Origin of the sequence: Streptomyces sp. NPDC001068 (genome assembly GCF_042897315.1) — a bacterium.
Lineage (GTDB): Bacteria > Actinomycetota > Actinomycetes > Streptomycetales > Streptomycetaceae > Streptomyces.
On record NZ_JBIAYD010000005.1, the window covers coordinates 261,808 to 489,838 of the forward strand.

Here is a 228,031-nt window from a genome sequence, read left to right on the forward strand (position 1 = left end):
GCCGCTCGCCGGACCGCCCCGCGCGACGCTCACTTCCGGCCGCCGCCGAGGATCTGGCCGAGCAGGTCGCCGAGTCCGCCTGATCCCGGGCCCGTACCGCTCCCGGCGGCGGCTCCGGAGCCGGTGTTCCTGGCGTCGGCCGCCCGCTTGGCGAAGACCGACAGCAGCACGGGGATGAGCACGTCGATGATCCGGGCGACGGTCGGGGCGGGGATCCCGGTCTTCTTGGACACCGCGTTGGCGACGGGCCTGCTCAACTTGGCCAGCACCCCGGCCATCATGCCGCCGCCGAGGCCGCCGAGCGTGGCCACGCCCTGGAGCGGGGGTTCCGCGACCTCGGCGAAAGCCTGTCGTACGTCCGTGCCGTCATCGTCGTCGTGCGCCGCCTTCTCCCGCAGGCCGCCCGCCATCCCGCCGGCGGCCTCGGCGACCGCGGCACGGGCGCCGTCGGCATCGGTGGACAGGAGCGCGGCGATCTCATCGATCCGGTCGTCGCCGATTTCGTCCAGTACGTCGTCCTGGAATGAGGATTCGCTCATGCGGCAAACGTTAGTGCGGCACCTCGGCGTCACCCCGCGCCACGCCGGTCGTCTCCGCCGCCTCGGCCGGGGCGCCGTACGCCTTCGGCACCGACCCGGCCCGGTCGGTGCCGAAGAGCGAGGCGGAACCGGGGTCGCCCCGGGCCACGCGCGGTCGTCGGGTCAGCCGCGGGGCGTCACCATCGACTGGACGTCGGGGAGCGTGCGCCAGTCGTTGGAGGCGACCGTGGCGTGCGCCTTGGCGAGCTGGGCGATGCGGGCCGCGGCGTCGGCCGCCGAGGGGTTGGCGGGGTCCAGGGCCGGCGGGACGTTCTGAGCGTCGGTCATGATCAGCAGGTAGTGGTGGGTGTCGTACCAGCTGGTGTCGATCGAGCCGTTGAGGTACGTGGACGCGTCACCGTCGAACACCGCGAACCAGGGGCGCAGCGAGGTGTCGGAGTAGCGGGTGCGAGGGTCCCCGGCCTGGGCGTTGTGCACCGCGGGGAAGATGTTCGCCTGGGCGGTCTTGCCCTGGGTGTGCAGGTCGCGCAGGTAGCTCGCGTACTCCTTGTCCGTCCACAGGGTGTCGGTCGGGTTGTTCTCCTCGACGGTCCCCGGGATGATCTCGAAGAGGACCTTGCCGGCGAGCGCCTGCCGGGTCGGCCAGTTGTTGGCGTTCGCGGCGTCGTCGAGAGTGGCGTACTGGCCGCCACCGGGCTTGTTGAGCAGGTCGTTCGGCTTGTAGACCAGGTTCCCGAGGTGAGCGCTGATCGACTGGTCGAGCTTGGCCGGGCTCATCCCGAAGGTGGACTGGAAGCCGGCCTTCATCTCCAGCTTGATGATGAGCGGGGCGTGACCGGGGTGCGCGCCGAGCCAGACCCGCACGTCGTCCAGGCAGCTCTCCAGGTCCTTGTTGGCGCTGCCGGTGTAGAGGTCGGCCGGGGTGGACGCGTTGACGCAGTTGTTCTTGTTGCTCGTCAGACTGTCGTGGCTGACCTTCCACTCCTGGGTGAAGAAGTCGTCCCACACGTCCAGCTCGATCATCGAGGTGCCCGTGTCCAGGCTCTGGGCGAGGTAGGTGAAGGCGGCGGGGTCGTAGGTGTTGTGCAGTCCGGACGTGGTGGCTCCCGAGAACGGAAGCGACTCCGGCCCGGTGGTGTCGGCGGCGGCGGTGCCGCCCGCGGTGCCCGCGAGGGCCAGGCATGTGGTGAGCGTGCCCATCAACGCCATGCGCCATCCGAGGGAGCGCCGACGGTTCGGCTGACCGGTCACGTGTCCTCCTAGGGGTGATGTCCCGGAGGAACTCTGGCCGCCACTCATGAATCGTCAGAGACATGACATGTAACGGAGCCCGGATTCCCCCTGTCACAACGTCCACTCCGGCGCCATCCGTCCCCGGAAGGCGCCAAGCAGGGTCACTGTAGCGGGAGTTGACGACTCGGTCCGACGTGACCGGCACGCCGCCCGCAACCGGTCGTCGCACGGTCGGGGCGGCCGTCCGGCCCGACCTCCACGCTGAGTCAGGTGGACCTGCCACGGCACCACATCGAGTGGTCGCGGCGCGTGTCGCACACCGCGGCCGGCGGCCGGCGGTTTCCATGGCGGCGTCGGCCGTCGCGAGGCCTCCCGGGCGTCGGGAGCCGGTCCCGGGCGGCGGACCAGCCGGTGAGAGTGGCAGGAAGAAGGGAGCGGCACCCGTCGTGTCGAGGTCCGCGTATCCGCCCTCGCGTGTGTATCGCAGCGAACTGCTCGACAGCACGCGCTGGAACTCCTTCACACCCCGGCCCGGGGACATCGTCATCTCGACCGCCACCAAGGCGGGCACCACCTGGACGCAGCGCATCGTGGCCTCGCTGGTCTTCCAGACCGTCCGGCTGCCTCGTCCGCTCATGGAACTCAGTCCCTGGCTCGACATGGCGATGGTCCCGCTGTCCGACGTCCTGGCCGCGCTCGACCGGCAGCCGCATCGCCGTTTCATCAAGACGCACCTGCCCCTGGACGCGCTGCCGTTCCATCCGGACGTCCGGTACGTGGTGGTCGGGCGCGACCTGCGCGACCTCGCGCTGTCCACGCACCACCACGCCCGCAGCATGAGCTCCCCCGGACCACGGGCCGCGCTCGCGGCCGCCGTCCGCGCGCACGGAGACGGCGCCCCCGCATCGCTCCGGCTCCCGGAGGTCCCCGAAGACGTGCATGCCTTCTGGCGGGAGTTCTTCACCCGCAGCGCCTATCCCTGGGAATCGGACGGCTGGCCCTACAACTCGCCTACCCACCACCTGGGTTCGTGGTGGGAACACCGGGCCGAGCCCAACATCTGCCTCCTCCACTACCAGGACATGCTGGACGACCTGGAAGGGCAGACGCGACGCCTGGCCGACTTCCTCGGCATCGCCGTCGACGACCGCACCTTGCCGGCTCTGGTGCGGGCCTGCACGTTCGCCGAGATGAAGGCGAAGAAGGACGAGATCTGGGACTCGGGCCTGACCGGCTCCGCACTCGGTACCTGGGACTTCTTCCACAAGGGCACGAGCGGGCAGTGGCGCGCCCAGTGCTCCGAGGCCGAGCTCGCCCTGCACGAGCGGGCACTGCGCCGGCTGCCCGAGGACCTCCGCCGCTGGCTGGTGAGAGACCCCTCGGCCTCCGCCTGAGCGCGCACACCCCGCCGACCGTGCGGGACGGTCGGCACCCCGCGGTGAGTCGGCGTCAGCCCGGCGTCCGGGTGGGCACGACCAGTTCCCGGCGCAGCGTCATCACCAGCGTGCGGTCCTGGTTGTGACCGCGTGTCTCCACTCCCACCTGGCCGCGCCCCTCACGGTCGGGGATGTCCCGCTTCGCGTACACCTCGCTCTGCGCGTAGAGGGTGTCGCCGTGCAGAAGCGGTGCGTGGTGCTCGATCCGCTCGAAGCCGCGGTGGGTGATGGCGCGCCCCGCCACATCGGCTTCGGACAGCCCGAGGAGCAGGGAGAAGACGTAGCTGCCGATGACCAGCGGCTGCTCGTACCGGGTCGCCGTCTTGGCGTAGTGGGCGTCGAGGTGCAGGGGGTGCCGCACCATGGTCAGCAGGGAGAACAGGTGGTGGTCGTACTCGGTGACGGTCTTGCCCGGCCAGTGGTCGAAGACCTGACCGACCTCGAAGTCCTCGAAATACCTGCCGAAGGTCACTGGGAACCTCCTCGGGAGCGCGGCCGCCGGCATGCCGTCCGGTCGCGGGCGGACATGGTCACGGAGATCACTTCCACGCCGTCGCCGGATCGAAGCCGGGGGTGCCTGGCGACCCGGTGCGAAGGCGCGGCGCACCCGCATCAAAACCGTCCCGGGCCTGAGCGAAACGCCTGCCGGCGGCGGTGCGGGGTGACCTGTCCGCTCCGCCCGCGCGGCCGTGGACCGGTTGCGGCGGCTACGCCGGACGGGCGAGCCAGGCGCCCTCGCCGGAACGGCGGTACGTGCCCCGGCGCGTCCGGGGGCGGGGAGCACACATCAAGTCCCGTTCGGGAGCGAGTGGTTCACGGTGCACGAAAATCCCGATCGACTGATAAGCCCATCCGGGATCGGCTGTAATGGGGCATGTCCGCAAACAGGCCGATACCCGCGGTCACCGTGGTGTCCGCAGGTGAGGATGACGCGATCGCGTCGTCGCTGCGCACGTTTCTCCTGGCCGCCGGTCTTCCCCTGCGCGACGACTCCGCCGCGGACGTGGTGGTCATCCTGATCTCGCAGTCCGCCGTGGACGATCAGGGCTGGCGGGAGCGAGTGGACGCGCACCGCGGGGTGCGCCTGGTCCCGATGCGGATCGACGCGGTGCGCAGCAGCAGGGCGCCCGAGCATCTGCGTCCCGTGAACTGGGTGACCTTGGACCCGGAGTCACCGGTCACGGCCTTCGGGACGGTACTGGCCGCCGTGCTCAGCGACCCCGAACACATACACGCGCTGCGCAACCTTCGCGCCGAGGCCGAGGCGTGGGTGCGCGGAGGCCGGCAGACGGATCGCCTGGTCGACGACCACCGTCGGGCGCTCGAAGCCCACGATCTGCTGACCCTGCTGCGGCAGGACGACTACATCGACACGGGCGGTCCCGTCGGCGAGTTCGTCGAGGCCTCGTATCGGCACACACGCAGGAGCCGGAACCGGCGCAGGAGACGACGCGTGGCGGGCACCGTCCTGGCGGCGGTGATGGCACTGATCGCGGCCGTCACGGTGCCCCGGATCCTGCAGGCCAAGGGGACCGACTTCAACTCCCTGGTCACCTTCGGCGATCCCGGCAGCGCGCGCGAGATGCCCGAATGGTCGTCACTCCAGTCCGCGCGCCTGCTGCTGTACGGCAACGCCCGTCAGAAGGCTCAGGCCCGCCAGACGCTCGCCGCGCTCCTGGCCGTGCCGTGGTCGCTGGGCGGACCCGCGGCGGGGCTCGACGAGGACGACCACACCGTGGTCGACGGGATGGCGGTACTGCCCGGCAGCCGGCGCGTGGCCCTCCTCGTCCGCGACGGGACGACGGGGGCGAACAGTCTCGGGCTGTACGACATCCGCGCGGGCACGGTGCTCTGGCGGATTCCCCTGGGTGCCGGGTACGCGGACATCGCCGCCGCGGCCGACGGACGTAGGGTCGCGGCGGTCGGGAAACGGGGAACCGCTGTCGTCGACCTCCGGTCCCGGAAGATCCGCACATTCAGGCATGTGGAGAGCGGCTACGCCTCGTTGCACGTGACACTCGACGATCACCTGGTGGTGGGCCGGCAGCACCGACTCGTCGTCGGCTCTCTGGACGGCAGCGGCTTTCGCACGGTCGGTGCCCGCTACGACAGTCTCCTGTCCCTGGAGGCCACCTCGGACGGCGGTGCCCGGGCGCTGGTCACCGCGGGACCGGGACGGTACCGACTGCTGGACGCGATCACGGGGAAGGTACTCGCCGTCACCGACACCGCCGAACCACTGATCGCGGCCGGCGCCGTCGGTCCCGACCAGGTGTACGCCGTCTTCGCGGGGGCCGACCGTCAGCTGTGGGAACTGCGTCCCGGCAGGCCGCCGGCCCGCACGGGCATCGCGGTGGCCGAGCGCACCACGACGATCGGCCTGCTGTCCCGGAACAGAGTGGTCGTGGGCGGGCAGGATCAGCGTGCGCACGTCTTCCGGTTGGACGACGGAGGTGACCTCGGGGTCGTCTGCCGCGACGTGCCCCGTCTGACCGGCCTGGTGTTCTCCCCGTACACGGACGTGCTCGGCTGCTTCGGGCCGTACAACTCCGCCCTGTGGCGGGCGCCGGCCGGTCCGCGGGCGCCGGGCGCGGCCGGTGCACCACGCCTGGGAACCCGGATCGGCGACGCCAGGGCCGGTGTGCGGGCGGACGGGGGCCGGATCGTCGTCGAACCGTCCGGGCGCAAACCGTTCACGATCGGTCTGTTCACCTCCGACGTGGTCGCCACGGCCGTGTCCGGGGACGGCGCACAGGTGTTGGCCGCCGCACGGTCGGGAGAGGTGGCGGTGGTGTCCCTGCGGATGTCCGACGGTCTTCCGCGGGTCGTCGCCCGGTGGCGAATCCCCGGCGGCCGGGCCGCCACGGCCGTCGGCTGGTCGGGGGAGGAACCGCTCGTTCGGGCAGCGGACGGCGCGGTGTGGCAGGCACCGGGCTGCCCCGGCTGCACCACCGACGACGGACTCGTCGCCCGGCTCAGGGAGAGGCTGTCGGGGTGCTGGACGGACCGCCAGCTCACCCAGGTGGACGGCGACACCCGCCACGTGCTCGGGGTCGACAGATGCCGGCCGATGCCCGACCCGGAGAAGGGCTGATCCGATGCATCACGTCTTCGTCTCCTACAGCCGACGCGACCAGGCCTGGGTGGACCGGCTCGTCCACGAACTGGACAGACGCGAGGCCAGGTTCTGGATCGACCGCCAGGGCATCCCGTTCTCCGTCCCCTGGCGGGAGGAGGTCGAGGACGCGGTCCAGTCCTGCGACATGTTCCTGGTCTGCGACTCCGAGCACTGGCGCGCGTCCACCCCGTGCGCGACCGAGGCGGCCTACGCGGTGCGCTTCGACAAGGTACGACTGGACGTGGAGGTCGGCCAGGACGTCGACGCCGCGGCCGAGCGGGTGAGCCGGATGCTGCGGCACAGCGGCCGTCTGCACGGGACGGCGACCGAGCTGTCGGTCCGCGCGCGGGACTGGGACCGCGCCGGGCGAGCGGGAAAGGCTCTCGCCCCACGACGCCTGCGCCGACGGTACGAGGCGTCGCGCGGCGAGCGTCGGCTCTCCCCGGTCGAATCGGCCTTCCTGCGCGCGAGCAGGGGCCGCTCCCGTCGGCGGGCCGCGGTGTCCGTGGCCCTGACGTTCCTGTTGGCGCTGGCGTACCTGTCCGCGCGGGTCGCACCTGCCACCGAGAAGGAGGTCAACGCGAGACTGGCGCATCAGGCGGACGTGTATCTGGCCACCCGGGCCGCCCTGAACGTGATCGAGGACGATCCGTACAAGGGGCTGGAACTGGCCGCCGCACGAGGGGGCAACGAGTCCGCGGCATACGCGGTGGTCGCCCAGGAAGCGCTGTCGGTCGGGGTGCCCGACGACGCCTTCACCCTCCCCGATCCGGGCCTGCGATTCACCGACGCGACGGTCTCCGCCCAGGTCCGCGTCACCGCCGAGGACGGTTCCGGCTGGGCGCGTGGCGCGGACGACCGCGACCGGCGCTCGGCCCACCGGGTGTCCGGCGACCCGGCCGCCGGACCGGGCCGGCCGGCCACCGGCGGCGGGAACCTGGACCTGCGCGTGCACGAGGGCAGTGCCCGGGTCCAGGTACTGCGCCGGGGCGAGTTGTGGCGCACCGTCGTTCTCGACTCCGCGGCACGCACGGCCCGGATCTCACCCGACGCCCGGTGGGCGGCGGTCGCCACGGACCGCGGTGTCGCTCTCGTAGACCTGTCCCGCGGCACGGAACGGGACGTACTGCGCGGTGCGCCCGCCCCGGTGACGGACGTCGTGTGGGCCGGGCGGGGCGACCGGATCTGGGCGTTGGCCGGCCGCAGGGTCGTCTCCTGGCCGTTCGCCGACGGAGCGGTCGTACTCGATCTGCCCGACGAATGGTTCCAGGCGGTCCTCCCCGCACGCGATCAGGCTCACCTCTGGGTCGTGAGCAGGTCGGGCAGACTGCGCATGCTCGCGCGTGACTCGGCAGCGGTCGTCCGTACGCTGGACGTCGAAGGCCCGGTGACCTACGCGGCCGACGACCACCGAGGCAGGAACGCAGCCGTGGTCGACGTGGAGGGCGAGCAGGTGCGGATCGTCGACCTCGCCACCGGAGCCACCCACGCCATCGCGGTCCCGGACGACTGCACGCCCGCGAGGCCCGTGTTCTCCCGGACCGGAGCCGAACTGTACGTTCCTTGCCTGTACGGCGACGTCCTCCTGGCCGACGTCCGGTCCCGACGGGTCACGGGGAGGATCGCCGTCCCCGATCCCGGGGTGAACGCGGTGGCCCCCGCCCCGTCCGGAGACCGTCTGCTGCTCGGCTCCGGCTCGGGAGACGTCTACACCGTCGACGCACGGGCCGGCGCGTCTCCCACATGGCTGTACCGGGTGGGCTGCGGACCGGACATCGAAGCCATCGCGACGGGTCCCGGCCCCCGGATCCTCCCGGTCGGCAAGGGGACCGGCCTGAGCGGCTGCACCCAGACGGCCCGTACCGAGGGCGACGGCAGCCTGCGGTGGAACGCGTTCATCGACTCGCCGCCCGACTCCGTACTCGCGCTCGCCGCCGCGTACGACCCCACCGGCAGAGCATTCGCGATCGGATACAGCGACGGATCCGTGTTCCTGCGCCCCAGCGACGGTATCGAACCGCACGAGGTGCTCACCCACATCGCCGGGGGCGTACGCTCCATGCTCACCCTGCCGGCGACGCGATCCGACGGATCCACCGGTGACCTCTACGTCGCCACCCGCGCGGGACTGCTGGTCCGCCTGCCGTGGTGCCCGTCGTGCCTGAGCAACAAGGCGATGGCGCGGGTGGCCGCACAACGGCTGCGGTCCGCCGCCTCCCTCGGGCTGTACACAGCACCGCCGGTGTCCCCCTCGCCGACTCCTACTGCTCGGAACTCCACTTGACCATCCACGTGTCGTTGAGCACCGAGATGACGTGCTCGCACCGACTGACCAGCGTGTCCTCGGCCTGCGCCGACCTGTCCGCGCTCAGCACCCAGTCCGACAGAATGCGTTCCAGTTCGTCCGCGGTGCGCAGGAACTCCAGTTCCTGGTACTCGTACTTGGCGGCCGTGGAATAGGCGACGACCGTGGCCGACACCGTGGCGAGGACCGCCACCCACGCCGCGGCCTCCTCCACCTGGAAGGCGCCGCTCCATGCGCCGAGCAGCACCGCCGTCCCGCCGAAGAGCAGCTCGGCCCGCCGTACGGCTCGCAGACGGGCGCGCATCCACTCGGCCTTGGGCCGGTAGTAGTCGTCGATCTGACCGCGAACCCTGACCCGGATGTAGGTCTCGATGCCGTCGACGTCCGGCAGCGGCCGAGAGTGGTCCAACGGGAAGTCCGCGAGGTGGTGCAGCAGATCGGAGGCGTCGATCCGGATGGCGTCGACGGCATCGCGCAGCACCCTCGCCGCGTGCGGCGACCGATAGGCACCGGCTCCGGCGAGATACGTGTACACATCGGTCTTCAGGGCCTCGCTCACCGAGCGCAGCCGGGTCCAGTCCTGGATCTGAACGCGTCCCGCCCTGCTGTTCAGCACGGTCACCGCCCCTGCGGCGACCGCCGCCCCGAAGGCCGCCCACTGGGCCGCGAGCCGGTGACCGGAGGCGAGTTGCGCGGAGGCCGTGCCGAGCGCGGCAGCCAGAACGAAGCACAGCAGGGAAGCGGCCCGGGCCCTGCCGATCAGACGCTTCCGGCGGTTCGCCGCCCTTGACCAACTGGCCTGCTGTGCCCAGGAGTCCGACACCACCTGAGACGCTCGATCGGGGTGCATGCGCCGATTATGCGGGGTCGAGGCGACGCTCGTCCGACGACCGGAGAACCTCGCTGCTGAGCAGCCGTGCCCGTGCGGTCTACCAGATCAGGCACCAGTACTCGCCGTAGTGCCCGATGCCGATACGCCGGCCCTGCGGTACGAGGTTCGGGTTCGGCTGGCCGACGGTCGACAGCGAGCAGACCGGGTCGCCGACCGCCTTGGCGGCCGCCATCCGCTTGGCCGCCGCCACCGCCTCCGGTGACGTGACCCAGGTGGTCGTTCCCGGCACGGTGCCGGTGGCCGTCGGGGCCGGGGGGGTGGGCACCGGCGGCCGCGGCGGCTGCGAGGTGACCGGGGGCGGGCTCGTCCGCGTCCTCGTGGGGGACGGCGAGGGCCGTGGTGAGGCGGGCCGGGTCGGCGTGGGGGACACCGAGGGCCGCGGTGGGACCGGCCGGGTCGGGGTGACGGACGGAGCGGGCCGGGTCGGCGTGACGGACGGCCGGGGTGTCGAAGTGTGGGGCGGCGTCGGCGTGACGGACGGCCGGGGTGTCGATGTGTGCGGCGGCGTCGGCTTCGTGGTCGGCGTGTGCACCGGCGGCGGGGGAGCCGGGGGCGTCCGGGTCGGTGTGGGCGTGGGTGACACCGGCCGCACGGTCCGGGTCGGTGGGGGCGCGGGCGGCACCGGCCGTACGGTCCGGGTCGGCCTCGGCGCGGGGGTGTACGTGGGTCTCGGCGTCGGCGAGGCCGGGGCGCTCGTGGGCGTCGGCCGCGGCGACGGGGACAGTGACGGACTCGGCGTGGGCGTCGGCGACGACGTCGTCACGGAGGGTGACACCGTCAGCGACGGTGACGGAGTCGAATGGGGGGCGCCGCCACTGTCGGACGACACGAGCGCCCAGGATCCAAGACCTGCCCCCAGGGCGACCACGGCTGCTCCGCCCGCTATCCACGGGATGCGCCGCGACGGTTGCCGGTGCCGGTTCATGGTTCTCACTGTCTATCCGATCGCCGACGGCCTCAAGCCGGAGCCGGACCGCCACGCGACCCCGGCCCGCGCCCGTCCGGCGCGATGCGCGCCGGACGGGCGCCGGGTGAGACCGACGACGATCAGGCCGAGGGCGAGGGCGAACCGGTCGTGGCCGGAGCCGGAGGTCAGCGCGGCGGCACACCGTCGGGTCTGCGGAGACGTGTCGGCCGGCAGCGCGGAGAACCGGCCGATCCGTTCCTCGCGGTCGAGAACCCACTCCTGGCCGAGTCCGCCTTCGGCTCGAAGATCGCCGGGAACCGTGTGAGCCTGTTACCTGGAGCGAGGTGCTTGCGCACCGGAGGTGACCCTCACCGACCGGCGGCGACGGGGCGGACACCGCCCTGCGGGACGCCGACCTGCCGCGCCGCCGCTTGATCGAGGCAGCCGAGCACCGAACCGGGTACGGTCCCGGCCGGCGTGACCACATGTGGGCCGACGTCCGGAAAAACGAGGTGATGGGCCGATCGGGTGACGTCGTGCCGGGTGCCACGGGGCGTCGAGGGAGACGACGCCGGGGACGTGCGGCCGCGCAGGGTCAGACGGTGAGGGGACGGCAGCTCTTGCAGGCCCGGTAACCCGCCTCGCCGGCGTCCTGCGCGGTCCGGAAGTGCACCCGGTGCCCGGGAGTGATGCGACGGGCGTGGGCGCAGGTCGGGTGGCAGTAGACGAAGGTGGTGTCGCTGCCGAGGTAGACCGCCCCGGCCCGGGAGAGTTCCGTGACCCGGCGCATGTCGATGTTCTCGGCGGCAGACCGCTGCCCGGGCTCGTCAGTGCCGCCGGGCTCGGAACACACGTCCGTCACGGTGCGCGCCCCGACCGTGCGGGAGTCAGGCGCGCAGGTAGGTGAGGACGGCGAGGACCCTGCGATGGGTCGTGTCCGTCGGAGGGAGGTCCAGCTTGGTGAGGATGTTGCCGATGTGCTTGCCGACCGCCGCCTCGGACACCACCAGCTCCCTGGCGATCGCCCCGTTGGACCTGCCCTCGGCGATCAGCGCGAGTACCTCGCGCTCGCGCGGAGTGAGCTGCTCCAGCGGATCGCGGCGACGGCGCAGCAACTGGCGCACCACCTCGGGATCGACCACGGTCCCGCCGCCCGCCACCTCGTGCAGAGCCGCCACGAACTCCTCGACCTGGCCGACCCGGTCCTTGAGCAGATAGCCCACCCCCGACCCGTCGCCGGAGTCCAGGAGGTCGGCGGCGTACGTCCGTTGCACGTACTGGCTGAGGACCAGGACCGGGAGGGCGGGGTGCCGCTCGCGCAGCCCTACCGCCGCGTGCAGCCCCTCGTCCTGGAAGTCCGGCGGCATGCGGACGTCCGTCACCACGATGTCCGGCGCATGCCGCTCGACGGCGGCGACCAGCGCCCGCGCGTCCCCGACCGCCGCCACCACCTCGTGGCCGAAACGGCCCAGCAGACCGACGAGCCCTTCCCGCAGCAGCACGCTGTCCTCGGCCAGCACTACGCGGAGCGATCGGCCGCCCGGGTCAACTCGCAAGGGAACTCCACACGCAACAGGGTCGGCCCACCCGGCGGACTGGTCAGGGCAAGTCTGCCATCCAGGACGGACACCCGGTCGGCGAGACCGGTGAGGCCGCTGCCCGCCGAGGCGTCCGCGCCGCCGCGCCCGTCGTCGCGCACCTCCAGGAACAGCCGTCCGGCGCGGTGACCGCCGCTCACCCGCGCGCGGTCGGCACCGCTGTGCCTGGCGACGTTGGCCAGCGCCTCGCAGACCACGAAGTACGCGGCGGATTCCACCGCCCGGGCCGGCCGGCCCGGCAGTTCCAGGTCGACGTCGACGGGGACCACGCAGCGGTCGGCGGCGTCGGTGACCGCGGTCTGGAGGCCGTAGTCCGTGAGGACCTTCGGAAAGATGCCGTGGATGAGCTCGCGCAGCTCCACGAGGGCTCTGCCCGCCTCCGCGTGGACCTTGGCCAGTTGGTCGGCGAGCGGACCGGGCGGGGCGTCGAGGCGGGCCAGCCCCAGTTCCATGGTCAGGGCCACCAGGCGCTGTTGGGCTCCGTCGTGCAGGTCGCGCTCGATGCGCCGTCGCTCGGCCTCGAAGGCCTCGACCAACCGGACCCGGGAGCGGGCCAGTTCGACCACCTCGGCGTCGAGCTCACCCTCCCGTGAGGCGATCAGCAGCCGGGTCAGCTCGGCGCGGGCGCCCGCCGTGACACCGAGCGCGTAGGCGCCCAGGGCCAACAGGACCACGCCCAGGGCGGTGATGCCGAACGCCGTCGGCCAGGCGGTCACCGCCCACTGCTTGAGCACCTTCACCTCGTGGCCGTCGCCCGCCGTGGCCATCAGCACAGGCGTGGCGACCATCGACAGCGGAACGAGCAGAGCGACCGTGACCGCCAGGGCGTCGACCGGCCACAGCAGCCCGGCGAACAGCACCGCGTACCCGAGTTCACGCCAGGTCGCCCGTTCGCGCAGCCGGGTGGACAGCCATGCCCACAGACCCGGCTCGGACGGCACCTCGTGCCGGCCGCACACCGGGTGGCGGTCGATCAGACGCAGCCGGCGGCGCTCCACCCCGGCCACAGGGATCCCGCCGAGTGCGGCCACGGCGAGCAGCGGCAGCCCCACCAAGGCGACGGCCAGCGCACCGCACACCGTGGCCACCGTCACGATCCCCACCAGGACGACGGCGCCGGTGACCGCGCCGGTCAGCAGATACGCGGCGGAACGCCAGGGCCAGGCCGACAGCAGGAAGCCCGGCCGGGACATGGCCTGCCACACATTCCGAGAGTGCATGAGCATGACCGTAGGCGGCCCCGGCGGGCCGGTGCCATCCGCCGGGAGCGCGTATCGGAGGTATGCCTGGCCCTACCCCAGGTCTGGTCCCCGCCGTACTGCGCCCCGAGGGGCTTCCGCGGTTTCGTGGCGGAACCGACGAACCGAGGAGCAGGTACTGGTGGCGGAACACATGACCGGGGACGCGATCCGACTGCGTTCCCTGACCCGGCGGTACGGCTCGGGCGGCACGTCCGTCACCGCCCTCGACGAGGTGTCGCTCGCCTTCCCGAGGGGGACCTACACCGCCGTGATGGGCCCTTCGGGGTCCGGCAAGTCGACGTTGCTGCAGTGCGCCGCGGGCCTGGACCGGCCTACGTCGGGTTCGGTGACCGTGGGGGACACCGAGCTCACCGGGCTGAGCGGGACCAGGCTGACCGTGCTGCGCCGCGAGCGCATCGGCTTCGTGTTCCAGGCGTTCAACCTGCTGCCCTCGCTGACGGCAGAACAGAACGTGGCGCTGCCGCTGCGGCTGGCCGGCCGCCGCCCGGGCAGGGCCCAGGTGCGGCACGCGCTCGACCAGGTCGGGCTGGGCGACCGGGCGCGGCACCGTCCGACGGAGATGTCCGGCGGCCAGCAGCAGCGGGTGGCCCTGGCCCGCGCCCTGATCACCCGGCCCGACGTGCTGTTCGCCGACGAGCCGACGGGCGCGCTCGACTCGCGGACCGGACGCGAGGTGCTCACCCTGCTGCGCGGCATGGTCGACCGCGACGGCCAGACCGTGGTCATGGTCACCCACGACCCCGTCGCCGCCTCCTACGCAGACCGCGTCGTCTTCCTCGTCGACGGCCGTGTCGACGGCGAGCTGACCGGTGCCACCGCCGAGGACATCGCGGCCCGCATGACCACGCTCGAGGCGGCGCCGTGCTGAGCACCACGCTGCGCACCCTGCGCACGCGCTGGGTCACCTTCGCCGGCAGTTTCGTCGCCCTCGCCCTGGGCGTTGCCCTCATCGCCGTGATGGCCCTGGCCCTGGCGTCCTCGCTGAACGCGCCCGGGCGGGGACCGGAGCGGTTCGCCGCGGCACCGGTCGTCGTCAGGGGCCAGGACACCCTCCGGGTGCCCACCCCGATCGGCGTCCGCACCCAGAAGCTCGCCCAGCCGCGCGCGGTGCCCGCCGAAGCGGTCGCGAAGCTGCGGGGACTGGGGACCGTCGTCGCGGACCGGTCGTTCCCCGTGCGGGCCGAGGGCGGCCCGCACGGTCTCGTCGGCCACCCCTGGTCCACGGCGGCCTTCGCGCCGTACGAACTCCACGCGGGACGCGCGCCCCGTGCCGCGGACGAGGTCGTCGTCAGTGGTGACTGGGCCCGTCCGGGCACGCGGGTGCGGACCGAGGCCGGCACCTTCCGCGTCGTCGGCACCGTGACCGGGCTCGGCTTCGAGGACGCCGTGTTCTACACCGACACCCGCGCCGCCGAACTGTCGCCGCCAAGCCGCCAGTTCGTGGTCGACGCCGACCCGGCTGCCGTGCGCGGGGCGCTGCGCGGCAGCGACGGCGTCCAGGTACTCACCGGGAACGCGCGCCGGTACGCCGACCCGGACCCCGACCGCGACGCCGAGGCCCTCACCGCCATGAACGCCATGTTCGGCACGGCCGACGGCGTCGCCGGATTCGTGTCGGTGTTCGTGGTGGCCTCCACCTTCGCCTTCGCGGTCGCCCAGCGGCGCCGCGAGTTCGGGCTGCTGCGCACCGCCGGGGCGACCCCGGGCCAGATCCGCCGCATGGTGGTCCACGAGGCGCTCGCGGTCGGCGTACTGGCCTCGGCCGCCGGTTGCGTGCTCGGTTCCTACGGGGCTCCCGAGCTGGCCCGGTGGGCGGTCGACGCGGGCCTCGCGCCCCGCTGGTTCACGATCGGCGACCACACCTGGCCCTACCACCTGGCGTTCTGGACGGGCCTTTCCGTGGCCCTGTGCGGTGTGCTGGCCGCGTCCCGGCGGGCCGGACGCACCGCTCCCACCGAGGCGCTGCGGGAGGCGGCCGCCGACACCGGGCCCCTGCCACGGGGCCGCCGGCTGGTCGGCGCGGCCCTCCTGATCGCCGCCGTGCTCACGCTGGCCCACTCCCTGGCGACGAACCCGGGTGAACTGCTGCAGCGCAAGAGCTACGTGAGCCGGCCGATGCTGCTGATCACAGCGGTCGCGTTGCTCGCGCCGGTCCCGGTGCGGCACCTGGTCCGGCTGATCACCTGGCTGCCCGCCCGACTGCCGGGCGCCGACGGCATGTTGGTGCGGGAGAACGCGGCCGCCGGGGTCCGCCGCACCGCCGCCGTCGCGGCGCCCGTCCTGGTCACGGTCGCGCTGGCGGGCTCCCTGCTGGGCGCCACCGCGACCCTCGCCGCGGCGAAGGCCGGCGAGGTGCGCGCGCGGACGGCCGCCGACTTCGTGGTCACGCCGGCAGGCGACGCCGGTTTCGACGGGGCATCGCTGCGCAGGCTGCGGGCCGTGCCCGGTGCGGACGTCGCGGCGAGCGCGTCGAGCGCCGTGTACGTCCTGGAGGACGGCGTGGCGCTCGTCAGATCCGATGCCAGGGCCGTGGAGCCGCGACCGCTGGCGGCGACCGCCCGGCTCCCGCTCACCGCGGGCAGGGCACGCGACCTGGACGACGACTCGATCATCGTCAACGAGGAGTGGGAGAGGCACACCGTGGGCGAGCGGGTGGACGTGTGGCTCGGGAACGGCACCAGGAAGTCCCTCAGGATCGCCGCGGTCATGACCACCGGAACCGGCGACAACGGCGTCTACCTCACCCCGCGCAACGCTCCGGCCGCTCCCGTCGACCGGGTCGACGTGCGCCTCGCGCCCGGTGCCGACGCGCGCACCGTGGCGGCCGGACTGCGCCGCGCCGTGCGGGCGTCGGGCGGCGAGGTCCGCACCAGCGACGCCTGGGTGCGGGCGACACGTCCCGGGACCGATCGGACGACCCGGACGGGGTTCTTCCTCGTCCTCGGGATCGCCCTTCTCTACACCGGCATCTCACTGGCCAACACCATGGTCATGGCCACCTCCGACCGGGTCCGCGAACTGGCCCTGCTGCGGCTGGCCGGCGCCACCGGGCGGCAGGTACTGCGGCTGGTGGCCGCCGAGGCACTGGTGGTGGTCGCGGTCGGCGGCCTGCTGGGAGCGCTGGTCGCCGCCCTCGACCTTGCGGGCCTGCGGGGTGCGCTGGCCCTGCTCTCGGTGCGGACGCCCGTCGAGATCCCGTGGGCGGTGCTCGCGGCGGCCGCGGGCGCCTGCGCGGTGCTCGCCGTGACCTCGGCGGTCGTCGCGGCCGCCCACGCCCTGCGCCGCAGCGCGGTGGAGTCGGCGGGAGCGCGTGAGTGACCGGCGCCGCGGTCAGCCGTGGCTCGGGCGGGTACCGCCCCGACTCCGGCCGCGCAGCGCCTCCAGGAGGGCTCCCAGGGCGAACGACTGGACCAGAGCGCTGACGACCACCCCGCCGGCCAGGTACCAGGCGGACGCGTCCAGACCTCCGACCGCTCCGACGACCCCGGCCATCAGCAAGGACGTGGGGGCGGTGAGCAGGAAGGCCAGATCCCGACGATCCCGGGATCCGAGAGCAGCGCGGCGGCCACCTCGAACACGACGGAGGCACCGACGAGTCCCAGATAGACGGCGGAAGCCGCGTTGGCGAAGGTCAGCCGCAGCAGGGTGCGAACGTTCATGGAGTCCCCCAGGTCGTGGTGCGCTCCATACTTCCGACCGGCCGCGGCTCGGGCGTGAGTACCCGTACTCAATCGCCCGCCGGTACACGGACGTCGAGGAGCCGCCCGGGAGGTCCCGCGCGCCGTCCGGGACGCGGTGGTGCGGCACGCTTCGGGGCCACGGCATCCGCCGCTGAGGCCGGTGTGGCGATCCGGCCGTTCGTCGCGCGGGGGACGACCATGGGGTGGCTACGATGCGAAGTGCCGGGCGCGCGCCGTACTGCTGGCGCGGTGTGACGATGCTGGAGGTTGATGTGCCGACCGTCGAACTCACGCGGTTCCGTGTCGAACCCGGACGGGTTGCCGAACTGCTCGGCAGCAGGGCCGCGATGCTCGCGGACTTCCGCGCCGACCGGACCGGCTTCCTGGGCGCCCGTCTGGTCCGGCTCCCGGACGACGAATGGCTCGACATCGTCACCTGGCAGACGTCGGAGGACTTCGCGGCCTCCCGGGAGAAGGGGCCGAACCTGCCGGGGATCGCCGCGTTCTTCGCGGCGATCGCCTCGCTGGTGAGTTCGGAGGAGGGAACCGAACCCGACGTGGACCAGGTCTGAAGCGCTCGCCAACCGTCAACCTGATGTCCCGGTTCGGACTGCACCGGGTGCTGCGCGCGCGCCCGTCGGGCATTGCGCCGCCGTGGAGGTCACCTCGTCCCCGGCCTCGCGCCGTCTCGCCGACGCGATGAGCCGCACCGGCGCGGGGGAGCCACGGCGCTGCGCGGGCGGACCGCCCTGACCTCCTGAGGGCCGTCCTCACGTTTCACGCCGTCCTCGACGGAAACCCAGGGTGGGAAGAAAACCGGGATCCGTTCAGAGGACCCCCACCACGCATCCGTACCGAGGACACGGACCGCGACAGGTCCGACACGGAAGGAAGATGAGCCGCCGTGACCGCGGAAGCAAGCTCCCCGATCGCCGTACGCCGAGCCGAGACCGGCTGGGCGAGAGCACGCCGCCTGCGCGGGCGAGGCATACGAACCTGCCTGCGCGCGAAGTTCGACCAGGACGCGGGGCAGCCGCGGCAGGACGACGACGGGATCATCGTACGGGGTGAGGACTGAGCGCACCTCGCGTGCCGGCGGCGCCGTGGCGCGCCGGGCACGACCGGCGAGAAGACGTTCGCCCCGCGCCGGGCAGCCGTACACGGGCCGCGCCCTGCCTGCCAGGCACCACTCCAGAGAGGTTCCCGCACATGTCGACCAAGGTGTCCGACCACATCCTGCAGCGGTTGCGCGAGTGGGACGTGGAGCACGTCTTCGCCTACCCGGGCGACGGCATCAACGGCCTGCTCGCGGCCTGGGGGCGGGCCGGCGACAGACCCAGGTTCGTCCAGTCCCGGCACGAGGAGATGTCCGCGTTCGAGGCCGTGGGCTACGCCAAGTTCTCCGGCCGGGTCGGGGTCTGCGCCGCGACCTCCGGGCCCGGCGCCATCCACCTCCTCAACGGCCTGTACGACGCCAAACTCGACCACGTGCCGGTGGTCGCGATCGTCGGGCAGACCAACCGCAGCGCCATGGGCGGCTCCTACCAGCAGGAGGTCGACCTGCTGAGCCTCTACAAGGACGTCGCCTCCGACTTCTGCGAGATGGTCACCGTCCCCGAGCAGCTGCCCAACGTGCTGGACAGGGCGCTGCGCACCGCCCTGGCACGGCGTTCGCCGACCGCCGTCATCGTGCCGGCCGACGTCCAGGACCTGGACTACTCACCGCCCGAGCACGCCTTCAAGATGGTCCCCTCCAGTCTCGGCATGCCGCACTACGCCCCGGTCCCCGACGACGACGACCTGCGGCGCGCCGCGGACGTGCTCAACTCCGGTGGGAAGACGGCGATCCTGATCGGACAGGGCGCGCGGAGCGCGCGGGCCGAGGTCGTCCAGGTCGCCGACCGGCTCGGCGCCGGGATCGCCAAGGCGCTGCTCGGGAAGGACGCCCTCGACGACGAACTGCCCTACGTCACCGGGGCCATCGGGCTGCTCGGCACCCGGCCGTCGTACGAGCTGATGCGGGAGTGCGACACCCTCCTGGTGATCGGATCCTCCTTCCCCTACACGCAGTTCCTGCCGGAGTTCGGCAAGGCGCGTGCCGTGCAGATCGACATCGACCCGCACATGGTCGGACTGCGCTACCCATTCGAGGTCAACCTCGTCGGCGACGCCGCCCGGACCCTGCGCCGGCTGCTGCCGCTGCTGGAGCCCATGGAGGACCCCTCCTGGCGTACGAAGATCGAGAACAACGTCAGGGACTGGTGGGAGGTCATGGGGCGGCGGGCCGCCGTAGCGGCGCAGCCGATCAACCCGGAGTTCGTCACGCACGCCCTGAACGGACTCCTCCCGGACGACGTGATCCTCTCCGCTGACTCGGGTTCGGCGGCCAACTGGTACGCGCGGCACCTGAAACTGCGCGACGGCATGCGCGGTTCGCTGTCCGGGACACTGGCCACCATGGGACCGGGCGTGCCGTACGCCATCGGTGCCAAGTTCGCGCACGGCGGCCGGCCGGCGATCGCCCTGGTCGGCGACGGGGCGATGCAGATGAACGGCATGGCCGAACTGATCACCGTCGCCAGGTACTGGCAGGAGTGGGCGGATCCCCGACTGATCGTGGCCGTCTTCAACAATCGTGACCTGAACCAGGTGACCTGGGAGATGCGCGCGATGCAAGGAGCCCCCCAGTTCCTGCCCTCGCAGTCCCTCCCCGACGTGCGGTACGCCGACTTCGCCCGCTCGCTGGGTCTGGACGGCATGCGGATCGAACAGCCGGAGGGCGTGGCCGGCGCCTGGGAGGCCGCGCTCGCCGCCGACCGGCCGTGTGTGCTCGACTTCGTCACCGACCCCGCCGTACCGCCGATCCCGCCGCACGCCACCCTCGACCAGATCGAGGCCGCGGCCTCCGCCGTCCTCAAGGGCGACAGCGACCGGGCCGGCATGGTCCGCCAGGGCCTCAAGGCCAAGGTGCAGGAGTTCCTGCCCGGCGCTCACCGGTGACCGCCGACCGCGGCGGCCCGGCGCCCACCGGGCCCCGCCCGGAGGTGTGAGCCGGTCCGCATCAGCCCGGGTGGACCTCGTAGTGGCTGTCGGTGTCGCCGAGGGGGCGTGGCCGGGGCGTCGGCGGTGTGGGGTCAGCCTGCGTCGAGCACGGAGTCGTCCTGGGGGCGGGCGCCGGGGAGGTGGTGGCGGGCGGCGACGAGGGCGCTGTCGACGTCCCCGGTACCGGTCGAGACGCACAGCGTGTAGGCGATGTCGTTCATGCGCCGCCTGGCCGCGGGGCTCCCGTTCTCGGCGTGCAGGGCGCGCAGCGTCTCGTACTGCTCGACCATGTCTTCCAACACCGCGGGGTGAGCCATCAGCACCGGAGTCCTCCGTTCACGTGAACCTGCCGTACGCGCTCCGGTTACCCCCGGCCCGCACGCCTACACGGTGGGTCGTGGGACCGGTGGGACGACTCCCCGGCCGTCCGGCCCGGATCAGCGCCCGTCCTCAGGACACCGGCGTCAGATGCGTACCGCCCGGGTACTCGGTGGCCAGTCCGTCCGTTCTCCGGAAGCGAGTAGGCCATGGTCGTGCAGCATCCCGCCGAGAGGGGCCGAGGAGGGTTCGAGCGGCTCTCGGAATCCGCCTCGAACGTGACGTGCTCTCCCGCGTTCTACGGACTCTGTCTGCTGCTGGTCGGCTTCTTCGTGGCGTCACACGTCGCCGGTCTGTCCTTTTCGCAGCAGATGCTGGCCGGAGATCTCATGAGCTGCGTGACGCTGCTCCTGCTGGCGCTGCTGAAGAACTCCGAGCGCCGGGCCGAGCGCGCGATCCAGCGGAAACTCGACGCGATCGCGGCGGCGCTCCTGGAACAGAACGAAGGAGCTTCGCGCAAGGCCCGGAAGGACCTGCGGGAGGCGGTCCGGATGGAGGAAGACCTCTAGGGATCCCGGCCGCGGACTCGTGCGGGTCGCCGAAGAGGCCGACGCCTGGGAGGGCCGCCGTGCGGAGCCGCTCGCGATCACCGGCCGAGCCGTCACCGTCGACCTTGCGCTGATGCCTCTGATCATGGAAGTGCGCGGCGCCCGGCCGGGGCTCCGGCGCGTGCTCGAACTGACCGGCGCCGACGCCCTGTTCCGGCGGACGCTGCCGGCCCTACCGCCTGCCGCCGCGTGAAAAGGCGGCCGACCGCGTTCGCCGCGGTCAGCCGCCGGTACGCGAAGCCCAGGAGTCACATGGGGTGGCGGTTGGTGTAGTAGGAGCCCACCTGCTCGTAGTAGCCCGCGTCGCCCACATGCCTTTCCTTCTCGAACTCCGGCGAGTTCCTGATCTCGTCCTTGGTGAGGTCGACGAAGATCTTCCGTTCGGTCTGGTCGATGGTGCGTACGGTGCCGGCCGGCAGCAGCACGTGCTTGCCGAAGATCCAGACGCCGGTGTCGACCACCAGGTAGGAGGAGTCGACCTCGTCCGAGTGCTTGTCGACCTTGCCGATCCCCCCGTCCGTGGCCTCGACCTTGTACCCGATCAGGTCGATGCCGGCCGCGTGACCGGAAGTCGGCAGGTAGCCCCAGATGTTCTCGGTCATAGAACTCGCTCCCTCGCGGGAATGCGTTGAATGCCGGACGGTTCTCACCGCGACGCAGACCCGCATTCCCTGAATTTCTCGATCCGCTCTCTTCGGACGGGCGGGTACCCTCGGCCGGAACCCCGACACATCGGCTCCCGCGCGGAATCCGAGATGGCGGCGGGCCCAACTGGAGGACGGGGCGTCAGGAACCGGCGATACGGCCGGGGGTGACACGCCTCGGAGTGGCGCTCGGGGCGTGGGTGTCGTGGGGAAGGCGTCGGTCGTGGGCGGCCGTCAGGCCGAGGCCGCCGCGGTGCCGGCCGGCTGCTCCGCCCAGACGATCTTCCCGTCCGCCGTGTAGCGGGTGCCCCACTGCTCGGCCAGGCTCGCGACGATGAACAGCCCTCGCCCGGACTCGTCCACGGTGCGGGCGTGCCGCACCTGCGGGGCGCTGGGCGCGCCGTCGCGGACCTCGCAGGTCAGCATCCGGTCCAGGATGATGCGCAGCCGTATCGGCGGTGCGCCGTAGCGGGTGGCGTTGCCGACCAGCTCGCTGACGATGAGCTCGGTGGCGTACGAGGTCTCCTCGTCCAGCCCCCAGGCGGCCAGCCGGTCGCGGGTGGACCTGCGGGCGATCGCCGCGGCCTCGGGACCCTCCGGGAGCGGGCACGTCAGGACCCGCCCGGGGGGCACCGCCTTGGTGCGGGCGAGCAGCAGCAGTGTGTCGTCGGTGTGGTCCCGCGCGTAGGCCCGCGCGATCTCCCCGCACACGTCGCCCAGCGGTTCGGTGGCGGCCGAGTCCAGGAGGAGCCGCAGCGGGCCGGAGGGCGCCAGGACCTGTTCGGCGAGTTCGGCGGTGCCCAGGGCGAGGGTGCTGCCGACCGGCAGGGAGACGGTGGTGGCGGGGAAGGGCGCGGTGTCCGGGGCGGCCAGGGCCGGCCCGGCGGGCACGGCCAGGGTCGGTGAGGTGCCGTCGGGGAGGACCGCGACGGGCTCCGGCAGCCCCGCCCGGGCGATGGTGCAGGTCAGTTCCACCGGGTCGTAGATCGCGACGACGCAGCCCGCGGTGAGCGGCTCCCGGGCCAGCGGGTCGAGAGGCGGCAGCGCCGCACGCGCGGCGATCAGCCGGGCCGCCGTGTCGCTCAGCCGGGCCAGCAGCTCGTCGGGTTGCAGATCCAGGCCGACCAGCGTGTGGATGGCGGTACGCAGCAGCCCCATGGCGATGGCGGCCGGAATGCCCTGTCCGGCCACGCTCCCGGCGACGAGCGCGGTCCGCGCGCCGGGCAGTGCGATCGCGTCGCACCACCCGCCGCCTCCCTCGGCACCGGTGATGTGCAGCGGGCAGACCTGGAGCGTCGGCTGGTCCTCGAGGTTCCCGGGAAGGAGTCTTCGCTGCACGGTGGACATGACGATCCACTCACGCATGTACAGCGAGGCCCGGTCGATGCACAGTGCCGCGTGTGCGCAGACGGCGGACGCCAGCGCGAGATCGTCCTGCTCGTAGGCGTCCCCGTGGGCGTGCCGGCAGAAGCGGACGATGCCGAGGACCTGATGGCCGAGGGCCAGCGGGGCGACGAGCACGGAGCGCGCCGTGTCCTCCTCCACGTCACACGGACAGGACGGTTCGCCGACCAGCCACCCGCCGGTGCCGACGGAGGCCACCACACGCGGCTGGAGATCGGCCAGGACGCGTGCCTCCGCGGTCCCGGTGGCCAGCGGATGCACGGTCGCGGAGTGGGCCGGGGCCGACGGACCGCCCGCGGCGGCCCGGCACAGCAGTACCCCCGGGCTCACCGGCGCCGTCAGAGCGTCCCCGCCCCGGACCGTGCTCTCGGCGAGGTCGACGACGGCGGCGTCGGCGAACGCCGGGACCACGGCGTCGACGAGCTCCTGGCAGGCGTCCATGACGTTGAGCCGGTGCCCCATGCCGGTACGTACGCGCTGCAGGAGGTCCACGCTCCGGCGCGCCCGTTCCTGCGCGGTGACGTCGGCGGCGCAGACGACCAGCCCGAGCACGGCACCGTCCGGATCCTGCAGGCGGAAGTAGGAGACGCGGCGGATCGGGTGACCGTGCCCGCCGGGCTCCACGGCGCCCCGCACCAGGCGGTCGACCAGCGGCACACCGCTGTCCACCACCGTGCGCGCGAGCGCGGCTTCCTCCTCCCAGGCGGCGAAGCCGCATGCCTCGGAGAACGGTGTACCACGCGGAAATCCGGAGCGCGGTCCGTCCGCCGGACCGACGGAGCCGCCCATGCGCATCAGGCGCAGGTCCGGGTCGAAGACCTGGAGGCGTGCGGCGCAGTAGGTCAACAGGCCGCTGAGGAGGGCGGTGTCCACCTGTGCCGGGCCCTCGCGCGCGGCGGCACGGACCCCGGCGGTCCGGGTGTCGGGCGCCGCCGCTCCGTTGGTCGTCCTGTCGGCGTCCGCCCGGCGTACCTGCCAGACGACGTCGTCGCCGTCGAGTGCGGGCCTGACCGTGAGCCCGGCCGGATCCGGGAGTACGTGCCGCTGCGGCGGACCGCCGAGGGCGGCCTGGTGCAGGAGTGCGCCGACGGGACGCCCGAGGGCCTGTGCCGCGGAGCAGCCGAACATCTTCTCCGCCGCACCGCCCCATCGCACGACCCGGCCCTCCTCGTCGAGGAGGAGCAGGACGTCGTCTGCGGGCATCTCACCGTCGGGCATGGGACGTACCTCCCTGCGGCCTGCCCGCCCGCCCGCCGTCCGGCCCGCGGAGCCGGTGGGAGCGAGCCCGCGTCTGCCAGGGCTCTCTCCTGCACTCTATTCGCAAGCCGCCGAGCGTGAGGGGTCGAACCGTGCCCAGGGGCGCCGCGAAACCGTCCCGCCCCCCGCACCTCCGAACGCCACGTCACCTTCGGCCCCGGCCGCAGACAGGCCGCAGACAGGCCGCAGACCGACCGCAGACCGGCCGCCGATCGCCCGCTGTCGGGCGACAGCCCGCCCGCGGTGACCGCTCCGGCCGCGGAGCGTCCGGCTCACCGACCGTGGGTCGAGGAGCTGCGGTAGTCGGTGTACGTGTAGGGGTTGTCGAGGACCTTCGTCTCGGGGACGTCCGGGTTCATGCCCTTCGCCCAGGCCTCCTCGCCCATGGCAGACCGCAGGTGTTCCACCGTCCCCTCGACCGTGCGCCGTACCGCGTCGAGGTCGATGCCGAGCAGCCGGTGCTCGTGCTTGACCACCCGGCCGTCGACGACCACGGTGTGCACGTCGCCGCGCTGGGCCTGGAACACCACGTGGCCGTAGGGATTGAGCATCGGGAACGAGACCGGCGAGTGGTCGTTCTTGAGCAGGACGAGGTCGGCCTTCCTGCCCACCTCGACGCTCCCCAGGTCGTGTGCGCGGCCCAGCGCCCGGGCGCCGCCGACGGTCGCCCACTCCACCACCTGGTCGGCCCGCAGGGCGCAGTGGGTCACGGTCTCTCCCTCGGCGTGGGCGGCCAGGTGCTCGCGGGCCCGGTCGGCGCCGAGCGTGGTGCGCATCGCGGAGAACAGGTCTCCGCTCCACCACACGCTCGTGTCCATGGACAGGGACACCGGGATGTCGTGGGAGCGGATCGCCCAGGTCGTCGGATAGCCCTGCCCCGCGCTCTGTTCGCTCTCCGTGGACACGGAGACCGACCCGCCGGTCGCCGCGATGCGGTGGTAGGAGTCGGCCGAGAGGGTGGCGGCGTGCACGTAGACCGTCTCCGGGCCCATGAATCCGTGCTCGTGCATCAGCCGGATCCCGTCGTCGCCGGTGGCGCCCCACACGCCGGCGTGTGTGGTGACCGCGACGCCCAGGTCGCGCGCGACCTCGAAGGCGGGCTTCTCGGGGAACGCGGGGTCGCCGGTGACGTCGAAGGCGAGCTGGAAGCCCAGCATGTCGTCGCCGGTGACGCGGCGGCGGACGAAGTCCCGGAACTCCGGTGCCGCGGTCCAGTCGGCCGGTGCCTGCTGGATGTTCCCGTAGGCGAGGACGAACCGGCCGGGCACCGCCTGCAGGGCGTCCACCGCGGCGTCCGCGTGGTCGACCGTCTGCAGCCCGTGCGACCAGTCGACGACCGTGGTCACCCCCGCGTCCAGGGCTTCCACGGCGGCCAGGAGGTTCCCGGCGTGCACGTCCTCGGGGCGGAAGGCCTTGCCGTGTTCGAGGTAGTACCAGACGAAGTACTGGGTCAGGGTCCAGTCGGCGCCGTAGCCGCGCATCGCCGTCTGCCACATGTGCCGGTGCGTGTCGATCATGCCGGGCATCACGATGCCGCCGGACGCGTCGATCTCCGCCGTGCCCTCCGGGACGGCGAGGTGCGGGCCGACCGCGGTGATCCGGTCGCCGGTCACGAGCACGTCGGTGTCGGTGAGCACCGGCCGCCCGGGAGTCATGGGCAGCACCGTGCCGCCGCGGAAGACGACGGGGCGTCCCGCCGGGAATGGGGTGGACTCGCTCATCACTGCATCTCCCGCTCTACGACGGACAGATGTCCGTATCGCGGCTGCTGGTTGCTGAACGATGCTCATCAGACTGCTGACGGCTGTCAATATGACGGGCAGCCCGAAATCCCCCCGGATTCCTCACCGACTGTCCGCTCCACGGTCGGACGGTGACAGGTGGCCGGGATACTTCGGCGTAGAGGCCTGCTCTCCTGCGTAGAGTGCTCCAGTGGACTGTCCGCGAGGCGGACATCCGCCGGGCGAAGCCGACGACAAGCAAGAGGAGACGTCATGCCGCGTGAAGGAACCGGGCCCGATTTCATCGAGGCGCTGGCCCGCGGCCTGGAGGTCATCACCGCGTTCCGGCCCCGGCAGCCGGTGATGTCGCTGACCGACGTGGCGACCGCGACCGGACTGGCCAGGCCCACCGCACGCCGGATCCTGCTCACCCTGGTCGAGCTGGGATACGTACGCCCGCAGGACGGCGGTTTCGCCCTGGCCCCGCGCGTCCTGGACCTCGGTGTCGCCTACGTCCGCTCCATGGGCCTGTGGGACGTGGCCCGACCGCACCTGGAGCGGCTGGTCGAGCGGACCAACGAGTCCTGCTCGATCGCCCAACTGGACGGCTCCGACATCGTCTACGTCGCCCGGGTCTCCGTTCCCAAGATCGTCACCCTCGCCGTGCAGGTCGGCACCCGCTTCCCCGCCCTGCCCACCTCGCTGGGCAAGGTCCTGCTGGCCGCGCTGCCGCCCGACGACGTGACCCGGATCCTCGCCGAGCCCAGCCGCTCGGGCCTGAGTCCCGTGTGGCAACCGGACCTGGCGGAACGCGAGTCGGAGTTGCGCGAGGTGCGCGCGCGGGGGTGGGCGATGACCGACGAGCAGTTGGCCCTGGGCATCCGTTCGGTGGCCGCCCCGCTGCGGGACGGCTCCGGCCGGGTCGTCGCGAGTGTCAACGTCAACGCGCACGCCGCCGAGACCTCCGTGCGCGTGCTGCTCGACGACTACCTGCCGCTGCTCCTGCAGGCCGCCGGTGAGATCAGCGTGGACTTCGCCCGGCTGGAGTCCGCACCGCACGCCGTGCGGGCCGCCGGCGTGGGCGCGACGTCTTGACGCGTCGGCGGCCCCGGACACAGAATCGATCTCCGGACGGACGTCCGCTGTGCGGACGGGGAGGCGAGGATGATGTCCGAGAACGCCAGGACCACTCGGCAGGACACCACCGCACCGCTCTCCGGGGTACTGGTCGCGGACTTCTCGCGGATCCTCGCCGGGCCCTACGCCACGATGCTGCTCGCCGACCTCGGGGCGGACGTGGTCAAGGTGGAGGGACCCGACGGCGACGACACCCGCACCTGGATGCCTCCCACCCGCGGCGAGGTCTCCACCTACTACCTCGGGATAAACCGCGGGAAGCGTTCGATCGCCCTGGACCTGCGTGACGAGGACGACGCCGAGGTCGCCCGGAAGCTGGCCCGTCGCGCGGACGTCCTGATCGAGAACCTCAAGCCCGGCGGCATGGCCAAGTACGGACTGGACTTCGAAACGGTCCGGCGGGACAACCCGGCGCTGATCTACACGTCCATCACCGGCTTCGGCGCCGGACCCGGCCGCGACGTCCCCGGCTACGACCTCATGGTGCAGGCCATCTCCGGGCTCATGAGCCTCACCGGCGACCCGGACGGCCCGCCCTACCGGGCCGGGATATCCGTGTTCGACGTGATGGCCGGCAACCACGCCGCGATCGGCATCCTCGCCGCACTGCGGCACCGGGACGCCACCGGCACGGGTCAGCTCGTCGAGGTGAACCTGCTGTCGTCGGCCCTGACCGGACTGGTCAACCACAGTTCGGCCTACGTCGCCGGCGGCCAGGTGCCGTACCGGATGGGCAACGCCCACCCCAGCGTCTTCCCGTACGAGCCGCTGCCCACCGCCGACAACGACCTGATCGTGACCGCCGCCAACGACGGCCAGTTCCGCAGGCTCTGCGAGGTGCTGGGCATCCCGGAGGTGGCCGACGACCCGCGGTTCGCGCGCAACGCCGACCGCACCGCCCACCGCGAACAACTACGTCCGCTGCTGGTCGAGAGGCTCGCGACGCGCGGCGCCACCGAATGGTTCGAGGCGCTGGTGGCGGCCGGTGTGCCGAGCGGGCCGATCAACACCATCGACGGCGGGTTCGCCATGGCCGAGCGCTTCGGGCTCGACCCGGTCGTCACCGTGGGCGAGGGGGACCGCGCGGTGCCCACCACCAGGCACCCCGTCCGGTTCTCCGCCACCCCGGCCGCCTACCGGCTGCCGCCCCCCGAACTCGACGAACACGGAGCCGAGTTGCGCATGTGGCTGGACGCGCAGGAGGAGGCCGACCATGGCTGACCCGACACCCCGCCCCGCCTATCCCACCGCGCTGGGCGCCTCCGACCTGAGGACCATCACCCTGCTCGGCCACGACCTGGCCGAGGACATCATGGGTTCGGTCGGCTTCGGTGAACTCGCCTTCTGGCTCGCCACCCAGCGCAGGCCCACCACCGGCGAGACACGCGTCTTCGAGGCCGTGCTCGCCGCACTGGCCGACCACGGATTCACCCCCACGGCCATCGTCACCCGCCTGACCTACCTCTCCGCACCGGACTCCGTGCAGGGCGCCCTCGCCGCCGGCCTGCTCGGCGGCGGCTCCCGCTTCCTGGGCGTCACCGAGGACACCGGCCGCTTCCTGCACGACGTACTGGAATCCCTGGACGGTGACCTGCCCACCCACGACGCGGCCTGGGACGAACTCGCGCTGCGCACGCTCCGGGAGCGGCGCGCGGCCGGGGAGTTCGTGCCCGGCCTGGGGCACCACGTCCACAAGGAGGGCGATCCCCGTACGCCTCGGCTGATGCGGATCGCGGAGGAAGAGGGCGTCTTCGGGCCGCACCTGAGGCTGTTCGCCGCCGTCGGCCGAGTCCATCCGGCCGTGCTCGGAAGAACGCTGCCCCTCAACGGAGCCGGAGTGTGCGGCGCCGCCCTCGCCGACCTCGGTCTCCCGCTGCCGCTGCTGCGCGGCTTCGCGCTGCTGGCCCGCACCGCCGGACTGATCGGCCAGCTCGCCGAGGAACTGCGCCACCCGGTCGCCCAGGACGTCTTCCTGTCCGTCGACCTCAACAACACCCCCGTCCCGCCGGACCCCTACCCCGCGGCTCCCCTCGCGCGGGGACCGCGCGAGGACTGAGCCCGGGACCGCCACATCCTCTCCACCCGACCGCAGACCTAGGAGCCGCGACCGTGTCCGTCGACGAGGACAACATCACCGAGCTGGCCGTCCAGCGCTGGGGCACCGCACACTCCCCACGGCTGGGCCTGCTCATGACCGAGCTGATCCGTCATCTGCACGACTTCTCGCGGGAGGTGCAGCTCACCGAGGACGAGTGGACGGCCGCCATCGAGTGGCTGACCGCCGCCGGCCAGACCTGCGACGACAAGCGCCAGGAACTGATCCTCACCTCCGACGTCCTCGGACTGAGCACCCTGGTGGTCCAGTTGAACAACAGGTTCGGGCCGCGGGCGACCCCCGCCACCGTGCTCGGACCCTTCCACGTCGACGGCTCGCCGACCGCCCCCTACGGCTTCGACATGTCGGAAGGCATCGAGGGCACCCCGCTGTTCTTCACCGGCAAGGTGACCGACACCGGGGGCAAGCCCCTCCCGGGCGCCGTGCTGGACGTCTGGCAGGCCGACGCGGACGGTGCCTACGAGGCCCAGCTCCCCGAGATCGACGAGGCCCGTCTGCGGGCCAAGTACCGGACCCGCGAGGACGGCACCTACTGCATCCGCACCATCGCGCCGCGCGGCTACGCCATCCCCATGGACGGCCCCGTCGGCGACCTGATGCGCCGGACGGACATCAGCCACTTCAGGCCCGCGCACGTCCACTTCCTCATCCACGAACCGGGCTTCCGGAAGCTGACCACCCACCTGTTCCAGGAGGGCGGCCAATACCTCGAATCCGATGTCGTCTTCGGCACCAAGGACGCGCTGATCACGCCCTTCACCGAGCGCGGGGCGGGCGCCGCTCCGGACGGCGGCACACTCGAAGTGCCCCATCTGCACGCCGAGTACGACTTCGTCCTGCAGCCCGACTGACCGGGAGCCGCGGCTGTCCCGCCGCCGTCGGGGACACCCGGCACGACGGGCGGACACCGGTATCGGGGTGACGCGGGCCGACCGGGTCAGTGCCGGGGGACGGCGTTCGAGCCGGCCAGGACCGCCAGGGCGTGAGCCGTGGGGGAGCCGGGCTCGGCCGTGTAGACGACGAGACGCTGGTCCGGCTCGTGCGGTGCGCCGACCACCTCGATGGCGAAGGACATCGGACCCGCCGTGGGGTGCCGGACGTGCTTCTCCACCGAGGCGTAGTCGCGGACCGTCTGGTCCTCCCACCACCGGGCGACGTCGGCGTCGGTCGAGCGCAGTTCGTCCATGAGCGCGGTGAGACGTCGGTCGTCCGGGTGGCGTGCGGTCTCCCGTCGCATGGTCGCGACCGTCGCCGAGGCGAAGTCGGACCAGTTCACGATCCGGGCACGGGCCGCCGGATCCCGGAACATGAAACGGACGAACGACGCCCCCGGCTCCAGCGGGCTGCCCAGGACCTCCGTCAGCAGCGCGTTGCGGGCCAGGACCTCACCGCGACGGCCCAGCAGCAGCACCGGGACATGGTCCAGAGTCCGCATCACGCGCAGCAGCCCGGCGTCGGGATGCCGGCCGGCGCGCGGACCCGCGGAAGGGCTCCGGGTGAGCGGGGCCGCCAGGTCGTGGAGGTGCGCGCGTTCGACCTCGTCCAGGCGGAGGGCTCGGGCCAGTGCGTCGAGCACGTCGGAGGAGACGTTCCTCTGGCGGCCCTGCTCGAGCCGGCTGTAGTAGTCGGGGCTCATGCCCGCCGCCACGGCCAGCTCGTCCTTGCGCAGTCCCGGCACCCGCCGGGCGCCAGGGAAGGGTTCGATACCGGCCTGCGACGGGGTGAGGCGGTCTCGGCGGGAGCGGAGAAACGCTCCCAGCGCGGCTCGGTCGTTCGGCACCGCTCCAGTCTAGGAGGCCCCGCCGAGCCCGGATGGTCCTGCCATGACCAGGTTCATCCTGACCTGGCCCAGGACTCGCGGGCCGCTCTGGAAAGGGTCCATGACTTCCCCGCACACCACGTTTCCGCACACCGACGCCGACGTACCCGCCCAGCGGCTGATGAGGCGCTGGGTACTGCCCGCGGGCGCGGCCGATGCCGCCGAGCTCGTCCTGGACGAGACACCCGTGCCCGTTCCCGGCCCCGGCGAGATCCGCATCCGGGCCCGGGCGATCTCGGTGAACTACCGGGACCAGCTGATCCTCAAGGGCCCCTTCGGACGGCTCCCGCAGCAGGACCTCGTCCCGCTGTCGGACATCGCGGGCGAGATCGACGCCGTGGGCCCGGGGGTCGAGGGCTGGAGCGTGGGGGACCGGGTCACCGATCTGCACGTGCTCGACTGGAGCGACGGCCGCCCTCCCGCCGCCATGGGCCTGGGGCTGGGCGCGCTGCACGAGGACGGCGTCCTCGCCGAGTACGTCGTCCTCCCGGCCGAGCGCGTGATGCGCGCTCCCGCCAATCTGGACCACGCGGAGGCGGCCACCCTCCCGGTGGCGGCCCTCACGGCCTGGAACGCGCTCTTCGGCGACCACGCGATCACGGCGGACAGCAGTGTCCTGATCATCGGCAGCGGCGGTGTGGCGCTCTTCGCGCTCCAGCTCGCCCGGGCGGCCGGCGCCCGGGTCCATGCCGTCGTCCGCGACGCTTCCGCTGGTGAGGCCCTGGTCGGCCTCGGCGCCGCGGGCTACGTCGACAGCGGTGTCACGCCTGACTGGGGGCAGGCGGTCTTCGAGCTGTCCGGCGGCGTGGACAAGGTGGTCGACAGCGTCGGCGTGTCGATCCTGGACCAGGCGCTGGCCGCCCTCGCCCCGGGCGGCGAGGTCGCCACCCTAGGCCTGTTCGATGCCGCCGGAGGCCCCCTGGACGGGTACGCCCTGCTGGGCAAGCAGGCCCGCATCCGCGGCGTCGCGGTGGGCAGTCAGGCCATGCACCGCGATCTCGTGCGGTACGTCGAGGCCCACGACATCCACCCGGTCGTCCACCGCAGGATCCCGTTCGGCGACGCCCCGGCCGCGTACGCGGCGCAGACGTCCGGCGGACTCCTCGGCAAGATCGTCATCGAGTTCGACTGAGCCGGCCGGCGCGAGAGCGGCGGCGCGAGCGATGCGGCGTGAGGGGGCGGCGTGAGGGGGCGGCGTGAGGGGGCGGCGAACCCGTCGTTCTGGCGCGGGACACGCCATCCGCACCGCGTACGTCAGGTGCGCCGCACCGGGACCCCGTAGGCCCTCGTGTTCCGTCCGGGCGCACGCACCCGGTCCGCACGGCCGCGTAGGTGTCCGCGACCGAGGCGCTGCCCCCGCCCCGGACGGCGACCGGTCCCGCTCAGGGCCGGTAGACCATGCCGGGCCGGGGCTCGGCGGGGGCGAGCAGCTGGGACACGGTCACGATGGTGTAGCCGCGCTGCCGCAGGGCCTTGATGATCCCCGGGACGGCGGGCACGGTTCCCTTGTGCAGGTCGTGCAGCAGGATGATGCCGTCGCGGTGCGTCTGGTCGAGCACCCTCTTGGTGATCAGGGCGGAGTCGGTCGTCTCGTAGTCCTTGGCCGTGACGCTCCACAGGACCTGTGCCAGCCCCAACTCCCGGCAGATCCTCTCCACCTTCCGGTCGGTGCGGCCCTGCGGGGGGCGCATCAGGACGGGCCTGGTGCCGGTGATCCGCTCGATGGCGTCCTGCGTCCGGGTCAGTTCCGCCCGGGCCTCGGCGTCGCCGATCTCGGTCAGCCTCGGGTGGGTCCAGGTGTGGTTGCCGACTTCGTTTCCCTCGGCCGCGATGCGGCGCAGGATGTCGGGGTACTTCGCGATGTGCCCTCGGCCCTGTACGAAGAAGGTCGCGTGCAGGCCGTCCTGTCTGAGGATGTCCAGCAGCCTGGGAGTCGTCGCGCTGGGACCGCCGTCGAAACTGAGGGCCACGCACTTCACCTTGCGGCAGTCGGTCCCGGTCACCGATCCCGAGGCCCCGGCACGGGCGGCACGCGGTGAGGTGTGATCGTAGGTGCTGACGGTCAGGGCCAGGGTCAGCACGACGGCCAGTACGGCGCTGGCCGCGGCGGCGACGGCTATGAGTGTGCGAGACCGTCTTGTACGCGTCCTGAAGAACATGTGAGCCATTTCCTCTGAGGGGTTCTGGGGTTGCGCCTGCGACCGGGACCGGGCTGCGGAGCGTGGTCCGGCAGACGTGTGCCGAGCGCCGGACGGCGGCTGGGAGGGACCGACCTGTCAGGCCCGGTCATACGTCCTTCCCGTGTGCGTCCCGGTCGCCCGGGACCGCGCTGTCGTGCTCGTCGTCGTAGGTGTCCAGGGCCGCTGTGATCATGGCCAGGACATCGGCCCGCTCCAGGCCGGCGGCCCGTGCGCGGGTCACCCAGTCGGTGACCTCACGGCGCAGCGGCGAGTCGTCCGCCGCGCCGGGCCGGGCGAGGGAGCGCGTCACGAACGTGCCGAGGCCGCGGCGCAGCTCGACCAGACCGGCGTGCTCCATGTCGCGGTAGGCCCGCAGCACGGTGTTGGGGTTGACGGCGGTCGCGGCCACCACCTCCTTGGCCGTCGGCAGCCTGTCGCCGACCCGCAGGATGCCCGTCCTGAGCGCCCGTTCGGTCTGCTCGACGATCTGCACGTAGGCCGGCACGCCGCTGCCGCGGTCGATCCGGTAGTCGATCACGTTCTCGCCCCCGGGTTCCACCATCATTGTGCTAATGAATTAGTGGAAGCATGATGGATGTCCGGCGGAGCCGTCAAACGCCGATGACGGCCAGAACGTGAGATCGCGAACGCGGACCGGTGCCAGGACGTCGAGCCGAGCGGCGGGCGCCATGGCGGAGGGATGATAGGGCATGCACCTGACAAGAGCGCGCGATGCCCTGAGACCTCGTTCGCGATCTGCTCGCTTCGAAGCGGGCGCCGAAGGCGGAAGGCGCGAGCGATGCAGGCGTCGAGCGGAGCGGCGAACGTCTGTGCGTCAGCGGTGCGCCGGTCGCCGGAGGACTCGGTCCGGCGGTGAGTCCGCTACGGCCATTGGGCGCGGTTGTTCGCGGCGACCGCGCCGGTGGACGCATCGGCCTGGCGGAGTTCGGCGAGGAGCACGTTCTGCCCGTCGAGCAGTTCGGTGAGGATTCGGCGAGCGGCTCGCAGGAGTTCGGCGACGTCGCCGCCGGCCAGCGCGTAGGTGACGGTGGATCCCTCGCGGACGGACACCACGATGCCGGAGCGGCGCAGGACGGCCAACTGCTGCGAGAGGCTGGACGGTTCGATCTCGATGTCGGCGAGCAGTTCCCGTACGGGTACCGGCCCGTGCTGGAGCAGTTCCAGGACTCGGATCCGTACGGGATGTCCCAGCATGCGGAAGAAGTCCGCCTTGGCTTGGTAGAGAGGGACTTGCATGGCCATTCACTCTCTGGGAGGCCGGATGGGATGGGGGCGCCGGGAAACGCGGTGGCACCGGGCGGCACCGCCGCATCGGCCCCGGACAGCTGATCCTCGCCGTCCGGAGCCGTGCGCAGGTACGGATTGTGACCATGCTGATGTGGTCACTTGAAGAAGTCTTCACATCGTGGGCGTGCGAAATCCCGGGACGCTGAACGGCGTCACACCTCGAGTTGTTCCTCCACCCGCCTGAGCTGATGGCGGGCCATGGCCAGGTTCGAGCGCTCCTTGTCGAGGACCAGATAAAGGAAAAGGCCGTTGCCGCTCCGGGCGGTGATCAGCCGGATGAGGTGGTATTGCCTGTCCAGCGTGATGAGGATGTCCTCGATCCGTTCCTTGAGGCCGAGATGCTCCAGTGTGCGGACCTTGGCGCGGATCACGTCGGTGTTCCCGGCCGCGGCGATCGCGAGATCGAGGTCCTTGCTCCCGCCCAGTGTGCCCAGGGCCATACCGGTGGTGTAATCCACGACCGCCGCTCCTATCGCGCCCTCGGCCGCGTTGATCATTTCCTTCAGTGACACTTCCACGCTCGCCATGGCGGCGCCTCCCCTTCGGATGCCGGTTCACGGCAGGATCGCCAGTCGTCTTCCTGCTCGGTACATGGACCGTAGGGCGAGGCAAGTGCCGCCGGCATGGGATATGCGTGTCCGCCATGTATTGACCAGAGACTTGCGTTTTCTGTCTGTTCTGTTGATGGGAAATAGTCAAAAGGGTTCGGTGGTCCCGCCGTCAGCGAGACGAGTCGGGCAATGTGGCGAGCAACCGCTTGTCCGTCACCACGGCCAGCGACAGGGTCCGGTATCCGACCGACTCGAACAGGATGGTGACCTTGCCGTCGCCCTCGCTCATCACCTCGCCCTGGCCCCACTGGTCATGGCACACGCGGACCCCCGGCAGATAGCCGTGGTCGGCCGGCGCTGGGCGCGCGGCCGTCTCCGCCGTCCGGGAGGCCGGAACGGCCGCGCTCGTCCGGGCACCGGCCCGGTTCCACCAGCGCTGCCGCGGGGCCGTCCTGTACGGCCGTGGGCCGTTCCCGGACCGTTCGCGCCGCAGCCCGTTCACCGGCCCGGCCGTCGGGGCGGCGCAGTTGTCGCACGCCCCGCACGGGACGGGGACGGATTCTCCGAAATACCCGAGCAGGAACCGCCGCCGGCAGTCGGCCGTCTCGGCGTAACCGCGCATCATGTCGACGCGGGACTGTTCGAGCTTGCGGTGCGTGGCGTGGACGGCGAGCGCGTCCCGCACTGCGGTGTCGACGTCGTCCTGCGCGCAGGCGCCGTCGGCGTCGCCCGCGCCGACGAAGCGGCTGCCCTCCCGCCCGGTACGGACGGCCCCGGCTTCCTCCAGCAGATTCAGCACGGCGGACAGTGCCGTCGCCCCGAGTCCGCAGTCGGCGAGGAGCCGGGGCGCGGCAACCGGCCCCCGCTCGTCGCGCAGCCGCCCCGCGACACGGCGGAGCGCGTCGGCGTCGGGAGCGCCGGCGGCGAAGAAGCGCTGCAGGCCCAGGTCCTGGGGTCGGTAGGCGAGGATCGCTCTGGCCGGTGCCCCGTCGCGGCCCGCCCGGCCGATCTCCTGGTAGTAGGCGTCGAGCGAGCCGGGGACGGACGAGTGGAGCACGAACCGTACGTTCGCCTTGTCGATTCCCATCCCGAACGCGGATGTCGCGACGATCACGTCGAGTTCACCCGAGGTGAACCGGTCCTGGGTCTCGCGGCGTTCGGCGGCGGACCGGCCGGCGTGGTAGCCGGCGGCGCGGAGTCCGAGGTCGTTCAACCGCTTCGCGTAGCCGTCCGCGGCCCGCCGCGTTCCCGCGTACACGATTCCCGGCTTCTCCTCGGCGGCGGCCCGCTCCAGCACGAACCGCTCCTTGGCGGCCGCGTCCTGGAAGACCGACACGTCCAGGTGGATGTTGGGCCGGTCGAAGCCGGTGACTATCTCCACCGGCCTGCTCATGCCGAGCCGTTCGGCGATGTCCCGTCGTACCGGGGCCGCGGCGTTCGCGGTCAGGGCGAGCACCGGCGGGTTGCCGAGCCGCTCGCGTGCGTGACGCAGCCGCAGGTAGTCCGGCCGGAAGTCGTGGCCCCAGGACGACACGCAGTGCGCCTCGTCCACGACCAGCAGCCGGGGCCGGACGGCGGCGAGCCGGTCGGTGACGTCCGGCTTCGCGAGTTGCTCGGGAGCGAGGAAGACCACGTCGATCGACGAGGCGCTGATGCGTTCCCACGCCGTCTCGTTGTCGCTGCGGCGCTGCGAGGAGTTGATGGCGGCGGCGCGCAGCGCGCCGGATCCGAGCAGGCTCTGCATCTGGTCCCGCTGAAGGGCGATCAGCGGTGAGACGACCACGACCGGACCGCCGAGCAGGACCGCGGGCACCTGGTACACGGCGGACTTGCCCGAGCCGGTCGGCATGACGGCGAGTGTGTCGCGCCCCTTCATCACGGCCGTCATCGCGCTCAGCTGCCCCGGACGCAACTGCTGCCAGCCGAAGGTCCGACGCGCGATGCCCCGCAGACGACGGGCAGTGAGTGCGAACATGGTTCTCCTTGGAGTGGGGGCGTCCAACCGCCGTGTGCCAGGCGGTTACCCCGGTTCGCCGTGAAATCGCCTCCCGCGACGATCAGGCGTCCGGCGCGCATGAGCACGGCCGTCGGCGCGGGGGGTTCGTCATGGGGTGCCGTCGACGGGCAGGTTGTGCCACCAGTGACCGCATCCGTCGGAGCAGAAGCGTGCGCGACGCCGTTCGTCGGCGACCGCGAGCACCGCGACGAGGAGTCGGAACGCCTTGCGTTGTTCGTCGACGGGGGTGAGGCCGGCGATCTTCCACAGCTGCTGGTCGATCGGGCGGCGGGTGATCAGGACAGCGGGCGTGTGCGTGGGGCGCAGCCCTGAGCGCCGGATGCTCTCAGGCCCGTCCTCGGTGACGGCGCGGGCCTGCGTGCAGTGATGGGACAGGAACAGGAGCGCTTCGGCCCGCTCGGCCGGGCCGAGCGTGTCGAACCACTCGACACCCTGTGACATCGGGCGCAGTCCTTGGGCAAGTTCGTTGAGGATGATGTCCCGCTGGGTCATGATCCCGCATCCTGACCGGGACGCCGCGCATGCGCCACAGGTTTGCCGACTGCCCTGCCCGACCGTCGTCACCGGTGGAGCTAGGGTCGCAGGATGACCAACCTCGCCTCGGGTTTCCTGCGTCACGTCGAGGTGGACCGGCACTCCCGCGCCGCCGGGTACCCCTTCGACCTGCCTGTGGTCGCTCACCTCATGGAGTCGCGCCGGCTCGACCTCGATCCCGGGGTGACGTTCCTCGTCGGCGACAACGGCTCGGGCAAGTCGACCCTGGTCGAAGCGATCGCCACCGCCGCGGGGTACAACGCGGAAGGCGGTTCGAGGTCGTTCCGTTTCGCCACCCGGTCCAGCGAGTCCAGCCTGGGAGACCATTTGGTCCTGTGCTGGAACCGTCGCCCGCGCACCGGGTTCTTCCTGCGCGCGGAGAGCTTCTACAACGTGGCCACCGAGATCGAGCGACTGGACCGCGGCTCGGGCGCACCTCTGCTGCCGGCCTACGGCGGTACCTCCCTGCACGAACGCTCACACGGCCAGTCCTTCCTGGCCCTCGTCAACCACCGATTCGGGCCGAACGGTCTCTACCTGCTCGACGAGCCCGAGGCGGCGCTGTCCGTGCAGGGCTGTCTGGCCCTGATGGCCAGGATGAAGGAACTCCTCGACCAGGGGAGCCAGTTCGTCGTGGCCACCCACTCGCCGATCCTGCTCGCCCTCCCCGGCGCCAGGATCCTTCAGCTCGAGGCCGACGGAACGATCGAGGACGTCGAATACGAGCATGCCGAGCCGGTCGTGCTGACCCGGGCGTTCATGAACGCGCCCGAACGGTTCCTGCGCGAGCTCTTCGACGACCGCTGAGCCGTACAGGGCCGTCGTCGGCCCGGCGAGCGAGGAGCGGCTCTCTCGTTGCCGCGCCGCGCCGACGCGTCGGCATCCCCGCAACGCCTGCGGAACCGTTTCGTCGAACGCCGTGTCCTCCTTCGCAGAAGGTGGCTCCACACTGCGGAACCACCTGCGAAGGGGGGGCTGGCCATGGGGAGGCTGCGCGAGGGGGCGCGATGGGGGGCCTGGGCCGTCGGCGGGGTCGTCGGCCTGGCGGTGTTGTACGCGATCGGCGTGTTCGCCTTCGGCGGCGCCTCGTGGATCACCGCCCCGTTCCGCGGCGAGGTGGACAAGCGCGGGAACACGGTGGGCTCGGGTGAATTCCGGCAGACCACGTACGAGGAGTTCTTCGACCTGTGTGAGGCCGTGCAGAACGCCGAAGGGACGATCCAGGCGCTCAAGGAGGAGCGGAAGGACGCTTCGGAAACCCGCAGGGCCCAGATCGACCAGTCGATCACCGCGTTGAAGGTCACGCGGATCGAGTCGGTCAACGACTACAACGCGAAGGCCGCCCAGGAGCACCGCGCGCCCTTCCGCGACAAGGATCTGCCTTACCGGCTGGATGCCGGTGCCGCACGGACGACGTGCACCGACTGATCCCCACCTCATCCCGGGAAGAGAGCGGCACCGCATGAAGAAGTTCGCACGCATGATCCTGGCCACCGTCGTCGCGCTCGTCGCGGGCCTCGCCCTGACGTCCTGCACCGCATCCAGCCAGGACAAGGAGAACAAGGCCAAGCAGGACAACTACGACCACCTCGTGGCCGAGCAGCCCGCGGGTCGCATGGAGTACTCACCCACCCGTGAAGCCATCAACCAGTGGATCAGGACGTGGGGGCAGCGGGGCAAACTCTCGTACGTCTACATCCAGAACGCGAGGGGGGAGTACGGGTACTTCATCATGAAGGGCCTGCCCGTACCGCGCTGCAAGATGCTCACCCCGACGGAGAGGGTGGAGACCTCCTCCGACGGCGTCGCGGTTCTCGCGCAGCCCGGCATGGACGGCACCTACACGTCGGGTTCCACCTGCAACGCCTACTACGGCTTCGACGCCACGACGGGCGCGTACATGGAGTTCACGGTCGGTACGAACCAGTCGTTCTTCCTGTTCGACAAGCCCATGTCGATGCCGGAGTACGCCAGCGCCAGGCAACTGGGTCCGACCTCGATGAAGGACGTCGAGAAGCGGCACTGAGCGACGCGGCGGCCGGGGCAGTCGCCCGCCGGGCCGGGTCCGTTCAGGACCGTCCGGGGGTCCCGGTCACAGCACTCCGCACTGTCATCGATCACGACGGCGTGGTGTCCGCGACACCGGCGGTCACCTTTCACGGTGTGAATCGCCTTATGAGGCAACGGCGTTGAGAGGCCGGCTACTCGACGAGCTTCCCCTCCGTGGAGACATCCGCCATGAGGGACCCGATCTCGTCCGGGACGGGTGGGATGCTCTCGTGGGTGATTCCGGTCGTCGGGGACCAGACGAGGTTGACGCGGAGAGCGGCGTCCGTGGCGGGGAAGTCGCTGCGGTTGTGGCAGCCACGGGTCTCCCGGCGTTCCAGGGCCGCTTCGAGGGTGGCGCGCGCCGAGAGGGCGGCCGACTTGAGGTCGAAGGCGTGGGCGAGGTCCTGGAAGCCCGCGATGTCGGGGTGGACTCCGACGTTCTCCATGCGCTTCTCGATGGCGTCGAGCTCCGCCAGGCCGGCGCGCAGACCCTGTTCGTCACGGACGACGCCCGCGTGTTCGGTCATGGTGTTGCGGATGGCCCGCTGCAGGGCGCGGACGTTCTCGGACCCGTCGGCGGCGAGCAGTCGGTCCACCTCGGCGCGGGCCTCGGCCACGGCCGCCGTGGACCTGGGCTGCGCGGTCAGCGAATCCGAGTAGGCCGCGGCGGCCCTGCCGGTGATGCGGCCGTAGACGAGCAGTTCGATGAGGCTGTTGCCGCCGAGGCGGTTGGCGCCGTGCAGGCCGCTGGAGGCCTCGCCGATGGCGTACAGACCGCGGACGTCGGTGCTGTGGTCCTCGGGACGGACCCAGACGCCGCCCATCGAGTAGTGCGCCGTGGGGGCGACCTCGATGGGTTCGCGGGTGATGTCGAGCATCTGGAGATCGAGGAGCGTCTGGTAGACCCGGGGGAGCCGAGTCATGATCGTCCGGCGGGGTAGGTGGGAGACGTCCAGCCAGACACCGCCGTTGGGGGTGCCGCGGCCTTCCTTGATCTCGGTGTAGGAGGCGAGGGCCACGCGGTCGCGGGTGGACAGTTCCATGCGCTGCGGGTCGTAGCGGTTCATGTACCGCTCGCCCAGGGCGTTGCGCAGGATGCCGCCCTCACCCCGGGCCGCCTCGCTGACCAGGGTGCCGGCGGCGTTCTCCGGCTCGATGATGCCGGACGGGTGGAACTGGACCAGTTCGGGGTCGCGCAGGCGGGCACCGGCCTCGACCGCCAGACGGAAGGAGTCACCGGTGTTCTCGTCCCGCCGCGAGGAGGTGCGCCGCCAGATACGGGTGTGGCCGCCGGCCGCGAGGATGACGGCGTCCGCGTGGACGAGGTGGCGCGTGCCGTTTCCGAGGCCGAAGCCGTAGGCCCCGAAGACGGCACCGTCGTGGACCAGGAGCCGGGTGATGTAGACGCTGTCGAGCACGGGTATGTCGAGCTGGGCGGCGCGCCGGACGAGGGTGCGCTGGATCTCCAGGCCGGTGTAGTCGCCGGCGAAGGCGGTGCGGCGGAATGTGTGGGCGCCGAAGAAGCGCTGCGAGATCCGGCCGTCCCCTTCGCGGGCGAAGTTCATGCCGTAGCGTTCCAGGTCGTCGATGCCCAGGGCCGCCCCTCGGGTGACGATCTCGGCCGTGCGGGGGTCACCGAGCAGATAGCTTTCCTTGAGGGTGTCGGCGGCGTGCTGCTGCCAGGTGTCCTCCGGGTCCATCGTGGCCAGCGCCGCGTTGATCCCGCCGGCGGCCAGCGAGGTGTGGGTGTCCTCCTTGGGGCGCTTGCCGACGGCTATGACGTCCACGCCGGCCTCGGCCAGTTCGATCGCCGCCCGCAGGCCGGCCCCGCCGGTACCGATCACCAGCACAGTGGTGGCTAGACGTCGTTCGGTGATAGGCACGATTGCTCCCGTCGCTCTGGGTGGTCACGACTAGGACCGGGCGGGGCGGTGGTTTGTGACACGAGTGCCGTGAGGCCGGCCTCACGGCGAAGCGTGGGACGAACAGTGGTGACCAGTGTGATCACACCGTGGCACTCGACCCGCCGGAGAAACCCACCACCACGGGACGGAGCACCGTCTGCCGGCTCGGGCGCCCCGGACGTGACATGTGGCCTGTCCTCCCGGCGCGGTGATCGCAAGCGGTGCGAGAGCGGCAATTGCGGGAACAGCGGCCGCGGCCCCGCGCACCGAACGTCTCGTGTCACATCGAAGCCGTCTCATCGGTCATGACTGCGACAGCAGTTAACGAATCCCGCTCGAACAGCACAGCCATGGACGAGTCGGTCGCAGACAGCGCAGCCGCGGAAACGGCGGACGCGGCGCACCGACCGGCACCGAGCAGATTCAGGGCGGTACCGAACCCGGATCCGGTCTCCGTGCGCGAGGAACGCGCTCGTGCCCGGCACGGACGAACGAGCCGCTCGGCGTCGGAGGCCGGCACCGGCGCGGCGGGCTTCGGGTGACGCAGAGACGAAGGGTGAAGAGATGGACAACGACAGCCGGCCGGTCGAGCCGGGACAGCTGCGCACCGGGGAGAGACTCGCCCGATGGTCGGACAGCCGCCTGGGCTACCGCGGCCTGGCCCGTTCCGCTCGGCGCCGGGTCTTTCCGGACCACTGGTCGTTCATGCTGGGCGAGATCGCGCTCTACAGCTTCGTCATCCTGCTGCTCACCGGCGTCTACCTGAGTTTCCACTTCCACCCTTCGTCCGACCCGGTGGTCTACCGGGGCAGTTACGCCCCGTTGCGAGGACAGGTGGTGTCGGAGGCCTTCGACTCGACCCTGCGCATCTCCTTCGACGTGCGTGGCGGTCTGCTCATCCGCCAGGCCCACCACTGGGCGGCACTGGTCTTCGTCGCCGCCGTGTTCGCGCACATGCTGCGGGTCTTCTTCACGGGCGCGTTCCGCAAGCCACGGGAGGTGAACTGGACATTCGGGTTCCTGCTGCTCGTCCTCGCCATGTTCGCGGGCCTGACCGGCTACGACCTGCCCGACGACCTCCTTTCCGGCACCGGCCTGCAGGTCGTGAACGGCACGATCCTCTCGGTCCCGGTCGTCGGGACCTACCTCTCGTTCTTCCTCTTCGGCGGTGAGTTCCCCGGCCAAGACCTGACCGCCCGCTTCAACACCATCCACGTCCTGGTCATCCCCGCACTGATGATCGCGCTGATCGTCGGCCACGTGGCCCTCGCCCTGCGCCACCGGCACACCCAGCACACCGGACCGGGCCGTACCCGCAGCAACGTCGTCGGCCTGCCGTTCCGGGTCCACGCCGTCAAGACCGGCGGCTACTTCTTCCTCGTGTCCGGCGTGATCTTCTTCATGGCAGCCGTGGCACAGATCAACCCCGTCTGGAAGTACGGGCCCTTCCGTCCCGACCAGGTTTCCGCGGACTCCCAGCCCGACTGGTACATGGGCGTCGCCGACGGCTTCCTGCGCGTCATGCCCGGCTGGGAAATCGCCCTCCGGGGTCACACCCTGGCCCTGGACAACCTCGTGCCCCTGCTGGTCGGGGTGCTGCTGTTCCTGGCGATGGGCGCCTACCCCTTCATCGAGGCCTGGGTCACGGACGACGACCGCGACCAGCACCTGCTGGACCGCCCTCGCAACCGGCCGGTGCGCACCGCCCTGGGGGTGGCCTGGCTCAGCGTCTACTCGGTGGCCCTCCTGGGTGCCGCCAACGACGTGATCGCCACCCGGCTGCAAGTCTCCGTCGACGACGTCACCTGGGCCGTGCGCATCGGCCTGTTCGTCGTCCCGGTCGTGGCGTTCCTCGTCACCCGGCGCGTGGCACTGGGCCTGCAACGGCGAGACCGCGACAGCGTGTTGCACGGCCGCGAGACCGGCGTGATCAAACGACTTCCGCACGGTGAGTACGTCGAGATCCATCAGCCGATCAGCCAGGCGCGGCTGCACTCCCTGACCGCCCACGAGCAGTACCGGCCCCTGCGGCCGGCGCCCGGGCCGGACCCGGACGCCGCCGTGCCCGCCCGAACCCAGCGCCTGCGCGGCAGGCTCAGCCGCGCGCTCTACGGCCCCGGTACACAGGTTCCCAAGCCCACGGCGGCCGAATACCGGGAGATCAGCGCCGGGCACCGGTCCTGAGCGGTGCCCCCGCGGTGCCCCGCACCCGTGACACCGGCCGCCGCCGGGAAGTCACCGGTGCGGGGCCCCGGACCGTCAGTGTTGCGGGTCGACGAAGTACGAGTCGTGCCGGTCGAAGAACGCGGCACGCTCCTCCTCCGAGGCGTGGGCCAGGTGTGACACCTGCTCGAAGTACTCCTCGCGGGGGGCGCCCGGGGTGAACAGGAGCAGCATGTCCGCCGGGGCGTCGGAGTCGTTCCGGAAGGCGTGCAGGCCGCCCTGAGGCACGTGCAGGAAGTCCCCCTTGCGCGCGTCGACCCAGCGCACGCCGTCGAACACGCGGACCGTGCCGTCCAGGATGAAGAACGACTCCGAGATGCGCTTGTGGAAGTGCGTCTCGGGACCGCCCGCCCTCGGCCGCATCTCCACCCGGTACAGCCCGAACTCGCCCCGTGTGGTGCCGGTGGTCGCCAGGTAGTGGGTGGCGTCCGTCCCGGTGCCGCTCTCGCCGATGTCGGGGGGTGTGGTGGCGGGTCGGAAGACGGCGCTGACCTCACCGTCCTCACCCCAGTACTTCTGTTCCGGGTACGGGTACGACATGCCTGCCTTCCTTTCCTGGCGCGGTGTGCCGCGCCGACGCCGGATCTCCGCGGGTGCGAACAGGTACGGCCCACTGACCGGGGTGGCCCGGGATCTGTGACACCGTGGGTCGCCGACGCCCCTCCGGTCACACCGGGCCGCCCTCGCGAGCGGTGCGACGCACCGGCCTGAAACACTGTGCGGCTATATCGCGTGATCACACGGTACGTTCAGGGCCCTCCGCGGCCCATCGGACACAGCGGGCGCGCCGTCAGCGAACTCGAGGTGATCGTCATGCCGATCGAAAGCGTTCTGCACCCGAGCCTCATCGTCCCGGTCGGACACGTCGAACCCGTTCCACGCCGCATCCGGGGAACGATCGGCGGACGCGTCGTCTTCGACACCCGCCGCGCGCTGTACGTGTGGGAACGGCAGGCCTATCCCCAGTTCAGCATTCCGGTCGAGGACCTGGTGGAGGGGGCGCTCCACGACGACAAGCACATGGAGCAGCGCGGTGCCGGCCCCGCGCACCGGCACACCTTGCGGGTCGGCGCGGAGATCCGCGCGGGCTCGGCCTGGGTCTGGGGGGAAGGCGCTCCGGGAGCCCTGCGGGACACCGTGCGCTTCGAGTGGGACGCGCTCGACTCCTGGTTGGAGGAGGACGAGCCCGTCTTCGTCCATCCCCGCAGCCCCTACACCCGCGTGGACGCGCTGCGTTCGGGCAGCAGCGTCCGAGTCGAGCTGGACGGTGTCGTGCTGGCGGAGGCCGCCGGCTGCGTGAAGCTGTTCGAGACCGGCCTGCCGACCCGCTACTACCTCGACCGCGCGACCGTCGACTGGACCCGGCTGCGGCACTCGGACACGGTGACCCGATGTCCGTACAAGGGGACGACGAGCGGCTACTGGTCGTTCGACGGCGACACCGCCTCCCACGAGGACATCGCCTGGACCTACGACTTCCCGACCGTCGAGGCCCACCGCATCGCCGGGCTGACCGCGTTCTACAACGAGCATGTCGATCTCCGCGTCGACGGCTTCCTGCTGCCGAGGGCCGCCGATCCCGGCCGGCCGACGCGTCACACATCGGCTCCCGGCCCGGTCTCATGAGGTGGAAGGCCTTCGAGGCGGCCCGGGCGACCGGCGCCGGACCACCGACCCTGGGAGCGCGTCATGAACACGAACGAGCAGGCAGCTCGCGGGCTGGTCGACATAGAGGCCTATCTGTACCGGGCGGCTCATCTGGGTGCCGCTCGCCGGCGGGTGGCCGCCTTCACCGCGCGGACGGACGGGCTGACCCACGAGCAGCGGAGGGCCATCGAGCTGTGGTACCTCGACGAGCAGCAGCGGGTGGCCCGTATGGTCACGAAGCACATCGCCGACAGCGCCGGCGCGGCTGAGGAGGCGAACCGCGTCCGGTTCACACGGTGGCTGCGCGGGACACTCGCCGCGATGGTCCTGATCACGATGGTGACGTTCGTGTGCACGGCGGTGCTCGTCGCATCGGTGACCTGATCCGTGGACACGGCGGTGGACGCCGAGCGCGCCGCCCTGCTCCGGACGGGCGTCGGCGTACCAGCGGACCTGAGCGCACCCGTACGCCCCCATGTCACAACGGTGACCCCGGCCTTGTCTACGTGGTGCGGACAGTGGCGCGCCCGCCGTGGGGCAGGAGGGAGGCAGTCGCCGATGAGTGACGATGAATGACGATACGACGTTGATCACGCGGTGGAACAGGCTGAGCCGTGTCCACCGGCGGATCGAGGCCCGGATGGAGCGTCGCCTGCAACAGCATGTGGGCCTGGGGGTGAGCGAGTTCTACGCCCTCCGGACCCTGAGGGAGGGCGCGCGGGACACAGGTCTGCTCTACCTCAACGACCTGGCCGACGGGATCGGGCTGAGCCACTCCGCCACCAGCCGTCTCGTGACCCGCCTGCGTGACCGTGGCCTGATCACCACGCGTGTCCCGGACCACGACCGGCGGAGCGTCGAGATCGAGCTCACCACCCTCGCCCACGACGTGCTCGGGTCGGGTTCACCGCTGCTGCGAGAGGCGGTCGAGGAGGCGGTTCGGGACCTCGATGCCGACGGCACCGACGAGGACCTGCTCCGCTATCTCAGCGGGCACCGGGACCACGAAGTTCGATGTGTGCCGAACGGTCGGTAGCATGGCACGTATGCCGGACCACTCGTCACCCGCCGACGGCGACATCGCCCTGCCGCGACTGCTGGGAGCGCTGGGCGATCCGACCCGGCTGGGAATCGTCCGGATCCTGTCCGACGGCGCCGAACGAGGGTGGGGGCAGTTCAGCGCTCCCGTCGCCAAGTCCACGCTCAGCCATCATCTGAAGACGCTGCGCGAGGCGGGCGTCACGCAGACCCGGCAGGAGGGCACCCGCTGCTACGTGACGCTGCGCCGTGACGCCCTCGAGGCCCGTTTCCCCGGCCTCCTGCCCGCACTGCTGTCCGCCGCGGCCGCCGATGGCATCGGGGACCACGTCACCGAGCGCGCCGAGCAGGCGTAACCCCGCCGCCGCTCGACCGCGTGCCGGACACACGGTGCGCACAACAGACGGTCGAAACCACATGTTGGTCCCTGCGGGGATCCGTTGCTCTGTCTCCCGTCGGGCATGTCACTTCCGGTGCTTTCGTGTTTGACGCAATCACAGTGTCTGCTCCTATTGTTCTATGTACAACGAACATCGAACAAGGAGTTCCTGATGCCTGCCACCCCCCACGACCAGACCTTCTCCGGCCATGTCGCGATCGTCACCGGCGCCGGGAGCGGTATCGGCCGGGCCACGGCCGTCGCCTTCGCCGAGGCGGGCGCCCATGTACTCGGGGTGGGCCGTCGTGCGGAACCGCTGAAGGAGACCGCCGCGGCCCACGCCAACATCGAGTTCCTCGCGACCGACGTGTGTGCCGACGGGGCACCCGTCAAGGTCGTCGGGGCCGCCGTGGAGCGGTGGGGACGGCTCGACCATCTGGTCAACAACGCCGGCGCGACGGCGGTCATGCCGATGGCGGAGACCGACAAGCAGACGATCGTCGACCTTTTCGCACTCAACGTCGTCGCGCCCAGCCTCCTGGCCCGCGAAGCCCTGCCGCACCTGCGGAGGACCTCCGGCACGATCGTCAACCTCTCCAGCACCTACGGGCACCGGCCCATGGCGGGCGGCGCGCACTACGCGGCCACCAAGGCCGCCGTCGAACAGATGACACGGAGCTGGGCCCTTGAGCTCGCCGCTGACGGTGTGCGCGTCAACGCCGTGGCTCCCGGCCCCACCCGCACCGACGTCATGCTGCACGCGGGTCTCACCCCCGAGGCCGCCGACGACATGTACGCCTACGAGCGCGACCGCATCCCCACCCGCCGCATCGCCGGCGCGGAGGAGATCGCGCACTGGATCCTCCGGATGGCCGACCCGGCCGGGCGCCATGCGACCGGCCAGGTGATCACCGTCGACGGCGGACTGGAACTCATCTGACCCCGTGGTCCGAGTGCTGTCACAGATCCGCGCACCGCACGGTCAATGACCGCAAAAGGTGCGAACAGTTCGCCCGACGTCGGTCCGTCATCGGGGCCGGGGTGCACCACCGCTCGCTTCGGTGGCGCACCCCGGCACGGCGCACCTTGCGTACTTCCCGCTACCTGAGGACGCACCCTGATGACCAGCAAAGACAATGTGAACGCCGGCCGGCCGCCGGGCACGCGTGAACTGTCCGACTCGGTGATCGCGATGTTCGACGAGGAGGGAACGGTGGTCGCGTGGACCCATGCCGCCGAGCAGCTTGTCGGACATCCCGCGGGCGACGTGGTCGGCCGTCCCTTCACGCGGGTGGTCCCGTGCCGCGCGCAGGAACCCACGACGGCGGAGTTCCTCGAACTCTGCCGTGCCCGCGACGGCTGGTCGGGTACGACGGCCGTGCGCCATCGCGACGGCCGCGTGTTCGACGTCGGTCTGCGGATCTCGATGGTGCGGGGACGGGACGCCGGAGTGCGATGGGTGGTGACGGTGGTCGGCGCCGGCACGCCGCCCGGAGAGACCGGGAACGGACCGGTGGGGGAGTACCTCCTCGCTTCGGCACGGATCAGCGTCGTCGTCCGTGACCCCCGGCTCATGTGCACCTGGGTGAACGACACGATGGAGAGCCACGACGGCGTCTCCGCCGACCGGCGGCTGGGACGCGGGTTCACCGACGTGCTGCCCGGAGCCAAGGCCGAGGCACTCGAGGGAGTGATGCGGCAGGTGCTCGACAGCGGTACCCCCAGGGTGCACGAGTACCGGTCGTGGCTGGCGACGGGCCCGCGCCGCGAACACTCGTTCGCCGCGTCGTTCGTCCGCCTCCAGGGCGCCGACGGCAACGCGCTCGGGGTGTGCGTCATCAGCGTCGACGTCACCGAGAGCCGAAACGCCGGCGACCGCCTCGCCGTCCTCGGCAGAGCCGGCGCACGGTTCGGCAACAACCTGGACGTGATGCAGATCAGCCAGGAACTCGCCGACCTGGCCGTGCCCCTGCTCGCCGACTACGTCGCCGTCGACCTGGAGCAGTCGGTCCCGACCGGTGACGGGCCGCCTTTCCGCATCGGCCCCGTGGACGAACGACTCCCCGCCTTCACGCGGGCCGGCCTGGCTTCCGTCCACGAAGACGTTCCGGAATCGCCATGGGCGCGCGGCGAACCGGTCCCCTGGCCGCTCACCGCGCCCTTCACCGACGTCCTGCACACCGGGAGGGCCCACCTGGAGCCGATCCTGGACACCGCCGCGGGCACGTGGGTCGACCAGGACCCGGCGCGGGCCCGGAAGATCCACGAGTACGGCATGCACTCCCTGATGGTCGTACCCATCCGGGTGCGGCGCGTCCTGCTGGGAGTGGCGCTGTTCATCCGTACCGCGGACCCGACACCCTTCCAGGAGGTCGATCTGCTCCTCGCCGAGGAACTCGTCGGCCGCGCGGCGCAGTCGCTGGACAACGCCCGCCAGTACGCCCGCGAGCACACCACCGCCTTGACCCTCCAACGCCACCTCCTCCCACACCAGTTGAAGGGCGGCATGGCGGTCGAGGTCGCCTCGCGCTATCTCCCCGCGGACATGGACAACGGCGTCGGCGGCGACTGGTTCGACGTGATCCCGCTGTCCGGAGCCCGGGTGGCCCTCGTCGTGGGCGACGTCGTGGGGCACGGCCTGCAGGCCGAGCCCGGGTGGCCCTCGTCGTGGGCGACGTCGTGGGGCACGGCCTGCAGGCCGCGGCGACCATGGGCAGACTCCGCACCGCGGTCCACACGCTCGCCGACATGGAACTCCCGCCGGACGAGCTGCTGGAACGTCTCGACGACACGGTCCAGCGGCTGGCCGAGACGGACATCGACGCCACCGACCAGCCCTCACCCGTGGTGGGCACGACCTGCCTCTACGCCGTCTACGAACCGGTCTCCCGGACGTGCTCCATGGCACGGGCCGGGCATCCCCCACCCGCGATCATCGACCCGCAGGGCCGGGTCACCTTCCCCGACCTGCCCTCGGGAGCACCGCTCGGCATCGGACTGGGCGTCCCCTTCGAGGCGGTGGAGCTCGAACTGCCCGAGGGGAGTCTCCTGGCCCTCTACACCGACGGTCTGATCGAGACCGGCGATCACGACATCGACGTGGGAATGCACCGGCTGGGCAACGCCCTGGCACAACCGGGACGCACCCTCGAAGACCTCTGCACCGACGCGACGGAGGCCGTGCCGCGGCAGGCACCGTCCGACGACGTCACACTGCTCCTCGTGCGGACCCACTCACTGAGTTCCGCGCAGGTCGCCTCCTGGACGCTGCCCAACGACCAGAGCGCCGTCCGTCGCGCCCGGAGCGAGGCGACCCGTCAGTTGACCGAATGGGGTCTGGAGGCGCTGGGCGACTCCACGGAACTCATCGTCAGCGAACTGGTGACCAACGCCGTCCGGCACAGCACGGGCCCGATCGAGCTGCGCCTGATCCAGCATCAGGTCCTCACCTGCGAGGTGTCCGACACCGACCTGTCCTCCCCGCGCCTACGGCGAGCGTCCACGACCGACGAGAACGGTCGTGGACTGTTCCTGGTGGCCCAGTTGTCCCGGAGATGGGGTTCCCGCTCCGTACCGGGCGGGAAGGTCGTCTGGGCCGAGGAGGCGTTGGCGACGGGCCGGTGAACGCCCGGTCGTCGCGTGTTTCAGACGGTGAACATGGTGAGCAGGGTGGCGATCCTGCCGTCCCGGACGGTGATGACGTCGATGCCGCGTACCGCGGGTTCGCCGTCGGGGCCGAACGCCCAGGCGAGGGCGCCGTCCCGGGGCCCGGCGTAGCGGCGGCCGTCCTCGGTGAAGCGGAAGTCGGTCGGGACTTTTTCAAGGAGGGTGCGCGCCTTCTCCTCGAGCGCGTCCCAGCCCGTGCTGACGCCTTCCGGGTCGGTGAACACGATGTCCTCGGTGTAGATCCGTTCGATGGCCGCGCGGCGGGAGCCGGGGTCGCGGTTGCCGAAGACCTCGTACAGGTTCGCGGTGAGCAGGTCGGTCACGGTGTGCATGGTGACTCCTCGACGGGTGTCGACCGGGGTGGCCGGCCGGACCCAGGGTCCGGCCGGCCACCCCGGTCGGGGCGGTGGGGACGGGTGTGGCGGATCGCTCGGCCGGCGGTCCCGGTCAGATCTGGCTGGCGCCGCCGTCGACGTACATCTCGGCACCGGTCATGTAGCTGCTGGCGTCGGACGCGAGGAACAGTACGGTCTCGGCGATCTCCTCGGGGCGCCCGAGCCGGTTCATCGGCACGCCGTCGGCGAGGCCCTTGAGCAGTTGCTCGGCGGATCCGGGGTCGCCGGCCAGACCACTGAGACCCGGGGTCTCGATCGGGCCGGGGGCGATGCTGTTGACGCGGACGCCCCGGCCGACGAGTTCCGCGGCCCAGCTGCGGGTGAGCGAGCGGAGGGCTGCCTTGCTGGCGGCGTACACACCGAACGAGGCGGCCCCCTTGGTGTCGATGTTGGAACTGGTCAGGATGACCGAGGAACCCCGCCTCAGGAGCGGAAGCGCCTTCTGCACGGTGAACAGGGTGCCGCCGACATTGGTGTTGAACGTCCCGGCGTAGTGCTCCCAGGTCACGTCGGGCAGCGCCGCGAACGCTCCGCCGCCGGCGTTGGCGAACACGATGTCGAGGCCCCCGCGCTCCGCGACGACGGCGAACAGCCGGTCGAGGTCGTCGAGGTCCGCGACGTCGGCACGGACACCGGTGGCCCGTTCGCCGATCGAGGCGACGGCCTCGTCCAGGGCCTCCTGACGGCGGCCGGTGAGGAAGACGTGCGCGCCCGCCGTGGCGAGTCGCCGGGCGGCGGCCAGGCCGATGCCCGAGGTGGCCCCGGTGACGAGGGCGGTCTTGCCGTCGAGCTGTCCCATGGTCGTTCTCCTTGCGTGGAGTCGCTTGTCACTTGATCGAATGACCGGTCCGGCCGGGGTGCCCGGGCTGCTGTTCCACGCCGGCCACCCCATTTCCGTACCGTTCGATACCGAATAACGACGGCACCCCGCGGCCTATTTCCGTACCGGCCGGTTAATATTTACGGGAGGACGGAGAGCGGAGTGCGGATGGCGGAGCGGGGCAGGCCCAGGGGCTTCGACGCCGACGCGGCGCTGGACCGCGCGGTCGAGGTCTTCTGGCGCCAGGGATACGAGGGCGCGTCGCTGAGCGATCTCACCGAGGCCATGGGCATCAACCGGACCAGCATGTACGCGGCCTACGGCAACAAGGAGGAGCTGTTCCGCCGGGCGGTGGCGCGGTACGCCGAGGCCGACATGGCCTATGCCCGCGACGCGCTCACCAAGCCCACCGCGTACACCGTCATCGAGGCCTTCCTGCGGGCCAACGCGGACGCGCTCACCCAGGCCGACCGCCCGCCCGGATGCCTGTCGGTGCAGGGCGGTCTCGCCGAGGGCGGTGACAACGGCCACATCGCCGGATTCCTCGCCGAGAGCCGTCTCGCCGGAGAGCGGGCGCTGGCCGACCGGCTCGCGCGCGCCGTCGCGGAGGGCGACCTGCCCGCGGGCACCGATCCGCTCGCGCTGGCCCGCTACGTCATGGTCGTCAGCGAGGGCAACGCCGTCCACGCGGCAGCGGGCGTGGGACGTGCGGCACTGCACGCCACCGTGGACATCGCGCTGCGCGCCGTCCCCGGCCGATGATCACTCGGACGGCACCGGCACCGGCACCGGCTCCGGCTCCGGTACCGGCACCGCGGAGCCCCGTCCGAGCCAGCCCTGCTCCGTCGCCAGCAACGCGATCTGGAAACGTGTCCTCGCCCCCAGGGCGCTGCCCGCCGCGCTGACGTGCTTCTGGACCGTGCGGCGGCTGATCCCCAACACCCGAGCTATGGTGTCGTCCTTCATGCCCGTCGCCATCAGCCGCAGCACCTCCCGCGTCCGCGTGTCGACCGGCGTCACCCGGGTGCTGCGCTCGGCCGCCTGCCGCTCCAGGCGGGTTTCCAGCGAAGCGGGCATCGCCCGCTCCCACACCATCTCGAACAACGACACCAGGGCGGCCACCAGCGCGGGTGAGTGGACGATCAGAGTTCCCGTCAGCGGGTGATCGACGCGGGCCGGCAGCAACGCCGCCCGCCGGTCGACCACCACGAGTTTGGTCGGCAGGTGGGACGCGAGGCGCAGTTCACCGCCGTCGGCCGTTCCCCGCAACGCCGTCTCCAGCGACAACGCGTCGCTGAATCCGCCCGTCTCGTACACCGAGCGAAGACTCACTCCGGCCCCCACGGCGGGCTCGTCCCCGGGATCGCCGTGAGCTGTGACATAGGGCGGCTTCGCCAGGTGCAGGACCTCGAGCGCGCTGTCCCGCAGCAGCCCGGTGTAGCGCGCCGCCACCTCGGACTCGTCCGTGAGCAGTTCCACGAGGTGGGCCGAGCGCGGGCCCGAGGCCGCGTCGTACGCCGCGTAGATCTGTTCCGCCAGCTCCTCCGCGCGGGCCAGCTCACTGCGCCGGCGTGCGAGCAACGTCCCCACCGACACGCGCGGCGGGCTTGCCACCCACCGCTCCGGCCGGTCACCGGTGCGTACCGCCAGAGCGCGTTCCTCGAGTCGCCGCAACGCCTGCTCGGTCTGCGCCACCGACACCCCGGCCGCCTCGGACAGCGCCCGCGCGCTCGTCGCCGGCAGGCCTACCAACTGCTCCAGCACCCTTCCTTCGAGCACCCCGAGTCCGATGCCCGCCCAGGAGCTGTCCGACGTGACATCCATACGGTGTGACACTCCCGCGTACCGGGACCCGGGACCTGCCCGGGTCGTAGTCCTTGCCCTTGTCCTTGTGTGGAACCGGCACGATGGTAGATCGTCCTGCCGGGGCGCGCGGCGGCACGACGACCGGCCGGTCGTCGTGCCGCCACTGAGCCGTCCTGCGGTCAACCCCGGCTCGTCAGCCGGAAGTTCCTCCGGCCGACCTGGTCGCCGTGGACCACGACCGTGCGGGTCCGGGTCACGTGACCGGCGTCGGCGGCGGTGAGGACGTGCCTGCCCGTCCCCGCCAGGAACAGGGTGTACAGACCGTCACCCACGGCCGGGTCCTCCGGTGTGGCGGCGGTGACCGCGCCGCTGTCCGGAGCGGAGGTGTCGGCGACCGTGGCACCGACGAGCCCGGTCCCGGAGCCCGCCTCACGGACGGTTCCGACGGCCAGGCCGCCAGGGACCGCCTTCAGCAGCCGGGTCTGCACGTCGACGTCGTCGATCGCCCAGTAGTACCCCCAGTCCGCCACGAAGTGGAAGCGCAGCCGGACGGAGTGGCTGCCGGCGAACTGCCGCAGCGGGACGTGGACGGTCAGGTGGTCCTCCGAGCCGCTCACCTTCGGCCCGGCCCAGACGTTCACCCAGGTACCGCCACCGTCCGTGCTGGCGTCCACCGTCATGTGCTGCTGCGTGAGGTTGGCCAGGTACGCGGTCCTGAAGCTTAGTTCGGCCGACTGGGCCTGTGACAGGTCGTAGGCGGGTGAGACGAGTTCGCTGTTCTGGTGGGGTCCGAACGGTCCCTGGTCGCTCTCCACGACGGCGAAGGCGCCGCTGCCGCCGGTGGAGTTCCCGCGCTGGATCGGATCGTCGAACTGCCATCCGTTCGTGGTGCCGGACGCGTTGGCCACGGACCAGCCGGCAGGCGGGGCGGCGGTCGGGGCGAACGCCTCGGTGTGGTCGGTGCGTCGGGGTGTGTAGCCGACGGCGGTGGTGGCGTCCGGGTCGGCCGTCAGGGCCATGTCGGCCTTGGTGTTCCGGTGGCCCACGGTGACCGCCCGGGTCACCGGTTCGTAGCCGGGCAGGGCGGCGGTGACGTCGAGCCGGTAGTCGGCTCCCTCGGGCAGCGCGATGTCGTAGGCGCCGGTCGCGGGGTCGGTCCACACGGGCGTCTCGGGCGAGCCTTCGACCGAGAGCCGGGCGTACAGCGGCCAGCCGTGACCCGAACCGTCCCGCACGGTTCCGCGGACCTTGACGCGCGGGATCGGCCGGAGGGAGAAGTCGCGGTTCAGGGTGTGGTTCTCGGTGATGTCGAGAGCGGGAGACGTGGTGGTGCGGTAGCCGAACCGCGTCACGGTCAGGCCGTCGGTGCGGCCGGCGGGCAGGTTCAGGGTGTACGAGCCGTCGGAAAGGGTCGTGGTGACGTCGAGTCCCGCACCCACGGTGGCTCCGGCCACCGGCCTGCCGGTCTTCGTGTCCCTCACGACACCGGCGAGGGTGCCGCTCGGCCCGTCGCGGAAGGCGGCGAGGCCGTTCGGGGTGCCCAGCCCGGTGGGGCCGTCGTACCCGGGGCCCGCCACGCAGAGGTAGGAGATGTCGCAGGTGCCGTTCGACCCGGAGGTGACGTCGTTCAGGCCCGTGTCGCCCGCCGCGTACGGGTAGGCGTTGGGCTGGGTGCCGGGGCGTGGCGGTCCCGCCAGGGCGTAGACGCCCGCGATCACGGGGGTGGAGACGCTGGTTCCGCCGTAGCGCTGCCAGCCCACCCCCTTCGAGCCGAACGTCGAGTAGACGGCAACGTTGTCGGCGACCGCCGAGACGTCGGCGACGCTACGGCCGGCGCACCCGGTGTCCTTCTGGAAGGCGGGCTTCACCTGCCGCGTCGCGCATCCGGAGCCCGGGCCGAAGTTGTCCCGCTGCCAGACGGTCTCGGACCAGCCGCGCGGACTGGCGGGGTCGGCGACCAGGTCCGTGCCGCCCACCGCGGTGACCGTGGGCAGGGTGGAGGGGAAGGAGACCCCGTAGCGGTAGTCGCCGCTGGCCGCGACCACGGCGACACCGGGATGGTCGTAGGAGGAGCCGTATTGCGGCTGGTCGGTGTCGGAGTCGCCCGGTCTGCCGTAGGAGTTGGAGACGTACCGGGCGCCGAGGGCGACGGCTCTGTCCACTCCGGCCGCGAGCCGGTCGAGACCGTCGTTGTCCGTCTCCACGAGCAGGATGTGTGCCTGCGGTGCCGCGGCGGACACCATGTCGAGGTCGAGGGCTATCTCGCCCGCCCAACCTTCGCTGGACGTCGGATAGTCGGTGCCGCCCCGCTGGTCGACCTTGGTGAAGCAGCCGTTCTCGGTGGTGCAGGGCGGCAGACCGTACTGGGCGCGGTAGACGGCGAGATCCTTCTCGGCGTTCGGGTTGTCGTACGCGTCCACGATCGCGACGGTCTGCCCGGCGCCGCCGTCCGCCGGCAGGTTGTAGGCGCTCTGGATGTCCTGGGGGCTCAGCCCCGCGGGCTGCTGGACCGCACCGACACGTGTCGTCGGCGTCGGGTCGGCGGCACGCAGGGCGTAGCAGGTCGCGTGCCCCGGGGCAGGGGTGCCGCACACGGGGGAGAGGTCCGGGTCGACGGGGCCTGCGCCGTCACCGGTCGTACGGAGCTTCGTCGGGGAGGCCGTGCTCGAAGCGGCGGCCGCACGGGGGCTGTCGGCGATGCCCGCCGCGCGGGCGGAGGGCTGGAAACCGAGCAGGACCGCCACGGTGATGCCCAGGGCCACGGCGCCGCGGCGGAGGACCTGAGGAGTGGGCGGCCCGTTGGTCGCGCTCTTGGATATGGTCACGTAATACCCGTCAAGACATGGCCCGGTAAAGGGCAGTTAATAGGGCGCTGCGCATGTGTCATGCGCAGCGCCCTATTAGCTGTCGCCGTCGGTGCGGCTGTCAATGCATTCCCTGTTACGTGTTCATTTTCCGAATGCTTCGGGCTGCGGAAAGCGGACGAAGTGACGCTTGCGGCTTCCGGTGACACGCGTCCGCCTGGGGTTTCATCGGATTGATGCCTTTTCTGACGTCCCCGGACACGGCGGCGTTCACCGGGTTCTCACTTGTGCACTCGCACTTATCCGCATTGTCCTGCTCGTTGCGGCAGCCGTTTTGCAGGTCGCATAATCGGCCTGTCCATCGGGGTGGAAACCCGCAATACCAGGGTCCCTTTTCGATTCCGGCTCACCGGGTCACCGGCGTCCCGGCCGGAGCGGGTCGGGTGCCGCTGCGGTAGGCGGAGATGCCGAGCGCCAGCAGCCAGTAGCTGAGGAACGCGCCCATCAGCGCGGTGGTGCCCCAGCCGTTGGCCGCGTAGAAGTGCGCGGGGGTGTTGCCGAAGAACAGCGACGGCACGAACACCAGGTTGAGGCCGGCCAGTACGTAGGCCGACCGGCCGGTCCAGCGGGGCAGCAGCCCCGTGCGCGAGACGACGAAGCCCACGGCGGTGAGGAACAGCGCCAGCAGCAGGCGCGAGATCGACCCGTACAGGATGTAGGTGCCGCTGACCGCGATGGTCGGATCGACGGGGTGGTCGGCGGCGATGACGGCACCCGCCTCCAGACCGCTGGAGACCAGCGTGACCGTCGCGTAGACCAACCCGGCGGCGAACGCGACGGAGCCGGCCCACTCATGGGCCGGGCTCACCTGCCGGACCAGCTCCCGCCAGGCGGTCACGAACACGATCAGGCAGGCGAGGGCGACGATCCCGATCAGCAGCCTGCCCAGCACGTTCGCGTCCGGCGGCGGGCCCGAGTAGACGAAGTACAGGGGTACTTCGATGATGAAGGCGGCCGCGGCGGCGATACCCGCGACGCCGGTGAAGCGCCGCGCGAAGGTTTCCGTCATGAGTGTCCCCCGGGTCGGTGTGGTGGATGCGCCGGCGGCCTGTGCGCCGACGCCGTCCAGCCTGCCGCGCCCGGGGGCCGTGGTCGCTGGGCCTGGACACCGAACGAGGGGTGGTCCCAACACCACCACGATGGGGCGGCGTCGGTGCCCCGGGGACGTGGTGCCCGTTCGCCGGAGTGCGTCCGCGGGCGAGCGGACATCGCGCCGGGCCCGGGGAGAGCGAGGCGCAGGCCCGCCGGCCGGGTCAGCCGCGGGAGCGCAGGGGCGGTACGGGCGGGACCTCGGCCGTGTTCCGGATGTCCTCGGGCGTCAGCCGGAACTCCGCGGGATAGTCGGCACGGCGGGTCCGACGGGTGGGTTCGGCGGTGCGCCACATGTAGAGGCACAGTCCGCACCGCAGAACCTCCCACACGCCCGGGACGGGTGAGGCGAAGACGTGCTCGACGGTCGGGTGCGCACAGCGGGGGCAGATCGGGGAGTCGGTCATGGTGGCACTTCCATTCCGTTGGTCGGGGCCGTTGCGCGGGGCGGAGCCGACGGGTGTCAGCGTGCGGCGGCGATCCGCCGCAGCCGGTCGAGCCAGGCCTCGGTCTCCTGCAGGTCGCGGACCGGGGTGCCGTAGTGGCCGCGCCGGTCCGGGGCGGCGGGTGTGGTGGCGTCGATGATCAGCTTGTCGACCATGCCGTGGACGTCGGCCTGCGGGGCGAGTTCCACGACGGACAGGTCGGGGATCCTGATCAGATCGCGGGCCGGGTTCATCTTCGTCGACAGCGCCCACATCACCTGTGGCAGGTTGAACGGGTCGACGTCCTCGTCCACGACGATGACCGTCGCCGCGTAGCCGAGACCGTGCGGTGTCGTCAGCACGCGCATGCCGACCGCCCTCGCGAAGCCGCCGTAGCGCCTGCGGGTGGAGACGATGACCACCAGGCCGTGCGTGTACATGGCGTTCACGGCCCGGACCTCGGGGAAGTCCTTCGTCAGTTGCTGGTGGATCGGCACACAGGTGTTGGCCGCCATCAGGTAGTCGATCTCGGTCCACGGCTTGCCGAGGTACAGGTGCTCGAAGACCGGGTGGGTCCGGTGGGAGATCCGGTCGACGCGCACGACGGGCAGGCCGCGCCCGCCGGAGTAGTGCCCGGTGAACTCGCCGAAGGGGCCCTCGATCTCCCGCCTGCGGCCCTCGACCACACCCTCGATGACGACCTCGCTGCCCCAGGGCACCGGCAGCCCGGTCAGCGGGGCCCGCGTGATCGGGGCCGGGGCGCCCCGGAGCGCGCCCGCCATCTCGTACTCGTTCTCGTCGTACTTCATCGGGGTCGAGGCGACGATGGAGACGACCGGATCGTTGCCGATCGTGATGGCGACGGGCAGGTCCTCGCCGCGTTCCTCCGCCGCGCGCAGCTGCAGGGCGAGGTCGTGCACGGGCACCGGCTGCATGGCGAGCCTGCGCGCCCCCTTGACCTCCATGCGGTAGATGCCGACGTTCTGCTTCCCGCTGTTCCCGGGATCGTCCGGGTCCCGGGAGACGACCGCCGCCTTGTCGATGTAGAAGCCGCCGTCCCCGTCGTTGAGGCGGATCAGCGGCAGCACCCGGAAGATGTCGACGTCCTCGCCCTCCAGGGTGTTCTCCGCCCACGGCGGGTCGTCCCGCCACTCGGGTGCCACCGGGAATCTCTCCCAGCGCCGGATGAACTCGGCCACCTGCTCCCGGGTGCCGGTCTCCTTCGGCAGCCCCAGTGCGAGGGCGTGGTTGGCCCACGAGCCGTGCACGTTCATCGCGATGCGGGCGTCGGTGAAGCCCGCGACGTTGTCGAAGTACAGCGCCGGGGCCGCTTCGCCCAGGCGGGTCACGGCGTTCGCGGCGGCGGCGATGTCGGGCTCGGGCATCACCTCCTCGGTCACGCGCAGGAGTTGGGCCTCCTTGTCGAGAGTGTCGAGGAAGCTGCGGAGGTCGTCGTAGGCCATGGCTGGTCCTTGGGTGGCGAAGTGGTGTGCGGTCAGACGGCGGGGCGTGCCGCGCGGGCGGCGCGGATCCCCGCCCATCGTTCGGCGGCGGGCGACGGCAGGCCGAACTGGTCGAGGATGCGGGTGGTGATGTGGCCGACGATGTCGTCGACCGTCCGCGGGTGGTGGTAGAAGGCGGGCACGGGCGGCATGATCGTCACGCCCATCCGGGACAGTGCCAGCATGTTCTCCAGGTGGATGTCGCTCAGCGGCGTCTCGCGTGCCACGAGGACGAGCCGGCCGCGTTCCTTCAGGACCACGTCGGCCGCCCGGCCCACCAGTCCCTCGGCGTATCCGGCGCGGATGCCCGCCAGGGTCTTCATGGAGCACGGCGCGACGACCATGCCGTCGGTGCGGAACGATCCCGAGGAGATCCGGGCGGCCTGGTCCTCGGGGGCGTACACCTCGTCGGCGAGGGCGGCGACCTCCCGCACGGTGCGTCCGGTCTCCAGCTCGATGGTGGCGCGCGCCCACCGGCTGAGCACCAGGTGGGTCTCGACCGAGGGCAGCTCGGCCAGTTGCTCCAACAGCCGGACGCCGAACACCGCACCGGTCGCACCTGTCATGCCTACTACCAACCGCACGCTCGTCTCCTTCGTCGGACGGTCCGCCGGCTCGTCTGCCCGGTCCGGGCACGCCTCGGGTTTGCGGGACGGAGCGCGGACTGTTTCAGACGCCGCGGTCTCGACGCGCTCCACGCTAGACACGAAGGGCGAGGGCAGAGCGTTATGCTGAAGACAGGCCATGGACAGAAACGGACACCGTGACGTCACCGAGGTGCCCTACATCCCCTCGGTCGGAGCTCCTCCCGGGGTGGAGGTGTTCGACTTCCGTGCCCTCGTCGAGCGGGCCGCGTCACATGACGTCGACCCGTACTCCCCGGTCCGGGTGGCGTTCCACGAACTGATCACGGTGCGCAGCGGTGTCCTGCGCTATGCGCTGGACTTCGCCGACGAGGAACTGTCCGAGGGTGCCTGGATGTGGGCCAGGCCCGGCCAGATCCACCAGTTCCGTTCCGACCTCACCGCCGCCGAGGGCGTCGTGATCATGGTCGATCCCGGCTTCGTGCGGGCCGCGACCGCCCAGGCCGCCGGACTCGACCGCTATCCCGGCCAGGGTCCGCTGGTGCCCGACGCCACTGCCGCGGCCGCCCTGCGCGACATCCTGGTCCCCCTGGAGAACGAGTTCCGAGCCACGCGCGATCTGCCGCTGGAGGTGCGGGTCGAAGTGCTCCGGCACCTGCTCGCCGCGCTGCTGCTCCGGCTGTCCGAGGTGCCCGGCGCCCGGGGGGACACCGCGGCCGGCGACGAGGTCTTCCGCAGGTTCCGGCAGGCCGTGGAGCGCGACTACACGCGCAACCATCGCGTGGAGGACTACGCGGCGGAGCTGAACTACAGCGTCCGTACCCTCACCCGGGCCACCCGGGCCGCCGCCGGCCGCGGCGCCAAGCGCTTCATCGACGACCGCGTCCTGCTGGAGGCCAGGCGTCTGCTGGTCCACACCGACCTGTCCGCCACGGCGGTCGGGGAGCGGCTGGGCTTCCCGGGAGCCACGGTCTTCACCAAGTTCTTCCGGCGGGGGGCGGGCATGACACCCGGCGCCTTCCGGGCCTCGGCGCGCGGCACGACCGCGCCCGGCCCCGCGAAGCCCGCGGCGGCCGGCCTCGACGGGTGACCGGCGAAGCCTGTGGCAGCCGGCCCTGACGGTGACCGGCGAAGCCCGTGGCGGTCGGCCCCGGCGGGTGGCCCGCGAAGCCCGTGGCGGCCGGCCCCCCACGGGTGACCGGCGAAGCCGGTGATCGCCCGCCCGGTGGATGACCCGGGGGAGGGCCGTGCGGCCGGTGCCGTGCGACGGTTGGCCCCGGCTGTCGGCCTGAGCGTCGATCACCGGCTCCGGTGGGCGAAGGCGGCGCCGGACGGGCGGTGGCCGAAGGGGGGCGGGCGGATCACCCGCGGCGCGTGAGGCGGTGCAGGAGGGAGGCCGGTTCGAGACCGCGTTCGACGGACAGGAGGTAGGCGGTCGGCGACTTCCTGAGCAGAGCGGCACGTTGCCCGGTTGCCGACCGGCCCAGCGCTCCGAGGGCGAAGGCGGCTCCCACCGTGGCGCCGAGGACCGGCTGACTGCCCAGCACGCCCAGAGCGCCGGCGCCGAACACGGCGGGCAGCTCGAACTTCAGGTTGGCGGCACTGAAGGCGGTGTCGACGTGCAGCCCGGTCATGGCGCGGCGCAGTTCTTCCAGGGGTCTCGCGAAGCGCTCTTCGATCTTCGCGGCCACCAGCAGTTCCCTGGCCTCCGGCAGGGTGTCGTCGGAGAGCTTCTCGGCGAGTTCGGCCACCGCGCCGGTGACCTCGGCGCTGAAGTTGTCGAACAGGTCCTGGTGCCTGCTCCGGATCCGGATGATCTTCTGGACCGGTACGTCCGCGAGACTGTCCGGAGTCACGATGCGGAGGGCGAGCAGCCCCACCCGGCGTGCGCCGTCGACTGCCGGCGGGGGCACGGAGCCTTCGAGAAGGGCCGAGGCGATTCCGTCGGCATCCCAGTCTCCGGGCGTCAGATGGGCGGCCGGCTGGTCGGTGACGGGACTGAAACCACCGGCGCTGGCACGGGCGATCTCCTCGACCAGGGCGCGCTTGTACACCCACGCGACGGCGGCGTCCATGGTCGTCCACGACGCCGACTTCTCCACGGCGAGCCCCGAACCGAGGAGAACCTCGCGCAGACCGTCGGTGAGCTCCCCGCGGTGAAGGTCGGCCAGTGCCCGGCCGCCGTCGGTCCGCCGCCAGGGCACGTCGGCCCGCAGCGACCACGGTCGGCGGATCGGCGCCCTCGACGGATCCGGGTGGCGGTCGGTCGACGGGCGGCCCTGGGCGTCCCCGGTCACCCGGTACCACCGTCCCAGGGCCGCCCCGTAACGTTCGAGCAGGTCCAGGAAGACAGGGGCCAGCCGTTCCGCGGGCCACGCCGTGTCGACCGGTACGACGAAGTCCAGTTCGTCCCGCAGGGCACGCAGCGTCGGCGAGTCGTTGACGCGGTAGCCGCTGGGCACCACATGGGCCAGCTTGGGCATGTACAACGCCGCGGTCTTGAGCCACTGCTCGTCGCGGACATGGACGTACGGGTAGTACAGACCGATGTGCTCGAGCACGGAATCCCCCCAGGCCGGTTCTGCGTCCATCCTCGCAGTGCCGCCCACCGCGCAGAAGGCGCGGCGCGAATTCGGGAGGGTCGGGGGGTTGTCGCGGTACGGACCGGGGCGGCGGGGCCGCGTCCACGGCCGACTCGGCGTCGCGGGCCCCGGGTCGAGCCTCGGTGGAGTCCCAGGAGGCCACGCCGTCCGCCCGGACGCGTGGGGTCAGGCGAGCAGGTCGATCGTCGTTCCGATGTCACGGCGTTCCGCCTGCCGGAAGGCGATCCAGGCCAGGGCGAGGTCCTGCCAGGGGAGTCCGACGGGCGCGTAGACCGAGCGGGCGGTCGCGTCGGGGCGTCCCGGATGGTCGCCGCGCAGAATCTCACCGAGTGTGGCCTCGGCGGCGGTGGCCGGAAGTCCCGCGGCCGCCAAGGCGCCCATGGCCACGGCGAGTTCCCGGTCGTCGACCACCAGGAGGGCGGATTCGAGCAGGTCGGCGGAGAGTTCCTGCTTGCCGGGCTCGTCGGATCCGAGGCTCGTGACGTGCTGCCCTGGCCGCGTGTCCGCCAGCCGCAGCAGCGGTACGCGCGACCAGGTGGCGAGCAGGACGATGTCGGCGGCCGCGGCCGCCTCCTCCACGGACGTCACGGCGCGGCCGTCGTGCCGGGAGGCGAAGTCGTCGGCGCGATCCGGATCCGAGTCGTGGACCAGGAGCTCGCGACGGCCTCGCAGCGTATCGAGGCCCCGCACCATGAGTTCGGCCTGCGCGCCGGCGCCGATCACTCCGACCACCGAGCCCCGCGCGGGCGCCGGACCGGCCAGCAGGTGGGTCGCGAGTGCCGCGGCCAGTCCGGTGCGCCACGCGGTGACGGTGGCGGAATCCATCAGCGCGAGAAGCTCACCGTCGTGACCGCTGTGCAGGCAGATCACCCCGCGCAGAGCGGGCCGGGCCGCCGGGAACTTGGCGTTGGCCTTCACCGTGTAGGCGTCGATGCCCGGCAGTACACCCGGGATCAGTGCGGTGGCCGTTCCCGGGAACGGCAGATCCGTGCGTATCCGCTGCCCGGCGATCGGGGAGGCGGCAGCGGCACGGAATCCGTCGCGCAGCGCGGCGATGCAGGACTTCGGCTCGAGCACGGCGTGCAGGTCGCTTCGAGTCAGTAGACGGGTCACCCAGTCATGATCTCTCACCGTCCCGGTCACGGCCGGGCCCGGCGTCGACGGTGTGCGACACCGGCGGCCTCACGACTGCCGTGTGCGGTCACCCTTCGACGGGGCTCCGGGTCGGGACCGCGGCGACCCTGAGGGGCTGGCCGCCGTCGACGGGCAGGCAGGTGCCGGTCAGGAAGGTGTTCGTCAGGGCGAAGAGGACCGCGTGGGCCACGTCCTCGGGGGTGCCGATGCGGCCCGTGGGGTTGCCCGCCGAGAGGCCCGCGAACAGTTCGGCCTTCTTCCGCTCGCCCAGGGGGTCCCACGCCCCGGTGTCGATGGTGCCGGGGGAGACGGCGTTGACGCGGATCGGCGCCAGTTCGACGGCCAGGGACCGGACGACGGTGTTGACGGCCCCGTTGGTCGCGGCGACGCCGAGGAAGCCGGGGTCCGGTTCGAGTGCGGCCACGCCGGAGAGCAGGACGAAGGAGCCGCCCGGCGGCATGGTGGGTGCGAAGTGCTTGGCGAGCATGATCGGGCCGACGACCTTGGTGTGGAACGACAGCAGGATCGCCTCGGGTTCGAGTTCGCCGACCAGTCCGCGGGCCCGAGCGGAGGCGGTGGACACCACGTGGTCCACGCCGCCCACCGCCCCCGCGAGGGCCTTGATCGATCCCTCGTCGGTCAGGTCGACGGTGGCGACGGTGGCGTCCGTGCCCGCGTAGCTGTCCTTGAGCGCCGCCCGGTCGCGGCCGGCGGCGATGACCCGGGCGCCTTCCGCGAGCACCGCTTCGCTCACGGCGCGGGCGATGCCGCTGCCGCGGCCCACCACGAGAACCGTCTTGTCCTTGAGGTCGGTGGACATGAGAACTCCTCGTTCGTCGATTGCCGGTGCGATGTCAGCGGGTCGCGACCTCGTCGGTGTCCAGGCCGCGGTCGGCGCCGTGCGGGACGACGCCCTGTCCCGGTTCGGGACGCAGGAGCCCGCCGTCCAGACGGACCTCGACCTTGTCCGCCTCGAAGGACACCAGCCCCCCGATCCGGTCCACCTCGCGGTAGGCGTCGCGGTACGTCCAGGCGGCGCGGTGCGCGTCGCCGATGTCGTAGTAGTCGCACAGGCCCTTGTAGGGGCAGAAGGTCTGGCCGTGAACGGGACGGAGCCAGGTCTCGTCGACGTCGGTACGGGGGACGTACCAGCGCGGGGCGAATCCGGACTCGTAGAGCACGACGGGGTGGAGGGAGCGGGCGATCACGGCGTCGCCGGCACGGACCTCCAGCGTGCGCGTGGTCGTACGGATGTCGATGCGGTGGTAGGCGTCGGCGGCGTGCCCGAGGACGCGTTCGTCCTCTTCGTAGAAGGCGTCCATGGCGCGCCAGGCGAAGGCGAGGCGCCCCTGGAGATCGCGGGCGTGCCGGGGCAGGGCGGTGAACTCCCATGCGGCGCGTTCGGTGACGTGGTCGCCGGCGCGTACCGAGTACCAGGCGGTTTCGCCCAGGTCCCGGTGCCGGGTGGTCCTGCCGCCGGCGACGAGAGCCTTCTCCTCGACGTCGGCGTGGGGGAAGTAGGCGACCGGGTACCGGCCGGGCTCGTGGAGGAGGACGACGTCCTCGCTGTCGGCGATCCAGATCCCGTTGAACCGCACGCGCATACGGCGGCGCAGCGGTTCGGCGAACAGCAGGCGGTCGGGCAGCGGTTCGGGGGTGAGGAAGCGGCCGACGGCGCCGCTGGAGAGGGGGCCTTGTTGCCAGGACAGTCCCATGGGACTCTCCTTCCGTTACCGGGATGGGGGTGCTGGGCGGGGCCCGCCGTCAGGCGAGGGAGCGGGCCAGGAAGTCGCGGATGTGTCCGTTGATGGTCTCCAGGTGGCTCTCCAGGGCGAAGTGCCCGGAGTCGAGGAGGTGGATCTCGGCGTCGGGGAGGTCCCGGGCGAACGCGCGGGCGCCGTCGGGGCCGAAGATCTCGTCGTTCGCGCCCCACACCGCGAGCAGCGGGACCTGCGAGTCGGCGAAGTAGCCGTGGACCCGCGGGTAGAGCTTCACGTTGGTGGGGTAGTCGCGGAACAGCGCGAGCTGGATCCCGTCGTTGCCGGGGCGGTCCAGCAGCGCCTGGTCGTGCACCCAGTTGTCCGGGCTGACCAGGGTGGGGTCGGCGACTCCGTTCAGGTACTGCCAGCGGGTGCTCTCCAGGGTGAGGGCGCCGCGCATGGCGGCCTCGGTCTCGGGTCCCGGGGCGTCGGTGTAGGCGAAGACGCCGTCCCAGAACGGCTTGACGAAGCCGTCCTCGTAGGCGTTGCCGTTCTGCGTGACGATCGCGGTGACGCGGTCCGGGGCGCGCAGGGCCAGCCGCCAGCCGATGGGGGCGCCGTAGTCCTGCACGTACATCGCGAACCGGTCGACGCCCAGCTGTCCGAGCAGGCCGGCGGTGACGTCGGTGAGGGCGTCGAAGGTGTACGGGAAGTCGTCCGGGGCCGGCATCGCGGACTGGCCGAACCCGATGTGGTCGGGGGCGATCACGCGGTAGCGGTCGGCCAGTGCCGGGATCAGGTTCCGGAACATGTGCGAGCTGGTCGGAAAGCCGTGCAGGAGGACCACGACGGGCGCCTGTGGGTCGCCCGCCTCCCGGTAGAAGACGTCGAGGCCGTCGACGGTGGCGGTGCGGTGATGGACTGCGGGCGCCATGGTCCTAACCCTTCTCTCGCTCTTGACTGGTTACCCAACCAGTCGAGCACACTCCACCTAACCAGTCAAGGCGATCAATAGGGTTAGATCTCGGCGGTGCGGAAGAGTGCGGGTGTAACCTTTCAACCGGATCGATGAGGTTAGGAGGAGGCGGCGATGACGACGACCGGCCCGGATCAGCAGGACACGCTGCTGGAACTTCTCAACAGCACCCCCCTGGTCGACGGCGCGGTCCTGGACCTGCTGGCCGACGCCGAGGCGGCCAGGGCCTGGCAGCGGGACCACGGGGGCAGCGGCGGCCGGGAGGAGCGCCGGTACCTCCTCCAGGCACGCGACCTCCTTCGGGACGTGGTGTCCGGCGACCGGCCCGCCACGGCACTGGCGCCGCTCCTCGCGGACGTCACCTCCCACCCCCGGCTGTCCGCCGCGGGCGTGGCCTGGGAAATCGACGTCCCCGCGGCGCGCCGGCTGGCGGTGACGGCGGTCCTGGCCTGGAGCGGGCTCCAGGAGACCCAGCCGGGACGGCTGCGGGCCTGCGCCAACCCCGAGTGCCGGCTCTTCCTCATCGACCGCAGCAGGACCAACCAGGCCCGCTGGTGCTCGATGGCGGTCTGCGGCAACCGCATGAAGGCCCGCCGCCACCACCAGCGCACCCGCGAGGCCACGACCGGCTGAGGCGTGGTCGACCGAGGACGTACAGGCGCTCGTCCGCCCGGCAGAGGCTGCGGCCGCAGGACTGATCGAGCGGTCTCGACCCCGTGGTGTCAGTGCCGGGTCGCATACTGGCGCGCATGAAGATGACGGAGCATCTGCTCAGACAGGCCTGGCGCCGGACGGCCGCGGGCTCCGACCTGCTCGACGACGCCATGCTGCCGCCCATCGGCACCTCACGCCATCAGTACGCACAACACGTGGGTGACACCGGTGGCCTCTTCCTCGTCCTGGACGAGGACGGCACCGTGCGCGGCCACCACGGCCCGCACCTGGAGATCTTCGCCACCCAGGACCTCGACCAGGCGCTGTACTTCGTCGCCGAGGAAGCCGTCCGCGGTCTCGCCGAGCACATCGTGGCCCGCACTCCGGGCCAGGGCCCGGTCGCCAACCTGGTCGCCGGGCAGGCCGGGATGCTGGACCGGATCGACCCCGCCTGGGGAAGCAGGTTCCGCGGCGGCGGCACGGACGGCGCGCCGACGGCGCGACCGTGCGGACGTGACCCGCTCGAACGCTTCGCCTGGATCTCCGGCACATGGCGGGAGCAGGACCCCTACACCAACCTCGCCTTCTTCCGGGGCGAGGGCGTCAGCGCCGAACAGATCGCTCTGCTCCACGGCGCCGACCCCGGACAGGTCGCCGCCGGGACCCGGCTGTCGGACCTGCGCGCCATGGAGGGCAGCGGCCGTGACCACTGGGACATCGCGTGGGAGAGCTGCTGCTTCGGGCAGGCGGGCGACTGGGCGTTCTTGATGTACCACGAGACACCGCCGGGAATCCGGACCGACGGCGCGGCCCTGTCCCGCCTCGGAGTCACCGAGACCGTTCAGCTGAGCGCCACCGCCGCCAAGGCCATCTACACCTTCGACTACACGCGTGACGGCCACCACGTCGACGACGACTGGGGTGCCCTGGAACTGATCTGGTACAAGCGGGGCCGCGCCCCCTACTACCGCGGCGGCCAACTCGACTTCCTGAACCGGGCCGTACGCCGCGCCGAACTGGACCACCCCGAGCTGACCGACGAGTTCGCACTGTACTTCCACGCTCTCGAGACCGCGCTCGGTCTTCAACTGCCCCGGCGGGACATCGAGGAGGGCACCGTCGCGGCCGCACAGTGGGTACGCGGCGGCGTCTGACGGCAGTTCTGGGGTGAACCGGCCCGGCGGCCCGGTCGGCTCGCGGTACTCAGATCCAGCCTCTCTTGGCCGCCTCGACTCCCACCTGGAAGCGGGTTTCGAGGCCGAGGCCGGACGCGATCGCCCCGATCCGGCGGGTCACCGTGCGCGCACTCGTGCCCAACTGCCGCGCGATGGCCTGGTCCTTGTACCCCGCCTGCATCATCTTCAGCAGCAGGAGATCCTGGGGGCTCGGCCCGTCGGGTGCCGCCGGTGCGCTCGCGACGAGTGACTGCGCACGCTGCCAGTAGGAGTCGAACAGCTCGAGGAGCGCGTCGAGCAGGCCCGACTGGTGCACGACGGCGATCCTGTCGTAGCGGCCCGGCACCAGCGCGACCAGCGCCACGCGCCGGTCCATGATGCGTAGTCTGAAGGGGAGTTCGGGCAGGATGCGGGCCTGTTCACCGATCTGCGCGAGGTGGGTGATCAGTTCGAAGCGGCCCGGCTGCGCCAGCGCCTCCTGGGTGTAGACCGACCGTATGTCGACGCCCTGGCCGAGCAGGTCCATCGTCAGGGCCTCCTCCAGGTCGGTGCTGTAGGGGCCGAGATAGGGCGGCCGGTCGAGCACCCAGAAGTGGGTGCGGACCGACTGCATCAGTTCCGCGACGCGCAGCGTGATCTCCGCCTCGCCGGTGATCACCTCCACCAGCCCGGTCGGATCCTCCTGCAGCCGATGGGCGCGGTACTCGTCCGCCAGGTCGTCGACGGTGCCCCACACGGCGGTGAAGGCCGCCTCGGTCTCGGCCCGGCGCCTGGCGAGCAGTGCCCGGAGCGCGGTGTGCGGGCTGACCGGCCGGTACTGGCCGGGTCCTTCCTTCCTCAGCATGCCCAGGTCCACCAGCCGGGAGACGGTGCGTCTGATCCGGCCGGGCGTGGTGCCCAGGGCCGCGGCGATCTCGGCCGCCGTCCGGTCCGACGTGGTGAGGTAGGCGCGGTAGACCTGCTCGTCGAACTCGCTGATACCCAGGGTGCTCAGCACCGGTTGTCCTCCCCGCGATCGCCGTCCGTCCAGCAGTTGGGACGGCCGTGGCGCGAATCGCCAGCTGGCGATGTACGACATGAGTTTGATCTAGACATTCGTCGTTCACAAGCTTTCACTCTGATCGTTCACGCCACCTGCGGACGGCTTCCGGGCACCCCCGGTGCCCACGACCGGTCAGGCGGCGCCACCTGGACGGCAGAGGACGACCGTGCTCTGCCCGACCGCTGAGCCGGGAGAGACCCTGTGAGAGCGCACCACCGCAGACGCTGGAGTGTGCCGGTTGCCGCCGGTGCCCTGGTAATGGCGCTGGCCGGACCCTACGACGCGACGGCCTTCGCGTCCTCGGCGGCCCGTCCGAACGCCGCCGGCCACCCGTCCACCGCATCGTCGTCCACCGCCGCCACGTCCGACCGGGTGCCCGCGGGCGAGCACTCCGTGACGCTGATCACCGGTGACGTGGTCACCACCCGCCAGAGCCCCGGCACCGGCAACAAGGCCGGAGGCGTCGTCAGCGTCCGCGGCGCCGACGGGCACCCGGTGCCGACCCACATCCTGACCGCGGGCGACGACCTCTACGTGTTCCCCGAGTCGGTGCTGCCGTTCGTGGCCAAGGGCGTACTGGACCGGCAGCTGTTCAACATCACGGCCATGGTCGCCGACCGGTACGACGACGCGCACCGCGACCGGCTGCCGCTCATCGTCTCCTACGCGCACACCGCCGACGCCCGGAGCACGGCCGCCGCTCTGCCCGAGGGCGCGACCCGGGTCCGTACCCTCGACGGCATCGGCGGCGCCGCTCTCACCGCGGACCGCGCGCACGCCGCGGACTTCTGGAAGTCCGTGACCGCCACGGCCGACGGAGCCCGCAAGCGGTCCGCCGCACCGGCCTTCGCCGACGGGATCGCGCACATCTGGCTGGACGGCCTCGTCCACGCCGACCTCGCCGACAGCACCGCGCAGATCGGCGCCCCCAAGGTGTGGGCGGGCGGCGACACCGGTCAGGGTGTGGACGTGGCCGTCCTGGACACCGGCGTCGACGCGGGACACCCCGACCTCGCGGACCGTGTCGCCGACCGTCAGAGCTTCGTACCGGACGAGAACACGGACGACCACTTCGGTCACGGCACGCACGTCGCGTCCATCATCGCCGGCACCGGCGCGGCCTCCGGCGGCAAGGAGAAGGGGGTCGCGCCCGGCGCCCGCCTCGACATCGGCAAGGTGCTGGACGACACCGGGTCCGGCCAGACCTCCTGGGTCCTGGCCGGCATGGAATGGGCGGCCGTCGACCAGCACGCCAAGGTCATCAACATGAGCCTCGGCGACGGGGTGCCGTCCGACGGGACCGACCCCCTCAGCCAGGCCGTCGACACCCTCAGCGCCGAGACCGGCGCGCTGTTCGTGGTCGCCGCGGGCAACTCCGGGGCACCCGACACCGTCAGCGCACCGGGCGCGGCGAGCGACGCGCTGACCGTGGGAGCCGTCGACTCGGCCGACACACTGGCCGGGTTCTCCAGCCAGGGCCCCCGCGTCGACGGCGCGCTCAAGCCGGAGATCACCGCCCCCGGCGTCGACATCCTCGCGGCCAACTCCCAGTTCGACGGGAACGGCGAGGGCGCCTACCAGACCATGAGCGGCACCTCCATGGCCACGCCCCACGTGGCGGGCGCCGCCGCGCTGCTGGCAGCCGCCCACCCCGACCTCACCGGCAGCCAGTTGAAGGACCTGCTCGCCAGCAGCTCCCGGCAGACCCCGCAGTACGACGCCTTCCAGGCGGGCAGCGGCCGTCTCGACGTCGACGCGGCCGCGCACGCCGGTGTCTTCGCGACGGCGACCGCGTACGCCGCGCAGGTGGCGCAGGGTCAGGCCGGCGGAGTACAGCGCCCGGTGACGTACACCAACACCACGGACAAGCCGGTCACTCTCGCGCTGAGCGTCGACGCGGCACACGCCCCCGCCGGGGTGTTCCGGCTCTCCGCCTCCCAGGTCACCGTGCCGGCACACGGCACCGCCGGTGTCACCGTGACGATCGACGGCTCGGGCGTCACCACCGGCGGCCGGTACAGCGGCCAGGTCGTCGCGAAGACCAGGGCCGGCGAGGTCGCGGCACACACCGCCGTCTCCCTCGGGGACGTCGAGCACAAGCTGACCATGCGGTTCAAGGATGCCCAGGAGCGGCCCATGTCCGGCGTGGTCGAACTCCTCAGGTCCGGTGAGAGCTCCCCGGACTTCGTCGTGATCGACGAGTCCGGCACGGGAGAGATGTACCTGCCGGACGACGTGTACTCGGTGCTGTCCTTCAAGACGGTGCAGGGCGTCCACGGACCCCACTCCTGGGGCATGGCGCTGCTCGGCGACCCCGACGTCCGCATGGACCGCGACACCACCGTCACACTCGACGCGTCCAGGATCGGCCGCGTCGACATGACCACACCCCAGCAGACCGAGACGACCTACCAGCGGCTGGACTACACCCGCCTGATGGGCGGCCAGGTCTGGCGCGACTACATGGAGACCCAGACCAACTACGACAGCCTCTGGGCCCAGCCGACCACCCACAAGGTCACCCACGGCGACTTCTACCTGGCGGCCCGCTGGCGCAAGGAGCAGCCCGCGCTGTCCGTCTCCACCAGGACCGCCGACTTCACCGACGTGCTGCGCCAGGACGGCGTCACCCCCCTGCCCAAGGGCACCGTCAAGCTCCCGTTGGTCTTCGCCGGGCAGGGCGCGACCACGGACTACGCCCACCTCGACGCGCGCGGCAAGGCCGTGGTGGTACGCCGTAACGACGACGTCTCCGACATGGACCAGGCGGCCGCCGCGGTGGCGGCGGGCGCGAAGCTCATGCTGGTCGTCAACAACACGGACGGCCGCGGCTTCCGGTCCTACAACGCGCCGTTCAGCTCGACGCCCGTCCGGCTGGACGTCGGTCTGCTCAGCACCGACGAGGGCGAGAAGCTGGTCGGTCAGGCCCGGGCCCGGGGCGCCTCGGTCACGGTCGGCTCCGCGCCCGTGAGCCCGTACGTCTACGACCTCGACCGGACCTGGCACAACGAGATACCCGCCCACCTGGTGGTGCAGGGCAGCGCCAAGAACCTCGCCCGGATCGACGAGACCTTCGACAGCCCGGCACCCGGGACCACCGGCGGCGAGTTCCGGTTCGACTGGCCCGACTACAACGACTGGGCGATCGGCTCGATGATGCCGGAACCGGTCCGGGGCAAGCGCACCGACTGGGTCTCCACCGGCGGGTACAACAGCTGGAGCCAGAGCGCCTACGCGGACGGCATGGTCTTCGAGGCCGGGGCCAAGACCTCCTACCGGGCGGGCAGCACGCAGTCGGAGGAGTGGTTCAAGCCGATCGAACGGCCCTACCTGAACGACACCTACAGCATGCCCACGCGCACGGGTGACCACCTGTACCTCGACACCCCGGCCTGGGGCAGCCGCACCCATGTCGGCATGAACCAGATCGACGGCGGGGCGGAGCAGCGCCAGACCCTCTACCAGGGCGGCACGCAGCTGGGCACGGGCACGTTCACGAACGTCTCGGGCGACGCACCCGGCGCCGGACCACTGCCGTACCGGCTGGTCGTCACCGCCGAGCGCGACGTGGCGTTCACTCCGTACTCCTCCAGCACACGTACCGAGTGGGACTTCACCTCGAAGGCCGCGGCGGACGGCTCGGCCGCGGTGCTGCCGCTGGTGCAGCTCGACTACGAGGTCGGCACGGACTCGGCCGGGCGGGCCGGACGGCACGACTTCCTGTCCGCCACGGCCGCTCAGCTGCCGGGCGCCGTCGGTCCGGGCCGACTCGGCGCGGTCACCCTGGAACTGTCCTACGACGACGGCGCGACGTGGCACAAGGCCACCTGCGACCACACCGGGCGGTTCCGCCTGGACGCGCCGAAGAAGGCGTCCTTCGTGTCGCTCAGGGCGAGCGCCCGGGACTCGGCGGGCAACGCGGTGCACCAGACGGTGATCCGGGCGTTCGGCCTGCGCTGACACACCGTCACGGATCGCACGTGAGGTGAGAACGGCCCGTCCGGGGCCCTGTGCCCCGGACGGACCGTTCGCCGCTCCGCCACCGGCACGGGCAGGCGCACAGTGACGGCCGTCGGCCGTCCGCCGGACCGGCAACGGCCCGTCTCCCGCCGGGATCCGCGGTCCGGACCACCCGGCCGGTGTCGAGGAGGCCGCGCCCCTGTCCGCCACAGATCGGATGTCGACAGATAATTACCGTCCCAGACCTAGGACTTGAGCCCGAGGTTCCGTACATTCATCGGATGTCTGAGCCGTCGCACGTCCTGTGGGAGATCGATCATGCGCACCGTTGTCGCCGCGTGCCTTGCCGCCGCCGTGTCCTGCCTCGGTCTCACCGGCGGCCCGCCCGAAGCCGTCGCCGCCGACGCGTCGACCCACGCGCCGGACACCTTGCATGCCGCACCGGACGGGCGCGGCTCGGCCTGCGATGACCGCAACCCATGCAGTCTCGAGACCGCTCGCGACCGTGCGAGATCTCTCGTCCCGCACGCCCCGGGCGACGTCGTGGTCGAACTGGAGGGCGGGACCTACCGGCTCACCGTCCCCTTCCGGCTGGGCGTCCAGGACTCCGGCCGGCCCGGCCACCCGGTGGTGTACCGGGCGGCCGCGGGGCAGACGCCGGTGCTGAGCGGCGCGACCCGGATCACCGGCTTCTCGCGCGTCGACACGGCGAAGAACATCTACCGGGCCAGGGTTCCCGCGGGCACCGCCGGCCGGGAGCTGTTCGTGAACGGGACACGTGCCGACCGCGCCCGCGGGCCGCGCGACCCGTCGGGTTTCTCGGTGACCTCCACCGGCTTCACCACCGCCGACCCCTCGTACGCGGCGTGGACGAACCCCGCGCGCGTCGAGGTCGTCCGCAACAGCGGCTGGAAGCAGATGCGCTGCCCGCTGGCGTCCATCACCCGCTCCGCGTCGGGCGGTTCGGACCTCACCGTCGATCCCGGCTGCTGGAACAACAACCACAACGCCGTGCCCAACCCGAGCTTCCCCTTCAACGGCGCCGGACTGCCGGCCATGGACGGCGTCAGCTGGCTGGAGAACGCGTACCAACTCCTCGGCACGCCGGGCCAGTTCTACCTGGACGAGGACGCGGGGTACCTCTACTACGTGCCGCGCGCGGGCGAGAACCTGGCGACGGCGGACGTCGAACTGCCGGTGGCGCCCGAACTCCTCGACGCCTCGGGCACCCCGGGACACCTGGCCCCCGTCAACGACACCGACTGGCGGGCGGAGTACACCGGCGACTGGGGCTACTCGGACGGCCGGCACCTCGGCGACCTGAACGCGGACGTGCACTACACCTCGAAGGACGGCGACGCGGTCTCCTACACCTTCACCGGCACCGGGATCCAGGTGCTGTCCGAGACCAACTCCGACGAGGGCACCTCGGACGTGTACGTCGACGGCACGAAGGTCTCGACCGTCTCCGGCGACGGCCCGGAACGCCTGGCCCAGCAGGCCATCGTCTCCGTCACCGGACTGCCCAAGGGCAAGCACACCGTGCGTGTGGTCAAGACCGGCGGCACCTATCTGCTCGTCGACGGATTCACCGTGATCCCCGACGTCGTGGCACCCGTGCACGACCTGGTCTTCTCCGGACTGACCTTCGCCCACACCACATGGAACGCCCCGTCCGCCGAGGGTTACGTGGACAACCAGGCCGGGATCCTCTGGGACCCGGCGACACGCACACCGATCCGCATCCCCGCGGCGGTCCAGGTGCACCGGGGCGCGCGGATCTCCTTCTCCCACGACGTGGTCCGGCACACCGGGACAAGCGGCATCGACCTGGCCGACCAGACACAGGACTCCACGATCGAGGACAGCTCCGTCACCGACACCTCCGGCAGCGGTGTCTCGGTCGGCGAGGTGGACGACTACTACCAGACCGACCCCGCCCTGATGACGAGCGGCAACACCGTCTCGGGCAACACCGTGCGGTTCCCCGGCCAGGAGTACCAGGACGCGGTAGGCGTCTGGGTCGGCCACACCAGGGCGACGACCGTCTCCCACAACGACGTCGGCTACACCCCGTACTCCGGCATGTCCATCGGCTGGGGCTGGGGATGGACGTCGAACTGCACACTGCAGGCCGCGCAGGGTCTGCCCGACCCCTGCCTGCACGGCACCACGTACGCCGGCGGCAACAGGATCCTCGGCAACCACGTGCACAGCGTGATGGGCGCGCTCTTCGACGGCGGTCCGATCTACACCCTGGGCGGCCAGTCCGCACCCTCGGAACTCGCCGGCAACGTGCTGTCGGAGTGCATCGACGGCTGCAACATGATCTACCACGACGAGGGCAGCTCGCGCTGGAACACCCATGACAACGTGGTGCGGTTCGCCAACGGGTCGCTCTGGACGAACCTGTGGACGCCGAGCATCCACGACGACTCGATCCACGACAACTACAGCGACACCGCCTCCTACAACAACAGCGGCACCGACATCGAGTTCCAGCAGGCCACCGTGGTGACCGACGGGAACTGGCCGCCGGCGGCGAAGGCCGTCATCGAGGCCGCGGGCCCCGGCACCCTCCCCGGCGGGACCGTCGACGACGACGACCTGCGGATCTCCTACACCGGCAGCTGGTCCTCCAGCGGCTCGCGCGGCTACGGCGACCTCGACGACGGCGTGCACTACACCCAGCACGACGGCGCCGCCGCGACGATCACCTTCAGCGGCACCGGGATCAGTTTCCTCACCGAGACGAACTCCGACGAGGGCGACATCGCCGTCACGCTGGACGGCCACGCCAAGCGGACCGTCAGCGCGAACACCCCGCAACGCCACGCCCAGCAGAGCGTGTACACGGTCTCCGACCTGCCCGCCGGCACCCACACCCTGACGCTCACCAAGGCCGGCGGCGACTACCTCCTGGTGGACGGCTTCACCCTGAACTGACCGCGGTCCCGGACAACTCGTCGCCACCAGGCCGGCCATGCGCCGGGAGAAGGGAAACACCCATGCTTGCCGCATCCAGACACAGGCTGCTCACCGTGCTGACGGCACCGGCCGCGGTCGTCGCACTGCTCGCCGGCGCACAGGTCGCCGTGGGCCGGACCGCCGGCTCCCCGGCCGCCGAGTCCACGTCGTCGCACAGCCAGGTGGCGCAGGGCCGGCGGGTCGCGGCCTGGTCGCCGAGCATGACGGCCGGCGGACCGAACTTCGACGACCAGACCATCCGGATGGTCGCCCACTCCACCGTGGAAGGCGGCGCACTGCGCATCCACCTGTCCAACCTGCGCGGCACCATCCCGCTGTCGGTGGGCACCGTCACGATCGGCGCGCAGGCCGGCCGGGCCACGGCGGTCGCCGGGTCACTGCTCCCGGTCACCTTCGCCCACCGGCGGTCCGTGACCGTCCCAACCGGCGGGGAAGTGGTCAGCGACCCGGTGGCGATGCACGTCAAGGCCGACCAGAGCGTACTGGTCAGCGTCTACCTGCCCCGTGCCACCAGTTCCGCGACCTGGCACTCCGACGCCTTCGACACCAGCTACCTGTCGGGCCCGGGAGACCACACCGGCGAGGCCTCCGACGCGTCCTACGTCGCGGCGAGGACCTCCTGGTACTACCTGTCCGGGATCGACGTCGTCCCGGCGCGGGCGAGCGGCACCGTGGTGGCCTTCGGCGACTCGATAACCGACGGCTACAACACCCCGGCGGGGGCCTACCACCGGTGGCCCGACGACCTGGCCCGGCGGTTGGCCGCGACCCGTCCGATGGCCGTCGTGGACGCCGGCATAGGCGGAAACCGCGTCCTGACGGACGTCCCCAACATCTGGCAGGGCGTCAGCGCCACCAAGCGCTTCGCCCACGACGCGCTCGGCCAGCCGGGAGTGCGGGACGTGATCCTCCTGCAGGGCATCAACGACATCGGCAACAACGCCGGCCCCGGGGGCAAGCCCCTGACGGCGGGGGACCTCATCGACGGCTACCGCGGCCTGATCCGGCAGGCGCACGCCGCGGGAGTCCGCGTCATCGGCGGCACCATGCTGCCCGACAAGGGCAACGGCTACTACAGCGACTCCGCGGAGGCGATCCGCCAGGAGGCCAACCACTGGATCCGCACCAGCGGGGCGTTCGACGGCGTGGTCGACTTCGACAAGGCCGTCGCCGACCCGGCCGACCCGGCCGCGCTCACCCCGGCCTACGACTCCGGCGACCACATCCACCCGAACGAGAAGGGCATGCAGGCGCTGGCGGACGCGGTCGACCTCTCCCTGCTGAGGTGAGCGGCACCTCGCCCGTCCACCTTCCGCCACGCCCCGCCCCGGGCCGCGCCACGCGGCCCGGGGCGGGGCGTTCGCCGCGTGACGCGTCATGCGGCCGCCGCGGTGAGGAACTGGGTCTGGATCTGGACCGTGGTGCCGTCCACCGGCAGCCGGAAGTGGTCGACGGCCGTCGTCCCGGCGGCGTCCTCGACCTGCCAGCCGTGCTGTTCGAGGAGGGTCAGCCAGGCGTCGCGCGTCCGGATGCCGCGCAGGGGGCCGGCACCGTCGAACATCACGTCGTCCACCGTCGAGACGACGAGTGACGAGTCGAGGCCGGCGGGGTGCACCTCGGCCGTGAGGGCCAGGGTGCTGCCGGCCGCGGTGCGGGTGGAGATGCCGGCCAAGAGCCGTTCCACGTCGTACGGTCGCAGGAACAGGACGAGGTGCTCGGCGATGAAGAGGGACGGTTGCGCGGCGTCGTGCCCGGCACGGGCCAGGACGTCGGCGACGTCGCCGGTGGCGAAGTCGACCGCGGCCAGGGTGACGTGGCTGACGTCGGTGTCCAGGGTGACGTGGCTGACGTCGGTGTCCAGGGTGCGGAGGCGACGGGCCTTGTCGGCGACGACGTCCGGCAGGTCCAGGTCGAAGAACCGCACCCCGGAGTGCCTGAACCGCAGTGCGCGGTCGTCGTAGCCGGCCCCGAGGTTGACGACCTGGCGGGTTCCGGCGGCGACGGCGTTCAGTACGAGTCGGTCGAAGTAGGGGGCGCGTGGCGCAAGGAGGCCGAGGGACAAGGAGATGTCGCTCGGTTCACCGGACGGGTCGACGGCCCGCAGGCCGTCGACGAGCGTACGACCGGCGGTGGCGTCCCCCTCCGCGGTGCGCGGGCGGTCCAGCTCGGCACGTCCGAGCGCGCACACCTCGCGGATCATGGTCAGGGTCTTCTCTGCTCGGGTCGTCATGGAGGACGTTCCTCTCGGTGGTGCGTGCGCTGCCGAGGCCCGCGGGTCAGGACCTGCCCAGGGGCGGCACGTGGCCCCCGCGTTCCGGCTCACCGCGACCGTGACCCTGACCCCGCTGCTCACCGACGCCTCCGGCTCGGTCTCTCCGCTCGCCCCCGTCCGGGCCACCACCGGCGGATGGGCCGTGCCCTGGACCCTCCTGGTCGTGGTCCTGGTACTGGCCGCCGCCGGCACCGCGTGGCTGCTGCTCGCCCGCCGCGCCCGCACCCGCCGCACCCGGCGGGAGAACGCCCGCGTCCGGAAAGCGGTCGAGGAGGCCCTGCGCGCCCAGGAAGCCCGGAACCACTGACCGGCGCCCCCCCCGCGGGCGCCCGTCCACGGGGCGGTGGCGTGCTTCCCGGACACCCACCCCCCGGCACTTCGGGTCTCGCGTCGCCGCACACCTCCGGGACGGAACGGAACACTCGTTCCGCGGGGTGGGCGGGGCTGATGTGGCAGGATCTTGCCCGTGAACGGGGTTCCCCCACCTGACCGGGGCGCGGCGGGTCATGATCTGCGGGCGGTTCTGGAGCGCCTCGACGTCGGGGTCGTGGTACGTCGCATGGCCACCGGGTTCGACCGGCTGACGGCCTACACGAGCTTCGAGTGGCCGGTGGACCGGGCGGCCGTCGTGCGATGGAACGTCGAGCTGCTGCTGCGCTGGATGATCAACGGATCCCCGCCCGACGACTACTTCCGGGCCGAGCTGCACGAGTTCCTCCGCGCTCGCGCCGTCGCCGGCCAGCCGATCGAGGACAGCATCCTGGTCTACCGGCGCGGAGTCCGGATGTTCTGGGAGGCGCTGCTGGATCTGGCCGGCGACGAGGACCGGGCCGTGCTGCTCGCCGAGTGGGACACGGTCTGGAGCTGTGCGGAGGACTACCTCGACCTGGTCGTCGACGTGTTCGTCCAGGCTTACGCCGACCAGCGGGACGCGCCCTCGACGGCAGGCGACCGGCGGGCTCGTGCCCTGTTCGACAGGCTGTGCGCGCGGCTGCCGGTCACGATCGAGGACCGGGACCGGGCCGCCCGGCTCGGGTTCGCCCTGGAGGAACCGTACCGACCCTTCACGGCCCGGCTGGCCGGGGCTTCCGTCGGCAGCCACGCCGACCTCGCCGCACGGCTGCGCGCGGCGGGGGTGCTCGCGTTCACCGAGGGACTGCGGGTCACCGGGCTGACACCGGAAGGCTTCGGCTGGACGGCGTTCCTGGAGGACCCGCGGCTGATCCTGGCGCAGGACCCGCCGCTCGCCCGCGACCGGCTCGGGGCGGCGGTCGACGGCCTGAGAGCGCTGGTCGCCATCGCGGCCCGGTCCGGGCGGCGGGGCCGGGTGCGCGCCGACGAATACCTGCCCGAACTGCTCCTGGCCGATTCGCCGGGAACCGCCGACCGCCTGGTCCGGCGGGTCTTCGGCCCGCTGGAGCGGGCCGAGGCCGTGGACCTGTCGGACACGCTGCGATGTCTCGCCCGCCACGGCTTCGACACCACGGCGGCCGCCGCCGCGTTGCCGGTGCACCGCAACACGCTCCTCTACCGGCTGGGCCGGATCGAGAAACTGACGGGGCTGTCGCTCAGGGACCAGCGCGACCGGACGGTCGTACTGCTCGCGGTGATCTGGGAGAACGTGGCCGCGGACGTGCGGTCGGCCTCGAAGCCCGCGGACCTCCCCGAGTAGACCGGTGCGTGCCGGAGCCGCGCCGAGGCTCTCGCACCGCCCTCCGGCCGAACGGCCCGCGGCCCCCGAGGCGTGGCGGGCATGCTGCCGTGACCGGGCTCGGGGGCCGCGTGGTGACACGAGGGGCGAGGGACGGGATCAGACGGTTCGGACCAGGATCCGGATCCGGCGGGCCAGGCCGAGCTGCATGGCGCCGAGCATGATCAGCCACAGGCCGGCGAGGAAGGACAGCGTCAGCAGCGAGAGATCCGGCCAGACCAGCAGGGTCAGGCCCGCGAGGACACCGAGAAGCCCGATGAAGACGGTCCATCCTCGCCCGGGCGGACCGGGGTGGTCGATCGCCGCGAACACGGCCGTGAAGCCGTCCACGATCCAGTAGACCCCGAGCAGCAGTCCCAGGGCGAGCACGGTGATCAGGATGTGCCGGACGGAGTAGAGCCCGAGCACCAGACTCACCACGCCGAGGACCGCCGTGAGAGTGCGGGCGGTGCCTGTCTCTCCCAGGCTCGCGGCCCCCACCAGGCGGAATATCCCGGTGGCGATCAGCTGGGCGCCGATGATCACGGCGAGCGCCACGAGAGTCGGGCCGGGCCAGGAGACGGCGGTGACGCCTGCGGCGATCGAAGCCAGCCCGTAGAGCAGGTGCCAGATCCAGGAACTGCCCAAGCGGGCGACGGGACTCGTTTTCATGCCGCGAAGCTATCGACGCCCCCGGTGGGCGAAGTCCCAAAATCGCGCCGCGACTTCGTGCCCGTGCACAAGAGCGGAGGGCGTTCAATGTGTGGGCCGGGACCACCTGCGAAGGGCGGGCGGTGCCGCCGGTCCGGCCCGCACGAGGTGCCGACCGCGGTCCTGGCGGGGTCATGTGAGAGGCGGTCACCGATGTGCCGCCCGAGTGTGCGGGGGAAGACGCGCCGACCGGGTCGTCGCGGTCGCGGAGGGAGAGTGCGAGGACATGGCCGGTCTCGTCGACTGGGAGAGCTTCGGGGTGATGACCGGTGGTGCCAGCGGCGCGCTCACCGGCCTGCTGTTCGTCGCGGTGTCGCTGAACGCGGAGCGGATCGCGAGGCATCCCGGTCTGCGGGCGATCGCGGCGCAGACCCTCGTGCTGTTCACGGCACCGCTGGTGACGGCGACGGTTCTGCTGACGCCTCGCCAGCCGGACTGGGCGCTGGGCGCCGAGCTCATGGCCGCGGGACTGTCCGGGGGACTGGGTCTGCTCGTCATCGGGCGGCGAAGGCGAGGGCCGGATCCCGCCGCCGAGCGGCCGGCCGGCCTCTTCGACCGCCGGGACACCGGCATCGTCGTCATGCTGCTGCTGGTGGTCAGCGGTGCCGTGCTGGCAACCGGCACGCCCGCCGGTCTGTACGTGCTGCCGCCCGCCTCGCTCGTGGCGTTCGTGAGCGGCGTGCTGAGCGCGTGGAACTTCCTGCTCCCGCCACCGGACATGCTGTGACGCCGGCGTGCCCGGAGCCGCTCTCCGGCCGTCGCCGGGCGGCGTCGGGCCCGGCGCCCAAAAGGGCACAGGCCCCCTCCCGCACCGGCTGTCGTCGGGCACACCGGCATGCCGGAGGACACCGTGGACCCCTGGACGCGGGCCGCCACCGGCCGCCGGTGTCCCGGATCCCGCTCGACCGCGCGTCGGCCGACGCCGGACGGCACCGAGCCGCTGGAAGGTAACACTCATGCACGACATGCCACGGGCCGGCGCCGGGCCCGCGGTGGTCAGTCGGCTGCGCGGCATCCTGCACGGTCTGGACGGCGAGTCGCTGGTGCGGCAAGTGGCCTGTGAACTCGGCGGCACCCCGGCGGGCCGGACGGCCGGGCGCGGCTGCCGGCCGGGAGTCATCGGGGACGTCGTCCGTCGTAGCCTCGAACTGGTCAGGAACTGGCTGCTGACCGGGCAGGGCCCCGACGAGAACGCGCTGTCGGACCTGTACGAGACGGCGCGCGAGGCGGCACGGCACGGCGTGGGCGCCGAGGACGTGATACGCGCCTGCTGGGGCACGGCGCGCGCGGTGCGCAGCACGGTGCTCGAGGCTGTCCCGCCCGAGGGCGGAACGTACCTCCTGCCTCACCTGGATGTGCCGTGGGCGTTCCTCGACGTCGCGCTGACGACCGTCACGCGGGCGTTCGCCGACCAGCGGGACCTTCCGTCCGCCGGCGGCAACTCCCGGGCGGCGACGCTGTTCGCCCGGATCTGCGCCCGGGCGGCGACCACCGTCGAGGACCTGGACCGGGCGGAACGTCTGGGGTTCGATCTCGGCGGGCCGCACGCTCCCTTCGTCGCGGCCGTCGACGGCGGCTCGGCCGCGGCACACGCGGGCCTTGCGGCCCGCCTGCGGTCCGCGGGCGCACTCGCCTACGCGGAGGGGCATCGCGTCGTGGGCCTGACCGGGCCGGACTTCGACTGGGGCGGCTTTCTCGCCGACAGGGCGCTGATCCTCGCCGCCGAGCCGGTCGCCGGTGACGGCGCGCTCGCGGAGGCCGTCGGCACCATGCACGATCTCGTCACTCTCGCGAGCCGGGACGAACGCCGTGGACGCGTCCGCGTGGACGACTACCTGACGGAACTCATGCTCGCCGGCTCCCCCCGTCTGGCGGAGGACATAGTGCGCCGGGTTCTCGGCCCGCTGGACACCGAGGACCCCTCCGGGGCGTTGTCGCAGACGCTGCGAAGCCTCTCCGCGCACGGCTTCAACCGGACGGCGACAGCCGCGGCGCTCCCGGCCCACCGCAACACCCTGCTGTACCGCATCAACCGGATCGAGAGGCTGTCGGGCCTCGACCTGGACCGGCACGCGCATCGCGAACTCGCCCGGCTCGCCGTGGTGTGGGAGGGCACGGTGGGGGCGATCCCCCCGGCCCGGCACGGATGAGCACCACCACCGGCGGCCGGCTGCGCAGGCGAGTCCTCCGGCCCCGCTCGTCGTCGTCGTGCACGACGGCGGGCGGGATCGTTGGGCCCGTGCACAGCGGGTGCGAGGACATGCTGACCGCGGCAGGACAGAACCCGCCGGGTGACCGCCCGGACGGCTGCCGCACCGACGGAAGGACGCCGGCATGACCTCCGCACCGCGGACGATCGTCTTGATCCATGGCCTGTGGATGACCCCGCTCGCCTGGGAGCACTGGGTGACCAGGTACGAGGAGCGCGGCTTCACCGTGCTGACGCCCGGGTACCCCGGGATCGAGCCCGGCGAGGCGGGGGTGGCCGCGCTGCGCGAGGACGCCTCCGCCCTCGCCGGTGTCGGGGTGCGCGAGGTGATGGATCACCTCACCCGGGTCGTCGGGGAACTCGACACCCCGCCGATCATCATGGGCCATTCGTTCGGCGGGACCTTCGCCCAGCTCCTGGTGGGTGCCGGGCTCGGCGCCGCCGGGGTCTCGATCGACGGTGCCGCGGTCAAGGGCGTCAACGCGATGCCCCTCTCCGAGCTCCGCTCCGTCCTGCCGGTCCTGAGGAACCCGGCCAACGCGCACCGGGCCGTCCCCCTGACGGCCGAGCAGTTCCACTACGCCTTCACCAACACCCTGACGCAGGAGGACTCGCAGCGGGCCTACGACCGCTACGCGGTGCCGACGCCCGCCCGCGTCCTCTTCCAGGGCGGACTCGCGGCTCTCACCCCGCACGCGGCCACGACCTTCGACTTCTCCGACGACGAGAGGGCACCGTTGCTGTTCGTGTCCGGCGGCAGCGACCACATCCTGCCTCCCGCCGTCCAGCGGCAGAACTACGAGAGGAACGCGAAGCACTCGACGGCGGTCACCGCCCACGCCGTCTTCGAGGGCCGTGATCACTTCACGTGCGGCGCACCCGGATGGGAGGGTGTCGCCGACCTCGCCCTCGACTGGGCACTGGACCCGCGCTCCGGAGTCCTCGACGCACCGACCGCCGAACGCTGAGCGAATCCGACCGACAGGACGAGAAGGGAGGCACCCGCCATGTCGCGGACGGTGGCCGACGGGCTGTGGGAGATGCTGGTCAGCGCGGGCGTGCGGCGCTGCTACGGAATCGTGGGCGATGCCCTCAACCCGGTGGTCGACGCGATGCGTCGCAACGGCCAGGTGGACTTCGTGCACGTACGCAACGAGGAGTTCGGCGTGTTCGCCGCGGTCGCCGAGGCGAAGCTGACCGGGCAGCCCGTCGCGGTGTGCGGAACGGCGGGCCCCGGGGTGGCGCACCTGGTCAACGGCATGCTGGACGCCCTCAAGGAGAAGGTGCCCGTCATCGTCCTGGCCGGCGACACCGAAACCGGCCTGATGGACACGGACACGGTCGAGGAGCTGAACCCGTACCGCTTCTTCGCGTCCGCGGCGGTGTACGTGGGCCGGCTGGTCAGTCCCGATCAGCTGCGCACCGTCGTGACCTCGGCGATGACGGCCGCGGTGACCCGGGGCGGTCCCGCCGTCGTCGCGCTGCCCGGCGACGTAGCGGCCGCGGACGCACGGAAGGACGACTACGAGATCCGGCTGCCCCGGCCGGTGCGTGCACCCGCCTGCGCGGAGGATCTCGCCGCCATGGCGGAGATGATCAACGGATCGGACACGGTCGCGGTCTTCGGCGGCCAGGGCTGTGCCGGGGCGCACGCCGAGGTGACGGCACTCGCGGGAAAGCTGAGCGCACCCGTCGGGTACTCGCTCAAGGGCAAGCAGTTCCTCGAACACGACAACGCGAACGCGGTCGGGATGACCGGACTGCTCGGCTACGGGGGCTGCCACCACGCGCTCCACCACGCCGACGTGCTGCTGATGCTCGGCACGGACTTCCCCTTCAGTGACTTCCTGCCGCACCGCGGGACCAGGATCATCCAGGTCGACCGGAACCCGGAACGGCTCAGCCGGCGCGTCCCGGTCGCCCTGGGGGTCACCGGCGACGTGCGGGCCACCGTGTCCGCGCTGCTGCCTCTCGTCGAGTCGAAACCTGACGGCGGGTTCCTCACCCGCTGCGTGGAGGAGACCGAGCGATTCCACCGCAGGGCGCGGCAGTACACGGACAAGGGCCCGCGGATCAGTCCGATCAGGCCCGAGTACCTCGCGGCCACCCTGAGCGACCTGGCCGACGACGACGCGCTGTTCTTCGCCGACACCGGGACGCCGGTCATCTGGGCCGCCCGGCACATCAAGTACGGCCCGGAACGGCGGCTGTTCGGATCGTTCTCCTGGGCGTCGATGGCCACCGCCTCACCCGGTGCGTTCGGTGCGCAGCTCGCCTTCCCCGGGCGGCAGACGATCGCGCTGTGCGGTGACGGCGGATTCACCATGCTGGGCCTCGGCGACCTGCTGACCGAGGTGCAGCGTCGGCTGCCCGTCGTGCACATCGTCTTCAACAACAGCGGGCTGGACTTCGTCAAGATCGAGCAACAGGAGGCGGGCTTCGTACCGTTCGGGACCGACTTCGCCAACCCGGACTTCGCCGCCGTCGCCGAGGCCATGGGCGCCAGGGGCATCCGCATCGAGGACCCCGACGACGTCGAGGACGGTCTCGCGGCCGCGCTGGCACACACGGGAGGCCCCGTCGTCGTGGACGTCCTCGTCGACCCCTACGCGCTCACCGTCCCCGCCCACGTACCCGCCCGCACCGCCGCCGGGTTCACCCTGAGCGCGGCGCGGCAGGTGCTCGCCGGCCGGCTCGACGACGTCATCGAGACCGCCGTCCACAACGCCCGGCTCATCTGAACGGCCACGCCACCGGAAGAGGAAGAAGCACGATGAGAGACAGCCACGGCAGTCCGCCGCCCACCCCGCAGGCGTCGCCCACGTGGCGGGAGACCTACCTCAAGGGCTCACCCGAGGCCGAGGAGGCGCACTTCCGCGACCTGGCGGACGTCGTCGTCGGCCTCCAGCGCGCCAACAGGCGGCGATCCGGCTCGCAGGTGTCCCGCCGTACCTTCCACGCCAAGATCGTCGTAGGGGTGGACGACGCCGAACTCGCCTTTCGGGCCGATCTCCCCGACGACCTGCGCGCCGGGGACTTCACGGCCGGCGCCCGGCTGCCGGCCGTGGTCCGCCTGTCCAACGCCGCCGGCGTCGTCGGCCCCGACGGCAACCCCGATCTGCGCGGTGCCGCACTGAAGATCACCCTGCCGGGCGGAGGCGAACACGACCTCCTCATGACCAGCTACCCGGTCTCCCACGCCCGTGACGCCACCCAGTTCGTGGAGATCGCCGAGATCGGAGCCGGCCCCGCGGACCAGATCCGGTCGCGCCTGGTGGCACGGTTCGGCGCCGCGGAGACCGCGCGGATCCTCGACAACCTCGGGCAGGCCAACCGCCCGTCGGCGAGCCTCGCACGGGAGTCCTACTGGAGCCGCGGGGCCGTCCTGTGGGGGAACACCGGGCCCGTCAGGTTCCGGCTCAGCCCGGTCGGAGCCCCCGACCCCGCGTCCGCCGCGCCGACGGAGTCGCCCGACGGACTCCGGGCCGACTTCGCCGGCCGGCTGAGCGCCGGGCCGGTGTGCTTCGCCCTCCACGTCCAGAAGTACGTCAGCGAGCGGCTGACCCCGATCGAGGACGGGGCGGTCGAATGGACGGAGGACGACTCCCCCTGGCTCCACGTCGCCACCCTGACGATTCCCGCCCAGGACATCCTCGGCGAGAAGGGCCGGGCCACCCGCGACCGCGTCGACGCACTCGCGTTCAACCCCTGGCACGCCCCCGCGGACTTCCGACCGCTCGGCAACCTCAACCGCGCCCGCCGTACGGTCTACACGGCCAGCGCGGCCGAATGGCAGGCCTAGCAGGGTCCGGTCTCCTGGCCGAGCGGCCGGCCGGACCGGGGGAGTCCACGTGATTCCTCGCGACGGCCGCTGAGCCGACCGTCCTGCGACGCGGAGCGCCCGGCCGGGAAACCCGGCCGGGCGCTCCGCTGTGACCGCTCTTCTCCGACTACTCCACTACTCCTCGCGGACGGCTCCCTGGACGAAGGTGGCGTGGAAGCGGCGGGTCTCGTCCACGACCCGGGTGGGACCGGTGAGGGTGACCGTGGTCGTCAGGTGCGCGGCCGTGCTCGACGGCCCCAGGCGGAGTTCCAGGTCGCCCGGTTCGACGATGCGGTGGCCGTCACGACCGGTGAAGGAGGCGACGTCGGCCGGCAAGGTGACGTGCAGACGACGGGTCTCGCCCGGCTCCAGGGACACCCTGCTGTAGCCGACAAGGCGCTGCACCGGCTGGACGACGGACGCCGTCGGGTCGTGGAGGTAGAGCTGCGCGACCTCCGTACCGGTCCGCTCGCCCGTGTTGCCGATGGTGAAGGCGAGGGTGAACTCGCCCTCGGTCGTGGCCAGTCGTGTCCCGACGGTGAGACCGCTCCAGGCGAAGGTCGTGTAGCCGAGACCGTGGCCGAAGCCGAACGCCGGGGTCGGGTCGATGTTGGAGACATCACTGGCCTGGGCCAGGCGGGCGCCGAGGTATGTGGTCGGCTGCGACCCGGCGCTCCGGGGCACGCTGACGGGCAGGCGCCCCGAGGGGTTGGTACGGCCGCTGAGCACGCCCGCGATCGCCCGGGTGCCCTCGGCCCCCGGGAAGAAGGACTGGACGATCGCCGCGGATTCGTCCACCGCACGGCCGAGGGCGTAGGGCCGGCCGGCGAGGAGCACCGTGACGACCGGACGTCCGGAGTCGAGCAGCGCGTCGAGGAGTTGCTGCTGGGCGCCGGGAAGGGTGAGTGATTCCGTGTCGCAGCCTTCGCCGCTGGTGCCACGGCCGAACAGGCCCGCGCGGTCGCCCAGAACGGCGATCACGACGTCCGCGTCCCGGGCCGCGGCCACCGCCGTGCCGATCCCGGAGAGGTCTCCGTCGTCGATGCCCGTGCCGGGGGCGAGGGTGATGGCCGCGTCGGGGAACTCGGCCCTGAGGGTGTCGTGGAGGGTGGGCAGGGCGATGCCGACGGGGACCTGCGGGTGCTGGACCCCGACGTGCATGGGGAACGAGTAGCAGCCCAGAACGGCGGTGGCCTCCGCCGCGTTGGGGCCGATCAGGGCGATGCGGCGCGGCGCCGCCAACGGCAGCACACCGGCCTCGTTGCGCAGGAGCACCACGGCCTTCTCGGCCACCTCACGGGCGAGTTCACGGTTCCCGGGAGGATCCAGGTCCACCTTGCCGCGCAGGGCGTCCGGGTCGTCGAGATCGGCGCCGCGCAAGGCCTCCGGCACCGGATCCCAGTCGGGGTCCAACATGCCGAGCTGGGCCTTCTGGTGCAGAACCCGGCTGAGCGCCCCGTCGATGAGGGACTCCGGGACCCGGCCGTCCTTGACCGCCTGGACGAGCGGCTCACCGAAGGTCTTGACGCTGGGCAGTTCGACGTCGACGCCCGCCGCGAGGGCGGCGCCCGCGGCGCCGGCCCAGTCGGCGGCGACACCGTGCAGGGTCTTGAGGAAGGCGATGCCGAAGTAGTCGGCCACGACCGTTCCCTCGAAGCCCCAGGTGTCGCGGAGCAGACCGGTCAGCAACTGCCGGTCGGCGGCGGCGGGTACGCCGTCGTTGTCGTTGTAGGCGTGCATGACGGAGCGGGCGCCGCCCTCCCGTACGGCCATCTCGAACGGGGGCAGCAGGACGTCGGCGCGTTCGCGGGGCCCGATCGCCGCGGGAGCGAGGTTGCGTCCGGCGCGGGACGCGGAGTAGCCGACGAAGTGCTTGAGGGTGGCGATGACGCCCGCCGACTCCAGTCCCCGCACGTAGGCCGTTCCGATGGTGGCCACGAGGTACGGGTCCTCGCCGATCGTCTCCTCCACGCGACCCCAGCGGGCGTCGCGCACCACGTCGAGGACCGGCGCGAGCCCTTGGTGGATACCGACGGATCGCATGTCACGGCCGATGGCCGCGGCCATGCGGCGCACCGTCCCGGGGTCGAACGTGGCGCCCCAGGACAACGGGACCGGGTAGGCGGTGGCACCCCAGGCCGCGAAGCCGGCCAGGCACTCCTCGTGCGCGAGGGCGGGAATCCCGAAGCGGTTGGCGGAGACGATACGGGCCTGGGTGCGATGCAGGGAGAGTGCCCCGAGCGCGGGGTCGACGGGCGCGGTGCCGAAGGGCCGGGTCAGCTGACCCAGCCCGGTGGGCATCAGCGCCTCGAGATCGACCGCTTCCTCCATGTCGTGCTGGTGGGGTGCCACCTCGTCACCCCGGGCGGAGGCGCCCACCCACACGCCGTACAGCTGGGCCGTCTTCTCCTCCAGGGTCATGGCCTCGATCAGGGACGCCACTCTGGTGGCTACCGGGCGGGTGGGGTCGTTCCACAGAGGGGTCGGGGGGGAGGTCTCTACAGCCACGTGGCGGTCACTTTCCTCCGACGCCCATCAGGCCCTGGACCAGGGCACGACGGGCGAACAGGTAGACGAGCAGGACGGGCACCATGGAGAGCATCACGGCCCCGAGGAGGCCGGGGATGTCGATGCCGTGTTCGGTCTGGAAGTTGTAGAGACCCAGCGTGATCACCTTGGTGGAGTCGGACTGGGTCAGTACGAGCGGGAACAGGAACCCGTTCCAGGCCTGGAGCGCCGAGAACACGGTGATCGTGGACAGGCCCCCGCGGGAGAGCGGTACGACCAACTGGAAGAACATGCGGCGCGGACTGGCTCCGTCCACCGCCATGGCCTCGAACAGTTCGGGAGAGATGTCCCGCATGGTGCCGCTGAGGATCAGGGCCGACATCGGCAGGCAGAACGCCGCCGTCGGCAGGATGACGCCCAGCAGGTTGTCGTACAGCCCCGCTTTGCTGATGAGGTAGAACATCGGCACGATCACGGCCTGGGCCGGAATGGCGAGGCCCAGCAGGAACAGGCGGAAGACCAGTGAGGTGACCCTGCTGCGGCTGCGGACGATGGCGTACGCGAGCGGCGGTACCAGCACCAGCACCAGTCCGGCCACGGTGGCCGTGACGACGATCGTGTTGAGGAAGTACCGGCCGAAGCCGCTGTCGAAGGCGTTGAGGTAGTTGTCGAGGGTGAAGGTGTCGGGCAGCGACACGGGGCCGTTCGCCGCGTAGTCGCCGCGGGTGCGCAGTGTCGCGGCGAGCATCACGTAGAGCGGCAGCCCGACCAGGAACAGCCAGACGGCCGAGCCGACGCCGGCCACGTAGTTGGGGCGGCGCCTCATGACACGCCCTCCATGGTGCTGCGCATCTTGTCGTAGCCGGACACACGGACGACGATGAGCGAGATGACGGTGGACGCCACCACCAGGGTGAGGGCGATGGCGGCACCGGCGCCGAAGTCGAAGCTCTTGAAGGCCTTCTCGTACATGTAGTAGGCGCTGATGGTGGTGTCGGTGCCGGGTCCGCCCTGCGTCAGGATGAGGACGGTCTCGAACGTGGTCAGGCCGCCGACCGTCATCAGGATCACCGAGGTGATCATCGAGTTGCGCAGCTGCGGCAGCGTGATGTGGAAGAACTGCCGGTAGCGGCCCGCTCCGTCGATCTCCGCGGCCTGGTAGAGCACCTGTGGGACGGCTCGCGCCGCACCCTGGTAGATCAGGGTGTGGAAGGGAGTGAACTGCCAGGTGCTCACGAACGCCAGTACCCCGATGGCGGTCGTCTGCCTGCCGAACAGGTTCCCGTCACCGAACAGCCAGGCGGCGTCGGCGGGGATGCCGAAATTGGGGTCGAGCAGAGCGCGCCAGAGCACGGAGACGGCGGTGCCCGACAGCAGCAGCGGGACGAAGTAGATGACGGACAGCACGGCGCGGTTGCGCTGGTATCCGGCCGCCCAGACACCCAGGAGAACGCTGAGAGGTGTCTGGACGACGATGCCGAGCGCGGTCAGGAGCAGGGTCACCCAGATGCTCTTGAGCATCACGGGGTCGTCCAGGAGACGCGACCAGTTGTCCATGCCCACGAACTGAGGCGACCCGAGTCCGTTCCAGGTCATGAACGACAGCACCGCGACCATGACCAGCGGAACGATCGCGAAGACAGCGAAGAAGAGCGCCGCGGGCAGCGCCCAGCCGAAGCCGGGTCTGGCGGCGTTTGCCGTTGACGAGCCGGCCGCCCGCCGCCGGGTCTCCTCGAGGGACCCGGCGGCGGGCGGGGTGCTCGTGATCTGTGTAGTCATGAGCCGTTCATTCGTTCGGAAGTGCCTGCATGGCCTTGATGAAGCCGTCCGCGTCGATCTGGCCGTCGAAGAACTGCTGCACGGCCTGCTGGATGGGCGTCCCCGCGGCCGGCGGGTACGCCTGGTCCCAGGACAGCTGGAAGGCGGGCGCCTTGGCGACCAGGTTGTACTGGAAGCGCGAGTAGTCGGGGTTGGCCGAGGAGTCCAGGAAGGACTCGGTGTTCGTGGTCGTCGGCAGGTTGCCGATGGCCAGCTGCGCCTTCACGAACTCGTCCGAGTACATGAGCTTCAGGAACTTGGCGGCGGCGTCGAGGTACTTGGTCTTCCGCAGCACCGAGTAGAAGTTGTTGGTGTTGCCGACGACGTCGGCGGCGTCACCCTTGCCGCCGGGAACGGTCGGGAACGCCGTGTAGCCGAGGTCCTTCTCCGCGAAGGTCTTGGCGTCCGTCTGCTGCTGGGCGTAGTACCACGAACCCATGAGTTCGAAGCCGGCCTTGCCGGAGGCGACGAGCGCCGGCGAGGCGCCGTTGGTGTACTTCACCGAGTCGTAGTTCTTGCCGAAGGCACCGGCGTCCACCAGGTCCTTGAGCATGCTCAGCGCCTTCTTGCTGTCGGCGCTCTCCCACGCCGACTTGTCGCCCTCCAGCGCCTTCTGGAACAGGTCCGGTCCGGCGATGCGGTCGTAGAGGTACTCGAACCACATGAGGGTCGGCCACCTGTCACCGCCGCCCAGCGCGATCGGCGTGACACCTTGCGCCTTCAGCTTCTTGACCGCGGTGAGCAGTTCGTCCCAGGTCTGGGGCGGTGTGATCCCCGCGTCCTGGAGGACCTTCCTGTTGTTGAACAGCAGGACGGGCTGGGTGCCGCGCATCGGGACGCCGTACGGCTTGCCGCCGACCACCGCGCTGTTGAAGACCGCGGGCAGGAACTTCGACTTGAGGTCCGGGTTCTTCGCGATGAAACCGTCCAACGGCAGCAGCAGGTCTGCCTTGACGAACGGCTGGATACTGCCGCCGCCCCAGTTGAAGAAGATGTCCGGGGCCTGCGGGGTGTTGATGATCGTCTGCAGCTTCTGCTGGTAGTCGGCGCCGGGGATGGTGTCGAGGACGGCCTTGACGTCGGACGTCTTGTTGAACGTGCTGACGATCTGCTTCTCGACCTTGTTGCTGGCGTCCCCGTAGACCAGAACGTGAATCTTGCCGTCGCTCGACGACTGGCCGTTGCCATTGCCGCAGGCGGCCAGGGGGAGCGCCAGGGCGAGCGTCGCACCGCAGGCGACCAGTCTGGGCAAGCGCGCGCGTGTCTTCATCGTTTGGAGCCCTTCGAAAGTTTCGGCCTCATTACCGAAAGTCAATGCGCTGGGGACACTAGGACAGGCCTGAGGCACGGTCAACAGTCATGCATGCACTCGGTCAAACCGTTACGGGCGTCGCGCGCCTATATCCTGCGAACATGGGCGAGGACGGCAAGATCAGCGGCAGGGTGACCCTGGCCGAGGTAGCGAGAGTTGCGGGCGTTTCGCTGCCGACAGTTTCGAAAGTGGTCAACGGTCGTTCGGACGTGTCCCGTGTGACCCGGGCCAGAGTGGAACGAGCGCTGGAGGCCCACGGCTATCGCCGCCGCCCCCGGAATCCGGCCCGTCCGGCACTGCTTGAGCTGGTGTTCCACGAGCTGGAGAGCATCTGGGCGATGGAACTGATCAAGGGGGTGGAGCAGGTGGCGCGGGAGAAGCACGCCACCGTGGTCCTCACCGTGAGCGGCACGCGGCACGCGCCCGGACCGGAGTGGCTCGAAGGGGTGCTGAGGAGAAGACCGCTGGGCGTCGTCCTGGTCTTCTCCGCGCTTCCGCCGGAGGTCGGACAGCGGCTCAGGTCGGCGGCCGTCCCCTTCGTCGTCGTCGATCCCGCGGGCGACCCCGACCCCGACGTGCCCTCGGTCGGCTCGGCGAACTGGGCCGGCGGCCTCGCGGCCACCCGGCATCTCACGGCACGGCACCACCGGCGGATCGCGGTCATCACCGGACCGGGGGACATGCTGTGCTCACGTGCCCGCCTCGACGGTTATCGCTCCGCGATGGCGATGGCGTCCCTGGACGTGGACCCGCGGCTGGTGCGCTTCGGGGACTTCCACGTGCAGGGCGGCTTCGAGCACGCGATGAGCCTGCTGGACGGGCCGGACCGGCCGACGGCGATCTTCGCCGGCAGCGATCTCCAGGCGCTCGGCGTGCTGGAGGCGGCCCGGCTCCAGGGGCTGCGCGTACCCGAGGACCTTTCCGTGGTCGGCTACGACGACGTGCCCCTCGCGCAGTGGTCGAGCCCGCCGCTCACCACGGTGCACCAGCCCCTTCGGCGCATGGCCGAGGAGGCGGCACGCATGCTGTTCGACCCCGACGAATCCGGCAAGGCGGCCCAGCGCATCGAGCTGGCGACACACCTGGTGGAACGTCAGAGCACGGCCCCGCCGGGTGGGTTGTGAGCAACTCGGCCCGGCGCGCTACGACGCACGGTGCTCGCGCGCGGCGGGCCGACCCTGCCCCGGGGAACCGCCGGAAGCCCGGTCACGTGGGGTGACCGGATGGTTCGGTGCGATGGTCGCAGCGGGGAGCCGGCTGACCCCGGTCTCGCGGGCGGTGGGCCGGAATCGGACCGGCGCACCGCCCGCGGGCCGTCACGAGCCCAGAAGGGTGCGCAGTCCGGGCTGGAGGAGGGTGCCGTGGGCGGTGACCATGTCGTCGCACAGGCGCCAGATGTCCTCGACCGGCAGGGCCGCGGCGGTTGCGGGGTCGGTCATCGCCGCCTGCCTGATGTGCCGCGGGTCGTCCTCGATCGCCGCCCGCACCACCAGGTCGTTCGCGCTGAGATAGGTGCGGTTGAGCGCCGCGAGCTGGGGCGGCAGGGAACCGACGCGGGTGGGCTGGACGCCCAGCGAGTCCACCAGGCACGGCACCTCGACGGTTCCGTGGGCGGGCAGATTGTCGATCAGGCCCCGGTTCGGGACGTTGCCGTAGACCGTGCGCGGGGTGCCGGTCACCATGCTGTGGATGACCTGGGGTGCGTACTCCATCGTCCCCTCGACGGCGACCGGCGTCCCGGCGGTCAGCGCGTCACGGGTCCGCTCGTAGGTGGCGACGTTCTCGTCGACGATCTTGAGGTACTCGCCGATCGGCAGCCGCAGCCGTTCGACCTCGCCGTCGTGGTGCAGATACCAGGGAACGTACTCGGAGGAGTGCTCGCTGGTCTCGGTCGGGTAGTAGCCGAGCCGCCGGTACATGTCGACCCGGACCCGGCGGCGCAACTGGTCGTCGGAGGCGATCAGTTCGTCAAGCAGCGGGTAAAGACTCCGGCCCCCGTGTTCGAAGCGCAGCACCCACGCCTGATGGTTGACGCCCGCCGCGTGGTAACTGATCTCCTCGTAGGGCACCTTGACCAGATCGGCGAGGTCACGCATCGTCCAGTACACCGAGTGGCACAGACCCACCACCCTGGTCAGTCCGGTGGCCTGCGTCAGGTACTGCACGTTCATGGCCATGGGGTTGGTGTAGTTCAGCAGCCACGCCTGCGGGCAGACCTCGGAGATGTCCCGCCCCAGCTCCTTCAGGAACGGGAACGTGCGCAGCGCGCGGAAGATGCCTCCGATGCCCAGGGTGTCGCCGATGGTCTGGCGTACGCCGTAGCGGGCCGGCACCTCGAAGTCGGTCCGGGTCGCCTCGACCATGCCGATCTGCACGATGTTGATGACGAAGTCGGCGTCGGCCAGGGCCCTGCGGCGGTCGGTGTCCGCGGTGAATTCCGGCGTCGCGCCGAGGGAGTCGGCGATGCGGACGGCGGCGGCGTGCGCGGTGGCCAGACGCTCGGTGTCGATGTCGTGCAGCGCGATGTGCGCGGACTTCAGTTCGGGGAACGCGAGGAGGTCGGCGAGCAGTCCCTGGGTGAAGACGACGCTGCCTGCGCCGATGAAGGCGATCTTGGGGGTGGTCATACCGGGGTTTCCTCGGTCTCGGAAGGGCGGGCGAGGTCCTCGTCCCGCGTGGGCTGTGCGGTCGCGCGGCCGTGGGCTCGGGCGGACGGGCCTTCCCGGATCGCGCCGGATCGAGGGGCTCCCGACAGGGGTGTTCCGCTGACGAGCGGGTCGAAGGTGTGCGGCACTGAGGGGTTCCTGACTGACTGGGGTGTCGGGTGGAGGCCGGGATCAGCCTTTGAGACCGGTGGAGGTGATCGACTGGATGAACGCCTTCTGCGCGCCGAGGAAGGCGAGCAGGACCGGCAGCACGGTGATGACGTTCCCGGCCATCACGGCGGCCCACTGCGTGTGGTGCTGCCCCTGGAAGGTGGTCAGGCCGAGCTGCAGCGTGTACTGGGTGTCGTGGTTGATGGCGATCAGTGGCCAGGTCAGGTCGTTCCAGGTGGTGAGGAACGTCAGGACGGCCACCGTGCTGAGGGCCGGCCGGGACAGCGGCAGCACGATCCGCCACAGCACGTGGAGCCGTGAACAGCCGTCGATCCAGGCGGCCTCCTCCAGCTCGCGGGGGAGCGAGAGGAAGAACTGGCGCAGGAGGAAAACCGAGAAGGGGGTGACGAGTGACGGCACGATCAACGCGCCGAGGGTGTCGATGAGGCCGAGCCGCTTCATCACCAGGAACGTGGGGATCATCGTCAGCTGGAACGGGATCGCCATCGTGGCCAGCATCAGTCCGAGCAGCAGCCGGGAGCCGGCGAACCGCATACGGGCGAACGCGTAGCCGCCCAGGGTGCCGAGCACGAGGTTCGCGGTGACGGTGACCAGACTGACCAGGAGCGAGTTGGCGAACCAGCGCGGGAACATCGCGTTGCCGAGCACGTAGCGGTATCCGCCCAGGTCCAGACGGGAGGGCCACAGCGCGGGCGGGAAGCGGTTGATCTCCGCGTTGCTCATCACCGAGCTGAGCGCCAGCCAGATCAGCGGCACCGCGAACAGCAGGGCCATCGGCGCGAGCAGCAGGTGCCAGGGGCTGAACGGCAGCCGTCGGCGTCGCCGGCCGGTGTCGGGCCGGGCGGTCGGGGTGGCCTGCGCGGCCTCGGCCGGGGCGGAGACGGCGGTCATGCGGTGGCTCCCTGGAGTCTGCGGCGGGCGATCTGGAGGATCAGGCCGATCAGGCCCAGGGCCGCGGCCAGTACGTAGGCCGACGCGGCTCCGTATCCCGCGGTGGCGTTCTTGAACGCCTGCTCCCAGATGAAGTAGACGATCACCGTGGTGGATCCGAGGGGCCCGCCCTTGGTGGTGACGTACACGAGGTCGAACGTCTGGAGCGACTCGATGGACTGCCACAGCAGCAGGAACACCGTGACCGGCCTGAGCGTCGGCACGACGACGTGCCGCAGGACCTGGAAACGGCCGGCGCCGTCCAGCCGGGCCGCCTCGATCAGCGAGGCGGGCACGTCCTGCAGCGCCGCGAGGTAGATGACCATGCAGAAGCCGGTACCGCTCCACAGACTGATCGCGACCAGCACGGGCAGCGACTGGGACGGATCGTTGAGGAAGCCCTGCGACGGGATGCCGAGGTAGTGCAGTACCGCGTTGGCCGCGCCGAACTGCGGGTCGAGGATGAACGAGAACAGCACGCCCTGCGCGGCCGAGGAGATCACGAACGGGACGAAGAACAGGGTGCGGTAGAGCCCGACGAAGCGTATGCGCCGGTTCAGGGCGAGGGCGAGCAGCAGCCCCGCCGCCATGCTCGCCGGCACGTACAGCGCCGTGTAGAGCAGGGTGTTGCGCACCGCCTGGCTGAAGTGCGGGTCCTGGGCGAGGGCGCGGTAGTTGTCCAGTCCCACCCAACGGCTCGGGGTGACGAGGTCGTCGGCCTGGAACGACAGCAGCAGCGACCAGACGATGGGCACCACGCTGAGGCCGAGGATGATCAGGACCGCGGGCGACACGAACGTCCAGGCCATCGTGGACTCGGCGGCTCGTCTGCGGCGCAGCGCGCGCCGGTTGTCCGGTGGCCGGGGCAGAGTGATCGGGGTGGGCACTCGGGACACGGCGGATCTCCTCAGCGGGGTATGAGCAGTGCGGCGTTGGCGTCGGCGGCGCAGGAGCGCAGTGCCTGGGCGGGACTGCTCCGGCCCAGCAGCACGGCGACGACGGCCTGTCCGAGGGCCTGGGAGATCTGCGGGTAGGCGGCGTGCACGGGGCGTACCCGGGCCGAGTCCAGTGCCTTGGTGAACACCTCCAGACCCTCGGTGCCCTTCTCCTGGTGCTGCCAGGCGGGCAGGTCGCGGGTGCGGCGGCTGAGCGGGAGGCTGCCCGCGTCGATGTCCCAGCGCACGTCCTGCGCGGGCTGCATCAGCCAGCTCACGAAGGTCTTGGCGGCCTTCGTGCGGGCGGCGCCGTTGTCGAACACGGTCCAGGTGTCGGGTCCGCTGATCGTCACCGGCCGGCCGGAGAAGGTGGGCAGCGGGACCACGTGGTAGTCGATCTTCGCCTGCCGGATGTCGGGGAGCTGCCAGGGTCCGGTGGCGACCATGCCCATCCGGTCGGACATGAAGACCTGGTACATCTGCTCGCTGCCGGGCTTCGGGTCGACGTAGACGCTCTTGTCCCGGGCGAGGGCGGCCACCACTTCCAGGGCCCGGGTGCCGGTGTCGCCGAACCCGATGTGCTTCCCGTCGTCGGCGACGACGTCCCCGCCGAGATCCCAGATCATCGGCCACATGCGCCAGACGGTGTCCTCGTCACCGACGCCGGGCCAGCCGGTGCCGAATCTGCCGCGGCCGGCGTCGGTGAGCGCCTTGGCGGTGGCGATGAAGTCGTCCCAGCGCCAGTCCGCCTCCGGCAGCGGCAGCCCGGCCTGCCGGAACAGCTTCCGGTTGCAGACCACCGCGAGCGAGTCCAGCAGCGCGGGCGCGGCGCGGACCTGGCCGTTGACGGTCACGGCCTGGCGGGCCGGAACCCAGTAGTTCGTCCAGGGGGTGCCCGCATGTCCGACCATGTCGGTGAGGTCGGCCACCTGCGGGCTGTGGGCGACGCTCGCCAGGTCGGAGCCGAAGATGTAGGCGATGTCCGGATAGGAACCGGCGGCCAGGGCGGCCGTCACCTTCTGGAGCATCGCGTCGGCGAGTACTCCGCCGCCCAGCCTCACCCGGATACGGGGGTGGCTGCGCATGAACGAGGCGGCCAGGGACTCCATGGCCTTCTTGCCGGTGTCGGTCTGTCCGTCCCACATCTCGATCGTCACGGTGCCGTCGGCACTCACGCCGTCGTCGCCCGCCGCGCAGCCGGAGGCCCACAGGCCCGTGGCGGTGGCGGCCGCCGCTGCGCCGGCGCGCAGTACTGTGCGGCGTTCGGGCTGTGCGCCGCGGGTGACCGCATGCATGGGTACCTCCGGTGTGGAGCTGAGGGACACGCGCCGTGCGTGCGGGATGCGTCCGGTGGACGGCGTCCCGGCCACGGTGAGGGCGCGGGGTCCCGGAGGGTCTGGGTGTGTGGCCCGTCCCGGGCGGCCGGAGCGCCGTGGGGCGGTGCTCAGCGTCGGGCGCGGAGCGGGAGGGACGGCCGGCGCACCGCCGACGCGCTGTGTGACCGGGGCGGGTGGCCCGCAGGGGAGTTGCGGATACGGATCATGTCCAAGCCCCAGAACATGGTGGGTACGTCCCCGCCTCGGACCCCGACACGGGCCTGGTCCTGGCGACTCAGTCCGGACTCCTGGCGCGTGGTCAGCTACCGGCTGGGCGTACCTCTGCCGCCGAGTGCTTCGACTGCGGCGTTGGCCAGGAGTTAAACGATGGTGACGGGCAGCTGTCAAGAGGCAAGCAGTGATCGGACATGCGTGAAACAGCGGTGAAACCTGCATGACTGAGCATCACGTCTGTGTCAGCCGCGAGCCGCGAGCCGCGAGCCGCGAGTCATGAGCCGCGAGTTGTCGGCCGGTGACGGCCAGGTAGGTACGGCCGTCACCGGCCGACACGCGCTTCAGGACGCGTATCGGGGCGCCTGTCGGGGCGCGTTCAGTGCCGGGGCGCGCCTCAGCAGGTCTTGCGGACGTATCCGCTGCTGCCGGCCGGCGAGACGTCCACGTCGCGCTGGACGATGCTCAACGTGCCGCCCCATCCCTTGCACGCCTTCGTCCTGCCGGAGTTGGTGTACTCGATCACGATCACGTTGTTGCCGAAGGCGCTGGTGTAGTCGCCGCACTCGTCGTACTGACCGCACTCCTCGGCCACGGCGAAGTCGAGGCCGTTGGCGGTGCGGTTGCCGGCCAGCTCGGGGGTGTTCTTCTGGGCGATGGCCAGGCCGTCCGCGTGGGCGCGGGCGGAGAGCAGCTTGATGTACGCCTGCGCGTTGTTCGCCGTCAGGCGGTTCCCCGAGCGGGTGTAGCTGTCGTAGTTGTCGGGCTCGACGGCCTGGAACCCCTTGTCCCGGCAGCCGTCGATCTGGGATCCGATCTGGCCGGCGATCCGCTGGCGCTTGGCGTCCGTGCCGACGTCGAGGAGCGCCTCGCCCCAGTCCTCGTCGTAGACGACCTTGCCCGCCGAATCGCGCAGCAGCAGGTCCGACGCCCACTCGCCCTCGGCGCCCGGCTGCGCCTGGAAGGCGTTCACGTAACAGACGTTGTACAGACCGGAGACCGGGGACGCGGTGTGGTCACGGGTGACGACCTTGACGCCGGAGGGCGGCGGGTAGGCGCCACCGATCTGGTAGTCGAAGCCCGCGTGCGTGGGCGGCAGGGATACGGTCGCCGCCTGCGTCGAGGGCGCCCCGACGAGCAGGGCGCCGGTCAGCGCGGCCGCGCCGATGACGGTGCCGGTGAGTTTGGCCGTGGTGGTGTTCAGGTGGCTCATGCGGTGAGCTCCAGGGGAAGCGGGCACGTCCCCGCCTCGGACGTGTGGGGTGTCCTGGCGACTTGGGCCGGGCTTGCGGCGCGGGGCCTGCATACCGGCTGGGCGTGCCTCTGAACTCGGAGCGTGGCTCCGGTGTAGTCCGAGAGTAAAGCGATCGCCTCCGAGGATGTCAACGGATCGAAGTCCCGTATCTCCGGGGCGAGTTGACGCATCGAGGGCGGCGTGCCGAACGCGGATGCCGAGTGCCCGCGGCAGCGCTGCCGGTGGAGGCGGGCGGCGCGACGACGACGTCCCGGCGCTCGAAAAATGCTCGAAACTGCTTGTTGCAAGCGTTGATTGAGCACCTTCGAGCATCTAGGGTCGTCGGCGTGACGGTCGGCCGAGGGCGCGGTGTCCGCCCGGGCCGACTCGTGACGCGTTCGTGCCGCGCACAGGCTCAGGACGTCCAGGCGTCGGCCACGACTCCCCGCTCACGACGAAGGGATGCTCCATGACCGACCTGCCGGCCGCGCGGGAACTGCGCGTGGGTGTCGTGGGCACCGGCCAGCGAGCCGGGCTGGCCGTGCTGGCCGAGCGGCCCGGCTCGGCCCGCGTGGTCTCCTGCGCGGATCCGTCCGGGCGCGGACGCGCCGACGCCCGGACGCTCTTCGGGGCCGACGTCCAGGTCCACGAGCGTCACGAGGACATGCTCACGGACGACCTGGACGCCGTCTTCGTCCTCACCCCTGACGACATCCACGCCGCGCCCGCCCTGTACTTCCTCGAAGCGGGTGTCGCCGTGTTCGTCGAGAAACCGCTGGCCGTCGACCTCGACGACTGCGACCGGATCCTGGCCGCCGCGGCCCGCACCGGCACCCGGCTGTACGTCGGGCACAACCTCCGCCACCTGCCGGTCCTGCGCGCCATGCGCAGCCTCGTCGACGAAGGGGCCATCGGAACCGTGCGCGCGGTGTGGTGCCGGCACTTCGTCGGGCACGGCGGCGACTACTACTTCAAGGACTGGCACGCCGAACGGGCCAGGACCACCGGCCTGTTGCTGCAGAAGGGCGCCCACGACCTGGACGCGATCCACTGGCTGGCCGGCGGCTACGCGCGCACGGTGACCGCGCTGGGCGACCTGTCCGTCTACGGAGCAAACCCCCACCGCCGTACCCGGCCACAGGGACCGGAGCGGGTGCGGGACTGGTACGACGAGGGCGTCTGGCCGCCGGCAGCGCTGCGCGACCTGAACCCCGTCATCGACGTGGAGGACATCAGCATGGTGCTGACCCGCCTCGACAACGGAGTGCTCACCAGCTACCAGCAATGCCACTTCACTCCGGACTACTGGCGCAACTACACCGTCATCGGAGACGCCGGCCGTATCGAGAACCTCGGGGACGGCCTCCAGGGCGACAACCCCCTGATCAAGGTGTGGAACACGCGCCGCTCCGGCTACCGCGCCGAGGCCGATCTGACGCTGTCCCCCACCGAGGCCGCCGACGGCCGGCACGGAGGTGCCGACCTGGCGCTCGTCGAGGAGTTCCTGCGTTTCGTCGCGCACGGCGGCGCGACCGAGACATCGCCCGTAGCCGCCCGCGAAGCCGTCGCGACCGGCATCGCGGCGACCACGTCACTGCGATCGGGGGGCGTGCCGGTCGAGGTACCCGCTCTCGACCGGCACCTCGGCGACTACTTCGCCGGCCACCAGCCCGGTTCCCGGAACCCGGCCTCCCGGACCGGCTGAATCCTCGGCCGTGGCCCCCTGCGGAGGGTCAGCGAGAGGGCGTCGACCGCCAGTCGGGGATGTTCTCGAAATGCACGTCGTAGCGGCCCTGTTCGGGGACGAGCGAGGCGAATTCCGCCTCGCCGCGGCTGATGGCCGCCAACCGCTCGAAGTAGCCGAACCGTTCGACGCCGGGGCTGAGCACGACGAGCATGTCGGCCACGGTGTCCTCGGCCGCGCCGAACACGTGCGGAAGACCGGGCGGTACGACGACGAGACCGCCCCTTCCCACCGTGGTCAGGGTGTCGCCCAGACGGAAGAGGACCGACCCGTCGAGTACGTAGAAGAGCTCGTGGGAGAGCTTGTGGTGGTGCGGAGGCGCTCCGTCGGCGCCGGTCGACAAGGTCAGCCGACTGGCGCTGACCGCGCCTCCGTCGGCGAGCAGTTCGAACGCGCCGTTCTTGAGCAGCGCCCCGGCCGCGTCGCCGGGTTGCACCACCAGCGCGCGGTCCGTGGAGGTCACGGTGGCTCCTTCGATACGGGATCAGGGAGGGGTGGGACAGGGGCGTTCGCCCCCGCGGGGTCAGCGCGAGGCGGGAAAGCCCAGGTCCGGGCCGGTCGCGACCTCCGCGGGCGCGGGCCAGCGGCTCGTGATGACCTTGCCGCGGGTGTAGAAGTGCACGGCCTCGCCGCCGTACATGCGGTGGTCGCCGAAGGCCGAGTCCTTCCAGCCGCCGAAGGAGTGGAAGCCCACGGGCACCGGCATCGGCACGTTCACACCGACCATGCCGGTCTCCACCTCCAGCTGGAACCTGCGGGCGGCACCTCCGTCCCGGGTGAAGATCGAGCCGGCGTTGCCGAACGGTGAGGCGTTGACGATCCGCAGGGCCTCCTCGTAGGTCTCGGCGCGCACCACGCACAGCACGGGGCCGAAGATCTCGTCGCGGTAGGCGTCCGAGTCGGTGGCGACCCCGTCGAGAAGCGTCACGCCCATCCAGAACCCGTTCTCGAAGCCCTCGACGGTGAAGTCCCTGCCGTCGAGCACCACATCGGCCCCCTGCGCGGCCGCGCCCGCGACGTAGTCCGCGACCTCGTCGCGGTGTGCCCTGGTGACCAGCGGGCCCATCTCGGACCTCGGGTCCTCGCCGGGGCCGATCCTGATCTTCCTGGCCCGGTCCGCGATCCGGGAGACCAGTTCGTCGCCCACCGACCCGACCGCGACCACCACGGAGACCGCCATGCAGCGCTGCCCCGCGGAGCCGTAGGCGGCGGTGACGGCCGCTTCCGCGGCCGCGTCGAGATCGGCGTCGGGCAGCACCACCATGTGGTTCTTGGCGCCACCGAGCGCCTGGACCCGCTTACCGGCGGCGGAGGCCCTGGTGTACACGTGACGGGCGACCGGCGTGGAACCCACGAACGACACCGCCGCCACGTCGGGATGGTCGAGCAGCGCGTTCACCGCGACCTCGTCGCCGTGCACGATGTTGAGCACCCCGTCGGGCAGACCGGCCTCGGCCGCGAGCTCGGCCAGCAGCATGGACGCGGACGGGGCCTTGCTGCTCGGCTTGTGGACGAAGGTGTTCCCGCAGGCGATCGCCATCGGGAACATCCACATGCTGATCATCGCCGGGAAGTTGAACGGAGACACACCGACGATCACACCGAGCGGCTGACGGATCGACGCGACGTCGACACGGCTGGACACCTCGGTGGACATGTCGCCCTTGAGCGCCGTGCCGAGCCCGCAGGCCAGTTCGACGATCTCGAGCCCACGGGCCACCTCACCCAGCGCGTCCGCGTGCACCTTGCCCTGCTCGGCGGTGATCAGCGCCGCGAGGTCGTCGCGTCGCGCGTGCAGCAGCTCGCGGTAGCGGAACAGGACGGCGGTGCGCTGCGCGAGCGAGGAGGTGCGCCAGGTCGTGTAGGCGTCCTTCGCCGCGGCGACCGCGGCGTCGACCTCGTCGGGACCGGCCATCGCGACCCGGGCGGTCACCTCGCCGGTCGCGGGGTCGGTCACCGGGCTCCAGGTGCCGGAGGAATGGGCAGCGGCGTCGACGGGCTTGCCCCCGATCCAGTGGCTGACGGTCTTCATCGGCGGAACTCCTTCGAAGCTGACTGCGGCGGCTCGTGAGGTCCATGTCCCTCACCTCATGTGCCTCGACCTCGGCCGGGCGGTCCGGGTCCTGCCACGGACCCGCGGGCCACGCCCGGGGGAACGGGCTGCTGACGTCGAAGCTACGTCGCCGATCGGCGAGATCCCGTGCTTCGGGGCGCTGAGGCGCGATGTGCCCGTGGTCGGTCCCGAACTGTCGTGGGGCAGGTCACTCGGAGGTCGTTCCAGGGGGGCGGTGAACGCCGCGGGGCGCGGATCACCGGTCCGGCGGCCGGGAGGGGCGAAGCGCCGCCGCGGCCGGCCACCCGCGGGGCCGCGTGGGGCCGGCGGCATGCGAAGAGCCCGCGTGCGACGCACGCGGGCTGACCTCGGGACGGAACGGCGGGCGGACGGCCGGTGGCCGTCAGTGATCCAGCATGGTGAGCGTGGAGCGCACGGTGGCCGCCACCGCGTCCCGGGCGGGACCCAGGTACTTGCGGGGGTCGGTCAGCGCGGGCAGCGAGTCGAGGGTGTCGCGCACGACGCGGGTCATGGATATGTTGAGCGCCGTCCCGATGTTGATCTTCACGATGCCGGCCCGGACCGCGGAACGGAGCTCGCCGTCCGGAACCCCGGACGAACCGTGCAGCACCAGAGGCACCGGGACCGCCTCCCGCAGCCGTTCGATGAGCGCGTGATCCAGCGCCGCCGACTGTTCGGTCATGGCATGGCTGCTGCCCACCGCGACCGCGAGGGCATCCACGCCCGTACGCGCCACGTAGTCGGCGGCTTCCGCCGGGTCCGTGCGCACACCGGCGCTGTGCGCGCTCGCGGGGGAGTCCGGCTTACCCCCCACATAGCCGAGTTCGGCCTCCAGCCAGAGTCCCGCGTCGTGGGCCCAGCGAGCCGCCGACGCGGTCGCGGAGACGTTCTCGGCGAAGGGCAGCGCCCCCGCGTCGAACATCACGGAGGAGAAACCGGAGTCGGCCGCCTGGTGCAGCAGTTCGACGTCGGTCACGTGGTCGAGGTGCAGAGCCGTCCCGACCGTGCTCGACCGGGCCATCGACGCGGCGGCCAGGGCGAGCGGCAGGAGCCGGCCCCCGTGGTACCGCACGGCGTTCTCGCTGATCTGCAGGATCACGGGCCGCTCGGCCGCCTCGGCGCCCATGATGATGCCCTCGGCGTGCTCCAGGGTGATGACGTTGAAAGCGGCGACGCTGCGGCGCTCGGTCGCGGCGTTGGCGACCAGCTCGCCGGTGGGGGCCAGAGGCATGTGCTTGCTCCTCGCGCGGTGGCTGTCTGAACCTGCGATGTCCGTGTGCGGCGGTTCGGACCGGGCCCGCCCCCGACGGGCGTGGCCTGATCCGGACCACCGGAGAGCGGGGGTGCCTACGGGCCCGCCAACGCCTCCGAGGGATCCCGGGTCTCGGGAGTCTCCTCGCGCTTCTCGTCGGCGTACACCATGAGCGTGGATCCGCCGAGGGCGAGGACGATGCCGATCGTCCCCCAGATCGTGGGCAGCGTCTGGTAGACGACCAGTGACAGCACGATGGTGAGCACGGGTGCCAGCGCGTTGGTGACCGGTGCGACGACGCTGGCCTTGCCGCGGCTGAGCGCCATGACGAGGAACAACGCGCCCACCGCGTTGAGGACCTGGGTGCCGGCGGTCAGTGCCGGAGCCTGCCACGGCGCGTCGGGCAGCCCGCCCATCATGACGACGGCCACGGGGACCAGCAGCAGACCGCTGATGGTCATCCAGCCGAAGGTGGTCGCGTCGTTGACCTCGGCGAGGGCGGCCTTGCGCATGAAGAACGCCTGGGCGCCCCAGGCCACGCAGATGAGGACGGACAGCACCAGCCACGATCCGGTGTCGGCCGAACCGTGGTCGCCCGCGGGGATGCTGATGAGCACGATCGCGATCAGCGCGGCGACCACACCGATGACGGCCAGTCTTCCGATCCGCTCCCTGAGCAGGGCCACGGCCATCAGGACGGTGATCACCGGGGAGAGCGAGACCACCGGGAAGATCAGGTAGGCGGGGCCGTTGGACAGGGCCTGGAACAGGAGGAGTTGACCGCCCGCGCCGGTGAGTCCCGCCGCGAGCCCGTAGACCGCGGCGATCGGCCGGCGGTCGAACCGCTGCTTGCGCAGTGCCACCGCCGCCGGCAGGAGCATGGTGAACGCCCAGATGACGTAGATCATCTCGTTCGGATAGCCGTACCGTTCGGTGGGCTGGCTGGAGAACGCTCCCCAGACACCCCAGAACAGGACGAGCAGACCCGCGTACAGGATCCAGTTCCGTTGTTCACGCATGATGGTTCTCCGTGGGGGTGATCTCCGAGGTGGAGCGCAGCGCGGCGAGCGCCGCGGCGTCGAGTGGGGTTCCGGCGAGCTTCGCCGCGTAGACGGCGGCGCCGACCACCGGCTCGAACAGGGGCCGACGCAGTTCGTAGCGGGCCGTGCCGGTGTGGAGTTCCCTGGTGAACGCGTCGAGTACGGCGCTCGATCCGAAGACGCCGCCCGAATAGGACACGGGGACGGGTTCGGTGGCGGCGAAGCCCAGTCGGCGTCGCGCGCTGTCCACCAGCAGGGCGAGTTCCCGTCCGGCCTCGGTGAGGACGGCAGCCGCCTGCGTGTCCCCCTGCCCGGCCGCCTCGACGACGAGGGGACTCAGCGAGGCGATCTCGCTGCGGTGCCCCTGCCACCGGTTGAGTACGACGTCGATCACTTCGAGGTCGGTGGTCAGACCGAGACGGCGGCGCAGGATCTCCGCGAGCGGGCCCTCGGGCAGCCGGCCGTCGCTCATCCGGGAGAACACGTTGAGCGCACGGGCGGCGATCCAGTACGCCGATCCCTCGTCGCTGAACAGTTCGCTCCAGCCGCCGGTGCGCACACCGCGGCCGTGCCGCTCGCCGTAGGTCATCGAGCCGGTGCCGCTGATGACGTTGATGCCGTCCACCGCGCCGAGCGATCCGGCCCAGCCGCAGATCATGTCGTTGTCGCAGGCGTAGCGCCGGTGCCCCAGCACCTTGCCGGGGACCGCGTCCAGTGCGGCGACGTCGCCGGGGACCTCCCCGTACCCGGGCAGGCCCAGGAACGCGTACGCGATGTCCGCGTACGTGATGCCCGCGTCCTCCGTCACGGCCCCGACACCGTCGCGCAGCACCTGCGCGACGTGCTCGACGCCCCCCGCGGCGTTGTCCGCGAAGTAGTAGGCACCCTCCGCGACGGCCCGGGCCCTGACGGTGCCCGCGCTGTCGATGAGGCAGAAGGCCGTCTTGGTGCCTCCGCCGTCCACACCCAGAAACATCGTTGTTCCTCCGCTCGGCATTTGTCTGAACGCTGTCAGGCGACGTCGTCGCGTCGCCGGGGGAGCGGATGCACGGTCACGCCCTGCACCACGCGGTTCACCTCTCCGGAGGGGAACGGGTTGTCGGGCCGGATCCCGTGGCCCAGCGACGAGTGCAGTGCCAGCAACTGCGCACACAGCACGGCGGGGAGGGCGAGGACGGCGTCGTCGACGCCGTCGAGTCCGGGGAGCAGCCAGGTGTCGTCACCGGGCAGTCCGTCCCGCGACGCGGAGACGGCCACGACGCTGCCCTGCGGCAGCCCCGCACGCAGTTCGGCGAGGATGTCGAGGTCGTAGCGGCGCGTGTAGGGGTCGTTCGACACGTAGACGACGACGGCGGTGCGGTCGTTCAGCACGGACTTGGGGCCGTGCCGGAAACCGAGTGAGGACTCCGAGGCCGCCACGAGCGCGCCTCCGGTCAGCTCCAGCAGCTTCAGGGCGGACTCGTGGGCCAGCCCCTTGAGGGCGCTGCTGCTGCCGAGGTACACCAGCCGTTCGGGTTCGCGGGTCAGGAGTTCCCCGATCTGCCGGCTGAGGCCGCCCGCGGTGATGTGCTCGGCCGCCGCGGCGGGGGACTCGATCGCCTCCGTGCTGAGCGCGCCCAGGGCGAGCAGGGACGCCAGGAGCATGCTGGTGAAGCTCGACGTCATGGCGAAGCCCTGGTCGTTGGCCGCGGCGGGCATGAGCAGGACGTGCGAGGAGGGGCTGTCGCCGTGCAGGCGTGCCAGCTGCCCGTCGCTGTTGCAGGTGATGACGAGGTGGTGCACGTGCGCAAGGACCTCGTCCGCCAGCCGGGTCGCCGCGACACTCTCGGGGCTGTCCCCGGACCGGGCGAACGAGACGAGCAGCGTGGGGACGTCCTCGGGGAAGGACGCGTACGGGTCGGCGACGATGTCCGTGGTGGAGACGGCGTCGGTGCGCCGGCCGGTGGCGCGGGCGACCGCCGCCCGGACGACCTCTCCGGCGAAGGCCGAGGTACCGGCTCCGGTGAGGACGATCCGCAGGTCGTCGTCGGCCAGCAGGGGGCCGAGGAAGGCGTCCAGGGACTCGCGTTCACCGGTGACGATCGCGCCGACCGCACGCCACACCTCGGGCTGTTGGACGATCTCGGCGGTGGTGTGGTCGGCCCCGCGGTCCTGAGGTACCAGGTCCTGGGTGGTGGTCTTCACGCGTACTCCTTGTCATCGGTTCGGCATGCGCGGTCGTAGTCGCGCAGGACGTCGCGGACGCGGTCGATCACGAGGTCCCGCGGTGTCGCGGACAGGGCCCCGGTCCGGACGCGCCGGTACTGGTCGGGCAGCCAGGCACTCAGCAGTGGAAGCGGAATGTCCAGGCCCGCGAGGTTGGCGAACAGCCGGTCCTGGGCCGCGGAGATCTCCGGGTCGGGCCAGTAGTAGCGCATGCGGTCGCTGTAGCTGTAACGCCTGGCCAGCCGCTGATCGTCGGCGTCGCCCCCGTAGTACCCCTGCCACCAGGAGGGCTCCTCGCGCATCCGCCGGTCGACGACCTCGCCCAGCCGGGACCGGGACTCGGCCGGGACGAGTTCGTCCTCGACGGCGGCCAGCGCGAACAGCGCCTCCCGCAGGGCGAACGTCAGTCCGGGGCCCACCTTGAGCACGGCCCAGTGGTCCTCCACCAGGTCGGCCAGTCCGTCCACCGTCTGGTAGTCGGTCGAGTGGGCTTCGAAGACCATGGCCGGTTCGTCGGCGAGGACCGTGCGCAGTTCGGTGGTCCGCTCCCTCCGGTAGTCGAACACCTGGAGGTGATCGAACTCCACGCCGGGCTGAACGACCATGGCCATGACGCGGGGCCAGGCCCCGGCCACGTCGTGCTGCTCGAACGCGCGGCGGTTGTGCTCCAGGGTCAGGCGTGCCGCCCGGGGGCTGGTGGCAGCCATGCCCTCCAGCGTCTCGTGCGCCCCTCCCGGTACCGGAACCTCGGTTCCGACGACGTAACGGAGGGCGCCGGCGAGGTCGCCCGCGGCGGTCTCGGCGACGCGCACCAGGCGGGCGGTGCGCTCGGCGACCAGTTCGTCGGTCAGCGGTGCGATGTCGTCGGCGCAGGAGAAGCTGCAGTCCAGGTGGATCTTCGTGAAGCCCGCCCGGACGTAGGCCGCGACGAGTTCGTCCGCTTCGGCCATCGCGTCCCGCGAGGGCATCGAACGCCACCGGTTCGGTCCCAGGTGGTCCCCGCCGAGGACGACCCGGTCCAGCGGCAGTCCGTACCCGGTGGCGATGCCGTGCACGAGTTCGCGGAAGTCTTCGGGCCGCATGCCGGTGTAGCCGCCGTACTGGTCTACCTGGTTGGAGGTCGCCTCGGCGAGGACGGTGCCTCCCGAGGCGAGGGCCTGGCGGACCGCTGCCTCGATGACCAGGGGATGGGCCGAGCAGACGGAGGTGATGCCGTGCGGTTCGCCTGCCTTCTGGCGGCGGACCACTTCATCCAAGGGGTTCCACATGATCGCTCCAGGGTTCACCGAGGGCGTCAGCCGCATCTGTCGGCGCGCTTTCGGAAACGTGACTGGAACGGTACTGGTCTCACCAATGGCCGTCAATGGTCTGTTAATGGTATGCAACTGGTCTGCAGTCCACTGGTATACATCTGGTATGTCTTCATCGGATCGTGGTCTCCCCCAAGGGCTGCTGAGCGGAGACGCTCTGCCCCTGTACACCCAGGTCGCCGGACGCCTCCTGGACGACATCGCCCAGGACGGTGCCCGGCCCGGAGACCGACTGCCGTCGGAGCGGGCGCTGGCCACCAGGTACGGCGTCTCGCGGGTCACCCTCCGCTCCGCCCTGAACGAACTCGCGGAGCGCGCGGTCATCGAGTCCTCGCCGGCCCGCGGATGGTTCCTCGCCGAGGGGTACGAACGGGTCGCCCCCGCGTCGCCCGCGCCGTCACCGGGCCGGGCGGCGGCCCAGTCGGTACAGGGCTTCGCCGACTACGCCGAACAGCAGGGGCTGCGGCTGCGCGACTCGGTGCTGGAGACCAGGGTCCGGCCCGCCACGGTCCAGGAGTCCGAACAGCTGAGGGTCGGCCCGGGGGCCGCGCTCTTCGAGATGCGACGGCTGCGCTACCTCGACGACATCGTGGTCGTGCTGGAGCACAACCGGCTGCCTCTGGCGCTGTGCCCGGACCTGGCGGAGACGGACTTCACCAAGGACACGCTCTTCGCCACGCTCCGCCGCGCCGATCCGCCTCAACTGCCCAAGGTCGCCGACTACTCCGTGGAGGCACGGCACCCGACGGCGGAGGAACGGCGGCTGCTGGAGATCACCGACGCGACTCCCGTGCTGGTCGCCACCCAGCTCGCCTTCAACCAGAACGGCCAGCCCCTCGAACTCACCGCGGCCGCCTACCGCGGTGACCGCTACCACTTCCGGGCCTCCATCACGGGGTGAGGCCCAGGCCCCGCCGGGGCGAGCGGCGCGGAGTCCGGAGCATGCCACCGCGGCGCGCCCGGCACGACGAAGGTCCGGCCGGGGCCCTGAACTTCCCGCCCCGGAAAGACGGTCGGCGAGTCCAGGGACCGACGGGCGCGCTCCCCTCGTGAGCGCGTCCGGCGGACACCGGCCGTCCGAAGCCGTTCGACCGAATGTCCCGAGGGCGCCCGCGCGGGGAGCGCGTGAAGTCAGACGGTCACCTCCGTCCTGCCGGGGTCGCTCGGATGCGACTCCAGGGGCGTGATGGCCGCCGTCATCCAGGACCACAGCGGCAGGGTGCTCAGGATCTGCTCACGCAACTCGGCCTCGTCATCGGCCCGCCACAGGGCGATGCTCCGCGATTCCCCCACCGGGCGCCAGATCCTCACCAGGTGGCCGGAGGCGATGAGTTCGACGGCCCGGGCGGCCTCCGCGGCACGACGTCGGTCGACCTCGGCCTTCTCGGTTCCGTCGGGAATGTTCGTGGTGACCTCGATCAGGAACTCTTTCACAAGTCAGCCTCTCTGATTGATGTTGCGGAAAGACAGCGCGGTCTGGGCCGCGGTGGGTGCGGTGCGGTAGAAGTCCGCCGCGGTGAACGTGGCGGGGACGCCGAGTTCGGCGGCGACCGCGGCGATGGCCGTCTCGGCTGTGCCGAGGTCCGCCTGGCCGTCGACGCCGAACGACGGGGCGATGAACTGCTCGTAGTGCGCCCGGACTTCGTCAGCGGTGTGTCCGTTGAGGAAGGTCTGGAGGTACCGCACCGTCGTGTCGGGGTCGTCCCGGATCACCCGCAGCGCGCGCCGATGGGCTCGCACGACGGCCTGGACGGCGGGGTCCTCCGGATCGGTGCGGGTCGGGTCGACCGCGACGCCGACGGTGGGGATCCGGAAGAGGTCGCCGGCGAAGGCGAGTACGTTCCAGCCGTTCTCGGCGGCCACGGCCTGGGGCGCCATGGTGTCGCCCACCACCGCGGCGTCGATCGTGCCCTCGCGCAGTCGGCGCAGGTCCATGCTGTAGTCGCCGGGCGCGCGGACGACGGTCTCCAGGTCGCGGTCCGGGTCCAGTCCGGCCTGGCGCAGCATGATGCGGGTGAAACAGCCGGGGCCGGTGTGGTGCGGATGCACGGCCAACCGCTTCCCGGCCAGGTCGGCCAGTGAGTCCAGGCCGGGCCGGGCGAGGAACCAGAACTGGGGTCGCTGCGTGTTCACGTTGAGCGCGACCCACGGGATGCCGCCGACCATCCGGGACAGCAGTGTCCGGCCCAGGCCGATGACGGCCCCGCGGCGCAGCCGCTCCGGGTCCCAGACCGAGCCGTCCCGCACGGCGACGTGGACACCCGCGTCGGCGTAGAAGTCCTGCTGGTCCGCGATGTAGCTGACCAGCTCCTCGTGGGGGCCGCGCCCCACATAGGCAAGATCAATCGTGTACATGAAGACTTTCCTTCGAGGTGTGTGTCTCCGGACGCGGCCCTGCCGCCGACCGCGTCCGGGCGGGTACGGCCGAGGCGCTGCCCGGCGGGACCCGGAGGGTGTCGGCCGGGTTCCGGTCCGGCCCTTGGCCGCTCGTGAGGGCCGGATCCGCCGTCGTCCCGATTCGCCTCTGTTCGGGGCGGGTTCGGGCAGGCGAGGCATCGACCCGGCCGTCCGTGCCCGGCATCGCCCGGACGCCTCGCGGCCCCAACTCCCTTAGCCCTGCGGTGATGTGCTCTTTGACGAACTCCCAATTCCCTCCACCTGCTGCGATGTGTCGATACGTCATGCCTGTGCACCGGCCGTCAGGGCCGGTCGCCGGCACCCCGGCGCCGGGGTGCCGGGGCGGGAACCGCTTTCCAGGAACTCTCCGGATGAGCCTTGACGCCGATGAACACCCTACCTAAGGTCGTTCCAAATGCTGGCGCGAGTTCGAGATAATGAACACGGGTGGTCAAGGATGACTCAGCAGGTTCGGGCTTTGGCGGGAACGCGGGTGATCGACGCCGCAACGATGGTTGCCGGTCCGCTGGGCGCGTCGATCCTGGCCGACTTCGGTGCCGACGTGATCAAGGTGGAGCCCGTCGCGGGGGACGAGTCCCGTACGTTCGGGCCCGGCCGCGACGGCATGAGCGGTGTGTACGCCGGCGTCAACCGGAACAAGCGGGCCATCGCCCTCGATCTGCGCACCGAGGAGGGCCGGGAACTCTTCCACGAGCTGTGCGCCGGCGCCGACGTGCTCATCGAGAACATGCTCCCGGCGGGGCGCGCGAAGTTGGGCCTGACCGCCGAAGAGCTCCGACAGCGCCATCCCCACCTGATCTGCCTCAACGTGAGCGGCTACGGTGAAAGCGGCCCGTCGGCCGGCAGGCCCGCGCTGGACCCCGTCGCCCAGGCCCTCACCGGCATGATCCAGGCGACCGGGGACACCGACGGCGGCGGCATCAAGGCCGGCCCGCCGGTGGCCGACAGCTCGGCCGGATACCTCGTCGCCGTCGCGGCCCTGGTCTCCCTCTTCGCGAGGCAGCGGACCGGAGCCGGCCAGAGCGGTTCGGTGTCACTCGTGGCCTCGCTGTTCCACCTGCAGTCCCCGTGGCTGGGCCAGTACCTGCTGGCCGACTACGTGGCGCCCCGTGTCGGCAACGCGAGCAACTTCTACGCGCCGTACAACGCGTACCCGACGCGCGACGGCGGGGCCGTACACGTCGTCGCCTTCAACGACCGGCACTTCGAGCGGTTCGCGCGGGCGGTCGGCGCCGGTCACCTGCTCGACGAGGAACGGTTCGCGACCGCCGCGTGCCGCCTGACCCACCGTGAGGAACTCGACGAGGTGCTCGCGCCCTGGTTCGCCGAGCGCGACCGGGACGACATCGTCACCCTGCTCACCGACCAGAACATCATCTGCGCCCCGGTCCTCACGTACGGCGAGGCCGTGGAGCACCCCCAGATCCGCGCGCTCGACATGGTCGTCGGCCTGCGGAGCGAGGCTCTCGGCGAGGTCCGGGTGCCCGGGCTCCCGATCAAGCTGTCGGACACTCCCGGCCGTGTGGAGCGTCCGCCGACCGCCCTGGGCGAACACACCGCCGAGCTCCTGGAGGAGCTCGGCCACGACGACCAGGACATCGCACGGCTGCTCGCCGCGCGGGTCGTCCGCTGAACCCACGGCGCCACGTGACCGCACGACACCACGTGAACCCGCATCACCACGTGACCGCACAACATCACGTGGACCCGCAACACCCCGTCAACACACAGCACTTCGTGAACTCACATCGTCCTGACAGGAGCAGCACATGAAGGTTGGTATCAGGATCCCCGGTGCCGGTCCCTGGGCCGGACCGGACGCGATCAGCGAGGTCTCCCGCTACGCGGAGAAGATCGGCTTCGACTCGCTGTGGATGACCGACCACGTGGCTCTGCCCACGAAGGTGGAGACGGCCTACCCGTACACCGCCGACGGCAAGTTCCTCTGGGCGCCCGAAACCCCCTACCTGGACTGCCTCACCGCCCTGACCTGGGCCGCGGCCGCGACGGAGACCGTCGAGCTGGGCACGTCCTGCCTGATCCTGCCCTGGCGCCCGCTGGTGCAGACGTCGAAGACGCTGGTGAGCATCGACGTCCTGTCCAAGGGCCGGCTGTCCGTCGCCATCGGCGTCGGCTGGATGAAAGAGCAGTTCGAGGCGCTGGGCGCGCCGTTCAAGGACCGCGGCCGCCGGGTGACCGAGATGGTCAAGGCCATGCGCCAGATGTGGACCGAGGACGAGGTCTCCTGGGACGGCGACTTCTACAACCTGCACGACTTCATGATGTTCCCCAAGCCCGTACGCGGCACGATCCCGGTCTGGTTCGCCGGCTACAGCGAGGCGTCGCTGCGCCGCATCGCCGCGATCGGCGACGGCTGGCACCCGCTGGCCGTGGGCCCGGAGGACTACGCGGGCTACCTCGCCACGCTGAGGAGGTACGTGGCGGAGGCGGGCCGCGACATGAGCGAGATCACGCTCACCGCCCGCCCGCTGCGCAAGGCGCCCTACAACGCCGAGACGATCGAGGCGTACGGCGACCTCGGCGTCACCCACTTCATCTGCGACACCTCCTTCGAGCACGCCACGCTCGAGTCCGCGATGGAGGAGCTGCAGGCCCTCGCCGAGGCGGTCCTGCCGACCGCGCACCGCCTCCCCTGAGGCCCGAGAGAAAGAGACGCCGATCATGCGTGCCCTGACCTCCAGTGTTCCGCTGGTCCTCGGAGACCAGCTCACCGACGCCTCGGACGGAGCCACGTTCGAGACCGTCAACCCCGCCGACGGCGGTGTCATCGCGAAGGTGGCCCAGGCGACCGCGGACGACGTGGCCCGCGCCGTCGAGGCCGCGCGAGCCGGCGCCAAGGCGTGGCAGCGGATACGGCCCTCGCAGCGCACCCGCCTGATGCTGCGCTACGCGGCGCTCATCGAGGAGAACAAGGAGCGGCTCGCCGAGCTGCAGACCCGCGACATGGGCAAGCCCATCCGCGAGTCCCTGTCGATCGACCTGCCGGTGATGATCGAGACCGTCGAGTACTTCGCCGGCCTCGTGACCAAGATCGAGGGTCGTACGACCCCGGCCCCCGGCCGGTTCCTGAACTACACGGTGCGCGAGCCGATCGGTGTGGTCGGTGCGATCACCCCGTGGAACTTCCCGGCGGTGCAGTCGATATGGAAGATCGCGCCGGCGCTGGCGATGGGCAACTCCGTCGTCCTGAAGCCGGCGCAGCTGGCCCCCCTCGTGCCGGTTGCGCTGGGTGAGCTGGCCCTGGAGGCCGGCATACCCGCCGGCGTCGTCAACGTCCTGCCGGGCCGCGGCTCGGTGGCGGGCAACGCACTGGTCAAGCACCCGGGCGTCGGCAAGGTCACCTTCACCGGATCCACCGAGGTCGGCCAGGAGATCGGCCGGATGGCGGCGGACCGGCTGATCACCACCTCGCTGGAACTGGGCGGCAAGTCGGCGCTGGTCGCCTTCGCGGACGCGTCCCCGAAGGCCGTCGCCGACGTGGTCTTCACGGCGATGTACGGCAACCAGGGCGAGACCTGCACCGCGCCCAGCCGGCTCCTGGTGGAGCGCCCGATCTACGACGAGGTCGTGGAACTGGTCAGGGCCCGGGTCGAAGCGGCCAGGGTCGGCGACCCGCTCGACCCCGAGACGGAGATCGGCCCGCTGATCGACGCGGCGCAGCGCGACTCGGTCCACTCCTACGTGGTGTCGGGAGCGGAGGAGGGCGCCCGTCTGCTGGCCGGCAGCACCGACGCTCCGGCAGCGGGTCCGGGCTTCTTCTACCAGCCGGCGCTGTTCGCGGACGTCGCCCCGGACATGCGGATCGCTCGCGAGGAGATCTTCGGCCCCGTTCTCGGCGTACTGCCGTTCGAGGGCGAGGAGCAGGCGATCGAGCTGGCGAACGACACGATCTACGGCCTCGCGGCCGGCGTGTTCACCCGTGACGTCGGCCGGGCCCTGCGCTTCGCGGGGACGCTGGACGCGGGGAACGTCTGGATCAACAGCTGGGGCGTGCTCAACCCGGCCTCGCCGTACCGCGGGTTCCGGCACAGCGGCTACGGCAGTGACCTCGGGCGGAGCGCGATCGACAGCTTCACGAAGGAGAAGAGCGTATGGGCACGTCTGGACTAGCGCCGGAGGGCGCCGACGTGCCGGTCGTCGCCCGTCTCCGGGAGCTGCGGGGCCTGGCCCGTTGGTCGCCCGCACCGGACTACTCGATCGCCCAGGACGCGCTGTTCGCGCAGGATCCGGACGCGGTGGCCGTACTCACGGCCGGACCGCAGGACGTCGGCGAGATCACGTTCGGTGAGGTCCAGCAGGCCGCGCTGCGGATCAGCGACGTGCTGCGAGCGCAGGGCGTCGCCCCGGGCGACCGGGTCGCGCTCTACCTCGATCCCTCGCCCGCCGCGGCGGAGGTCGTCTTCGGAGTGCTGGCCGCCGGGGCGGTATTGCTTCCCGTCCCGCGGCTCCTGGGCGGCGGCTCCGTCGCCCACCGCCTGAGCGACTCGGGGGCGAAGGTCCTCGTCACCGACGGGTCGGGTCTGGAGCGGTTGCGGTCCACGGGCTGCGACGTCGAGGGCCGTACCGTACTGACGGTCGACGGGGCGGAGGGGAAGGGGATCGCCGGCCGCAAGGTCGACCACCACTCCCACGCCCCCCGGCCGGCCGGCCCGACGCGGCCCGCCCTGCTGATGTACACCTCGGGCACCAGCGGCCCGCCCAAGGGGATCCTCCACGGCCACCAGGTGCTGCTCGGCCACGCCGGAGTGGACTACGCCTTCGAGCTGTTCCAGCCCGGCGACGTCTACTACGGGACGGCCGACTGGGGTTGGATCGGCGGCCTCATGCTGGGGCTCGTCGTCCCGTGGTCCTTCGGCGTCCCGGTCGTCGCGCAGCGGCAGACGCACTTCGACGCGGACGCCACGCTGGACCTGTTCGCGCGATGCGGTGTCACCACCGCGTTCCTGCCGCCGTCGGTGCTGCGGCTGCTGCGGGCGAACGGCCGGGCGCCGGAGCACAGGCTGCGTGCCGTCGTCACCGGCGGTGAGCCGGCGGGGCGTCCGGAGATGGCGTGGTCCCGGCTGCACCTGGCGCAGGCCGTGAACAAGGCGTACGGCCAGACCGAGGCGAACGGCCTCATCGGTGACTCGGCCACGCTCGGCTCCGTCGACGACGACACGATGGGCGCGCCCTATCCGGGGCACACCATCGCGCTGCTCGGCGAGGACGGCCGGGAGGTCGCCCGCGGCGAGGTGGGGGAGATCGCTCTGCGGCTTCCCGACCCGGTCGCCCTGCTGGGGACCTGGGACGCGAGGACCATGGGGCCGGTGCCCCCGGCCGGTGACTGGCACCGGACGAACGACCTGGCCAGGCGTGCCCACGGAGAGCGCCTCGAGTACCTGGGCCGCGCGGACGACGTCATCAAGAGCCGCGGCTACCGGATCGGCCCTTCGGAGATCGAGGACGCCCTGGTGCGGCACCCGCTGGTGGCCGAGGCCGCCGCGGTCGGGATTCCGGACGACAGGATCGGCCAGCGGGTGAAGGTCTTCCTGCGGTTCATCCGCGGCGAGGCGGTCGGCGAGGCGGTGGTGGAGGTCGGGGAGGCGCTCCGCTCGGAGCTGTGCGACCTGGTGGCCGCCAGGGTCGGACCGCACGCCAGACCCCGCGAGTTCGAAGTGGTCTCGTCCCTGCCGAGGACGGAGACCGGAAAGCTCCTCCGGCGCGCGCTCGCTCCGGCGACGCACTGACCGGCGCGGGCCGGCGACCCGCGGGCCCCGGCCCCGCCCGGGCGTCCGCGCCCGGATGGCACGTACGGACACACATCATGAGAGGGACCACCTATGCGTAGGTTCTGGCATGTCGGTCTCAACGTCACCGACATGGACCGCACCATCGAGTTCTACCGGCTCGTGGGCTTCGAGGTCGTGCAGGACAAGGAGGTCGAAGACGCCAACCTCGCGCGGGCGTTCATGATCGACCAGGGCGGAAAGCTGCGCTTCGCGCACATGCGCCTGAACAACTCGCCCGACGAGGCGATGCTCGACATCATCGAGTGGCGTGACGTGCCCGCGACCCGCGAGCGGTCCATTGCCGACACCGTCAATCCCGGCCTGTGCCGCTTCTCGATCCTCACGGACGACATCCAGGGCGAGTACGACCGCCTGAGCGAAGCGGGTGTCACGTTTCTGCACACGCCGCAGACCGTCATGGCCCCCGACGGGGTGAACGGATGGAAGATCCTGTTCGCGGCGGACCCCGACGGTACGCTGTTCCACTTTGTCGAGTTGGTAGGGGACTCAGCCGAGCACTGAGACTTCCCTGACCGGAAAGCAGGAGACGTGGCGAAGGGACCTTCCGAGTCCGGCGGCTTGGGCGGCGACGACGATGCCGCAGACCAGGCGGCAGGGATTCTCGTGCCGGCGGTGTCGCGCACGGTACGGGTGCTCGACCATCTGGTCCGGCACAGAAGCGGGGCCACGGTCACCGAACTCGCCTCCTCGTGCGGGTTCGCCAAGAGCACGGCGTCGAACCTGCTTCGGACGATGGTCACGGAAGGTCTCATCGAGTACGACTCCGTCACCCGGCGCTACAACCTGGGGCCGCTGCTGGTGGAGTACGGCGTGGCGGCGGTCACCAGGACCACACCGGTCACCGAGGCGCGGCCGTTCATGGAGCGGCTGGCCGAGCGGACCGAACTGGCCTGCCTCGCGATCTCGCCGATGCCCGACGGGCACTTCACCGCGATCGCGAAGATCGAGAGCCGCAAGGACATCAAGATCACGATCGAGATCGGCTCCCGCTTCGACCGGGACGCGCCGCTGCTCAGCCGCCTGATCGGCGCGTGGGGCAACGGCGCTTCGACCGCGGACGACGATCCGCGCCGCGAGGAAGTGCGCTCCCGCGGCTTCGGAGTCGTCTTCGGCGAGTACGCCCCCGAGCTGAACGTCATGGGCTTCCCCGTCTTCGACCGGGACGGGCGGCCCTGCCTCGTGATCAGCCTCCTCGGCATGGGAACGGATCTCACGCCGCAGGACATCGACGAGTTGGCCCCCTACCTGGTCACCGCCGCACGGGCCATCACCGTGCGCAGCGGCGGCCTGGTTCCCGCCGACTACCCGGAGGCCGGCCCGGAGCGATCCGCCGGCTGACCTCACCAGACTTCACAGGCCCGGCGCCCGCACCGCCGGGCCTGTGAACCCGCACCGCCGGTCGCGGGCAATTCCTTGAGGAGCACGAAGCATGGACAGCCACACCATCGCCGTTGTGGGGGGTACCGGTCCGCAGGGCAAGGGCCTGGCCCTGCACTTCGCCCAGGCCGGCCACAAGGTCGTCATCGGATCCCGCTCGGCCGGGCGGGCCGAGGAGGCCGCGGCCGAGATCCGCGCGCGGGCCGGTTCGGCCGTCGACGTGCTCGGCCTGGACAACCGTGGTGCCGTCGAAGCGGCCGAGGCCGTCCTGATAGTCGTGCCGTGGGACGGTCACGAGGAGCTGGTCGCGGATCTCGCCCCGGCCCTCGCGGGGAAGCTGGTGATCAGCTGCGTCAACCCGCTCGGTTTCGACCGGCGGGGGGCCTACGGCCTGGACGTCGAGGACGGCAGCGCCGCCGAGCAGACCCAGCGGCTCGTACCCGGTGCCGTGGTCGTCGGCGCGTTCCACCATCTTTCCGCGGTCTCCCTGTGGGAGGCCGAGGGACCGCTCGGTCACGAGGACGTCCTGGTGGTCGGGGACGACAAGGACGCCAAGGAGAAGGTCGCCGCGCTCGCCGCGACGATCACCGGCCGCCCCGGCATCGACGGCGGCGCCCTGCGCCTGGCCCGTCAGCTGGAGCCGCTCACCGCCGTTCTCATCAACATCAACCGGCGCTACAAGACCCGTTCGGGCGTCGCGGTCTCCGGGATCCCGGCATGATCCTCGAACTGCGCGAGTACGTCGCGCTGCCCGACCGGGCCGAGGACCTGCACCGGCGCTTCGCCGACGAGACCCTGGCCCTCTTCCGGGAGTTCGGCCTGGACCTCAGGGGTTTCTGGCACGCCGTCGACGACCGGCGGCGGATCTACTACCTCTGCGCGTTCGAGGACGTGGACGCGGCAACCGTGTTCTGGGATGCCTTCAGGGCGGATCCGCGGTGGATCGAACTGAAGGAACGCAGTGAGGCCGAAGGCCCGTTGATCGAGCGGATCGTGAGCACATACCTCACGGAGCCCGACTACGTGGCGGCTCGCGGCTGATTTTCCGGCGGGGCCGGACGCGGTCGCGCATCCGGCCCCACCATGACCGACCGGCAGGCGTGCGAAGCCCGGCCGGAAGGGAACACACATCTCCATTTCGTTCCATATCGTGGACAAAGTTCACCATCGTGAATCGAGAGAGTCGATGATCAAGGGCATTCAGCTACACGCCTGGGCAGGTGGACCGAGCCTGGTCGAGGTCGCCGAGGTCGCCGCCCGGGCCTTCGAGACGATCTGGGTCACCGACCAGATGCAGTCCCGGGGGGTGGCTGCCGTCCTGGGGGCGATCGCGGCCAGGACCGGCGCCGGCGTCGGCACGGCGGTGACCTTCCCGTTCGGGCGCAACCCCCTGGAACAGGCGTCCACGATGGCCACGCTGGCCGAGTTCATGCCGCCCGGCCGCCAGGTCAGCATGGGCATCGGAACCGGCGGTGGCCTGGTGCGCGCCCTGATGGAGCGCGGGCAGCCCGTCGGCCGCGTCGCCGAACTCATCGGGTTCTGCCGCGCGCTCTGGCGGGGCGAGACCGTCCGCATGGGCGACTACCCCCTCACCTGCGCGGACCTGGGCCTGCGTGCGGACGGTCGCGCGTCCCTCGACTGGGTCGAGGACCCCGCGGTCCGGGTGATCGTGGCCGGCACGGGTCCGAAGGTCCTGGAGATGACGGGCGAACTGGCCGACGGCGTGATCTGCGCGAGCAACTTCCCGGCGCACAGCCTCGCGGCCTTCCGCAGCGGCCAGTTCGACGCGGTCAGCAACCTCGACCGCCTCGAGGCCGGCCGGGAGCGCAGCGACCGCACGGCGTTCACCCGCATCTACGGAGTGAACATGTCCATCTCGGCGGACCGCGACCGTGCCAACGCCGCCGCCCGTCGGCAGGCCGCGCTGATCGTGTCCCAGCAGCCGCACGAGAGCCTGCGGCAGGTCGGCTTCGAACCGTCCGACTACGCGGCGACCCGCGAGGCCGTCCACGCCGGACAGGGCATCGCCGCCGCGGCCGAACTCCTGCCGCAGCACGTGGCCGACCAGCTCGTCGTCTCGGGCACGCCCGGCGACTGCGTGGAAGTGCTCGCCGAACTCCTCGACCACGCCAAGCGGGCGGGCTTCACCGAGGCATACGTCGGAGCTCCCGTCGGCCCCGACCCGGCGGAGGCCGTACGCCTGCTCACCACCGAAGTCCTTCCGGAGCTCATATGAAGACCGACCCGGACCAGGGGCCGCTGTGCCTGTCGGAGACCGGGGGCGGCGTCGCCACGGTGACGCTGAACCGCCCCGACGCGCGCAACGCGATGAACCTCCCGTTGCTCCGGCAGCTGGTCGGCGCGCTCAGGGACGCCCGCGAACAGGGCGTCGACGTCATGCTGTTGAAAGCCGAGGGGCCGGCCTTCTGCGCGGGTGCCGACATCCGGTCGGACGACGGCACGGCGGAGGGCCGCCCGGGCCTGCGCCGGCGGCTGATCGAGGAGGCGTGCGACCTCGTCGAGGCGTTCCCCGCCTCGGTCGCCGCCGTGCAGGGCCCGGCCGTCGGCGGCGGATGGGCGCTGGCCGTCGCCGCCACCGTCACGCTGGCGACTCCGCGCGCGATGTTCCGCTTCCCGGAGCTCCGGCTGGGCTTCCTGCCCCCGGACCAGACGGTCCGCCGGCTGCGGGCTGCCGTCGGCCCCGCGGCGGCGTTCCGGCTGCTGGTGGCGGATGAACGTTTCACCGGGGACGACCTGGCCCGGCTCGGCCTGGTCGACGTCGTCGAGCCCGCGGACCTCGGCCACCGGGCTCGGCACCTCGCCGAGCAGTTCGCGGCCGCGCCGTCCGACCTCGTCCGGACCCTGCGGACATCGCTCACCGCCTGACTCCCCTTCGCGGCGACCGCACCGGTACGCCCACTCGAACCACCCGGCCACCCGATCCCCCTCGGAAAGGCGACAACCATGAGCACGAACCCCTTCCTCGAAACCGAGGACCAGGAGCAGTTGCGGGCCACCGCCCGCGCGGTGATCACACGTCACGCCCCCCAGCGTGACGTGCGGATCTGGGACGAGGAGGGGGCCTACCCCGAGCACCTCTACCGCGAGATCGCGAAGCTGGGCTGGTACGGCATCGTCGCGGACGACGAGCCCGTCGACGGCACGGCCGGCCTGCTGATCGCGCTGTGCGAGGAGGTGGGGCGGGCGAGTTCGGACCTGGTCGCGCTGCTCAACCTGAACATCAGCGGAATCCGGGACCTGATCCGCTGGGGCACCCTCGAACAGCAGGAGAGGTACGCCGAACCCGTGCTGCGCGGCGACGGCCGGTTCTCCATCGCGGTCTCGGAGCCGGACGTAGGCTCGGACGCGGCGAGCGTGTCGACGGCCGCGGAACGCGTCGAGGGCGGCTGGCTGCTGAACGGCCAGAAGACGTACTGCGAGGGCGCGGGGATCCCGGGCACCGTGATGGAGCTGTTCGCGAAGACCGGCGACAGCGGCCGCAAGCGCGACGACCTCGCCGTGTTCCTGGTCCCCAACGACCACCCGGGCGTCGAGATACGCCGGATGCCGGCCCTCGGCCGCAACATCAGCGGCATCTACGAGGTGTTCCTGCACGACGTCCTGGTCCCGGACACGGCCCTGCTGGGCGCGCCCGGCCAGGGCTGGCGGATCCTGAAGGAGCGGCTGGTCCTGGAGCGGATCATGATCAGCTCGGGGTTCCTGGGCAGTGTCGGACAGGTCCTGGACATGACGGTCGACTACGCCAACGAGCGCGAGCAGTTCGGGAAGACCATCTCGTCGTACCAGGGGGTGACGCTCCCGCTCGCGGAGATGTTCGTCCGCAAGGACGCCGCGCGCTGCGCGGTGCAGCGGTCGGCGGCGTTCTTCGACGCGGGCCTGCCGTGCGAGACGGAGAGCACGATGGCGAAGTTCCTGTGCGGGCAGATCTACGCGGAGGCGTCGGCGCTGGCGGTCCAGTTGCAGGGCGCGTACGGGTACGTCCGCGACCACACGCTGCCGATGCACCACTCGGACGGGATCATCGCCCGGGTGGTGGCCGGTCCGCCGTCGGTGCAGCTGAACTTCATCGCCCGGTCCATGGGCCTGCGCGGCCACTGACCGTGCCCGAACGTCCACTTGAGGAGACCCCGGTGAACACCGCACCCCTGCGCCGCGCACTGGCCCGGGCCAAGGCCGGCAAGAACATCGACCGCCGGGAGGCGGCGGCACTGCTCGGGGCGCGCGGCGCCGACCTGACCTCGCTGTGCGAGATCGCCGGGTCGGTCCGGTCGGCGGGTCTCCTCGACGCGGGAAGGCCCGGCGTCGTCACCTACAGCAGGAAGGTGTTCGTGCCGCTGACCCGGCTGTGCCGGGACCGGTGCCACTACTGCACGTTCGCGACCACCCCGGGCCGGGTCGAGGACGCCTACCTCACACCGGGGCAGGTCCTCGCCATCGCCCGGGAGGGAGCCCGGCTGGGCTGCAAGGAGGCCCTGTTCACACTCGGGGACCGTCCCGAGGACCGGTGGAAGGCCGCCCGGTCGTGGCTGGACGAGCAGGGCTACGAGGACACTTTGGCGTACGTGCGGGCGATGGCGATCCTGGTACTGGAGGAGACCGGCCTGATCCCGCACCTGAACCCGGGGGTGATGAGCTGGGCGGAGCTGCAGCGCCTGAAGCCGGTCGCGGGGTCGATGGGCCTGATGCTGGAGTCGACGGCACGGTCGCTGTGGGCCGAGCCGGGAGGCTGCCACTACGGGTCTCCGGACAAGGACCCCGCGGTGCGGCTGCGCACCATCGAGGACGCCTCCCGCAGCAGCATCCCCTTCACGACGGGGATCCTGATCGGCATCGGCGAGAGCGCCGAGGACCGGGTCGAATCGATCCTGGAGATCCGCCGTATCGCCCGGCAGTACGGGGCGGTCCAGGAAGTGATCGTGCAGAACTTCCGCGCGAAGCCGGACACGGCGATGAGGTCGGTGCCGGACGCGGACCTGGAGGAGTACCTCGCGACGATCGCCGTCGCGCGGATCCTGCTGGGACCGAGGATGCGGATCCAGGCCCCGCCGAACCTGTCCGACCCGGACGAACTGCGGCTGCTGCTCGCGGCCGGCGTCGACGACTGGGGCGGCGTGTCACCCCTGACACTCGACCACGTCAACCCCGAACGGCCCTGGCCGCAGCTGGAGCGCCTGGCGGAACTGACCGCCGGGGCCGGATTCGACCTGCGTGAACGCCTCGCGGCACAGCCGGAGTACGTCCGCGCGGGCAGCCCGTGGGCGGACGCCCGCGTCCAGCCGCACCTGCGGGCCCTCGCCGACCCGGACACCGGCCTGGCCGCCGACGTGCCGCCGGTGGGCATGCCCTGGCAGGAGGCCGCCGCGGCCGTCTCCTCGGGGCGTACCGACCTGCACACCGCGATCGACCGGGAAGGCCGGCGCACCACGGCCCGCGGTGACTTCGACAACGCGTTCGGCGACTGGGAGGTCCTGGCCGACCAGGTCGACAACCTCCCCACCGGCGGCGCCGGCGCCGGGGCGCCCGAGCGTCTGGACGGCGACGTCGCGGACGCCCTGCGGGCGGCCGAGCGGGACCCGGCGGGCATCACGGACGGGCAGGCGCTGGCACTGGCCTGCGCGGACGGCCCGGAGCTCGACGCGCTGTGCCGCCTCGCTGACCAGGTCCGCCGGTCCGCGGTCGGTGACACCGTCACCTACGTGGTGAACCGCAACGTCAACTTCAGCAACGTCTGCTACGTCGGCTGCCGGTTCTGCGCCTTCGCGCAACGGGAGACCGACGCGGACGCCTACCGGCTGTCGCTTGACGAGGTCGCCGACCGCGCCGAGCAGGCCTGGTCCGTGGGGGCGACGGAGGTGTGCATGCAGGGCGGAATCGACCCTGCCCTGCCCAGCGGCGTCCACCACGACCTCGCCCGCGCGGTCAAGGAACGCTGCCCCGACATGCACCTGCACGCGTTCTCCCCGATGGAGATCATCAGCGGCGCGTCCCGGATGGGGATCTCCGTCGCCGAGTGGCTGGCCGGGGCGCGTGAGGCCGGGCTGGACTCGATCCCGGGCACCGCCGCGGAGATCCTCGACGACGAGATCCGCTGGATCCTGACCAAGGGCAAACTCCCCGCCGCGGAATGGATCCGGGTGGTGAGGACCGCGCACGACCTGGGGATCCCGACGACCGCGACCATGATGTACGGACACGTCGACGAGCCCCGGCACTGGGTCGGGCACCTGCGGACCCTTGTCGGCATCCAGCGGGAGACGGGCGGGTTCACCGAGTTCGTACCGCTTCCGTTCGTGCACCACTCGTCGCCGATCCACCTCGCCGGTATCGCCCGGCCGGGCCCGACCCACCGGGAGAACCGGGCCGTGCACGCCCTCGCCCGCCTGCTGATGCACGGGTACATCGACAACATCGAGTGCTCGTGGGTGAAACTGTCGCCCGAGCAGTGCGCGCAGATGCTGCGCGGGGGCGCCAACGATCTGGGCGGGACGCTGATGGAGGAGACCATCAGCCGGATGGCGGGCTCGACGAACGGGTCCATGAAGACCATCGCGGACATCGAGGCCCTCGCGGCCGCGGCCGGCCGCCCGGCCCGGCAGCGCTCGACGACCTACGGCCGGGTCAGCGCCGAACGCGCGGCGGCGGCCCGGCGGTTCGACACGGAGGTCCGCCGGGTCGTGCCCCTGAGCGTCGGATTCGTACGATGACCGCGGACCGGTTCCACCACAGTCACGGGGACGCGGGCGCGCACCGCGGGAAACGGCACCGGGCCGACACGGGCGGACACCGCGACGAACCGCCGCCCCCCGCGGTGCGGTGGGCCGTGGTGGTCCCGCAGAAGGACCTCCGCCTGGCGAAGAGCCGCCTCGAACTCGGCTCCCACGACCGGCAGCGGATCGCCGGAGCCCTGTTCCGCGACACCGTGACCGCGGCACGGCACACCCCCGGCGTATCCGCGGTCGTCGTCGTGGTCGACCGGGTCCAGGACCTCGAACCCGTCGCGGGCCTGGGCGTCGGGCACGTCCTCGGGACCGGTGCCGGTCTCAACGAGGCCCTGCGCACAGGTGAACTGGCCGCCCGCGCAGGCCTGCCCGGGTGCGGTGTCGCCGCGCTCCCCGCCGATCTGCCGCTGATCGGACCAGCGGTCCTCGGCCGGGCGCTCGCCGAGGCCGGGGCCCACGACCGGGCGTTCCTCCCCGACGCGGACGACCAGGGGACCACCCTGCTCACCGCGCGTCCGGGAATCGCCCTCGGCCCGGTCTACGGAACCGGCTCCCGCGACGCCCACCGCCGTTCGGGCGCCGTCGAACTGACCGAACCGGGCCTCGCCGCGCTGCGCCACGACCTCGACCGGCTCGCACACCTGGCCCTGATCCCACCCCTGGCGCGGCACACCCACCTCTCCGGCGTACTCGCACGCCTGGAGTCCGTGCCGGACGGGATCCTGACGGGGACGGCCTCCGGCGGGCGCCGCACGGCACCCGCCGGAGGCATGTGAACGACCCCGGCGGCCGGGGAGATCGAGGGTGTCCGGCCGCCGGGGTCGTCGTTCACCGGGGTGGTTCGACCTACGGGTAGTAGTGCGTGAGGGACTCCGCGACGCAGGCGGGCTTCTCGGATCCTTCGAGTTCGAAGGTGAACGCCCGGTGCACCTGGACGCCGCCCCGGCTCACCTCGCGCACCTCGATGATCTCGGCGTGCAGGCGGATCCTGCTGCCGACCGGCACGGGTGCCGGGAAACGAACCCTGTCCACACCGTAGTTGAGGGCCATGCCCACGCCGGTGACCCGCAGGAGCTCCGCCATCATGGGGATGCCCCAGCTGAGCACCATGTAGCCGTGCGCGATCGTGCGCCCGAACGGGCCCTGGGCCGCGCGCTCGACGTCGGTGTGGATCCACTGTCCGTCGCCGGAGACCGCCGCGAAGGTGTCGACGAGCTCCTGAGTGACTTCCCGCCACTCGGAGTGTCCGAGATCGCGGCCGGCCAGCCTCACGATCTCCGGTATGCCGTTGACGGTCACTGTCACGATGGACTCCGATTTCCTCGGCTCATTGCCTCGTTGGACGACGGCGGACCGTCGGCGGTCGGTGGGTTCGGTCCGGCCGCCGGTTCCCCGGTGGGCGAAGTCCTCCGGCGAAACCGTTCGCCCCGAGCCTCGCACTCCGGCACCAGGAAGATCCAATACCTGATTCACGTCCCTCTCGGACGAAAGTCGTCCGAGAGGACCGTGACGGATCGTCGGGCGCCCGCCGGATAACGCGGGGCGGGCCTCAGGCGCTCGGGGCGGGGGTCGGCAGGGCCTCCTCGGCCACGGCGAGGACCGATCGCAGCGCGGCCGACGGATTGTCCGTACGCCAGGCCAGGGCCGCCTGCAGTCGGATGGGCGGCCCGGCCAGCGGGCGGTACACCAGACCGGTCTGCTGGACGTGCAGGCAGGACGTCAGGGTCAGCGTCACCCCGACCCCGGCGGCCACCAGGGCCAGGATGGTGTGGGAGTCCGGGGCCTCCTGGACCACCCGCGGCGTGAACCCGGCCGCGTCGCACGCCTGGACCGTGGCGTCGCGCAGGCTGGACCCGGCGTTGGCGGGGAAGCTGACGAAGGGCTCCTCGGCCAGGGCGGCGACCGGGACGCGATCGCGCTGCGCCAGGGGGTGGTAGGACGGCAGCGCGCAGATCATCTCCTCCTCGCCGATGACGCGCAGAGCCACGCCCGGGTACGCGGTCGTCGGCCGTACGAAACCGAGGTCCAGCGAGCCCTCCGCGACGCGCGCCAGTCCCGCGTTGGCGTACGTCTGACCCCTCAGTACCAGTTCGATGCCGGGGTGGGCGGCCCTGACGGCCCGGGTCAGCCGGGGCAGGCTCTCGTGGCTGGAGGCGCCGGCGAAGCCCACGGTCACCTGCCCGTACTCACCCCGTCCGGCGGCCCTGGCGGCCCGTGTGGCCAGGTCGAGGTCCTTGAGAACGGTACGCACCGGCTCCAGGTAGGACCGGCCGGCGCTGGTGAGCTTGACCGAGCGGGTGTTGCGCTCGAAGAGCTGCACCCCCAGTTCCTTCTCCAGCTGCCGGATCTGCTGGCTCAGCGGTGGCTGGGCCATCTGCAGCCGCTTGGCGGCACGGCCGAAGTGCAGCTCCTCGGCGACGGCCACGAAGGCGACCAGGCGGCGCAGTTCCATGGTGGTTCCCACCGTTCCGACTCCGGGAGGCGTCCGGTCATTCATCGAATGAACGTCTTAAAGCGTGTGTGATTCGGTATTGGACATTAATGGATTGCGGCTGACACCGTAAGCCCGTCCCCGCAACCGCTCCGAGCGACGGGCAGCCCCGGCCGGAACGACCACCACGCGGGAGACGGTCCTTCGACCGTCGGTCACGGTGCGCCTCGCGGCCGCGGTCCCGCACGCCGCCCCGGCGGGGCGGCGGCGGAGAACCGAGAACCGAGAGGAAGGCGGGATCCACGTGCGGATCAGGATTGTCGGCGCCGGTGCCATGGGCCGCGGAATCGCGCAGTGGGCGGTGACGGGTGGCCACACCGTCGAACTCGCCGACGCACGGCGGGAGGCCGTCGGCGAGGCCATCGGATTCGTCCGGCACATGCTCGAACGCGCCGTCCAGAAGAAGCGGATGACCGGCGAGGCCGCCGGAGCCGCTTCGGCGCGGCTGATCCCGGTGGACTCGCCGGCCGCGCCGGGCCACGACGTGGAACTCGTCATCGAGGCGGTCCTGGAGGACCTGGCCGCGAAGACGGGGCTGTTCCGGCAGCTGGAGGACGTCCTGCCCGCGGGCGCGGTCCTCGCGACCAACACGTCCTCACTGCCCGTGACGCAGATCGCGTCGGGGCTGCACGACCCGTCCCGCCTCTGCGGCCTGCACTTCTTCAATCCCGTGCCGCTGATGAAGATCGTCGAGGTCGTCCCGGGCGCCCTGACCCGCCCCGAGATCCCCGAGACCCTCGCCGAGCTGGTCCGGGGCACCGGACACGCCGCGGTGGTCGTGTCGGACACCCCCGGCTTCCTCGTCAACCACGTCGGCCGCGGCCTGGTCACCGAGGCGTTCGCCCTGCTGGAGGAGTCCGTCAGCGACGCGACCGGCATCGACCGCGTCGTCCGCGACGTCCTCGGGCTGCGCATGGGGCCCTTCGAACTGATGGACCTCACCGGCCTGGACGTGACCGCGGCGGTGACCGACTCCATCTGGCGGGGGTTCCGGCACTCCGACCGGCTGCGCCCCTCCTACCTCGCTCCCAACCGGGTGGCGGCGGGCCTGCACGGTCGCAAGACCGGGCGCGGCTTCTACGCGTACGGTCCCGGCGACCCGGCCCCCACCGACCTGCCGGAGGAGCCGGTCACCGGCGACGCGGGCCGACCGGTGTGGGTCGCCGGCGAGGGCCGCGACAGCGACACACTGCGCACGGTCCTCAGCGGGTCGGGGGCGGCTCTCGAACAGGGAACCGGGCCCTCGGAACGCGCCCTCGTGCTGTCCACGGTGTGGGGGACGACCGTTGCCGCCGCGATCGCCGAGGGCGGCCTTCCGGCCGGGCGCACCCTGGGAGTGGATCCGCTGTCCCTCACCGCCCGCCGCCGGGTGCTGGCCATGACCCCGGCGTCCGACGCGGCCGCGGTGGGCGACGCGCGCGCGGTGCTGTCGCGGGCGGCCGGCGGTGCCGGGGCCGTTCCGGTGTCCGTCGTGCGGGACACGGCGGGTTCGGTCGCCCAGCGGGTGCTGGCGTCGATCGTCTCGGTGGCGGCCTCCGTCGCGGAACGGTCCATCGCGGCTCCCGGTGACATCGACACCGCGGTCACGGCGGGACTCGGCTACCCCGTCGGCCCGTTGGCGTGGGGCGACCGGATCGGGGCCCGGCGCATGCTCGCCCTCCAGGAAGGGCTGCACCGCAGCACCGGAGACCCGCGCTACCGGCCGACCCGCTGGGTCACCGAGCGCGCGCACCTCGGCCTGCCGCTCACCGAACCGGGCGCCGTCCCGCCGACCGCCGGCGGCTGAGGCGGACGCCCCTCCCGCACCCGAGAACGGAAACACCGCGGCCGGCGTCCGCCGCCGAGCATCGTGAGCGTCCGGTGGCCGGGGACAAGAGCCCCCACCGCCGGAATGGACGCGCCGCTCGCCGCACGACGCACGACTCGCACGACAACGCACCAGCAGGAATCGCACGAACGCGCCAGCGGAAGGAAGAAGCCATGACCCTGAGGATCGCCGTCTGTGTGAAGTACGTGCCCGACGCGACCGGCGACCGGCACTTCGCCGACGACCGGACGGTCGACCGCGAAGACGTCGACGGTCTTCTCTCGGAGCTCGACGAGTACGCGGTCGAACAGGCCCTCCAGATCGCCGACGCGTCGGACGACGCCGAGATCACCGTCCTGACGGTGGGCCCCGAGGACGCCAGGGAGGCGCTGCGCAAGGCGCTGTCCATAGGCGCCGACCGAGCCGTGCACGTCGAGGACGACGACCTGCACGGCACGGACGTGCTGGGCACCTCGCTCGTGCTCGCCAAAGCCGTCGAGCACATCGGGTACGACCTCGTCGTCTGCGGCATGGCCTCCACGGACGGGGCCATGGGTGTCCTGCCCGCGCTGCTGGCGGAGCGTCTGGACGTTCCGCAGGTCACGTCGCTGTCCGAGGTCTCGGTGGCCGACGGCCGGGTGACCGGCCGCCGCGACAGCGACGCGGCGTCGGAGCGGCTGCAGGCGACCCTGCCGGCGGTCGTGTCGGTGACCGACCAGTCCGGTGAGGCCCGCTATCCGTCGTTCAAGGGCATCATGGCGGCCAAGAAGAAGCCGGTGGACTCCCTCGACCTGTCGGACCTCGGCATCGACGCCGACCAGGTGGGCCCGAAGGGCGCCTGGACCGTGGTGGAGGCGGTGGCCCAGCGTCCGGCCCGCACCGCGGGCACGGTCGTCGAGGACGAGGGCGAGGGAGGCAAGCAGCTCGCGGAGTTCCTGGCGGCCCGTAAGCACATCTGAGGCAGGCCCCCTTCCCACCCCCGTTCTTCCCGATCCGCTGGAGACACCCGTCATGACCGAGATCCTCGTCCTCGTCGACCACCTCGACGGAGCCGTACGCAAACCCACCCTCGAACTGCTCACGCTGGCCCGCCGGTTGGGCGACCCGGTCGCCGTGCACCTCGGCGCCGGCGCGCGGGACGCCGCCGAACTCCTCGGCGCCAACGGCGCGGTCAGGGTCCTCGCGCACGACGCGCCCGAGTACACCGACTACCTGGTGGCCGCCAAGGTCGACGCGCTGCAGGCCGCCTGCGCCGCCGTGTCCCCGGCCGCGGTGCTCCTGTCCTCCTCCGCCGAGTCCAAGGAGATCGCCGCCCGCCTGGCGCTGCGCGTCGGCGCCGGCCTGATCACCGACGCCGTCGACGTCGAGGCCGGCCCCGAGGGCCCGGTCACCACCCAGTCGGCGTTCGCCGCCGCCTTCACCGTGCGCTCGCGCGTGACCCGGGACGTCGCGGTCATCACCGTGAAGCCCAACTCGGCCCCGGTGGAGGACTCCCCGGCCGCCGGCACGCTCGAGGAGCTCGCGGTGGTCTTCTCGGACCGGGCCACCGGCACGCGGATCACCTCGCGGACCCGGCGCGAGTCGACGGGACGCCCGGAGCTGCCCGAGGCGGAGACCGTCGTCGCCGGCGGCCGCGGTGTCGGCGGCGCGGACAACTTCCGGATCATCGAGGCCCTGGCCGATTCGCTCGGCGCGGCGGTCGGCGCGTCCCGCGCGGCCGTCGACTCCGGCTGGTACCCGCACGCGCACCAGATCGGGCAGACGGGGAAGAACGTGTCGCCGCAGCTGTACGTGGCGGCGGGCATCTCGGGTGCGATCCAGCACCGGGCGGGCATGCAGACCTCGAAGACGATCGTGGCGATCAACAAGGACGCCGAGGCGCCGATCTTCGACCTCGCCGACTACGGCGTGGTCGGTGACCTCTTCGAGATCGTGCCCCGGCTCACGGAGGAGATCCGGGCCCGCAAGGCGTGATCGCAGCGCCACCCGCGGCCCGCCGTTGAGTGCACGACACCTGTCGCCTGCCGGCACCGTCCGCCCCACGTGGTCATGACGAGGACGGCGGGCCAGTGGTTCGGGTCCCGGGCCCGCCGTCAGGGGGCGGGCTACGACCTTCAGCTCGTATCGTGAGATGACAGACGGCTGGTGGTCGCGAGGCAGGAAGATCATGGCGGAACCGGAGGTCGACTACGCGGCGGTGTTCCGGGCCCTCCCCGGGGCGGTGGCACTCGTCACTCCGCAACTGGTGTACGCGGACGGCAACGAGGCGTTCCTCCGCCTCAGGGGCCTCACCCACGAGCAGTTGGTCGGTCGCTTCGTCCCCGAGGACCTCCCGGACAAGGACCCGGGGGAGCCGCTGCTGCTGAGGGTCCTGGCGTCGTTGCGCCGGGTGACCGACACCGGTGAGCTCAGCACGGTGGAACTGCAGCGCTACGACGTGCAGGACCCCGACCAGCCGGGGGTGTGGCACGAGCGGTACTGGAACCTGACCGACGTTCCCGTCTTCGGCCCGGACGGACGGCTGGCCCTGCTGATGCACCGGGTGGAGGACGTCACCGATCTGATCCGTGCCCGCGAGGTCGCGTTGACCTTGCAGGAGGCCATGCTGCCCGCGCCCCGCCCGGTCGGCCGGCATCCGGCGGCGGTGCGCTACCGGCCCGCCGCCGAGGCGCTCAACGTGGCGGGCGACTGGTACGACCTCATGGACCTGCCGGGCGACCGCATCGTCGTCTCGGTCGGCGACGTCGTCGGCCACGGTCTGGCCGCGGCCAGCGTCATGGGGCAGTTGCGCAGCGCCCTCACCTCCGCCTCGCTCGTCGCCAAGGGGCCCGCCCGCGCCCTGGAAGTCCTCGGGCGGTACGCCCGCACCATCGACGGCGCCGAGAACACCACCGTGGCCACGACCTTCGTCGACTGGGACACCCACACCATCACCTACAGCAGCGCCGGCCATCCCCCGCCCGCACTCCTGCAGAGGGACGGCACCGTCGCATTCCTGGACCAGGCCACCGACCCCCCGCTGGGCGCCTGGCCGCTGCCCCGGATCCAGGCCCTCGCCACCTTCTGCGACGGGGCCGTGCTGGTGCTCTACACCGACGGCCTGATCGAACGCCGCCGTGAGGACATCGACGCCGGTCTCGCCCGGCTCGCCGACTCCCTGGCCCGTCACCGGGCGGAGGAGCCCGAGGCTCTGGCCGACGCCGTACTCGCCGACCTGCTCCCACCGGACGGCGCCACCGACGACACCGCCCTGGTCATCGTGCGCCTCTGAGCCCGGCCCTGACCTGTGGACGGGATCGGCGAGACAAAGAAAAACGAATATTCGTCTTGACTCATGCCGATCTCCGCAGCAGCATGGGATCCGCCAAGAGGCCGGCCGGGCCGGCCTGCCTGGCCGCACGAGCACGGCAACACCGATTTCGCATTCTTCGACGGACGCTGACACCTGCTCGGTCGTCCCCGCCGCGCACCGCCCGACACGAGACGACGACGGTCACCGCGTGGCGAGGGAGTCGAAGGCCGAGGAGAGGAACGTACATGCGCGTCCGGACCATGGGCGCGGCCACCGCAACGGCATTGGCGCTGTTGGCCGCCCGCGACCTCCTGCAGAAGAAGCACGCGCTGCTTCGGAACTTCCCGGTGATCGGGCACGCCCGGTACCTGCTGGAGACGATCGGGCCGGAGCTGCGGCAGTACGTCGTCACGTCGAACGAGGAGGAGCGTCCGTTCAGCCGTGACCAGCGGACCTGGGTCTACGCGTCGGCGAAGGAGGAGAACAACTACTTCGGCTTCGGCACCGACGTAGACGTGGAGCACGTACAGGGGCACGCGTACGTGAAGCAACGCACGTTCGCCGGCACGCTGCCCGACGCACACGACCCACAGGCGTCGCTGCCCTCGGCCAAGGTGCTGGGCGGGCCGCGCGGGCGCGCCAAGGCGTTCCGGCCGGCGAGCGTGGTGAACATCTCGGCGATGAGTTTCGGATCGCTGTCCGGTGCGGCGATCGCGGCGCTCAACAAGGGGGCGGCGCTGGCGGGCGCGATGCACAACACGGGGGAGGGCGGGCTGTCGCCGCACCACCGCAACGGCGGCGACCTCGTCCTGCAGATCGGCACGGCGTACTTCGGCTGTCGCGACGCGGACGGCAGTTTCAACCTCGACAGGCTCAAGGACGTGGTCGCCGGCGCCCCGGTCAGGGCGATAGAGATCAAGCTCTCCCAGGGCGCCAAGCCCGGGCTCGGCGGGATGCTGCCGGGTGCGAAGGTGACCCCGGAGATCGCCGCGATCCGTGGCATCCCGGTCGGCGAGGACTGCTCCTCCCCGTCGCGGCACACCGCGTTCGGCGACGTCGACTCGATGCTCGACTTCGTCGAACTGCTGGCCGCCGAGACCGGTCTGCCGGTCGGGATCAAGAGCGCGGTGGGGGAGATGGGCTTCTGGCAGGAGCTGGCCACCCAGATGGCGCGCGGTGACCGCGGTGTCGACTTCGTGACCGTCGACGGCGGCGAGGGCGGCACCGGGGCGGCGCCGCTGATCTTCACCGACTCGGTGTCACTGCCGTTCCGGATGGGCTTCTCGCGCGTCTACGCCACCTTCGCCGAGCTGGGCCTGACCGACGACCTGACCTTCATCGGCTCGGGCAAGCTCGGCCTGCCCGAGAACGCCGCGGTCGCCTTCGCCCTGGGGGTCGACATGATCAACGTGGCCCGCGAGGCGATGCTGGCGATCGGCTGCATCCAGTCGCAGAAGTGCCACACCGACAAGTGCCCCACCGGCGTCGCCACCCAGAACCCGTGGCTGGCCCGCGGCCTCGACCCGACCTCGAAGGCCACTCGGGCCGCCGTCTACCTGCGCACCCTGCGCAGGGAGTTGACGAAGGTCTCCGCGGCCGTCGGCGTCGCCCATCCGGCACTCATCACGGCCACCGACATCGAGATCATGAACGGTGACTACGACGCCCGCGTCCTGGCCGGGGTCTACGGCTACAAGGACGGCTGGGGCGAACTGGGCCCGCACCTCGCCGAGGGGATCACCTCCCTGCTCGCCACCGAGCCGGCCTCCGCCGGGAAACCGGCCCTCTGACGCGCCGGGGCGACCCGCGCCGCGCTCCCCGCTCTCCCGCGGCTCCCTTCGTGGCCGTCGGGGTGACGGTGTCAGTCTCGCCGCCCCCAGTCCAGGCGGTCGGCCAGACCGGCGGCGGCGAAGGCGGCCGCGAGTTCGGCGCGGCCTTCGGTGAAGTGGGCCCAGCTGTCGTAGTGGACGGGCACCACGCGGCGGGCGGCGAGCAGTACGGCGGCCTCGGCGGCCTGCGCGCTGCTCAGGACGATCAGCTGGTTGTCGAAGAGTTCGGGGAAACGGGGGGCACCGGCGAAGAGGAGGGCGGTGTCGACGGGGGCGAAGCGCTTCGCGATCTCCCTGACCACGTCGAGCGAGGCGTTGTCCCCGCTGACGTAGACGGTGGGCAGCCCTTCGCCGGCCAGTACGAAGCCGACGACCTGACCGGTGACCGGCTCGACCGCCTCGCGCGGGCCGGGACCGTGGACGGCGGGGACTCCGGTCACGGTGACCGTGCCGCCGTCGGGGCGGTCCAGCTCGACGGACTCCCAGTCGGCCAGGCCCCTGGCCCGCCCTTGGAGGCGCTGTGCGCCACCGGGGGTGGTGAGGGTGAGCGGGACGTCGGCGAGCAGGGACCGGCCCGAGGTGTCGAGGTTGTCGGGATGCTCGTCGTGCGAGAGGAGAACCACGTCGACGGGGCCGAGATCGGCGGGCGCCGCACTGGACGCGGCGGTCTTGGTGAGGACCCGGCCGTCGCCGCGACGGTAGTCGCCCGGGGTGTCGAAGGTGGGGTCGGTCAGGAAGCGCAGGCCGCCGTACTCGAAGAGGGCGGTCGGCCCGCCGAGGACCCGGACGGGAAACGGGGCGGTCGCCGCGGAACCGGAAGACATGGAACACCTCACGGATGAGTGGAATTTAACCGTGATAAAACTCTAAACGCATCTCACGGATGCGAGCAAGCCGTACCATGAGGAACGTGAAGGACCCCTTGACCGAACCCCCCGGCCTGCCGCCCGCACAGGGCGAGGAGGAGCACCTCGCCCTGGCCCTCGCCAACAGCGCGATGGCACTGACGGGCGGGCACACGGTCGACCTTCTGGGCTCTCCCGAGCAGGCGAACCGCTGGCTGGCGGAACGCGGACTCGCGCCGACCGACGCCGGCATGCGGGGGATGTGCGCGACGCAACTGCGCTCGATGCGCGAGCAGATCAGGTCGCTGTTCGCCGCCCGTACCGAAGGGCTGCCCGCCCTCCCCGCCGCGATCAGCGCCGTCAACGACGCCATGACGCGCATACCCACCGCTGCGTTGCTGCGGTGGGACGACGACACCGGCCCCTACCGCGCCACCCCCCACCCCACCACCGCGATCGTGGACCACGCCCTGGCCGTCCTCGCCGCTGACGCCGCCGACCTGCTCACGGGCCCCGACGCGGACCGCCTCACCGCCTGCGGCTCCGCCCCCTGCAACCGGTACCTGCTCCGCCACGGCCGCCGCCACTGGTGTTCCACCCGCTGCGGCGACCGCGCCCGCGCCGCCCGCGCGTACGCACGCCGCACGGCCTCCGCCTGAGGTCGCAACCGCCCCGCGACCATCAGCGCTGGGCGATCGAGCGAATCACGCCCGGCCTGCCGCGTCGTCCCTGCGTGAGCCGGCGGTGGCCGGTGACGCGGTGCGGGCGGTGCAGGTGGTGCGGGCGGCGTCCGCGGAGCCGGGACCTCGTCGTGTGCCGGCTACCGGTCGTGGTCGGTCGCGAGGGCGACATGGCGCCAGGCGTGCAACTCCTTGCGAAAGGACTCCAGTTTGGCGTCGAACGCCTGCAAGGTGTCGGCACCGAGCGGGAGACGCAGGGGCGGCTCGGGGGCGGCGGCCATCTCGACGACAGCTCGCGCCGCCTTGGCCGGATCGCCGGGCTGGGCGTGGTTCAGGCCCACCGCGGCGGCACGCATCGCTCCGGCGGTGGGCGCGTAGTCCTCGATCGCGTCGGCGCCGGTGCGCAGACTGGCGGGGTCGAGGAAGTCGGTGCGGAAGAAGCCGGGTTCGACCAGTGTCACGTGGATGCCGAGCGGGGCGAGTTCGGTGTGCAGGGTCTCGGTGAATCCCTCGACGGCGAACTTGGTGGAGGCGTAGACGCCCCAGCCGGGCGCGGTGGCGAAACCCACGATGGAGCTGATGTTGATCACGTGGCCTGCCCGCTGGCGGCGCAGTACCGGCAGCGCGGCGCGCTGCACCGCGAGCGGGCCGAACACGTTGGTCTCGTACACCGCGCGGACCGCGGCGTCGTCGGACTCCTCCACGGCGGCGAGCAGTCCGCTGCCCGCGTTGTTGACCAGGACGTCGATCCGGCCGAACCGCTCGACCGCGGCGTCCACCGCCGCCTGGATGCTCCGCGGGTCGGTGACGTCCAGCGCGACGGTGAGCAACGCGTCGCCGGCGTCGGGGAACCGCGCACGGACGGGCGCGGTGTTCCGCGCGGTCGCGACCACCCGGTGGCCGGCGGTGAGGGCGGCACGGGCGATCTCCAGGCCGAGGCCCCGGGACGCTCCCGTGATGAACCAAACGCTCATTGTCTGCTCCGGTGTTCAGGCGGTTCGCGGGTCGAAGGCCGCGCGGTTCTGGATGACGAAGTCCTCGACGCCGAGAGGGCTGCTGCCGCCGATCGACTTCACCAGGTCGTTGGTGCCGGCGAAGACGCCGTTGCGGTAGTCGACGGCCACGGCGAGCAGGTGCTGGATCAGGTGGTCAGGGGCGCCGCGCCCGCGCAGGATGGCCGCGAATTCGTCGAGTTCGATGGGCACGTAGGAGACGTCACGCCCCAGCGCGCGGGACATCCGCTCGGCGATCTCGTAGTGATCGAGCTCCTCCGCGCCGTACAGGGGGTAGATGCGGCCGGCGTGCGGGGCGGGGTCCTCCAGGACGGCCGCGATCACGTTCGCCTGGTCGCTCTCCGCGATGGGGGCGTGGCGTCCGTCGGCGAAGGGCAGACGCAGCTCACCGGTTCCGTCGGCCCAGGTGTCGATCAGCCACTGGGCGAAGAAGGTCGGTCGGAGGTGGGTGACCGGGACCGGGAAGCGGTCCAGGACGCGTTCGGCGACCCAGTGCTGGCGGGCCGCGTTGCTGGCGGAGTCGCGGCGGGCGGAGATCTGCGACATGTTCACGATCGCCTCGACCCCGGTCTCCTCCGCCGCCTGCGCCACGTTCGCGGTGGCTTCCATCAGGCCGGGGCGGATCGGGTAGGTGAAGTACAGGGCGTCGATGCCTTTGGTCGCCCGGGCCAGGGAGTCCAGGTCGAGCACGTCACCGACCACGGTTTCGGCTCCGAGGGAGGCGAGCCGCCGGGCGCGTTCGTCGAGGCCGCGGACGAGTGCGCGGACGCGGTGCCCGCGCCGCAGGAGCAGCTCGGTGGTGCGGGCGCCGGTCTTGCCGGTGGCCCCGATCACGAGGAGGTTGCGTTCCATGAGGGTGATCTCCGTTTCTTGACGGGAACTCCAAAATTATGGGCTGGGCAGCCCTTTTTTGCATGCCCCAAGGGAACCTCCTGCGGAATGGGTTGTCAAGCCCCTTCATGTCGTACGATGGTCGCCATGACCACCACCAGCGAAGCGACAGGTCAGAAGCTGACCGCCAAAGGGCTCGCCACCCGTGAGCGCATCGTCAGGGCGGCCGCCGAGCTGATCTACGAACAGGGCGCGCAGAACACCAACAACGAGCAGATCCGGGAGGCCGCCGGGGTCAGCGGCTCGCAGCTGACGCGTCACTTCCCCACCAAGGAGTCCCTGGTGCGCGCGGTCCTCGCCTGGCAGGCCGACAGCATCGTCGCCCGCCACCAGGCGCCCGAGCTCGGAGAGCTGGACAGCTTCGCCGCCCTGCACCGGTGGGCCGACTCCTACGTCGCCTCACAGGACATGCTGCGCGGCGGTTGCACCTTCGGCTCGCTGGCCGCCGAGGTCGTCAAGAACGAGCCGTCCCACCGTGACGCGGTGGCCGACGGCTTCGAACGCTGGCAGGCGTTGTTCAGGCGCGGCCTGGACAGGATGCGCGAGCGCGGCGAACTGCGCCCGGAGGCCGACCCTGCCGCACTCGCCCACCTTCTCACCGCGGCGTTCCAGGGCGGCGCCCTGCTGGACCAGGCGGCCGGCGACTCCGCACCCCTGCGCAACGCGTTGTACGGCGCGCTCGCCTACATCGAGTCGTTCGCCCCGGAAGCCGACCGCTGACCGGCTTCGCCTTTCCGGCGGGCGTAGCCGAACGCCGAGCGGACGGCAGCCTGGGTCCCGCGCGTCGCGGCGACCCCGCGTCGTCCGGGAAGCCGGCCAAGCCGACCGTTCGCACCCTCGGCCATTGACGTCGTGGTCGCAGTTCCCCTGAGTAGCCGTACTCAGGTGGATGACGGCCCTCTGCCAGACGATGGCGGCCATGAGGTTACTCGCGGACGTCGGCCTGGCAGTGGTGTTGTCAGCGCTCGAAGCAGTGGTGTTGGTGTGGTTCTGGTTCGCCGAAGGTCTCAGGCGGTGGGCCGCCAGGGGGCAGTCGGTTCCCGATTCGACGAACCGGTACCTGATGGTGCTGGGCGCGGCGTCGACGTGTTCGGCGGCGATCGCCTACGGCTTGTCCTGGGCTGATCTGATCGTGGCATGCACGGCCCAGGCGATCATGGCCGTACTCCTCGCGACGCTGTTGGTCCTGATCGCCGGCCGCGCATGCGGCGAGCGGATCAGGAGGAACCGGAAACGGCGCCGTCTTCGCAGGGAACGGCTGCGCCGGTACGCGTCGCAGAGCGAAGGCGGCGCACAGCAGACGGGCACGGTCCGCCGGTACCGACGACCGTGGTGACCCCGGCCCGCCGAGTACGCGGACGGTTCTCCGACACCCGCACCGCATCCCCGAGCCCACCGGCGACGAGAACTCACCCGTCGGGTCTGAACGCAGTCAAGGGGTGGCCCGCTTGTCACACGTGGGTCCGACACGCCACGGTTCGCAGTGCCGCTCTGCCCTACTCCCACCTCACGAAGGTGTCGCTGCCGGTGAGGGTCAGACGTGGTGTCACCGGATCGGCATGACTGGACAGGCGGATCCGTGTCCCCTCGCTCAGGGCGACGAGAAGGTCCCGGAACATGTGCGACAGGCTGTCCCACACCTTCTCCGGCCCGTCCGTGTCCCCGGCCTGCAGGCCGTACAGCACGTTTCCGAACCGGTCTCCGTCACGGTGGTCGAGGATGAGTTTGCCTCCGGTGATGTCCGTGGCGATCGGGACCCATCGGACGTGGAAGAGGTACCCGTAGACCCCGTCGTATACGTCCCGCAGGTCGGGGTCCTCCGACTCGTTCTCGTCGATCCATTCGGCCAGTGCCTCCTCCATCGTTCGTTGACCGGCACGCATCCCCTCGGCGCCGCTCAGGATGAACCCTTCGGGGAGGATCACGCCCGGACCGGCATGCCCCTTCGTCGCGGTGACTCCGTCGTGACGTCCCAGCCACGTCACCAGATCGGGGTGCAGAGGGAACCGACGGTCGGCGATGGCGTCGATGTGGTCCTGCGCGGCGGGTGGGTTCAGGGCGGCGTGATCCGCGGGGGCGTTGGCCTCCAGCCAGGCGTCGATCCGGGCGAGGACAGCATCGAGGTCGTCGGTCATATGGCAACGCTAGGAGTCGTGGTGGCGGGCTGTCAGGGATCCGGGCGAACGATCCGGGTGCCTGCGAGGCCGTGGAAGCACCCTCCCGACCGGGAAACGGGCGGCGAACTCGTCGCACGCCAGGATGCGGGCTGTCGGCAGCAGGGCACTGCCACCGTCGAGAGTCGGCGGCTCCCGCGCAAAATGCGTCGCAGCGCCATCCGCGCCACCGACATCGTCAAGGCCGCGCCGGTCCGCAGCTCACTCCGTCAACCAGAGGTCGATGCCACGGACGCAAGGACAAGTACGGCGCAGAAATCAGCTACAGGAAGGGAGCCCGCTCAGCGTGGCAGACGTCAGGGTCACCTACGACAACACCGCGAACGCGGCGTACATATACCTCACCCAACCGCAGGTGTGCGTGCGGGCCGCGTACATGTACGCCTGCGATCCGGTGGACGTCGACGGCATGATCAACCTCGACTTCGACGAGCAGGGCCGCCTCATCGGAATCGAGGTGTTGGGGGTCAGTTCGAAACTGCCTGAATATCTGCTCCGGCGCGCGGAGCAGTTGGATGTCGAGGGCGTATGAAATGGTCAAGCACCCCCGGGGCTCGATGATTCCGTCGGCACGGAGGAAGAACCTGTCGCCAGGGCTGGATTCCTGCCCCGCCCGGCGGCGTCGTGGTGGGGCGGTGCACGGACGCGCACGGTCGCGGGGGCCGGCCGTGGTCACCCACGGCCGGCCCCCGCTTCGCGGCTGCTGGCTCGGAGTCAGATGGGGCGACGGTTCGTGTAGTAGCTGCCCACCTGCTCGTGGTAACCCGCGTCGCCCACGTGCTTGTCCTTGTCGAACTCCGGCGAGTCCTTGATCTCGTCCTTGGTGAGGTCGACGAAGATCTTCCGCTCGGTCTGGTCGATGGCGCGCACCGTGCCGGCCGGCAGCAGGACGTGCTTGCCGAAGATCCAGACTCCGGTGTCGACCACCAGATACGAGGAGTTGACGTCGTCCGAGTGCTTGTCGACCTTGCCGATGCTGCCGTCCGTGGCCTCGACCTTGTAGCCGATCAGGTCGTTGCCGGGAATGTGGCCGGCAGTCGGCTGGTAGCCCCAGATGCTGTCACTCATAAAACTACTCCCTCACAGAAACGCATTGCACGCTCAACAACCGAACTGCGAAGCGGATCAGCGTTCCTTGGAATTCGGATTCGTTTCCTCGGAGCGGCGGGTGCCCATGCCCCGAGGACCCATGCATCGGATTCCGGCCGATGGTCGTCCGGGGGTACGGGCGCGTCACGTTCACCGAAGTCATGATGTCGCCGACCGTCATGTGAGGGCGCCTGGCCTCGGGGGACGGTACCGCCGGCCCCGGGGTCGGTCTTCGCGCCGTGTTCGCCCGCTCGCGAAGGGTTCCGGTGGAGCGTCCTGGTAACCCGGGGCCTGTCCCGTCCGCACCGTCCCGGGCGAACAGCGGCCAGGGGCGCCGCCCGCGGACACCGGCGCCTGTCCGAGACAGTCCAGCAGAGGGGGAACGATGTCGGCGCAGTCCGGGTCGGAGACCGGCCGCGAGAAACACGGCACCGGTGGCGGGAACGTGCCGCACGCCGTCGGCGAAGGGCCCTCTGACGGCCCGCCGGCATCCTCGTCCGAACTCCACGAGCATTCGCGGCCGGTCTCGCGCGGGCGGCCCCGGCGGTCATGGGTGACCGTGGGGTTCGCCCTGGGCCTGGGGGCGAGCCTGGCGTGGCTGGCCGTCCAGACGGTTCTGCGGGTCGGCTCGATGCTGACGTTGCTGCTGCTGGCGGTGTTCGTCGCGATCAGCCTGGAGCCGTTCGTCGTGTGGTTCACGCGCCGTGGCCTGCGGCGGGGCTTGGCCGTCGCGATCGTGCTGACGGGATTCGTCGCGGTCCTCGGCGGGTTCCTGGCCCTGGTGATCCCGCCGGTGACCAAGGAGGTGTCCGCCCTGGTCGACGCCGTACCGGGCTGGCTGCAGCAACTCCACGACCACCACTCGGCGATCGGGCGCCTGGAGGACCGCTACCACGTGGTGGAGAAGGCCAGGCAGCAGATCGGCTCGGGAGGCGGCGCGGGCGGCCTGGCCGGGGGAGTCCTGGGCGCCGGCCAGCTCGTCCTGAGCACCCTCACGTCCATCGCGATCGTGATCACGGTGACCCTGTACTGCATGGCGGCGCTGCCGGCCATCAAGGATTTCAGCCTCCGCTTCGTCGCGGTCAGCCACCGCGATCGCGTCGAGGGCATGGCCGACGAGATCATGAACCGGATCGGCAAGTTCATGCTCGGCAACCTCGTGACCTCGGGTATCGCCGGAGCGGCGACCTCCGGCTGGTGCGCGGCCACCGGTGTGCCCTATGCCGCGGCCCTGGGTGTCTTCACGGCCCTGATGGACATGATCCCGATCGTCGGCTCCACCCTGGCGGGCATCGTGGTCAGCCTCGTCGCACTGTCCGTGTCGCTGCCCGTCGCGATCGCCACGGCCGTCTTCTACATCGTCTTCCGGGTCGCCGAGGACTACCTCATCGTGCCGCGGGCCATGAAGTTCGCCGTCGACGTCCATCCGCTGGTCACCGTGGTGGCCGTGCTGATCGGCGGTGCGCTCCTCGGCATCATCGGCGCCCTGGTCGCCATCCCGGCGGCCGTCGCCGTCGGCCTGGTCCTGGACGAGTACGTCTTTCCCAAGAAGGAGCGGACGTGACGCCACGCGGCCGGACGCGTTTCCGGACCGATGCCGGGAGGCGGGCCCACCTTCCCCATATGGAGATCCGCCGTGCCGTGGGTCTCAGCGGCGGCGACCGCCGGACCACCGGCACGGATGTCCCGAGTGGCCAGGTGCGGGTGTTCAGGGCCGGGGGTCGTCGTCGCCGGGGTCGGGGAAGTCGGTGGTCAGCAGGTGCTCGGCGCCGCCTTCGAGGGCTCGGGCGGTCTCGGCGGAGCGGGGGAGCATGGTCTTCTCGTAGGCGCGGACGGCGTCGCCGACGGTCGCGGCGTTCGCCAGGGACAGGGCGAGGTCGCTCGCGTCGAGCATGGCGAGGTTGACGCCGACGCCGAGGGGCGGCATGAGGTGGGCGGCGTCGCCGAGCAGGGTCGCGGTCGGCGCGTGTCCCCAGGTGTGCGGCACGGGCAGGGCGAGGATCGGGCGGTCGACGTAGGGGCCGTCGTTGTCGGTGATCAGCTGCTTCATGCGGGGTGACCAGAGGGCGTAGTGCTCCAGGAGCCGGGCGCGGATGCCTGCGGTGTCCTGGGGCGCCAGGCCACCGGCGGTGATCCAGTCGGCGGGGAGGCGCTGGACCAGGTAGACGCGGATGTGGTCGTCGCCGTTGCGCTGGGCGAACATGCCGCGTTCGCCGTCGGCGGCGTGCGCACCGCCCTGGCCGACCAGTTCGGCGATGTCGGGGTGACGGGCTTCGACGTCGGAGAACCACGCTTCCAGGAAGCTGATCCCGGTGTATCGCGGGACGGCCGGTGAGAGTGCCCGGCGAACCCTGGAGAAGGCGCCGTCGGCCCCGATGACCAGGTCGGTCTCGGTGGTGGTGCCGTCGGTGAAGTGCAGCAGGCGGGGTCCGTGGGCGGGACCGCCGACATGGTCGAGGCCGTGCCCCCAGCGCACCGTGCCGGGGTGAAGGGAGCCGAGCACCAGGTCACGCAGCCGGCCACGGTCGATTTCCGGCTTGAACAGCTCGTCGGGAGCGGGGATCTGGTGGGAGGTGATCGCGCCTGCCGTGTTCAGCCGGCGCATCTCCTGCCCTTCGGGGCGGGCCAGCTCGAAGAACTCGTCGAGCAGGCCGGCTTCGCGCAGGGCGATCTGGCCGTTGTCGGCGTGCAGGTCCAGGGTGCCGCCCTGGTCGCGTGCGTCGGGGCCGGCGTCGCGGTCGTGGACCGTGACCGCGAGGCCGTGCCGCTGGAGGATCCGGGCGCAGGTCAGGCCGCCCGGCCCGGCTCCGATGATGCTGATCCGGGCTTCCGAGGGGCTCGGGGAGGTCATGGATTCGTCCTTCGCTGTGCAGGGAGGGCGCAGGACCGTGCCGGGTCCTGACCCGCGGGACGAAAAGTAGAGTAGATAGAAAAGTAGAACGTGACAACTCTTCTTCGGGTGGCACCTTCGGATAGGGTCGCGGCATGACCGAGCCCGTTGTCAGCCGCCGAGAGCGCAAGAAGGCCGCCACCCGGCAGGCGATCGCCGACGCCGCACTGCGACTGTTCCTGGAACGCGGCTACGACCGCGTGAGCATCAAAGACATCGCCGAGACCGCGGACGTGTCGACCGCCACGGTGTTCAAGCACTTCACCGGCAAGGAAGCCCTCGTGTTCGACCAGGAGGAGAGCACGGACGCACGCCTGACCGCGGCCGTACGGGAACGGCCCGAAGGGCAGAGCGTGCTCGACGCCCTGCGGGAGCACGTGCTCGCCACCTGGCTGCCGATCGCCGAGCACCCGCAGCGAGTGGAGTTCACCGACCTGGTCAACTCCACGCCGGTGCTTCGCGCCTACGCCGAACGCATGTGGACCCGGCACGCCGACACCCTCAGCGCGGCCATCGCCGACGAGTACGGCGTGGACCACGACAACCTCGCCTGCGCCACCCTGGCCCGTTTCGTCCTGGAGATCCCCGGCCTGGCCCAACGGCAGAAGGACCGCGGGGCGGCAGTGGAGGAGGTCTTCGGCATCCTCGGCAACGGCTGGCGGCCGCCCGGCCGCCAGGACGGCTCCGGCGGCGCGTAGGCAACGGAGGACCGTGTCGAGCGCCGCCGAAGTGTGCGTGTGCGGTCGGGCCGGTTCCGGTCCGACGCGGCACCTCGCGGGACGAACGGCCGGCGACGGCGCCCAGGTGCCCCGTCCCGGCGGCCGCGGTCACGGCCTGCCGCGGCCCTCGCCGCCGGGCGTACGCCGCGCCAGCCGGAGGGCCAGCAGCAGCGTGACCGGCCACAGCGCGGCGAAGCCCCCCAGGACGGCGAGGCTGGAGGTGAGGATTCCCAGGACGAGGAGGAGCAGGGACGCACAGGTCAGGGCGGCCACCGACAGGGGCAGCCACGGCCGGGTGTCCACGCGTCCCATCCGCCGGACCAGTCGCCGGTCGGCGTTGAGCTGCCCCTCTATGTGCCACAGGACGAGGCGTTCGTGCGTCGACAGCACGACGTCGTCCGGGTCGTTGCGATTCTCCACGGTGAGCGCCTCATTCGTCCGCGTCCGCGCCACTGGAACGCTCCGCCCGGAGGGGCGCGGCCGTCCTGGGCCTGTGCGCGGTCGGGTTCCCCGCAGGAGCCCGCCGACGCTTCCCGGTCGTACGGAGCGCGGGCCGAAGCACGCGCGTACGACGGGCGCTTCCCCTCGCGCAGGTCTTCTCGCGTGCGGTCGGCTCGTCCGCGCCGCGGCTCAGGTGCCCTGCGCGCGAAACCGGCGCCCGCCCGCAAGGGCTGCCGCCGACGCCGACACCTCGCGGCGGCGGCGCGCGGCGGCGGCACGTCAGCCGGGCCAGGTTCCGGTCAGGCCGCGGACGCCGACGGCTCCCGCCCGGTACACGGCCGCCTTCACCGTCGCGAAGATCGCGCCCTGGAGCGTGGCGGCGAGGAGTACCTCCGGCCAGGACCGGTTCTCGTCGGTGGCGTCCGGCGCGTCGTCTTCGTGGGCCAGTACCTTCCACGTCCGCTTGAACAGCGCTCCCGCGGCCAGGCCCGCGGCCATGCCGAGGGCCATGCCCACCGGTTTGTAAGCGATCTTCGACGCCTTCATCCGGCTCACCTCTTCGTACGGCGGCCGACCAGCCAGATCACGACGGCCGCACCCGCCACCGTCCACAGGATCCTGCGATTGTCCTGTGCCAGCCGTGCGAACTGCGAAGCCCTGTGCGTGACGGGCTCGGGCAGCCGCTCCTGCGCCTGATGAGCGGCCTCGCCGGCCTTCGCCTTCAGCTCCCCGGCCTTGTCGGCGGCCTGCTTCTTCAGCCGCTCGCCCTTCTCGGCGGCCTGCTCATTGACTTCGGCGCCCTTCTGCCGGGCACGCGCCTTGACGTCGGTCTTCGCCGCCAGGTCCTGAACGGTCTCCCCGAGCTCGGTACGGGTCTGCTCGACCTGCATACGGAGTTCTTCGGGGCTGGATGCGGTGGGTTCGTCGTGGGGCGGCTGGGTCATCGGTGCGCACTCTCCTTGATCGTGGCCACGTCGGCCTTCACGTTCTCGACCGTCTGCTCGGGCGTGGGCGGAGCCGCCCGTCCGAACTGCTTCCTGCCGCTCTTGAGCAGCACCGCGGCGATCACCGCGAGGGCGGCGGGGACGATCAGACCCGCCGCCCAGACCGGCAGCACCACGGCGAGCGCGGCGATGACGCCGGTGACCAACGCCTGGAGCATCAGGAACCCGATGACACCGGCGCCGCCGAACAGGCCGCCTCCCTTGCCGTAGTGCCTGCCCTTCTCCTTCATCTCCGCCTGCGCCAGCCTCAGTTCGCCGCGCACCAGCTCGGTCAGCTGCTGCGAGGCGAGTTGCACCAGCTCACTCACCGACTCCTGGCCGGAGCGCTCCGTGCTGGGGCCCATCGAGGCATGGTGCGGCTCCGCACTCGACACGGCGCTCACCTCCCGTTCCGTTTCCGCCCGCCGGGCCTGTCGGCCCGGGGTCGCAGGCGCGAGTACCCAGAACGGCCGGGTCAAGGACAACCGCCGGATGCCGGCCACGTCCCAGCTCCGAGTGGAACGAGGTCCGGTGCAGGGCCCCTTGTCGCGTGGCGGGCGTCCGCGACGGCCTCGTCGGTTCCTCGCGCACCGCGTGCCGCGCGCCGAGCACCGCGCGGCACAACGGTACAACTCACCGACGGGGGAGGGGTGGTGGCGAAATCGGGTTCGAGCGGGAAGCGCTCGGGAGAAGCGCGGGCCGCGGGGGCGGCCTCTCCGGCTCACGGGCTGAACCGGAGAAGCCTGTACCGAGCCGGCTCCCCCCGGGGGAAACGCTGCCGCACCCGGTCTTGACGTCCGAGTCCCCCGCCTGATCGTCCTCAGACCTGATCGAACCGGTCGGCACGGCACGACATCGACGCGGGTAGTGGCTCGGGGAATCATCGGCGGACCGCTCCGGGCAGGGCGGCCGACGAGCACGGCCCGTTCAAGGACGCGGCAGGGGGGCCATGGCACCGCCGTACCCCCCGGAGAGCGAGACGGTACCGCCGCGCCGTACGAGATCGATCGCCGCGTGCAGCGCGCCCGGCCGGTCCGCGCCCGCCTTCTCCATGAGTGGCTGGGCCGCGCGTCGGGCAGGAGTCAGGTCGTCCGACGGCCGGTCCCGGAGGATGTGTGTGTCCGAGGTGCCCAGGAAGTGGGCCAAATGGCGATGGGTCGGTACACGGGTGGTGCGGGTGGTGTCGGACAAGGTGAGGTCATGGAAATCGAGCGCCTTAACACCGCGTGTGCTCCCGGCTCCCTCCGGGCCGAACCGTTCCGCGCCCGCATGGGCCCCGGCCTCGTACGCCGCCGCACCGGACATGTGGACGCGCACGCGCGGACGGAAGCCCCGGACCAGCCGTCGTGACCGCCGAGACCGGTGGAACGACCGTCGCCCGCCGCCCGCGGGAAGGGCATCCCGATGTCCTACGAGAGCAGAGCTGTGATCAGTGCGATGTCGTCGTCCTTGCTCCGCCCGAAGCGGTCGAGCAGCAGGTCGCACATGTCCTCCAGGTCGGCCGGGCCGCCGGCGACGGTGTCGCGCAGTTCGGCGAGGCTGGCGTCGAGCGTGGTGGTGCGGACCTCGACGAGGCCGTCCGTGACCATGAGCAGCCGGGTCCCGGGCGGGGCGGCGAGGACGGCGGGCGGCGGATGGGGGAGTCCCAGTCCCAGCAGCGGCCCGTGCGGGTGGTGGAAGCGGGGACCTTCCCGCGGGTCGATCACCAGCGGGGGGATGTGACCGGCGTTGGCGATGTGCAGGCGGTGGTCCGGGGTGACGAGGGCGAGACAGAGGGTGACCGTGATGCCGGGCTGGGACTGACGCAGGAGCGTTTCGAGCCGTTGCAGGATGTGATGCGGAGGATGGCCCTCGATGGCGTAGGCGCGCAGGGCGTGGCGTACCTCGCCCATGACGGTGGCGGCGGTCAGCGAATGGCCGACGACGTCTCCGATGGCGAGCAGCAGGCCGTTGACGGTCTGTACCGCCTCGTAGAAGTCGCCGCCGATCTCCGCGTGTTCGGAGGCGGGCAGGTAGCGGAAGGCCAGCTCGACACCCGGGACGGTCGGCATCTCCTTGGGGAGGAAGGAGCGTTGCAGGGCGAGGCCCAGGGCGTGTTCCTCGTTGAAGGTGCGCAGTGCCTCGAGCGCCAGCGCGCTGGAGTTGGCGAGCTGCTGGAAGCACTGTTCGTCGTCGGTACCGTGCAGGGCGGCGGCGGGCACCGCGAGGCAGACCGGGGGACGGCCGCGCTTGGTACGGGCGACCGCCAGAGCGATGTCCCCCTGGAGACGGTCGGCGGGCAGCAGGGCCCGCCACTGGCCCGCGGGGAGACGGGTGATCGCGATGCCGGTCTCCTCGTGCAGGCAGCGGGCCGCCAGTTGGTCGGGAAGTCCGGGAGGGACCGGGTGCGTGCGTACGGTGCTCCCCGGCCCCTCGATCGTGCTGTGCACCGCCTGTCCCTGCGGTGAGAGGAACACCGCGGTGGCCGGACCGGCCAGCACGGCCGCCGCCCCGCCGGTCGCCGCGGAGGCGAAGGAGTGGAATCCGACAGCGCTGTAGACGTCCAGCGTCGCGCTGTTCAGTGCCATCAGGCGCTGCGCGAGCCGCTCGGCGCGTCGGCGGGCCCTCGTGTAGCGCAGGGTGGCGGTGACGGTGGCGAGGAGTTCGCCGGGGTCGATCGGCTGGTCGAGGTAGGCGTCCGCACCCCGTCGCAGGCCCTCCGCGTGGTCGTCCGGGCTCATCGCGGCGGCGGAGATCTGGATGATCGGCAGATGGGCCGTCCGCGGGGAGCCCTTGACGCGTTCGCTGACCTCGAAGCCGCTCATGTCCGGGAGGAGGACGTCGATGATCGCCAGGTCCGGAAGCGCGTCGGTGGGTGTGGAGTCCAGGCGGCCCAGGCCCTGCTCGCCCGTCGCGACGGCGGTCACGGCGTGTCCCGCGCGCTTCAGCCAACTGGTGAGCAGGTAGCGGTTCGTCTCGTTGTCGTCGATGACGAGGACGGTGGCGGGCAGGAGGTCCTCGGCTCTACCGGTCACGGCTCGTTCCTCCCGCGTCTGGTTCCTTCGGGTACATGTGACCGAGATCCGGCAGGCGTATGCGTACCCGGGTGCCGGCGCCGGCCTGACTGGTGAGGGTGAGGGACCCGCCGAGGAGTTCGGTGAGGGTACGGGCGTACGGCAGGCCCAGCCCGGTGCCCGGCCGCTTGCTCTGCAGCGGGCCGCGAACCTGGTAGAACGCCTCGAAGACGCGGTCGAGTTCCTCCGGAGGGATACCGACGCCCGTGTCGGTGACGGTCAACAGGACCGCGGGGGCGGCGGGTTCCGGGTCCGCGGTGACGGTCAGGCGTACCTCGCCCTGTTCGGTGAACTTCAGGGCGTTGGAGAGGACGTTGCGCAGGATCCGGACCAGCAGGGTCTCGTCGGTGACCAGCGTCGGATACCGCTCCAGTCCGGGGGTGGCCAGCGTGACGCCCTCCCGGCCGTGGCTGCTGAGGAGGAGCCGGCTCAGGTGGGTGACGAGCAGGCGCAGGTCGACGGGTTCCGGGTGGATGGCGAGGTGGCCTGCTTCGGCCTTCGCGACATCGAGGAGGTCGTTGACCAGTGACAGGAGCGAGTGGCCGGACGATGCGATGAGTTCGACCTGCTCCCGCTGTTCACCGACGAGGGGCGGGGAACTGGGGGCCAGCAGCAGCCTGGAGAGGGCGACCACGGAGTTGACGGGAGTGCGCAGCTCGTGGCTGATGTTCGTCCAGAACCGGGTCTTCGCCTCACTTGCCTCCTGCAACTGGTGGCGCTTGTCCTCCAGTTCGGAGTGGAGCGCCAGCACCCCGCTGTTGGTGGTCTCGAGCTCCTGGGTCAGCTCCGAGTACAGGGCGAGTACTCCGCGGTTGGTCTCCTCCAGCTCCTCGTTGAGCCGGCGGAGCTCCTCCCGCTGGGCGCGGGTCTCCTCCAGTGTGGCGATCAAATCCCTTGTCTGCGCGCGGAGATGGTCGGCCTCGGTGGTTCCGGTGCCGCCGTGGAGGGCCTCGGCCAGCCGGTTCTGCCGCTCGTCGGGCTTCGTGTCGTCGGCGGGGAGCGGCTGGGTGATGACGACGCGGCCGAGGGGCGCGCCCGCCTCCTGGTCGACCTGTACGAGCTTCCCGACGAGGTCGAGCGTGTCCGGGGCGGGCGGGGGTCCGCCGCTCCAGGAGAACGTGACGACGAGGGCCGTGGGCCGGTCCGCCCCGTCCAGCCCGAAGGTGACCTCCAGGTCGTGGCAGCCGAGCCGGTCCCTGCCGAGTTCGCTCAGCGCGGTCGCCAGCCGGACCTGGTCCTGCCGGTCCAACGCCAGTGCGGCGGCCGCCTGTTGAGCGCTTCGGCGCAGGCTGAAGACGTCCTGGGCGGAGAAGAGGCGGAAACGTGTCACCCGGCCGGTCGGGACGGACGCCGGACGTGCGCGCCGCTCGCGGCTGCCCGGAGTCCGCTCAAGCCCGTTGGGCGTCATCATCACCTCGCCCGTCCTCGGTCACCAGGCCCCCTTGACGACCACGACACTCGCGTCGTCCCGCCGGACACCTGCTTCACGGAGCAGGTGTCCGGCCACGACGAGCGGTGAGTGGCCCAGCAGGCCCGGCAGCGTCTCGTGGTTCCAGCGTTCGGTCAGGCCGTCCGAGTGCATCACCAGGGCGCCGTGGTCGGGCAGCGGTTCCTCGAACGTCCTCAGACGCCGCATGTGCGCGCCGACGATTCCGGGAGCCGAGAGCAGTGCGCGGCGCGGGCCGTCACCGATGAGGAAACCGCTGACGTTGCCGATCCCGCAGTACAGCACCCGGCCCGCGTCGGGTTCGATCCGCGCCACGGCGACCGCTCCGCCACGTGTCCCGCGCAGGGCGGAGTGCACGGCGTCGAGGACGCCCGCCGGACTCGGGTCGCGTGCCTCGTGGAACGCCTTGACCGCCGCCTGACTGGCGCGGGCCGCGAGAGGCCCGTGTCCGAGACCGTCGCACAGCATCAGCAGGCTCACCGGCCGGCCGCTCCCGGCGGGGACGGTACGGAAGGCCCAGGCGTCCCCGCACACGGTCTCACCGCTGATGGGCCGGGTCAGGCCGGCGGCGGACGCGGCCGGCGGGGTGTGGACGGCCCTGCCGTCGGCGGTGCGGGGCCAGAACCGCGCGGTCATCACCGTGCCGCGGCCCGGCACGGAGTGCAGGTCGAAATGGTCGGAGAGCCGGGCGACCGCGCCCAGCCCGATCCCGAGGGTGCCGGCGCTGGACGCTCCGTCACTCAGCGCGGCACGTACGTCCGCCATGCCGGGGCCCGAATCGATGGTGAGGAACTCGACTCCGGCCAGACCGTCGGAGCGCACCACGCGCAGCAGCAACACTCCGTCCTCGGCGTGCCGTTGCAGGTTCGTGGCGGCCTCGGTGACGGCGAGGGCGACCTCGGCGCTGCGATGTGCGGCGAGCCCCAGCCGCCGGGCCAGCGTGGCCGCCGCGGCCCGGGCGGCCGGTGCCAGCGAGTCGCTGTCCCGGAACCACGCCACGTCCTCGCCGTCCACGGTGGTCGCGGTGTTCACCGCACCCACTTGACGATGGTCACGGCGGTGCCCTCGCCCGGTGCGGTGTTCAGCTCGAAGTCGTCGACGAGGCGACGGGCGCCGCTCAGGCCCAGGCCCAGGCCGCTGCCCGATGTCCAGCCGTCCGTCATCGCCTGCTCGACATCGGGGATACCGGGTCCCGTGTCCTCGAAGACGGCGGCCACCCCTCGTCTGCCGCGGGTGCTGACCAGGCCGGTCCGGACCGTCCCGCCGCCGCCGTAGGTCAGTGTGTTGCGGGCGAGTTCGCTCGCGGCTGTGATCATCTTCGTCTGGTCGACCAGGGAGAGGCCGCACTGCTGGGACAGCGTCCGGATGACCTGGCGGACGTGGACGAGGTCCGCGCTGCGCGCGATGGGATGGACCTGGAGCTCCTCTTCCGCTGTCCAGAGCGCGGTCATCGCGGGGCCGAACCGGAGGGCCGGCGCAGCTTCGCCAGGCCCTTCTCCAGGTCCAGGGCCGTACTCACACCGCCGAGTGACAGGCCCAGCTCGACCAGGGTGATGGCCACGGCCGGGCGCATGCCGACCACCACGGTACGGGCGTCGAGCATGCGGGAGATGGCGGCCATCGTCGCCAGCATGCGGCCCACGAAGGAGTCGACGATCTCCAGGGCGCTGATGTCGATGACGACACCCGTCGCCGACCTGGCGACGATCTGGTCGGCCAGATCCTCCTGGAGGTTCAGGACCGTCTGGTCCTCCAGGTCGGACTGGACGGAGACCAGCAGGATGTCTCCGATCCGCAGGACCGGGATGCGTTCGCTCATCGCTGCGCGCTCTGGTGCGTGACCATGTCCACGCCGGACCGGCGCAGGGCCAGCTTGAGCGCGTCGGCCAGGCTGGCCTTCGTCACGATCCCGTCGAACTCGATGCCGAGGGCCACGATGGTCTGCGCGATCTGCGGGCTGATCCCGGACACGGTGCACTCGGCGCCCATCAGCCGGGCGGCGACGATGGTCTTGAGGAGGTGCTGGGCGACCTGGGTGTCCACGGCGGGCACGCCGGTGATGTCGATGATCGCCTGCTCCGAACCGGTGTCGACGAGAGCCTGCAGCAGCTTCTCCATCACCACCTGGGTCCGTGCCGAGTCCAGGGTGCCGACCAGCGGTACGGCGATCACGCCGTCCCACAGCCGCACGACCGGCGTGGACAGCTCCAGGAGCTGCTCGGCCTGCGCGGTGATCAGCTCCTCCCGGGTCTGCGTGTAGGTCTCGATGGTGAAGAGCCCCAGGCCGTCCAGGATCCCGCCGAGCCGCAGATAGGCCTGGATCTCCGCCACGGACCCGTCCGCCAGCAGGGGTTCCAGCACCTGCTTCAGCGCGAAGACGCTGACGGCCGTCTCGCTCGGCGAGAACCCCTGGCGTGCGCGGTTGCGGGACAGTTCGGTCAGCAGGGCGCGGACCTCGTACATCTGCTCCGAGTGGACGTCGACCGCCCCCTCTCGCAGCGCCGCCACCAAGGCTTCGTACAGCTCCCGGAGTTCGCGGTCGACCTCGGCCCCGCTCACGCGATTGCCCAGCGACCGCGACACCTCGGCGACCCACACGGCGGCCAGGTCCCGGTCGTCGTCCGAAAGGAGCCTCACCAGCTCTACGGTGTTGCCCGGCTTCGCCATGTGGACGCTCCTTCGTTTTTCGTACTGATGTGCCAACACGCGGCTTGCGCAGCCTACGGCACGCCCTGTCGGGGGTCAGCTCTCCAGCGCCTCGCGCACCGTGGGGAGGCAGGGAATGAGAGCGTCGATGCCGACCAGTTGCAGTACCCGCAGCACGGTCGGCTGGGCGCAGGCCACGCGCAACCAGCCCTGGGCGTCCGCGGATGCGCGGTACGCGGCGATGAGCGCGTTGATGCCTGCCGAGTCCATGAAGGTCAGGTGGCTGAGATCGGCAACGGTCCGGGGTACCGTGGCGCCGGCCGGTGGCGTCAACGCCCCTCCGGCGAGGGCACGCGTGGTGTGGTCCAATTCGCCTCGCAGGGCGACCACCCGGATGCCGGCGACGGTGGATTCACTGACTGTCAGTTGGCCACGCTGGTTCGGGTGGGCGTCTGTCACCGAGTCCTCGACTGCGTTCGCTGGAGCGGCTGGGCCGCGAACTCCCTGTGCGAGGAGTCACCGCAGATACTACGGCGAACAGTGCCCACGGATCCGGGCACTTGGAGTAAGAAGAAACAAGAGGTGCGGCGCACGTGGCGGACGCTGAGGGACAAGGGGAGCGAAGGTGACGAAGCGTGCAGTCACTCGACGGTGACGGCGACGGGGAGACGCGTGCCCGTCCGACGACCGCCTTCTTCGCCCTGGACGAGGACGACACCTGCATAGCCCAGGCACGGCACCTCGCCGCGGAATTCCTCGGCCGCGCCCGGACCGACCAGCGCGTGGCGGTGTCCGCGCGGGCCGTGGACCTCACCAGGCTCGTGGTCAGCGAACTGGTCACCAACGCCCGCAAGTACGCCCCGGGACCCCTGTGGATGGAACTGCGCATCGCCGACGGGGCGGTGGAGGTGACCGTACGGGACAGCGGCCGCGCACATCCCGCCGCTCGACCGGGAGATCCGGGCAGGGTCGGTCAACACGGCCTGGAGATCGTCATGGCCGTCACCGAGTCGTTCGACGTCCGTCTCGAACCCTCCGGCAAGAGGGTCACCGCCCGGATCGCCCTGGCTGACGGCACCGTCGGAGAGGTGCGCCGCGCCGACGTGCCGCCGGGACCCCGCTGACAGCCACCTAGACCGTCGATGCGCTCGGGCCGTCGGCGGGGGCCGCTCGGGCCGTCGGCGGCGGCGCTCGGGCCGCGGGCGCTCGGCGGCGCCGCTCGTGGCCGTCCGGGTGGTGCCGTGAATCTTCCGTTTTGTCGTGTTCGGTCCTGGGGAACCGGCAGCTATGACCACTGCTCCGATGCGCCCGACACCGGCCGTCCGCACCGCCGCCCTCGTACCCCGTCTGCTGCGTTCCTGCACCGGTGCGCTCGACCGGGTGGAGCATGCCGAGGTTCTGGATCATTTCGTGAGACCCGTGCGTAAGGCCGTGAGGGTCCTGCCGCTCGGTCGGCTCCGCGATGTGCTCCACGGCCGTCAGCTCGGCCATCCGCTCCATCCGGTGCTGGTGCAGGTGCCGATGGGCGCCTGGCTGTCGTCCGCCGTCCTGGACCTCGTACCCGGCGCCGGGCGGTACGCCCGTGTCCTCGTGGGGGTGGGCACACTGGCGGCGCTGCCCGCCGCGTTGGCCGGATGGACGGACTGGGCGGAGCAGCACGAGCAGCAGATGCGGACCGGTCTGGTGCACGCGGCCGCCAACGCCGGCGCCGTGTCGCTCTTCGGAGCGTCGTTCGTCGTGCGCGGGCGGCGCCCGATGACCGGCCGGGCGCTCGGCTTCGGCGGTCTGGTCTGCGCGGGAGTCGGCGGGTTCGTGGGCGGCCATCTCGCCTACCGGCAGAGCGCGGGTGCGAACAAGGCGGAGCCCGTCCCCCATCTCGTGGCACCCGGCTGGCACCGGCTCGGCCCGGTGGACGCCTTCGAACCGGGTGTCCCCCAGCGGCTCATGCTCGGTGAGGTGCCCCTGCTGATCGTCCGCGACGAGGACGGCACCGTCGCGGCTCTGGCGGACCGGTGCAGTCACCTGTCGGGACCGCTGTCCGAGGGCGACATCGCGGAGGGCTGCGTGGTCTGCCCCTGGCACGGCAGTGTGTTCCGGCTGTCCGACGGCGCCCCGGTGCGCGGCCCCGCCACCGCGCCGCAACCGAGCTTCGAGACCAGGACCGAAGCGGACGGCATCCTTGCCGTCCGCCTGCCGGACGCGGGCTGAACCGGCGGGACAGGCCTCGCGCCTCCGCGCGGGCACCCCGCTCCCGGCGGGGGATCACCGGCATGCCGGCGTGACCGATGTGGCGGCGCGAAGTCCGGGAGCCGCTTCGGCGCCCCCTGCGTGTCCTTCCCGTTCGCTGCCGGCGTCGTCGGTCATCGGGCGAGTCCCCGGCAGGGCGGGGCTTTCGGGGGGCCGGGCCCGAGTCGCCGGGCGGTATCTCCAGACACGCCGCGGCGGCCCGAGCCCGTACGGCATCGCGAGGGAGGAGCCATGCGTACGGTGGGATTGTTACGGTAAGCGGCGACAGGTGACATTTGTGTCGAACTCCAGTCATGCGCTCTTCGGTGCTCCGTGCTGGGTCAGTCTGCTGACCCGGGACCTGCGCGCCGCGGAGGACTTCTACGGGGCCGTGCTGGGGTGGGAGTTCCGGTCGACCCGGCTCGGTGAGGAGTTCTCGGCCGCGCTCTTCGACGGCGTCCCGGTCGCCGGGATCGGGGCCCTGGCCGCCAGCCTGTCCGCGCCGGTTGCCTGGATCCCGTACTTCGCGGTGGACAAGGCGGACCTCGCCGCCTCCCGCATCCGTGAGCGCAGCGCCACCATCGCGGTGGGCCCGCTGCGCCTGGGCACCGGACGGGCGGTGCTGGCCGCCGACAGGGACGGGGCGGTCTTCGGAATCTGGGAAGGTGTCGAGATCCCGGACTGGACCGCGCACCGGCACGGGACGCCGGTCTGGCTCGAACTGCACACCCGCAACGCCTTCGAGTCGGTCATCTTCTACGCCGAGGTCCTCCTCTGGGCCGATGACCGGCCGCAGTCGGTCCAGGTGGCCTACGAGGACGACCGGGTCGTGCTGCGTCACGGCGGGCGGGCCGTCGCACAGATCATCGGCGGTGCCGTGGAGGCCGCTCCGGATCCACGGGTCCGTCCCCGCTGGCACGTCCACTTCGAAGTGGACGACGTCCGGGCCGCCGTCCGGGCCGCGACCCGTCTGGGCGGCAGCGCCGTGGAGCCGGTCCGGTCGGACGGCGCGAGGACCTGGGCGGCGCTCCGGGATCCGGACGGGGGAATGTTCACGGTCACGGCCAGACGTGCGTGACCGTGGCGCGGCATCAGGGCGAGACGAGGTCGGCGTGAGCGGCCCGCGCCCGGTCGGCGGCGACTGGGGCGTCGCCTGTTCCGGATGCCGGCCGCTCCGCCACTCCGATGGCCGCCGGATTCCTCGGCCGCCGTCCGCGCCTGTGCGGGGCACGGTTCGCCGGTGCGGCCGTGCGGGTCAGCCGGCTTGCCTCACCGCGTGCAGGGAGCCGGTGAGGGTGCCCTCCTGCTGTTCGTAGTGGGAGAGGGCGAGACCGAGGGCCATGAAGGTGGGTGCCCACTCGCCGACGAAGATGCCCCAGCGGTCGGCTCGCTCGACGCCGGCCTGCTCGGCCTTCATGCTGGTGACCCAGGACATGACGCTGAGGCCGATGGAGCCCATGCCGGCGAGGTAGGCGTGTTCGCTGCGGATGCCCATGTCGTGCATCTTCTTGATCACCATGGGGGCGCTCCGATCTGTAGCGGTTTCTGTCGGAGTACCACTCTCCGGTCGGCCCATTCACCCTTTATATGTGCATTTGGGATGAAGGTCTTGGGTGATCATGTTCAGGCCTGGTGAGCGCGGCGGCGCCTCCCCGGAACCGCCCGCGGCGTCTGCCCGGAGCGTGCCCGAACCATCCGCCTGGAGCGTGCCCACCCCGTCCGTCCGGAGCCCGCCCACCCCGTCCGTCCGGAGCGCGGACCGCCGTAGGTCGTCGGACGCAGTGGCCGGGATCACCCCGCGCTTTCTGTCGCGGCTTGATGATCTTCGACTTGTGGGGTAGATGATTGTCGTTCTGCAAGTATTCGCCCAGGCGGTGACGGCCGCCCGGGCAGGGAAGAACCCGGAGTCGCAGTCGATATGGAGTACTCGGGGAACGGGCGTCCCGTGCCCGGTGACATGCCGGGTCAGGTCCGGCAGGCGGACCTCGTAGGGCAGCTGGCACAGCTGAACCGGGAAATCGGCCAGCTGCAGGAAGCGATCGCCTCCCACGCGGTGATCGACCAGGCCATCGGCGTGGTCATCTCCCTGGGCAAACTCTCCCCGGAGCAGGGGTTCGAGGTGCTGCGGACGGTCTCCCAGCACACCAACACCAAACTCCGGAAAGTCGCCGCACTGATCGTGGACTGGCCGGCCGGCGGCCGACTGCCGGAAGACCTCCACGGGGCCCTCGAACAAGCCCTGACCGACGTACGGTCCCCCTGACCGCCCGTGCGGTGGACTTCACCGTCACCCCGGGCGGTCGCCCAAGACCGCCCTCCGCCCTCTTGCGGTCGCCGATCTTCGCGGCATACTCGCGGGCATGAGTTCCGCGAACGACGGCGACAGCCGGCCGGACCCGACCACGTCGCACGCGTCGGGGCTGCCCCATCTGACCCAGTACGAGCTGGAGGGTGCCTGGGTGGTGGCCGTCCACGGTGCGTTCGACGGCAACTCCGTCCCCCTCCTGGCGTCGGCCCTGCAGGACGCGGCGACCACGCACACGACGGTCGTCGTGGATGCCGCCGGCGTGACCTTCGCCGACTCCACGGTGCTGAACGTGCTGCTGAACTTCCACCGCGGACACCGCCTGCGTGTCGCCAGGCCCGCGCGGCAGCTTCTGCGGGTGCTGGAGCTGACCGGCGCGGACCAGGTCCTGGACGTCCGGGCGACGGTGGAGGACGCGGCCGCCCGCTGACAGGTGTGCCGGCCCCCGCTACGGGTGTCGGTCGCGCGGGGTGTCGGCTGTGCGGGGCTGTGCCGGGGCGGTGTTCCAGGAGGCGAGTATGCGCAGCGCCTCGTCGTCACGGCTGTCGGCTTCGGCGGTGAGCACCACGAACATCACCTGCGGGTCGTCCGGGCTTGCCCAGGTGTCGCATTCGAGGGTGAGGGGCCCGACGAGAGGGTGACGGTAGCGTTTGGTGCCGTGGGCCGTGTCCGACACGATCCGTCCGCCCCACCACTCGCGGAACTCAGGGCTGCGGACCGACAGTTCACCGACGAGTTCGGCCAGGCGGGAGTCGTCGGGGTTGCCGGCGGCCGCCATCCTCAGCCGGGCCGCGCTGATCCGTCCCGCGTCCTCCCAGTCGACGTGCAGATCCCGCATGACGGGGTCGAGGAACAGCAGCCGGACGTGGTTGCGCTCGCGGGCCGTCAGCTCGCCGAAGTCGCCGTACAGGGCGGCGGCAGCGGCGTTCCACGCGAGGATGTCGTCATGGCGGCCGAGGACCAGAGCGGGCAGGTGGCCGAGACCGTCGAGCATCCGCTGCACCGACGGCCGCACCCGCCGGGCCGAGCGGCGCCGCGGGGCGGCGGGCGCCTGGCCCGCCAGTTCGTACAGGTACGCCCGCTGCGCCCCGCCCAGCCGCAGTGCGCGCACGAGTGAGGCGAGCACGGTCGCGGACGCGGGCAGGCGTCCCTGCTCGATCCGGGTGTAGTAACCCGTACTCATCGCGGCCAGACGAGCGACCTCGTCGCGCCGCAGTCCGGGGACGCGCCGTACGGTCCCGTCGTCGCCCAGGCCGACCTGCGCGGGAGTCAGCTCGGCCCGGCGTGCCTTCAGGAACGCCCCGAGCTCGGAGCGGGGTGTGTGCGTGTCGGACATGACATCCACTATGCGCCAGGCCGAGGCCGTCCTGAGGGGGCGGAATTTTTCCCCTCACGCACCTGCCCCCTCGGAATCCCGCCTCTGCCGCTCCGCCACGGGGGAGCGCACGGTGGACCCATGCGAAGCAACGTGACCTTCCCCAGCGCCGGGATCGACATCGCCGGCCACCTGTACACCCCCGGCACCCCTGGTACCGGTCCGACGGCCGTCGTGGTCGTGACTCGGTGTAGAGGCGCTGGTAGGCGGCGGAGGCCCCGTAGTGTTCGAGGCTGACCACTCGGCCCGCGTCGCCGACGATCTCGCGCCATCCCTGTGCGACCGCGGCTTCGACACTGACGCGTGCCCGGACGGACGGTGGCAGCACGGAGTCCTGGTAGCTCCGCGGCTGGGCGGCGAACCACTCCCGGCAGGGCATCGACACCACCCGCACCGCGAGGTTCTCCGTGGCCGGCAGTGCGCGGGCCGCCAGGGCGATGTGGACCTCGGAGCCGGTCGCCACCAGGACCACCTCGGACACCGCCCCGTCGACGGCGTCCGCGAGCGCGCTGAGGACCTCGCCCGAAGCGGCCCGGGTGGCCATTCCCTCGGCATCGGCGGGAAACCCGGGCAGCGCGTCGGTCCAGCCGTCGGGCAGTTGCCGCTTCCGCAGCCGGGCCAGTGTCGCGGCGCGCCGCGGATGGGCCCGCTGCCAGGCCTGGAACCTCTCGTCCCGCGCCGCGTGCGCCTGCCGGCCGCGCTCGGCCGCCTGCCGGTACCTCGTCCTCGACGGTGAAGCGAGCCGCGGGGTCGAAACCCAACAGGCGTTTCGTGGCGGCGACTTCGTCCCGCCCAGCGCGGAACCATGGGCCTTGCCCGTGTTCTGCCTGCTCGGGGCGGGCCGGCCGATCAGGGTGCGCAGCATGATCAGGGACGGGCGGCCGGTCTCCTCCCGGGCCGCCTGCGTCGCGGTGAGCAGGGCGTCGACGTCTTCGACGTACTCGCCGGTGCCGGTCCAGTCGACGGTCTGCACGTGCCGGCCGTAGGCGGCGAAGCGGGCGGGGACGTCCTCGCTGGTGACACCCTCCATCAGGTCGCCGTCGGCGAGAAGCCCGCGGGAGAGGTCGTAGATCCACACCGACACCCCGCGTCGGACCGAGCGGCAAGAGCATCGGACACGACGGAACCAGACATTGCTCGACCTCCGGATGCGGTGCGGCACCACCCGCCGTCCATGACGCTCCTCGCCCGTGTGGCGGGCGAGCGTGGTGGCGGCGCCGGTCACCGTGCTTCTCCGCGCGGGTGCCCATCGCGGCCGTGCCGAAGATCCTCCGCGCCGCCCGGTGAACGGCCACCGCGAACGGTGGCGGGCCGGCGCGTCGCTGGTCCGCGGTCTCAGCACACCGGCGCGACCAGCCTTCACCTTCAGAGGTCTGAGCAGGGCGAGCCGGGGAAGTCGGGGTGGGACATGCCCACACACACCATCGAGGACCGAGGCGAAACCATGGCACAGGATCTGACCCCGAAGTACACGGTGCCCGGCATCGAGCGCGAGGCGGCCGGCCGGCTGATCGGTGTGCTCCGTCTTCGCCTGCACGCGCTCAACGATCTGCACCTGACGCTCAAGCACGTGCACTGGAACGTGGTCGGGCCGCACTTCATCGCCGTCCACGAGATGATCGACCCGCAGGTGGACCAGGTCCGGGACATGGCCGACGACCTGGCCGAGCGCATCGCCGCGCTCGGCGGTGTCGCGCAGGGAACGCCCGGATCCCTGGTCGCCGAGCGGACCTGGGACGACTACTCCATCGGCCGCGCCGACGCGATCGCCCACCTCGGCGCGCTCGACCTCGTGTACACCGGAGTGATCGAGGCCGTCCGCGCCGCGATCAAGGAGGCGGGGGACATCGACACCGCCACCGAGGACCTGCTCATCGGGCAACTGCGCGACCTGGAACAGTTCCAGTGGTTCGTGCGAGCCCATCTGGAGAGCTCGGGCGGCTCTCTCGCCACGGGACAGGCCCACACGGAGGAAGAGGCCGCGACGAGGGGCGCCGAACTGGCCTGAGCGGCCCGCGCGGTACGGGGCTCGGCCGCCACCACCCTGGCTGCTGAAGGGCGTTCTCCCTGAGGTCAGGAGGCCGGCCGGTAGGTGGCGGCGGGTCCGATCGCGCCGGGTCCGAACTTCTTTCGGATCCGGTCGGCCGCCTGCTCGGCGGCGAGCCGTGCCTGCCGGGCGGTGTCGAGGCTGAGCTGCTCGGCGACCGTGTCGCCGTCGGCCAGGTCCTCGGCGCGCAGCGCGAGTGCGGTCAGCCGGCCGCGCTGGAGTCCTGCGGCGTCCATGATCTGGTAGGTGACCTGGCGCAGGTCGTCCTCGTGCCCGGACGGTGCGGCCAGGCGGCGGGTCTTCTCCCATGCCGTTCCGCCGGCGAAGGTGAGGGTGAGGGTGAGGGCGCGGGCTGCCTGCCGGCGACGGCGCAGTTCGGCGCCGAGTTCCACGACCAGGCCGAGGAGGGCGGAGCGGACGGTGGCGCCGTCCAGGACGTCGTGGGGGAAGCGGTGCCGGACGGAGGCGGAGGCCGGCAGCCGGCGCGGGGTGACGGGGCGGGGGTCGATGCCCCGGGCCCGGTCGACGGCGGTACGGCCGGCCCTGCCGAGCAGCCGTTGCACGGTTGTGGTGGGCAGCGCGGCGAGCACGCCGACGCGGTCGACGCCGTAGTGGCGGAGGGTGGCGGCCTGGCGGGGGCCGATGCCGTGCAGGTCCTCCACTCGGAGCAGGGCGAGCCAGGTGGCGGCGTCGCGGGCCTCGACGGCCAGGACGCCGCCGGCATGCGGAACCTGCGCGGAGGCGGTGGCGGCGACGGTGACGGTCGGGCCGATGCCGACACGCACGTCGACGCCGTAGCGGGAGACCGTCCGCAGCCGCACCATGTCCCCGAGGTGCGAGGGGGTCGCGCCGTGGTAGCGCAGCGCACCGCGCAGATCGACCAGGGCCGCCGTGGGCGGCAGCGCCTGCACCACCGGCGACAGCTCCGCCAGCTGCTCCAGGACCTGCCGGTAGGTCTCTTCCGGCAGCCGGTCCGGGCAGCGCACATGCATCACCACACCCGGCCGACGCTCCGTCGACTCCGAACTCATTCCGGCGCTCACCTCCCCCGCCACGATATCGAACAGAAAATCGAACACGCGAGTGCGACGGGTGCGGTCGCGGTCTGGAATCAAAAAGTCGTTCGATCGCATGGATGGCGAGAACGGCCGGTGTGCCGAACCCTCCGACCTGCTCGCCGACGCCCGCGCCGGTGTCCGGACGGCCGCCGGGAGGACCGTCCGGTTCGAACCGTGGGCCGGGGGCGCCCTCTCCGGGACTCGGCCGCCGCCGGCTACAGCTCCGCGTGGGGAGCGGGGGAGGCGGTGACGGGGAAGTCGGTGACGGCGGACAGGAACGCGGTCGCCGCGGGTGTCGGGGCGGACGCGCTCCAGACCACGTATTCCACCCGGGCCGGCGCGTCCGAGATCTCGACGGCGACGACACCGGTCAGCCGGGGCGCGTAGGCGGAGGGCATCATGGCCACGCCGAGCCCCGGGGCGACCAGCGGCACGATGAAGTCCGTGGTGCTCACCTCGAAGGCGACGTCCCGTTCGATCCCGGCAGCCGCGAACGCCTGGTCGGTCTGGACCCGCCCGGCGGTACCCGCCGGGAAGTCCACGAAGACCTCGGACGCCAGGCTCCTGAGGGTCACCACCGGTTCGCCGGCGAGCCGGTGGTCCGGCGCCACCACCGCGACCAGGCGGTCCCGGGCCAGTTCGCGGGCGGCCACGCCCTGCGGGCGGGCCGTCGTCGGCAGCCCCAGGAACGCCACGTCCAGTACCCGCTCGCGGACCTGGTCGGCCAGGTCGTCGCTGGCCCCCACCCGCAGGCTGATCCGCACCTGGGGCTGCCGGCGGCGGAAGTCACGCAGCACGGCCGGCACGTCGACGGCGGCGACCGTGGGGATGACCCCGACCGCGAGCCGCCCCCGCACCTCACCGACGGTGGCGGCGACCTCGGCACTCGCCCGCTCGGCGGCCTCCAGCGACGCGCGGGCCGCCGGGAGGAAGGCCTCACCGGCCGGCGTCAGCCGGACGCGGCGGCTGGTGCGGTCGAACAGCCGGGCGCCGAGTTCGCGTTCCAGCCGCGCGATCTGGTGGCTGAGGGCGGACTGGACCACCAGGCACCGCTCGGCCGCCCGGGTGAAGCTGCTCGTCTCGGCGACGGCGATCACGTATCGCATCTGCTGAAGCTCCATGTCGTCCATCGTGATTCGAGATGGATCGCATGACAAGCATGTGTTGGACTCATCGATCACCCCGGGCCGAGACTTCCTGCATGACAACCCGGACCTCGCGGAACCAGCCGGACGGAGCCGGCGGCGCCCGCCTCACGGACCTGCCGCGCACCGCGCTGGCGGCCCTGGCGCCGTCGGTGTGGGGCACCACCTACATCGTCACCACCGAACTCCTGCCGGGCGGACACCCGTTGTTCGCCGGACTGCTGCGCTCCCTGCCCGCCGGCGTGATCGTGCTGGCCCTCACCCGCACGCTGCCGCGAGGCGCCTGGTGGGGCAGGGCCGCCGTGCTCGGTGTGCTCAACATCGGTACGTTCCTCCCACTGCTGTTCATCGCCGCGCAACGCCTGCCCGGCGGCGTCGCCGCGACCCTGGGTGCCGTGCAGCCCCTGGCTGTCTCGGCCCTTTCCGTGCCGCTGCTGGGCGAGCGCCTCACGGTCCGGCGTCTGGCGTGGGGGCTGTCCGGAGCCGTGGGCGTCGGCCTGGTGGTGATCGGCCCGGAGGCCTCACTCGATGCCGTGGGCGTCGCCGCGGGCCTCGCCGGCGCGGTGACGATGGCGCTCGGCATCACTCTCACCAAGCGCTGGGGCCGGCCCGCCGGAGTCGGCCCGACGGCGTTCGCCGGCTGGCAGCTCACCGCGGGCGGACTCTTCCTGCTGCCCCTGACCCTCCTCGTCGAGGGCACCCCGCCCGCGCTCGGAGCGGACGCGGCACTGGGGTACCTCTGGCTGGGGTTGGTGGGCGGCCTGGCCGCCTACGCGCTGTGGTTCCAGGGGATCGCCACACTGCCCGTCACCTCGGTCGCCGCACTCACGCTGCTCTCCCCGCTGGTCGCCGCGGTCCTGGGCGCCACCGTGCTCGGCCAGACCCTGGGCCCGGTCCAGATCGCCGGGTTCGTCCTGTCCTCGGCCGCGATCGTCGCCGGCCAACTCCCCGCACCTGCCCGGGCGTCGCGGCACCGGCCGCCGCCCACCGAAGACCCGACCGCCCTGAAGGAGAAGACCGCCGGATGAACAACGCCACGAACACCATGAGGATCGTCGTGGTCGGAGCCGCCGGCATGGTCGGCTCCCGTATCGTCGCCGAGGCCGTCGGCCGCGGCCACCGCACAACGGCGGTCTTCCGCCGCACGCGTTCCGACACGCTGCCCGACGGGGTCACCACCGCCCACGGCGACGCCGACGACTCCGAAACGATGGCCGCGCTCTTCGACGGCGCGGACGCGGTCGTGGCCGCAACCCGGCCCGCGCCCGGCCACGAGCACCGTGCCGTCACCACGACCACCGCGCTGCTGGACGCGGCCGCGTCGGCCGGCACCCGCATCCTGGTCGTCGGCGGCGCCGCACCCCTGCGACTGCCCGGCCGTCTAGGATCCGGATCGGCGTGACCGGGCGCTTCGGACGGCCCGGCCACGCCGAGCGTTACAGGGCCCGGGCCAGACGATCGGTGAGCAGGCGGGTGAAGCGTGCCGGGTCCGGGAGGTCGCCGCCCTCGGCGAGCAACGCGCTGCCGTACAGCAGCTCGGCGATCTCCGTCAGGGCGGGGGCGTCGGCGTCCGCCGCGTGTGCGGTGCGCAGGGCGATGACCAGCGGGTGCGTGGGGTTGAGTTCCAGGATCCGCTTGACGGTGGGGAGTTCCTGTCCCATCGCCCGGTACATCTTCTCCAGGGTCGGCGTCATGTCGTGGGCCTCGCCGACGATGCACGCCGCCGAGGTCGTCAGGCGTGACGACAGGCGGACCTGCTTGACCTGCTCGGACAGGGCGGTGGCCAGCCACGGCAGCAGGGCGGCGAAGTCCTCCTCGCGCCGGGCCTTCTCGGCGTCCGCCTCCTGGTCGCCGGCCGCGGCCTCGTCGAGGTCGACCTGGCCCTTGGCGATGGACTGCAGACGATGGCCGTCGAAGGCCGGGACCTGGTCCACCCACACCTCGTCGACGGGGTCGGTGAGGATCAGGACCTCGTACCCCTTGGCGGCGAAGGCCTCCATGTGCGGGGAGTTCTCCACCATCGCGCGGGTGTCGCCCGTCAGGAAGTAGATGGCGTCCTGCCCGTCCTTCATGCGCTCGACGTACTCGCGCAGCGTGGTGGTCTTCTCGGGGTCGTGCGTGGAGGCGGCCGACACCAGGCCGAGCAGGGCCTCGGTGTTGTCCGTGTCCTCGACCAGGCCTTCCTTCAGCGCCCGGCCGAACTGCGCCCACACCTTCTCGTAGCGCTCGGTGTCCTTGGACTGCATGTCCTTGATGGCGCCGAGGACCTTCTTGACCAGGCGCCGGCGCACTCCGCGGATCTGGCGGTCGTGCTGGAGGATCTCGCGGGAGACGTTCAGCGACAGGTCGTGCGCGTCCACGACACCCTTGACGAAGCGCAGGTAGTCGGGCATGAGCGCGTCGCAGTCGTCCATGATGAACACCCGCTTGACGTACAGCTGCACACCGCGCCTGGTCTCGCGGGAGTACAGGTCGAAGGGCGCCTGCGAGGGGATGAACAGCAACGCCTCGTACTCGAAGGTGCCCTCGGCGCGCATGTGGATCGTCTCGGCCGGGGGCAGCCAGTCGTGGCTGATCTGCTGGTAGAACTCGTGGTACTCCTCCTCGGTCACCTCCGTGCGCGGCCGCGCCCACAGGGCTTTCATCGAGTTGAGCGTGTCGACGCCGCGGGTGGTTCCGGCCTCGTCGTCGGTGCGCTCCGTGGCCATCCGGATCGGCCAGCGGATGAAGTCCGAGTACCGCTTGACGATCTGCCGGATCTTGGACTCGGACAGGTAGTCGGCGAGGCCGTCCTCGCTGTCGACGGGCTTGAGGTGCAGAGTGACGGAGGTGCCCACGGGCAGGCCGTCGACGGACTGGACGGTGTAGGCGCCCTCGCCGTCCGACTCCCATCGGGTCCCGGTGTCCGTGCCGGCCCGCCGGGTGTGAAGGGTGACCCGGTCGGCGACCATGAACGCCGAGTAGAAACCGACGCCGAACTGCCCGATCAGGTTCTCGGCGGTGGCGGCGTCCTTGGACTCCTTGAGCTTCTCCAGCAGGCCGGCCGTGCCCGACTTGGCGATCGTGCCGATCAGGTCGACGAGATCGTCCCGGCTCATGCCGATCCCGTTGTCGCGGACGGTCAGTGTGCGGGCGTCCGCGTCGACCTCCAACGAGACGTGCAGGTCTGTCGTGTCGATCTCGGCGATGCTCGAATCGGTCAGGGATTCCAGCCGCAGTTTGTCCAGTGCGTCGGAGGCGTTCGAGATCAGCTCGCGCAGGAAGATGTCCTTGTTCGAGTAGATCGAGTGAATCACCAGACGGAGCAACTGGCGGGTCTCAGCCTGGAATTCCAACGTCTCGACACTGCTGCCCATGTGGGTGCCTTTCTATGGGAACGTCATGAACGGACAAGTCTCGAACCGACCTGCCGTGCCGCCGGCCCTCGGCGCGGTTCGGGGCAGGCCGGAGCGGGCCCTCCGACACGTCCGGACATCCGCGGGTCGGCCTGAGTCGGGCGCGGCGGCCTGTCCGGCGACGGACGGAGATCGGCGGCGCTGCCGCGGGCAGGGTGACGGCGGTACATCCGGCGTCCGCGCGGCCGGCGACGCCGGAGGCACGGGCGAGACCGGTCGAACCGGCCGCCGCCCAGGCGGGTTCGCGTAGGACCGGCATCCTGACCTGCGACCTGCCCGCTTACCTGCCGTGGCACCGTCCGGGCGGCCGGTGCCCGTTCCGTACCCGGGGCGGCGGCGAGCGACGACGACAAGCCGGGGGAGTCGGTGCCCGCCGCGAGGCGCCGGCCGACCGCGGTCACGTGCACCTCCGTGCGGCAGTCATCAGGTCGACGACATCGTCCTTGTCATCGATCGGATGACATGCTACAGCGCAGCGCGCGAGGCGAATGGGGACCACTCTCCACAACGTGCCGGAGGTTTCCCCGCGAGCGTGACGCGCGCTCACTGACGGGGGCTTCGGTGCCGTGTCCAGACCTCACCGGTAGAACGGAACGCGGCGGCGGTCCACCGTACCTGAGTGAGCCTCACCCGAACCCGTTCACGAAAGGCCGTGGTGCGCCTCGATCGCGCTGCCGGTGTCGACTCCGCTTCGGGCTCGCCGCGGGCCGCCCCCGGCTTCGTGAACGACAGGGCTGAGTCGGGCCGTCGGGGGTATCCGAATCACGTCCGGGAACGGAGCTCCGACGAGAGCGCCGGACCGGATGTGACAGTCGTAGCGAGTACCCGGCCGGGTGGGCCGCACGGGGCCGCAGCACCGTCGCCCGGCACGAAGACCGGGCGTCCGCCGCCGACCGCACTCGCTCCCTATCAGGAAGGATCGCCGTGGAAGGTTCATCGCTGCGGGCAGTGGGCTGGGCCTGCACGTTGCCCGTGGACAGCGAAGTGAAGGCGGCCCGCGACTGGGCGCGCGAGCACCTGGAGGCCCGGGGGTGGACCAGCACCGCGCCGGAGACGGTGGACGCGGTACTGCTCACCGTTTCCGAGCTGGTGACCAATGCGCACCGGCACGCCCACAGCAGCGCCCAGCTGGTGATGACCTGTGACGACCACAGCCTGCACGTCTCCGTGCACGACAAATCCGGTGACCTGCCGGTCCGCCGGGAGGCCGGCGCGGAAAGCCTCGGTGGCCGCGGCATGCTCCTGGTGGACGCCGTCGCCGACACCTGGGAGACGCACCTCTGTGCACACGGCAAGACGGTCAGTGCGTGCTTCCGGGGTCCGGACGCGGCCCCGGACACACCGACGACAACACGGCGCCCGTAGAGCTGTGTTGCCGCTCGGTGAGCCCGGCAGCGGACGCCGGTCACCCGGCCGGGAGGTTTGACCTACGCAGGTTTCCGGGCGGACCGGGTCCGGGAGGCCTCCTCGATGGCGCTGAGCAGCCGGTGCCGGTCCAGGGCGTGGTCGAAGCCCGGAACGGTACGGGTGCCGTCACGGAGGTCGGTGGCGAACGCGGCGTAGACCTGGGCCACGTTGTGCGCCGGGCCCGCGAGTGCACGGGGCACCGCGGTGAAGTAACGGTCCGGGATCTCGATGGGCGCGACGCCGCTGTCGGCCCCCCGGCCGCCTTCCAGGCGCAGGTCGGCCACCTGGAGGTTGCCGTTGATGCCGGGGGCGCTCAGAACCAGGTCGCCCTCGGTGCCGTTGATCTCCCAGCGCAGGTTGTCGCCGCGGGAATAGGCGCCGCGGTAGAAGACGGACGCGGCGGCGCCGCTGTGCAGTGTGCCGGTGACGGACACCTGGTCGGGTGCGGACACCGGGACGGTGATCCCCTCGTCGGCGATCAGGACCTCCGTGCGGCCCCTGACGAGGCCGGCGGAGACCTCGGCGAAGTCGCCGAGCACGAAGTTCAGTGCCTCCAGAGCATGCATGGTCGGTACGGCCACAGTCGTCGCCCCGCTGCCCTCGTCGAAGATGTAGGCACGGGCCCGGTCGGTCTCGCCGCCCCAGGCGATCCCCGACCCGACGAGGGTGGTGCCGAGCACCTTTCCCACATAGCCGTCGGCGACCAGGTCGCGGGCGTGCCGCACCGCCGGGGCGTAGCGCGCCTGCAGACCGATCACCGTACGGACCTGTGCGGCACGGGCGCGCTCCGCCAGGACGGCGGCCTGCTCGAGGCCGGTGTCGAGCGGCCACTCGCTGTAGACGGCCTTGCCGGCCTCCAGCGCCTCGGAGATCAGCGCGTGGTGGTGGGCGACCTTCACCGCCACGACCACCAGGTCCACATCCGGGTGGGCGATCAGGTCACGGTGGTTGTCGAAGCCCGCCGGGACGCCGAACTCCCGGGCGGCCGCTTCGGCGGACTCGCGCCGCGTCGTGCTGATCGCGCGCAGTTCGTAGTCGGGCAGCGCGCTGAGTGCCGGTACGTGGCCGGTCGCCGCCCATCCGCCGCGGCCGGCCCCGATGATGCCGACGCCGATTGTTCCCATGGGGTGATCTCCTCCTGCACTGGGGTGGTCCGCCTCGGACCTCCGTCGCAGCGCTGTGGCTCATACAGTGGTCGGAGGGGTCTGTTTCGCACCCGGCACTGCCGACCGCTCACGATCGAGCCTCGGCCCTGGAGTTGATCCGGACAAGAGAGCACTTCGAAGTGCCCAGGTATCGCGGAGGGAACCGTGGCAGCGGCAACCGCAGAGGAACACCGCGCGGAATCGGGATCGGGATCGGTGTCCGGGTCCCCGGGCTGCCGCGAGGAATCGCGTCCACTGATCCGCAGCGTGCTGGAACGGATCGGCGACAAGTGGAGCGTGGTCGTCGTCTGCCAGCTGGGCGAGGAGACGCGCCGCTTCAACGAGCTGCGGAGACTGACGGAACCGATCACGCAGCGGATGCTCAGTGTCACGCTGCGCGGTCTGGAGCGGGACGGGCTGGTCAGTCGCACCGTGCACCACACCGTCCCGCCGCAGGTCGATTACACGCTGACCGAACGCGGCCGGTCGCTGCTCGGGGTCGTCCGCGACCTGGCCGGCTGGGCCGACGCCCATGCGGAGGAGATCAGCGAGTCCCGTGCCGAGTACGAGGCCCGGGAGGGATGACCCTCCCGGGCCTCCCGGGCAGAACACTCAGCCGTCCTCAGCCGAGGTCGGCGCCCGCAGGCAGCGCGCCGCCGATCTCGCACGCCTGGCACGGCGGCTGACCGCAGGTGCACTGCATCAGCGCGTCCAGGACGTCGAAGTCGTGGTACAGGCACTTGTCCCGGCAGGTGTGGCGGGGGATGAAGCCGGCCGGGATCTCGCCGGGCCACGGCTCGTGGCCCTCCCGGCAACGGGCGAACCGGTCGGGATCGGTGGAGTGCAGGTCCTGCATCCTGGACCGTGCCTCGTCCTCCAGCCGGCGCACGCGCTCGGCCAGCCCCCTGAGCTCGGCGGCGATGTCGGAGTAGTGGTCGGTGCCGGTCCTCACGTGCGCGGCCCGCAGTGCCATCGCGGCGTTCCCGAGAAACCGGCCGGCGTCCTGCAGATCCGTCACGTGGTGCATCTGGATGCCCTTCACGCCGCGCACCCATACCGCGTCCAAGCTGCTCACTGATCCACCTTCCGGCGTACACCAGATCGTGTACAAGTCACTGTGCGCGGCGCCAGTGCCTGCACATAAGAACAAAAATCAACCTATTCATGGACGCTAAAGGGGACGGATGTGGTCGTCCAGTACTTTTGTGGTGAATCGGCTCACAGGCGCCCGCTCAATCAGCGCTAATCCGCTCCGACCGCGCACCGGCCATTCCCCGGGGGATCTTCGTAATTCCTCAGCGGCTATTCCGCCCGTCGGAGACCGTCGGGCCGGACCCGCATATGACCGTCAGTCGTCGCCAGTCGTCCGTCGCCCCGCGGAAGCGGGCACGGCTATCCCGTGACGGTCCCGGCGAGGGCCAGGCCGACGAAGACGGCCCCGAGTCCGGCGAGAACCGAGACGACCACGTTGACCACCGCGAGGAACCGCAGACCGGCCTCCGCCAGGCGCAAGGTGTCGTACGAGAACGTGGAATACGTGGTCAGTGCTCCGCAGAAGCCCGTGCCCAGCAGGAGTTGCACATCCTGTGAGGCGGACCCGGCCAGGGTCGCTCCCGTCAGCACGCCCAGGATCACCGATCCGGTGATGTTGGCGGCGAAGGTCCCCCACGGGAAGCCGGTGCCGAGACGGCGCTGGACGGCCCGGTCGATCAGGTACCGCAACGGGGCGCCGACGGCACCACCGAGCGCGACGATGACGAATCTCATGCACCCACCGCCTCCGGACCGGTCCCGTCGGACGTCATCCCGACCCCCTGAACCGCCGGACGGCCCGCCGGCCGACGCGGGCGCCGATCGTCACGGCGACCATCGCCGCGGCCACCGTCAGCGCCAGGTATGCCAGGGCGGCGCCGGCCATGCCCTCCCGCACCAGACGCTCGATGTCGGCGCAGTAGGTGGAGAAGGTCGTGAAGCCGCCGAGAACCCCTGTGCCGAAGAACGGACGCAGCAACGGGTGCGCACTCCACAGTTCCGTGACCATCACCATGAAGACCCCGATGATCAGGCACCCCAGCGCGTTCACGCACAGAGTCGTCCAGGGGAATGCCGCGGAACCCGTCGGCCACAGCAGCGCCGCCGCGTACCGGGCACAGGCGCCCGCCGCTCCGCCCACGGCGACGACGGCGAGCACGCGCGCGTGCCGACGCGGGTCGTCCCCGGACAGACGCACCTCTCCCACCGCGCCGCTCCCCTCGTCGGTTGCCGAGCCGTCGAGTCCGCGGAGAGTTCCTCTACGAGTTGCCGGTCCTGAGCCCGGACGATTCGGCGGGGCGACCGCCGCGACTCGAATACGTCGCCACAGCCGCAGTGCACCGATTTTATCGGCGCTTGTTTCCGGACGTCGACGCGACCTTGGACGACACTCACCAACTTGACATGGGGATTTTCGAGACGTCTCCTGGAAGGGGCGAAAGGTGTCGGAGGCTGCTGATGGCAACCTATGAATATCGATGCGGTCGCTGCGGGAACTTCGATGTGACGTTGCCGATCGGTACGGCACCCAAAGCCTGGGAATGCCCTGCCTGCGCAGGAGCCGCCAGGCGTGTGTACTCCGCCCCGGGCCTCGCGCGGACCTCAGCCGCGGCAGCTGCACTCCACAGCCGTGAGGAGCAGTCGCGAGAGGCCCCGGAAGTTGTCTCCGAGGTGCCGCCCGTCAGGACGGCGCGCAGGCAACCGCACCCCGCACTCTCCCGGTTGCCACGACTCTGAGGGCGGTGCTCGCGGTGTTCGGCACATGGTGTCGTATCACGTGCCGGCACCCGGACACGGGCGTCCTCCCCACCCGGACTTAGGAGGTGCGTCCCGGTGGCAAACGCGGGACTGCTCTTCGTCGGTGCGGTGCTCTTCATGAACGGGCTCGTTCTCCTCTACAAGGTGGACGCCCGGTCAGGAGCGGTGTTCAACCTCTTCATCGGCGCACTCCAGGTGCTCACGCCGACGTACCTCATATTCACGGCGGACAACGACCCGAAAAAGATCCTGGCGGCGTCCGGGATCTACCTGTTCGGGTTCACCTATCTCTATGTGGGTGTCTGCCTCCTCACGGGGATCGACAGCGACGGTGTCGGCTACTACTCGCTTTTCGTGGCAGTTGCCGCCCTGGGATATTCGTTCGCCAATTTCCACCTGCTGAAGGACTACCCGTTCGGAGCCATCTGGCTCTACTGGGCGTTTCTCTGGTTCCTGTTCTTCCTGCTGCTCGGTCTCCGGCAGGAGAGACTCCGCCCCTATGTCGGCTGGGTCACCGCGATCGAGGGATGGGTCACCGGCGTGATACCCGCCGGACTGCTGCTCTCCGGCTACTGGAAACACCCCGACGAGACCGCCATCGCACTGGGCGCCTTCGCCGTCGTGGTGTTCGGGGCGCTGTGGCCGCTCACCCGAGCGGCGCGGGATCGAGTCCGCACATCCCCGTCCAACCCGCCAACCACCCCGACGACCCCGTCGTCCGGCCCGGCCGCATCCGCATGACCGGATCAGATCCAACGAGGAAGCTGCCATGCCCGAAGAAATCTTCAAAGTGGACCAGACCAAGTCGATGCGTGATCAGGACGTCCCCGGACACAACAGGTGGCACCCTGACATCCCCACAGCCGCCATGGTGAAGCCCGGGTCGGAGTTCCGCATGGAATGCCGTGACTGGACCGACTGCCAGATAGGCAACAACGACTCCGCCAACGACGTACGCGACATCGACCTGACCATCCCGCACATGCTGAGCGGGCCGATCGGAGTCGAAGGAGCCGAACCGGGCGACCTGCTCGTGGTCGACATCCTCGACCTCGGCCCCGTACCCCAGCAGACCGGCGACGCCGCGGGCCAGAGCTGGGGCTACACGGGCATATTCGCCAAGGCCAACGGGGGTGGCTTCCTGACCGACTACTTCCCGGACGCCTACAAGGCGATCTGGGACTTCCACGGCCAGCAGGCCGTCTCCCGCCACCTCCCCGGCATCCGGTTCACCGGCATCACCCACCCCGGCCTGTTCGGAACCGCTCCCTCGGCGGAGATGCTCGCCAGCTGGAACGCCCGCGAGAAGGCGCTGATCGACACCGACCCGAACCGGGTCCCACCGCTGGCCGTACCACCGGACGCCAGCAACGCGCTGGCCGGCAAGGCCACCGGGGACCTCGCGCGGCACATAGCCGAGGAGGGCGCCCGCACGGTGCCGGCCCGCGAGAACGGAGGCAACCACGACATCAAGAACTTCACCCGGGGCTCGAGGGTCTTCTATCCCGTCTACGTCAAGGACGCCAAACTCTCCGGCGGCGACCTGCACTTCAGCCAGGGCGACGGGGAGATCACCTTCTGCGGCGCCATCGAGATGGGCGGCTTCATCGACTTCCACGTCGACCTGATCAAGGGCGGCATGGACAAGTACGGCATCTCCACCAACCCGGTGTTCGTCCCCGGCAACGTCGAGCCGAGGTACACGGAGTTCCTCACCTTCATCGGGATCTCCGTCGACCACGACACCGACACGAACTACTACCTGGACGCGACGCTGGCCTACCGCCGGGCCTGCCTGAACGCCGTCGAGTACTTCAAGAGGTTCGGCTACAGCGGCGAGCAGGCCTACCTGCTCATCGGCTCCGCCCCCATCGAGGGACGTATCAGCGGCATCGTCGACATCCCCAACGCCTGCTGCTCGCTCTACATCCCCACCTCCATCTTCGACTTCGACATCCGGCCGAGCGACGCCGGACCGATGAGAGCCGAACGCGGCACCTGCGCGGTCTCCACGGCCTGACCGGCACCGCTCAACGGGCCAGAACCACTCAGGGGCGCTGCGACAGGCGCCCCTGACCACTTTCGCGGTCCCCGGTGGATCATGTCGCCGGAATCTTCATGACCCGGAGGTTTGGCTAATCTGCGCGTTCCTGCATGACTTCGATGCCGATCGGAGTGGACCGCCACATCGCATTGAGGATCGGTTCCTGATCGATGAACCGGCGCGTCTCAGCAAGCGCATCCGCTCTCGGCTCGCCGATGGCAGCGTGATCGAAGCCGCTGTCTCCGCCACCGCTGATGTGCAGGTCCGCCCAGGCCGGGTCCTCGGCGAAGCATGCCTGCAACTCCACCTTCCAGTACTGGGGCTGCCAGTACGGATCTTGTCGATCGCCGATCTCGTTGACCGCGAGAAGTCGTCCAAGCGACACCGCGGGCCGGTTCCCGGTCCAGTCCCAGACGCCCCATTCGACGATGAAGGCGTCCCCCTCAGATGCGGCTTTGTGCCAGGGTGCTTCGAACAGTTCCAACGGGCTTGGAGAGAATGCTGGCATGGTGATGGCACGGCACTGGTACTCCTCGGCGCCCGTTGTGGACGGGCATCCGCTTCTGCAGGAGCCGGGCTTCTGGCCGGCCCACTTGGCGGACTTGGCCCAAGACTTCACGCCCGAGGATTTCGGCTCCGATGCGGCCGACGCCGACGCCATGCTGGAGCGGCTCCACTATCCGTCGGCGTGGCCGGCGTTCAGGGTGCCTTTGGCCCGCGGCTTCGCGATCGTCGTGCACTACAACAGTGGCGAGGAATTCACGACCACGGACTACTTCCTCACGCATCCCGACTGGAGCCAGGACCTCGTCCTGGCCAGCGACGATCAGGACCGGATCGGTCCCGGGCTGTGCTGGCCCGAGCTCGCCGCCCTGCTGAAGGCACCGCCAGGTGCCACGGGCGTCACCGATCCCCACGCCCGGCTTCTTCTCCTTCTGCCGGTTCTCGGCGACACTGCGGTTCCGGAGGAGGCCGTGACGGCCGTGGGCCGGGCGCTCGTCGCTCACGGTGCTCCCGCGGTGACTGAGGCGCTGGCCAGGTGTCTGCTCCAAGGCCACCCCATGTGGGGCGCTGCGGACTGGTGGTTCGACGAGGACGAACGAAGCTGGATCTGCGAAGGCGAGCAGAGCCCCCGCAAAACTCCTCTGGGTGACCACCTGCCCGCTCAGCAGCGGACAGCCCTCGAAGCCTGCCTCACCGGCGGCTGACCGTCTCAGGTCGCACTCGGAACGCCCGCGGCGGACGCGGGTCCGAAGGCCAGTGATTCGTCGGAGATCCTCTTCTTCTTCAGGCAGTCCTGCTGGGCGCGGGCGCGGACAGCGATGGCGCGTCCGAGATCGGTGTCGTCTGGCAGGGCCCCGTGGGTATGCATGTCGATGCGCAGGATGTTCGCCAGGATCAGGGCATCACCGGGGTCGGACTTCTTGCGTGAAACTGCATCGCGGTCGCGGGCTGGTGCCAGCGGGTTGATCGGGAACACCTTCCATTTCCCGGACCGTGGCATGGCGACCAGCACTCCACGGGGGGTCGGCACATCACCGACGACCCGGCTGGCTACCAACTGCCGCTGGTACTGCTCGCCGAACACGATGAGACTGAGAAGAACCCGATCCCGTTGGCGATCGAGAGCACATGCGGGCCATGCGAGCGAGGACACGGTGCGCGACGTGATTCACCGCTTCTACGAGATCGGCCTGGCCTGCCTGGCCCCTCGCCGGGCGGGATGCCGTCCCTGCCTGCTCAGTCCTGACGATGGACCGTCGTCGTCGCGACGGCCACCACCCGCCCGGCCAAGTTCGGTCAGCCCTTCACCCACTGGTCACCGCGACATCCGTCGGGGCGCACGCGCGGGATCACTCGCTGACGTTCCAGGTCGCGCAGTCCGCAACCCCCAGCCCGGACAGCACCGCCCGAAGCCGTTCCAGGGCCGCAGCAGGGTCCGAGTCCTCGGCGATCTCGAGATCGAGATGGCAGAGGCCCATGCCACTGCCCGCGCCGGTGACCTCGCCGTCGAGCGCGAACGCCGACTCCAGAGCCTCCTCGACCTCGTCACGATCGATCGGCAGCCCCACGAACACGATCTCGACGAACACCACGGTCCTCCCTCTCAACCCGGCGAACCATAGCGGTCACAGGACCAGCCGGACCGAACACCCCCGTGGGTTCAGTACGGGAGGTGCCCGCTTCGTGATCCGTAGGAGACGGACTGGTGCTCCAGCTGCGGTTCGCCCGTCGCTGCAAGTTGTCATTTTCGACGAGGCGGGCGAACATCGGGTTGGACCGGGATGCCGCAAACCCTCCGCTCGGACGCCGGCTGTGTGCATCTCGTCGGACGACACGGTTGCCGCAGCGGCGACCGAGCGCCCGGGCCGCCATACCGCGGTTCTCGCCCGCACCGGCGACCGCCATCGGATCCTGGGCCGCCGCGGGATGCCGACGAAGGAACGCGTCGGGCGTCAGCGTCCTGTCACCGGGTCCGTTCCTGCGGGTTTGTCGGTGGTACGTCTGTACAGGCACGGGTGGGCCGGCCCCCAGGGGGTCGGCCCACCTTCACACGTGCACGTCGTGCCGGCGGCGGGGGCGTGGTGCGGGGCCGCGCGCTGTCGGCGGGGGCGGGCTACTTGCGCTTCAGGGTGAAGTTGCTCGTGACCGTCGCTCCCTTCTGGATCTTCACCGTCGCCACGGTCGGCTGGTAGCCGTCCTTGGCGACGATGACGGTCAGCGGGTTGTTGCGGGTGTCGAGCCAGAGGCCGTACGTGCCGTCGGCGGCCGTGGTCAGGGTGTAGGTCGAGGCCCAGCTGTCGATCTGCACGGTCGCTCCGGCCAGCGGCGCGGTACCGCCGGACGCCGTGGCGCCGAGGACGGTCCCGGTGATCTTGCCCCAGGTCTTGGGCGGGTTGACGTGCAGGCTGACCGGCACACGCGGCACGGAGTACGGCGTGTCGGTGCCCACGGTGAGCGCGGCGGTGAAGTCACCGGGCTGGGTCACCTCGGGAACCGAGGCGTCCAGGGTGACGGTGACGGTCGCCTTCGCACCGGGCTGCAGGGTGAGCTGCTGGGTGCTCTCGCTCAGCCAGGTGATGTCGCCGGATCCGGTCTGGTCGTAGCCGGGCAGCAGCTCGGTCTTGGTCGTCGGGGTGCTGGGCGCGGTGCCGCCGCCGATCTTGTAGAAGCCGGGCGCTCCGCCGCCGCGGTAGGTGGGGACGGCGGGGTTGGGCAGTGCGCTCCAGGTGCCCGCCTTCGGGTCGAAGGCCTGGCTGCGGTTGGTGAGCGCGTTGTTGCCGACGCCACCGGCCAGCAGCAGCTGCCCGTTGGCCGCCGTGTAGGCCGAACCCCACTGCGCGGCGGGCATGTCCGCGAGCTGGGACCAGTTGTCGGCGTCGGGGTCGTAGACGTAGGTGTGGATCACGTCGCTGTTGCCGGAGCCCAGACCGCCCGCGCAGTAGAGCAGGTCGTCGACGGCGCCGCAGGCCTGCCACGAGATCGCCTCGGGGTAGGCGGCGATCGCGGACCACGAGTCGGACTTCGGGTCGTAGACACTGGCGTCCGTGGTGCCGCACGAGTCGGCGCCACAACCGCCGATCATGTACAGCTTGCCGTCGAGGACGGCGGTGCCGGAGCCCGCGTACGGCTTGGGTGCGGAAGCGCCCGTGGTCCAGCTGTCCGAACTCGGGTCGTAGATCTCCAGATTGGCGTCGGGGTTGCCGCTCGCGCCCCAGCCGCCGGCGGCGTAGAACTTGCCGTCGATGAAGCCGTGCGCGGGGGCCTCACGGGTGTCGGACGCGCTCGCCAGCTTCGTCCAGCTGCCCGCGACCGGGTCCAGGGCGTACATGTCCTTGCTGTCGGCCGTCCCCGTGTATCCGTAGGCCGAGTAGACCTTGCCGTCGTCCGTGCCGACGGCGTTGTCCATGATGGCGCCCGGGAAGTCCGGGGCCGCCTGCCAGGGGCCGTCGGCCGGTACGGCGGCGGGCTTGACCGAACCGCTCTTGGCGTGGGCCTTGCTGGACAGCGGGGTGAAGTCCCCCTTGACGGTCCGCAGCGCGGCGCCCTTGCCCTGCTGGGTGAACGCACCTGACTGTTCGCCGAGTTTGACGGTGGCGGGTGCGCCGCCGGTGTTCTTCACCGTCAGGTTCTGCGTCTTGGACCCGCCCCAGGCGACGGTGGCGGCGACGGACGCGGGGGTGACGGTGATATTCCCGGCCTTGAGGGTGAAGTCGGCCTCCACCGCGCTGTCGGCGCCGACCTTCACGTTCTTGGACACGGAGGAGTACTTGGACTTGGCGGCGGTGAAGGCGTGGCTGCCGAAGGTGGTCGAGAACAGGGAGTAGTAGCCGTCGGAGAGGTTCGGGTCGTCAGGGGTGGCGACCGACGTGGCCTTCTCCGCGGGCTTGTCCTGGCTGGTGACGGTGGCGCCGACCACGCCCGTGTCGGTGTTCGCGTCGTTCACGGTGCCGACGACGAGGGCACCGGGGGTGGGTGTGACCGCGCGGTCGCCGATGAAGACGTTGTCCACGGCCCACCACCACCCGAAGTGCGAGGTGAAGTGGAAGCGCAGCTGCACCGCCGACTTGCCCGCGAAGTCGGTGAGCGGGACCGTGACGCGCTGGCCGGGGAAGATGGACGAGCCCGCGGACCAGACCTTGGTCCAGGTCTTTCCGCCGTCCTCGGTCGCCTCGACGTCGGCGGTCTGGTTGTTGAACTGCTGGTACTGGGTGTTGAAGGCCAGTTCGGGGTTGTCCTTGGCGGAGAAGTCGTAGACCGGGGACACCAGGGAGGTGTCCTGGGTGGCCGCACCGCCGAAGTGGTCGCTGTCCGCGATGGCGAACGCCCCGTCACCGCCGGTGCCGTTGCCGCGGTTGGAGGGGTCGTCGAACTCCCAGCCGCCCTCCGTGCCGTCCGCGTTGACCACGCTCCAGCCGCTCGGCGGGGCGTCGGTGGCGTCGAAGGGCTCGGTGTCGCCGTTGTCACGGACTTGATATCCGGGGGTGCTGGTCGCCCACGAGTCGACCGGAACCGAGAATCCGAGGGTCTGGTCGGCGCCGCCGACGTCGACCTTCTTGGTGACGGCCCGGTAGCCGGTCGAGGCCGTGGCGACGTGCAGGGTGTAGGTGTGTCCCTCGGGCAGGTCGAGGCTGTAGGAGCCGGTGACCGGGTCGGTCCACACGGAGCCGGGCACACCGTCAGCGGTGATCTTGGCGTAGAGAGGCCATCCGTGGCCGGAGCCGTCGACGACCTTGCCGGCGACGGTCCGGCTGGCCACGGGTGCCAGGGAGAAGCTCTTCGTGAGCGCGGCGCCGTCGTCGACAACGATGTCGTGTGCCGTGCCGTCGGCGTAGCCGAACGCCTGGACGCTGATGTCGTAGGTGCCGGTCGGCACCGTCAGGGAGTACGCGCCGGAGGAGTCGGTGTGGGCCACGTTGGTGCCCGCGCTGACGGTGGCCGAGCCGACCGGCTTGCCGGTGGCGCTGTCGGTCACGGTGCCGGAGATCACCCCGTGCGGACCGCTGCGGAACGCGGCCAGACCGGCGGGGGTGCCGAGGCCGGTGGGACCGTCGTAGCCGGCGGTGCCGTTGCACAGGTACGACGGGGAGCAACTGCCGTTGCTGCCGGTGGTGATGTCGTTGATCCCGGCGCTCGCCGCGTACGGGTAGGAGTTCGGGTAGGTGCCGGCGACGGGCGTTCCGGCGTCCGCGTACACCGACGCGATGATGGGCGAGGAGACGCTGGTGCCGCCGTACACGGCCCAGCCGCCGTTGCCGTACGTCTGGTAGACCGCCACGTCCTCCGCGACGGCGGAGACGTCGGCGAGGGCCCGGTGGTCACAGCCGGTGTCGTGCTGGAAGGCGGGCTTGGGCTCGTACAGGGAGCAGCCGGAGCCGGCGAGGTTCCAGGCGGCCTCGGTCCAGCCGCGCGGCGTGGAGGGCGCCCGGGTCAGCGTGGTGCCGCCGACGGCGGTCACGTACTGGGAGGCCGCCGGATAGCCGACACCGTAGGCGTAGTCGCCGGTGGACGCGGTGATCGCGACACCGGGGTGGTTGTAGTGGGAGTCCAGCGTGGTGGTCTCGGACGGGTCTTCGCCGTTGCCGCCGCGGTAGTCGCTGCCGTACGAGTTGGAGACGAACTTCGCGCCGAGCGCGACCGCCTCGTCGACCGCCGAGGACAGGCTCTCGAAGCTGTTGTCGTCGGCTTCGACGAGCAGGATGTGGGCGTTGGGGGCGATCGCGGAGACCATGTCGAGGTCGAGCGATATCTCACCGGCCCAGCCCGGGTCCGGGGTGGGGTAGTGGGTGCCGCCGCGCTGGTCGACCTTGTGGAAGCAGCCGTTGTCCGTGGTGCAGGCGGGCAGTCCGTACTGCTCGCGGTAGACGGCCAGGTCCGCCTCGGCGGTCGGGTCGTCGAAGGCGTCGACGATGGCGACGGTCTGCCCGCTGCCTCCGTCGGCGCCCAGGTTGTACGCGCTCTGCAGGTCGGTGGCGCCGTAGCCCTCGGGGGTGTCGGCCGCCCGCATCACCCCCTTGACCGACTTCACGTCGGAGCGGCGCAGGGCGAAGCAGGAGAAGTGACTGCGCTCGGCGACCCCGCACGTGGGCTCGAAGAGCGGGCGGGCGTCCTTCGCGGAGGCGGAGGCGGAGGCGGAGGCGTGCGCGGCGCTCGACGCCGACGCGGGGGCCTGCAGTCCGAGCAGTGCCATCGTGGTGGCGCCGAGGACGGCCAGACCGGTGGAGAGGGTTCGACGGAGAGGGGATCTGGATCTCGCTGTGCTGCTTGTGGTGCGCAACGTGTGACTCCCATGCGTGGTTGCCGGGGTCGACCCGTACACGGCTCTCGGGCGACGGTGAATGGGTTGGCATTCACCCGGGGGCCAATTAGCGGCATCAGTAATTCCCCTGTCAATCATGTGCGTTGGGTGACAGCGATGACCGTCTGTCAGATGTGACTGATGGTCAGGAGCCCCTGCGGTCATGATTCATGGGCGTTTCACAGGGAATGCGTGGGTTCCGTGTGTCCGCTGACCGAACGAATGACGTGCTCACGGGGGGCGCGCTCACCGCTATGTGTCAAAGGCGTGAATACGACACGGCGTCAAACCGCCAGGTGGCCGCGGTGGCCGGCCGGCGCCAATGGTCGGACCTCTGCGCAGGTCACCACAGGTGCTCCACAGGAAATCCCGGTGTTGAGCGATGCGGGCCCGGGACGGTTCGCCGTCGGCGGCATGGACGCCTCCGACGTGCCGCAGCCGGCCGTGGATGCGGCCGCGGACGCGTCCCGCGCACCCGCGGCTAGGAACCGATGTGTCCGGCCTGCCCGCGCAACCCCGAGGGCCCGCCGGGCCGTTCCTGATCCGGTTGCCACCAGCCACGGCTGGCCGCCAGCACCCCGGCCTGGAACCGGCTTGCCGCCCCGAGCCGGCCGAGGAGCGCCTGCACCCGACGCTGCACCGTGCGATGACCTATTCCCAGCTGGCGCGCGATGGCCTCGTCCGACATCCCCATGGCGAGCAGGGAGATGATCTGCCGCTCCTCGTCGTTGACGAATTCGTCGGGGCTCACGGACGCGGGCGCCCCGGGGAGGTAGGGCTGAGCCTGCCCCCACAGCGACTCGAAGAGCGTGGACAACGCGTCGAGCAGCGCCGAGGGATGCACCAGGATGCAGGCGTCCAGGACCTGCGGTGTCGCCAGGAGCGGGATCAGCGCTGCCTGGTCGTCCGCGATGATCAGTTTCATCGGTGCTTCGGGCAGGAAACGGACCTCTTCGCCCGCCGAGATGTCTGCCTCCACCCTCGCCACCACACCGGGCACGCTGAGGGTGTCACGAGCATGGATGAAGCGGCTGCGCACGGTACGACCGACCACCTCGGTGGCGGAGTTGACGCGTTCGCCGTCACTCGCCTGAGCGTAGGGAGGCGCGTCGATTCCTCGGATCTCCCGCTCCGCGCGCTTGAACAACTGCTGCCCGCAGCGGGCCACTCCGTCGCGTCCGGTCACCACCTCGATCAACGCCGCCGAGTCCCGGCTGCGACGAGCCTCTCGATGACGCTCCGTCAACCTCTCGGCCAGTGCCCGCACCCGGTGGATGTCACGTTCGCGGGCCAGTATCAGCACTTCCAGCGCGTGGTCGGGTGGCAGAGCGGTGTAGGACGGGATACTGCCGGGCAGCCGGGAGATCAGACCACCGTCCTCCAGCCGCATCAGGGCCTGTAAGGCGACCTCGACATCGATGTCGAGGCGGTGGCACAACTCGTCCACGCACATGGGCGGGTTGTCGACCAGGACGAGATACAAGGCTTGTGCAGGCTTGTCCAGTCCGAGAACTTCTAACACTGCCACCTCCGGCGACCCACTGGTCCGCGTCACCCTAATGATCACCCCATCGCCAGGTGTTCAAGCGGGTCTCGCCGGTTCTCCGCGACCGGTTCCGGCGGATCTACGAGAGGACCGTCGGCCCCCTGCCGGGAGGCGAACGAGCCGGCGGCGTCGGAGCCCGGCACCGCACAGTGCGCCGGGCTCCGCCACCGGCCTCGGGGCCTCTTCAGGTCACCCGTCAGTGATCACAGGGCGAGGTCGGTGAGGACCAGCACGCGTTCGTAGGTGTAGTCGTCCATGGCGAACCTCACTCCCTCGCGGCCGACCCCCGACTGCTTGACGCCGCCGTAGGGCATCTGGTCGGCCCGGTAGGAGGGAACGTCACCGATGACGACACCGCCGACCTCCAGGGCCCGGTGAGCCCGGAACGCCGCCTGCAGGTCGTGGGTGAACACCCCCGTCTGCAAACCGTACTTGGAGTCGTTCACTGCCGCGAAGGCCTCGGCCTCGCCGGAGACCCTGAGCACGGTGAGGACCGGTCCGAAGACCTCCTCGCAGGCCAGTGTGGTGTCGGCCGGAACGTCCGCGAGGACCGTGGGCGCGTAGGAGGCGCCGTCGCGCTTGCCTCCCGTGTGAAGGGTGGCACCGGAGACGACGGCTTCGTCGACCCAGGACTCGACGCGGCACGCGGCGTCCTCGCTGACGAGCGGGCCCACATCGGTCCTGTCGTCCGAGGGGTCCCCGGTGATCTGCGCTTCGACCGCCGCCACGATACGGGGGAGCAGCCGGTCGTACACCGCGGCGTCGGCTATGACGCGCTGTACGGAGATGCAGGACTGTCCGCCCTGGTAGTTGGAGAACGTGGCGATCCGGTCGGCGGCCCGGTCGAGGTCCTCGTCGCGGGTGAAGTCGCCCAGTACGACGGCCGCACCGTTCCCGCCGAGTTCGAGCGTGCAGTGCTTCCTGGGCACCGAGTCCATGATCGCGTAGCCGACCTTCTCGGAACCGGTGAAGGAGATGACGGGCAGGCGGTCGTCCCGGACCAGTGCGGGCATCCGGTCGTTGGCGACCGGCAGTACGCTCCACGCGCCTTCCGGCAGTTCGGTCTCGGCGAGCAGGTCGCCGAGGACCAGGGCGGAGAGAGGGGTGTTCGGGGCCGGCTTCAGGATGATCGGGGCGCCTGCCGCGATGGCCGGGGCGACCTTGTGGGCGCACTGGTTGAGCGGGAAGTTGAAGGGCGTGATGCCCAGTACGACGCCCTTCGGGAAGCGCCGGGTGAGCGCGAGACGCCCCTGGCCCGCCGCATCCGTGTCCAGGCGCTGTGCCTCGCCGCTGTTGAAGCGGCGGGCCTCCTCGGCGGCGATGCGGAACACGGACACCGAGCGGCGCACCTCGCCGCGGGCCCACTTGATCGGTTTGCCGTTCTCCGCGGAGATGAGCTGCGCGATCTCCTCGGTGCGCTCCGCGAGTCGCCTGCTCACGTGGTCGAGAGCGGCGGCACGCAGGTGGGCGGGGGTTGCCGCGAACTCCTCTCGAACGGCGTACGCGGCGGCCACCGCCTCCTCGACCTGATCGTCGGTCGGCACGCTGACCCGGCCGACCGGTCGGCCGGTCCAGGGCGAGGTCACGTCCAGTGCGGTCTCGCCGCCGGCCTGACGGCCGGCGAGCCAGAAGGAGCGGGTGGAAGTCATGTCCGGTCACGGCCTTTACGTTCGGGAAGAGCTGACACGTTTCCGTCAGCGGTTCCCACCGTAGGACCGTCCCCGTCAGGGACGAGTTGTACATAATGTAGCGACCTCTGATCCGCGGACGCCGGAAGGCCGCTTCCCTGACGGCCACTTCCTTCGCTAGTCCCCGTGCTTCGTACTCCGTACGTCGCGCCTTCCCGGTGGAGTTCGCCGGGAGCGTCGCCTCGCGTCGGCAGCCTGCGGAAGACATGATCGCCGGGAAGGCGTCACGGCAGCACCCGGAGCAGGGTGGTCACGGAACGGAGCAGCTCTTTGGTCGGCCGGAAATATCTGGTGGCTCCCAATCTCTTCGGCATCAGTTTCGGTGTGGCGGGGCTCGCTCAGGCGTGGACAGTGGCGCACGGCGTGGCGCGCGCACCGGAGTGGCCGGGAATCGTTCTGTGGGTGGGCGCGAGCCTGCTGTGGCTGCTGACCATGGTGGCCTACGCGGTGAACGTCCGTTCCCGGGGATCTCTGGGAAAGGAATTCACGCATCCGGTCACCGGCCCGTTCATTTCTCTGGTGCCGATCGTTCCCATGCTCGTCGGTGTCGCGTTGAAGCCGTACGCGGACACGGCCGGCAAGTGCGTCTACCTCGTCGCTTTCGTCGTCACGGTCGTTCTGGGAGGATTGCTGACCGGGACGTGGATTCGCGTCGAGATGAATCTGGTCGACTGGCATCCAGGATATTTCCTGCCTACCGTGGCAGGCGGCCTGCTGGCGGCGGGTGGGGCGGCGGCATTCGGCTGGGTCAGGCTTTCCGAGCTCATGTTCGGGTTCGGATTCATCTGCTGGGTCGTCCTCGGCTCGATTCTGCTCCTGAGATTGTTCACACAGCCCGCGCTGCCCAGCCGGCTGGTTCCCGTCATCGCCATCGAATTCGCTCCGCCCGTCGTGGCCGGGAACGTCTGGTTCGCGATGAACGGGGGAAGAGCGGATTTCGTGGCGAGCGGGCTCGCCGGATACGCACTGCTCATGGCACTCGTGCAGATTTCCATGATTCCCTCGTACCGGACGGCTCCCTTCGGCCCGCCCTACTGGGCGTTCGCCTTCACCTACGTCGCCGCCGTCACCGATGTGATCGTCTGGCTGAGAGCCGAGGACGTCGCCCATTCACACGTCATCACGTACGCTCTCCTGGCGCTCGCCACCCTCGGTTACGCCGCACTCGCGGCACGCACGGTGAAGGGCATGGTTCACGGCACGTTCCTCCCCGAATACCCTGCCGCGCGGTGACCCGGCCGGGCTCCGGAGGGCCGCGGCGTCATTCCGGTGAGGTCCTGCTCCCCGGGCTCGCCGGCTGCCGGCCGCACCAGTCCGCCAACGCCCGGCGGGTCGCGTCCATGCGTCGTTCGGGCGACTCGTCCGAGACGGCCCAGGCGATGTAGGCGTCCGGCCGGACCAGCACACTCTTCTTCGTCGAGCCCTGGGCGGACACGATCTCCACCTCGTCGGACCACTCGCTGATCAGCGAGGAGAGCCGAGGGGAGTCGTCGGGGACGACGAGCACGAACCGTCGGGCGCGCAGTGCTTCGTAGAGCCGGCGCCCGTCGCTCAGCGGGACGTCCGGAGCCCGCTTTCCTGCCAGAGGATGCGCGCCGGCCGCGGAGGCGTACGAGATGTCGAGTCCCGAGATCGCCCTGGCCAGCCGTCTGGCGATCCAAGGGGTCTTCAGCACCGTACGCGCCGAGAGATCACGGACCCCGCACAGCGCTCGCGGCGTGGTCAGAACACCGCGCAGCAGCGCTCCGCTCATCCGCAGCACCCGGCGTCCCACAGGGTGCCGTTCCCTCTCGTAGCTGTCGAGCAGCGAGTCCGGTGCGCGGCCGCGCTGGACGGCAGCCAGCTTCCAGCTGAGATTGGCGGAGTCCTGGAGGCTGGTGTTGAGGCCCATACCGCCGGCGGGGGAGTGGACATGCGCGGCGTCACCCACGAGGAAGACCCGGCCCACCCGATAGCGCGGGCACTGGCGTTCGTCGCTGTGGAAACGCGAGAGCCAGCGAGGGTCGTGCATGGAGAAGTCACTGCCCAGGGCCCGTCGGGCGACTTCACGGATCTCGTCCAGTTCGACCGGCGCGTCGTCCGACATCGGGTGACGCCGATTCCAGGCCATGACCCGGAACCAGGTGTCACCGAAGGGCACCACGATGGCGAAGGCGTCTCCGATCGCTCCCACGGTGGGCGGTTTCGTCGGCGGGTCGGCCAGACGCACGTCTGCGAGCATCATCGAACGGACGGCGGACCGGCCCGGGAAGGGAAGGCCGAGCGAGCGGCGCACGCAGCTGTTGCGCCCGTCCGCGCCGACGACGTAGTCCGCGCGGAGGCTCCGCTCGGACCCGTCCGGCGCCCGCACCGCCACGTCGACCCCGGTTTCGTCCTGCTCGACCCCGGTCACCTCATGGCCCCGCACCATGGTCACCCCACGCGCCTGGGCACGGGACAGGAGCAGGCGCTCGGTGTTGTACTGCGGTGTCACCAGCACATGGGGATAGCGGGTCGGAAGCCGGGACAGGTCGATCCGCAGGAACTGCAGAACGGGATTGCGAAGTCCGGTGGGCAGCAGTTCGTCGGCGAGGCCTCGAGCGTCCAACTGCTCCATCGTCCGAGCGTGGACGGCGAACGCGCGTGTCAGCTTCGACTCGTTCTCCCGCCGTTCCACGACGGTGCAGCGAAGTCCTGCTTCGGCCAGGTCCCCGGCGAGCAGCAACCCCGCCGGCCCGGCTCCGACGACGAGTACGTCAATGTCCGACCCCATACCTTGCCCTCCGCGGGACGCTGAGCAAGCAGGACGCCAGGGTCTTGACACACCCGTCAGGCGGGATATCGCGCGCCCTTTGCCGCACCGGTACGGCCGGTAATTCCCCGGCACGGTAAAGCGGGGATATCCGAAAGTCCCCGGAGTCCACGTATTCGGCGTCGGCGTGGAACAGGCGGTCGTGAAAACGCCGACGACGCCTTACAGTCCACCACGCGCGTCGTGGCGCTGCATCTTGTCGGGCGTGGTCTCCGCGCCTGGCCGGGCCGGCACCGAGGGCGCCGAGGGCATCACGGGCCGGGGAGGTCGGCACCGTGCCGGACGCGGCATGCGCGCACCTGGACTGTCAGGCGTAGGCCTTCAGTGCGGGCTCCGTGCAGGCGTTCAGGCGTCGCCCGGCGGGGAAGCCGCAGGTGACGTACCTCGCACCACCGTTTTTGTCCGGCCGGTCCATAACTCCGTTCTTTACCGTACAGTCCATAACCAGGCCCGCCTCCCCGTGCGGACTGTGGTGCGCGCGTGACGCTCGGTGCACGGGCAGGCGGCTCAGGGCGCAGTGCGGGCTCGCCGATTACATCCACACCGAAACCGCGACGCAAGAAGTGATGAGGAATGAAATGAGCAGCAACATCCACGCAATGGTGGCAAACGTCGAGGTGGACGACCTCGACACCGCGATCCCGCTCTACCAGGAACTGACCGGAGAAACGGAAGTCCGCCGATTCCCCTATCGTGACCTCGAACTGGCACTGGTAGGGCCTTTCCTGCTCTACTCCGGCCCTCTCGAGAAGTACGTCTCGCAGAACGGAACCGTCATCGTCGGCTCCCTGGCCCCCGTTCTCGAAGCCCTCGGCAAAGCGGGCGCCGAAATCCTCGAAGCACCCAACGAGGTACCCAACGGCACCAGAGTCGTCGCCCGCCACCCGGACGGTTCCGTCTTCGAATACATGCAGCTCCGCGCCTGAGCCCCGCGCTCCGAGCGGCTCCCCGAAGCCGTGTGATCCGACGGACCCCCGGAGCGGCCGGGGCCCGGACGCCGCCGTGGGCGTCGGTCCCGGCCGCTCGCGCGGACTACCTGAGGCCGAAGGCCCGGTTGACGGTCTGTCGGACACCACCGTCGTTCCGCTGCTCGGCCGTGACACGGATCGACACGAACTTCGCCCCGGCCGGTGCGTGGAGCCGGGCCCGCCACGAACCCCGGGTCTCCTTCAGGGCCTGCGGATGCCAGGAGGCGCCGTCGTCATAGGACACCTCGAGCCGGACCGAGGTGACGGCGTCCTTGGCCGCGTCGCTTCCGAGCACCACGGGGCGGACCGAGAAGTCCGAGGTGCGTGCCGCACGCCCCGCGCCGTCCAGGTCGGTCCCGTAGTCGAGTTGGGCGAGCGGGATGGCCTGGTCGTCGGCGTTGCCGGAAACGAACGTCCACTGCGTGTGCGTGCTGGAGGAGTAGGGGGTCAGGTCGGTGTTCCCCGTCGTGTCGGCGACGAGCCGGTACGGCAGTTTCCCGGGCGCCAGGTCGCCCACCCCGAAGTCGGGCCGTGGGCCGTTCCGCATCAGCAGCCTGTCGCCCTGGTAGAGCGCGAAGCTCCGGGACATGAGGCCCGTGTCACCGCTGTGGGCGGAACCTCCGTCACCGAATCCCGCGAGTATGCCGCCCATGGCGTCGCCGACGCGGTGCGGAACCTCGAAACCGAGCATGCGGGGCCGGGTGACGGGGCCGAACCAGTTCTCGCCGTGCACGCTGCGCGGTCGGTAGCTCGCGATGTCGGTGAAGGTCGACCAGCCGTCGATGGAGGCGTACTGCTGCCATTTGACGCCCTTTCCGGCGGAGACCCAGTCGGTGCGGTGCCCGGGTGCCACAGGCTCCCGCGGGAAGGGCGGGACGCGCGTGCCTCCGTACACCGAGTAGGGGTAGGCGGCCGGCCAGTGTTCGTACGACGGACTGTCCTCCCGGCTCTCGAGGATCTGCCGGCCGGCCGGCGGGGAGAAGGTGTTGTCGACGCGGGCGAGGCTGCCCGGGTCCGTGGCGGGCGAGGGGTCCTGCGGCACCCCTCCTTGGTGGTAGTCGGCCAGGTCGTACAGGTACGCCGGGGCGGGGTGGGCTTCGACCGCCAGCACCGTGCCGCTCCTTGCGGCGGCGGTGAGGGTGCGGATCATGCGCTCTCCGTCGTCCCGGGAGACCGAGGCGACCGGAAGGGAGCCCGCCGTCCGCTGGTCCGGGTCGCCGTACCAGTCGTACCCGCGGCCGTCCGCGTCGTTGACGACGAGGAGCATGGCCGCCGACGCGGCTCGCGCCGCGGCCGCCTGGTCCGCCGGCGCCACCTGGTCACTGCGTCGGACGACGACGGCCCTGCCGCGGGCGTGCAGGCCGGTGTAGTCGGCGGGCGCTCCGTCGCCGGCGAAGACCGCGGCCACATGCGCGGAGCCGTCGTGGAACGGCGCGGACCCCGGCTGGACCAAGAGGGAGTCCTCCAGGCGGTGGCCGCTGTACGTGATGGCGAGCGGCGTCTGCTTGGCACGGATCCGCGTGGTGAAGACGAAGCTGCCCCGGGTCACCTTGTTCTTGCTCGGCAGGGCCCAGAGGCTGTCGTACGCGGGTGAAGGCATAAGGATCTCGTGCAGTGCCCGGTCGTCGGCGGGCGTCGGCCGATCGGAGCTGAAGGAACGGTAGAGGTCGATCCGGCTGATGCCGACGGAAGTCGGCCTGGGCGTCGCCACCTTGACCCGGCGGACGTGCGACGCGTCCAGGTCGACGCTCCTGTCCGACGTCAACTTCAGTTCGGGCACGGTGAGTACGGCGTATCCCAGGGAGTGCGGTCCGTTGCGGCCCGTCACGTCGAGGGTGGAGACGATCGTGTAGGAGCCGGAGGCCCAGCGGCTGGTGAGGGTGCCGTTCGGGGCCCACATGACGGTCGTCCGCCCGTCGGCTCCGGTGATCTCGACCTCACCGCTGACGGGCTTGCCCGACCGGTCCTTCAGATGAACCGTCAGAGTGTGCTTCTCGGACTCGACGGACAGGCCCGTGGCGGTGTGCACGGTGCCGGTCGCGAAGCCGGCGGTGACCTGGGCCGCGTACTGTCCCGGCGCGAGGCCCCGGGGGTCCGCGGTGACCGTCACCGCGGTGGTGCCGTGCGCGGGCACCGTGACCCGGTCGGCCGCGAGGGTGAACACGCCTGCGGGAGTGTCGCCGCGGTCCACCCCGAGCCGCAGGGAGATCGCGTGCCCGGTCGGGTTGGTGTAGACGATCCGCCGTTTCACCGGCTTCGGATTCCGGTCCTCCGACCAGGGGATGAGCCCCGCGTCGACGGATCCGCTCGCGACCACCTGGTCCTGGAGGTAGGCGGCGCCCACGTCCAGTCGTCCGGTACCGGCCTGGTAGGGGCTGTACTCGGGCGTCAGGGCGCTGGTGCTCATCAAGGCGTCCTTGATCCGCCGCCCGGTCCAGGTCGGATGCTTCTGGGCCAGCAGCACCGCCGCTCCGGCGACATGCGGCGCGGCCATCGAAGTGCCGCTGTCCGTACGGTAGTAGCCCTCACCCGAGCTCATCAGCTGGGAGCGTGCGGCCAGTACGTCCACCCCGGGGGCGGTGAGGTCGGGCTTGAGGGCGTCGTCGTTCAGCCGGGGGCCCGCGCTGGAGAAGTCGGCGAGGTGGTCGGCGCCGTCCACCGCGCCGACGGTGAGCGCGGCGTCCGCCGTTCCCGGCGCGCTGACGCCGTACGGGGCGTTCCCGGAGTTGCCCGCGGCGATGACGAAGAGGGCGCCGGTCTCCGCGCTGAGCTGGTTGACCGCTTGGCTCAACGGGTCGTCCTGGGTGTGCCACGCGGGCGTGCCCAGGCTCATGTTGATCACCTTGGCGTGCTCGGTCCGGGCCGCCCACTCCATGCCGGCGATGATGCCGGATATGGGCCCCGATCCGCTGTCGCCCAGGACCTTCCCGACGATCAGGTCCGCCCCGGGGGCGACTCCGCGTTCCTTTCCACCGGACGCCGCCCCCGTCCCGGCCACGGTGGACGCGGTGTGGGTCCCGTGCCCGTTGCGGTCGGTGACGTCCTCTCCCTCGACGAAACTCCGGGCCGCCACCACGCGGTCGGCCAGGTCCGGGTGCGTGGCGTCCACACCGGAGTCCAGCACCGCCACCCGGACGCCCGCGCCGGTGCCTCCGGCCTTCCACGCCTTGGGCGCGCCGATCTGCGCCGTGGTGTCGGCGAGGTCCGCGCGCGCCCTGCCGTCGAGCCACACCTTGTCGACCCCCGCCGCGAAGGACGGTCCCGTCGCCCTGTCGGAACCCGGGGCCTCCTTCGGGGCGGCCTGCCCGCCGGTGCCGGTCAGGGCGTCCCAGAACACGGGTGTCCTGGACCTCCGCGCCTGGACGGCCTCTGCGTGGACGGAGGGGAGAGCCAGGGTCGTCCTCGTACCCGGCAGCGGGGTGTCGGACCGCAGCCGCCCGCCGGGGGCGCCGCTCCCGGCCGGGGAGCGCGTGACGATCAACGGCAGCGCGCTCGTACGGGCGTCGTCGTAGCCCTGGGCGATCAACTGGGTGATGTCGAAGAGCTGCCTGTCGAGTCGTCCGGCCGCGATGTACGGCATGGCGCGGTCGGGGTAGACGAAGGTGTCCCGGCCCTCGACGGCGACGCGGACGGATCCGTCCGCTCCCGTCACGCCCGTGACGCCGTCCACGGACACCGATCCGTCGGGCTGCTGAGTCGCCGTCACCTTGTCGCCGGTGATCAGCGTCACCGTGACCGGGACGCCCCGCGCCACGGGGACACCGTCGGCGGCGGCTTGCGGGGTCGGACGCGGGGGCGCGCCGTGGGCCACCCCGGGAGAGGTCAGGGCGGCGGCGAGGACGGTCGCCGCCAGAGCACCTGATCTTCGCGTGGACGGAGAACGCACATTGCCTCCTGGATCGTTGACGGACCGGAGCTGATCCGCTGCACAAGGAAAAGGGAGATATTTGAAATCTGGACTACTGGTCTGTCACGTGCGTGGACACCCACGGGTCCGGGGCTCGTGCGGCGGGCCGCAGCAGAGCGGCTCGGGGCGGTGCGCCGGACGCCGGACCGGGACACCGACCCGCGCCGCGGGGTGGCCGCCGGTTCGGCGGGACCCCGCGGGCGCGGGCCGTGGTGTGCGTCGGGGCGTGACGGGCCGTGCCGTGATGCGGGTGTCAGTAGGAGAACCGCTCCAGTCCCGTGCCCCAGCCGTTCACGACCCACCCCGTGCGGGTGTGCGCATCGAGGAAGAGTCCCTGACGGCCGGTGAAGTCGAAGTTGGAGCCGGCGATCGTGGAGGCCACGAGGTTGGCCACCGCGTGGCGTGCCAGCACCTTGCCGGTCGCCGGGTCCAGCACGGTGATCTCGCTCATCGCGTTGTTGTCGGTCTCGACTCCGCTCTCGTACAGGCTCGCCTCCACGGCGACCTGATGGGCGCCGTCCAGGGTCGGCCAGAGGGGACCGCGGGTACCGGTGTCGACCGTGGTGGACGGCGTCAGCGTCTTCTGGTCGGCGGTCAGCCAGGTGCTGGTGGGGAAGTCGCCGCCCTCGGGGTCGGGCTGGGCGGCACCGACGGCCGCGTAGACCTTGTCGCCCCTGCCGTCGGGCAGCAGTGCCGAGACGCACAGCGGCAGCGAGGTGACGGGCGTGACGGTGCCGGTGGCGAAGTCCGCGCCCACCGCGCCGTAGGGGACGCGGCCGCCCAGGCACGGGCCCATCGTTCCGCCGGTGGCGACGAAGACCTCGCCGGTGGAGGCGTCCACCGAGACGCTGTTGTAGGAGCGGTACAGGTTGTCCGGGTTGAGGGCCAGCGACTTGCCGACCCGTCCGGTGTTCATGTCGACCGGCCAGACGCGGCTGAGGCCGCTGTCGGGCTCGTAGGTGGTGACCAGACCGCGGTGGCGGGCCGGGTCCACGGTGCCGCCCTCGAGATAGGCGTTGCCTTCCAGCAGGTCGGAGAGCGCGGTGACCTTCACCGGGGCGCCGGTCGAGGGGTTCTCCACGTCGATCGAACCGGCCGAGCCGGCGAACGGGGTGTGGATGATCAGGGCGTGACCGGTGGCCGGGTCGGCGCCGAGTACCGCCTGCATCGTCCGCCCGTCGGTGGACTGGGCGAAGGAGGAACCGGCGGTACCGGTGGCGAGGTCGTAGCCGGTGGTGGCGGAACGGTCCAGGTGGTACCCCTCGTCGCCTCCCGTCGGGGTGAAGGAGTCGGTGGAGATCAGCGCCCTGCCGCCGGAGACGGTGAAGCTCTCCACGGTGCCGGCGACCGGATCCCCGTCGCGGTACTGCAGGAAGGACGTCGGCGACGCCTGACCGATCGGTGAGCCGTGCCGGGTGGCGAGCACCCGCACCGGGTACTGCAGCCCGGTCGGCAGCTTGAGCGCCGACAGGTCCAGCACGGTGTGGCCCTTCACCGCGGGCAGCCTGACGGTGAGGGTGGACGGGTGGTTGAAGCCGTCGTCGTCGCGGTGGCTTCCGTTCTGGTTGGTGGCGGTGTTCAGCGAGCCGTAGAGCGTGGGCCCGGGCGACATCACCTCGAACTCGGCGCCGTCCGCGCCGGACACACCGGTCGCGTCCCAGTTCACGGTCGCCTTCGACGCGCTGCGGACGGTGTCGGCGGCGTGCGCGCGGGTGTAGCCGTCCGTGGTCAGCAGCGGGGCGTCGGGCCGTTCGCCGGCGCCGAGCCCGATGCGCAGGGCGCGGAAGTCGCCGTAGACGGGGAGTATCCCGTAGAGGTCGGCCTGCCGGATGCCGACGCCGTAGAGTCCGGCGCCACCTGCCGTGAAGGCGGACGCGGGGATCGTCACGGTGCCCTTGGTCCGGGTGAGCGGGGTGGACCACTGGACGTTGAAGTCGTCCACCCCCGCGCTGGGCGTGTAGTGGCCGACGGAGGAGAGCACGAGGCGCGGGCTGTCCAGGTCACGGACGCCGGTGAGGTCGTACGAGACGGTCACGGAGCGGCCGAGCGGCGTGGCGCCGGGGGCCGCCGGGGCGAGCGCCTGCGCGTAGGTGCCGTCGTCGGCGAGGAACGTCAGACGCCGCGAGAGGCCGCCGACCACCTTGCCGCCGCGCAGCGCCTGGAAGGTGACGGGCACGCTGCGGGCGGTGGCGGAGGCGAGCGGCAGCCCGGCGGCGCCCAGCAGTTGGGCGGGCGTCAGGCGCAGGCTCGGCGTGCTGGTGGTGAAGACGCCCCTGTCGCCGACCTTCACCCGGTAGGTCAGGCCGTCGCGGTCGCCGGTCATGTCCAGGCCGAGGGTGATCGGTGAGACGGCGTTCTGGCCGGAGGGCGTGCCGTTGCCGTCGACGGGACCGGACAGGTCGATCGCCGTGGGGTCGGTGGACTCGGTGAACGCGGTGCCGGACTGCGTGGGCAGCAACTGCCGCTGGGCCACCGACAGTCGCACGGGCCGGGGCGCGATGCGGTACCGCTTGGCGAGGACCTTCTCCACGGCGCGGGTCACATCGAGCTGGGTGCCCATGGTGAGCGGCCGGTCCGCCTGCGGGGGCTGGGCGACGGGGTTGCCCGTGGAGACGAGGAGATCCCGGACTTGACGCGGCGTCAGGTCTTGGTGAGTGGCCTTGGCGGCCTGGAGCACGTCGGCCACGGCGGCGGCGATCTCCGGCGCGGAGGCGGAGGTGCCGCCGTTCAGCACGACCTCGACGTCCTGCGCCGCGCAGGGGCTGGAGGTGCAGACGTGCATGAGGGACGGCAGGTCGTCGCCGGGGGCGGCGAGATCGACGCGGGTGCCGAAGCCGGAGGAGTAGGCGGTGGAGCCGTTGTAGCGGGTCGTCGGGTAGACGCCCTGCCGGGTGTCGGCGGAACTCAGCGTGTCGTCGGTGGTGGTGGCGCCGGCCACGATCACGCCGCTGTCGACCACCTTCGACGGCGTGGTGGTGGGCTCCACGTCGTCGATGTCGGTCTGGGCGCCCGCCCTGCCGGTGGTGTCGGTGGGGGTGCTGCCGCCGTCGGGGCCGACGGAGACGGGCAGGGCGAGCCGGGTGCCGTCGTTGGAGGAGACGACCACGGCGATGCCGGACTTCACGATGGAGGTCAGGGTGGCCCGGATCGTCGGGTCGTCCTCCAGGTAGCGGCCGGGGAACCCGATCGACTCGTCGGTGCCGAATCCGAGACTGGCGGTGATGACACTCGGCCGGGGTTTCTGGTTCGCGGCGGCCTTCAGCGCGGCGGTGATGCCCTCGTAGCTGGCCTCCTTCGGCACGACGAGGCGGTACTGGGCGCCGGGGGCCAGGCCGAGCAGGTCGGTGGCGCCGCTGCCGGTCGCCCCGGGGCGCTGCCGGTCGTGGGGGAGAGGGGCCATCATCGAGAAGTCGAGAAGCACCTCGCCGAGGTTCGGGTCCTGGCCCTCGGTCGAGCCGCCGGGATCCAACTTGGCATCGTTGTCGGCCGTGTAGGTCGGGATGAGGGGCATCGACGGCTCGTCGAGGTAGCGCCGGCCGTCCTTGACGACGGTGGTGGGGCCGTAGGCGCGTACGTAGTCGTCACCGTTGTCGGCCATCGACTGGTCGGTGAGGTCGCCGATGGAGACGTTGGTGACGATCTGTCCGGCGCCGGGCAGGGCGTGCAGGTAGGTGTCCGCGTCCGCGAAGACGCCGGCGGCGTCCACGCCCTGGGCGTTGAGGTAGGACTGGAAGGACGTGCCGAGACCGTCGTTGGCGGGCAGACCGGTGGTCGTGGCGGGCTGCGGCGCCTTGCGGGCGTCCTGTCGCAGTACGGCCTTGACGGCCGCGGTCAACTTCACGGGGCCGGTGTTCATCGGCTGCATGGGTGTCCGCTGGGCGGCGGCGCCCTGCCTGGTGCCGAGGGTGTACGGGCCGCCCAGGGCGGCCTGGGCGCGTGCGGTGATCGCGGTGGCGGAGGGGCTGATCGTGGCCCCGAGTCCGGTGCGGCCGGCCGAACGCGGCACGGGGAAGGCGCGGGTGCGGCCCCGCGCGTCGGTGAGAGTGCCGGCGCCGTCGTCCGCCCAGGCCACCTTCGAGCCGTCCGCGAGGGTCAGGCTGTGGCGTGCGGGCGCGGTCGGTCCGGGACCGCCGGCGGGCGCGGCGACGGCCGGGCCGGCCGCCACCAGGGGGATCAGCAGGGCCAGTGCGGCCGCTGCCTGTCTTGCCTGTCGGTGCATCGATGTGCTCCTTGCGCGCGAGGACTTCGGGGGCGGCGCGGGTGCGGGTCTGCCGGCGCTGGCAGCTCCTGCCGGTCCCGCCGCCGCGAAACGCCCGGGCCGTCGGGGTCGGTGTGGCGGTGTACCGGGGTGTGCGGCAGAAGGTGCTGATCACCATGTGACGGGTGCGCCGACGCGGACAAGGGAATGCCGGTGCGGTTGAGCGCAGTTGCGCATTGGCGCGACGCGGGAGCGTCGCACCGGAGGGCGATTGGCCCTTCGATGCCATGGTTTGGACTGCTTTACGGGCCCGGTCGTGACGGCGTGGGAACGCTCCCGCGGTGGACCGGTGCGCGCGGTACGGGGTTAGGATCGCCGCACTCCCACCGGTGAACGACAGCAGGGGCCGCCCGATGCCCGCGGAGCCGCAGGTGCCGCAGATCCCGCAGGTGCCCTGGAGCGGCCTGGGCCTGCCGCCCTTGGCGGGACGGATCCTGGAGTACCTGGTCGGGCACCCGGAGACGACTCCCGGCGAGACGGCGGCGGCCCTGGGCGCGTCAACCTCCGCCACCACCCGAGCACTTCGGCTGCTGGAGTCGGAACTGCTCGCCGTCCGGGTCAGTGGACACGCGGGCCGCTGGAGCGCCAGCCCGCCGCGCCCGGCGCTCGGCAGCCTCCTGGCCCGCCGCCGCGAGGAGCTGGCGAGTCTGGAGACCCATGCCGAGCTGCTCCACGAGATGCACATCGCGGCCACCGACCACCGCTTCGCCACGGACCAGTTCGAGATCCTCGGCACCGAGGACCGGGTCACCGCGCGCTACGCCCACCAGCTGCGAGCCGCCCGGCACGAGGTGCTGCACCTGGTGATGCCGCCGTACGTGGCGGCGGTCGACGGCGTGCCGGACAGGCTGACCGTTCAAGCGGCGGCGATCCGCACGGGCGTCCGCTTCCGGTCGGTCTACGACAGTGACACCCTCACCGACGAGATATCACTGGAGACCGCGCGGCGCGGCGTCGAGATCGGTGGCGAGGTGCGGCTGTCCAGCAGCCTGCCGATGAAGCTGGTGATCTTCGACGGCACCACCGCGATCATGCCCCTGCGGCGGGACGACGCGGCGGCCGGCTCGCTGCTGGTGCACTCCCCGACGCTGCTGCACGTACTGACCGCGCTGTTCGAGAGCCTGTGGTCGCACGGGGTGCCCTGGGGACAGGAAGGCCGCCAGGCGCCACCCGCGCCCGCCTCCGACACGCCGAACCCGCGGGCCCGCGAGGTGCTGCGGCTGCTCTCGCTCGGCATGAAGCAGGAGTCGATCGCCCGCACGCTGGGGGTGAGCCGACGCACGGTGCAGAAGGACATCAGTGACATCGGCACGGCCCTGGGCGCGCGCAACCACTTCCAGATCGCGCTGCTCGCGCAGGAGCGCGGCTGGCTGACCCCGGGCCGGTGAACTCGGCGCCAGGGCCGGGTTCGTCCGCTCCCGGTGCGCGATCGGCTCCACCGGTGCCCGGGGTCTGACAGGGGAGGGCCGCCCTCGTCCGCCGTCACGGACCCACCGGGCGCGACGATGCCCGACGCACCCTCAGGATTGCGGCGCATGACCCTGGTTGGCGTCACGGGTGGTGTGCTGTGATGCCCCTGTGCTTTTGCATCGTTGAAACCAGCGGAGTCCCACACCCGCGTGCGGGTGCGGCAGGGTCCGTCACCGGTCACCGAGAACGGAGTCACTCATGAGGTCTCTTCACAGGAGACGGCGGTCGAGATCCCCGCGCCGATGGGCGGGGATCGCCGCCGCCCTCGGCACGGTCGCCGCCGTCGCCCTCTCCGGTGCGTCGACCGCGTCGGCTCAAGGCGCGACGAGTACGGCCGGCAGCCCCCGGCTGCGGATCCCGTCCGTCACCGCCGGGGACGCCCGCTTCGAGATACTCTCGCCGACACTGATCCGCACCGAGTACGCGGGTGACGGCAAGTTCACCGACGCCCCGACCTTCAACGCCATCGGGCGCGCCGGATTCACCCCCGCCGCCTACACCGCCGACCGGTCCGACGGCTGGCTGACCGTCCGGACCAGCGCCATGACCCTGCGCTACCGGATCGACTCGGGCCAGTTCGACACCGGTAACCTCTCCGTCGCCACGACGGCGGGCGGCGCCCCGGCGACCGCCACTCCCTGGCAGCATCTCACCTGCCGCACCGGCGAGTTGTGCGAGGCGGAGAACCTCCGGCTCGACGGGGTCTCGGTGGCCACCGACCACACCGGCTACACGGGCACGGGCTTCGCCGCGGGATTCCAGGGCACCGGCGGTTCCCTCACTTCTGACATCGATGTCAGCGCCGCGGCGGACTACCAGTTCGCCCTGCGGTACGCCAACTCCCGCGGTGGCGACGGACAGACGCAGACCCGCACGCTGTCCGTCACCGTCGACGGCGGCAACCCGCAGACGGTCAGCCTGCCCGCCACGGCGGACTGGGACACCTGGAAGCTCGCGACCGCGTCCCTGCACCTCGCGGCCGGACACCACACGCTCGCCCTCACCCGGACGGCCACGGACTCCGGGAACGTCAACGTGGACAGCGTCGCCGTCGTACGCCCCGGCGACCCGTACCCGCCCGTCTCCAGCACGGCCGCGGCCGACTGCCGGTTCGCCGTGAGCTGCGAGGCGGAGGCCGCCCGTACCGACGGCACGGCCGTCAGGGCCACCGACCACAAGGGGTACGCCGGGGGCGGCTTCGTCGCCGAGCTGAACCAGGGCTCGACCCTGACCACCCACGTGGTGGGCGTCCCCGCCGACGGCGACTACACCCTGCACGTGCGCTACGCCAACGGCACCGGCGGCGACGGCCTGCACCGGACACGCACCGCCACGGTGTCCGCCGCCGGCACCAGCGGCACGCTGTCGATGCCCGCCACCGCGGACTGGGACACCTGGGGCACCGCCTCCGTCCCCGTCACCCTGAAGGCCGGAACCGACGACATCACGCTCAGCTGCCCCGACGCCACGAGCTGCCACGTCAACGCGGACACCCTCGCGGTCACCACGCCCACCGGCGCGGCCCCGCCCCCGCACATCGCCCTCGGCGGCTACCGGCGCGGACTCGACGGCGTGACCGGCAACGGCGGCCCCCTCGTCACCACGCCGGGACTGCTCGACCGCGACGGCTGGTACCTGCTCGACGACACGACCTCTGCGCTCTACGACACCGGCACGCAGAAGGTGACGCAGCGTCCCGGACACGGCGGCGCCCCGTACCAGGACGGCTACCTGTTCGCGTACGGGCACGACTACAAGCAGGGCCTCGCCGACCTGGCCACCCTCACCGGGCCGCCCGCGCTCCTTCCCCAATGGGCCTACGGCGTCTGGTACTCGGAGTACATCGACCGCACCGCGGCGGACTACCGGAACACGATCCTGCCGGCGTTCCGCTCCGAGGGCGTCCCCCTCGACGTCCTGGTGACCGACACGGACTTCAAGGCCGTCAACAGCTGGAGCGGCTGGGAGATGGATCCGGTGAAGTTCCCGGACCCCAAGGGCTTCTTCGACTGGTCCGCCGCCCAGGGCCTGCACAACACGCTCAACGTGCACCCCAGCATCCTCGCGTCCGACCCGCAGTTCGCCCAGGCGCAGGCCACGGCCAAGGGCAAGCTGGTGAAGGGCGGTTGCGCCTCGGGCGCCGGGGACGACTGCTACACCTTCGACTTCGGCGACCCCGACCAGCTCAAGGCGTACCTGGACCTGCACCGCACGATGGACGATCAGGGCAACGACTTCTGGTGGCTCGACTGGTGCTGCGACGCGGCCCGTTCGACCCTTCCCGGCGTCACCCCGGACGCCTGGATCAACCAGCAGTACGCCACCGCCACCGCACAGCGGATCGGGCGCGGCTTCGTCCTCTCCCGGGCCTACGGATCACTCCAGGCCGGCGGCTACAGCGGCCAGCAGGGGTTGCCCACCGGGCCGTGGGCGGACAAGCGCTCCACGGTCCACTTCACCGGCGACACCTCGTCCACCTGGGGCACGCTGAAACTCGAAGTCGGCTACACCCCGGGGGAGTCGGCGGCGACCGGCATGGCGGCCATCACCCACGACATCGGCGGCCACAACGACACCACGGGGCTGACCGGTTCGGAGACCTACACCTCGGACGGCAGGACCTACACCACGCACAAGCTGCCCGACGACCTCTACGCCCGCTGGGTCCAACTCGGCACCTTCCAGCCGATCGACCGCCTGCACAGCAACCACAGCGACCGGCTGCCCTGGCAGTACGGCACGGCGGCGCGGAAGTCGGCGGACAAGTTCCTCAACCTCCGTGAGGCGCTGGTCCCGTACACGTACACGCTCGCGGAGGAGGCGAACAGCACCGGCCTGCCGATCGTCCGGCCCACGTACCTGGAGTACCCGGACGAGGAGAAGGCCTACACGACGGCCGACAGCGAGTACTTCTACGGCTCCGACATGCTGGTCGCCCCCGTCACCACCGGCGGCACCTCGGCCACCACCTCGGTCTGGTTCCCGCCGGGCCGGTGGACCGACTACTTCACGGGCAAGACCTACACCGGTGGTACGACCCAGGACATCACCACCGGTCTCGACACGATGCCCGTCTTCGTCAGGGCCGGCGGCATCGTGCCCACCCGGACCCACGACGTCGCCGCGGACGATCTCGCCCCCCTGACCGACGTCACCCTCACCGTCGCCGCCGGGGCCTCCGGCTCCACCACCCTCTACGAGGACGACGGCAAGGCCGTCGGCCGGGCCCGCAGCGCCACCACCCCCGTCCGCTACAAGGAGTCCGGCGACGTCCACACCCTGACGATCGGCCCGGCCCGGGGAACGTTCCACGGCCAGCCCCGGCAGCGCACCTGGACGGTGTCGGTCCGCGGGACACAGGCGCCGACCCGCGTCACGGCCGCCGGCGCCACCCTGTCCGCCCACGCCTACACCTGGGACGCCACCACGGACACACTGACGATCACCCTTCCCCGCCACTCCGTCCGCACCCCGATCAGGATCGCGTTCCGCGACTGACCTCGGCTCGTCGGTCCGACGCGTCATGCGTCGGACCGACGCTCGTTCCTGCTCCCGCCCCACGAAGGTTTGGGGCTTGCTGATGCGGTCCGCCGGCCAACCCGGCATGCCTGGCCGGGGGTCAGGCGCGGCGGGCTGCCCAGACGGTGCGCTCGGTGCGAACGGCGAGATCCTCGCGGTGCAGAAGGCAGTTCGGGCCGCTGATGTCGAGGAGCTCGTCGAGTGCGGCCAGGTCCTCGGCGGCGAGGGCGGGTGCCGCGACGGCGCGGATGCGCTGCAGGCTGCCGTAGGCGTAGCGGCCGACAGCCTCGCTGCGCTCACCGGCGATGTCGACCGTGAGGGTGCGCTCGTCCTCGACGGTGAAGCCGGCGGCCGTCAGCGTCGTCCGCCAGTCTGCGCCGCGGTGCGGAACACGCTCGGCGTGGAAGCTGTCGATCGCGGCGTGGACGCGCTCTTCGAGGCCAGGCCGCTTCTCCGGAGCGTGTGCGGGCAGGAAGCGGGGAAAGTCCGTGAGCTCGACGACGGCGAACAGGCCGCCGGGAGCGAGCAGTTCACGGACGCTCGCCAGGGCGCGGTCGGGGTCGGCCATGTGGTGCAGCGAGGCCGAGGCCCACACCAGATCCGGCCTGCCGAGGTCGGGCCAGTGACTGGCGTCGAGGTCGGCCCGCACGGTCCTTGTGCGTCCCTCGACACCGCGGGCGGCGGCCTTCTCGTGCAGGAGCCGCAGGTGTCCCGCCGAGCTGTCGACGCCGGTGACGTGGGCATCGGGGAAGCGTTCGAGGAGCGCGAAGGTGCCCGCGCCGGTTCCGCACCCCAGGTCCACGATCTGACGCGGCTCGCTCTTCAGCGGCAGCCACGCGGTGACGGCCGCCATGTGCTGGGCGAGTACCTCGGCGTCCAGCTCGAGGATCTCTGCCTGACCGCGGTCGTCGTGGTCGTGGCGACTGTCGCGGTCGCGGTCGTGTGCGTGTTCGTGTTCGTGCTCGGGTCGATGGACGCCGTCGTCGTGGCGGGGGGTCTGATGATGCGTGTGGGACATGGCGTCACCGTAGGGTCGACATGCGCCTGCCGCAGGGTTCCTTGCGGAATGCGCAAGAGGATGGCTTGCTGTCCTGCCGGTCACGCAACATCGCCGACCGGGCCGAGGCGCTACGGGTGACCGCGGACGCCCTTCCCGGGGCTCCGAGCGGCTCCTCAGCCGGCGTCGGAGTCATCGGCATCGGCGTACCTCTGGTGACCGCGGCGGGCGTCGCGGTCGAAGATGCCCATGATCTCGCAGGGGCCGCCCTCGGCGCCGATGGCGTGCGGCATCATGGTCGGAAACTCCGCGGCCTGGTTGGTCTCGATGCGAAAGCGCCGGTGGCCGAGCATGAGTACGGCGGTGCCGGACAGCACGACGAGCCACTCGCGTCCGGGGTGGGCGCGCATGCGGGCCGGGTTGTCGGGCGGCGGGTCGGTCATTCGCTGACGCATGACGCTCATGCCGGGGTCACCCTTGACCGGCCAGCGCATCAGGCCGTGCTTGCCGTCGATCATCGGGCTGATGACGACGTCGTCGGCGGCGTTCTCCACGAGCTGGTCCAAGGTGGTGTCCAGCGCGCGGGCGAGGGTGACGAGCTGGTCCAGGGCGAGGCGGCGCTGACCGTTCTCGATGCGGCTCAGTGAGGACTGGCTGAGGTTGGCCCGCCCGGCCAGCTCCTCCAGGGACCAGCCCTGTGCGACGCGCAGTGCGCGGATCCGTTTGCGTACGAGGCTGTCGAGCTGGCCATCTTCTTGCGTCATGGGCAACATCGTATGCCCCTGATGCAAAGCGGGCCTAACGTCGGAGCCGGACGGTCCAGCACGGGGGCCGCGTTCTACGAAAGGGCGCGACATGTCCGCGCGGACTTCCCCCCCGCCTGGCCGCACCGCCGACCGACGGATGACCTCGTCCGCTTCGAGGGCGGTCCGGAGCCGGAGAAGCGCCGTGCGACGGGCCGTCCAACAGTCAGGGCTGCAGCACCCCCAGTCCCACCGACCTGGCGCCGACTTGTCCCGGCGCCGGTCCCGCATGCCATTCGGAAGGAAACGATGAGTACCCACCAGCCTCCCCAGGCGGCCGCACCCGTACCCGGACCCAATACCGGCGGGGGAACGCCGGACGCGCGTCAGCTGCGCGCGATCCTGGTCACCGTCTCGATCGCGCTGATGGCCGTCATCGCCTCGGTGTCCGGGCTGAACGTCGCCCAGACCCACCTGGCCGTCGAGTTCGGCGCCTCCCAGACCACCGTCCTGTGGATCATCAACATCTACACCCTCGCCCTCTCCGCCCTGCTGCTGCCGCTCGGCGCGATCGGTGACCGCGTCGGCCGCAAGCCCATGCTGATCACGGGCCTGATCATCTTCGGCGCCGCCGGCGTGGTGGCCGGCCTCGCCCCGTCTGCCGGGGTGATGATCGCCGCGCGGGTGGCCGCCGGCGTCAGCGCGGCGATGATCATGCCGATCACTCTCGCGGTCATCACCTCGACCTTCCCCGAGGAGGAGCGCGGCAAGGCGATCGGCGTGTGGACCGGCGTCGCCGGAGGCGGCGGCATCCTCGGGATGTTCCTCTCCGCCCTGCTGGTCGACGTCGCCGACTGGCGCTGGTTGTTCGTCCTGCCCGTGGTGCTGTCCGTCGTCGCGCTGGCGATGACTCTGAAGTCGGTGCCCGACTCCCGTGAACGGCCTTCCCATTCCTTCGACGCCGTCGGAGCGGTGGTCTTCGCCATCGCCGTGACCGGCCTCATCTTCGTCCTGCAGGAAGGCCCGGAGCGCGGCTGGACCGCCCTCGTCACCCTGCTCGCTCTGGCCGTCGGCATCGTCGCCGCCACCGCCTTCGTGGCCTGGCAACTGCACCGCCGCGACACCGCCCTGCTGGACGTACGCCTCTTCCGCGAGCGCGGCCTGGCCGGCGGTTCCGTCACCCTGCTCGTCGTCTTCGGCGTCCAGGCGGGCATCGCCGTCGTCCTCTTCCCGTTCTTCCAGGCCGTGCTCGGCTGGTCCGGACTGCTGTCCACCGTGGCGATGATGCCGATGGCCGTCATGATGATGGCGGCGTCGGGGCTGGCCCCCAAGCTGGCCGGCAGGATCGGCGCCCGCTCCACCATGGCCGTCGGTGTCGCCCTGGCCGCGATCGGCCTCGCGTTGATGGCGCTGTTCGTCTCCGTCGACGGCGGGTACCTGTCCATCCTGGCCGGCATGCTCGCCATGGGCGTCGGGATGGGTCTGTCGATGACGCCGTCCACCGAGGCCATCACCGGCTCCCTGCCCCGCGCCAAGCAGGGCGTTGCCTCCGCCCTGAACGACGTCACCCGCGAGTTCGGCACCGCCCTCGGTGTCGCGATGCTCGGCGCGCTCCTGGCCGACGGCTACCGCGGCGCCATCGACGGCAAGCTCGACGGCATCCCCGACGCCGCCGCGGACACCGCCCGCGAGGGCATCGCCAACGCCGTCGAGGTCGCCCCCACGACGGGTGGCCACGCCCAGGCCGTGATCCACGCGGCGCAGCAGTCCTTCGTCGAGGGCTGGCAGCGGTCCATGTGGGTCGGCGCCGCCGTCATGACCGTGCTGCTCCTCTACGTCACCCTGCGCGGCCCGAAGAACACCCGACCCCTCGAACCCGACACCGAGGCGGCCCCCGTGACCGGGGTTGCGGACAGCGTCGCCGCTCGCTGACCCGGCGTTCCTGTGCCGTAGGCGACGGCCAGGACGTGCCGGTCAGGCGGGACTCCGGCGATGCTCGCGAGTCCCGCGTCCCGGCCGAACGCCTCGAAACGCAGGTCCGTCATGAGATCCGCGCGTCAGCGGTGGCCGACATAGGCGACGAGTCCGCCGACGGTCAGGCCCACCGCGCATCCGCTGCGGAAGTATTCGTGGCGCATGTCCGGGGTGTACTGCGCGGCGGTCATCGCGTACGGCGTGCGGACTCCCAGTTGCACACCGCACAGGCACACGACGTGTCCCTGACGCAGGGCGGCGGCCTCCCACTCGGGGTCGTGCGGGACCCAGGTCCGGGAGTAGAGGTCACCGTCCGGCATCCGCAGTTCCAGCCTGGAGTAGGCGTGGCCGAAGTGCTGCCACGGTCCTGGCTGGTCATCGGGTGTCTCGTGCAGTTCCCATCCGGGGATCGAACGCAGGTCGGCGTAGCCGGGCGGCCTGCGTCTCATACCGAAGTAGACCTCGTCGGGGTCGCGTCGCGGTGGTTCGCGCATGCGCAGCTCGTCGAAAACGGTGGGCCGCTTCCTGCCGAGGCGGACCTCGTCGTCGGACGGGGGTGGTTCGGGCAGGCGCAGGTCGGAGAACCCGGGCGGCAGGCGCCGCATGCCGAACAGGATGGCGCCTTCGATCTGCGGTTCCTCGGGTACCTCGTCGAGCGAGGCCGCCTGCGGCACGGCGTACTGGATTCCGTAACCGTTGACGCTCCGGGCCCGCCTGAACTCGAAGAGGGCCGTGGGCATGTGACGCGTCTGAGCGTGATCGAGGGTGACTGTGCCCTCCGCGGTCTCCAGGCCCATCAGCACGCCCTCGAGCCGCAGTGCGGGGTCGTCGCAGAACAGGATCTGCCCGTGGTCGTCGGCCTCTTCGTACTGACGCCTGTTCATCTCCCTCAGTCCTCCGGGTGGTTGCTGCTCGTCGTCCACGGAGCGGACGGTTGGACGTTTATTCATCCTATTGAAGGATCGTTGAACGATCCATACATTGGACGGCGTGCACCACCGGGCCGACGGTCTCGTCGAGGACAGGGGTGAGGGTGAGCGCGGAGGAAGCGGGCCAAGGACGGACAGGCGTGGGCCGGCGAGTGCTGGTGGGCGCCGCGAGCACCGGAGCAGCGCTGGCGCTGTGGGCGATCGTGCGTCTGGTCGCGCGCACAGCCTTCGTCGCGCACGAATCGTGGATCGACGTGCTGGGCGCGTCGGCGATCCTCCTCGGCTGCGTGCTCCTCTGCACGTGCTGGTACGTGGACCTCAGATGGCTCGTGGGTGCGATGTGCCTCTTGGGCGTACTGATCCTGCAGAACCTGGAGTTGGACCAGCGGGCACTGCACCAGCACGGGCGTACCGAACACGTCAGGGTCCGACAGATCGGGTGGTCCGCCGGAGACGGCATGGGCGCCGGCGCCCACCGCTACACGGTCACCGTCATCGACGGCCCGCCGCTGGCACCGATCGAGGAGAACGGGCTCATGGGCTGGAAATGGGTGGTCGGCGGCACGTACGCGGTGACCGTCGATCCACGGGGCGATGCCCCGCTCGTGCGAGGGGGCAGGCCCGGGCCTCCGGTGATCCAGCAGTTCCTGCAGGTCCCGCTCGGCCTCGGCCTGGCCCTCGTCCTGTGGAGGCCCGCAGTCCTGCTCCTGCGCCGACAACGCGTTCCTGCAGTCGGCCCCGCCCAGCCATAAGGAGGCTGTGACCGCGCGGCGCCAGGTGCCGGCGATCTCGCCCGCCCCGGTCCCGGGACCGGCTCCCGGCCGCTCGGCCGCGCTCCTCGGCGCTTTCGGACCTTACGTCCGACCGCCAGAGGTCACAGTGGTCCCCAGGTGGTGGCGTGTTCCAGGAGACGGCGCCGGACGAGTTCGACGGCGGGAGCGGCGGGCTCGGCGCGGGTGACGAGGTAGAGGGTGTTGAGCGGCGGCACCGGGGTGCGGTGCAACTGCTCCAGGGACCCGGCGTTCAGCGCCGGTTCGACCAGGTAGCGCGGAAGGACCGTGATCCCCGCGTCGGCGATCACCGCTGTGAGGACGGCCCGCAGGTCGGGCACCACCACGGACACCGGGTTGGGCGGCCGGCTCCGGAACTCACTGCGCCAGTACCGCCGGATGATGGGCAACTCCTCGGCGTAGGCCACCAGCGGCAGATGCGCCAGGGCCGCGACGGGATCCTCCGCGAGCCGCAGCGGGTCGACGGAGCGGGCCGCCGTCGGAGTGCCCACGAGCAGGAACTCCTCGTCCACGAAGGGCGTCGCGGTCAGTGTGCGCAGCTTCGCCGGCGGACGGACGGAGGACGCCACCAGGTCCAGACCGCCCTCGGCGAGGGAGACGAGCAGCGGCTCGGAGAGACCGAGGGTGATGTGCAGGACCAGCCCCCGGCGGCTGAGCGGGGCGAGCGCGGGCAGCAGCCGGGCCTGGGTGAACTCGCCCGCCGCACCGATCCGCACGGTGCCCCGGCAGGCCGGTTCGCCGGCGTCCTCGGCCAATGCCTGGCGCAGGCCGTCCAGGTGGGGGCCGATGCGGCGGGCGAGCTCGTGCGCCCGGTCGGTGGGGCGGGCACCGTTGCGCGAGCGGGTGAACAGGTCGTCGCCGAGCCGCTCCTCGAGCCGGGCGAGCTGTCCGCTGACGGCCGGCTGCGAGACGCCCAGCGCACCTGCGGCCGCCGTCAGTGAGCCTCGGCGGTAGATCTCCAGGAAGGTGGTCAGCAGATCGAGCTCGGTCACGCAACCACGATACATAAGCAGGCTTATGGAACGAACGTGATGGCAGAGCGGACCTGATGGATGCTGGACGGCGTCACCGACACCGGGACGCACCCGAACCGCGTCCCCGTCCGAGAAGAGGTCCCTTTCCCATGGCGAAGATCCTGATGGTCATCTCGGCTTCCGACACCCTGGTCCTGGCCGACGGCAGCGCCCACCCCACGGGCTACTGGGCCGAGGAGGTCGCCGCCTCGCACCGCGTGCTCGTCGAGGCCGGCCACCAGGTCGACATCGCCACCCCCGGCGGTGTCCGGCCGACGGTGGACCCGGTGTCCCTGGACGAGCGAGGCGGGGTGGATCCGGCCACCGGTGCCGCCCTGCGCGCCTACCTGGAGTCAGTCGAAGCGGATCTGTCGGCCCCGCTCGATCTCGCGGCCGTCCGTGGCACCGACTACGACGCCCTCTTCCTGCCCGGCGGCCACGCCCCGATGGCCGACCTGGCCGCCAGCGCGGAACTCGGCGCCCTGCTGGTCGAGGCGGACGGCCGGGGCGGGACCGTCGCCGCCCTGTGCCACGGTGTCGCCGCCCTGCTCAGCGCGGAGCGCGCCGACGGCACGTTCGTCTTCGAGGGCCGCACCCTCACCGGCTTCACCGACGAGGAGGAGCGCCAGGGCGGTCTCGGCGACGCCGCGCCGTGGCTGGTGGAGAGCCGCCTCGCGGAGCGCGGGGCGCTGCTGAAGACCGGCTCCCCCTGGTCGGACACCGTGGTCGTCGACGGCAACCTGATCACGGGCCAGAATCCGCAGTCCAGCGTCAGCGCGGCCGAGCGGGTGCTCACCGCCCTCCAGGGCGCCTGAGGACCTGGCCGTCGGCGGGACGGCGCGGGACGGGTGCCGGTCCGGGCGCGGCGCGGCCGGCACCACCGTGAAGCAGGCCATCCGGCCGGCGCACCGGTCACGCCGGCGATGAGGAGCGGCGTGGCCCGCCGGACCCGGCAGGGCGCCGGTCTCGGGGTGCCGGCGCAGGGCCTTGCACGTAGTCGACGGTCTGCATCATGCCGAGGTCCTCGTGGTGGAGTTGGTGGCAGTGGGCGATGGTGCGGCCGGTGAAGTCCTCGTACCTGACCAGGAACGTGGCGGACTGGCCGGGTGTACCGCCGGTCAGTCCGACGGTGTCGTGCCAGACGGGCGGGTCGAGCCGTTCGCCGTTCCTGTGGGTGAGAAGGATCTGGTTGGTGTGGAGGTGGAAGGGGTGGTTGAACGCGGGCATGGTCTCGTCGCTGCGGACCGTCCATCGTTCTACGGTGCCCAGGCGCAGGGTGTGATTGATGTGGTCGGGGTCGAACAGGCCGTAGGCCGGGTCGTGGGTGAGGTCGCCGTCGGGATCCGCCGCCGGGGTGGCGTTCGTGCCGAGCATCCGGAAGGCGTTGGGGAAGGCCCCCGTGAAGACGCCGGCGTCGGCGTGGAAGACGACCTCCCGGTCCGCGTCGGGGTTCGCCACCTCCCGCTCGTCGAGGAAGGGTCTTCCCGGCGGCAGTGAGACCGGCAGCGCCATCGGCGGGTCCAGCGGCTCTCCCGTCACCCGGATCGTCATCAGCGGCGCGGGCACTCCGGCCGCCCGCAGGGTGTAGTCGCCGGGTGCGCCGCCCCGCACGAGGACGTCGGCGCGGTTGCCCATGGCCAGATGCACCTGCGTCCTGGGCACCGGTCCGGCGAAGGTGACACCGTCCTGCGCGATCTGGTGCAGGGAAGGCCTGCCGCGCTCCGGGCCGATCGTGAGCCGGAGGGCGGTGAAGGCGGTCGCGGCCACCAGCCTCCACCGCTGGACCTCGCCCGGGCGCAGCGTGAGGGTGGGGTTGACGGCGCCGTTGACGGTGAAGACGGACGGGACACCGGTCATCCAGTGGCCCGACGTGAAGGCGGGGACCTTGCCGTCCTCGAGTTTGAGTTCGCTGACGCAGACGACGACGTCGGCGGCCGCCTTGATCTCGGGTACGTCGTCGACGTCGCCCTCGACGACGATGACCCCGGCCATTCCGCCGGCGATCTGTTCGGCCGTGGATCCGTGCAGGTGGGGGTGGTACCAGTAGGTGCCCGCGGGATGGTCGGCCGGAATGTCGACGACCGTCACGTACCGCGGTTCCGCCGCACCGGCGGCGGCCTCGGCCGCCGTGCGCGGCGCGAACTCGCGCAGGACGTTGTCGGCGTGCCCGGACGGGGAGACGTGCATGCCGTGGGTGTGCAGGTTGAAGCTGTTGGCGTGGTGGGGCCTGTTGTGATCGCCCTCGTGGGGCGGGTTGGGCGGCAGGCCGTTGACGTGCGTCAGCCGCAGCACGTCCCCACCGCGCACGCGCAGAGTCGGCCCGGGAACAGCCCCGTTGTAGGTGCGCGTGGTGACGGGGCCGTAGCCCGGGACGGCGATGCCGGTGAACCGGACGTCGAGGGTGTGGTCGAGCACCGGCGAACCCCGCCCCGGCACCGGCCGTGAGGCGACCACGGCCGGCTGCGGAAACGGCACGGACGGCACCGCCGCGGGCCGTTCGGCGGGGAGCCCGCCCGGGCGCGTTGCGAGGCCCGCTGGGATGGCCTTGAGCACCGATCGACGGCTGATTGCGTTACGTCCTGGCACAAAGCTGGAATCTACATAAATTTGTCGAATCCGCCCGCGAGGCGCAGGCGGGGAGCGAAGACGGCGGCGATCCGGTGGGACCACGGACCATCTCGCGCTTACCGGCGCACGCCGGGCTCGTGCAGCGCCGCCCACCGCCACCCCCGCTCACTGGCACAGAGGCCCGCCGGCTCGCCGCCGACCGCGTCAGGGCGAGCAGGACCGAGCGCACCGAACTTCCCTGAGACCTGCCGGCCCAAGTGCGGCACCCGAAGCGGTGCGGCCCGGTCGGGGGCGAGGTTCCGCGGAGCCCTGTCCGCTGTCATCCGTCTGCGGCCCCGAGCCGCACGGGTCGGCGGTTACGAAGGAAGACGCCGGTCGGTCCGGGTGGAAACGCCGGTGACGGTGCGCCCCCGACGAGGTGCCGGTCGGTGTCCGGGGCGTACTGCTGTCAGTCGCGTGCGGTCATCGAGATCCGGGCCAGAACGGCCTTCGCCCGAACCGGGTTGGCGCGGAGCCAGGCCGTCAGGTGCTCCTGGACGGCCTGGGCGACGCACTCGCGCACGAGTCCGTTGCCCAGTCGGCCGAGGGTGGCCCCCTCGAACTCGGGGTGGTCGAGTTTCACCGACACGACCGCGGTCAGGCCCGCGCACAACTGGGCGTGGGAGAAGTCGGGGTCGGACGGCTTGAGCAACTTCCGTTCCCGGGCGTAGGCGTTGACCGCCGCCGCCAGGCCGTCGTGGAAGCCGAGCTCGTGTGTTCCGCCGCTGGTCGTCGGCCGGCTGTTGGCGTAGCCGGCGATCCGCTGCTCGCGGGAGTCGCACCAGGCGAGTGCCACCTCGACGGTTCCCCCCATCCCGGGGTACTCGCGTTCGAAACCGGTCACGTCCGGGCGCGAGAGGGGGCTCTGCTCCACGACGTGGTCGCGCGGCCCGCCCGGGAAACGGAAGCGGACGCCCCGCGGTGCCGTGGGGTCACGGTCATCGGCGAGTGTGATGTCCAAGTCTTTGTTGAGGAAGGCGAGTTCCCTGCAGCGCTCGGCCAGCGCATCGAACGGGAACTCCAGCGTCTCGAAGATCTCGGCATCGGGCCAGAAGGCGACCGTGGTCCCGCTTCCGTCCGCCGGCCCGGTGTGGGTGGGCGCGGCGAGGACCACGCCTCGCTCGCAGTCGAGCACCCAGCCGGCGCCGTCGCGCCTGACCTCAGCCGTCAGGCGGCGTGACAGTGCGTTGACGACGGCCAGCCCGCAACCGAAGGCGTTGCCGTACAGCGAGCGGCGGTCGGCGGGCCGTGATGCGCAGCAGAGCACGGTCAGCCGGGACTCCAGCGGAGGTCCTTCGGTGTGGCCGGCGTGCTCGACCGGGACGCCCGTGCCGTCGTCGGCGACACGGATGCCTCCGTCGGCGGTGAGGGTGATCTCGACACGGGTCGCGGTGCCGCCGAGGATCTCGTTCAGTGCAGGCTCGGCGGCCTCGAACACCATGTTGTGAAGCCCGCGTTCACCGACCGATCCGATGTACATCCCGGGCCGCCTCCGAACAGCCTCCAGACCTTCCAGAACCGTGATCATGCTGGCGTCGAATCGCGTGGATTCCTCGCTCACGATGTCCCCTCCGAGGATGTCCGACAAAGCACCCCCAGCCTAGGAGATTTTCGAGGAAACACCAGGTCAGGGTAGATTTGGCGCGGTCACTGACGGGCGCTGGAGGCACTGCGGGGAGCGCCCTGGCGGAGCGGTCGGTCCTGCCGGCCGCGATGTCGCGGCGGGCGTCCGGGGGCCGTCCGAGGCACTGTTCCAGGCCGCTGCGGGGCCACGAACTCCAGGTCTTTCCGAGGTTGGGCCGGTGCGGTCATGGGCGACGACTGCGGCGTCCCGCACCGCGCCCAAGTGGCTGCGGATCCGGACGGCTTGGGTGATCGGGCGGCGCCCGGAAGCCCTTGGGTCGGCCCGGGAGGGGGGCGCTTACGAGTGCGGTCGTAGGGCGGTCCGTCCCGCGTCCACGCTTCCTCCCCGCGCCACTCCCCGAGACGGGTGTCGGCCTCGGGAGTCAGCCCGTCTCGTGGCGTGTTGCGAGGTGCGCGACGAGACGGGTGACCTGCTGGGCGAACTCCTCCTGGAAGTCGTCGTCGCCGGCGTCGGCGCCGAAGATCTGGCGGGCGACCTGGGGCAGGAGGACGGGGGCGCTGGCCATGGCGTACACGGCGAGGAGGAGGTGGCCGGCGTCGAGGTCCTCGGGGAATTCACCGTCCGCCTGGCGCGCGCGCAGCTGGGCGACGATGCCGTGCATGAAGTCGGCGCGCCCTTGGCCGTGTCCCTCGATGGCGGCATGCTCACCTGCCTCCGGTGTGTCGCCGAGTCCCTCCCAGGCGAGCAGGCGTGTGATGTCGGCGTTGCGGCCGGTGACCCGCACGTAGTCGCCGGCGATGTCGCTCAGCGATCTGTCGGCGGCCGGCAGGGGGTCCAGGGCGCTGGTGCCGCGCTCCAGGACGGCCTGGTAGAGGCCGGCCTTGCCGTCGAAGTGGTACGAGATCAGCTGCGCGTTCACCCCCGCGGCCTTGGCGATCCGGGTGACGCGGGCGCCGGAGTAACCGTGCGCGCTGAACTCGCCGACGGCGGCGCCGATGATCCGCTCCCGCGTACGTCCGGAATCCCTGCGACGGTCTTCCTCCTGGGGGGCCCGACGGGGGCGTCTGTCCGTTGCCATGGCGGCGAGCTTACCTCCTGACCTGCCAGTTCATCCACTCATGTGATCTGTCATTCATTCATTTGACTTTGTCATCAAGTTGGATGACATTGAAGTGGTCAACCACTGGAGGAGCGGACATGAGGGTTCTGGTCATAGGGGCGGGTCTGGGCGGTCTCGCCCTGGCGCAGGGGCTGTCCCGCGACGGCGTCGACGTGCACGTCTTCGAGCGCCGCGCGGACCGCGGCGTGGGCTTGCAGGGATACGGCCTGCACCTCGACGAGGCGGGCTGTGCCGCGCTGCGGGAGATCCTGCCGCCGGCGAACTGGTCGGAGATCGACGCGCGTGCCGGGCAGGCGGGCAGTACCGCGGGCTTCTACGACCACCGGCTGCGCCCGCTGACCCGCGTCGACAACGGCCGCCGGGGCGGCCGCCGTTCGATCGGCCGCCTCGGCCTGCGCGACGCGCTGCTGGAGGGACTCGACGAACGGCGCGTGCACTGGGGCAAGGAGTTCGAGCGCTACGAGCAGCTGCCGGCCGGCCGGGTACGCGCCCACTTCGCCGACGGCACCCACGCCGAAGGCGACCTGCTGGTGGGCGCCGACGCGAGCAACTCGCGGGTGCGCCGGCAGTACCTGCCCGACATCACCCGCCAGGACACCGGGGTGCTCACCATCGCCGGACGCAGCCCGCTGACCCCCCGGGCCACCGCAGGCCTGCCCGCCGGGATCCTCGACGGCACGCCCAACAGCATCGTGCCCGCCGGGCCGGGCTGGATGTTCGTATGCGCATGGCGCACCGGCACTGACCAGGCCTCCGGGCACACCGGCGACCACCCGTACGTGGTGTGGGCCTACATCGCCGACCGTGCCTCCCTGCCCGCCGACGTGACGCGGCGGACCCCGGCCGCCCTGCGAGAACTGGTGCTCTCCCGCATCCACACCTGGTCACCCGCGCTGACGACCCTGGTCGCCCGGTGCGCCGTCGACTCGGTCGCCCCGATCCCCCTGCGGAGCATGCCCGAACTGACCCCCTGGCCCGCAGGTAACGTGACGCTGCTCGGCGACGCCATCCACAACATGACCCCGATGGCCGGCGTGGGCGCCAACACCGCACTGCGGGACGCGGCCGAGCTGCGTCGCGCACTGGGAGACGTCACCTCTGGCCGCCGGGATCTGGTGACGGCCGTCGCCGCCTACGAGACCCGGATGCGGGCCTACGCCAACCCGGCGGTGGCCGCCTCGCTGCGCAACGCGCGCAACGCGGGCAACGCGGCTCGCCTGCCGCGCACCGCCTTCCGCACCCTGCTGCGGGTCGCCGACCGGGTTCCGGCCGTCAAGCGCGCGATGTTCGCCTCCTGACCGCGCCCCACCGCGCCCCACCGCGCCCCACCGCGCCCCGCAGTCTCCCGCCTCCCCGCTCCTCTCGGCGACCTCGAAGGACACGAACATGAACCAAATCCGTCCAGTCGGCGGGACCACCGACGTGGGTTCCGCCCAGCACCCGCCATCCGTTCCCACCGAGACGCAGGCCCCCCGCGCCCGCCGGGGCGGCTGGTGGCAGAAGGCGGCCGGCGTCCTGGTCGCGGCCTTTCCCACCATCGCGTTCCTGGTGGCCAACGCCACGGCGTCGCTGACCGCGGGACTCGTCGCCGCCGCGGTGGCGGCCGCGGCCGCGTTCGCATGGCGGCTGATGCGCAGGGAGAAGGTCCGCCAGGCAGTCATCGGCCTGGCGACGGTGACCGTGTGCGCCACGGTCGCGGCGCTGACCGGCGAGGCACGTGGCTTCTTCCTGGTCCCGGCCCTGATCCCGTTCGTCGTGCTCGCCCTCTGCTGCGTCAGCGTCATGATCAAACGCCCGCTGACCGGTGTCCTCCTGAACAAGGTCATCGGTGGGCCGTCCGGCTGGCGCTCGATCGCGCCCCTGCGACGCGTCTACACCGTCTCGACCTGCGTCTGCATCGCCGTCAACATCGTCAACGCCATCCTGCAGGTCGTCTACTACCGCTCAGACGAACCCGTCGTCCTCGGCATCGTGCACATCGCCACCGGCCCGATCTTCGCCGCGATCGTGGCGGCCACCGTCACATTCGCCCGCCGAGCCATATCCTCGCGCATCCCCCACACCGCTGGGTGACCCGCAGCGGGTGACGGACGCCTTCCCGCTCGGACGAATCCCGATGGAACCAGCGACCGGCAGGGTCCTGGGCCCCGCCGCCGTCCTGCCCTCGGGTCCGACGGCACGCTACCGAACACGGCTCCGGTGTCCGAGCGGGACACCGGAGCCGTGTTCGGTCGCCGGCCGTGTCAGTCGGTAGGGACGTCGCCCGGGTGACCGTGACCTGACCGGCCTTCAGTTCGGGCAGCCGCCGGGCGCGGCGCCCCTGCTCTCCGGTCATCACGCGGGGACGGCCAACGCGGGCGCCACGAAGACGTGTTCCGCCACCCCCTGAGCCTTGCTGGAACAGGCTCAGTAGTAGATGGTGCACCACTTGGAGGTGTTGTCGTCGGCGTAGTAGTAGAAGCACGCGTGGGACGTCGTTCCGGCGTCGTTGACCATCGGCGTCCAGCCGTAGGCCCCGTACGAGTAGCGGACCTGCTCCTGGCCCGTGTTCTTGGTCGCGACCCAGAATTCGGTATCGAGATCGGCGCCGACCACCTTCGCCCACGCGGCCCGACACGTGGGGCTGTAGTCCAACTTCACGTACTTGGATCCCGAAGCGGGCACCCTGTCGATCATCTGGGCGTCGTTTGAACACCCCGTGCTGTCAGGGTCCTTGCCGTAGCAGCTGCTCGCGTAGCAGCCGGCGGAAGCGGAGGCGGAGGCGGACGGTGCCGCGACGAGCGTACCGCCGGCGACGAGAAGTGCGCTGGCGGACATCAATGCCAGCCGTGAGCGGGTGATCATGTGTACCCCTTTCTGGGACGGGTTGCCTTTCCCGGCGGCTACGTCGTCCGCACGGCGAAACGGCGTGGATATGCCTGAGTGAGCTTCTCGACGCGCCCGGGTCGATCGCCATATGTGCCGGGCGTCCCGTGATGTCTCGGGACGTCCCGGGCCCTGACGTTCGGGAACGCGTGTACGGCGACGGCCTGCTCGGGAAATCCCGCCGACCCGTCTTGGCGGGCGTGGCGTCGGTGGCCGGATTCAGGTGACGAGGCGCGGCCTCGCAGCGGTGGGGATGGCAGACGAGGCCAGGCATCCAGGAGACTCATGCGCAGGGTGATGTCATGAGATGGAGAGAACTGCCCGAGACCTTGGGCCCCGACGGCCGACGTCTCGTGTGGGAGCTGCGGCGGTTGAAGGACCACAGTGGTCTCACGCTGCAGATGCTTCAGACGAAGACGCCCTTCAGCGGTTCATCCTGGGAGCGGTACCTCAACGGAAAGGCGCTGCCGCCCGCGGCCGCCGTGGAAGCCCTTGCCGGCCTGTCCGGTGCCGATGCCTCACCGTTGCTGGCCCTGTGGGAGGCGACGCAGGAGTCCGGTGCCGCTACGGAACGCCCCCATTGTGAGCGTGAAGGCGGCTCGACGTCCGCCCCGCAGGTCGCCGCTCCTCTTCGACTTCCCCCCGCCTCGCCGCCGGGCCCGGGCGAAGCCGGAGAGCACGATCGGGAGCAGGGGGAGGTCCGTTGGACGGTCCTGTTCCTCGTCGGCGGCGTCCTACTGCTCTCGGCCGGTGTTTCCGGGTGGCTGATGGCCGACCGCCCCGACGCTGCCGGCCACCCCGTGGGGAGCGCCACCGGAGTCGGCAGGTACAGCTGCGCCTATGTCCGGCACGGAGATCTGATGCTCGCCGGCAACAGCACCACCAACTCCGACCTCGTCGCGCTGAACAGCACGGGGCCCGAGGTGGCGGAAGCCCAGTGTCTCCTGCGCCGTCACCACCTGTCGCCGGGTGACGTGGACGGCTACTTCGGCAAGCGGACGGAAGCACAGGTGAAGACGCTGCAGCAGCAGGACCACGTCTATCCGGACGGAATCGTCGGCGAGCAGACATGGTCCTTGCTGCGCAGCGTGGAGTGACCGCGCACCGCGGCGAGGAAGGAAATCGATGACTCCCTTACCCCGGAGTCCCCACTGGCGAATGTTGCCGCAGATCCTGCCGACCGAGTACCGGTATCTGGTCGGCGACCTGCGTCAACTCAAGGATGACAGTCGGCTGAGCCTGACGGAGCTGGAACGGGCGACCGCCATCAGCAAGTCGTCCTGGGAGCGCTACCTCAACGCCAAACAGTTCCCTCCTCGGCAGGCCGTGGAGGCGCTGTGCAGGGCGGCGCACGTGAGCGAGGAAGCCGTACTGCTTCGGTGGGAACGTGCGGACGCGGCATGGAACCGGCGAGGGTGCACCGCGTCCCCGGCCGAACCCGAGCCGCATCGGACCAAGGCTCACCCCGGCGGTGGTCTCGACGGCAGGGAACCCCGAGCCGTCCGCGGCTTCGTGCATCGGGCGTTGGTCGCCTCCTCCACCCTGATCGTCGCACGCCCCTGGGCCACCACGGCGGGAGTCCTGCTCCTGTGTACGGCGATGCTCGCACCCGCAGCGGTCATCCACGCCTCCTACCGAACGGGTCCGTCGGCCACCGCCCGCCCGCCCGTCTGCCGTCTCCGTTCCTGCGAGGGCCGTGATCCGCTGACCACAGCCTGCGAAGATCCGGTGACGGTGGGTTCGCGTACGGCGGCCGACGGCACCCGGCTGCAGATCCGTCTCAGCCCGAGCTGCCAGGCCGGATGGGTACGCGGCTGGCCCACGCACCGCGGATTCCGTATCGAGGTCACCAGCCGTGAGGGGCACGCTCAGGTCACCATCGCTTCAACTGCCCCGCGGACGGCGGGTGAGATGGTCACGACCGCCATGATCGCCGCCGCGCACGTCACGGGACTGCGGTGCTGCTACTACCCCTCCGCCGGCCATCCCGACCGTGAGTGCTTCAACGCGGGCTCCTGAGGCGGCGCACCCGCCCCGAAGTCATGACGGCGAGGCCAGTGACGGCGCGGTGCAGAGCAGGCGTTGCTCCCGGATCTCGTCCGTGTCGGCGTCCGGCAGGAGAAGGGCCCGGTCGAAGTCCCCGAGTGCCAGGTCGGAGCGGCCGGCGGCGAGGTGGGCGATGCCGCGGTTGAGCAGGAGGTCCGGGTCCTCACCGACCGCGTCGAGCGCGGCCGACAGGTCTGCGACCGCCCTCTCCGGCTTCTTCCGGCGGAAGTGCACCACCGCCCGGTTGATCAGCGCGGCCGGATAGCGCGGATCCTTCGCGAGTACCCGGTCGAGGGCCCTGAGCGCCTCGTCGAGTCGTTCGCGCTGCAACAGCAGCGTGCCCTGGAGGCAGAGGAGTTGCACCTCGTCGGGGTGGAGGCGCAGGCCGGTGCCGATGTCGGACTCCGCCGCTGCGAGATCTCCGGTCTCCAGGAGCAGCTCCGCCCGCGCGACGCGGGTGTCCAGGTCCCCGGGCTCCATCTCCAGTACGAGCGTGAAGTCCGAGAGGGCCCCGGCGAAGTCGCCGACCTGCGCGCGGGCCGTGCCGCGGTTGTAGTGCAACTCGGGGAAGGGCGGGGCGAGCCGTACCGCCCGGTCGTAGTCGGCCAGGGCGGCGTCGAAGTCTCCGCGGTCACGGGAGATGCGCGCCCGCTCCGAGAGGTAGTCGGTGTAGTAGGGGTCCATGTCGACGAGTTGGCTGTAGTCGGCGTGCGCCTCGTCCGGCCGGCCCAGCGCGACCAGCAGACGGGCGCGGTTGTAGAGGAGTTGGGAGCGGTGCAGCGTCCACTGTCCCTCGTCGAGTTTTTCGTCGAGGCGGCTGATGCACGACTCCACGAGTTCCAGGGCGCGGCCCGGATTTCCCCGGTGCATCTCGACGAGCGCCAGGCCGTTGTCGTGGAAGACGCTGTACGTGAGGCGTTCGGCCGGATCAGGCAGGATCCCGGCGATGGCGACGGCGTTGTGCTGCCACTGGACGGCGAGTTCGTGGTCGCGGGGTCTGAGGAACCGGGTGTGCAGCATCGCGAGCGCGTAGCTGGTCATCATGTGGATCTTGGGTTCGGTGAAGCGGCGGAGCAGTCCCTGGTACAGCTCCATTGCCTGTTCCAGGCGTCCGACCGGGATGCAGGCGGCGGCCGCTTCCCGGGTGAACTCCCAGTAGTCGTGCTCGTGCAGCAGGGGGTCCGTCACCCTCCTGCCCCGCAGCCCCAGGTCCACCACGGCGGCGGAGAAACCGGTGGCGACGGCGTGCCGCTGGGCCTCCAGCAGGGCGGCGCGCCCGGCTCCACCGGGGTCGCTGCCGTGTTCGCGGTGATGGGCCACGGCTCCCATCCGCGTCCCCCACGTGGCCGTCCCGGCCAGGGCGTCACCACGCAGGTCGTGCAGCAGGGCCCGAGTCGGGGGATCGGTCTGCCGGTAGCCGGCCAGGGCACGGGGATCGTCGTCGGTGCAGTCGCTGTCCACGTAGACGCGGGCCCAGTCGAGGGCGGACCGGTCTTCCGCCGACGGCCGTTCCGAAGCCGGGGCCGCAACCACGTCCATCTCGGCCAGCGCGCCCTCGAGTTCGTCGGAGAGCCTGCCCGTGGCGGCGGAGACCACGACACGCAACAGGCGTGGATCGGCCCGGCGCAGCAGCAGGGCGATCAGCTCCTGTGCGGTGGCCTCGGCGGCGTGCGCCTCCTCGAAGACGATCTCGAACGCGCCGCCGTCGTGCGAGCGCCGGACGTGTTCGAGGAGGAAGGTCACGATGCCCTGGCTCATGCACCGGATCCATCCGGCACCGAAGAACCTGGTCCGCTCCTCGTACGGGGCGTCGTCGGCCAGGGTCCGCGGTGCCGGGCCGATGATCTGCTCGAGTTCGGGCATGCCGTACAGGAGCGCCACGCGGTTCTCCTCGACCAGCTCCGGCCAGCGGGATTCGGCTTCGGGCAGGACGGCTCTCAGTACGGTGTCCACCCCGGTGTACGGGCCGCGCAACCGCTGGTGACAGCGGACCACCAGCGCCTGGCGGGTGTGCGCGGCGACGGCTCGCAGACGGTCACCTCTCGTGTTGCCGACGATCCGCAGATGGCCCGTCATGCGAGTTCTACCTCCGGGGACGATGACGTGATGGAGTGGGCGGACTTCTTCGCACGGCGTTTGCGCCGCGACAGGACGACGAGTGAAACGATCTGTGCCACGTTCATGCACAGGGACAGCACCGCGTCCCAGAATCCCGCGTTCACTTCGCCGGATCCGAGAGCACGTCCTGCGATGCGGACGTAGTCGACCGTCACGGGAATACTGACGAAGACCGTGATCGCGGCGAGCGCGCAGTACCCGAGGACGATGAACGGCCCGTAGAAACGACCTATCTGGCGGTCACGGGGCGTCCAGTTCTCCTCGTTCACGACACGGTCCGGGCGGTTCAGGAGACGCCATACCCGGTTTTTCAGCAGGGTCACTCCGGCGTCGTGGAGATCGTGGCAGTTCCAGGCGGTGGCCAGCACGTAGTAGAGATCGGTGCGCAGGTAGAGCTGCAGTTGCCACAACATGCGCACGGCCACGGTGAAACCCAGCCCGAGACAGAGCCGGCCGGCGAAGGAGAACGAACCGCCCGGATCGCGGGTCAGGTCGGCGACGATTCCCAACAGCGCGAAGACGACGCCGTCGCACAGCATCCCCGCGAGGAAGGGAAGATAGCGTTTGGCCCGGGGCACGCTGAGGAGCCCGTTGATCTGCGTCTCGGCGACGATGTACGTCAGGCGGTTGCTCACGCTCAGACGCGTGGGGAGCCCGAGACGGCGGCCGGCGAGGATGTGGAATCCCTCGTGCAGCAACAGCAGCGGGACCTGCCCGAAGGTGATGACCAGTTGGACCACGAGCAGTGAGTGCGTGAAGAAGATCTGCGCGGGATCCGGGGTCAGATCGGGTCGTACGACAGCAGCCCGGATCCAGAGGCCCACCGCGAGTGCGTACAGGAGCCATGCCGGAGCGGAAAAGGCGGCCCGGCCGAGACCGCGCAGCCGCACGCGAGGCGCGGGAATGAGGGGCTGGGTCCCGGCTTCGTCGCTGACGAAGCCGAGTTCGCGGAGTGTCGTCAGGAAGTCGTCGAGGTCGACCTCCTCCCCGAAGGCCGTCTCGTACCATTCCTCGGCCGCGTCCAACGGCATTCCCTGTCCGAGCCGTCTCAGCAGTTCCGCCCCGTCGGCCGGGAACACCGCGTAGGAACCGGTGTCCAGGCGGCCGACCACCACCTCGTCGCCCTCCGGAACGAAACTCAGTTCATGGAAAACGAGGCCGTCACCGGCCACAGGCCCTCCAAGTATTCCTGATGAGAAAAAGCCCGGGCGCGCCGGCGGGCGGCGCACCCGGTCGTGGCACGACTAGGCGGTCAGGCCTGGACGGAGTACGGGCACTGACAGGCGGCCGACGTCAGGCGCACGTCGCCGGTGCGGCGCACCGCGATCTTCTTGGTTCCGGCCTTCTTGCGCATGGCGACAGTCGACTTCATGACGGTCCTTTCTCGAAGCGTCTCGTACCGACCGGCGGCCGGCAGCAATCAAAGTTCTTCCAGCCGGACGAAAGGATCAAGGCCCGATTCACGCCAATCGCCCCGTCCCCGGGACACCGGATTCCGGGAAGAGGAAATGGGCAAGCGTTTTCCGGTCGTGCCGGGACGAGCGAGAAGGCCGTCAGCAACTGATTTCGTCGCGCCCCGGCGTTCGACATCGTTGCCCATCCGCGACGCCGGAACATCGGCGCACCTGGAGCACCCTGAGGTTCCGCTTCGGAAAGAGCACCGTTCCGGGTGTGCCGGACAAGCGGAACGTGAATCGCCGCATTCCGCTTGCTCGCGGCTCTGCTTTCGGTAGTTCAAATAAAAGTAAGGAGAAATGCAAAAGGCAACGTCCGGTGCCCGGCTGTGCGGCTGCCCTGCCATCAGTCCTGGGCGGAGAGCGGAAGCCGGATATCGGACGGTCTCCCTGCGGGCGGGGAGGCCGTAGCCGTGCGCCGAGCCCCGAGTCCGCTTCCCGGGCGGCCGCCTTCTCCACGTCCGCCGCCAGGCTCGCGCGCCACCGATCCCACAAGGTGCATGCACCCGTCAGGACGCCGACCGCTTTCCGCCGCCCTCAGCCGGGACGGCGCCGCAGGGCGCGTCCCGCCCCGAACCCGGCCCGACGCCCGATCACCCGCATTCTGTACGGCCGGCCGCGGCGGGATCCGGCATGCTAGCCGCGTGTCTCACACGAGACACGCAGATCGAAGGCTCGGGCAGGAACGGCGAACCGCGCCGCGCACGGCACCCGATGCCGTCTCACGCCGCCGACCCGCCGGCCGCGGCACCGGCAGAACCGTCGAGGCGGACCGGCCCGCACCGGCCGAATCGGATCGTGAACCTGGTGCCGGACACCGGGGCCGAACTCGCACTGCTCCCGCCTTCGAAACCGGACAGCGAGCCGAGGGCGGCCGAGCCACTGCCATGAAGCGGTGACGGGGGGCTCGACGAAGTCGAGCCCCCCCGAGAACCAAGGCCCCGTCGCTCAGCGGACCCGGATGAAGACCACGTCGTAACTGCTGTTGCTGGAGCGCGACTTGACGTACACGCCGTCGCTGCCGCCGTTCGGGTTGCCCGTGTTGCCCTCCACGGTGGTGAACGACGACCCGGACACCGTCCGCACGATGCCTATGTGTTCGTTGCCGCCGGTGAAGTCGCTTCCGCCGTCCCAGTCGAAGGCCACGATGTCACCCGGCTGCGGGCTGGTCGTCACCGACAGGTGGTAGTTGCCGGCCCGCGCCTGCTTGACCCAGCCCGACACGTAGGAGTTGCGGTAGGAACTGGCGCCGGTCTGCTTGGCCACCCAGCTCACGAAGGTCGCGCACCAGGCGTAGTCGCTGGTGGACAGCGAGAGACCCACCGCCGAACCGTAGCTGTTCGCGCGGGCGCTGCCCTCGACCGTGCCCACCTCGGCCTCGGCCACGTCGAGGATCTTGGCGTAGCCGCCGCCGGGCGGAGTGGAGGACGGCGGCGTCACCGCACCGTACAGGGCGGCCTTGGTGTTCGTTCCGACATGGCCGTCGACGGAGAGGCCCTTCTCGGCCTGGAAGTCCCTGACGGCGCTGTCGGTGAGCGGACCGAAGTCGCCGTCGACGGCGAGATCGGCGCCGTGGTGGTTGAGCAGGCTCTGCAGTTCCGTGACGCAGCCGCTGCGCTGTCCCTGCACGATCTCGGCGGGGCACGAGGCGGAGTTGAGGTTGATCGGCGCGGGCGCGCCGTTGCCGCCGCCACCGCCGATGTTCGAGTACAGGGCGGCCTTGGTGTTCGGGCCCACCTGGCCGTCGGCGGTGAGACCGCTGGCGGACTGGAACGCCTTCACGGCCGTCAGGGTCTGAGGGCCGAAGCTGCCGTCGACGTCGAGGCTCTGACCCTTGCCGTTCAGCAGGGACTGCAGCGTGGCGACGCAGCCACCACTCTGTCCTTCCACGATGTTCTCGGGGCAGGACGACGAGCGAAGGTCCAGGCTCGTCGACGGAGACTCGTCGTCGTCGTACAGCGCCCGCTTGGTGTTGGCGCCGACCTGGCCGTCGACCGTGAGGCCGTGGGACGCCTGGAAGCTGCGGACGGCACTCGCCGTGCCGGCGCCGAAGTCGCCGTCCACGTCGACCGAGTAGCCGAAGTGGCCCAGCAGACGCTGGAGTTCGGTGACGCAGCCGCTCTTGTCGCCCTGGACGATGTTCGCGGGGCACGAGGAGGACTGGAGGTTGATGGCGGCGGGTGCCGTGCCCGCGGTCGCGTACAGCTTGCTCTTGGTCTGGGGGCCGACCCGTCCGTCGACGGCGATGGCGGTGGCGGCCTGGTACTCACGGACGGCGTAGAGCGTGTTCGCCCCGAACTGACCGTCCACCACCAGACCGGCGCCGTGCGCGTTGAGGAGGCGCTGCAATTCGGTGACGCAGCCGCTCGCCTGACCCTGCACGATCTCGGTGGGACAGGACGCGGAGGTCAGCTTGATCGCGGTGGGCGCCGCCGCGTTCGCAGGGCCTGCCCCGAGCACGACGCCGGCCGACACCATCGCGGCGGTGGCTGCGAAGGTCCCGATGCGGATCCGCCACGTCGTCGCGGTGCGGGGTGCGTCGCGATGCCGTGATCTCGTGTCTTCGGTCGGAACGAGGAATGCGCGTCTTCCCATGGTGGCGGGGTTCTCCTTCGAATCGCTGGAGCGTCGTCTGAGGGTGAGGATGAGGATGCGCGGCCTGACGGTGCGTCAAGTGGGAGGCGATCGTGTTCGCCCGGGGCCTCCGGTCCGGGCGGCTGTTCAAGGTGTCCGGCGCGGCGCGACGAGGAGGTGCGGTGCGAGGCGGTTGGCGGAGCGGGAGGCCGTCTGTGCGCTCATGCCGCGGGTCACCCAGGTGACCCGCTCGGCGCCGACCCGGACGAGTGCTCGACGCGGCGGTTTCGACGCCCTGGCGGTCGATGCGTCCGTGAGGACGGGTTGCGGACTTCGGCGTGACCATGGCCCCGGGCCGTGACCCGGCGTGGACGGCGGGCGGGAACACCGATCCCCGGCCCGTCCTCGCCGGGCGAGGACGGGCCGGGGTCGTTCACTCAACAGGCGGGCGGAACCGACCGGTTGGGTGGGCCGAACCGGTCAGGCGGCGAAGCGCTTGAACGCGGCCCTGGTGCCCGAACCGGCGTCACCGTCGATCGCGCCCGTGTAGCCGTAGTCGGCGGCCAGCAGACGCTGCAGCGCCTTGATGGTGTTGGTGCCGGGGTCGCCGTCGATGGCGCCGGTGTAGCCCCAGTACGTCTTGAGGCAGCGCTGGAAGGCCTTCCAGCTGTTGGTGCCCAGCTGGCCGTCGATGCTGTCGGTGTAGCCCCAGTATTCTGCGAGGAACTCCTGGACGTTCTTGGCCTCGGCAGTGGTCAGACCGAAGTTCTGCGTCGTGGCCACGGCGGCCGGCGCGGCGGCCACGGCCGTGTGCGCGGTGGTCGCGGTCGCCGCGTAGCTGTTGCCCGCGATCGCCACACTGCCGGCGGCGAGGCCGACAACGGTGATGAGGCCGGCGATGGTCCTGCCCAGAGCGTTCGGTCGCATGCGTTCCTCTTTCGGTCGTGGGTCGGCACCTGTCCCGCTCGGCGGGCAGGTGGCGAGACCAAAGGTGCGGGGTGCTGTGGTGATGCGGCCACGGCTACGGGGGAAGTGGCGGATTTTCGGGACGATCACCCGGCTGACCTGCGGCTACGGTGTTCGGCGGGACGGGGTCGCGGGACGGCCGTATGGGACGGCTGTGACAGATGTGACGGGCTCATGCAGAATGCGGAGTAGCGGAGGGGACCACGAGTACGATCAAGTCCGCTTTGGGGGAAAGATGCCGCGCTTCAAGCCGCTGCCCGCCGAACTCGACTCCTCTGCCGCGCAGTTGGTGGTCCGGTTACGCGAACTCAAGGAGCACGGCGAGCTGACGATGCGTCGCCTCGCGGCCGATACCGGTTACAGCTCCAGGTCGTGGGAGCGGTACCTGGGGGGTACGTCGCTGCCGCCCAGGGCGGCGGTGGAGGCACTGGCCCGTGTCACCGGCGCCGATCCCGTCCGCCTGCTCGCGCTGCACGAGGTCGCCGCCGCCTCCTGGGACATCCGCCGTGCCGAGCCCGCCGTACAGTCGCGGCCCACCACGCAGGAGCCGCAGGAGCGGTTACGGCCGGAGCATGAGAAGGGCGAGCGGCGGGAGCAGGAGCGCGAACGGAAGCCGCTGCCGGGGCCGATGATGCCGGTCCCCGGGACGGCGGTCACGCCGAAGGAGCCGGCGGAATCACCCGCGGGGGAATCGGTTCCACGCCGATTGCCGCACATCGCCCTCACCGCAGGCGTGGCCGCCCTGGCCGTCGCTCTCACGGCGACGCTGCTGCTCGTACTGCGTCTCGGTGAGGACGTCACCCCGGCAGCCGTCGCCTCGCCGGCCGGCGCCGCCCCGGCCGCGCCGCAACCCTCCTACACGTGCCGCATCACCCGTGCGGACGGCCGCTGGTCGGCAGGTGTCAACAACGGCCGGGACGCCGAGATCACCTACGGCGACACCGGTGCCGACGTCGCCGAGGCCCAGTGCCTGCTCCGCCGGGCCGGCATCTCGCCCGGAGGGATCGACGGCATGTTCGGCCCGCTGACGCTGCGCGCGGTCAAGACGTTCCAGGATCGCGAGGGCCTGGTCGTCGACGGAATGCTGGGGCCGCGCTCATGGAAGGCGCTCCGCGGATGACGCCCGGCGCACCCTCACCGTCGGGCACCCGACTGGCCGCCGTACTGCAGGAGTTGAAGCAACGCACCGGGTTGAGCCTGGCCCAGCTCGCGGATGCGACGACGTTCAGCAAGTCGTCCTGGGAGCGCTATCTCAACTCAAAGAGCCTGCCACCGCGCAGCGCGGTGGAGGAGTTGTGCCTCCTCGCCGGTGAAAGCGCCGAACACCCGTTGGCACTCCTGGACATGGCCCGGAAGGACCGGAGAGAAGCCGGACGGCCTGCCTCGGAACAACGGCGCACCGGCGGCCCGCCCGACACCGACCGGAGCGATACGGTCCCGGACCACGCGGCCCAGACCCGGGACCGGACGCAGGCACGCCCGCCCGACACCGATACGGATCGGACGGGCCGGAGAGGCGCCGACGCAACCCGCACCGGCCCGGCCGGGCACCGGCGGGTGACCGTCCTCGCCGCCCTCGCGTCGGCCTGCGCGGTGATCCTCGGAACGCTCGTGATCACGCACCTTCCTCCCTCGCATCGCAAGGAGACGCCGGTGGTCGCGACGCCCTCGCCCGCCGCCGGGGCGCGCTGTCGGCACGCGGCCTGTCAGAACAAGGACCCGATCGAAATGAACTGCGCCGCCGGCCCGTTGACCGTGGCCGAGCACGAGACGGCCACGGGGGCCTGGTTCCAGGTCCGCTACAGCCAGGAATGCGGCGCCACCTGGGTCCGGATGTGGGGCGCGGTCCTGGGCGACCGAGTGGAGATCCGGGCGGCCGGCCCGGACGGCGCCCTGCGGTACGCCCGGGTCACCAGCCGCGACGAGGCCGACACCTACGTCCACACCCGGATGAGCGTGGTGAGCCCCGGGACGTCCGTGCGGGCGTGCTTCATCCCCGCGGCGGGCGGCGGAACGGAGTGCGTCAACGCC

199 protein-coding genes and 7 pseudogenes (1 of these 206 cut by a window edge) are annotated in these 228,031 nt (G+C 71.2%); 98 read left to right on the plus strand and 108 right to left on the minus strand.

Annotated features, from left to right (window positions below):
• Positions 1-29: 29 nt before the first annotated feature.
• The 3 genes from ACFY3I_RS16185 to ACFY3I_RS16195 are packed head-to-tail and all read right to left on the minus strand — an operon-like array spanning position 30 to position 1,790.
• Entirely contained in the window at positions 30-539 is a 510-nt protein-coding gene (locus tag ACFY3I_RS16185; protein ID WP_365290966.1) for a DUF937 domain-containing protein, read from the minus strand.
• Between the two features lie 10 nt (positions 540-549).
• Positions 550-687 carry a hypothetical protein gene (locus tag ACFY3I_RS16190; RefSeq protein WP_390861090.1) on the minus strand — a complete coding sequence of 46 codons (138 nt, stop codon included), beginning with the start codon at positions 685-687 and terminating at the stop codon, positions 550-552.
• 14 nt (positions 688-701) lie between these two features.
• Positions 702-1,790, minus strand: a complete 1,089-nt coding sequence (locus tag ACFY3I_RS16195; RefSeq protein WP_390861091.1) for a phosphatidylinositol-specific phospholipase C domain-containing protein — start codon at positions 1,788-1,790, stop codon at positions 702-704.
• A 428-nt stretch (positions 1,791-2,218) separates the two neighbouring features.
• On the opposite strand from ACFY3I_RS16195, the gene ACFY3I_RS16200 reads away from it, so the two are divergent.
• On the plus strand, positions 2,219-3,166 hold the full coding sequence (locus ACFY3I_RS16200) for a sulfotransferase domain-containing protein (protein ID WP_390861092.1): 948 nt from the start codon (positions 2,219-2,221) through the stop codon (positions 3,164-3,166).
• A gap of 55 nt (positions 3,167-3,221) precedes the next feature.
• On the opposite strand, the gene ACFY3I_RS16205 is transcribed toward ACFY3I_RS16200, so the two are convergent.
• Entirely contained in the window at positions 3,222-3,680 is a 459-nt protein-coding gene (locus ACFY3I_RS16205) for a MaoC family dehydratase (protein WP_365290961.1), read from the minus strand.
• Positions 3,681-4,082: 402 nt separating this feature from the next.
• On the opposite strand from ACFY3I_RS16205, the gene ACFY3I_RS16210 reads away from it, so the two are divergent.
• Together ACFY3I_RS16210 and ACFY3I_RS16215 are read left to right on the plus strand one after the other, a co-directional pair.
• A complete protein-coding gene (locus ACFY3I_RS16210; RefSeq protein ID WP_390861093.1) occupies positions 4,083-6,302 on the plus strand; it encodes a hypothetical protein in 2,220 nt (739 codons plus the stop codon).
• A 4-nt stretch (positions 6,303-6,306) separates the two neighbouring features.
• Positions 6,307-8,610, plus strand: coding sequence for a toll/interleukin-1 receptor domain-containing protein (locus ACFY3I_RS16215; RefSeq protein WP_390861094.1), 2,304 nt, complete (start codon positions 6,307-6,309; stop codon positions 8,608-8,610).
• Here the strand turns inward: ACFY3I_RS16215 and ACFY3I_RS16220 are convergent.
• Complete coding sequence (locus tag ACFY3I_RS16220) at positions 8,588-9,481, minus strand: DUF4231 domain-containing protein (protein WP_390861095.1); 894 nt, start codon at positions 9,479-9,481, stop codon at positions 8,588-8,590. The two genes, ACFY3I_RS16215 and ACFY3I_RS16220, sit on opposite strands and share 23 nt — an antisense overlap.
• Before the next feature lie 79 nt (positions 9,482-9,560).
• A complete protein-coding gene (locus tag ACFY3I_RS16225) occupies positions 9,561-9,752 on the minus strand; it encodes a hypothetical protein (RefSeq protein WP_365290952.1) in 192 nt (63 codons plus the stop codon).
• Here ACFY3I_RS16225 and ACFY3I_RS16230 point away from each other — a divergent pair.
• Positions 9,736-10,755: a hypothetical protein gene (locus ACFY3I_RS16230; protein WP_390861096.1), complete on the plus strand. Its 1,020-nt coding sequence runs from the start codon at positions 9,736-9,738 to the stop codon at positions 10,753-10,755. The two genes, ACFY3I_RS16225 and ACFY3I_RS16230, sit on opposite strands and share 17 nt — an antisense overlap.
• Before the next feature lie 270 nt (positions 10,756-11,025).
• Here ACFY3I_RS16230 and ACFY3I_RS16235 read toward each other — a convergent pair whose 3' ends face one another.
• Genes ACFY3I_RS16235 through ACFY3I_RS16245 form a run of 3 tightly spaced genes read right to left on the minus strand, consistent with a single transcriptional unit; the run spans position 11,026 to position 13,221 of the window.
• Positions 11,026-11,283: an Ada metal-binding domain-containing protein gene (locus ACFY3I_RS16235; protein WP_390861097.1), complete on the minus strand. Its 258-nt coding sequence runs from the start codon at positions 11,281-11,283 to the stop codon at positions 11,026-11,028.
• A 34-nt stretch (positions 11,284-11,317) separates the two neighbouring features.
• Positions 11,318-11,950, minus strand: coding sequence for a LuxR C-terminal-related transcriptional regulator (locus ACFY3I_RS16240; protein ID WP_390861098.1), 633 nt, complete (start codon positions 11,948-11,950; stop codon positions 11,318-11,320).
• A complete protein-coding gene (locus ACFY3I_RS16245; RefSeq protein ID WP_390861365.1) occupies positions 11,950-13,221 on the minus strand; it encodes a sensor histidine kinase in 1,272 nt (423 codons plus the stop codon). Before ACFY3I_RS16245 ends, ACFY3I_RS16240 begins: the two co-directional genes overlap by 1 nt.
• A 199-nt stretch (positions 13,222-13,420) precedes the next feature.
• Here ACFY3I_RS16245 and ACFY3I_RS16250 point away from each other — a divergent pair, with 199 nt between their 5' ends.
• Together ACFY3I_RS16250 and ACFY3I_RS16255 are read left to right on the plus strand one after the other, a co-directional pair.
• Entirely contained in the window at positions 13,421-14,158 is a 738-nt protein-coding gene (locus ACFY3I_RS16250; RefSeq protein WP_390861366.1) for an ABC transporter ATP-binding protein, read from the plus strand.
• On the plus strand, positions 14,152-16,608 hold the full coding sequence (locus tag ACFY3I_RS16255; RefSeq protein WP_390861099.1) for an ABC transporter permease: 2,457 nt from the start codon (positions 14,152-14,154) through the stop codon (positions 16,606-16,608). Before ACFY3I_RS16250 ends, ACFY3I_RS16255 begins: the two co-directional genes overlap by 7 nt.
• Positions 16,609-16,620: 12 nt before the next feature.
• Here ACFY3I_RS16255 and ACFY3I_RS16260 read toward each other — a convergent pair.
• A pseudogene (locus ACFY3I_RS16260) lies at positions 16,621-16,949 on the minus strand (SCO4225 family membrane protein).
• A gap of 278 nt (positions 16,950-17,227) precedes the next feature.
• Here ACFY3I_RS16260 and ACFY3I_RS16265 point away from each other — a divergent pair.
• The 4 genes and pseudogenes from ACFY3I_RS16265 (at position 17,228) to ACFY3I_RS16280 (ending at position 19,970) form a co-directional block, all read left to right on the plus strand.
• Positions 17,228-17,542 carry an antibiotic biosynthesis monooxygenase family protein gene (locus tag ACFY3I_RS16265; RefSeq protein WP_390861100.1) on the plus strand — a complete coding sequence of 105 codons (315 nt, stop codon included), beginning with the start codon at positions 17,228-17,230 and terminating at the stop codon, positions 17,540-17,542.
• Positions 17,543-17,553: 11 nt separating this feature from the next.
• Positions 17,554-17,690, plus strand: a pseudogene (locus ACFY3I_RS16270) (iron-containing redox enzyme family protein); the annotation flags it as partial.
• Between the two features lie 184 nt (positions 17,691-17,874).
• Positions 17,875-18,048, plus strand: coding sequence for a hypothetical protein (locus tag ACFY3I_RS16275; protein ID WP_390861101.1), 174 nt, complete (start codon positions 17,875-17,877; stop codon positions 18,046-18,048).
• Positions 18,049-18,179: 131 nt separating this feature from the next.
• Complete coding sequence (locus tag ACFY3I_RS16280; protein ID WP_390861102.1) at positions 18,180-19,970, plus strand: thiamine pyrophosphate-requiring protein; 1,791 nt, start codon at positions 18,180-18,182, stop codon at positions 19,968-19,970.
• Positions 19,971-20,104: 134 nt separating this feature from the next.
• On the opposite strand, the gene ACFY3I_RS16285 is transcribed toward ACFY3I_RS16280, so the two are convergent.
• Positions 20,105-20,335 (minus strand): DUF5133 domain-containing protein, encoded by a 231-nt coding sequence (locus ACFY3I_RS16285; protein WP_365290935.1) that lies wholly within the window; start codon positions 20,333-20,335, stop codon positions 20,105-20,107.
• Between the two features lie 273 nt (positions 20,336-20,608).
• Here ACFY3I_RS16285 and ACFY3I_RS16290 point away from each other — a divergent pair, with 273 nt between their 5' ends.
• Together ACFY3I_RS16290 and ACFY3I_RS16295 are read left to right on the plus strand one after the other, a co-directional pair.
• The gene (locus ACFY3I_RS16290; RefSeq protein ID WP_390861103.1) at positions 20,609-20,899 is read left to right on the plus strand and encodes a hypothetical protein; all 291 of its coding nucleotides are present in this window, start codon (positions 20,609-20,611) and stop codon (positions 20,897-20,899) included.
• Between the two features lie 19 nt (positions 20,900-20,918).
• Positions 20,919-21,131 carry a hypothetical protein gene (locus ACFY3I_RS16295; protein WP_390861104.1) on the plus strand — a complete coding sequence of 71 codons (213 nt, stop codon included), beginning with the start codon at positions 20,919-20,921 and terminating at the stop codon, positions 21,129-21,131.
• 55 nt (positions 21,132-21,186) lie between these two features.
• On the opposite strand, the gene ACFY3I_RS16300 is transcribed toward ACFY3I_RS16295, so the two are convergent.
• The 3 genes from ACFY3I_RS16300 to ACFY3I_RS16310 form a co-directional block, all read right to left on the minus strand.
• Complete coding sequence (locus ACFY3I_RS16300; protein WP_390861105.1) at positions 21,187-21,540, minus strand: PRC-barrel domain containing protein; 354 nt, start codon at positions 21,538-21,540, stop codon at positions 21,187-21,189.
• Between the two features lie 276 nt (positions 21,541-21,816).
• The gene (locus ACFY3I_RS16305; RefSeq protein WP_390861106.1) at positions 21,817-24,204 is read right to left on the minus strand and encodes a SpoIIE family protein phosphatase; all 2,388 of its coding nucleotides are present in this window, start codon (positions 24,202-24,204) and stop codon (positions 21,817-21,819) included.
• 311 nt (positions 24,205-24,515) lie between these two features.
• Positions 24,516-25,964: an amidohydrolase family protein gene (locus ACFY3I_RS16310; RefSeq protein ID WP_390861107.1), complete on the minus strand. Its 1,449-nt coding sequence runs from the start codon at positions 25,962-25,964 to the stop codon at positions 24,516-24,518.
• 273 nt (positions 25,965-26,237) lie between these two features.
• Here ACFY3I_RS16310 and ACFY3I_RS16315 point away from each other — a divergent pair, with 273 nt between their 5' ends.
• The 4 genes from ACFY3I_RS16315 to ACFY3I_RS16330 all read left to right on the plus strand — a co-directional run bounded on the left by ACFY3I_RS16315 (position 26,238) and on the right by ACFY3I_RS16330 (position 30,068).
• Positions 26,238-27,059 (plus strand): IclR family transcriptional regulator C-terminal domain-containing protein, encoded by an 822-nt coding sequence (locus ACFY3I_RS16315; RefSeq protein WP_390861108.1) that lies wholly within the window; start codon positions 26,238-26,240, stop codon positions 27,057-27,059.
• A 72-nt stretch (positions 27,060-27,131) separates the two neighbouring features.
• Entirely contained in the window at positions 27,132-28,322 is a 1,191-nt protein-coding gene (locus ACFY3I_RS16320; RefSeq protein ID WP_390861367.1) for a CaiB/BaiF CoA transferase family protein, read from the plus strand.
• Positions 28,315-29,157, plus strand: coding sequence for a citryl-CoA lyase (locus ACFY3I_RS16325; protein ID WP_390861109.1), 843 nt, complete (start codon positions 28,315-28,317; stop codon positions 29,155-29,157). The genes ACFY3I_RS16320 and ACFY3I_RS16325 overlap by 8 nt, the downstream gene beginning before the upstream one ends.
• A gap of 53 nt (positions 29,158-29,210) precedes the next feature.
• The gene (locus tag ACFY3I_RS16330) at positions 29,211-30,068 is read left to right on the plus strand and encodes a dioxygenase (protein WP_390861110.1); all 858 of its coding nucleotides are present in this window, start codon (positions 29,211-29,213) and stop codon (positions 30,066-30,068) included.
• Positions 30,069-30,154: 86 nt separating this feature from the next.
• Here the strand turns inward: ACFY3I_RS16330 and ACFY3I_RS16335 are convergent, their stop codons facing one another.
• A complete protein-coding gene (locus tag ACFY3I_RS16335) occupies positions 30,155-30,997 on the minus strand; it encodes a helix-turn-helix transcriptional regulator (protein ID WP_390861111.1) in 843 nt (280 codons plus the stop codon).
• A 100-nt stretch (positions 30,998-31,097) separates the two neighbouring features.
• Here ACFY3I_RS16335 and ACFY3I_RS16340 point away from each other — a divergent pair, with 100 nt between their 5' ends.
• Positions 31,098-32,168, plus strand: coding sequence for an NAD(P)-dependent alcohol dehydrogenase (locus ACFY3I_RS16340; RefSeq protein ID WP_390861112.1), 1,071 nt, complete (start codon positions 31,098-31,100; stop codon positions 32,166-32,168).
• Between the two features lie 250 nt (positions 32,169-32,418).
• On the opposite strand, the gene ACFY3I_RS16345 is transcribed toward ACFY3I_RS16340, so the two are convergent.
• The 6 genes from ACFY3I_RS16345 to ACFY3I_RS16370 form a co-directional block, all read right to left on the minus strand.
• Positions 32,419-33,195, minus strand: coding sequence for a polysaccharide deacetylase family protein (locus ACFY3I_RS16345; RefSeq protein WP_390861113.1), 777 nt, complete (start codon positions 33,193-33,195; stop codon positions 32,419-32,421).
• A 127-nt stretch (positions 33,196-33,322) separates the two neighbouring features.
• Positions 33,323-33,781, minus strand: coding sequence for a GntR family transcriptional regulator (locus tag ACFY3I_RS16350; protein WP_390861114.1), 459 nt, complete (start codon positions 33,779-33,781; stop codon positions 33,323-33,325).
• A gap of 317 nt (positions 33,782-34,098) precedes the next feature.
• Positions 34,099-34,473, minus strand: a complete 375-nt coding sequence (locus ACFY3I_RS16355; protein ID WP_390861115.1) for an ArsR/SmtB family transcription factor — start codon at positions 34,471-34,473, stop codon at positions 34,099-34,101.
• A 203-nt stretch (positions 34,474-34,676) separates the two neighbouring features.
• Positions 34,677-35,051: a hypothetical protein gene (locus ACFY3I_RS16360; protein WP_390861116.1), complete on the minus strand. Its 375-nt coding sequence runs from the start codon at positions 35,049-35,051 to the stop codon at positions 34,677-34,679.
• A 193-nt stretch (positions 35,052-35,244) separates the two neighbouring features.
• Positions 35,245-37,050 (minus strand): RecQ family ATP-dependent DNA helicase, encoded by a 1,806-nt coding sequence (locus ACFY3I_RS16365; protein ID WP_390861117.1) that lies wholly within the window; start codon positions 37,048-37,050, stop codon positions 35,245-35,247.
• A gap of 129 nt (positions 37,051-37,179) precedes the next feature.
• A complete protein-coding gene (locus tag ACFY3I_RS16370) occupies positions 37,180-37,584 on the minus strand; it encodes a DUF5958 family protein (RefSeq protein WP_390861118.1) in 405 nt (134 codons plus the stop codon).
• Positions 37,585-37,677: 93 nt separating this feature from the next.
• Here ACFY3I_RS16370 and ACFY3I_RS16375 point away from each other — a divergent pair, with 93 nt between their 5' ends.
• The 3 genes from ACFY3I_RS16375 to ACFY3I_RS16385 all read left to right on the plus strand — a co-directional run bounded on the left by ACFY3I_RS16375 (position 37,678) and on the right by ACFY3I_RS16385 (position 39,652).
• Positions 37,678-38,433, plus strand: a complete 756-nt coding sequence (locus ACFY3I_RS16375; RefSeq protein ID WP_390861119.1) for an AAA family ATPase — start codon at positions 37,678-37,680, stop codon at positions 38,431-38,433.
• 174 nt (positions 38,434-38,607) lie between these two features.
• Positions 38,608-39,054, plus strand: coding sequence for a hypothetical protein (locus ACFY3I_RS16380; protein WP_365290899.1), 447 nt, complete (start codon positions 38,608-38,610; stop codon positions 39,052-39,054).
• 34 nt (positions 39,055-39,088) lie between these two features.
• Entirely contained in the window at positions 39,089-39,652 is a 564-nt protein-coding gene (locus tag ACFY3I_RS16385; protein ID WP_390861120.1) for a hypothetical protein, read from the plus strand.
• Between the two features lie 175 nt (positions 39,653-39,827).
• Here the strand turns inward: ACFY3I_RS16385 and ACFY3I_RS16390 are convergent, their stop codons facing one another.
• On the minus strand, positions 39,828-41,558 hold the full coding sequence (locus tag ACFY3I_RS16390; RefSeq protein WP_390861121.1) for an L-aspartate oxidase: 1,731 nt from the start codon (positions 41,556-41,558) through the stop codon (positions 39,828-39,830).
• A 585-nt stretch (positions 41,559-42,143) separates the two neighbouring features.
• Between ACFY3I_RS16390 and ACFY3I_RS16395 the strand changes: the two genes are divergently transcribed.
• Positions 42,144-43,763 carry a cytochrome bc complex cytochrome b subunit gene (locus ACFY3I_RS16395; RefSeq protein ID WP_390861122.1) on the plus strand — a complete coding sequence of 540 codons (1,620 nt, stop codon included), beginning with the start codon at positions 42,144-42,146 and terminating at the stop codon, positions 43,761-43,763.
• Positions 43,764-43,838: 75 nt separating this feature from the next.
• On the opposite strand, the gene ACFY3I_RS16400 is transcribed toward ACFY3I_RS16395, so the two are convergent.
• Positions 43,839-44,342 carry a cupin domain-containing protein gene (locus ACFY3I_RS16400; protein ID WP_390861123.1) on the minus strand — a complete coding sequence of 168 codons (504 nt, stop codon included), beginning with the start codon at positions 44,340-44,342 and terminating at the stop codon, positions 43,839-43,841.
• Between the two features lie 273 nt (positions 44,343-44,615).
• Between ACFY3I_RS16400 and ACFY3I_RS16405 the strand changes: the two genes are divergently transcribed.
• From ACFY3I_RS16405 to ACFY3I_RS16435, 7 genes and pseudogenes are all read left to right on the plus strand, one after another.
• Positions 44,616-45,428, plus strand: coding sequence for a DUF427 domain-containing protein (locus ACFY3I_RS16405; RefSeq protein ID WP_390861124.1), 813 nt, complete (start codon positions 44,616-44,618; stop codon positions 45,426-45,428).
• 63 nt (positions 45,429-45,491) lie between these two features.
• On the plus strand, positions 45,492-45,833 hold the full coding sequence (locus tag ACFY3I_RS16410) for a hypothetical protein (RefSeq protein WP_365290889.1): 342 nt from the start codon (positions 45,492-45,494) through the stop codon (positions 45,831-45,833).
• Positions 45,834-46,017: 184 nt separating this feature from the next.
• Positions 46,018-46,485 (plus strand): MarR family winged helix-turn-helix transcriptional regulator, encoded by a 468-nt coding sequence (locus ACFY3I_RS16415; protein ID WP_390861125.1) that lies wholly within the window; start codon positions 46,018-46,020, stop codon positions 46,483-46,485.
• A 10-nt stretch (positions 46,486-46,495) separates the two neighbouring features.
• On the plus strand, positions 46,496-46,843 hold the full coding sequence (locus tag ACFY3I_RS16420; RefSeq protein ID WP_365291006.1) for a metalloregulator ArsR/SmtB family transcription factor: 348 nt from the start codon (positions 46,496-46,498) through the stop codon (positions 46,841-46,843).
• Positions 46,844-47,038: 195 nt separating this feature from the next.
• The gene (locus ACFY3I_RS16425; protein WP_390861126.1) at positions 47,039-47,806 is read left to right on the plus strand and encodes an SDR family NAD(P)-dependent oxidoreductase; all 768 of its coding nucleotides are present in this window, start codon (positions 47,039-47,041) and stop codon (positions 47,804-47,806) included.
• A gap of 252 nt (positions 47,807-48,058) precedes the next feature.
• Positions 48,059-49,228: pseudogene (locus ACFY3I_RS16430) on the plus strand (PAS domain-containing protein); the annotation flags it as partial.
• Between the two features lie 347 nt (positions 49,229-49,575).
• Entirely contained in the window at positions 49,576-50,490 is a 915-nt protein-coding gene (locus tag ACFY3I_RS16435; RefSeq protein WP_390861127.1) for a SpoIIE family protein phosphatase, read from the plus strand.
• A gap of 20 nt (positions 50,491-50,510) precedes the next feature.
• Here ACFY3I_RS16435 and ACFY3I_RS16440 read toward each other — a convergent pair whose 3' ends face one another.
• Positions 50,511-50,864: a nuclear transport factor 2 family protein gene (locus ACFY3I_RS16440; RefSeq protein WP_390861128.1), complete on the minus strand. Its 354-nt coding sequence runs from the start codon at positions 50,862-50,864 to the stop codon at positions 50,511-50,513.
• A gap of 115 nt (positions 50,865-50,979) precedes the next feature.
• Positions 50,980-51,726 (minus strand): SDR family NAD(P)-dependent oxidoreductase, encoded by a 747-nt coding sequence (locus ACFY3I_RS16445; protein WP_390861129.1) that lies wholly within the window; start codon positions 51,724-51,726, stop codon positions 50,980-50,982.
• 189 nt (positions 51,727-51,915) lie between these two features.
• Between ACFY3I_RS16445 and ACFY3I_RS16450 the strand changes: the two genes are divergently transcribed.
• A complete protein-coding gene (locus ACFY3I_RS16450) occupies positions 51,916-52,509 on the plus strand; it encodes a TetR/AcrR family transcriptional regulator (protein WP_390861130.1) in 594 nt (197 codons plus the stop codon).
• Here ACFY3I_RS16450 and ACFY3I_RS16455 read toward each other — a convergent pair whose 3' ends face one another.
• The 6 genes from ACFY3I_RS16455 to ACFY3I_RS16480 form a co-directional block, all read right to left on the minus strand.
• Entirely contained in the window at positions 52,510-53,571 is a 1,062-nt protein-coding gene (locus ACFY3I_RS16455; RefSeq protein ID WP_390861131.1) for a LuxR C-terminal-related transcriptional regulator, read from the minus strand. It abuts the gene before it with no gap.
• Between the two features lie 161 nt (positions 53,572-53,732).
• Positions 53,733-56,378 (minus strand): carboxypeptidase regulatory-like domain-containing protein, encoded by a 2,646-nt coding sequence (locus tag ACFY3I_RS16460; protein WP_390861132.1) that lies wholly within the window; start codon positions 56,376-56,378, stop codon positions 53,733-53,735.
• Positions 56,379-56,763: 385 nt separating this feature from the next.
• Positions 56,764-57,426, minus strand: a complete 663-nt coding sequence (locus tag ACFY3I_RS16465) for a hypothetical protein (RefSeq protein ID WP_390861133.1) — start codon at positions 57,424-57,426, stop codon at positions 56,764-56,766.
• A 244-nt stretch (positions 57,427-57,670) separates the two neighbouring features.
• The gene (locus ACFY3I_RS16470) at positions 57,671-57,913 is read right to left on the minus strand and encodes a non-oxidative hydroxyarylic acid decarboxylases subunit D (protein WP_390861134.1); all 243 of its coding nucleotides are present in this window, start codon (positions 57,911-57,913) and stop codon (positions 57,671-57,673) included.
• Between the two features lie 56 nt (positions 57,914-57,969).
• On the minus strand, positions 57,970-59,394 hold the full coding sequence (locus tag ACFY3I_RS16475) for a non-oxidative hydroxyarylic acid decarboxylases subunit C (protein ID WP_390861135.1): 1,425 nt from the start codon (positions 59,392-59,394) through the stop codon (positions 57,970-57,972).
• Positions 59,395-59,426: 32 nt separating this feature from the next.
• Positions 59,427-60,017 carry a non-oxidative hydroxyarylic acid decarboxylases subunit B gene (locus ACFY3I_RS16480; RefSeq protein WP_390861136.1) on the minus strand — a complete coding sequence of 197 codons (591 nt, stop codon included), beginning with the start codon at positions 60,015-60,017 and terminating at the stop codon, positions 59,427-59,429.
• A gap of 160 nt (positions 60,018-60,177) precedes the next feature.
• Between ACFY3I_RS16480 and ACFY3I_RS16485 the strand changes: the two genes are divergently transcribed.
• The gene (locus tag ACFY3I_RS16485; protein WP_390861137.1) at positions 60,178-61,107 is read left to right on the plus strand and encodes a helix-turn-helix domain-containing protein; all 930 of its coding nucleotides are present in this window, start codon (positions 60,178-60,180) and stop codon (positions 61,105-61,107) included.
• Positions 61,108-61,378: 271 nt separating this feature from the next.
• Here the strand turns inward: ACFY3I_RS16485 and ACFY3I_RS16490 are convergent, their stop codons facing one another.
• The 5 genes from ACFY3I_RS16490 to ACFY3I_RS16510 all read right to left on the minus strand — a co-directional run bounded on the left by ACFY3I_RS16490 (position 61,379) and on the right by ACFY3I_RS16510 (position 66,388).
• Positions 61,379-62,608 (minus strand): DUF6236 family protein, encoded by a 1,230-nt coding sequence (locus ACFY3I_RS16490; protein ID WP_390861138.1) that lies wholly within the window; start codon positions 62,606-62,608, stop codon positions 61,379-61,381.
• 177 nt (positions 62,609-62,785) lie between these two features.
• Positions 62,786-63,733: an ornithine cyclodeaminase family protein gene (locus ACFY3I_RS16495; RefSeq protein WP_390861139.1), complete on the minus strand. Its 948-nt coding sequence runs from the start codon at positions 63,731-63,733 to the stop codon at positions 62,786-62,788.
• An 88-nt stretch (positions 63,734-63,821) separates the two neighbouring features.
• Positions 63,822-64,574: an SDR family oxidoreductase gene (locus tag ACFY3I_RS16500; protein WP_390861140.1), complete on the minus strand. Its 753-nt coding sequence runs from the start codon at positions 64,572-64,574 to the stop codon at positions 63,822-63,824.
• 34 nt (positions 64,575-64,608) lie between these two features.
• Entirely contained in the window at positions 64,609-65,469 is an 861-nt protein-coding gene (locus ACFY3I_RS16505) for a DUF427 domain-containing protein (RefSeq protein WP_390861141.1), read from the minus strand.
• Between the two features lie 49 nt (positions 65,470-65,518).
• The gene (locus tag ACFY3I_RS16510) at positions 65,519-66,388 is read right to left on the minus strand and encodes an alpha/beta fold hydrolase (RefSeq protein ID WP_390861142.1); all 870 of its coding nucleotides are present in this window, start codon (positions 66,386-66,388) and stop codon (positions 65,519-65,521) included.
• Positions 66,389-66,544: 156 nt separating this feature from the next.
• On the opposite strand from ACFY3I_RS16510, the gene ACFY3I_RS16515 reads away from it, so the two are divergent.
• Entirely contained in the window at positions 66,545-67,063 is a 519-nt protein-coding gene (locus tag ACFY3I_RS16515; RefSeq protein WP_390861143.1) for a CGNR zinc finger domain-containing protein, read from the plus strand.
• 116 nt (positions 67,064-67,179) lie between these two features.
• The gene (locus tag ACFY3I_RS16520; protein WP_390861144.1) at positions 67,180-68,238 is read left to right on the plus strand and encodes a hypothetical protein; all 1,059 of its coding nucleotides are present in this window, start codon (positions 67,180-67,182) and stop codon (positions 68,236-68,238) included.
• A 49-nt stretch (positions 68,239-68,287) separates the two neighbouring features.
• On the opposite strand, the gene ACFY3I_RS16525 is transcribed toward ACFY3I_RS16520, so the two are convergent.
• Complete coding sequence (locus ACFY3I_RS16525) at positions 68,288-69,256, minus strand: helix-turn-helix domain-containing protein (RefSeq protein ID WP_390861145.1); 969 nt, start codon at positions 69,254-69,256, stop codon at positions 68,288-68,290.
• Between the two features lie 303 nt (positions 69,257-69,559).
• Here ACFY3I_RS16525 and ACFY3I_RS16530 point away from each other — a divergent pair, with 303 nt between their 5' ends.
• From ACFY3I_RS16530 to ACFY3I_RS16540, 3 genes are all read left to right on the plus strand, one after another.
• Complete coding sequence (locus ACFY3I_RS16530; protein WP_390861146.1) at positions 69,560-73,261, plus strand: S8 family serine peptidase; 3,702 nt, start codon at positions 69,560-69,562, stop codon at positions 73,259-73,261.
• Between the two features lie 318 nt (positions 73,262-73,579).
• Positions 73,580-76,207: a hypothetical protein gene (locus ACFY3I_RS16535; RefSeq protein WP_390861147.1), complete on the plus strand. Its 2,628-nt coding sequence runs from the start codon at positions 73,580-73,582 to the stop codon at positions 76,205-76,207.
• 62 nt (positions 76,208-76,269) lie between these two features.
• Positions 76,270-77,538 carry an SGNH/GDSL hydrolase family protein gene (locus ACFY3I_RS16540; RefSeq protein WP_390861148.1) on the plus strand — a complete coding sequence of 423 codons (1,269 nt, stop codon included), beginning with the start codon at positions 76,270-76,272 and terminating at the stop codon, positions 77,536-77,538.
• 86 nt (positions 77,539-77,624) lie between these two features.
• Here the strand turns inward: ACFY3I_RS16540 and ACFY3I_RS16545 are convergent, their stop codons facing one another.
• The gene (locus ACFY3I_RS16545) at positions 77,625-78,479 is read right to left on the minus strand and encodes a class I SAM-dependent methyltransferase (protein WP_390861149.1); all 855 of its coding nucleotides are present in this window, start codon (positions 78,477-78,479) and stop codon (positions 77,625-77,627) included.
• Between the two features lie 70 nt (positions 78,480-78,549).
• On the opposite strand from ACFY3I_RS16545, the gene ACFY3I_RS16550 reads away from it, so the two are divergent.
• Positions 78,550-78,828, plus strand: a complete 279-nt coding sequence (locus ACFY3I_RS16550; protein ID WP_390861150.1) for a hypothetical protein — start codon at positions 78,550-78,552, stop codon at positions 78,826-78,828.
• A 159-nt stretch (positions 78,829-78,987) separates the two neighbouring features.
• Positions 78,988-80,193, plus strand: coding sequence for a PucR family transcriptional regulator (locus ACFY3I_RS16555; RefSeq protein WP_390861151.1), 1,206 nt, complete (start codon positions 78,988-78,990; stop codon positions 80,191-80,193).
• A 138-nt stretch (positions 80,194-80,331) separates the two neighbouring features.
• On the opposite strand, the gene ACFY3I_RS16560 is transcribed toward ACFY3I_RS16555, so the two are convergent.
• On the minus strand, positions 80,332-80,883 hold the full coding sequence (locus ACFY3I_RS16560; protein ID WP_390861152.1) for an HdeD family acid-resistance protein: 552 nt from the start codon (positions 80,881-80,883) through the stop codon (positions 80,332-80,334).
• 265 nt (positions 80,884-81,148) lie between these two features.
• Between ACFY3I_RS16560 and ACFY3I_RS16565 the strand changes: the two genes are divergently transcribed.
• The 5 genes from ACFY3I_RS16565 (at position 81,149) to ACFY3I_RS16585 (ending at position 86,933) form a co-directional block, all read left to right on the plus strand.
• The gene (locus ACFY3I_RS16565) at positions 81,149-81,649 is read left to right on the plus strand and encodes a hypothetical protein (protein WP_390861153.1); all 501 of its coding nucleotides are present in this window, start codon (positions 81,149-81,151) and stop codon (positions 81,647-81,649) included.
• A 229-nt stretch (positions 81,650-81,878) separates the two neighbouring features.
• Positions 81,879-83,072 (plus strand): PucR family transcriptional regulator, encoded by a 1,194-nt coding sequence (locus ACFY3I_RS16570; protein ID WP_390861154.1) that lies wholly within the window; start codon positions 81,879-81,881, stop codon positions 83,070-83,072.
• Positions 83,073-83,256: 184 nt separating this feature from the next.
• The gene (locus ACFY3I_RS16575; protein ID WP_365290824.1) at positions 83,257-84,099 is read left to right on the plus strand and encodes an alpha/beta fold hydrolase; all 843 of its coding nucleotides are present in this window, start codon (positions 83,257-83,259) and stop codon (positions 84,097-84,099) included.
• Between the two features lie 39 nt (positions 84,100-84,138).
• Complete coding sequence (locus ACFY3I_RS16580; protein ID WP_390861155.1) at positions 84,139-85,872, plus strand: thiamine pyrophosphate-dependent enzyme; 1,734 nt, start codon at positions 84,139-84,141, stop codon at positions 85,870-85,872.
• 32 nt (positions 85,873-85,904) lie between these two features.
• Positions 85,905-86,933 carry a hypothetical protein gene (locus ACFY3I_RS16585; protein WP_390861156.1) on the plus strand — a complete coding sequence of 343 codons (1,029 nt, stop codon included), beginning with the start codon at positions 85,905-85,907 and terminating at the stop codon, positions 86,931-86,933.
• 156 nt (positions 86,934-87,089) lie between these two features.
• On the opposite strand, the gene ACFY3I_RS16590 is transcribed toward ACFY3I_RS16585, so the two are convergent.
• Genes ACFY3I_RS16590 through ACFY3I_RS16605 form a run of 4 tightly spaced genes read right to left on the minus strand, consistent with a single transcriptional unit; the run spans position 87,090 to position 92,550 of the window.
• Positions 87,090-89,462 carry a beta-glucosidase gene (locus ACFY3I_RS16590; RefSeq protein WP_390861157.1) on the minus strand — a complete coding sequence of 791 codons (2,373 nt, stop codon included), beginning with the start codon at positions 89,460-89,462 and terminating at the stop codon, positions 87,090-87,092.
• Positions 89,463-89,469: 7 nt separating this feature from the next.
• Entirely contained in the window at positions 89,470-90,288 is an 819-nt protein-coding gene (locus tag ACFY3I_RS16595) for a carbohydrate ABC transporter permease (protein WP_365290816.1), read from the minus strand.
• The gene (locus ACFY3I_RS16600; protein ID WP_390861158.1) at positions 90,285-91,241 is read right to left on the minus strand and encodes a carbohydrate ABC transporter permease; all 957 of its coding nucleotides are present in this window, start codon (positions 91,239-91,241) and stop codon (positions 90,285-90,287) included. Before ACFY3I_RS16600 ends, ACFY3I_RS16595 begins: the two co-directional genes overlap by 4 nt.
• A gap of 7 nt (positions 91,242-91,248) precedes the next feature.
• The gene (locus ACFY3I_RS16605) at positions 91,249-92,550 is read right to left on the minus strand and encodes an ABC transporter substrate-binding protein (RefSeq protein WP_390861159.1); all 1,302 of its coding nucleotides are present in this window, start codon (positions 92,548-92,550) and stop codon (positions 91,249-91,251) included.
• Between the two features lie 143 nt (positions 92,551-92,693).
• Between ACFY3I_RS16605 and ACFY3I_RS16610 the strand changes: the two genes are divergently transcribed.
• Positions 92,694-93,716: a LacI family DNA-binding transcriptional regulator gene (locus ACFY3I_RS16610; protein WP_390861160.1), complete on the plus strand. Its 1,023-nt coding sequence runs from the start codon at positions 92,694-92,696 to the stop codon at positions 93,714-93,716.
• Between the two features lie 192 nt (positions 93,717-93,908).
• Here the strand turns inward: ACFY3I_RS16610 and ACFY3I_RS16615 are convergent, their stop codons facing one another.
• The 5 genes from ACFY3I_RS16615 to ACFY3I_RS16635 form a co-directional block, all read right to left on the minus strand.
• A complete protein-coding gene (locus tag ACFY3I_RS16615) occupies positions 93,909-95,219 on the minus strand; it encodes an alpha-glucosidase/alpha-galactosidase (protein WP_390861161.1) in 1,311 nt (436 codons plus the stop codon).
• A 210-nt stretch (positions 95,220-95,429) separates the two neighbouring features.
• A complete protein-coding gene (locus ACFY3I_RS16620; RefSeq protein WP_390861162.1) occupies positions 95,430-96,320 on the minus strand; it encodes a carbohydrate ABC transporter permease in 891 nt (296 codons plus the stop codon).
• Positions 96,317-97,255: a carbohydrate ABC transporter permease gene (locus ACFY3I_RS16625; protein ID WP_390861163.1), complete on the minus strand. Its 939-nt coding sequence runs from the start codon at positions 97,253-97,255 to the stop codon at positions 96,317-96,319. The genes ACFY3I_RS16620 and ACFY3I_RS16625 overlap by 4 nt, the downstream gene beginning before the upstream one ends.
• Positions 97,256-97,266: 11 nt before the next feature.
• Positions 97,267-98,589 carry an ABC transporter substrate-binding protein gene (locus ACFY3I_RS16630; protein ID WP_390861164.1) on the minus strand — a complete coding sequence of 441 codons (1,323 nt, stop codon included), beginning with the start codon at positions 98,587-98,589 and terminating at the stop codon, positions 97,267-97,269.
• 649 nt (positions 98,590-99,238) lie between these two features.
• Positions 99,239-100,054 (minus strand): endo alpha-1,4 polygalactosaminidase, encoded by an 816-nt coding sequence (locus ACFY3I_RS16635; RefSeq protein WP_390861165.1) that lies wholly within the window; start codon positions 100,052-100,054, stop codon positions 99,239-99,241.
• 490 nt (positions 100,055-100,544) lie between these two features.
• On the opposite strand from ACFY3I_RS16635, the gene ACFY3I_RS16640 reads away from it, so the two are divergent.
• Complete coding sequence (locus ACFY3I_RS16640) at positions 100,545-101,780, plus strand: Gfo/Idh/MocA family protein (protein ID WP_390861166.1); 1,236 nt, start codon at positions 100,545-100,547, stop codon at positions 101,778-101,780.
• Between the two features lie 28 nt (positions 101,781-101,808).
• Here the strand turns inward: ACFY3I_RS16640 and ACFY3I_RS16645 are convergent, their stop codons facing one another.
• The 7 genes from ACFY3I_RS16645 to ACFY3I_RS16675 all read right to left on the minus strand — a co-directional run bounded on the left by ACFY3I_RS16645 (position 101,809) and on the right by ACFY3I_RS16675 (position 109,658).
• A complete protein-coding gene (locus ACFY3I_RS16645) occupies positions 101,809-102,282 on the minus strand; it encodes a cupin domain-containing protein (RefSeq protein WP_390861167.1) in 474 nt (157 codons plus the stop codon).
• Between the two features lie 60 nt (positions 102,283-102,342).
• Positions 102,343-103,851, minus strand: coding sequence for a CoA-acylating methylmalonate-semialdehyde dehydrogenase (locus ACFY3I_RS16650; RefSeq protein WP_390861168.1), 1,509 nt, complete (start codon positions 103,849-103,851; stop codon positions 102,343-102,345).
• A 424-nt stretch (positions 103,852-104,275) separates the two neighbouring features.
• The gene (locus tag ACFY3I_RS16655) at positions 104,276-105,124 is read right to left on the minus strand and encodes a ketose-bisphosphate aldolase (protein ID WP_390861169.1); all 849 of its coding nucleotides are present in this window, start codon (positions 105,122-105,124) and stop codon (positions 104,276-104,278) included.
• Between the two features lie 116 nt (positions 105,125-105,240).
• Positions 105,241-106,164, minus strand: coding sequence for a DMT family transporter (locus ACFY3I_RS16660; RefSeq protein WP_365290791.1), 924 nt, complete (start codon positions 106,162-106,164; stop codon positions 105,241-105,243).
• Positions 106,157-107,161: an N-acetylglucosamine kinase gene (locus tag ACFY3I_RS16665; RefSeq protein ID WP_390861170.1), complete on the minus strand. Its 1,005-nt coding sequence runs from the start codon at positions 107,159-107,161 to the stop codon at positions 106,157-106,159. Before ACFY3I_RS16665 ends, ACFY3I_RS16660 begins: the two co-directional genes overlap by 8 nt.
• A 35-nt stretch (positions 107,162-107,196) precedes the next feature.
• Positions 107,197-108,369: an SIS domain-containing protein gene (locus tag ACFY3I_RS16670; RefSeq protein WP_390861171.1), complete on the minus strand. Its 1,173-nt coding sequence runs from the start codon at positions 108,367-108,369 to the stop codon at positions 107,197-107,199.
• On the minus strand, positions 108,366-109,658 hold the full coding sequence (locus ACFY3I_RS16675) for a D-tagatose-bisphosphate aldolase, class II, non-catalytic subunit (RefSeq protein WP_390861172.1): 1,293 nt from the start codon (positions 109,656-109,658) through the stop codon (positions 108,366-108,368). Before ACFY3I_RS16675 ends, ACFY3I_RS16670 begins: the two co-directional genes overlap by 4 nt.
• Before the next feature lie 148 nt (positions 109,659-109,806).
• Here ACFY3I_RS16675 and ACFY3I_RS16680 point away from each other — a divergent pair, with 148 nt between their 5' ends.
• A complete protein-coding gene (locus ACFY3I_RS16680) occupies positions 109,807-110,601 on the plus strand; it encodes a GntR family transcriptional regulator (RefSeq protein WP_390861173.1) in 795 nt (264 codons plus the stop codon).
• Positions 110,602-110,831: 230 nt separating this feature from the next.
• Here ACFY3I_RS16680 and ACFY3I_RS16685 read toward each other — a convergent pair whose 3' ends face one another.
• Together ACFY3I_RS16685 and ACFY3I_RS16690 are read right to left on the minus strand one after the other, a co-directional pair.
• On the minus strand, positions 110,832-111,134 hold the full coding sequence (locus ACFY3I_RS16685; protein ID WP_390861174.1) for a muconolactone Delta-isomerase family protein: 303 nt from the start codon (positions 111,132-111,134) through the stop codon (positions 110,832-110,834).
• A 3-nt stretch (positions 111,135-111,137) separates the two neighbouring features.
• A complete protein-coding gene (locus tag ACFY3I_RS16690; protein WP_390861175.1) occupies positions 111,138-112,055 on the minus strand; it encodes an ABC transporter substrate-binding protein in 918 nt (305 codons plus the stop codon).
• Between the two features lie 499 nt (positions 112,056-112,554).
• Between ACFY3I_RS16690 and ACFY3I_RS16695 the strand changes: the two genes are divergently transcribed.
• From ACFY3I_RS16695 to cofC, 13 genes are all read left to right on the plus strand, one after another.
• On the plus strand, positions 112,555-113,751 hold the full coding sequence (locus ACFY3I_RS16695; protein WP_390861176.1) for a CaiB/BaiF CoA transferase family protein: 1,197 nt from the start codon (positions 112,555-112,557) through the stop codon (positions 113,749-113,751).
• A 136-nt stretch (positions 113,752-113,887) separates the two neighbouring features.
• On the plus strand, positions 113,888-114,775 hold the full coding sequence (locus tag ACFY3I_RS16700) for a TIGR03619 family F420-dependent LLM class oxidoreductase (RefSeq protein ID WP_390861177.1): 888 nt from the start codon (positions 113,888-113,890) through the stop codon (positions 114,773-114,775).
• Between the two features lie 25 nt (positions 114,776-114,800).
• Positions 114,801-116,249, plus strand: coding sequence for an aldehyde dehydrogenase family protein (locus ACFY3I_RS16705; protein ID WP_390861178.1), 1,449 nt, complete (start codon positions 114,801-114,803; stop codon positions 116,247-116,249).
• The gene (locus tag ACFY3I_RS16710) at positions 116,231-117,865 is read left to right on the plus strand and encodes an AMP-binding protein (RefSeq protein ID WP_390861179.1); all 1,635 of its coding nucleotides are present in this window, start codon (positions 116,231-116,233) and stop codon (positions 117,863-117,865) included. The genes ACFY3I_RS16705 and ACFY3I_RS16710 overlap by 19 nt, the downstream gene beginning before the upstream one ends.
• 93 nt (positions 117,866-117,958) lie before the next feature.
• Positions 117,959-118,429 carry a VOC family protein gene (locus tag ACFY3I_RS16715; protein WP_390861180.1) on the plus strand — a complete coding sequence of 157 codons (471 nt, stop codon included), beginning with the start codon at positions 117,959-117,961 and terminating at the stop codon, positions 118,427-118,429.
• 27 nt (positions 118,430-118,456) lie between these two features.
• On the plus strand, positions 118,457-119,266 hold the full coding sequence (locus ACFY3I_RS16720) for an IclR family transcriptional regulator (protein ID WP_390861181.1): 810 nt from the start codon (positions 118,457-118,459) through the stop codon (positions 119,264-119,266).
• A gap of 91 nt (positions 119,267-119,357) precedes the next feature.
• Positions 119,358-120,026, plus strand: coding sequence for an NADPH-dependent F420 reductase (gene npdG, locus ACFY3I_RS16725; RefSeq protein ID WP_390861182.1), 669 nt, complete (start codon positions 119,358-119,360; stop codon positions 120,024-120,026).
• Positions 120,023-120,346: an NIPSNAP family protein gene (locus ACFY3I_RS16730; protein WP_390861184.1), complete on the plus strand. Its 324-nt coding sequence runs from the start codon at positions 120,023-120,025 to the stop codon at positions 120,344-120,346. Before npdG ends, ACFY3I_RS16730 begins: the two co-directional genes overlap by 4 nt.
• 145 nt (positions 120,347-120,491) lie before the next feature.
• A complete protein-coding gene (locus ACFY3I_RS16735; RefSeq protein WP_390861185.1) occupies positions 120,492-121,541 on the plus strand; it encodes an LLM class flavin-dependent oxidoreductase in 1,050 nt (349 codons plus the stop codon).
• Positions 121,538-122,191 (plus strand): enoyl-CoA hydratase/isomerase family protein, encoded by a 654-nt coding sequence (locus ACFY3I_RS16740; protein ID WP_390861186.1) that lies wholly within the window; start codon positions 121,538-121,540, stop codon positions 122,189-122,191. The genes ACFY3I_RS16735 and ACFY3I_RS16740 overlap by 4 nt, the downstream gene beginning before the upstream one ends.
• A 78-nt stretch (positions 122,192-122,269) precedes the next feature.
• Positions 122,270-123,424, plus strand: a complete 1,155-nt coding sequence (locus ACFY3I_RS16745) for an acyl-CoA dehydrogenase family protein (RefSeq protein WP_390861187.1) — start codon at positions 122,270-122,272, stop codon at positions 123,422-123,424.
• 32 nt (positions 123,425-123,456) lie between these two features.
• The gene (locus ACFY3I_RS16750; protein WP_390861188.1) at positions 123,457-126,030 is read left to right on the plus strand and encodes a bifunctional FO biosynthesis protein CofGH; all 2,574 of its coding nucleotides are present in this window, start codon (positions 123,457-123,459) and stop codon (positions 126,028-126,030) included.
• A complete protein-coding gene (gene cofC / locus ACFY3I_RS16755; RefSeq protein ID WP_390861189.1) occupies positions 126,027-126,821 on the plus strand; it encodes a 2-phospho-L-lactate guanylyltransferase in 795 nt (264 codons plus the stop codon). Before ACFY3I_RS16750 ends, cofC begins: the two co-directional genes overlap by 4 nt.
• A gap of 70 nt (positions 126,822-126,891) precedes the next feature.
• Here the strand turns inward: cofC and ACFY3I_RS16760 are convergent, their stop codons facing one another.
• Positions 126,892-127,350 carry a MaoC family dehydratase gene (locus ACFY3I_RS16760; protein WP_390861190.1) on the minus strand — a complete coding sequence of 153 codons (459 nt, stop codon included), beginning with the start codon at positions 127,348-127,350 and terminating at the stop codon, positions 126,892-126,894.
• A 244-nt stretch (positions 127,351-127,594) separates the two neighbouring features.
• Positions 127,595-128,497, minus strand: coding sequence for a LysR family transcriptional regulator (locus tag ACFY3I_RS16765; RefSeq protein ID WP_390861368.1), 903 nt, complete (start codon positions 128,495-128,497; stop codon positions 127,595-127,597).
• A 283-nt stretch (positions 128,498-128,780) separates the two neighbouring features.
• Between ACFY3I_RS16765 and ACFY3I_RS16770 the strand changes: the two genes are divergently transcribed.
• The 5 genes from ACFY3I_RS16770 to ACFY3I_RS16790 all read left to right on the plus strand — a co-directional run bounded on the left by ACFY3I_RS16770 (position 128,781) and on the right by ACFY3I_RS16790 (position 135,425).
• Complete coding sequence (locus tag ACFY3I_RS16770; protein ID WP_390861191.1) at positions 128,781-130,322, plus strand: 3-hydroxyacyl-CoA dehydrogenase; 1,542 nt, start codon at positions 128,781-128,783, stop codon at positions 130,320-130,322.
• Between the two features lie 194 nt (positions 130,323-130,516).
• Positions 130,517-131,302 (plus strand): electron transfer flavoprotein subunit beta/FixA family protein, encoded by a 786-nt coding sequence (locus ACFY3I_RS16775; RefSeq protein ID WP_390861192.1) that lies wholly within the window; start codon positions 130,517-130,519, stop codon positions 131,300-131,302.
• 52 nt (positions 131,303-131,354) lie between these two features.
• On the plus strand, positions 131,355-132,317 hold the full coding sequence (locus ACFY3I_RS16780) for an electron transfer flavoprotein subunit alpha/FixB family protein (RefSeq protein ID WP_390861193.1): 963 nt from the start codon (positions 131,355-131,357) through the stop codon (positions 132,315-132,317).
• Positions 132,318-132,510: 193 nt separating this feature from the next.
• Positions 132,511-133,614 (plus strand): PP2C family protein-serine/threonine phosphatase, encoded by a 1,104-nt coding sequence (locus ACFY3I_RS16785; protein ID WP_390861194.1) that lies wholly within the window; start codon positions 132,511-132,513, stop codon positions 133,612-133,614.
• Positions 133,615-133,880: 266 nt separating this feature from the next.
• Positions 133,881-135,425 (plus strand): FMN-binding glutamate synthase family protein, encoded by a 1,545-nt coding sequence (locus tag ACFY3I_RS16790; protein ID WP_390861195.1) that lies wholly within the window; start codon positions 133,881-133,883, stop codon positions 135,423-135,425.
• Between the two features lie 71 nt (positions 135,426-135,496).
• Here ACFY3I_RS16790 and ACFY3I_RS16795 read toward each other — a convergent pair whose 3' ends face one another.
• The gene (locus ACFY3I_RS16795; RefSeq protein WP_390861196.1) at positions 135,497-136,288 is read right to left on the minus strand and encodes an MBL fold metallo-hydrolase; all 792 of its coding nucleotides are present in this window, start codon (positions 136,286-136,288) and stop codon (positions 135,497-135,499) included.
• 77 nt (positions 136,289-136,365) lie between these two features.
• Between ACFY3I_RS16795 and ACFY3I_RS16800 the strand changes: the two genes are divergently transcribed.
• Positions 136,366-136,968, plus strand: coding sequence for a CGNR zinc finger domain-containing protein (locus tag ACFY3I_RS16800; protein WP_390861197.1), 603 nt, complete (start codon positions 136,366-136,368; stop codon positions 136,966-136,968).
• A 161-nt stretch (positions 136,969-137,129) separates the two neighbouring features.
• On the opposite strand, the gene ACFY3I_RS16805 is transcribed toward ACFY3I_RS16800, so the two are convergent.
• Together ACFY3I_RS16805 and ACFY3I_RS16810 are read right to left on the minus strand one after the other, a co-directional pair.
• Positions 137,130-137,963, minus strand: a complete 834-nt coding sequence (locus ACFY3I_RS16805) for an oxidoreductase (protein ID WP_390861198.1) — start codon at positions 137,961-137,963, stop codon at positions 137,130-137,132.
• Between the two features lie 15 nt (positions 137,964-137,978).
• Positions 137,979-138,854: an NmrA family NAD(P)-binding protein gene (locus tag ACFY3I_RS16810; protein ID WP_390861199.1), complete on the minus strand. Its 876-nt coding sequence runs from the start codon at positions 138,852-138,854 to the stop codon at positions 137,979-137,981.
• A gap of 126 nt (positions 138,855-138,980) precedes the next feature.
• Here ACFY3I_RS16810 and ACFY3I_RS16815 point away from each other — a divergent pair, with 126 nt between their 5' ends.
• Both ACFY3I_RS16815 and ACFY3I_RS16820 read left to right on the plus strand, forming a co-directional pair.
• A complete protein-coding gene (locus ACFY3I_RS16815) occupies positions 138,981-139,613 on the plus strand; it encodes a TetR/AcrR family transcriptional regulator (RefSeq protein WP_390861200.1) in 633 nt (210 codons plus the stop codon).
• A 199-nt stretch (positions 139,614-139,812) separates the two neighbouring features.
• Positions 139,813-140,229, plus strand: a complete 417-nt coding sequence (locus ACFY3I_RS16820; RefSeq protein ID WP_390861201.1) for a DUF6234 family protein — start codon at positions 139,813-139,815, stop codon at positions 140,227-140,229.
• A gap of 160 nt (positions 140,230-140,389) precedes the next feature.
• On the opposite strand, the gene ACFY3I_RS16825 is transcribed toward ACFY3I_RS16820, so the two are convergent.
• Positions 140,390-141,028 carry an SMI1/KNR4 family protein gene (locus ACFY3I_RS16825; protein WP_390861202.1) on the minus strand — a complete coding sequence of 213 codons (639 nt, stop codon included), beginning with the start codon at positions 141,026-141,028 and terminating at the stop codon, positions 140,390-140,392.
• A 27-nt stretch (positions 141,029-141,055) separates the two neighbouring features.
• Between ACFY3I_RS16825 and ACFY3I_RS16830 the strand changes: the two are divergent.
• Together ACFY3I_RS16830 and ACFY3I_RS16835 are read left to right on the plus strand one after the other, a co-directional pair.
• Positions 141,056-141,253: pseudogene (locus ACFY3I_RS16830) on the plus strand (IS5/IS1182 family transposase); the annotation flags it as partial.
• A 100-nt stretch (positions 141,254-141,353) separates the two neighbouring features.
• Positions 141,354-141,599: a DUF2283 domain-containing protein gene (locus ACFY3I_RS16835; RefSeq protein ID WP_390861203.1), complete on the plus strand. Its 246-nt coding sequence runs from the start codon at positions 141,354-141,356 to the stop codon at positions 141,597-141,599.
• 182 nt (positions 141,600-141,781) lie between these two features.
• Here ACFY3I_RS16835 and ACFY3I_RS16840 read toward each other — a convergent pair whose 3' ends face one another.
• Entirely contained in the window at positions 141,782-142,135 is a 354-nt protein-coding gene (locus ACFY3I_RS16840) for a PRC-barrel domain-containing protein (protein WP_390861204.1), read from the minus strand.
• Between the two features lie 580 nt (positions 142,136-142,715).
• Here ACFY3I_RS16840 and ACFY3I_RS16845 point away from each other — a divergent pair.
• A complete protein-coding gene (locus ACFY3I_RS16845) occupies positions 142,716-143,720 on the plus strand; it encodes an AI-2E family transporter (protein WP_390861205.1) in 1,005 nt (334 codons plus the stop codon).
• A gap of 144 nt (positions 143,721-143,864) precedes the next feature.
• Here ACFY3I_RS16845 and ACFY3I_RS16850 read toward each other — a convergent pair whose 3' ends face one another.
• Positions 143,865-145,007 carry an FAD-dependent oxidoreductase gene (locus ACFY3I_RS16850; RefSeq protein WP_390861206.1) on the minus strand — a complete coding sequence of 381 codons (1,143 nt, stop codon included), beginning with the start codon at positions 145,005-145,007 and terminating at the stop codon, positions 143,865-143,867.
• 134 nt (positions 145,008-145,141) lie between these two features.
• On the opposite strand from ACFY3I_RS16850, the gene ACFY3I_RS16855 reads away from it, so the two are divergent.
• Entirely contained in the window at positions 145,142-145,744 is a 603-nt protein-coding gene (locus ACFY3I_RS16855) for a TetR/AcrR family transcriptional regulator (RefSeq protein WP_390861208.1), read from the plus strand.
• 129 nt (positions 145,745-145,873) lie between these two features.
• Here ACFY3I_RS16855 and ACFY3I_RS16860 read toward each other — a convergent pair whose 3' ends face one another.
• The 12 genes from ACFY3I_RS16860 to ACFY3I_RS16915 form a co-directional block, all read right to left on the minus strand.
• On the minus strand, positions 145,874-146,185 hold the full coding sequence (locus ACFY3I_RS16860) for a DUF3040 domain-containing protein (RefSeq protein WP_390861210.1): 312 nt from the start codon (positions 146,183-146,185) through the stop codon (positions 145,874-145,876).
• A gap of 300 nt (positions 146,186-146,485) precedes the next feature.
• A complete protein-coding gene (locus ACFY3I_RS16865; protein ID WP_390861211.1) occupies positions 146,486-146,752 on the minus strand; it encodes a DUF4235 domain-containing protein in 267 nt (88 codons plus the stop codon).
• Between the two features lie 5 nt (positions 146,753-146,757).
• Positions 146,758-147,150 carry a DUF3618 domain-containing protein gene (locus tag ACFY3I_RS16870; protein ID WP_390861212.1) on the minus strand — a complete coding sequence of 131 codons (393 nt, stop codon included), beginning with the start codon at positions 147,148-147,150 and terminating at the stop codon, positions 146,758-146,760.
• On the minus strand, positions 147,147-147,554 hold the full coding sequence (locus tag ACFY3I_RS16875) for a phage holin family protein (RefSeq protein WP_390861213.1): 408 nt from the start codon (positions 147,552-147,554) through the stop codon (positions 147,147-147,149). Before ACFY3I_RS16875 ends, ACFY3I_RS16870 begins: the two co-directional genes overlap by 4 nt.
• Positions 147,555-148,116: 562 nt before the next feature.
• Positions 148,117-148,506: a hypothetical protein gene (locus ACFY3I_RS16880; RefSeq protein ID WP_390861214.1), complete on the minus strand. Its 390-nt coding sequence runs from the start codon at positions 148,504-148,506 to the stop codon at positions 148,117-148,119.
• A 92-nt stretch (positions 148,507-148,598) separates the two neighbouring features.
• On the minus strand, positions 148,599-150,203 hold the full coding sequence (locus ACFY3I_RS16885; protein WP_390861215.1) for a SpoIIE family protein phosphatase: 1,605 nt from the start codon (positions 150,201-150,203) through the stop codon (positions 148,599-148,601).
• A complete protein-coding gene (locus ACFY3I_RS16890) occupies positions 150,193-151,653 on the minus strand; it encodes a sensor histidine kinase (RefSeq protein WP_390861216.1) in 1,461 nt (486 codons plus the stop codon). The genes ACFY3I_RS16885 and ACFY3I_RS16890 overlap by 11 nt, the downstream gene beginning before the upstream one ends.
• A gap of 18 nt (positions 151,654-151,671) precedes the next feature.
• Entirely contained in the window at positions 151,672-152,730 is a 1,059-nt protein-coding gene (locus ACFY3I_RS16895) for an ATP-binding protein (protein WP_390861217.1), read from the minus strand.
• Positions 152,718-153,140, minus strand: coding sequence for an anti-sigma regulatory factor (locus ACFY3I_RS16900; RefSeq protein WP_390861218.1), 423 nt, complete (start codon positions 153,138-153,140; stop codon positions 152,718-152,720). Before ACFY3I_RS16900 ends, ACFY3I_RS16895 begins: the two co-directional genes overlap by 13 nt.
• The gene (locus ACFY3I_RS16905) at positions 153,137-153,508 is read right to left on the minus strand and encodes an STAS domain-containing protein (protein ID WP_390861219.1); all 372 of its coding nucleotides are present in this window, start codon (positions 153,506-153,508) and stop codon (positions 153,137-153,139) included. The genes ACFY3I_RS16900 and ACFY3I_RS16905 overlap by 4 nt, the downstream gene beginning before the upstream one ends.
• Entirely contained in the window at positions 153,505-154,356 is an 852-nt protein-coding gene (locus tag ACFY3I_RS16910) for an STAS domain-containing protein (protein ID WP_390861220.1), read from the minus strand. The genes ACFY3I_RS16905 and ACFY3I_RS16910 overlap by 4 nt, the downstream gene beginning before the upstream one ends.
• Before the next feature lie 75 nt (positions 154,357-154,431).
• Positions 154,432-154,794: an STAS domain-containing protein gene (locus ACFY3I_RS16915; protein WP_390861221.1), complete on the minus strand. Its 363-nt coding sequence runs from the start codon at positions 154,792-154,794 to the stop codon at positions 154,432-154,434.
• 176 nt (positions 154,795-154,970) lie between these two features.
• Here ACFY3I_RS16915 and ACFY3I_RS16920 point away from each other — a divergent pair, with 176 nt between their 5' ends.
• From ACFY3I_RS16920 to ACFY3I_RS16930, 3 genes are all read left to right on the plus strand, one after another.
• On the plus strand, positions 154,971-155,459 hold the full coding sequence (locus ACFY3I_RS16920; RefSeq protein ID WP_390861222.1) for an ATP-binding protein: 489 nt from the start codon (positions 154,971-154,973) through the stop codon (positions 155,457-155,459).
• 295 nt (positions 155,460-155,754) lie between these two features.
• A complete protein-coding gene (locus ACFY3I_RS16925) occupies positions 155,755-156,543 on the plus strand; it encodes a Rieske 2Fe-2S domain-containing protein (protein WP_390861223.1) in 789 nt (262 codons plus the stop codon).
• A gap of 316 nt (positions 156,544-156,859) precedes the next feature.
• On the plus strand, positions 156,860-157,639 hold the full coding sequence (locus tag ACFY3I_RS16930) for a VOC family protein (RefSeq protein WP_390861224.1): 780 nt from the start codon (positions 156,860-156,862) through the stop codon (positions 157,637-157,639).
• A 177-nt stretch (positions 157,640-157,816) separates the two neighbouring features.
• Here ACFY3I_RS16930 and ACFY3I_RS16935 read toward each other — a convergent pair whose 3' ends face one another.
• A complete protein-coding gene (locus ACFY3I_RS16935) occupies positions 157,817-158,080 on the minus strand; it encodes a hypothetical protein (protein WP_390861225.1) in 264 nt (87 codons plus the stop codon).
• Positions 158,081-158,506: 426 nt separating this feature from the next.
• Between ACFY3I_RS16935 and ACFY3I_RS16940 the strand changes: the two genes are divergently transcribed.
• Together ACFY3I_RS16940 and ACFY3I_RS16945 are read left to right on the plus strand one after the other, a co-directional pair.
• Entirely contained in the window at positions 158,507-158,824 is a 318-nt protein-coding gene (locus ACFY3I_RS16940) for an ANTAR domain-containing protein (protein WP_390861226.1), read from the plus strand.
• Between the two features lie 97 nt (positions 158,825-158,921).
• Positions 158,922-159,296, plus strand: coding sequence for an STAS domain-containing protein (locus ACFY3I_RS16945; RefSeq protein WP_365294630.1), 375 nt, complete (start codon positions 158,922-158,924; stop codon positions 159,294-159,296).
• An 18-nt stretch (positions 159,297-159,314) separates the two neighbouring features.
• Here ACFY3I_RS16945 and ACFY3I_RS16950 read toward each other — a convergent pair whose 3' ends face one another.
• Positions 159,315-160,202 (minus strand): helix-turn-helix transcriptional regulator, encoded by an 888-nt coding sequence (locus tag ACFY3I_RS16950; RefSeq protein WP_390861227.1) that lies wholly within the window; start codon positions 160,200-160,202, stop codon positions 159,315-159,317.
• Between the two features lie 283 nt (positions 160,203-160,485).
• Positions 160,486-161,271, minus strand: a pseudogene (locus ACFY3I_RS16955) (transketolase C-terminal domain-containing protein); the annotation flags it as partial.
• Positions 161,272-161,685: 414 nt separating this feature from the next.
• Between ACFY3I_RS16955 and ACFY3I_RS16960 the strand changes: the two are divergent.
• Positions 161,686-162,249 (plus strand): Dps family protein, encoded by a 564-nt coding sequence (locus ACFY3I_RS16960; protein WP_390861228.1) that lies wholly within the window; start codon positions 161,686-161,688, stop codon positions 162,247-162,249.
• Between the two features lie 65 nt (positions 162,250-162,314).
• On the opposite strand, the gene ACFY3I_RS16965 is transcribed toward ACFY3I_RS16960, so the two are convergent.
• Together ACFY3I_RS16965 and ACFY3I_RS16970 are read right to left on the minus strand one after the other, a co-directional pair.
• Entirely contained in the window at positions 162,315-163,319 is a 1,005-nt protein-coding gene (locus ACFY3I_RS16965; RefSeq protein ID WP_390861229.1) for a hypothetical protein, read from the minus strand.
• A gap of 242 nt (positions 163,320-163,561) precedes the next feature.
• The gene (locus tag ACFY3I_RS16970) at positions 163,562-164,467 is read right to left on the minus strand and encodes a LysR family transcriptional regulator (protein WP_390861230.1); all 906 of its coding nucleotides are present in this window, start codon (positions 164,465-164,467) and stop codon (positions 163,562-163,564) included.
• Positions 164,468-164,547: 80 nt separating this feature from the next.
• Here ACFY3I_RS16970 and ACFY3I_RS16975 point away from each other — a divergent pair, with 80 nt between their 5' ends.
• Together ACFY3I_RS16975 and ACFY3I_RS16980 are read left to right on the plus strand one after the other, a co-directional pair.
• Positions 164,548-165,519: an EamA family transporter gene (locus tag ACFY3I_RS16975; RefSeq protein WP_390861231.1), complete on the plus strand. Its 972-nt coding sequence runs from the start codon at positions 164,548-164,550 to the stop codon at positions 165,517-165,519.
• Positions 165,516-165,893: an NAD(P)-dependent oxidoreductase gene (locus ACFY3I_RS16980; RefSeq protein ID WP_390861232.1), complete on the plus strand. Its 378-nt coding sequence runs from the start codon at positions 165,516-165,518 to the stop codon at positions 165,891-165,893. Before ACFY3I_RS16975 ends, ACFY3I_RS16980 begins: the two co-directional genes overlap by 4 nt.
• A gap of 34 nt (positions 165,894-165,927) precedes the next feature.
• On the opposite strand, the gene htpG is transcribed toward ACFY3I_RS16980, so the two are convergent.
• Complete coding sequence (gene htpG / locus ACFY3I_RS16985) at positions 165,928-167,847, minus strand: molecular chaperone HtpG (protein ID WP_390861233.1); 1,920 nt, start codon at positions 167,845-167,847, stop codon at positions 165,928-165,930.
• A gap of 963 nt (positions 167,848-168,810) precedes the next feature.
• Between htpG and ACFY3I_RS16990 the strand changes: the two genes are divergently transcribed.
• Positions 168,811-169,251 carry an ATP-binding protein gene (locus ACFY3I_RS16990; RefSeq protein WP_390861234.1) on the plus strand — a complete coding sequence of 147 codons (441 nt, stop codon included), beginning with the start codon at positions 168,811-168,813 and terminating at the stop codon, positions 169,249-169,251.
• 62 nt (positions 169,252-169,313) lie between these two features.
• Here the strand turns inward: ACFY3I_RS16990 and ACFY3I_RS16995 are convergent, their stop codons facing one another.
• Positions 169,314-170,417 (minus strand): Gfo/Idh/MocA family protein, encoded by a 1,104-nt coding sequence (locus ACFY3I_RS16995; RefSeq protein WP_390861235.1) that lies wholly within the window; start codon positions 170,415-170,417, stop codon positions 169,314-169,316.
• Positions 170,418-170,654: 237 nt separating this feature from the next.
• Between ACFY3I_RS16995 and ACFY3I_RS17000 the strand changes: the two genes are divergently transcribed.
• Entirely contained in the window at positions 170,655-171,023 is a 369-nt protein-coding gene (locus tag ACFY3I_RS17000) for a helix-turn-helix domain-containing protein (protein WP_365294652.1), read from the plus strand.
• Positions 171,024-171,060: 37 nt separating this feature from the next.
• On the opposite strand, the gene ACFY3I_RS17005 is transcribed toward ACFY3I_RS17000, so the two are convergent.
• The 3 genes from ACFY3I_RS17005 to crcB (ACFY3I_RS17015) form a co-directional block, all read right to left on the minus strand.
• Complete coding sequence (locus ACFY3I_RS17005; RefSeq protein WP_390861236.1) at positions 171,061-171,513, minus strand: hypothetical protein; 453 nt, start codon at positions 171,511-171,513, stop codon at positions 171,061-171,063.
• 317 nt (positions 171,514-171,830) lie between these two features.
• Complete coding sequence (crcB, locus tag ACFY3I_RS17010; RefSeq protein ID WP_390861237.1) at positions 171,831-172,205, minus strand: fluoride efflux transporter CrcB; 375 nt, start codon at positions 172,203-172,205, stop codon at positions 171,831-171,833.
• A 34-nt stretch (positions 172,206-172,239) separates the two neighbouring features.
• A complete protein-coding gene (gene crcB / locus ACFY3I_RS17015; protein WP_390861238.1) occupies positions 172,240-172,677 on the minus strand; it encodes a fluoride efflux transporter CrcB in 438 nt (145 codons plus the stop codon).
• Between the two features lie 251 nt (positions 172,678-172,928).
• On the opposite strand from crcB (ACFY3I_RS17015), the gene ACFY3I_RS17020 reads away from it, so the two are divergent.
• The 3 genes from ACFY3I_RS17020 (at position 172,929) to fmdA (ending at position 175,248) form a co-directional block, all read left to right on the plus strand.
• The gene (locus tag ACFY3I_RS17020) at positions 172,929-173,207 is read left to right on the plus strand and encodes a zinc ribbon domain-containing protein (protein ID WP_365294658.1); all 279 of its coding nucleotides are present in this window, start codon (positions 172,929-172,931) and stop codon (positions 173,205-173,207) included.
• A 96-nt stretch (positions 173,208-173,303) separates the two neighbouring features.
• Positions 173,304-173,969, plus strand: a complete 666-nt coding sequence (locus tag ACFY3I_RS17025; protein WP_390861239.1) for an AmiS/UreI family transporter — start codon at positions 173,304-173,306, stop codon at positions 173,967-173,969.
• 28 nt (positions 173,970-173,997) lie between these two features.
• Positions 173,998-175,248 (plus strand): formamidase, encoded by a 1,251-nt coding sequence (gene fmdA, locus ACFY3I_RS17030; protein ID WP_365294663.1) that lies wholly within the window; start codon positions 173,998-174,000, stop codon positions 175,246-175,248.
• 115 nt (positions 175,249-175,363) lie between these two features.
• On the opposite strand, the gene ACFY3I_RS17035 is transcribed toward fmdA, so the two are convergent.
• Entirely contained in the window at positions 175,364-175,756 is a 393-nt protein-coding gene (locus ACFY3I_RS17035) for a hypothetical protein (RefSeq protein ID WP_390861240.1), read from the minus strand.
• A 22-nt stretch (positions 175,757-175,778) separates the two neighbouring features.
• Here ACFY3I_RS17035 and ACFY3I_RS17040 point away from each other — a divergent pair, with 22 nt between their 5' ends.
• Positions 175,779-176,480 carry a hypothetical protein gene (locus ACFY3I_RS17040; RefSeq protein WP_390861241.1) on the plus strand — a complete coding sequence of 234 codons (702 nt, stop codon included), beginning with the start codon at positions 175,779-175,781 and terminating at the stop codon, positions 176,478-176,480.
• A gap of 80 nt (positions 176,481-176,560) precedes the next feature.
• Here ACFY3I_RS17040 and ACFY3I_RS17045 read toward each other — a convergent pair.
• Positions 176,561-176,794, minus strand: a pseudogene (locus ACFY3I_RS17045) (transposase); the annotation flags it as partial.
• A 67-nt stretch (positions 176,795-176,861) separates the two neighbouring features.
• On the opposite strand from ACFY3I_RS17045, the pseudogene ACFY3I_RS17050 reads away from it, so the two are divergent.
• Positions 176,862-177,100 (plus strand): annotated as a pseudogene (locus ACFY3I_RS17050) (IS630 family transposase); the annotation flags it as partial.
• Positions 177,101-177,125: 25 nt separating this feature from the next.
• Here the strand turns inward: ACFY3I_RS17050 and ACFY3I_RS17055 are convergent.
• The 4 genes from ACFY3I_RS17055 to ACFY3I_RS17070 all read right to left on the minus strand — a co-directional run bounded on the left by ACFY3I_RS17055 (position 177,126) and on the right by ACFY3I_RS17070 (position 185,266).
• On the minus strand, positions 177,126-177,365 hold the full coding sequence (locus tag ACFY3I_RS17055; protein ID WP_390861242.1) for a hypothetical protein: 240 nt from the start codon (positions 177,363-177,365) through the stop codon (positions 177,126-177,128).
• Positions 177,366-177,889: 524 nt separating this feature from the next.
• The gene (locus ACFY3I_RS17060; protein WP_390861243.1) at positions 177,890-182,050 is read right to left on the minus strand and encodes a carboxypeptidase regulatory-like domain-containing protein; all 4,161 of its coding nucleotides are present in this window, start codon (positions 182,048-182,050) and stop codon (positions 177,890-177,892) included.
• Positions 182,051-182,552: 502 nt separating this feature from the next.
• Positions 182,553-183,626, minus strand: a complete 1,074-nt coding sequence (locus tag ACFY3I_RS17065) for a LuxR C-terminal-related transcriptional regulator (protein ID WP_390861244.1) — start codon at positions 183,624-183,626, stop codon at positions 182,553-182,555.
• A gap of 194 nt (positions 183,627-183,820) precedes the next feature.
• A complete protein-coding gene (locus ACFY3I_RS17070; protein ID WP_390861245.1) occupies positions 183,821-185,266 on the minus strand; it encodes an aldehyde dehydrogenase family protein in 1,446 nt (481 codons plus the stop codon).
• 330 nt (positions 185,267-185,596) lie between these two features.
• Between ACFY3I_RS17070 and ACFY3I_RS17075 the strand changes: the two genes are divergently transcribed.
• On the plus strand, positions 185,597-186,538 hold the full coding sequence (locus ACFY3I_RS17075) for a TDT family transporter (protein WP_390861246.1): 942 nt from the start codon (positions 185,597-185,599) through the stop codon (positions 186,536-186,538).
• Positions 186,539-186,566: 28 nt separating this feature from the next.
• Here ACFY3I_RS17075 and ACFY3I_RS17080 read toward each other — a convergent pair whose 3' ends face one another.
• Positions 186,567-188,057: an FAD-dependent monooxygenase gene (locus tag ACFY3I_RS17080; protein ID WP_390861247.1), complete on the minus strand. Its 1,491-nt coding sequence runs from the start codon at positions 188,055-188,057 to the stop codon at positions 186,567-186,569.
• Between the two features lie 617 nt (positions 188,058-188,674).
• Here ACFY3I_RS17080 and ACFY3I_RS17085 point away from each other — a divergent pair.
• Entirely contained in the window at positions 188,675-189,022 is a 348-nt protein-coding gene (locus ACFY3I_RS17085; protein WP_390861248.1) for a VOC family protein, read from the plus strand.
• Positions 189,023-189,128: 106 nt separating this feature from the next.
• On the opposite strand, the gene ACFY3I_RS17090 is transcribed toward ACFY3I_RS17085, so the two are convergent.
• Both ACFY3I_RS17090 and ACFY3I_RS17095 read right to left on the minus strand, forming a co-directional pair.
• Positions 189,129-192,950: a S8 family serine peptidase gene (locus tag ACFY3I_RS17090; protein ID WP_390861249.1), complete on the minus strand. Its 3,822-nt coding sequence runs from the start codon at positions 192,948-192,950 to the stop codon at positions 189,129-189,131.
• A 274-nt stretch (positions 192,951-193,224) separates the two neighbouring features.
• Complete coding sequence (locus ACFY3I_RS17095) at positions 193,225-197,190, minus strand: S8 family serine peptidase (RefSeq protein WP_390861250.1); 3,966 nt, start codon at positions 197,188-197,190, stop codon at positions 193,225-193,227.
• A gap of 368 nt (positions 197,191-197,558) precedes the next feature.
• Here ACFY3I_RS17095 and ACFY3I_RS17100 point away from each other — a divergent pair, with 368 nt between their 5' ends.
• On the plus strand, positions 197,559-198,617 hold the full coding sequence (locus tag ACFY3I_RS17100; protein WP_390861251.1) for a LuxR C-terminal-related transcriptional regulator: 1,059 nt from the start codon (positions 197,559-197,561) through the stop codon (positions 198,615-198,617).
• Between the two features lie 280 nt (positions 198,618-198,897).
• Positions 198,898-202,197, plus strand: coding sequence for a TIM-barrel domain-containing protein (locus tag ACFY3I_RS17105; protein WP_390861252.1), 3,300 nt, complete (start codon positions 198,898-198,900; stop codon positions 202,195-202,197).
• A gap of 121 nt (positions 202,198-202,318) precedes the next feature.
• Here the strand turns inward: ACFY3I_RS17105 and ACFY3I_RS17110 are convergent, their stop codons facing one another.
• Both ACFY3I_RS17110 and ACFY3I_RS17115 read right to left on the minus strand, forming a co-directional pair.
• On the minus strand, positions 202,319-203,236 hold the full coding sequence (locus ACFY3I_RS17110) for a class I SAM-dependent methyltransferase (protein WP_390861253.1): 918 nt from the start codon (positions 203,234-203,236) through the stop codon (positions 202,319-202,321).
• Positions 203,237-203,391: 155 nt separating this feature from the next.
• On the minus strand, positions 203,392-203,979 hold the full coding sequence (locus tag ACFY3I_RS17115) for a helix-turn-helix domain-containing protein (protein ID WP_390861254.1): 588 nt from the start codon (positions 203,977-203,979) through the stop codon (positions 203,392-203,394).
• A 288-nt stretch (positions 203,980-204,267) separates the two neighbouring features.
• Here ACFY3I_RS17115 and ACFY3I_RS17120 point away from each other — a divergent pair, with 288 nt between their 5' ends.
• Positions 204,268-205,890, plus strand: coding sequence for an MFS transporter (locus tag ACFY3I_RS17120; protein ID WP_390861255.1), 1,623 nt, complete (start codon positions 204,268-204,270; stop codon positions 205,888-205,890).
• Positions 205,891-206,015: 125 nt separating this feature from the next.
• Here ACFY3I_RS17120 and ACFY3I_RS17125 read toward each other — a convergent pair whose 3' ends face one another.
• On the minus strand, positions 206,016-206,816 hold the full coding sequence (locus tag ACFY3I_RS17125) for a hypothetical protein (protein ID WP_390861256.1): 801 nt from the start codon (positions 206,814-206,816) through the stop codon (positions 206,016-206,018).
• Between the two features lie 185 nt (positions 206,817-207,001).
• Between ACFY3I_RS17125 and ACFY3I_RS17130 the strand changes: the two genes are divergently transcribed.
• Entirely contained in the window at positions 207,002-207,613 is a 612-nt protein-coding gene (locus ACFY3I_RS17130) for a hypothetical protein (RefSeq protein ID WP_390861257.1), read from the plus strand.
• Positions 207,614-207,735: 122 nt separating this feature from the next.
• On the opposite strand, the gene ACFY3I_RS17135 is transcribed toward ACFY3I_RS17130, so the two are convergent.
• Complete coding sequence (locus ACFY3I_RS17135; protein ID WP_390861258.1) at positions 207,736-208,644, minus strand: LysR family transcriptional regulator; 909 nt, start codon at positions 208,642-208,644, stop codon at positions 207,736-207,738.
• Positions 208,645-208,775: 131 nt separating this feature from the next.
• On the opposite strand from ACFY3I_RS17135, the gene ACFY3I_RS17140 reads away from it, so the two are divergent.
• Positions 208,776-209,480: a type 1 glutamine amidotransferase domain-containing protein gene (locus ACFY3I_RS17140; protein ID WP_390861259.1), complete on the plus strand. Its 705-nt coding sequence runs from the start codon at positions 208,776-208,778 to the stop codon at positions 209,478-209,480.
• Positions 209,481-209,577: 97 nt separating this feature from the next.
• Here ACFY3I_RS17140 and ACFY3I_RS17145 read toward each other — a convergent pair whose 3' ends face one another.
• The 3 genes from ACFY3I_RS17145 to ACFY3I_RS17155 form a co-directional block, all read right to left on the minus strand.
• Positions 209,578-211,140, minus strand: a complete 1,563-nt coding sequence (locus tag ACFY3I_RS17145) for a multicopper oxidase family protein (protein WP_390861260.1) — start codon at positions 211,138-211,140, stop codon at positions 209,578-209,580.
• A gap of 541 nt (positions 211,141-211,681) precedes the next feature.
• Positions 211,682-212,833, minus strand: a complete 1,152-nt coding sequence (locus ACFY3I_RS17150; RefSeq protein WP_390861261.1) for an ATP-binding protein — start codon at positions 212,831-212,833, stop codon at positions 211,682-211,684.
• A gap of 445 nt (positions 212,834-213,278) precedes the next feature.
• The gene (locus tag ACFY3I_RS17155) at positions 213,279-213,935 is read right to left on the minus strand and encodes a TetR/AcrR family transcriptional regulator (protein WP_390861262.1); all 657 of its coding nucleotides are present in this window, start codon (positions 213,933-213,935) and stop codon (positions 213,279-213,281) included.
• A gap of 119 nt (positions 213,936-214,054) precedes the next feature.
• On the opposite strand from ACFY3I_RS17155, the gene ACFY3I_RS17160 reads away from it, so the two are divergent.
• A complete protein-coding gene (locus ACFY3I_RS17160; protein ID WP_390861263.1) occupies positions 214,055-215,275 on the plus strand; it encodes an FAD-dependent oxidoreductase in 1,221 nt (406 codons plus the stop codon).
• Positions 215,276-215,363: 88 nt separating this feature from the next.
• On the plus strand, positions 215,364-216,050 hold the full coding sequence (locus ACFY3I_RS17165; RefSeq protein WP_390861264.1) for a DUF3159 domain-containing protein: 687 nt from the start codon (positions 215,364-215,366) through the stop codon (positions 216,048-216,050).
• A gap of 333 nt (positions 216,051-216,383) precedes the next feature.
• Here ACFY3I_RS17165 and ACFY3I_RS17170 read toward each other — a convergent pair whose 3' ends face one another.
• A complete protein-coding gene (locus ACFY3I_RS17170) occupies positions 216,384-216,821 on the minus strand; it encodes a DUF2690 domain-containing protein (RefSeq protein WP_390861265.1) in 438 nt (145 codons plus the stop codon).
• A 323-nt stretch (positions 216,822-217,144) separates the two neighbouring features.
• Between ACFY3I_RS17170 and ACFY3I_RS17175 the strand changes: the two genes are divergently transcribed.
• Positions 217,145-217,939 carry a peptidoglycan-binding protein gene (locus tag ACFY3I_RS17175; protein WP_390861266.1) on the plus strand — a complete coding sequence of 265 codons (795 nt, stop codon included), beginning with the start codon at positions 217,145-217,147 and terminating at the stop codon, positions 217,937-217,939.
• A gap of 61 nt (positions 217,940-218,000) precedes the next feature.
• Complete coding sequence (locus ACFY3I_RS17180) at positions 218,001-218,861, plus strand: helix-turn-helix domain-containing protein (RefSeq protein WP_390861267.1); 861 nt, start codon at positions 218,001-218,003, stop codon at positions 218,859-218,861.
• A 21-nt stretch (positions 218,862-218,882) separates the two neighbouring features.
• Here the strand turns inward: ACFY3I_RS17180 and ACFY3I_RS17185 are convergent, their stop codons facing one another.
• From ACFY3I_RS17185 to ACFY3I_RS17200, 4 genes are all read right to left on the minus strand, one after another.
• Positions 218,883-220,964, minus strand: coding sequence for a tetratricopeptide repeat protein (locus ACFY3I_RS17185; RefSeq protein ID WP_390861268.1), 2,082 nt, complete (start codon positions 220,962-220,964; stop codon positions 218,883-218,885).
• Entirely contained in the window at positions 220,961-222,235 is a 1,275-nt protein-coding gene (locus ACFY3I_RS17190; protein ID WP_390861269.1) for a hypothetical protein, read from the minus strand. The genes ACFY3I_RS17185 and ACFY3I_RS17190 overlap by 4 nt, the downstream gene beginning before the upstream one ends.
• Before the next feature lie 1,173 nt (positions 222,236-223,408).
• Positions 223,409-225,055, minus strand: coding sequence for a peptidoglycan-binding protein (locus ACFY3I_RS17195; protein WP_390861270.1), 1,647 nt, complete (start codon positions 225,053-225,055; stop codon positions 223,409-223,411).
• Between the two features lie 459 nt (positions 225,056-225,514).
• Entirely contained in the window at positions 225,515-225,961 is a 447-nt protein-coding gene (locus tag ACFY3I_RS17200; protein WP_365294707.1) for a peptidoglycan-binding protein, read from the minus strand.
• Positions 225,962-226,235: 274 nt separating this feature from the next.
• On the opposite strand from ACFY3I_RS17200, the gene ACFY3I_RS17205 reads away from it, so the two are divergent.
• Both ACFY3I_RS17205 and ACFY3I_RS17210 read left to right on the plus strand, forming a co-directional pair.
• A complete protein-coding gene (locus ACFY3I_RS17205; RefSeq protein ID WP_390861271.1) occupies positions 226,236-227,120 on the plus strand; it encodes a peptidoglycan-binding protein in 885 nt (294 codons plus the stop codon).
• Positions 227,117-228,031, plus strand: partial view of a helix-turn-helix domain-containing protein gene (locus ACFY3I_RS17210; RefSeq protein WP_390861272.1) — the 5' portion only. Its footprint extends 36 nt past the window's final position; 915 of the gene's 951 nt are visible here — the first part of the coding sequence; its start codon is at positions 227,117-227,119; its stop codon lies off the right edge, out of view. The genes ACFY3I_RS17205 and ACFY3I_RS17210 overlap by 4 nt, the downstream gene beginning before the upstream one ends.

Bases quoted from the DNA above. Each gene is read 5' to 3' on its own strand.
- ACFY3I_RS16185 (WP_365290966.1), bottom strand. From the start codon at position 539: ATGAGCGAATCCTCATTCCAGGACGACGTACTGGACGAAATCGGCGAC.
- ACFY3I_RS16210 (WP_390861093.1), top strand. From the start codon at position 4,083: ATGTCCGCAAACAGGCCGATACCCGCGGTCACCGTGGTGTCCGCAGGT.
- ACFY3I_RS16215 (WP_390861094.1), top strand. From the start codon at position 6,307: ATGCATCACGTCTTCGTCTCCTACAGCCGACGCGACCAGGCCTGGGTG.
- ACFY3I_RS16220 (WP_390861095.1), bottom strand. From the start codon at position 9,481: ATGCACCCCGATCGAGCGTCTCAGGTGGTGTCGGACTCCTGGGCACAG.
- ACFY3I_RS16245 (WP_390861365.1), bottom strand. From the start codon at position 13,221: ATGTCCCGGCCGGGCTTCCTGCTGTCGGCCTGGCCCTGGCGTTCCGCC.
- ACFY3I_RS16250 (WP_390861366.1), top strand. From the start codon at position 13,421: ATGACCGGGGACGCGATCCGACTGCGTTCCCTGACCCGGCGGTACGGC.
- ACFY3I_RS16265 (WP_390861100.1), top strand. From the start codon at position 17,228: ATGCTGGAGGTTGATGTGCCGACCGTCGAACTCACGCGGTTCCGTGTC.
- ACFY3I_RS16280 (WP_390861102.1), top strand. From the start codon at position 18,180: ATGTCGACCAAGGTGTCCGACCACATCCTGCAGCGGTTGCGCGAGTGG.
- ACFY3I_RS16300 (WP_390861105.1), bottom strand. From the start codon at position 21,540: ATGACCGAGAACATCTGGGGCTACCTGCCGACTTCCGGTCACGCGGCC.
- ACFY3I_RS16305 (WP_390861106.1), bottom strand. From the start codon at position 24,204: ATGCCCGACGGTGAGATGCCCGCAGACGACGTCCTGCTCCTCCTCGAC.
- ACFY3I_RS16310 (WP_390861107.1), bottom strand. From the start codon at position 25,964: ATGAGCGAGTCCACCCCATTCCCGGCGGGACGCCCCGTCGTCTTCCGC.
- ACFY3I_RS16315 (WP_390861108.1), top strand. From the start codon at position 26,238: ATGCCGCGTGAAGGAACCGGGCCCGATTTCATCGAGGCGCTGGCCCGC.
- ACFY3I_RS16320 (WP_390861367.1), top strand. From the start codon at position 27,132: ATGTCCGAGAACGCCAGGACCACTCGGCAGGACACCACCGCACCGCTC.
- ACFY3I_RS16325 (WP_390861109.1), top strand. From the start codon at position 28,315: ATGGCTGACCCGACACCCCGCCCCGCCTATCCCACCGCGCTGGGCGCC.
- ACFY3I_RS16340 (WP_390861112.1), top strand. From the start codon at position 31,098: ATGACTTCCCCGCACACCACGTTTCCGCACACCGACGCCGACGTACCC.
- ACFY3I_RS16345 (WP_390861113.1), bottom strand. From the start codon at position 33,195: ATGTTCTTCAGGACGCGTACAAGACGGTCTCGCACACTCATAGCCGTC.
- ACFY3I_RS16350 (WP_390861114.1), bottom strand. From the start codon at position 33,781: ATGATGGTGGAACCCGGGGGCGAGAACGTGATCGACTACCGGATCGAC.
- ACFY3I_RS16355 (WP_390861115.1), bottom strand. From the start codon at position 34,473: ATGCAAGTCCCTCTCTACCAAGCCAAGGCGGACTTCTTCCGCATGCTG.
- ACFY3I_RS16360 (WP_390861116.1), bottom strand. From the start codon at position 35,051: ATGGCGAGCGTGGAAGTGTCACTGAAGGAAATGATCAACGCGGCCGAG.
- ACFY3I_RS16365 (WP_390861117.1), bottom strand. From the start codon at position 37,050: ATGTTCGCACTCACTGCCCGTCGTCTGCGGGGCATCGCGCGTCGGACC.
- ACFY3I_RS16370 (WP_390861118.1), bottom strand. From the start codon at position 37,584: ATGACCCAGCGGGACATCATCCTCAACGAACTTGCCCAAGGACTGCGC.
- ACFY3I_RS16375 (WP_390861119.1), top strand. From the start codon at position 37,678: ATGACCAACCTCGCCTCGGGTTTCCTGCGTCACGTCGAGGTGGACCGG.
- ACFY3I_RS16380 (WP_365290899.1), top strand. From the start codon at position 38,608: ATGGGGAGGCTGCGCGAGGGGGCGCGATGGGGGGCCTGGGCCGTCGGC.
- ACFY3I_RS16385 (WP_390861120.1), top strand. From the start codon at position 39,089: ATGAAGAAGTTCGCACGCATGATCCTGGCCACCGTCGTCGCGCTCGTC.
- ACFY3I_RS16395 (WP_390861122.1), top strand. From the start codon at position 42,144: ATGGACAACGACAGCCGGCCGGTCGAGCCGGGACAGCTGCGCACCGGG.
- ACFY3I_RS16400 (WP_390861123.1), bottom strand. From the start codon at position 44,342: ATGTCGTACCCGTACCCGGAACAGAAGTACTGGGGTGAGGACGGTGAG.
- ACFY3I_RS16405 (WP_390861124.1), top strand. From the start codon at position 44,616: ATGCCGATCGAAAGCGTTCTGCACCCGAGCCTCATCGTCCCGGTCGGA.
- ACFY3I_RS16410 (WP_365290889.1), top strand. From the start codon at position 45,492: ATGAACACGAACGAGCAGGCAGCTCGCGGGCTGGTCGACATAGAGGCC.
- ACFY3I_RS16415 (WP_390861125.1), top strand. From the start codon at position 46,018: ATGAATGACGATACGACGTTGATCACGCGGTGGAACAGGCTGAGCCGT.
- ACFY3I_RS16420 (WP_365291006.1), top strand. From the start codon at position 46,496: ATGCCGGACCACTCGTCACCCGCCGACGGCGACATCGCCCTGCCGCGA.
- ACFY3I_RS16425 (WP_390861126.1), top strand. From the start codon at position 47,039: ATGCCTGCCACCCCCCACGACCAGACCTTCTCCGGCCATGTCGCGATC.
- ACFY3I_RS16435 (WP_390861127.1), top strand. From the start codon at position 49,576: ATGGGCAGACTCCGCACCGCGGTCCACACGCTCGCCGACATGGAACTC.
- ACFY3I_RS16440 (WP_390861128.1), bottom strand. From the start codon at position 50,864: ATGCACACCGTGACCGACCTGCTCACCGCGAACCTGTACGAGGTCTTC.
- ACFY3I_RS16445 (WP_390861129.1), bottom strand. From the start codon at position 51,726: ATGGGACAGCTCGACGGCAAGACCGCCCTCGTCACCGGGGCCACCTCG.
- ACFY3I_RS16450 (WP_390861130.1), top strand. From the start codon at position 51,916: ATGGCGGAGCGGGGCAGGCCCAGGGGCTTCGACGCCGACGCGGCGCTG.
- ACFY3I_RS16455 (WP_390861131.1), bottom strand. From the start codon at position 53,571: ATGGATGTCACGTCGGACAGCTCCTGGGCGGGCATCGGACTCGGGGTG.
- ACFY3I_RS16465 (WP_390861133.1), bottom strand. From the start codon at position 57,426: ATGACGGAAACCTTCGCGCGGCGCTTCACCGGCGTCGCGGGTATCGCC.
- ACFY3I_RS16470 (WP_390861134.1), bottom strand. From the start codon at position 57,913: ATGACCGACTCCCCGATCTGCCCCCGCTGTGCGCACCCGACCGTCGAG.
- ACFY3I_RS16475 (WP_390861135.1), bottom strand. From the start codon at position 59,394: ATGGCCTACGACGACCTCCGCAGCTTCCTCGACACTCTCGACAAGGAG.
- ACFY3I_RS16485 (WP_390861137.1), top strand. From the start codon at position 60,178: ATGGACAGAAACGGACACCGTGACGTCACCGAGGTGCCCTACATCCCC.
- ACFY3I_RS16490 (WP_390861138.1), bottom strand. From the start codon at position 62,608: ATGGACGCAGAACCGGCCTGGGGGGATTCCGTGCTCGAGCACATCGGT.
- ACFY3I_RS16500 (WP_390861140.1), bottom strand. From the start codon at position 64,574: ATGTCCACCGACCTCAAGGACAAGACGGTTCTCGTGGTGGGCCGCGGC.
- ACFY3I_RS16505 (WP_390861141.1), bottom strand. From the start codon at position 65,469: ATGGGACTGTCCTGGCAACAAGGCCCCCTCTCCAGCGGCGCCGTCGGC.
- ACFY3I_RS16510 (WP_390861142.1), bottom strand. From the start codon at position 66,388: ATGGCGCCCGCAGTCCATCACCGCACCGCCACCGTCGACGGCCTCGAC.
- ACFY3I_RS16515 (WP_390861143.1), top strand. From the start codon at position 66,545: ATGACGACGACCGGCCCGGATCAGCAGGACACGCTGCTGGAACTTCTC.
- ACFY3I_RS16520 (WP_390861144.1), top strand. From the start codon at position 67,180: ATGAAGATGACGGAGCATCTGCTCAGACAGGCCTGGCGCCGGACGGCC.
- ACFY3I_RS16530 (WP_390861146.1), top strand. From the start codon at position 69,560: ATGGCGCTGGCCGGACCCTACGACGCGACGGCCTTCGCGTCCTCGGCG.
- ACFY3I_RS16535 (WP_390861147.1), top strand. From the start codon at position 73,580: ATGCGCACCGTTGTCGCCGCGTGCCTTGCCGCCGCCGTGTCCTGCCTC.
- ACFY3I_RS16540 (WP_390861148.1), top strand. From the start codon at position 76,270: ATGCTTGCCGCATCCAGACACAGGCTGCTCACCGTGCTGACGGCACCG.
- ACFY3I_RS16545 (WP_390861149.1), bottom strand. From the start codon at position 78,479: ATGACGACCCGAGCAGAGAAGACCCTGACCATGATCCGCGAGGTGTGC.
- ACFY3I_RS16560 (WP_390861152.1), bottom strand. From the start codon at position 80,883: ATGAAAACGAGTCCCGTCGCCCGCTTGGGCAGTTCCTGGATCTGGCAC.
- ACFY3I_RS16565 (WP_390861153.1), top strand. From the start codon at position 81,149: ATGGCCGGTCTCGTCGACTGGGAGAGCTTCGGGGTGATGACCGGTGGT.
- ACFY3I_RS16570 (WP_390861154.1), top strand. From the start codon at position 81,879: ATGCACGACATGCCACGGGCCGGCGCCGGGCCCGCGGTGGTCAGTCGG.
- ACFY3I_RS16575 (WP_365290824.1), top strand. From the start codon at position 83,257: ATGACCTCCGCACCGCGGACGATCGTCTTGATCCATGGCCTGTGGATG.
- ACFY3I_RS16580 (WP_390861155.1), top strand. From the start codon at position 84,139: ATGTCGCGGACGGTGGCCGACGGGCTGTGGGAGATGCTGGTCAGCGCG.
- ACFY3I_RS16585 (WP_390861156.1), top strand. From the start codon at position 85,905: ATGAGAGACAGCCACGGCAGTCCGCCGCCCACCCCGCAGGCGTCGCCC.
- ACFY3I_RS16595 (WP_365290816.1), bottom strand. From the start codon at position 90,288: ATGAGGCGCCGCCCCAACTACGTGGCCGGCGTCGGCTCGGCCGTCTGG.
- ACFY3I_RS16600 (WP_390861158.1), bottom strand. From the start codon at position 91,241: ATGACTACACAGATCACGAGCACCCCGCCCGCCGCCGGGTCCCTCGAG.
- ACFY3I_RS16605 (WP_390861159.1), bottom strand. From the start codon at position 92,550: ATGAAGACACGCGCGCGCTTGCCCAGACTGGTCGCCTGCGGTGCGACG.
- ACFY3I_RS16610 (WP_390861160.1), top strand. From the start codon at position 92,694: ATGGGCGAGGACGGCAAGATCAGCGGCAGGGTGACCCTGGCCGAGGTA.
- ACFY3I_RS16615 (WP_390861161.1), bottom strand. From the start codon at position 95,219: ATGACCACCCCCAAGATCGCCTTCATCGGCGCAGGCAGCGTCGTCTTC.
- ACFY3I_RS16620 (WP_390861162.1), bottom strand. From the start codon at position 96,320: ATGACCGCCGTCTCCGCCCCGGCCGAGGCCGCGCAGGCCACCCCGACC.
- ACFY3I_RS16630 (WP_390861164.1), bottom strand. From the start codon at position 98,589: ATGCATGCGGTCACCCGCGGCGCACAGCCCGAACGCCGCACAGTACTG.
- ACFY3I_RS16635 (WP_390861165.1), bottom strand. From the start codon at position 100,054: ATGAGCCACCTGAACACCACCACGGCCAAACTCACCGGCACCGTCATC.
- ACFY3I_RS16640 (WP_390861166.1), top strand. From the start codon at position 100,545: ATGACCGACCTGCCGGCCGCGCGGGAACTGCGCGTGGGTGTCGTGGGC.
- ACFY3I_RS16650 (WP_390861168.1), bottom strand. From the start codon at position 103,851: ATGAAGACCGTCAGCCACTGGATCGGGGGCAAGCCCGTCGACGCCGCT.
- ACFY3I_RS16655 (WP_390861169.1), bottom strand. From the start codon at position 105,124: ATGCCTCTGGCCCCCACCGGCGAGCTGGTCGCCAACGCCGCGACCGAG.
- ACFY3I_RS16660 (WP_365290791.1), bottom strand. From the start codon at position 106,164: ATGCGTGAACAACGGAACTGGATCCTGTACGCGGGTCTGCTCGTCCTG.
- ACFY3I_RS16665 (WP_390861170.1), bottom strand. From the start codon at position 107,161: ATGTTTCTGGGTGTGGACGGCGGAGGCACCAAGACGGCCTTCTGCCTC.
- ACFY3I_RS16675 (WP_390861172.1), bottom strand. From the start codon at position 109,658: ATGTGGAACCCCTTGGATGAAGTGGTCCGCCGCCAGAAGGCAGGCGAA.
- ACFY3I_RS16680 (WP_390861173.1), top strand. From the start codon at position 109,807: ATGTCTTCATCGGATCGTGGTCTCCCCCAAGGGCTGCTGAGCGGAGAC.
- ACFY3I_RS16690 (WP_390861175.1), bottom strand. From the start codon at position 112,055: ATGTACACGATTGATCTTGCCTATGTGGGGCGCGGCCCCCACGAGGAG.
- ACFY3I_RS16695 (WP_390861176.1), top strand. From the start codon at position 112,555: ATGACTCAGCAGGTTCGGGCTTTGGCGGGAACGCGGGTGATCGACGCC.
- ACFY3I_RS16700 (WP_390861177.1), top strand. From the start codon at position 113,888: ATGAAGGTTGGTATCAGGATCCCCGGTGCCGGTCCCTGGGCCGGACCG.
- ACFY3I_RS16705 (WP_390861178.1), top strand. From the start codon at position 114,801: ATGCGTGCCCTGACCTCCAGTGTTCCGCTGGTCCTCGGAGACCAGCTC.
- ACFY3I_RS16710 (WP_390861179.1), top strand. From the start codon at position 116,231: ATGGGCACGTCTGGACTAGCGCCGGAGGGCGCCGACGTGCCGGTCGTC.
- ACFY3I_RS16715 (WP_390861180.1), top strand. From the start codon at position 117,959: ATGCGTAGGTTCTGGCATGTCGGTCTCAACGTCACCGACATGGACCGC.
- npdG (WP_390861182.1), top strand. From the start codon at position 119,358: ATGGACAGCCACACCATCGCCGTTGTGGGGGGTACCGGTCCGCAGGGC.
- ACFY3I_RS16730 (WP_390861184.1), top strand. From the start codon at position 120,023: ATGATCCTCGAACTGCGCGAGTACGTCGCGCTGCCCGACCGGGCCGAG.
- ACFY3I_RS16735 (WP_390861185.1), top strand. From the start codon at position 120,492: ATGATCAAGGGCATTCAGCTACACGCCTGGGCAGGTGGACCGAGCCTG.
- ACFY3I_RS16740 (WP_390861186.1), top strand. From the start codon at position 121,538: ATGAAGACCGACCCGGACCAGGGGCCGCTGTGCCTGTCGGAGACCGGG.
- ACFY3I_RS16745 (WP_390861187.1), top strand. From the start codon at position 122,270: ATGAGCACGAACCCCTTCCTCGAAACCGAGGACCAGGAGCAGTTGCGG.
- cofC (WP_390861189.1), top strand. From the start codon at position 126,027: ATGACCGCGGACCGGTTCCACCACAGTCACGGGGACGCGGGCGCGCAC.
- ACFY3I_RS16765 (WP_390861368.1), bottom strand. From the start codon at position 128,497: ATGGAACTGCGCCGCCTGGTCGCCTTCGTGGCCGTCGCCGAGGAGCTG.
- ACFY3I_RS16775 (WP_390861192.1), top strand. From the start codon at position 130,517: ATGACCCTGAGGATCGCCGTCTGTGTGAAGTACGTGCCCGACGCGACC.
- ACFY3I_RS16780 (WP_390861193.1), top strand. From the start codon at position 131,355: ATGACCGAGATCCTCGTCCTCGTCGACCACCTCGACGGAGCCGTACGC.
- ACFY3I_RS16785 (WP_390861194.1), top strand. From the start codon at position 132,511: ATGGCGGAACCGGAGGTCGACTACGCGGCGGTGTTCCGGGCCCTCCCC.
- ACFY3I_RS16790 (WP_390861195.1), top strand. From the start codon at position 133,881: ATGCGCGTCCGGACCATGGGCGCGGCCACCGCAACGGCATTGGCGCTG.
- ACFY3I_RS16795 (WP_390861196.1), bottom strand. From the start codon at position 136,288: ATGTCTTCCGGTTCCGCGGCGACCGCCCCGTTTCCCGTCCGGGTCCTC.
- ACFY3I_RS16800 (WP_390861197.1), top strand. From the start codon at position 136,366: ATGAGGAACGTGAAGGACCCCTTGACCGAACCCCCCGGCCTGCCGCCC.
- ACFY3I_RS16805 (WP_390861198.1), bottom strand. From the start codon at position 137,963: ATGAGCGTTTGGTTCATCACGGGAGCGTCCCGGGGCCTCGGCCTGGAG.
- ACFY3I_RS16810 (WP_390861199.1), bottom strand. From the start codon at position 138,854: ATGGAACGCAACCTCCTCGTGATCGGGGCCACCGGCAAGACCGGCGCC.
- ACFY3I_RS16815 (WP_390861200.1), top strand. From the start codon at position 138,981: ATGACCACCACCAGCGAAGCGACAGGTCAGAAGCTGACCGCCAAAGGG.
- ACFY3I_RS16820 (WP_390861201.1), top strand. From the start codon at position 139,813: ATGAGGTTACTCGCGGACGTCGGCCTGGCAGTGGTGTTGTCAGCGCTC.
- ACFY3I_RS16825 (WP_390861202.1), bottom strand. From the start codon at position 141,028: ATGACCGACGACCTCGATGCTGTCCTCGCCCGGATCGACGCCTGGCTG.
- ACFY3I_RS16840 (WP_390861204.1), bottom strand. From the start codon at position 142,135: ATGAGTGACAGCATCTGGGGCTACCAGCCGACTGCCGGCCACATTCCC.
- ACFY3I_RS16850 (WP_390861206.1), bottom strand. From the start codon at position 145,007: ATGACCTCCCCGAGCCCCTCGGAAGCCCGGATCAGCATCATCGGAGCC.
- ACFY3I_RS16855 (WP_390861208.1), top strand. From the start codon at position 145,142: ATGACCGAGCCCGTTGTCAGCCGCCGAGAGCGCAAGAAGGCCGCCACC.
- ACFY3I_RS16865 (WP_390861211.1), bottom strand. From the start codon at position 146,752: ATGAAGGCGTCGAAGATCGCTTACAAACCGGTGGGCATGGCCCTCGGC.
- ACFY3I_RS16870 (WP_390861212.1), bottom strand. From the start codon at position 147,150: ATGACCCAGCCGCCCCACGACGAACCCACCGCATCCAGCCCCGAAGAA.
- ACFY3I_RS16875 (WP_390861213.1), bottom strand. From the start codon at position 147,554: ATGGGCCCCAGCACGGAGCGCTCCGGCCAGGAGTCGGTGAGTGAGCTG.
- ACFY3I_RS16890 (WP_390861216.1), bottom strand. From the start codon at position 151,653: ATGATGACGCCCAACGGGCTTGAGCGGACTCCGGGCAGCCGCGAGCGG.
- ACFY3I_RS16900 (WP_390861218.1), bottom strand. From the start codon at position 153,140: ATGACCGCGCTCTGGACAGCGGAAGAGGAGCTCCAGGTCCATCCCATC.
- ACFY3I_RS16905 (WP_390861219.1), bottom strand. From the start codon at position 153,508: ATGAGCGAACGCATCCCGGTCCTGCGGATCGGAGACATCCTGCTGGTC.
- ACFY3I_RS16910 (WP_390861220.1), bottom strand. From the start codon at position 154,356: ATGGCGAAGCCGGGCAACACCGTAGAGCTGGTGAGGCTCCTTTCGGAC.
- ACFY3I_RS16935 (WP_390861225.1), bottom strand. From the start codon at position 158,080: ATGGTGATCAAGAAGATGCACGACATGGGCATCCGCAGCGAACACGCC.
- ACFY3I_RS16945 (WP_365294630.1), top strand. From the start codon at position 158,922: ATGAGTTCCGCGAACGACGGCGACAGCCGGCCGGACCCGACCACGTCG.
- ACFY3I_RS16950 (WP_390861227.1), bottom strand. From the start codon at position 160,202: ATGTCCGACACGCACACACCCCGCTCCGAGCTCGGGGCGTTCCTGAAG.
- ACFY3I_RS16960 (WP_390861228.1), top strand. From the start codon at position 161,686: ATGGCACAGGATCTGACCCCGAAGTACACGGTGCCCGGCATCGAGCGC.
- ACFY3I_RS16965 (WP_390861229.1), bottom strand. From the start codon at position 163,319: ATGAGTTCGGAGTCGACGGAGCGTCGGCCGGGTGTGGTGATGCATGTG.
- ACFY3I_RS16970 (WP_390861230.1), bottom strand. From the start codon at position 164,467: ATGGAGCTTCAGCAGATGCGATACGTGATCGCCGTCGCCGAGACGAGC.
- ACFY3I_RS16975 (WP_390861231.1), top strand. From the start codon at position 164,548: ATGACAACCCGGACCTCGCGGAACCAGCCGGACGGAGCCGGCGGCGCC.
- ACFY3I_RS16980 (WP_390861232.1), top strand. From the start codon at position 165,516: ATGAACAACGCCACGAACACCATGAGGATCGTCGTGGTCGGAGCCGCC.
- htpG (WP_390861233.1), bottom strand. From the start codon at position 167,847: ATGGGCAGCAGTGTCGAGACGTTGGAATTCCAGGCTGAGACCCGCCAG.
- ACFY3I_RS16995 (WP_390861235.1), bottom strand. From the start codon at position 170,417: ATGGGAACAATCGGCGTCGGCATCATCGGGGCCGGCCGCGGCGGATGG.
- crcB (WP_390861237.1), bottom strand. From the start codon at position 172,205: ATGAGATTCGTCATCGTCGCGCTCGGTGGTGCCGTCGGCGCCCCGTTG.
- ACFY3I_RS17020 (WP_365294658.1), top strand. From the start codon at position 172,929: ATGGCAACCTATGAATATCGATGCGGTCGCTGCGGGAACTTCGATGTG.
- fmdA (WP_365294663.1), top strand. From the start codon at position 173,998: ATGCCCGAAGAAATCTTCAAAGTGGACCAGACCAAGTCGATGCGTGAT.
- ACFY3I_RS17040 (WP_390861241.1), top strand. From the start codon at position 175,779: ATGGTGATGGCACGGCACTGGTACTCCTCGGCGCCCGTTGTGGACGGG.
- ACFY3I_RS17070 (WP_390861245.1), bottom strand. From the start codon at position 185,266: ATGACTTCCACCCGCTCCTTCTGGCTCGCCGGCCGTCAGGCCGGCGGC.
- ACFY3I_RS17080 (WP_390861247.1), bottom strand. From the start codon at position 188,057: ATGGGGTCGGACATTGACGTACTCGTCGTCGGAGCCGGGCCGGCGGGG.
- ACFY3I_RS17085 (WP_390861248.1), top strand. From the start codon at position 188,675: ATGAGCAGCAACATCCACGCAATGGTGGCAAACGTCGAGGTGGACGAC.
- ACFY3I_RS17095 (WP_390861250.1), bottom strand. From the start codon at position 197,190: ATGCACCGACAGGCAAGACAGGCAGCGGCCGCACTGGCCCTGCTGATC.
- ACFY3I_RS17105 (WP_390861252.1), top strand. From the start codon at position 198,898: ATGAGGTCTCTTCACAGGAGACGGCGGTCGAGATCCCCGCGCCGATGG.
- ACFY3I_RS17110 (WP_390861253.1), bottom strand. From the start codon at position 203,236: ATGTCCCACACGCATCATCAGACCCCCCGCCACGACGACGGCGTCCAT.
- ACFY3I_RS17115 (WP_390861254.1), bottom strand. From the start codon at position 203,979: ATGACGCAAGAAGATGGCCAGCTCGACAGCCTCGTACGCAAACGGATC.
- ACFY3I_RS17120 (WP_390861255.1), top strand. From the start codon at position 204,268: ATGAGTACCCACCAGCCTCCCCAGGCGGCCGCACCCGTACCCGGACCC.
- ACFY3I_RS17125 (WP_390861256.1), bottom strand. From the start codon at position 206,816: ATGAACAGGCGTCAGTACGAAGAGGCCGACGACCACGGGCAGATCCTG.
- ACFY3I_RS17140 (WP_390861259.1), top strand. From the start codon at position 208,776: ATGGCGAAGATCCTGATGGTCATCTCGGCTTCCGACACCCTGGTCCTG.
- ACFY3I_RS17155 (WP_390861262.1), bottom strand. From the start codon at position 213,935: ATGGCAACGGACAGACGCCCCCGTCGGGCCCCCCAGGAGGAAGACCGT.
- ACFY3I_RS17160 (WP_390861263.1), top strand. From the start codon at position 214,055: ATGAGGGTTCTGGTCATAGGGGCGGGTCTGGGCGGTCTCGCCCTGGCG.
- ACFY3I_RS17165 (WP_390861264.1), top strand. From the start codon at position 215,364: ATGAACCAAATCCGTCCAGTCGGCGGGACCACCGACGTGGGTTCCGCC.
- ACFY3I_RS17170 (WP_390861265.1), bottom strand. From the start codon at position 216,821: ATGATCACCCGCTCACGGCTGGCATTGATGTCCGCCAGCGCACTTCTC.
- ACFY3I_RS17175 (WP_390861266.1), top strand. From the start codon at position 217,145: ATGAGATGGAGAGAACTGCCCGAGACCTTGGGCCCCGACGGCCGACGT.
- ACFY3I_RS17180 (WP_390861267.1), top strand. From the start codon at position 218,001: ATGTTGCCGCAGATCCTGCCGACCGAGTACCGGTATCTGGTCGGCGAC.
- ACFY3I_RS17185 (WP_390861268.1), bottom strand. From the start codon at position 220,964: ATGACGGGCCATCTGCGGATCGTCGGCAACACGAGAGGTGACCGTCTG.
- ACFY3I_RS17195 (WP_390861270.1), bottom strand. From the start codon at position 225,055: ATGGGAAGACGCGCATTCCTCGTTCCGACCGAAGACACGAGATCACGG.
- ACFY3I_RS17200 (WP_365294707.1), bottom strand. From the start codon at position 225,961: ATGCGACCGAACGCTCTGGGCAGGACCATCGCCGGCCTCATCACCGTT.
- ACFY3I_RS17205 (WP_390861271.1), top strand. From the start codon at position 226,236: ATGCCGCGCTTCAAGCCGCTGCCCGCCGAACTCGACTCCTCTGCCGCG.